This window comes from Nocardioides abyssi, assembly GCF_030412915.1.
GTDB lineage: Bacteria > Actinomycetota > Actinomycetes > Propionibacteriales > Nocardioidaceae > Nocardioides > Nocardioides abyssi.
Genome location: NZ_JAUHJR010000007.1, coordinates 1 through 209,911, shown reverse-complemented (window position 1 = coordinate 209,911; position 209,911 = coordinate 1). Strand labels below are relative to the sequence as shown.

Genomic DNA, 209,911 nt, shown 5'->3' with positions numbered 1-209,911 from the left:
GAGGTGCGCCGGGCGCTGCCAACGTTGCGCCGGCCGGCGGGTGGTTGCCGCCCTGCGCGGGTGCGGGGGTTTCGTCGACGCTCAGGTGCAGCACGCCTTCGCTGCTCAACCAGCGGTGGTCTCCGCTGGTCGAGCAGCGAGCGCCAGCCGGTGGGTTGAGGAGGCGCGCCAGCGCCGTCTCAAAACCGAGCGTCGACGAGACCCGGTGAGGTGCGCCGGGCGCTGCCAACGTTGCGCCGGCCGGCGGGTGGTTGCCGCCCTGCGCGGGTGCGGGGGTTTCGTCGACGCTCAGGTGCAGCACGCCTTCGCTGCTCAACCAGCGGTGGTCCCCGTCGGTCGAGCAGCGAGCGCCGGCGTCCACCGCTGGTCGAGCAGCGAGCGCCAGCCGGTGGGTTGAGGAGGCGCGCCAGCGCCGTCTCGAAACCGAGCGTCGACGAGACCCGGTGAGGTGCGCAGGGCGCTGCCAACGTTCGTCCGGCCGGCGGGTGGTTGCCGCCCTGCCCGGGTGCGGGGGTTTCGTCGACGCTCAGGCGCAGCACGCCTTCGCTGCTCAACCAGCGGGGTGGGCCGGCCTAGGTCCGCCTGTGGAACGAAACGCCGCCGTCGGGGTGGTGGGTGGTCTCGAAGTGGGGGTCGTGGATGCGGGCGTGGTGCCGGGGGCAGAGCAGCCGGGCGTTGGCGAGGTCTGTCTTGCCACCATGGAGCCAGCTGTCGTCGTGGTGGGCGTGACACAGGTGCGCCGGCCAGTCGCACCCGACCGCGGTGCAGGTCTGCTGGGTGATCGCGAGCCCGCGGCGTTGAGCACCGGAGAAGAGGCGGGCGGTGCGGCCGAGGTCGAGCAGCTCTGACCTCGAGCCCAGCACCGCCGGGATCAGGCCTGCTTCGCAGGCCATCCGGCGGGCGAGGGAGGCGGAGATCGGTTCGCCGGACTCGAGGGTGGCCCGGCCGGTCTCGCTCAGGAGGTCGGTGTAGTCGATGAGGACGACGACGGAGGCGTTGAGGCCGCCGAGCTTCGGTAGGTGGTCGACGGGCAGGCGCTCGAGCAGCTCGCAGAACGCGTCGCCCATCCGTTCCGGAGACGGCCGCCGTTCGACCGCCTCCGCCGCCTCATCGCCCTTGGTCGCGGCCTGGTGCTTCGGCGCCGCGAAGGCGAGGAGCATCTTCTTGAGCATCTCGCCGTGCAGGGTCGGGATGGAGAACTTCCCGCGGTAGCTCCCTCTGCCATCGGGCCCCATGGTCAGCCAGGCGTTGGCGCGGGCTTCACGTTCTTCTCGTTCGAGGGCGCGGGCGTCGCGCTCCTCGCCGATCTCGGGTGCGACGACGGTCAGGACGTGCTTGGCCAGGATCGCCAGCGACTTGGGGTCGCGATCGAGCGCCTCGTCGAGCAGGTGCTTCTCGGCGCGCTCCGGAACGGTCGGGTCCTCGAGGTCGTCGGGCAGCTTGTCGACGCACTCGGTGATGACGCGGGCGTGGTCGACACTGATCGCGCCCTCCGCCAGAGCGCTGGCAGTGGGGGCGTGGCGGTCAAGCGACTCCGCCAGCCGCATCCGCCGCTTGGCGGCGGGACGGTCCTGGCGGGTCTCGTGTCCCCACCAGGACGCGGTGTCGGTCGCGCCGACCTTGTCGCCGACGGCGCGGCGGTCTGCCTCGGCGGCAAGGCGCAGCTCGAGCGCCTCGACCTGGGCGCGCAGTCGGGTGGCCTCCAGCAGCGCGGTCGAGACCTCGGTGTCGGACATCTGCCACATCTGAGAGCTGCAGGCCGAACGAGCCTTCCTCCGCGACTTCGCGACCGCGCGGCACACCGGGTGCGCGGTGGGTCGGGAGTCCTTGGCCATACGTCTACTCAAGCAGTGACCACCGACAGTGACGCGGGTGTTTCCCCAGGTCAGACCAGCATTCGGACAACAATCTGAGAGGTTTCTCGGCGGGTTTCGAGACGGGCCTGGCGGCCCTCCTCAACCAGCCGAGAACAGCAGGCGGGGCGCCCACCGTGAGCCGGGAAGCAGCCGGGACAAACGGCGTACCTCGTCCTCGTCGCTGCCTCCACCGCAACCACCCACGACCCGCAGGCCGAAGGCGAGCTGCCAGGGTCAGGAGAGGGGCAGGTGGACGGTGAAGGTGCTGCCGTGGCCGTGCCGGCTGTCGACGTCGATCGAGCCGCCGTGCGCCTCGACGATGGTGCGGGTGATGGGCAGGCCGAGGCCGAGGCCCTGGATGCACAGCTCCTCGGCCTGGCGGGAGCGGAAGAACCGGGTGAAGAGGCGCTCGCGGTCGGCGGGCGAGATGCCGATGCCGGTGTCGGAGACGGCGAGGTGGGCCTGGGTCGGGTCCGCGGTCAGGCACACGGTGACGGTGCCGCCCGGTCGGGTGTACTTCACGGCGTTGGACAGCAGGTTGTCGACGACCTGGCCGATGCGCAGCGCGTCGAGGTCGAGCCACAGCTCGTCGGGCAGCTCGACCTCGAGCTGGAGGCTGGCGACACGGGCGGCGGGTCCCGCGGCCTCGACGGCGTCCCGGACGACGGCGACGAGGTCGCGGCGGCTGCGGTCGAGGGGCATCGGCCCGGAAGCGTGCAGGGCGCTGTCGAGCAGCCCGCCGACCAGGTGCAGCAGCCGGCGGGCGTTGCGGTCGACGACCTCGAGCTGCCCCACGACGACGTCGGGGAGGTCGGTGCGGTCCTGGAGCATCTCGACGTACCCGGTGATCGACGTCAGCGGCGTGCGCAGCTCGTGGGAGACGAGGGCGACGAAGTCGTCCTTCACCGCCAGCGCCTCGACCAGGTCGGTGACGTCCTTGTAGGCGAGCGCGGCGCCCGCGAAGGCACCGTCGGCGGTGCGCAGCGCGCGTGCCGAGACCGCCAGCGCCCGCCGCTCGGCAGGGTCCTCGCCGAACCACGTGCGGCAGTCCTCGAACTCCTCGCCCCGCGCGGCCCGCGCGGCCGGCTCCTGGTCCGGCTCGAGCACCGTGACCCCGTCGTCGGCGAAGACCAGCCCGGCCTGCCCGGCCCGGCCGGCGTGGCCGTCGGGGTGGGCCAGGGCGAGCAGCTCGGCCTGCCGGCGGTTGTGGTCGCGGTAGCGGCCCTCGTGGTCCAGCAGCACCAGCCCGACGTCGACCGCGTCGAAGATCGCCTGCGTGGTGCGCTGCTGCTCCTCGATGCGGCGGAGCGCCTCGGCCAGCTCCTCGCCGCGACGCTCCGCCTCGTCCCGCTCGTACCGGATGCGCTCCAACCCGAACGCGATCGCCAGGGCGCTCCAGGCCGCGACCACGACGATCATGACCGCGCGCGAGACCGCGATGGAGTCGGCGCCGAGGACGAGCAGGCCGGGCACGGCGGTCAGGAGCGCGACGGCGAGCGCGACGACCCCGGCGCCCCGGCGGCCCAGCTGGCGACCCAGCCACAGCGCCGGGACGACGACGAGGATCCCGGCCGCGCTGCCGTCCGGGCTCAGGCGCACGGCTCCCAGTGCCGCCACGTCGAGGACCGGGATGACCGTCACCAGGTCCTCGCGGAACCGGTGCCACGGCACGGTGAAGGCCAGCACCGTCGTGACGAGCGTCAGCGCGAGGCCGGCGCCGGGCCAGCCGACGAGCCCCACTCCCCCTCCGGCGAGACCGCGGATGGCGAAGTCGACGCTCACGAAGAACGCGAAGACCGCCTGCAGCACGCGCGGGTCCGGCCGGCCCGTGGCCACGAGCGCACGCACGGCGTCCATCGGCCGCAGCTGCACCAGGTCGCGCATCCCACCTCCGTCGTCGCGAGACGCCAGCAATGTCGCGTCCCGACCCTGCCACACCACCCACCGTGCGCGCCGGGATCTCGCCCGACCGGCGCACCCGGCGCGACCACGCGACCAGCGCGACCGACCAGGCGCCGCTCAGCGCGCGAGCGGGACGGCCACCTCGATGGGGAGACGCACGCGGAAGGTGCTGCCGACGCCGAGCCGGCTGTCGACCTCGATCCGGCCGCCGTGGGCCTCGACGATGCCGCGGGTGATGCTCAAGCCGAGGCCGACGCCCTGGATGGAGCGGTCCTCCGCGTCGCGGGAGCGGAAGAAGCGGGTGAAGAGCCGGTCCCGGTCGGCGGCGGAGATGCCGATGCCCTCGTCGGCCACGGTGAGCTCGGCCCGCCCGTCCTCCACGGCGAGGGTCACGCACACCTCGGTGCCGCTGGCGCTGTACTTCATCGCGTTGGTGAGCAGGTTGTCGACGACCTGCTCGATCCGCTGCCGGTCCAGGAGCATCGGCAGCGTGGCGGGGGCGGAGACGTCGAGGCGGATGCCGGCGGCGCGGTACGCCGGGCGGGCACCGTCGACGCAGTCGCGCACGAGGACGGCCAGGTCGCACGACGTACGGGTCATCCCGACGGGGCCGGTGTCGATCTGCGCGGTGTCGAGCAGGTCGGAGATCAGCCGCAGCAGCCGTTGGGCGTTGCGGTCGACGACCTCGAGCTGGCGCGTGGTCTGCAGGTCGAGCCCCTCGTCCTCCAGCAGCATCTGGACGTAGCCGACGATCGAGGTCAGCGGCGTGCGCAGCTCGTGGGAGACCGACGCGACGAACTCGTCCTTGACCTCCATCGCCCGCATGAAGTCGGTGACGTCCTTGTAGGCCAGTGCTGCCCCGGCGAACCGCCCGGCCTCGTCGCGCACCGACCGCGCCGAGACCGACAGCGCCCGCTGTGTCAGCGGGTCGTCGCCGACCCAGATGCGGCAGTCGTCGAACTCCTCGCCCTGCGCTGCGCGGTACGTCGGCATCGACTCGCGCCCGAGCGGGGTCGACCGGTCCGCGCCGAGGACCTGGCCCAGCTGCCCGGCCACGCCCGCGTGCCCCGCGGGGTAGGCGAGCGCCATGAAGTCGTCGTGGCGGCGGTTGACGGCGACGTACGTCCCGCTCCCGTCGAGCAGCACCAGCCCGACGTCGACGGTGTCGAGCGTGGCCTCGGAGACCCGCCGCTGGTGCTCAACGGTCTCCATCACCTGGTTGACCTGCTCCATGCCCCCGGCGATGGCGAGCGAGGCGATCGTCGCGACGACCGGGATGATCACCGAGCGCGACAGGAAGATGCCGTCCACGCCGGTGTAGACGAGCCCCGGGACGGCGACCAGCGCGACGGTGGCCACCGCGGTGATCGCCGCGCCACGCCGGCCGAAGAGGCGCCCGAGCCACAGGGCCGGCAGCACGACCAGCAGCCCGGACCCGCCGTCGGGGTTGAGCCGGGCCAGGCCGACCACGGCGATGTCGGCGACGAGGACCGCCTCGACGACGCGCGGTGACAGCCGGCCGCGGCTGACGAGGGTGAGGGCCTGCAGCAGCAGGACGATGACCACCGACAGCGCCGGGAGCGACAGCCCGACGCGCACGCCGCCGACGAGGCGCAGGAGCACGTCGACCGCGACGAGCAAGGTGAACCCACCCTGGATCGCGCGCGGGTCGGTGGTCGAGGCCAGGAGGACGCCGCGCAGCGCGGCCGCCCACGGCCGTGCGGTACCGCCCCTCCCAGGCATGGGGCCAGTGTGGCGGCTGTGGACCGCCGCGGCAGGCGTTTGACCGGGTCGGGGCAGTCTTTGCCCGGGCTCAGGCTGACCGCTCAAGTGGGCGACTCAGCTCAGCGACTCAGGCGGTCGGCGTCAGCGCGCCCCGCCGTAGCGCCGGTCGCGGCGGGCGTACTCCTCGATGGCCGCCCACAGGTGGCGGCGGTCGACGTCGGGCCACAGCACGTCGGAGTAGACCAGCTCGGCGTAGGCGGCCTGCCAGAGCATGAAGTTCGACAGCCGCTGCTCCCCCGACGTGCGCCAGACCAGGTCGGCGTCGGACTGGTCGGGCACGTAGAGGTGCTTGGCGAAGGTCTTCTCGTCGACCTTGCGCGGGTCGAGCCGGCCGGCGGCCACCTCCTCCGCGATCCGACGGGCGGTGTCGGCGAGCTCGGCGCGGCCGCCGTAGTTGACGCACATCGTCAGCGTGAGCACGTCGTTGTCGCGGGTGAGCTCCTCGGCGACCTGGAGCTCCTTGATGACCGACTTCCACAGCCGCGGGGCGCGCCCGGCCCAGCGCACGCGGACGCCGAGCTCGTGCATCTCGTCGCGCCGGCGGCGGATGACGTCGCGGTTGAAGCCCATGAGGAAGCGGACCTCGTCGGGGCTGCGCGACCAGTTCTCGGTGGAGAAGGCGTAGGCCGAGATCGCCTTGACGCCGATCTCGATCGCGCCCTCGACGACGTCGAAGAGCGACGACTCGCCCTCCTCGTGCCCCTTGGTCCGGGGCAGCCCGCGCTCCTTGGCCCACCGCCCGTTGCCGTCCATGACGACCGCGACGTGGCGCGGGACGAGCTCCCTCGGGAGCTCCGGCGGCCGCGCACCCGAGGGGTGCGGCGTGGGCTGGCGGACGGCGCGCTTCACGCGGGCGAGCCTAGAGGGCCGCCCGGGTCACCGCTCGACGTGCTCCATGGAGCGCAGCGCGCGCTCGAGGTGCCAGTGCAGGTACGCCGACACCAGGCCGCTGGCCTCCTTGAGCTGCCGCGGCTCGGCCGCCTCGACGGTCTCCCAGTCCCCCGCGAGCAGCGCACCGAGCAGCACGAGCGTCTCGGCCGCCGGTGACGCGGACCCCGGGACCCGGCAGGTCGCGCACAGCACGCCGCCCATCGACGGGTTGAACCACCGGTGCGGGCCCCGGTCCGGGCTCGGCAGGGTGCCGCAGCGGGCGCAGTGCTCAAACGACGGCGCGTAGCCGGCGACCGACAGCGACCGCAGCAGGTAGGAGTCCAGCACCTGGCTGGGCCGCCGCTGGCCGGTGGACATCGCGCGCAGCCCGCCCACGAGCAGCAGGAACTGCTGCAGCGACGGCTCGCGCTCCTCGGCGGCCAGCCGCTCGGCAGTCTCGAGCATCACGGTGCCGGCGGTGTAGCGGTCGTAGTCGGACCCGATGCCGGCGTGGAACGGCGTCAGCGTCTCGGCCTGGGTGATCGTGTCGAGGTTGCGGCCCTCGGCGAGCTGCAGGTCGACGTGGGTGAACGGCTCGAGCCGGGAGCCGAACCGGGAGGTCGTGCGGCGTACCCCCTTGGCGACCGCGCGCACCCGTCCGTGGTGGCGGGTCAGCAGGGTGATGATGCGGTCGGCCTCCCCCAGCTTGTGGGTGCGCAGCACGATCGCCTCGTCGCGGTAGAGAGGCACCCCTCCATTGTGCGGGACTCAGGAGCCGGTACGACGCCGCCGCCCCGTCGTGCGCCAGCAACCCAGCGCGAAGGTGACCGCCGCGCGGTCGAGCCGCTCGGGGGCGACCCGCCACTCGAGGATCGACCGGGCCTTGACGAAGGTGGCCCGGGGCAGCTCCCCGGCCAGCATCGCGGCGTCCGCGGCGGGGTGCACCGGGTCGGCGGGGTGGCCGACGACCAGCGCGGGCACGCGGATCGCGCGCCGGGCCGTCGACGGCGGGGCCAACCGGCCGAAGAACAGCCCGTGGACCACGGCCGCGAGGGCGTCCGCGCGCTGGTCGAGGGTGTCGAGGGCGATGCCGGCCCAGAACGGCACGATCCCCCGCGGGACCGGACGGGTCACCCGCCGCACGGTGTTGACGGTGAAGGGCAGGAACCGCGCGGCCATGAGCAGCGGGGCGAAGGTGAGGATGCCCGCCTCGACCGCGTTGTCGAGCACCGGCATCTCGCAGATCAGCCCGCGCACGCGCTCGGGGGCGAGCACAGCGGTCTCCAGGGCGATGTTGGCGCCGATCGAGGTGCCGCCGACGACGGCCTGGGCGGCGCCGAGGTGGTCGAGCAGCGCGACCACCTGCTCGGCGAACGCGGTGACCGAGTACACCAGCGGGTCGGCCGGCCGGTCCGAGCGGCCGTGGCCGAGCAGGTCGAGGGTGACGACGTGCAGCCCCTCGGCCGCCAGCCGGCGGGCCAGCGGCGCGTGCATCCGCCGCGGCATCAGCTGGCCGTGGACCAGGACGACCCAGGCGTCGCCGGCGCCGTACTCGGTGTACTCCAGGCGGTCGCGGCCGGTGGGGCCGTCGACGAAGAACTGCCCGATCCGCTCGGAAACCAGCATGCGAGGCACAGTAGTGCAGGACAATCGCCCGGTGACCAGACCCGATCGGCGCGAGCTCGCCGGGTCGTGGACCATCGCGCTGCTCGCCGCGACCTGGCTGGCCGGCGTCCTGGCCATCTGGGTCACCCCCGACGGCTTCCCCGTCGCCAGCTGGTGGCCCGCCGCCGGCATCGCCACGGCCCTGGTGGCCCTCTCCCCCCTGCGCCGCGCCCCGGCCCTGGGTCTCGGGGTCGGCCTCGCGAGCCTCGCGGCGAACCTGGTGGCCGGCCGCGACCTGGACGTGTCGTCCTGGTTCGCGGCCGCCAACGGCGCCGAGGCGGTCGCGGCCGGCGTGGTGCTCAAGCGGCTGCGCGACCGCGTGCCGCGGCTGAGGTCGCACGAGGACTTCATCCGCTTGGTGCTGGCGGCCCTCACCGGAGGCGCGGTCGTCGCCGTGGGCGCGGCCGCCGCGGTGCGGGTCACCTACGGCGGACCGGTCCTCGAGACCGCTCCCCTGGTGCTCTTCTCCCACGCAGCCGCGATCCTCGTCGTCGCGCCGCTCGCCCTGGCGCGTAGCCGCGGCACCCGGCAGGGCACGGACGCCGAGGCGTGGGTGCAGTGCCTGCTGACGCTCGCGGTCGCCGGCCTCGTCTTCGGCTCCGAGCAGTCCTCCGCGCTGGCCTTCGCCCCGCTGCCGCTGCTGGTCTGGGGAGCGCTGCGGTTCGGCGTGCGGACCGTGGCGTGGGAGCTGTGCGCCTTCGCCCTGCTCAACACCGCGCTCACCGACCGGGGCCACGGCCCCTTCGGCCAGGCGTACGCCGACGGCGACCTCGGCCCGCTCCAGGCGGCCGCTCTCACGCAGGGCTACCTCGTCTGCGCCGTCGTGCTCACGCTGCCGCTGGCGATCGCCGTGCAGCAGCGGCACGCGCTGCTCCACCGGGTGAGCGCCGACGAGGAGCTCTTCCGCCGCAACTTCACCGAGTCACTGGTCGGCATGCTGCTGCTCCGGGCCGAGGGCGACCGGCTCGTCGTCGTCGAGCTCAACGACCGCGCCACCCGGACCCTCGGCGGCGACCGCGACCGGCTGCTGGGCCGCCCGCTGGACGAGGTCGTCACGGCCGTCGACGCCCCGACACCGGCCGGTGCGGTGGTCGCCGACCTCCTCGCCCGCCGGCGGGACGCCTGGTCGGCGCCCTGCTCGGTCCCCGGCCGGCCGGGCGCGCGGCTCGAGGTCGCGGTCGCGCTGCTCTCGGGCGGCGCCGACGCGGTCCTCTCCGCGCAGGTGCTCGACGTCAGCGCCGAGCACGAGGCCCGCCAGCGGCTCGAGACCGCCGAGAAGCTCACCAGCGCCACCCTCGACACGGCCGCCTGCATCATCCTGATGACCGACACCGAGGGCCGCATCGTCCGCGTCAACGCCGCGACCACCGAGATCACCGGCCACGACGAGAAGGACCTGCTCGGGCTGCCGGTCTGGGAGACGCCGGTCGCGCCGTCGGACACCAACGACATCGAGGCGCTCTTCGTCTGGCCCAACCGATCGGGCCAGCCGGTCATCCGCGAGCGCGACCTCGTGACCAAGGACGGTCGCCGGCTGCGGGTGGTGTGGAACAACAACGTCGTGCGCGACGAGCACGGCCACGCGGCGTACGCCGTCATGACCGGCGTCGACGTCACCACCGAGCGCGCGAACGCCGGCCTGGTCACCCACCTCATGCAGGCCGAGATCTCCACCGCGCTGGTGGGCGTGGACACCCGCGGCCGGATCACCGTCTTCAACTCCGGTGCGGGCCACCTGCTGGGCGTCGACCCCCACGAGGTCGTCGGGCAGCCCTTCACGGTCCTGCTCGACCCGGCCGAGCTCGTCGAGCGGGCCGGCACCGACGACCCCGAGCGCGCCTTCGCCGCGCTGGCGCGCGCCGTCGGGGCCGGCCGCGAGAGCTCGGTGCGCGACTGGACCTGGGTCTCCCGCGGCGGCCGCCGCCGGGTGGTGGCGATGACCACGAGCGTCACCCACGACGCGTTCGGCGACCAGGTCGGCTACCTCGTCGTCGGCCGCGACGTCACCGAGCAGCGCGAGAGCCAGGAGCTGCTCGTCGCTGCGCTGGAGAAGGAGCGGCACGCCGTCGAACGGCTGCAGGCGCTCGACGACGCCAAGAACGAGTTCGTCTCGACCGTCTCCCACGAGCTGCGCACGCCGGTCACGAGCATCGTCGGCTACACCGAGATGCTCCAGGACGGCTCGCTCGTCGACCCCGTGCCCGACCAGCTGCCGCTGCTGGACAGCATCGCCCGCAACGGCCAGCGCCTCATCGCGCTGTGCAACGACCTGCTCGCGCTCTCGGGTCTCGACGCCGGCACCACCCAGTGGCAGCGCGAGCGCGTCGACCTCGGCGGCGTGCTGCCCGCCGTCGAGGAGGCGGTGCGCCCGCTGCTCGGCGGCCGCCGCCTCGACGTGCGGTGGGAGGCGCCGCCCGGGCCGGTCCTCGTCACCGGCGACCGGGCCCAGCTGGAGCGGGTGCTGCTCAACCTGGTCGGCAACGCCGTGAAGTTCACCGAGGACGGCGGCACCGTCACCTGCCGCCTGCGCCGCGAGGGCACCGACGCGCTGCTCGAGGTCGTCGACACCGGCATCGGCATCCCGCGCGAGGAGCAGGACGGGCTGTTCCAGAAGTTCTTCCGCTCCACCACCGCCCAGAAGCGAGCCATCCAGGGCACCGGCCTCGGCCTCTCCATCGTCGCGGCGATCGTCGCCGCCCACGGCGGTCGGGTCGGCGTGGAGTCCGAGCACCTCGCCGGCACCACCTTCACCGTGTGCCTGCCGCTCGCGGCCTGACCCTCCCCGTCCTCCCCGTCCTCCCCGCCACCCGCTCGTCCGGGGTTCTCCACAGGTCGGCGCCGGCCGCGGGGGTAGTCCGTGACGTTCGGCAGGCGAAATCGGTCGATCCACCTGCCGATCGTCACGGACTACCCCGCCGTCCGGCCCGCCAGCCAGCGCGCCGACAGGGGCGAGGAGGTCAGGCGCGGTTGACGGCGCTGACGACGGCCTTGAGCGAGGCGGTGACGATGTTGGGGTCGACGCCGACGCCCCAGAGGACCTGGTCGCCGACGGCGCACTCGACGTACGCCGCGGCGTACGCGTCGCCGCCGGCCGACAGGGCGTGCTCGGCGTAGTCGAGGACGCGGACGTCCCAGCCGCGCTCCTCGGCGACCTCGAGGCCGTTGATCGCCTCGACGAACGCCGCGATCGGGCCGTTTCCGGTGCCCTCGAGCGTGCGGACCTCGCCGTCGACGCGGACGCCGACGACGAGCTGGTCCTTCTCGCCGGCCGCGGAGGAGGTGTGGACGGATTCGAGCTGGAGCGGGGCCTCGCGGTCGAGGTACTCGGCGCGGAAGACCGCCCAGATCGCGTCGGGCGTCATCTCCCCGCCCTCGGCGTCGGTGCGCTCCTGGATGACCCGGCTGAACTCGATCTGCGCGCGGCGCGGCAGGTCGAGCTTGTGCTCGTTCTTCAGCACGTAGGCCACGCCGCCCTTGCCGGACTGGCTGTTGACGCGGATGACGGCCTCGTAGGTGCGGCCGACGTCGTGCGGGTCGATGGGCAGGTACGGCGCCTCCCAGGGCAGCCGCTCGACGGGGACGTCCTGCTCGGCCGCCTGGCGGTCGAGGTCCTCCAGGCCCTTCTTGATCGCGTCCTGGTGGGAGCCGGAGAACGCCGTGTAGACCAGGTCGCCGGCGTAGGGGTGGCGCGGGTGGACCGGCAGCTGCGTGCAGTACTCGACCGTCCGCCGGACCTCGTCGATGTCGCTGAAGTCGATCTGCGGGTCGATCCCCTGGCTGAACAGGTTCATGCCCAGTGTCACCAGGCACACGTTGCCGGTGCGCTCGCCGTGGCCGAAGAGGCAGCCCTCGACGCGGTCGGCGCCCGCCATCATCGCCAGCTCGGTCGCGGCGACGGCGGTGCCGCGGTCGTTGTGCGGGTGCAGGGAGATGACGGTGTTCTCGCGGCGGGTCAGCTGCCGGGAGAACCACTCGATCTGGTCGGCGTAGACGTTCGGCGTCGCGACCTCGACGGTGGCCGGCAGGTTGAGGATGATCTCGCGACCGTCCTCGGGCTGCCACACGTCGCTGACCGCCTCGCACACCTCGAGCGAGAACGGCAGCTCGGTGCTGGTGAAGATCTCGGGGCTGTACTCGTAGCCGATGACGGTGGCGTCGAGGTAGTTCTCGACGTTCTTCATCAGGATCTCGGTGCCGCGCACCGCGATGTCCTTGACCTCGTCGTTGCTGGCCCGGAAGACCACCCGGCGGAACAGCGGCGCCAGGGCGTTGTAGAGGTGGATGTTGGCGCGCGGCACGCCGACCAGCGACTGCACGCTGCGCTCGATGAGGTCCTCGCGGGCCTGGGTCAGCACCGAGATCGTGACGTCGTCGGGGATGCGGTCGCCCTCGATGAGCTGCCGCACGAAGGAGAAGTCGGTCTCGCTCGCGCTGGGGAAGCCGACCTCGATCTCCTTGTAGCCCATCTGCACGAGCAGGTCGAACATCTTCATCTTGCGCGCGGGGCTCATCGGGTCGATGAGCGCCTGGTTGCCGTCGCGCAGGTCGGTGGACAGCCACCGGGGCGCGTGGGTGATCGTCTGCGAGGGCCAGGTGCGGTCGGGCAGGTCGATCGGCGGGAAGGCGCGGTAGCGCTCGAACGGCATGCCGCTGGGCTTCTGCTGCGACCGCTGGCGGGCCGGGACGTCGTGCTGGGTCATGGGGAGCAACCTCTGCTGGTGGCTGGGTGGGCGGGAGGCCCAAGTGGGCGCCGGCCGCGCGAGCACTCCGCAGCGAGGGGGTCCGGCTGGGCTCAGACCTCGCTGCGGCAGCGAAGGAGGAGGTGCTGACGCGTCATGACCCGGCCACGATAGCCGACCGATCAGGACGCGGCGGCACCGGCCACGATGCGGGCGGCCAGGTCGCGCAGCTTGAGGTGCTGGGTGCTCGCGAGGTCGACGAGGTGGGCGAAGGCCTCCTCGGCGGTGCACCGACGGGCGGCCATCACGATGCCCTTCGCCTGGTCGATCACGGCGCGGGAGGACAGGGCACGGTCCAGGTCCCGCGAGAGGCGGGCCAGCTCGTCGCGCAGCCCCATCTCGTGCAGGGCGGCCCCCACGGTGGAGGCGAGCATCTCGACCCCTTCGACGAGGTCGGCGGAGGGGTGCGGACGGTCGAGGTAGACGTTGAGGGCACCCGCGCGCCGGTCGCCCGCCTCGGTGGGGGCGGCGATGATCGCCCGCACCGCGGACGGCAGCCGGTCGGCCAGCCCCGGCCAGCGCTCGTCGCCGCGCACGTCGGCGCAGACGACTGTCTCCCCGGCGACGTACGCCGCGTGGCAGGGGCCGTCGCCGAGCGCGACCTGGGCCCCGTCCCCGCCCTGGGCGACCTCGTCGCTGGTCGCGATGGCCTCGGGCTCGAGCGGGGGGCCGATCGTGGCGCTGACGGCGACGCCCGGGCCGAGCGCCTCGGCGCACGTCCGAGCCACCTCCCGCAGCACGGCGGCCGGCTCCTCGGCTCGCGAGGGCAGCCCGATGAGCGAGATCATCGCGGGCGCGAGCCGGTGGGCGGCGTGCTCGGGTGCGTCGGGGTCGTGCGTGCGGAGCACCAGCCAGTCGACGCGGTCACCGCCGGGCGACGCGGTCGCCTGCAGCTCGACGCTCTCGGCCGTGGCGTCCCGGTGGACCAGGGTGACCACCCGGCGCAGCGACCCGCCCTCGACGCGGACCCCTCCGAGGAACCGCCGGAGGTCCGGGCGGTCCTCGCCGGAGACCAGGGTGACCAGCGGCTTGCCGACGAGGTGGGTGATACGTCGTGAGAACAGCCCCGCGGCCGCGGCGTTGACGGCTCGGACCACGCCCACCCGGTCGGTCGTCAGCACCGGCACCGGGAGCACGGCGAGCATCCGCTCGTGCTGCCAGCGCAGGACGTCGCTGCGCTCCAGCAGCTGGACGATGTGCTCCTGCTGGGCCCGGACCTCCTCGTCGGCGACGCGGAGCTCCTCGTAGGCCGTCTCCAGCTCCGCGACGAGGACGCCGGCCTCGCTGTCGGGGTCGACCTGGACGAGGAGCGAGTCGAGCCGCGTCCGCATGGGAGCGATGCCCGCGGGGAACCCCTGCGCATCGCCGGTCCCCGCTGGCGCAGGCGTCGACGGCGTCGACGGGGGCGGCGGGACCGGTGGCATCCCACCACCCTTCCACACCCTTCGGATGTGGGAGGCTCGACGGACGTGCTCGACGCACGCGCCCCAGCGGAAGGACTGCAGTGCCGGACCAGCCCGTCCCCCTCGTCGTCGTCGGAGCCTCCGCCGGCGGTGTCGAGGCCCTGCGCACGTTCGTGGCCGGGCTCCCCCACGACCTGCCCGCCTGCGTCCTCGTCGTCCTGCACGTCCCGGCGTCCGCCACGAGCGTGCTGCCGAGCATCCTCGACCGGTCCGGGCCGCTACCGGCACGGCACGCGCGGGAGGGTGACGCACTCACGGCGGGCCAGGTCCTGGTCGCACCGCCCGACCACCACCTCATCGTCGTCGACGGCCACGTCACGCTCTCCCGCGGACCGTGGGAGAACGGCCACCGGCCCGCGGTCGACGTCCTCTTCCGCTCGGCCGCTCGCGCGGCCGGCGAGCGGGTGGTCGCGATCGTGCTGTCCGGGTCGCTCGACGACGGTGCCGCGGGCATGGTCGCCGTCGCGCAGCGCGGCGGCACCCGGATCGTCCAGCAGTTCGACGACGCGTTGTACGACGGCATGCCCCGCAGCGCCGCCGCGGCCGACCACGTGGAGCACGTGCTGCCGGTCGCGCAGATGCCGGCCCTGCTCACCGAGGTGCTCGCCGCCCTGCCCCCCGCACCGGAGGCTCCCCCGACCGAGCTCATGAACGCGGAGGCCGAGATGGCCGACCTGGACCCCGACACGATGCACGACCCCGACCGACCCGGCACCCCGTCCGGCTTCGGCTGCCCCGACTGCAACGGCGCCCTCTTCGAGATCGAGGACGGCGGCATGCTCCGCTTCCGCTGCCGCGTCGGGCACGCGTGGTCGCCCGACAGCCTCATCGCGCGCCAGTCCACGGCGCTCGAGAGCGCGCTGTGGATGGCGCTGCGCGGGCTGGAGGAGAAGGTCGCGATGAACACCACGCTCGCCGGCCGCGCCGACCAGCGCGGCGACCACCGCACCGCGGAGCGCTTCCGCGCCGCCGCCGACGAGTCCCGGGGGGCCGCCGAGCTGGTCCGGGCGCTCGTCGCGAGCATCGGCGGGACCGCCGCGGAGCCGCAGCGGTGAGCACGGTCGAGGACGACGCGGCGTTCGAGGCGCTGCTGCGCCACATCAAGGAGCAGCGCGGCTTCGACTTCACCGGCTACAAGCGGGCGAGCCTGGTCCGGCGGGTGCGGCGCCGGATGGACGCCATCGGGGTGACGGGCTACGAGGAGTACGAGGACCACCTCACGGTCCACCCCGACGAGTTCACCCACCTGTTCAACACGATCCTCATCAACGTCACCGGGTTCTTCCGCGACACCGACGCCTGGGACCACCTGCGCGACGAGATCCTGCCGGCGATCCTGCGCCGCCGCGAGGGTCGGCCGATCCGTGTGTGGAGCGCCGGGTGCGCCTCGGGGCAGGAGGCCTACACCGCAGCGATCCTGCTCGCGGAGCTGCTCGGACCCGAGGACTTCCGCGAGCGGGTCAAGATCTACGCGACCGACGTCGACGAGGAGGCGCTGGCCCAGGCCCGCCAGGCGTCGTACGCCGACAACGAGATCGCCTCCGTGCCGGAGGCCCTGCGGGAGAAGTACTTCACCCGCACGGGCACGCGGTACGTCTTCCGCAAGGAGCTGCGCCGGTCGGTGATCTTCGGCCGCAACGACCTGGTGCAGGACGCGCCGATCTCCCACGTCGACCTGCTGATGTGCCGCAACACGATGATGTACCTCAACGCCCAGACCCAGGCGCAGGTGCTGCAGCGCATGCACTTCGCGCTGGCCCCCGACGGCGTGCTCTTCCTCGGCAAGGCCGAGATGCTGCTCAGCCACTCGGCGTACTTCCGGCCGATCGAGACCCGGCGGCGCTTCTTCGGCAAGGTCGACACCGGGGTGCGCGAGCGCGGCCTCGTCACCGTCCCCACGCGGGCGACCAGCCCCGCCGCGCTCGACCCGGACGCGGTGCTGCAGCGCTCGGCACTCCTGTCGTCCGCGGCCGCTCAGGTGGTGCTCGACGCCGGCGGCCGCCTCGTGATGAGCAACCACCGGGCGCTGCACCTGTTCGGCCTGTCCTCCCGCGACGTGGGCCGGCCGATCCAGGACCTCGAGATCTCCTACCGTCCGCTGGAGCTGCGCTCGCACATGGACGAGGCGGTGCACCAGCGCCGCACCGTGTGGGTCCGTGACGTCGAGCTGCACCGGCTCGGCAACGAGCCCCTCATCCTCGACGTACAGGTCGTGCCGCTGTCCGACGACGACGGGGGGCACCTCGGGCTGACGGTGATCTTCAACGACGTCACGCAGTACCGCCAGCTCGAGAAGGAGCTGCAGGTCACCAACCTGCAGCTGGAGACGGCCTACGAGGAGCTGCAGAGCACCAACGAGGAGCTCGAGACCACCAACGAGGAGCTGCAGAGCACCGTCGAGGAGCTCGAGACCACCAACGAGGAGCTGCAGAGCACCAACGAGGAGCTCGAGACGATGAACGAGGAGCTGCAGGCGATGAACGACGAGCTCCAGGTCAGCAACGAGACCCTCCGTGACCGTCAGGAGGAGGTCGACCGGCTCAACCGCTTCATGTCGGCGGTGCTGGGCAGCATGAACGCCGGCGTCGCCGTGGTCGACGCCGACCTCCAGGTCCTGGCGTGGAACAGCCGCGCCGAGGACCTCTGGGGCGTCCGCGCCGACGAGGCCGTCGGCCAGCACCTGCTCAACCTCGACATCGGGCTGCCGCTGGAGGACCTGCGGCAGCCGCTGCGCACGCGCCTCGCCGAGCCCGACGACGGGGTGTCCACCGTCGTCGTCGACGCGGTCAACCGCCGCGGCCGGTCCGTGCGGCTGCGGACGACGCTCACGAGCGTGCGCGACACGAGCGGGTCGATGCCGGTCGCGATGCTCGTGATGGACGTCCTGGACGAGCAGCCGGCCGCTCACCTAGGGTGATCCGCACCGGCCGTGCCTGGGACCAGGGCGCGACACCGGCTTCCCCGGATCGAGCGGTCATGACCCTCGCGAACCTCCCGACGGCCCCCGTCCTCACCTCCTCGAGCGTCCGGCTCCTGGTGGGCGAGCAGCATGCGGTGCTGCACGTCGCCGGCGAGCTCGACCTCGCCGTCCGCGACCGCCTCGAGCAGGTACGCCGCCGGGCGCTCGGCCTGGCGCCGGCCGCCCTCGTCGTCGACCTCGGCGACGTGGCGTTCCTGGACTGCGCGAGCGCGCGGGTCGTCCTGTCGCTGCTCGAGACCGCCGCCGGCGGCGGGGCCCGCACCACCCTGGTCTGTCCGGACGGGCCGGTGCTGCGGGTGCTCGAGCTCGTGGCCGGCTGCTCGTCGGGCGGCGGCGCCACCGCCCGGCTCCGGCGCACCGCGCTCCGGTGCACGACGCTCCTGGTCACCCGGGTCGCGCCGGCGCCCGGCCGCGCGGCATCCTGACCGGGTGCCCCGCCTGCTGGTCGTCCACCACGTCCCGACCCCCACCGTGCGGTCGCTCGCCGACGCGGTCGTCGCCGGCACGCAGGACGAGGCCATCCAGGGCGTCGAGGTGGTGGTCCGCCCCGCCCTCGAGGCGACGGCCGAGGACGTGCTGGGCGCCGACGGCTACGTGCTGGGCACGCCGGCGAACTTCGGCTACATGTCTGGCGCCCTCAAGCACTTCTTCGACACGATCTTCCTCGAGGCCGGCGGCGCGCTGGCCGACGACGGCAGCGCGTCACCGTCCGCGGGTGAGAAGAAGCCCTACGGGCTGTGGGTCCACGGCCGCTACGACACCACCGGCGCGGTCCGCGCGGTCCAGTCGATCGTGGGTGCGCTGCCCTGGCGGCAGTCCGCAGCGGTCCTGGAGGTCCTCGGCGACGTCGGGCTCGACGAGCGCGACGCGGCGTACGAGCTCGGCGGGACGGTGGCCGCGCTGCTCACGACCGGCTGACCCGGCCGGCTGGCCCGGCCCGTCGCGCCGCCGCGCGCGTGCGGAGGCACGCGGCGAGCTCCTCGGGGGTCGGCCTGCGGCCGCGCACACGGATGAGCTGGTGGGTCGCGGCTACCCCGTCGTGTAGGGCAGCCGGACCATCTCGAGGACGTGCTGGGCGGGCGAGCCCAGGGGCGCGACGAGGTGGATGACGCCGAGGCTGAAGCCGTTGGCGGGTGCCATCGCCTCGTAGAGGACCTGCACCCCGGCGCTGGCCAGCAGGGTCACCTCGGACATGTCGAGGACCACGTCGACGGTCCCGCCGAACGACGCGTGCGCGATGCGGCGGCGCAGCTCGTCGGTGCCGCGGTGGTCGACCGTGCCGGAGAGCAGCAGCTCGCCCGGACGCTCCGCGATGGTCAGCGGCTCGCGGCCCGAGGCCGAGGAGCCGGTGGCCGTGAGCATGCCGACCGACCGGGTCGGCCGGAGCCGGAGCCGCGCGGTCGTGCCGTGCTCGTCGTGGTGCAGCTCGAACTCGTCGGTGAACCCGCGTGCCATCGCCAGGCCGCGCCCGCGGGTGCTGGGTGCGGCGGGTGCACGCCAGCTGCCGGTGTCGGAGACCGTGACCTCGACGACGCCCTCGTCGTCGAGGTGGGCGACGACCTGCACGACCGCGTCGGCACGACGGGTGGACTCGGGATAGGCGTGCTCGCAGGCGTTGGTGACGACCTCGCCGACGGCGTGCTGTAGCGCGACCTCGTCGAGCGGGCCCACCTGGAGCTCGTCGAGCCACTCGGCCAGCTCGGCGCGCACCACCCGGGGGGTGTCGGGCAGCGCCGGGTAGTTGAGCTCGAGGTCGGGCATCGGCTCGACCAGCTCGGCCGCCAGCACGGTCACGTCGTCGGCCACGCCGGTCGCGCCGGCCAGTCGCTCGATCGACTCCCGGCAGATGCGCTCGGGCACCCGCTCCTCGATCCGCTCGAGGTCCGGGCCGGCGAGGACCGCCTCGCGGACCACCTCGGCCAGGTCGACGGTGCACTGGGCAACGGTGCGACCGGGGCGCTCGACGATGCCGTCGCTGTACATCACCAGGACGTCACCCTCCTCGAGGCGGTGCTCGGCCAGCTCGAACGGCAGGCCGGACGCCAGCGGACCGGCGCCCGAGGCGGGCAGGAAGGTCGTCTCGCCGTCGGGGCTGACCACCATCGGCGGCGGGTGGCCGGCCGTGCAGTAGACGAGGTCGCCGGTGTGCGGGTCGAGGACGGCGGCGCAGACCGTGGCGGCCCGGGCAGGCGGCACCCGGCGGGCACGGGAGTCGAGCAGCTCGAGGGCCGCCTCGATGTCGCCGTCGAGGCGGGCGCGCTCCTCGAAGAGCGCGCGCAGCTCGCCCATGGCGACCGAGGCGCGGACCCCGTGGCCCACGACGTCACCGACCGCAAGCACCAACCGACCGTCCTCGAGCGCGACGGCGTCGAACCAGTCACCGCCGGCGACGACGCCCTCGTCGGCGAGCAGGTAGCGGGCCGCCAGCCGGATGCCGCGCGGGATCGGGACCCCGCCGGGCAGGAGGGCGTCCTGCAGCGCGACGAGCGTCTGGTCGGGGCCGGCGGAGGGCGCGGGCGGCGCAGGCGGGGTGGGCGCGGGGGCCGGGGCTGCAGCAGGCACGGGGGCGGGACGCGGTGCACCGGCCAGCGCCTGGGCGACGACGCCGCGCGCCGAGCCGTCCTCCGCGCGCCACGGGGCCAGCCCGAGAGCCAGGGTGCCGTCGTCATCGAGCGCGAGCTCGCCGGTGCGGGCCTCGCCGGTCTCGTGGACAGCACGGGCCAGGTCGAGCAGGTCGCTTCCGGGACCGCCGGCGTCGGAGCCGCCGACGGTCAGCACCTCGACGGCCTCGTCGCCGAGCAGCGCCCGGCCGGCCTCGTTGACCACGGTGAGGCGCAGGTCGGGGCCCTCGAACAACGCGAGCAGACCGGGCGCTTGGTCGAAGGCGGCCGACCGGCCGAGGTCGTCGTACGACCCGTCCATGGCATCCCTTCTGCGGTGCTGCTCGCTCATGGCCCTCCTGTGCCCACTTCCCCGCGTCCGTCACCAGCGGGAGGAGGGGCAATCCTCACAGGTCTCGGAGGCTCCCGCCGACAGTTCCCGAGAACGTCCGAGCCACACCGGACGACGTCCGCGACGAGGCCGTTCTCACCCCCTCGGGTGAGGTTTCTGCGTCACGCCCTGGGGTTGTGTGAGGGAAGGACGACGCTGAGCAGACGGCGCATCCCTCTCTCCTCGGGACGGATCCTCATGACCTCTGCTCGCACCCCCACCCGCCTGCCGCGCGCCGAGCGTGCCGCGAGGACCGAGGCGCTCCTGGACCGGCTCCGCTCCACCTCGGACGAGGCCCGGCGGGAGGACCTCCGTCGTGAGCTGGTGCTCGTCAACCGCGGCGTCGCCGAGGCGGTCGCCCGGCGCTACCGCGGCCGCGGCATCGCCGACGACGACCTCGTGCAGGTCGCCTACGTCGGACTCGTCAAGGCCGTCGCCCGCTTCGACCCCGACCGCGGCCACGACCTGTTGACCTTCGCCGTCCCCACCGTGCGCGGCGAGCTGACCCGCCACTTCCGCGACCACGGCTGGGCGGTGCGACCGCCGCGACGCATCCAGGAGCTGCAGACCCGGCTCATCCGCACGGCCGAGGACCTCGCCCACGAGCTGGGCCGCGAGCCGACCGAGGCCGAGGTCGCCGAGGCGCTCGACGTCTCCCCCGAGGAGTACGACGAGGCCAACCGCGCCTGGGGCTGCTTCGCGCCCCGGTCCCTCGACGCGCCGCTCGCCCCGGGCGGCGACCCGGACAGCAGCTCCCTCGGCGAGCTCCTGGTGGACGCGTCCGGCGAGGACCCGCTGACCGCCAGCGACGCCCGGGTGGCGCTGGCACCCGTGGTCCGCGCGCTGGGCGAGCGCGACCGACGCATCGTGTACCTGCGGTTCTTCGAGGACCGCAGCCAGGCCGAGATCGGCGAGGACATCGGCGTGAGCCAGGTCCAGGTCTCCCGGCTGATCAGCAGGATCCTCGACCGGATGCGCGAGGAGCTCCAGGGGTAGCATCCGCCGCGTGCGTCTGCTCCCCACGTTGCTCCTGGCGACGGCTCTGCTGGCCGGGTGCGCGACGGACGCCCAGGGCGGCGACACCGACCCCGACCAGGTCGACGCGGTCGAGGTCCCCGAGCTCGGTGCGTGCCGCGTGCTGACCCCCGACGACGTCGCCCGCGCCTCGAACGCCACGCGCACGGTCCCCTGCTCCGAGCGCCACACCGCCCAGACCTACGCGGTCGGCGAGCTGCCCACCGACCTGCGCGACGCGGCGTACGACGACGAGGCGCTGGGCTCCTTCGCCTACGAGACCTGCTCGACGAAGTTCCAGGAGCTGCTCGGCGCCGACGAGAGCCTGGTGATGCGCACGGTCGTCAGCTGGGCGTGGTTCCGGCCCTCGGAGGAGGCGTGGGACGACGGCGCCCGCTGGTACCGCTGCGACGTCGTCGGCGGGGGCGAGCAGAGCGAGGAGTACGTCGCCCTCCCCGAGACCACCGAGGGCCTGCTGATGGGCCGCCCGAAGGACCGCTGGATGGTGTGCGCGTCCGGCCCGTCGGTCGACGCCGGCGAAAAGGTGCCGTGCTCCCAGCCTCACGACTGGCGTGCGGTCACCACGATCAAGGTCGGGGACCAGGACGACGAGTACCCCGGCGACCGCGTCGTCGAGGTCACCACCCGCGACTTCTGCTCCGACTCGGTGGGCGCGTGGCTCGGCTACCCTGTCGAGTACGACTTCGGCTTCACCTGGTTCCACGAGGCCGAGTGGCAGGCCGGCAACCGGCGCTCGGTCTGCTGGGCGCGGACCCCGGACTGATGCGCGCCCGCGGCGCGGCCGCCCTCCTGCTGCTGGCCCTGGCTGCCGGCTGCTCGTCGGGGTCGGAGCCTGAGCCGGGGTCCGGGTCCTCCCCCACGCCGTCGACGGCCTCTCCGAACGTTCCCTCGGCCGCTCCCTCGGCCGCTTCCTCGACGCCGGCCGAGCAGGTCCGCGAGCCGCAGGACCGCGCCTGCTACCGGATGACCTACGACGAGGCGGTCGCCCCGACCACGTCGACCGACCCCGTGCCCTGCTCTGGTCGGCACACCTCGATGACGTACGCGGTCGGCCGGGTCGACGCCGTCGTCGGCGGCCACCTCCTGGCCGTCGACTCCGACCGGGTGCAGCAGCAGGTCGCCGAGGAGTGCCCGCAGCGGCTCCAGGGGTTCCTCGGCGGCGACCGCCAGGACCTGCGGCTGAGCATGCTGCGCTCGGTGTGGTTCACCCCCACCGTCGAGGAGTCCGACGCCGGCGCTGACTGGTACCGCTGCGACGTCGTCGCGCTCGCCGGGGCCGAGCAGCTCGCCCCGCTGACCGGACGGCTGGCGGGCGCGCTGGACCGTCCCGAGGCCGCGGACCGGTGGGCCATGTGCGGCACCGCCGGCCCGGACGCCCCCCGCTTCCGTCGGGTGCCGTGCTCGGCGGAGCACTCCTGGCGCGCGGTCTCCGTCATCGACCTCGGGCCCGGTCGCTACCCGGGCGAGGCGCGCGTCCGCGACGCCGGGCAGGGCCCGTGCGAGGCCGCCGGCCGCGACGCCGCCGACGACCCGCTCAGCTTCGAGTGGGGCTACGAGTGGCCCAGCGCCGACCAGTGGCGCAACGGCATGACCTTCGGCCGCTGCTGGGCGCCGGACTGAGCAGCCGCCCGCGAGGAACGAGCGGGCGGCGTCGCGAAGGAAGGTCGAGCAAGCCCCGCGACCGAGGAACGAGGTCGCGACGGGCGCGTCGAGACCCGGTGACCCTGCGCGCTGCCCTGCGCCCCTCACCGGGCCTCGACAACGGTCGGCGCTGGCGCGCCACCCGCTGGTCGAGCAGCGAGCCCTGGCCGGCTGGTTGAGGAAGGCGCGCAGCGCCTGTCTCGAAACCGAGCGTCGACGAGACCCGGTGACCGTGGTCGCGGCCCTGCGCCCCTCACCGGGTCTCGAGACGGTTGCTGCGCAACCTCCTCGACCGGCGGAGAGCAGCGAGCCCTGGCCGGTGGGTTGAGGAAGGCGCGCAGCGCCTGTCTCGAAACCGAGCGTCGACGAGACCCGGTGACCGTGGTCGCGGCCCTGCGCCCCTCACCGGGTCTCGAGACGGTTGCTGCGCAACCTCCTCGACCAGCGGAGGGCAGCGAGCCCTGGCCGGTGGGTTGAGGAAGGCGCGCAGCGCCTGTCTCGAAACCGAGCGTCGACGAGACCCGGTGACCGTGGTTGCGGCCCTGCGCCCCTCACCGGGTCTCGAGACGGTTGCTGCGCAACCTCCTCGACCAGCGGGGTGGCTCAGAAGCCGAGCTTGCGCAGCTGGCGGGGGTCGCGCTGCCAGTCCTTGGCGATCTTCACGTGCAGGTCGAGGTAGACCGGGGTGCCGAGGAGGGCCTCGATCTGCTTGCGGGAGTCGGTGCCGATCTTGCGCAGCCGCGCGCCCTTGTGGCCGATGATGATCCCCTTCTGGGAGTCGCGCTCGACGTACACGTTGGCGTGGATGTCGAGCAGCGGCTTGTCCTCAGGGCGGTCCTCGCGGAGGTTCATCTCCTCGACCACGACGGCGATCGAGTGCGGCAGCTCGTCGCGGACGTCCTCGAGCGCGGCCTCCCGGATCAGCTCGGCGACGAGGATCTCCTCCGGGGCGTCGCTCAGGTCACCGTCGGGGTAGAGCTGCGGCCCGGCCGGCAGCAGTCCGATGAGCAGGTCGGCGAGGAGCCCGACCTGGTCGCCGGCCTGCGCGGAGACGGGGACGATCTCGGCCCAGTCCGTGCCGGTCTCGGCGCCCAGCGCCTGGATGTCGAGCAGGTGCTGGCCGACCTGCTCGGGCGTGGCGAGGTCGGTCTTGGTGGCGATCGCGACCTTCGTGGTCCGCTTGACCTTGGCCATCTCGTTGACGATGAAGCGGTCGCCGGGGCCGATCTTCTCGTTCGCCGGGAAGCACGCGGCGACGACGTCGACCTCGGCCAGCGTGGTCTTGACGAGGTCGTTGAGCCGCTCCCCGAGCAGCGTGCGCGGACGGTGCAGGCCAGGGGTGTCGACGAGGACGAGCTGAGCGTCGGGGCGGTGCACGATGCCACGCACGACGGTCCGCGTCGTCTGCGGCTTGGAGCTGGTGATGACCACCTTCTGGCCCACCAGGGCGTTGGTGAGCGTCGACTTGCCCGCGTTGGGCCGGCCGACGAAGGAGGCGAAGCCGCTGCGGTGCTCGGGGGTGGTGGTCTCGCTCATGTCAGGCCTGTCCGTTCGCTGGGTCGGTCGCGGCTGAGTCGTAGTCGGCCCAGATCTGGTCGTCGCTCTTGCCGGCCGCCTTGCCGGCGCGCCACACGGGGCCGGGGTCGACGGAGCGGGGCTGGCGCTCGGCGTTCGCGCGCCAGTAGCCCATGACGTCGTACGCCGTGCTCGGCAACCGCCGGACGCGCATGAGGTGCTTGCGGACCGCGCGCATCTGCGCGGACTCCCCGGCCATCCAGAAGTAGCCCTCGCCCTCGGGCCAGTCGATCGCCTCGACGGCCGCGGCCAGCCGGCTCTCGCCGTCGCCGGGCTGGTCGAGCCAGGTGACGTCGGCGCCGGCGGGCAGGTAGCCGGCGAGCTCGTCGTCGGCCGGGACCTCGGCCCAGACCCGGGTGGGGACGTCGACGGTCTCGCGGATGCGCGCCATCGCCGGCAGCGCGGTCAGGTCGCCGACGAGCAGCAGCCAGGCCGCGTCGTCGGGCATCGCGAAGGAGCCCTTCGGCTCGGTCACGGTGACGGTCTCCCCCACCACGTCGCGGCGCGCCCACTCGGTGACCAGGCCGACGTCGTGGACGACGACGTCGAGCACGAGCTCGCCACCGTCGCCGGCGGACGGGTCCCAGGAACGGACGGTGTAGTAGCGGCTCTGGAACTGGCCGGGCACGACCAGGCCGACCCACTCGTCCGGCACGCCGGTCGAGGTGAACCCGGTGAGCCCGGGACCGCCGAGCACGAGCCGCACGAGGTGGTCGGCGACCTGGGTCCGTCCGACGACCTCGGCGGTGTGCTGCTGGGCCCTGGTGCTCACCGGGTCAGGCTAGTCACCACGTCGGACGCAGCGGGAATCCGTCGGAGCCGTCGTCGGTGGTCCTGGTCGCCAGCACCTGGTGCAGCTGGATCTCGTTGCGCTCGAAGGCCAGCCGCGAGCCGGCCATGTAGAGGCCCCACACCCGCGCGGTGCCCTCGCCGACCTCGGCGACGCAGGCGTCCCAGTTCTCCACGAGGTTGGCGCACCACTCGCGCAGGGTCATCGCGTAGTGGTGGCGCAGGTTCTCCTCGTGCTGCACCTCCAGGCCGGCGTCCTGCGCGGACGTGATGATCGTGCCGGAGCCGGTCAGCTCGCCGTCGGGGAAGACGTAGCGGTCGATGAACGCCCCCGTCGACGCCGGCCGGTTGTGCGGCCGGGTGATGCAGTGGTTGAGCAGGCGCCCCTCGGGCTTGAGGTGGTCGTGCAGGAAGCCGAAGTACGCCGGGTAGTTGCGCACCCCGATGTGCTCGGTGAGGCCGATCGAGCTGATCGCGTCGAAGCCGGTCTCCAGCACGTCGCGGTAGTCGGAGTGGCGCACCTCGACCAGGTCGCCGACCCCGGCCTCGTCGATGGCCTGCTTGGCCCACGACGCCTGTTCGCGCGAGAGCGTCACGCCGAGCGCCTTGACGCCGTACTCCTTCGCGGCGTGGACGACCATGCCGCCCCAGCCGCAGCCGACGTCGAGCAGGCGCTGGCCGGGCTGGAGGTCGAGCTTGCGGGCGACGAGGTCGAACTTCTCGGCCTGGGCCTCCTCCAGCGACGCCGACTCCTTCGGGAAGACCGCGCAGGTGTAGGCCATCGAGGGGCCGAGCACGTGGCGGTAGAAGGCGTTGGAGACGTCGTAGTGGTGGCTGATCACCTCGGCGTCGCGCGTCAGGCTGTGCCGCACGCCCTCGACCACGCGGCGCCAGCGCGGCAGGTGCTCCTGCGGCGGGGGCGGCGGCGGCTTGAGGTGGGTGAGGCCGAGCCCGCGCACCAGGCGCAGCGCCTCGGCGGGGGTCGGCTTGCGGAAGCGCAGGTGGTTCATCAGCAGGGTCATCGCGTCGTACGGGTCGCCCGGGTGCACGCCGTGCACCAGCAGGTCGCCCGAGACGTAGGCGCGCGCCATGCCGAGGTCGCCCGGAGCCGTCATGATGTAGGCCAGCCCGCGCGGGTCGGCCAGCTCCAGGCGGATGTCGGCGTCGGCCGGCCCGGCGGCCGACCCGTCGTACGCCTCGAACCGCACCGGCATCCCGTCACGGAGCAGCGACGCCACTGCGTCGCCGATCGAGATCGAGCTCACCGTCTCCTCACCACCTTGTCGTAGAGGCTCGTCAGCCTGTCGTCGGGATCGAACGTCTGCTTGACGGCCGCGAGGTGCTCGCCGGCGTAGAGCCGGTCGAACGTCCCACGGTCGTAGAAGGCCTCGGAGTACAGCGACTTGTGGCCGCCGAGCTCGTGGACCTTGGCCTCGATGGCGCGGTTGGCCGGGGCGTCGGGTGCGTCGTCGCCGACGGGGACAGTGCCCCAGAAGCCGACGTTGACATACGTCGCGCCGCGCTCGAGGGGGTACGTCGGCCAGTCGCCCTTCGCCACCAGCGGGCACAGCCACACCGGCCGCATGCCGACGGCCTCGTCGAACCAGGTCAGGAACTCGGTGAGCCGCTCGACCGGCACCTCGACGTCCTGGATCACCCGCTCGCGCTGCGGTCGGCCGGCCCGGCGGTCGAGCCGGTCGACGATCCCGTGGCGGCGCTCCAGGGCGACGAGGCGGTGGTAGACGTCCGAGCGGCGCCACCGGCGCGGCCACACCCGGCGCGCGAGCGGGTGCTGCGCGCCGAACGCGCCGGAGCACCAGAACCAGTCGGTGTCCCAGCGCCACAGGTAGTCGTACGTCGTCAGCAGGTCGGTCGTGCGCTGCTGGACGCTGCGGTAGTAGATGTCCTGGCCGGTGTAGTCGCTGGTCGGCCCCGGCTCCTCCTGCCAGGTCGCGAGCGTCAGGTAGACCTCGTCGGGCGAGAACGCCGTGCCGTCCAGGCCGTCGACCCGGACGCCGTCGAGCTCGCCGGTCGCGACGATCCCCTCGATGGTCGGGGCCAGCAGGTGCGGCTCGACGCGGACGTGGCGCAGCGCGACGTACGACGGCACCTGCTCGAGGCTGATCCGCAGGCGGGTGGCGTAGCCCAGCGAGCCGTAGGAGTTGGGGAAGGTGTCGAACAGCTCCTCGCCGGGGCGGGTCGTCACGACCTCGCCGGCGCCGGTGAAGACGTCCATCTCCAGCACCGACTCGTGCGGCAGCCCGTTGCGGAAGCTGGTGGACTCGATACCGAGGCCGGTCACCGCCCCGCCGAGGGTGATCGTCCGCAGCTGGGGCACGACGTAGGGCATCAGCCCGTGCGGCAGCGTCGCGTCGACGAGGTCCTCGTAGGTGCACATGCCCTGCACCTCGGCGGTCCGTGCGACGGGGTCGACCTCGATGACGCCGGTCAGGCCGCTGACGTCGAGGCCCGGACCGGTCGCGGCCGCGCGCGGACGGAAGAGGTTCGAGGTCTGCTTGGCCAGCCGGACCGGCGCGCCCGGCGGGATCGCGGCGTACGACGCCTGCAACCGCGCGACCGCCTGTCCGTGCCGCTCCCAGGGCCCGGTGGTTGTCACGGACAACAAGTTACTCCCGTCGGCGCCGACCGCGCGAAGGGGTTCCCCGGTCGGCGTCAGGTGGTGACGGACGCCTCGATCGTGCCCCGCGGGTCGCCCCGGTGGACGACCACCCCCGCGCCCGCGAGGTCGTGCAGGGCGGCCAGGTCGGCGTCGCGCAGCGCGTCGGCCTCGGTCAGCACGACCGCGGCCTCGAGGCCGGTCGCGCCGGACGCGACCGCCATCGCGACGCACACGCCGAGCGCGGAGACCTGCAGGGTCGGCAGGTCGACCGTCGCGGCGGCGTACGTCCGGCCGTCGGCGTCGCGCACGGCGGCGCCCTCCGCCGCCCGCGTGCGCGCCCGGGTCGCCCGGGCGAGGGTGACCAGCTTGCGGTCCTCGGCGCTGAGCTCGCTGCTCATTCGTCCTCCTGGCTGTCGTCGTCATCGGGGCCCACGGGGGCGATCCGCACCGTGGCCACCTTGTTGCGCCGGCCTGCGGGCCCCTCCGCCTCGAAGCGCAGGCCGTGGGCCTTCACCACCGAGCCGGGGATCGGCACGCGGCCGAGGTGCTTGGCCATGAGGCCGCCGACGCTGTCGACGTCCTCCTCCTCGACGTCGAAGCCGAAGAGCTCGTCGAGGTCGTCGACCGGGAAGCGGGACGACACGCGCCAGCCCTCCGGCTGACCCTCCTCGTCCTGGAGACGCTCGGAGTCGACCTGCTCCTCGTCGTACTCGTCGGTGATCTCGCCGACGATCTCCTCGAGCAGGTCCTCGATGGTGATGATGCCGGCGGTGCCGCCGTACTCGTCGACGACGACCGCGATGTGCTGCCGGTTGGCCTGCATCTCCGAGAGCAGCGCGTCGACGGGCTTGGACTCCGGGACGTACGTCGCCGGGCGCATCACCTCGTCGATGCGCTGGGTCAGCTCCACCTCGGGCGCCTCGAAGTCACGTCGCACGACGTCCTTGAGGTAGGCGAAGCCGAGGATCGTGTCGAGGTTGTCCTCGATGACCGGCACGCGGGAGAAGCCCGAGCGCAGGAAGAGCGACATGGTCTGCCGCAGGTTCTTGTGGCGCTCGACGTAGACCACGTCGTTGCGCGGGACCATCACCTCGCGGGCGGTGGTGTCGCCGAGCTCGAAGACCGAGTGGATCATCCGGCGCTCGCCGGACTCGATGACCGCGGAGGCCTCGGCGAGGTCGACCAGCTCGCGCAACTCGGTCTCGGTGGAGAACGGGCCCTCGCGGAAGCCCTTGCCCGGGGTCAGCGCGTTGCCGACGACGATGAGCAGCCGCGGCAGCGGGCCGAGCACCTTGCTGAGCGCCATCAGGGGCCCGGCGGAGTAGAGCGCGACGGTCTCGGAGTGCTGCCGGCCGAGGGTCCGCGGCGCGACCCCGATGACGACGAAGCTGACCACCAGCATGATCGCGATGGTCAGCAGCACGCTGGCCCACCAGGCGCCGTCGACGCCCTCGTCGATCTGCAGGGTCACCAGCACGATCGCGGCGACCTCGCACAGCAGCCGCAGGAAGAGCGCGGTGTTGAGGAAGCGCACCGGCTCGTCGAGGAGCGCGACCAGCTTCTTGGCGCCGGCCCGCTCCTCCCCCACCAGCTCCTCGGCGCGGGCGCGGGAGAAGGCCCCGATGCCGGCGTCGACGGCGCTGAAGAGGCCCGCGAGCACGACGAGTGCGGCTGCCGTGACCAGCAGCCCCACGTCCCCGGCGGTCACCGGGTGCGCCACTCCTTCAGGATCTCGTCCTGCAGGCCGAACATCTCCTTGTGCTCCTCCGGCTCGGCGTGGTCGTAGCCGAGGAGGTGCAGGATGCCGTGCACGGTGAGCAGCTCGATCTCGGCGTCCTTGCCGTGGCCGGCGGTCTCGCCCTGCCTGGCGGCGATCTCGGGACAGAGCACGAGGTCACCGAGGACGCCCTCCTCGGGCTCCTCGTCGACCAGGCCCGGGCGCAGCTCGTCCATGGGGAAGGCCAGCACGTCGGTCGGGCCCTCCTTGTCCATCCACTGCTCGTTGAGCTCGGCGATGGTGGCCTCGTCCACGGCCTTGATGCACAGCTCGGCCATCGGGTGGACGCGCATCCGGTCCATCACGAACCGGCTCAGGTCGGCCAGCCACCGCACGTCGAGGGCGTGGCCGGACTCGTCGAGGACCTCGATGCTCACCGGCTCGCGTCCTTCGCCGCGCGCTCGCTGCGCTGGAGGTCGACCCGCTCGCGCTCGGCGTCGAACTCGTCGTACGCCGCCACGATCTTGCCGACCAGGCGGTGCCGGACCACGTCGGTGCTGGTCAGGCGGTTGAACGCGATGTCCTCCACGCCGTCGAGGATCCCCTCGACGATCCGCAGGCCCGACTTCACCCCGCCCGGCAGGTCGGTCTGGGTGATGTCGCCGGTGACGACGATCTTCGAGCCGAAGCCGAGGCGGGTCAGGAACATCTTCATCTGCTCGGGCGTGGTGTTCTGCGCCTCGTCGAGGATGATGAAGGAGTCGTTGAGCGTGCGGCCGCGCATGTACGCCAGCGGCGCCACCTCGATGGTGCCGGCGGCCATCAACTTCGGGATCGACTCGGGGTCGATCATGTCGTGCAGCGCGTCGTAGAGCGGGCGCAGGTACGGGTCGATCTTCTCGCTGAGCGTGCCGGGCAGGAAGCCGAGGTGCTCGCCGGCCTCGACGGCCGGGCGCGTCAGGATGATCCGGTTGACGTTCTTGCTCTGCAGCGCCTGCACGGCCTTGGCCATCGCGAGGTAGGTCTTGCCCGTGCCCGCGGGGCCGATGCCGAACGTGACGGTGTGCTTGTCGATGGAGTCGACGTACCGCTTCTGGTTCAGCGTCTTCGGCCGGATCGACCGGCCGCGGTTGCTGAGGATGTTCAGGCTCAGCACGTCGGCGGGGCGCTCGGTGGTCTCGGCGCGGAGCATCGCGAGCACGCGCTCGACGGTCTCGCCGGTCACGCCCTGGCCGGTGCGGATGATCGTCACCAGCTCGTCGAGCAGCCGCTCGGCGAGGGCGATCTCCCCCGGCTCGCCGTACAGGGTGATCCGGTTGCCGCGGACGTGGACGTCCGCGTCGAAGGCCTGCTCGATGAGCCCGAGGTGCTCGTCGCCCGGCCCCAGCAGGCTCACCATGTTGATGCTGTTCGGGACCACGACGGTGTGCCGCGTGGAAGAGGTCTGGCTGTCAGTCATGGATGCCCGGTCCGGGCGGCCTTTCGTCGACGATGGGTGCCTGTCCATGCTACGGGAGCGCCTCCGTGCGCCCCAGCGACTTGTGCTGCACCGGCGTAGCGTCGGTGATGTGCCCAGTGTTCCCGTCGACCCGTGTGATCCCGTCGAGGACCCCGACGACCACGACGACGACACCGAGCCCTTCTGGTACGCCGGCCAGCACCTCCCTCCCGACGCCCGCCGCATGGGCCTCACCGCCCACGTCCCCGACGGCGCGCTCCTCGACTTCGCCGCCCGCCTCGACTCCTCGCAGCGCCGCCACCGGATCACCGCCTGGGTGATGCTCGTCGTCTTCGGGCTGCCTGTCCTCTTCGCCGGGCTGCGGGTGCTCGAGCTGTTCTGAGGCCGGGCTGGACGGGCTGGGCTGGGCAGTCGCTCGGGGATGGGTCGCGCGTCAACGATCGTTCAATTGCGCCCGTTCAGCGCCCGACCCGGTCCGACCCGCCACAACCGCGCAATTGCTGGGTTGTCGACGCGGTGCTGGGACTCCTGAGGCCGCCGTGACGCGGGTCGTCTCCTGCGCCCGGTCGCTGTCCACAGGGTGACGTCGGGCGGTGTCCTCGGCCGCCGGACGTGGTTATCGTCCGTAACGGCGCCTCGGTCTGGGTGCTGCTGTCTCGGGAAGGACCACACCATGCCCCTGCGGAACCTCGGCGCCCTGGCCCTCGTCGCCACCCTCGCGCTCTCCGCCTGCTCCTCCGACGACCCGAAGCCGAAGGTCGCTCCGGAAACGTCAGCGCCGAGTTCGTCGGGATCAGCACCTCCATCAGGCGACCCCGTCAGCGAGGGCAGTGACCCGAGCGCAGCAGTGGAGGCATGGATCGCGGCGCAGAACGAAGCACTGGCAACGGGTGACACCACCTCCGTACGCGTTTTGAGCACGCCGGACTGCCACTCGTGCGACGGACTCATCGACCCGATCGAACGGGTGCACGAAGCCGGCGGATACTTCGAGACCGACGGCTGGCGCATCGACAAGTCCAAGGTGACCCGCCAGGGCCAGTCGGCTGCTGTCATCGACACAGCAGTGACGATCACGGGTGGCAAGACGGTCAATGCCCGCGGCGAGAAGCCAGTCACCTACGACGAGGACAAGCGCATCATCAAGTTCAAGGTCCGCCGAGACGGAGAGCAATGGGCGGTCGCATTTATCGGATTCCTCTGATGAGGTGGCTGATAACCGGGCTCATCGCTTCCCTCGCCATCGTCATGGCTCCTGCGCGAGCGGAGGCCGCCTGCTCGTGGGTCAGGTCGGAAGAGATGATCAACGGCGCCATTCGGATCAGCTGGCAGTACCGGTGCGACGGAACAACCAGCAGTGGGTCCGCCGAAGCCGGCGACGCGCACGCGACGACAACGGGAATTCGCGACTCTGACTGGGACGCAATCTGCGTGCGAACAGCCATCAGCGTCGGCGCCGACCCACTCAGCTACTGCAACGAGCTCGCGGATGAACCCGACCTTGTGGCACCACAAGTGACACCCGGGATGGTCGCAGCAGCGTTCCGCCGCCTCCCCCTACCACCGGCACAGCTGCAGGTCCAACCACCCGACGGCCGCACCCTGGTCAACTTAGCCACCAACTTCTACACCGACCAGGGCGACCTCACCCGCAGCGTCACGCTCCTCGGCCGCCAGGTCGACCTGCGCATCACCGCGACCGGCTACACCTGGCACTTCGGCGACGGCACCACCACGACCACCAGCGACCCCGGCGCGCCCTACCCCGCCCTCGACGTCACCCACGACTACCGCAAGGCCGGCCGCGTCAGCCCCAGCGTCGACACCACCTACAGCGCGGAGTTCAGCGTCGACGGCGGACCGTGGCGACCCGTCACCGGCACCGTCACCATCCCGGGACCGTCCGTCGGCCTGCGGGTCCTGACCGCCACGCCGACGCTCGTCGGCCACCGCTGAACCGGCGGACGTACCCAACCGGCCGCCGCCGGGTCGCGAGGCAGGTCGGAACGCGCGGAGGGGGGTTTGGTACGTCCGGGGGTCGTGGCGGGACGGAAAGCGGAGCTCAGCCCGGAGGCCAGGTCATCGAGCGCCCGGCGAGCACGTGCAGGTGGGTGTGGAAGACGGTCTGTCCCACGCCGGCGCCGGTGTTGAAGACCAACCGGTAGTCCTCGTGCCCCTCGGCGGTCGCGATCGCGGCGGCGGCCGTCACCAGCTCGGCCGAGGCGACCGGGTCGCCCGCAGCGAGCTCGGCGGCGTTCGCGTAGTGGTCGCGCGGCACGACGAGCACGTGCGTCGGCGCCTGGGGGTTGATGTCGCGGAAGGCGACGGTCCGCTCGGTGACGTGCACGACCTCGGCCGGCACCTCCTCGGCGACGATCTTGCAGAACAAGCAGTCCGCGTTCCTCATGCACGCAACCTAGCGCCGCCCCGCGCGCGTCTCACCTGCATCGACGCCCCGACCCGGGAGGATGGGCCCCATGGACGCTCGCCTGCGGATCTCCGCCCTGCTGACCGCCTCCACCCTCGCGCTGACGCTCGCCGCCTGCGGGGAGGACGACACCTCCGCCGACGACCCGGCACCCGCGGGCAGCACGAGCTCCCCCACCGCCAGCAGCACCCCGAGCGACGAGCCGAGCGCCAGCGACCCGACCGCGACGAGCGAACCGTCGCAGGGCGGCGGGGAGACGACCGTGCCGGTCTACTTCGCCGGTGACACCCCGCAGGGCGTCCGGCTCTACCGCGAGTTCCGCCGCGTCGGCGGCGACCACTTCAGCGCCGCCGCAGCCCTCACGGCGTACGGCGACGCGGTCGACCCCGACTACCGCTCGCTGTGGCCGGAGAACCCCGGCGGCATCGTCGGCGTCGAGCCGCAGGATGACGCCATCGTGGTCACCGTCGACGGCGCGGCCTGGTCCGAGCGCGGCGACCTGACCGCCGCCGAGGCGCGCATCGCCGCCCAGCAGCTCGTCTACACCCTGCAGGGCGTCGCGCAGGAGCGGCTGCCGGTGCGGGTCGTCGACGTCGACGGCGCCCCGGTCCCGCTCTTCGGCACGGAGGGCGACCTGACCCAGGCCGCCCCGCTGGAGGTGCTCGCGCTGGTGAGCATCAGCGGGCCGGAGCAGGGCGAGACGGTCGCCGACACCTTCACCGCCGCGGGCGTCGCGTCGTCGTTCGAGGCCACCGTGCCGTGGGAGGTCCGCGACGAGGGCGGCAAGGTCGTCCTGGACGGGTTCGCGACCGCGGAGGGCTGGATGGACAAGCTCTACCCGTGGGCCAGCGAGGTCGACGTGTCCGGGCTCGAGCCCGGCACCTACTCGTTCGTCGCGATGACCGACGACCCCTCCGGCGGCGAGGGCTTCGGCCCGACCGAGGACAGCAAGACCATCACGGTCGAGTAGCGCCGGCAGCCAGGCCGAGCGTTCGGGCCCAGCGGCCAGACCCAACGGGGCCCGGCCCAGGGCTCAGCCCCAGCGCGGGGTCCGCGCCAGCAGTGCGGCCACGGCCGCGACGCCGGCCGTCGAGGTCCGCAGCACCTCCGCGCCCAGACGCACCGAGGAGGCACCGGCCGCGGTGAACGCCGCGACCTCCTCCTCGGTCAGGCCGCCCTCGGGACCGACGACGACCACGAGCGGACCGTCGGCCGGCAGCGCCAGCGACGCCAGCGGCACCGACGCCTCCTCGTGGAGCACCACGGCGAGCGACGCCGTGGAGAGCATCGCGACCACGTCGGCGGTCGAGGCCAGCTCGTCGACCTCGGGGAACCACGGGCGCCGGGCCTGCTTGGCCGCCTCGCGGGCGGTGGATCGCCACTTGGCCAGGGACTTCGCCGCCCGCTCACCCTTCCAAACCGCCACCGAGCGAGCCGCGGCCCACGGCACGACCCGCGCGACACCGACCTCGGTCAGCACCTCGACGGCCAGCTCGCCCCGGTCGCCCTTGGGCAGCGCCTGCACGACGACGACGGCCGGCGCCGGCGCCGCCACGCGACGTACGTCGGCGGCGACCGCCGTGAAGACCCGCTTGCCGGTCGAGGCGACCTCGGCGGTGACCGAGGTGCCGGCCCCGTCGGTCAGCACGACGCTCTCCCCCACCCGCAGCCGGCGCACGGCCACGGCGTGGTGGGCCTCGTCGCCCTCGACGGTCACGGTGGACCCGACGACGACCCCGTCGAGCGCGGGGACGAGGTGGACCGGGAGCGACATCGGCGGTCCGTCAGTGGCCGTCGAAGGCGTCGCGGAGCCGGCCGAAGAACGACTTCGACCCCGGCTTGACCTGGCCCGTGGGCGTCTCCTCGCCACGGATGGCGGCGAGCTCGCGCAGCAGCTCCTCCTGGCGGGCGTCGAGCCGCTGCGGGGTCTCCACGGCGACGCTGACCACCAGGTCGCCGCGGCCACCCCGCAGGCCGGGGACGCCACGCCCGCGGAGGACCTGCTCGGTCCCGGACTGGGTGCCGGCGGGGATCTCGAGGGCGAACTCGGTCTCCACCCCGGAGTCGGCGTCCTGCTCGACGTCGGCCTCGAGGGTCGGCAGCGTGAGGGAGGTGCCGAGCGCGGCGGCCGTCATCGGCACGGTCACGGTGCAGTGCAGGTCGTTGCCGTGGCGGGTGAAGACGGGGTGCGCGGCGACCTGGATCTCGACGTACAGGTCACCGGCCGGGCCGCCGCCCGGGCCGACCTCGCCCTGCTCGGCGAGCTGGACGCGGGTGCCGGTGTCGACGCCGGCGGGGATCTTCACCGTCAGCGTGCGGCGCGAGCGGACGCGGCCGTCGCCGGAGCACTCGCGGCACGGCTCGGGGATGATCGTGCCGAAGCCGCGGCAGGCCGCACAGGGACGCAGCGTGCGGATCTCGCCGAGGAACGAGCGCTGCACGTGGGCGACCTCGCCCTGGCCGCGGCACGTCTCGCAGGGCACCGGGTGGCTGCCGGGCGCGGCACCGTCGCCGTGGCAGGTCGTGCACAGCACCGCGGTGTCGACCTTGAGCTCGCGGGTGACGCCGAACGCCGCCTCGGCGAGGTCGACCTCGAGCCGGATCAGCGCGTCCTGGCCGCGACGCACGCGCGGCCGCGGACCGCGACCGCCGCCCGCGCCACCGGCCTGGCCGCCGAAGAAGGCGTCCATGATGTCGGTGAACGAGAACCCGGGCCCCTGCCCGAACCCACCGCCGGCACCGCCGAACGGGTCGCCGCCGCGGTCGTAGGCCGAGCGCTTCTGCGGGTCCGAGAGCACCTCGTAGGCGCGGGAGATCTCCTTGAACTTGTCCTGCGCCTCGGGCTCGGGGTTGACGTCGGGGTGGTACTGCCGCGCGAGCCGCCGGTAGGCCTTCTTGATCGCGGTGTCGTCCGCGTCGCGGTCGACTCCGAGCAGGTCGTAGAGGTCCTGGCTCACCTGTGTTCCTAACGAGATCGGGGTGGAGAGGTACGGCGCGACGCGGGCCGGTCAGCCCTCGTCGAGGATCCGGGAGACGTAGCGGGCGACGGCGCGCACCGCGGACATCGTGCCGGGGTAGTCCATGCGGGTGGGGCCGACGATGCCCAGCGTGGCCAGCGCCTCGTCGCGCGGGCCGTAGCCGGTGGCGACGACGCTGGTGGAGGCGAGCTGCTCGTAGGGGCCCTCGGCGCCGATGCGCACCGTGACGGTGCCGCCGACGGTGGCCTCGCCGAGCAGCTTGAGCAGCACGACGTGCTCCTCGAGCGCCTCGAGCAGCGGGCGGACGGCGGAGTCGAACGAGTCGCCGTACCGGGCCAGGTTGGCCGCGCCGCCGACCGCGATCCGCTCGTCGGAGCGGTGGTCCTCCATCGCGTCGGCGAGGGTCTCGGCGACGGCGCGGGTGATGCCCTGGTCGCGGTCGGGACCCGCGCCGGGGGTCGTCGGGACGGTCTCGCGCAGCCGGCGCACGGCGTCGGCGATGACCTGGCCGGTGGCGGCCTGGTTGACCTGCGAGCGCAGGTCGGCGAGCGCGTCCTCGGACAGCTCGGTGGGCAGCTCGACGAGCCGCTGCTCGACCCGCCCGGTGCTGAGGATCAGCACGGCCAGCAGCCGGTTGGGGGTGAGGGCGACCAGCTCGACGTGGCGGACCGTGGAGCGCGAGAGCGTGGGGTACTGCACGACCGCGACCTGGCGGGTCAGCTGCGAGAGCAGCCGCACCGAGCGGGTCACGACGTCGTCGAGGTCGACGGCGCCGTCGAGGAACGAGGAGATCGCCCTCTTCTCGGCGGAGGTCATCGGCTTGACCGTGCTGAGCCGGTCGACGAAGAGCCGGTAGCCCTTGTCGGTGGGCACCCGGCCGGCACTGGTGTGCGGCTGGGTGATGTAGCCCTCGTCCTCGAGGACGGCCATGTCGTTGCGGACCGTGGCCGGCGAGACGCCGAGGCCGTGCCGCTCGACCAGCGACTTGGAGCCGACCGGCTCCTCGGTCGCCACGTAGTCCTCGACGATCGCCCGCAGCACGGCGAGCCTGCGGTCCTCCTGCACGTCGCCTCCCACCATCTGGCACTCGTCACGATTGAGTGCCAACTGTAGCGCGCCGGGGTCCTCCGTCCCGATCTCGGCGGCCGAGACGCCGGCTCGTCGGACGACCACAACGACACATAGGTTAGGCTCACCTAACCCGACCACCGCCCCGTGGTCACACCGGATCCCCGACGTCCCAGGGAGCACCCATGACCGTCGTCCCGAGCAGCACCACCCGCCGCGACCCGCAGCGCTCGGCGGCAGCCGCCCGCAGCGTGCTCTCGTGCCCCGCGGACGTGGGCCTGGTCGTCGACGGGGCGCCCGGCGTGCTCGACGGCCCGGACGTCGCGGCCACCGTCATGCAGGACTGCGCCGGCGAGCCGACGTTCTCCACCCCGCTCGGCTCGGACCTCGCCGTCGCCGCGGCGGAGGGTCGGGCCGCCGTGCTCACCGTCTCCAGCGGCCTCGGCCGGCCGGGGTCCGCGGACCGCGAGGTGACCGTGGGCATCGCGGGGCGGCTCGTCGTCCGCGGCCGCGACACCTGCCAGTGCTGCGGCGACCCGCGCGACCTCGTGGCGCTCGAGCCCGAGCGCGTGGTGCTCGGCCGCGCCGGGCGACCCGCGAGCGAGCACGAGCCGGTCGACCTCGCCCGCTTCCGGGCACCGGAGCACCAGCTCAACCGGGGCTACCTCCAGCGGTCGGTCGAGCACGCCAACGACCACCACCAGGACGAGCTGCGCCGCTCGGTGTCCACGGCCGTCGGCGCACCGCTCGACGAGGTCGTCGGCGTCGCGCTGGCCGACCTCCGCGCCGACGGCGTGGAGGTGCAGTGGGTCGGGCCGCACGGCGCGGACCGCACCGTGCTGCGCTTCCCCCGCGCCGCGCGCACCACCGCCGAGCTCGGCCACCTGCTGCGCCGGCACCTGGGGTCCTAGCCGGGTGCACCTAGGCTCGGCCGGTGACCTTCACCGAGATCGCCGACCGGGTCTGGGTGACCCGCCGCCCCTGGTTCGACGTGACCACCACCGTCGTGGGCGGCGAACGGGGCGTGGTCGTCGTCGACACGCACGCCTCGACGGCTGCGGGCCGGGCGCTCCTCGGCGACGTGCGCGCGCTGGGCGCCGGGCAGGTCGTCGCGGTCGTCAACACCCACTGGCACCTCGACCACACCTTCGGCAACGCGGCGTTCCGCGAGGCCGACCCGGACGTCGAGGTCCACGCCCACGAGGAGGCGGCGGCCGAGCTGGAGCGCGGCGCCGAGCCCGCCCGCGAGGAGTACGCCGCGGACGCGGCCGCGCCGCACCGCGACGACGTCCTCGCCACCACGGTCGTGGTGCCCGACCGCACGTTCTCCTCCGCCCGCGTGCTGGACCTCGGCGACCGCGCTCTCGAGCTGGTCCACCCCGGCCGTGGCCACACCGCGGGCGACCTCGTGCTGCGGGTGCCCGACGCCGACGTGCTGGTCGCCGGCGACCTGGTCGAGTCCTCGGCTCCCCCGTCCTTCGGCGACGACTCGTGGCCGATGGACTGGCCGCTCAGCCTCGACGTCGTCCTCGGGCTGACCACCTCGGCCTCCGTCGTCGTGCCGGGGCACGGCCCGGCGGTCGACCGGGACGCCGTGGAGGAGCAGCGCAACCTGATCGGCGTGGTCGCCGAGACGGTCCGCGACCTGGCCACCCGCGGCGTGCCGCTGGCCGACGCGCTCGAGGCCGCGGAGTGGCCCTGGCCCCGCGAGCACCTGCGCTCCGCGGTCGAGCGCGCCTACGCCCAGCTGCCCCGCAGCCAGCGGCGCTTGCCCCTGATCTGAACCGGGTACGGGCCGCCCATGAGCGAGCCCACCCCCGAGGACGCCGGCCAGGACGCGACCGGCATCGGCGACGACCAGCTGCCCGACGACCTCCAGCCCGGCGAGGACAACCCGCTGGCCGAGGGCCTGGAGCCCGGCGAGACCGCCGGCGACCTCCTCGAGGAGGGCAAGCACGCCGACCAGGACGAGGACCAGGACGAAGGCGCCGGGACCGGCGAGGACGGGTCGAGCACGTCACAGGACGGCTGACCCGGCGCGCCGTGCGCCGCACCGTCGGCGCCCGCGCCTAGCGTCGGAGACGTGACCGACCGCTACGGATCCGACGTCCTCTCCACCGACTGGCGCGCCCCGAAGCGCGGCCGTGCCGTCGAGGCGCCGGCCGAGCTCGGCGCGGTCGTCGAGGAGGTCACGACCGACTGGGTCGGCGAGATCGTCGCCGTCGACCGCGACCTGCACACCGTGACGCTGGAGGACCGCCGCAACAAGCGGCGCACGTTTCCCCTCGGCGCCGGCTTCCTGCTCGAGGGCAGGCCGGTCATCCTCGTCGCCCCGGTCCGCGGTGGCGCGCCCGCCAAGCCGACCCGCACCGCGTCGGGCTCGGTCGCGGTCCACGGGGCCAAGGCGCGGGTGGCCCGGGCAAGCCGGATCTTCGTCGAGGGCCGGCACGACGCCGAGCTGGTCGAGAAGGTCTGGGGCGACGACCTGCGCATCGAGGGCGTCGTCGTGGAGTACCTCGACGGCGTCGACGACCTCTCCGAGCAGCTGCGCGACTTCGGCCCGGGCCCGAACCGCCGGGTCGGTGTGCTCGTCGACCACCTCGTCAAGGGCTCCAAGGAGAGCCGGATCGCCGACGCGGTGCGCCGCTCCCCGGTCGGCAAGCACGTGCTGATCGTCGGCCACCCCTTCATCGACGTCTGGGCCGCGGTCAAGCCGGAGCGCCTGGGCCTGCAGCGCTGGCCCGACGTGCCCCGCCACCTGGAGTGGAAGAAGGGCGTGTGCCAGCAGCTGGGCTGGCCGCACCGCGACCAGGCCGACATCGCCCGGGCGTGGAAGCACATCCTCTCGAAGGTCCAGTCCTTCGGCGACCTCGAGCCCGCGCTTCTCGGTAGGGTCGAGGAACTGATCGACTTCGTCACCGAGGAGCAGCCGTGAGCGACCCCTACGGCCCCCCGCCGTCCGACCCCCAGGACCCGGCCGGCCAGCAGCCCTACGGCCAGCAGCCCTACGGCCAGCAGCCCTACGGACAGCAGCCCTACGGCCAACAGCCTCAGGGCCAGCAGCCCTACGGGCAGCAGCCGTACGGCTACGGCCAGCAGCCGCCGCAGGCCTACCGGGGCCAGGGACCGGCCAACCCCGACGAGCGGACCTGGGGCGGCGCGGCCCACTGGTCGGCGCTGATCGGTGCGTTCGTCGCGCTGGCGTTCATCGGCCCGCTGGTGGTGATGCTCGTCAAGGGCAACCAGTCGGGTTACGTCCGCGCGCAGGCGGTCGAGTCGCTGAACTTCCAGCTCTCGATCCTCATCTACGGGATCGTCTCGTTCGTGCTCGTGTTCGTGCTGGTCGGCTTCCTGCTGCTGCCGATCGTGGGCCTGCTGTGGCTGGTCTTCACGATCATCGGCTCGGTCAAGGCCAGCAACGGCGAGCTGTACCGCTACCCGCTGACCATCCGAATGGTCAGCTGAGGCCCAGCCCGGCAGCCCAGCCCAGCAGGTCAGCCCAGCAGGTCGCGCACGACGGCGTCGGCGAGCAGCCGACCGTCCCGGGTGAGCACCAGCCGCCCGTCCTGCTCCACCAGCAGTCCCCGGTCGACCAGGCCGGGGACTGCTGCGTTCCCGGCCTCGTCGAGCACCGCGCTGTCCAGCCCGTCGGCCAGGCGCAGCTCGAGCAGCACCCGCTCGACGCGCTGGTCCTCGGCGGTGAGCACCTCGCGGGCGTGCGCGGGGCTGCGGCCCGCGGCCAGCCGGTCGGCGTACGCCGCGGGGTGCTTGACGTTCCACCAGCGGGTGCCGCCGACGTGGGAGTGCGCGCCGGGGCCGACGCCCCACCAGTCCGCGCCGGCCCAGTAGAGCTCGTTGTGCCGGCACCGCGAGGCGCGGTCGCGGCTCCAGTTGGAGACCTCGTACCACCCCAGCCCGGCGGCGGTCATCCGCTCGTCGGCGAGGAGGTACTTGTCGGCGAGGTCGTCGTCGTCGGGCACCGGCACCTCGCCACGGCGCACCTGCCGGGCCAGGGCGGTGCCCTCCTCGACGATGAGCGCGTACGCCGACACGTGGTCGGGCGCCGACGCCAGCGCGGCGTCGAGCGACGTCGACCAGTCGGCGAGCGACTCCCCCGGCGTGCCGTAGATGAGGTCGAGGCTGACCTGGTCGAAGCCGGCCGCGCGGGCCCACTCGACGACGGCCGGCACCCGCAGCGGGTCGTGGGTGCGGTCGAGGACGCGCAGCACGTGCGGCACGGCGGACTGCATGCCGACCGAGACCCGGGTGAAGCCGGCGGCGCGCAGCCCGTCGAGGTAGAGCAGGTCGACGCTGTCGGGGTTGGCCTCGGTGGTCACCTCGACCCCGGGGACCAGGCCGAACTCCTCGTCGATCGCGGCGAGCACCGCCCCGAGGTCCTCGGGGCCGAGCAGCGTCGGGGTGCCGCCGCCGAGGAAGACGGTCTCCACCGGTAGGTCGCGGTCACCGAGCACGCGCCGCGCGCGGCGTACCTCCGCGATCGCGGACGCGGCGTAGGAGGTGCGGGACACCGTGTGCCCGTCGCGGGTCAGCTCCTCGGCGGTGTAGGTGTTGAAGTCGCAGTAGCCGCAACGCACCGTGCAGAACGGCACGTGGACGTAGAACCCGAACGGCCGCTCCCCCAGCCGCGCGAGCGACCCCTCCGGGAGGGCGCCGTCCTCGGGCACCGGGTCGCCGGCGGGAAGGACGGAAGGCACGGCTCCATCCTCCCACCGGGGCCCGGTCACGCCCTCATCGGAAGTCGCGGGACCGGTGCTTCTCCTTCAGCGCCCGCCCGGCCTCGGGGTGCAGGTCCTCGAGGGAGGAGATCTTGTCGGCCACCAGGTTGGTGACGCCGTCCTCGCGCTCGAGCATGCCGCGGATCACGACCGCCGAGGACCCCGCGGCCGCCTTGCGGTGCCGGCGCCAGACCCCGACGGTGCAGATGACGTTGAGCATGCCGGTCTCGTCCTCGAGGTTGAGGAAGGTGACCCCGCCCGCGGTGCCCGGGCGCTGCCGGTGGGTGACCAGGCCGGCGACGCTGATCCGGCGGTTGGGCTCGGTGGTGGCGAGGTCCGCGACCGAGCGGACCCCCGCCCGGCGCAGCTGGTCGCGCAGGTGGCCGAAGGGGTGGCTGTCGGTCGTCACGCCGGTGGCCCACAGGTCGGCCATCGTCGTCTCGACCGCGTCCATGTCCGGCAGCATCGGCGCGTCCCCGGCGACCCGAACCCCCTCGAGCTGGTCCTCCCGCTCGGTCCAGCCGGCGTTCCACAGCGCCTGCCGGCGGCTCAGCCCGCTGCTGTCGAAGGCCCCGGCGGTCGCCAGCGCCTCGAGCTGCCGGGCGTCGAGCCCGGCCCGTCGCGACAGGTCCACCTGGTCGGCGAACGGCCGCTCCGCACGGGCCGCCACGATCCGGGCGGCCACGTCGAGGCCGATGCCGCGCACGGAGTCCAGCCCCAGCCGGACGGCGTACGCCGTGTCGCGGCGGTGCCGCGGGGTGGGGTCAGGGGTGCCCGGGACGAAGAAAGTCTTGCCCGGATGGTCGAGCAGGCAGGAGTCCATCCCCGAGACGCGGGCGCCCTCGGCGAGCGGCTCGAGGTCGGCCTGCGCCCCGGATCGCCCGAGGTCGGGCTTGAGCACGGTGACGCCGTGCCGGCGGGCGTCGCCGACCAGCGACTGCGCGGAGTAGAAGCCCATCGGCTGGGCGCGCAGCAGCCCGGCGAGGAACGCCCCCGGGTAGTGCAGCTTGAACCACGAGCTGGCGTAGACGAGCTTGGCGAAGGACAGCGCGTGGCTCTCGGCGAACCCGAAGTTGGCGAAGGACAGGATCTTGACGTAGATCGCGTCCGCGTCGTCCCCGACGATGCCGCGGCGCTCCATCCCGTCGTACAGCTTGTGCTTGATGCTCTCGATCCGCTCGATGCCGCGCTTGGAGCCCATCGCCCGGCGCAGCAGGTCGGCCTCGTCGGGGGTGCAGTCGCCGATCGTCTTGGCCATGTCCATCAGCTGCTCCTGGAACAGCGGGACGCCCAGGGTCCGCTCGAGGACCGGGACGAGCTCGGGGTGGGGGTAGTCGACCGGCTCGCGGCCGGTGGCCCGACGGACGTAGGGGTGCACCGCGCCGCCCTGGATCGGGCCGGGGCGGATGAGCGCGATCTCGATGGCCAGGTCGTAGAAGCAGCGCGGCTGCAGCCGCGGCAGGGTGCCGATCTGGGCGCGGCTCTCGACCTGGAAGACGCCGATGGAGTCCGCGCGGCAGAGCATGTCGTAGACCGCCGGCTCCTCCTTGGGGATCGTCGCCAGCTCCCAGCGGTCCCCGAGGTGCTCGCCGACGATGCGGATCATGTGGTCGAGCGCGGAGAGCATCCCGAGCCCGAGCAGGTCGAACTTGACCAGCCCCATGAACTCGCAGCCGTCCTTGTCCCACTGCAGGACCGTGCGGCCCTCCATCCGGGCGTGCTCGATCGGGCAGACCTCGCCGATGGGCCGCTCGGTGAGCACCATCCCGCCGGAGTGGATGCCGAGGTGCCGCGGGGCGGAGAGCAGCTGGTTGGCCAGCGCCACGACCTGCTCGGGCACCTCGGTCTCGCCGGGGTCGCCGTCGGGCTCGACCTTGGTCCAGCTCGAGATCGACTTCGACCAGGCGTCCTGCTGGCCCGGGGAGAAGCCGAGCGCCTTGGCGGCGTCGCGGACCGCCATCTTGGGCCGGTAGCTGATGACGTTGGCGACCTGCGCGGCGTTGTGGCGGCCGTAGCGCTCGTAGACCCACTGGATGACCTCCTCGCGGCGGTCGGAGTCGAAGTCCACGTCGATGTCGGGCTCCTCGTCGCGGTGCTCGGAGATGAACCGCTCGAAGGGGAGCCGGTAGAAGACCGGGTCGATCGCGGTGATGCCGAGCGCGTGGCAGACCACCGAGCTGGCCGCCGACCCGCGGCCCTGGCAGAGGATCCCGCGGGAGCGGGCGAAGGCGACGATGTCGTGGACGATGACGAAGTAGCCGGCGAAGTCCTTGCGCTCGATGACCTCGAGCTCGTGGAGGATCTTGGCGCGCGCCTCGGCCTCGAGGTCGGTGCCGTAGTAGCGCTGCTCGAAGCCGCGCCAGGTCAGCACCTTCAGCCAGCTGATCGGGGTGTGGCCCTCGGGGATGCCGTCCTTGGGCAGCCGCGGGGTGGCCTTCTGCAGGTCGAAGACGACCTGGTCGGCCAGCTCCACCGACCGCGTCACCGCGCCGGGATAGCGGGCGAACCGCCGCGCCATCTCCTCCCCCGACCGCAGGCAGGCCGCGCCGCTGGCTGGCAGCCAGCCGTCCATCTCGGCCAGGCTCCGCCGGGCCCGGATCGCGGCCATCGCCGCGGCCAGCCGGTGGTCGCCGGGCCGGGCGTGGTGGACGTTGTTGGTCGCCACCGCCGGCAGGCCGTGCTCGGCGGCGAGCGCGAAGAGCAGGTCGTTGTCGTCGGCGTCGGTCGGGTGCCCGTGGTCGACCAGCTCCACGGCCACCGAGCCGCGACCGAACAGCTCGACCAGCCGGCCCAGCTCGCGGGCCGCCGCGGCCGGCCCCTCGGCCCGCAGCGCGGAGCGGACCGCGCCCTTGCGGCAGCCGGTCAGCACCAGCCAGTGGCCCTCGGCCCGCTCGCCCAGCTCGGCGAGGTCGTAGACCGGGCGGCCCTTCTCCTGGCCGCGCAGGTGGGCGTCGGTGATCGACGCCGCCAGCCGGTGGTAGCCCTCCACCCCGCGGGCCAGCACCAGCAGGTGGGTGCCCTCGGGGTCGGCCACGCCCTGCTGGGCCCGGCCGAGGTCGAGGGAGAGCTCGGCGCCGTACGCCGTCCGCAGGTCCGAGCGTCCGGACACCGCACCGTTGACCTGGGCGGTCTCCGCGAACAGCGGTGCCCCGTGGAACCCGTCGTGGTCGGTGATCGCCAGGCTGTCCAGGCCCAGCCGGATCGCCTCGAGCACCAGCTGGTCCGGCGAGCTCGCGCCGTCGAGGAAGCTGAAGCTGGAGTGGCAGTGCAGCTCGGCGTAGGGCACCACCGGTCCGTCCGGCGCCGCGACGTCGGTCTGCCTCGGCCGGCGCTTGCGCCGCGAGATCGGCGCCTCCGAGGACAGGTCGGGGCGTCCGGAGAGCCGGCGCTCGAGCTCGGCCCACGGCATGGTCGGGTTGTTCCAGCCCATCAGTCGTAGCCCGCCTCGGTCCACCACACCGAATCCGCTGCGGCCTGGTCGTAGGTCATCAGCCAGGCGCGGCCGTCGACACCGACCACCTGGAAGCGCGCCACCCGCCGCGGGGTGCCCTCCCACCACAGCTCCTCCACCGGCCACGGGCCGGCCCAGGCCGCGACCGGCTGCCACGGCTCGTCGGCGCTCGGGCGGAACCGCGCCGGCTCACCACGCACCGCGCCGCGCTCGTCGACCACGACCGGTCGCCCGCCCGGCTCGACGAGCGCCGCCGGCCAGGGGTCGGCCAGCACCCGGGCCGGTGCGGGCGGCGGGATGCTGCCCGGCCACGGCAGGCCGGTGGGCCGCAGGCCGGTCGGCCGCTCGCCCCACGGCACCATCGCCTGCCGGTCGGCCGGCGCCCGGCCGCCCTGCAGCACCGGCACCAGGACCGCCTCGTGGCCGAGCATCCCCTGCACCCGCGCGATCCCGCGCTGGACCCGCTCGTCGGTGCCGCCCCACAGCCCGTCGGCGTGGACGGAGTCCGGCACGACCGTCTCCGGCACGAACCGCACCCGCTCGACCGGCGCCCGCACCTCGCCGGCCCTGAAGCCACCCTGCAGCTGCCAGTGCAGCCGGTCGACGACGTCGGTCGCGCCGAACCAGCGCGGGTGCAGCCACCGCCGCGAGGAGGCGACCACCCCGTCGGCCTCGGCCTGCACGAGCAGCTCGGTGCACACCAGCCCCCGGCGGGCCAGCCCCTCGACGAAGGCGTCGGCGGTGCGGCGCGCGCTGAAGCAGATGGTCTCCGCGGAGTCCAACGGCGGCTCGAAGTCGACGTGGACCTCCAGGTCCGGCGGCGGGGTCCGCTCGGCCAGCAGCCGCTCCCCCTGCCCGGAGACCACCCGGTGCACCCAGGCCACCTGCCGGCCGAACCGGGCCAGCACGTCACCGGCCCGCAGGTCGGCGAGCTGCCCGAGCGTGCGCAGGCCGAGCCGCTTGAGCAGCCCGACGGTCTCAGGGTCGTCGAGCACCTCGACCGGCAGGGCCCGCAAGAACGGCACCGACTCCCCCGCCGGCACCACCACGCTGTCCTGCGGCTCGGCCCGGCGCGCGGCCTGCTCGGCGGTGAACAGCTCGTCGGCGACCCCCACCCGGCAGTCCCACACCCCGTGCTGCACCAGCCGCTCGGCCAGCACCGCCGCGGCCTCGGCCTCCCCGCCGTAGAACCGGCCCGGCGACCGGAGCGCCACCAGGCCGGGCCGCAGCGGCGCCACGCCGGGCCGCAGCTGCTCGAGCACCGCCAGGACGTCCTCGAACGCCCGCGCGTCGCGGTCGGGGTTGGCGGCGAGCACGGCGATCTCGGGGCACCGCGCCTGGGCGTCGCGCCGCCGCATGCCGCGGCGTACCCCGAACTCCCGGGCGGGACCGTTGAGCGCCTGCACGACGTTGGCCGCGAACACCGCGGCCGGCTGCCGGGGCGGCAGCGCCTCCTCGACCAGCGCGGCGACCACCGGCCAGTCGGGGCACCACACGACGAGGGTGCGCATCAGCTGGCCGCGACCGCGGGGTGCGCGTCGGGGAGCACCGCGGGGGCGGGGGCGGGCACGGGACGCAGGTGGGTCTCGGCCGGCTCCCCGGGGAACCACAGCGTCGTACGCCGCGGCGGGGCCGAGCCCCGGCGCGTCTCGACGACCACCTGGCGGCTGCGGAGGTGGCCGTGGCCGAGGCCGACGCCGGTCCACCGCGGCTCGGCGGTGGTGAGCCGGACCTCGCAGCGCGGCCAGGGCCCGAGCGCGACCAGCACGCCGCCGCGCTTGCGCAGCCGGGCGCCGAGCTTCTCCGCCACGTGCTCCCCCACCCGCGGCGGAGGACGCAGCACGACCACCGCGACGACGTCGACGAGCGCGGCGGTCACCTCGAGCCACTGCTCGCCGGGCTCGGGGACCAGCACGGTGCGGCCCAGGTCGACCCCGGCCGCGGCGGCGGCCTCCGCGCCGAAGTCGGGCACGCCCACCACCGCGCACCACTCGCCGGCCTGCGACGGGCCGGCCATCAGGGCCAGGGCCAGCGAGGTGCTGTCGGCCTCGTAGCTGCCGCCGGTGCGCAGCTGGACCGCCCCGCCGAGCGCGGGGTGGGTGGGCAGCGGACGTCGCGGGACCCCGTCGGTCATCCGCTGCATGCGCTCGCGCAGCCGCGCGATCTCGGCCGCGGCCGAGGTCGCGCCGGACGACGCCGCAGAGGAAGAGGTGGCCACACCCCAGTATCGAACACGCGTTCGAACGCGTCAACCGGGGGTGGCCACCTCTGGGGTGGTGCTCGTCTGCAGCTGTGGGTGGAGCGGCGGCCGGTCCCGAGACCGGCCGGGTGGATCAGGGGTGGATCAGGTGCGGATCAGGCGTGGATCAGGAGGCGTAGAGCGCGTCGATGCGCGCCTTGTTGTTGTCCTCCACGACGTTGCGCTTGACCTTCATCGAGGGGGTCAGCTCGCCGGACTCGATGGTCAGGTCGTGGTCGAGGATCTCCCACTTCTTGATGGTCTCCCAGCGGTTCAGGCGGCCGTTGAGCTGCTCGACGTACCCCGCGACCATCTCCTTGACCTGCGGCGAGGCGACGACCTCGCTGTAGGACGTCCCGCTCATGCCGTTCTCCTCGGCCCACGCCGCCATGGCGTCCGGGTCGAGGGTGACCAGCGCGACGCAGTAGTTGCGCTCGTTGCCGAAGACCATGAACTGGCTGGTGTAGGGGCACAGCGCCTTGAACTTCGACTCGATGGCCGAGGGGGCGATGTACTTGCCGCCGGAGGTCTTGAACAGGTCCTTGATCCGGCCGGTGATGGTGAGGAACCCGTCGGCGTCGAGCGAGCCCTTGTCACCGGTGCGCAGCCAGCCGTCCTCGGTGAACGCCTTCGCGGTCTCCTCGGGGAGGTTGTGGTAGCCCTCCATGACGTGGGGGCCCTTGATCTGGACCTCGTCGCCCTCGCCGATGCGGACCTGGGCGCCCGGGAGCGCGGGGCCGACGGTGCCCATCTTGTAGTCGGCCGGGTGGTTGACCGTGGCGCCCGCGGCGTTCTCGGTCATGCCGTAGCCCTCGAGGATGAGGATGCCGGCGGCGTTGAACCACTCGGCGATCTCCTGGTTCAGCGCGGCCGAGCCGGAGATGAAGAAGCGGACGCGGCCACCGAAGCGGTCGCGGACCTTGGAGAAGACCAGCTTGTCGAAGAGGCCGTGCTGGAGCTTCAGGCCGAGCGGGACGCCCTGGCCCTCGCGCTTGAGCCGGTCGACCTTGATGCCGACCTCGAAGGCCTTCTTGAACAGCTTCTCCTTGGCCCCGCCCTCGGCGGCCTGCATCGTGACGATCCGGCCGTGGGCCTTCTCGAAGATGCGCGGAGCGGCGCCCATGAAGGTCGGCTTCACGATGCCGAGGTTCTCCACGATCTTGTCGATGCGGCCGTCGATGGCGGTCGCGAAGCCGCACGCGAGCTGGCTGGAGAGCAGCACCTTGCCGAAGGAGTGGGCCATCGGCAGCCAGAGGAACTGCAGGTCGTCCTCGTGGAGGATGTCCTGGGCCTCGATCGCCGCGCCCTCGTAGACCCAGGAGCGGTGCGTGAGGCGGACGCCCTTGGGCTTGCCGGTCGTGCCGGAGGTGTAGATCAGGGTCGCCAGCTGCTCGGCCGGGATGGCCCGCGCGGTCTGGTCCACGATCTCCGGCTGGTCGGCCAGCAGCTTCTCGCCCAGCTCGGCGAGGTGGTCCATCGTGATGACCCAGTCGCCGTCGGCGACGCCGTCGAAGGTCACGACCTTCATCAGGTGCGGCAGCTCGTTCTTGTGCGCCTTGAGCTTCGCGAGCTGCTCGTCGTCCTCGGCGAAGACGACGCGGCACTCCGCGTCACCGAGGATGTAGGCCACGTCGGGGGCGTTGGTCGTCGGGTAGACCGTGGTGGTGGCGCCGCCGGCGCACATGACCGCCAGGTCGGCCAGGATCCACTCGTAGCGGGTGCCGGCGGCGATGCCGACGCGCTGCTCGGACTCCAGGCCCAGCGCGAGCAGGCCGGCGGCCAGGCGACGGACCCGGTCGCCCGTCTGGGCCCAGGTGACGGACTCCCACGCCTCTCCACGCGGGAAGCGGTACGCCTCGGCGCCGGACGACTGGGCGACGCGGTCGAGGAACTGCACGGCCACGTTCGCGGGCAGGCGGTCGACGAAGCTGGTGTCGTGGTTGACAGGCATGGCTCTCCTGGGTGACGGCAGGGAGGGTAGGCCGAAGCGGCCCGAGCTCCCGTCGCGGGCTGATGGCCGTAACCTACGTCACTCGCGACTCGTCGGTAACCGGATCCACCCGGTTGCCCGCCCCGTCGGGCAAAGACTTCGCCGATCGCGGCCCGTCAGACCCGCACGCCGACGTACTGCTCCGCCTTGCGGCGGGCCTTCTCGGCGAGGCCGTCGACCTCCAGCAGCCGCGGCAGCAGCGCCGGGTCTGTGTGCAGCGCGCGAAACATCGTGCCGATGGTGACGCCGTGGCCGGGACGGTGCACGACGTGGACCTCGTCGCCGGCCTGGACCGCCCCCGGTGCGAGCACCCGCAGGTAGGCGCCCGGGGCCCCGTCGAGGGTGAACCGCTTGACCCAGGCGCGGTTGTCGAAGCCGCAGCGACCCATCCAGGTCTTGAAGTCGTTGCACGGGGTGCGGACGTACGCCACCTCCAGCAGGGTCGAGCCGACCTGCCAGCGCTCCCCCACCTCGGCCTCGGTCACCTCGACGCCGCGCGTGGTGAGGTTCTCCGCGAACTGGCCGTCGCGGACCTCCTGCCCGAGGTCGGCCGCCCAGCGGTCGAGATCCTCGCGGGCGTAGGCGTAGACCGCCTGGTCTACCCCGCCGTGGTGGCGGGTGTCGGAGACCTGGTCGCCGGCGAGGCCGAGCCGGCCGACCTCGACGGGGCCCACGACCGGCGCCTTGTCGATGCTGGTGCGGCCGATGCCGGCCCACGCTGCCTCACGGGGCGTGCCGACGTTGACGGAGACGAGCTGGGACACGGGAGAAGTCTGGACCCGCTCCGGCGCGCGCGCCGCATCTTCGCCGAAGCCGCAGCCGAGGGGCGCAGGGCGGCGGCGAGGCCCGAGGGACGGGCGGCTTCAGAGACCGAGCACGTACGGCAGCGGCCCCGCCGCCAGCCCCAGCACGATCGCGCCGAGGATGCCCGGGGTGGAGACGCGGGTCCACGCCCACACGACCAGCATCGGCAGCACCAGCAGCGGCAGCACGAGCGCGAGGTAGAGGCCGTTGCCGTTCTCGCGCCACATGAACACGTGCAGCACGATGAAGAGCGGCCCGACGAAGAGCGCGCCGATGAACCGGTTGAGCCGGGTGATCGGGGTGTTGGCCCACCGCCGCTTGAACGCCGTGCCGAACGGCTCGCGGCCGTCGGCGACGGGCTCGTGCGCCGAGGCGACCGGGACCTCCTCGCTCACCGCTGCTCGTCCTCCGAGCCGGTGGACCCGGTGGACCCGGCGGACCGGGCCACCTCGGCGGCGTCGGCGAGCGCCTGGTCGTGCTCGGCCCGGAACTCCGGGTCGGTCTCGCGCAGCTCCTGGACCAGGTCCTCGAGCCGACCGCCGAGGTCGGTGCGGAAGTCCTGCGCCGACCAGTGGTCGTCCTCCCCGTGCACCACGGCCCGCCACGTGGTCTCGCCGCGCTCGATGCGCTCGACGAGTGCCCGCTGCTCGGGCGGGAGCTGGCCGTTGCGCAGCGCGTCGCGGGCCGCCTGCTCCTCCTCGCGCCGCTCGCGGACGAGCTCCTCGCGCATGCGGGACAGCTCGGCCTTCATCGCCTCGGCCTCCCGGGCCAGGCCGAGGGCCTGCTCGCGGGCGCGCAGCACCACGGTGCGCAGCTCGGCGAGGTCGCGGTCGTTGCCCTGGCTCATCGTCGACCGCCTAGAACCCGGCGTCCGCGACGTCGTCGACGTCCTGGCCGTTGTTGGCGCCGTAGCCGGCCGCGCCGAGCTTCAGCAGGTTCCCCAGGGTCTTCATCATCGCCGACATCAGCGCACAGGCCTGGAGCAGCGGCGGGATGACGTTCTCCAGCTTCTTGATGGTGGCGATCGCCTGGTTGACCAGGCTGATCACCTTGCGGGCCGTGGCGCCGCCGGTGGCGATCTCCTTGGCCCAGCCCAGGACGCTGGCGGCGACCTTGAGCACCAGCTCGTCGACGAGGCTGAGCAGCTGGGCGATGACCTCGACGCCGGCCTTGACGGCCACGAGCATGTCCTTCATCGCCGCGGAGATCAGCTCGCAGGCCTCGGCCTGGCTGCCGAACGCCTCGGCGAAGTCCGCGAGCTTGCCGGTGGCGCCGGTCGCGGCGTCGCCGGTCCACACCGTCGGGGTCGCACCGGCGAGGGCGGAGTAGTTGCCGCCGATCTGGCCGAGGCCGGAGCCGAGGGCGGCCCAGTTGGTCGCCATCGCGTCGACGGCGTTCCAGTCGCCGGCGATCGGGTCGAAGATCGCGGCGATGAGGTCGAAGCCGAACTGGCGACAGACCCAGTCGATGCCCTGGATGACGTAACCGCAGTCGTCGCGCAGGCCGTTGATCAGGTCACCGGCGCCCTCGGCGGCCACCGGCTTGAAGGTGCTGGTGGGGTCGGACAGCTGGACGGCCATCGTGGTCATCGGTCGGCTCCCTCGGAGTGACGGTCGAGGAAGTCGTCGATGTCCTCCTCGGTGGACATGCCGGTGCCGAGGTCGTTCGCGGACCCGGCCATGCCGAGCAGGCTGTCGACGAGCTCGATCGGCGCGCCGGTGCTCGGGGTCGGCACCCAGCCGGGCGGCTTGGGCCCCGGCATCGGCCAGTCGACGCCGGCCATGTCGTTGATGCGAGTGACCGGCATCGGCAGCTCGGGCATGCCGCTCGGCGGCGTGTAGGCCTCGCCGTCGGTCACGTCGCCCTCCAGGCCGGTCATCAGCTCCTCGACGCCGGAGTCGCGGGCCCGCAGGTCGGCGCGGAACGCGGCGATCGTGTCGGAGAGCTCCTTGGCGGACTCGACGGAGGTGTCCAACGAGGCGGACACCGTCTCGTAGGCCTCCTGGTAGGCGTCACGGAAGAGGCTCAGCAGGCCGGTGAACGCGCCGGTGTCGGCGAGCCCGCCCTGCGCCATGAAGCCGGAGGCCTCGGACAGGTTGAGGTACTGCTCGCTGGTCATCTGCACCAGCTGTCGGCTGCCCTGCCAGGAGATCGCCACCTCGTCGCTCATCGCGGCCGTGGTCCCTTCGGTGCTCGGTGTCGCGGACGCAGGACGGTCTGCCCGGTCGGTGCCGGTCCGAAACGCCGCCGGCCGCCCGCGGCGGCCCGGCTCACTCCTGGACGGCCTTGACCACGGCGATGCAGCGGGTCACCCGGTCGCGGTCGTCGAGGGCCGCGAGCGCGCGGTGGACGGTGCGCAGGACGACCCAGTCGCGGGCGCGGTCCTCGTCGAGCAGTGCGGCGTCGACGACGGCGAGGAACCGACGTCGCAGCGAGCCGCGGACGTCGCCGACCACGTCGTCCCACTGGTGCCACAGCAGCGGCGCGACCTCGCTGTGCGGGTCGCCCGCGAGCGGCTTCGGCGAGACCGCGCGCCACTGGTCGGGGGCCTCCGGCCCGGCCGCCACGAGGTGGGCCGGGTGCAGGTCGCCGTGGAGGAGCCGCTCGTCGCCGGGGTCGGCGACCAGGTCGCGGCCGAGGGCGAGGGCCTGCTCGACCAGCCGCCGCGGCAGCGGGGCGTCCCGCGGGAGCGCGGCGAGCGCCCGCCCCTGCTCCGCGACGTACGCCGCCAGGCGGGGCACCTGCGGGAGCGGGTCGACGTGCAGGTCGGCGAGGTGCGCGCCGACCAGCTCGCCGGCCGCGGCGTCCCACAGCCCGGCGGCCGGGTCGGCGGCGTCGGGCCCGGCGAGGCGCTCGAGGAGCAGCGCGCGGCGGTGCGGGTCGGCCCGCAGCAGCCGCACCGCGCCGTGGCCGCCCCACCGCTGGAGCGCCAGCGCCTCGTGGGCGGCGCGCCCCTCGACCTCCCCGACCGGGTGGACCACGCCGACCTTGAGGACGGCCGGTCCGCGCTCGCCGACGACCGGCAGCACGCTCGCCCGGCGGGCCGGCAGCGGCGGGCCGTCGGGGGTGAGCCCCCACTCCTCGAGCAGCTCGGCGACGGGGGTGACCACGCCCCCATCCTGCCGACCGTCCGGGAGGCCGCCGGCGGCCGGTGGAGGGGGTCGGGGAGGCCGGGGTGGCAAAGGATGGACCGGCGGGGGCGCACGAAGGATTGGTCCGGTCCCGGACGGGGTAGACGGCACCGGGGGGTACTTCGCATGCGCTTGACCGACCGGTTCGTCGACCGGCTGCCGTGGCTGCGCAGCCAACGGCCACTGCTGGTGCTGCTGGACGTGCTGGCCGTCGCGCTGGCCGCCGTGCCGGTGCTGCGCACGGTCCAGGTGGGCCCGGTGCCGGTCGGCGCCGCCGCGGCCGCGGTCTTCCTGACCTGCCACAGCGCCGACCTCTACCGCCCGCGGCTGGTGCTGTCGGTGCTGGAGGACCTGCCGCGGCTGCTGCTCGCCGCGGGGCTCGGCACGCTGGCGCTGCTGGCCGCGGCGCCGAGCGTCGGCGTGACCGGCGACCCGACCTGGCCGGTCGTGCCGGCCTTCGCCGCCAGCCTAGCGCTCGCGCTCGCGGTGGTGCGCGCGGCGGCGTACTCCTCCATCCACGCGCTGCGGCGCCGCGGGCACGCCGGCCACCCGGTCATCGTCGTCGGGGGCGAGCCGGTCGGCTCGGCGCTGGCGGCGACGCTGCTCGACCAGCCGCACCTGGGCCTGCGCCCGGTCGGCATCGTCGAGCGCGGGGCGAGCGCCCGACGGCTGCCCGTGCCGCTGCTCGGCGGCATCGACCGGCTCGAGCGGGCGATGGTCGACCTCGGCGTCCACGACGTCGTCTTCGCCTTCCCCGAGCCGCCGGACGCCGAGACGGTCGCGGTGGTGCGCCGGTGCGTCGAGGCGGACCACCAGGTCTTCGTCGTGCCGCGCTTCCACGAGCTGATGGGCGCGACCGGCACCCGCGGCACCGAGGTCGTCCAGGGCGTCACCCTGATGCGGCTGCGCCGGTGGGGCCACCGGCCGCTCGCGCGCTGGGGCAAGCGCACCCTCGACGTCGCGCTGGCCGGCGTCGGCCTGGTCGTCGCGGGCCCGGTCATCGCGGCCTGCGCGCTGGCCTCGCGGATCGAGACCGGCCCCGGCGTGATCTTCAAGCAGACCCGGGTCGGGGTGGGCGGCCAGCCGTTCACCCTCTACAAGCTGCGCTCGCTCAGGCCCGACGACGAGGCCGAGAGCGCCACCCGCTGGAGCATCGACGGCGACGAGCGCGTCGGCCCGGTGGGCCGCTTCCTGCGGCGCACGAGCCTCGACGAGCTGCCCCAGCTGGTCAACGTGCTCAAGGGCGACATGAGCCTGGTCGGGCCCCGGCCCGAGCGGCCCTACTTCGTCGACACGTTCAGCCGCGAGGAGAGCCGGTACGCCGACCGGCACCGCGTGCCGACGGGCCTCACCGGCCTGGCGCAGGTCCACCGCCTCCGCGGCGACACCTCGATCGCGGAGCGCACGCGGGTGGACAACTTCTACATCGAGAACTGGTCGCTGTGGAGCGACGTCAAGATCCTCGTCCGGACGCTCCCGGTGCTGGTCAGTGCGCCTCGGGGAGAGGTCGGCGCGGTGCGACTGGGCCCCGCGGGCCCCGTCGCTCCCGCAGCACCGCGAGGTACACCTCGAGGACCCGCCGCGCCGAGGTGACCTCGTCGTGGTGGTCCTCCACGTGGGACCGCCCGGCCCACCCCTCCTCGGCCGCCTCCTCCGGCGCCTGCAGGCGGTAGACCACCGCGTCGGCCAGCGCCGCGGTGTCCCCGACCGGCACCAGCTGGCCGACCTCGGCCGGCACCGTCTCCTCGATGCCGGGGATGGCGGTCGCGACCACGCTCCGCCCGCTCGCCATCGCCTCCAGCGGCGCCAGCGGCATGCCCTCCCAGCGTGACGGCGCCACGGCGACGTCGGCCGCGGCCAGCCACAGCGGCACGTCGGTGCGCCCGCCGGCCAGCAGCACGCCGTCGAGGTCGGCGACGCGCCGCTCGAGCTCGGCGCGGTCCGGCCCGGCCCCGACGAGCACCAGCTGGGCGTCGGGCACCCGCTCGCGCACCGACGGCCAGGCGTCGAGGAGCAGGTCCTGGCCCTTCTGCCGGGTCAGCCGACCGACGCAGACCGCGGTCGGCACGTCGCGCAGGCCCAGGCCCGCTCGGGCCGCTGCACGTTGCCGGGCGTCCTGCACCTGCAGGCGCGCCAGGTCCACCCCATTGGGCAGCACGGCGGTCGGCACCCGCACGCCGGCCTCCTCCCCCGACACCCGCTCGGCCTCGCTCACCGCGACGAGGCGGTGCGTCCAGCGGGCCGCGAGCCGCTCCCACTGCAGCGAGGCGCGTCGTACGGGCCCCTCCACGGCGAGGAACGACCAGGCGTGCGGCTGGAAGACGGTCGGCCGACGACCGCGCACAGCCAGGCGGCCGGCGAGGCCGGCCTTGGCGCTGTGCAGGTGCACGACGTCCGGGTCGACCTCGTTGATGATCCGGCGCAGCGCCGCGGCCTCGGCGAGCACGGACCGGCCGGGGCCGCGCGTCGCGGACCACCATCGCACCTCGGCGCCGGCGGCGCGCGCGGAGTAGCCCAGCCACCCGTGGGTCGGGCAGATGACGGTCACCCGCCAGCCGCGTCGCAGCTGCTCGCGGATGTAGGAGTACTGCACCACGGCCACGCCCTCGGTGGAGGGCTCGGACACGTGGGCCACGTGGAGCCGCCGACGGATCCCGTCGTCCGGCCGCCTCGTTCGCCTGCGCATGCCGGCCTCCTAGGCGAGCACCCGCTCGGCACGGCGCCCGACGAGCACCGAGCCGAGCAGGCCGGCGCCCACCGAGCGGACCCGGTCGGCGTGCGCGCGGAGCGCCGGGGCGGACACCTGGCCCTCGGGCACCACCATGAGCAGCGACCCGCGGGCGGCCATCACCCGGGCGTCGTCGCAGGACTCCAGCGCCGGCGCGAGCACGATGACGACGTCGTACGCCGCCTCCGCCTCGGCCATCTTGTCGGCGAAGACCGTCTCCAGCATCGTCTCGTAGGGCTCGGAGCCCGCGTCGCCGGCCGGCAGCACGCTGAGCAGCTCGACCGGTCCGGGGCTGACCGCGCGGGACAGCTCGGTGCCCGCGAGCACGTCGAAGAGGCCCGGGGTGTCCGGCTCGGCCGCGATCGGTCGGCCGTGGCGCGGGCCGATCCGGCCGTCGACGAGCAGGACGGTGCGGCCGACGTTGGCCAGGGAGATCGCCAGGTTGGCGCCGAGCCACACGTTGACCTCGCCCGGCGTCACGCCCGCGACGACCACCCGGCTGACCGGGTCGCCCGCGGCCTGGGCCTCCAGCGCGATGCGCAGCTGGCGGAAGACGTCGGCGGCGGCGGTGCCGGGGTAGAGCGCGGGCAGCGTCGTGGCGTCCCGGGGCACGCCGACGTGCGCGAGCAGCGGGGCGCCGGTGGCGTCCTCCAGCACGGCGCCGTCGTCGACGGTGGCCGTGCGCCGGTCGCGGGCGACCGCGGCGACGACCGTCAGCACGAGCGCCAGCGCGGCGCCGCCGCCGATCGCGAGCAGCAGGTTGGGGCTGCTGTAGGTCCGCGGCGGCTGCGCCGCGTTGGTCTGGGTGAACCGGAACGCGTCGGTGCTCGGGTCGTAGAACGGCAGCGTGATCGCGACCTGGTTGGCGAGGTCGGCGGCGACCTGCGGGTCGGCGTCCTCCGCCACGACCTGGATGAGGATGGTGCCGCTCACCCACTGCGCGCTCACGGCGGAGCGCAGGTCGCTGACGTCGCGCTCGACGTCGAGCTCGCCCTGCACCTCGGTGAGCAGCGCGCGGCTGCTCGCGAGCTCCGCGATCGTGCCGCGCAGCGCGTCGAGGTCGTCGGGCGACTCCAGCGTCGCCGGGTCCGCCGCGGCCGCGAGCACCGCGGTCGCCCGGTACGTCTTCGGTGCCAGTGCCACGCCGGCCGCGACGGCGGCCGCCGTCACCGCCAGCACGAGCAGGACGAGCAGGCGTTGGCGCCACAGCGCCCCGCCGATCTGGTGCAGCTCCATCATTTCCCCCAGTGGTGGTGCGTCGACCCGCCCGAGCAGTCGGCCCGGGCCAGGTGAGTCAGGTCGCGAGTCAGGTCAGGTGAGTCAGGTCAGGTCTCGGTAGATCGCGTCGTACGACGCGGTCATGGCCGCCGGCGAGAACCGCTGCTCCACGAGCAACCCGGCCGCGGCGGCCAGGTCGGCGCGGCGCCCGGGGTCCTCGACCAGCCGGCGGACCGCGTCGGCCCACGCGTCGGGTGTCGGCTCCGCGACCAGCTCGACGACGTCGCCGAGCGAGGTCAGCCCGCCGACGGCCGAGGCCGCCACGGGCACGCCCGCGGTCATCGCCTCCAGCACCGAGACCGGCAGCCCCTCGCGGTCGCTGGCGAGCACGAGCAGGTCGGCGGCGGCGAGCAGGCGGTCGACGTCGCGGCGGTCGCCCAGCAGGCGGACCCGGTCGGCCACCCCGGCCTCGGCCACGCGCCGCTCCAGCCCGGGCCGCGCCGCGCCGTCCCCGGCGACGAGCAGCAGGGGCGGCTCCCCTGCGCCCTGCCCCGTGCCCTCGCCCAGGCCCCGACCGGCCGCGCCGGCTGCGTGGTCCTGCTGCAGCCGGGCCCAGGCGTCGACGAGCAGGTCGTGGCGCTTGGGCGGGACGAGGCGGGCGACGCTCAGCGCGACCGTGCCGTCGAACGGCAGGCCGAGCGCGGCGCGGGCGGCGGCGCGGGTGGGCAGCCGCAGCGGCGGGGCGGCGTTCTCCACGACCCGCACGCGGTCGGCGGGCAGGCCGCCGTCGCGCAGCCGGTCGGCGACGTCGTCGGAGACCGCGACGACGACGTCCGCGCAGCCGCGCAGCAGCCGGGCCGCGCGCGGGTAGTCCTCGGACGCCAGCCCGTGCACGGTCGTCACCAGCGGCGCGCGACGACCCGCCGCGCGCTGGGCCAGCGAGGCGGCGAGCGTGGCGCGCACGTTGTGGGTGTGCAGCAGGTCGACCGGCCGCCGACGCAGGCGCCCGGCCAGCCTCGCCGCGGAGCGGGCGAGCGCGGGCGCGCCCGGTCGGCGCAGCGGCAGCGGGACCAGGTCGGCCCCGCGGCCGGCGACGTCGGCGGTGCGCCAGCCGCGGTCGCTGGCCACGGCCACCTCGTCGCCGCGCTCGAGCCGGTCGCCGGCGAGGTCGGCCACGACGGCCTCCGCGCCGCCCGAGCCCATCTCGGCGATCACCATCAGGGTCCTCATGCGCGCACCTCGTCGTAGACCTGCTGGAGCCCGTCGACGCAGCCGGCGAGCGTGAAGGACTCCTCGACCCGGTCGCGGGCGGCCTTGCCGGCGCGCTCGCGCAGCCCGTCGTCCTCGACCAGGGTGCGCAGCGCCGTGGCCAGTGCGGCCGGGTCGTCGGCGGGCGCGAGCAGGCCGTCGACGCCGTCGCGGACCACCTCGGGCACCCCGCCCACGGCGGTGGCGACGACGGGCAGCCCGCACGACATCGCCTGGAGCACCGACATGGGGAGGTTCTCGGCCGCGGAGGTGAGCGCGAGCAGGTGCCCGCGGGCGTACGCCGGCGCCGGGTCCGGCAGCCAGCCGGTGAGCTCCACCCGGCCGGCCAGGGCCGGGTCGGCCGCGCGCTGCTCGACCAGGGCGCGGTCGGGGCCGTCGCCGACGACGAGCGCCCGCGCATCGGGCACCTCCGCCAGCGCGTCGAGCAGCAGGCCGATCCGCTTCACCCCGCCGAGCACGCCGGTCCACACCACGGTCACCGGACCCTCGGGCGTCGGCGACGGCCGCCAGCGGGCCGGGTCGACGCCGTTGTGCACCACCGACACCACCCGTTCGGGCAGGCCCACGTGCCCGACGGCGTACGCCGCCACGGCAGCGCTCGGCACGACGACCCGGGCACGGCCCCAGCGGGTCACCAGCCGCTCGCCGGTCAGGTAGTAGACGCGGTCGCGGCGCCGCCGCTCGGCCGCCCGCACGTTGCCGGCGACCAGGTCGGACAGGCCGTCGGCGACCCCGTGGAGGGTGTAGACGACCGGGGCGCCGAGCACGGGCGCGGCCAGCCGGACCAGCCAGCCGGCGCGGCGGTCGTGGGCGTGCACCACGTCGGGGCGCAGTGCGCGCAGCACGGCCAGCGCCTCGCGGGCGCCGCGGGCGTCGGCCTTGGCGGCGACGCTCGTGTCGTGCCAGGTGACCCCGGGCAGGGCCGGGCCGCCGGTCGGGCGCGGGCCGAGGACGTGGCTGTCCACCCCGCGGCGGGCCAGCTCGACGGCCACGTCGAGGGCGTGGTCCACCGGGCCGCCGGAGGCCTGGGTGAGCACCTGCACCACGCGCGTCACGGCAGCCGCTCCCGGGCCAGGCCGGCGCCGAGGGCGCACAGCAGCCACAGGGGCAGGAAGTACTGCTCGGTGACGAAGACCGCGGCCACGGCGGTGCCGACCAGCGCGACGCCGACGGCGCCCGCGAGCCGGTCGCGGCGGGCGACCCACCCCGACCGGGCGGCGAGGTAGCCGGCGCCGAGCAGCGCGAACCAGGCGGCGAGGCCGAGGAGGCCGAGCTCGGCGGAGGTCTCGAGGTAGGTGTTGTGCGCGACGTCGAGGTCGTGGTCGACCGCGTCGGGCAGGCGGTCGAGGTAGTCGCGGTGCTCGATCGAGAAGGCGCCGGGGCCGTGGCCGAGCACCGGCGCGTCCAGCGTCATCCGGCCCGCGGACTCCCACAGGTCGAGGCGCTCGGAGACGTTGCGGTCGGCGATGTTGCCCTTCTGCTCGATGCTCGTCTCGACCAGCGAGGGGAAGACCGAGACCGCGACGGCGACCGTGGTGGCGCCGACGACCACCAGCCCCACCACGGCCTTCCAGGTCACCAGCCGGATGAGGAGGCCGACGACGACCGCGGCGGCGAGGCCGAGCAGCGCCCCGCGCGAGAGCGTGCCGAGCAGGGCGGCGAGGGTGAGGACGACCGCGACGTCGTGGATCCAGGGCCGGCGGGCGCCGGCGCGCAGCGCGACGCCGAGCGGGACCGCGGCGAGCAGGAAGAACGCCATGTCGTTGGGGTCGCCGATCGGCCCGCCGACGCGGCGGTCGGCGCCGAGCAGGTAGGTGACCAGGCCGCACACCGAGGCGGCGGCGCAGGCCAGGACGTAGGTGCTGGCGACCGCGCGCGGGGTGAGCGGGCCGCGCATCGCGTCGACGAGCACGAGCAGCACCACGATGAAGCCGCCCCAACGGGCGAGCACGGCCGCGCCGGGCCCGCCGTTGGCGTGCAGGGCGGTGGAGGCGAGCAGCACGACGACCAGCGCGACCGTGGCGCCGAGGACCGCGGTGCGTCCGTGGCTGCGCGCGCCGGAGAGCAGGTGGTGCGGCCCCCGCAGCGGGCCGCGGCTGCGACGCACCAGCCAGGAGGCGACGAGCACGACGGCGAGCAGCTTGGTCGCGCGCGGCTCGACGAGCGCGATGTAGTCCTCGAAGACCGCGCTCGCGACCACCGCCAGCACCGCCCACTCCAGGCGCAGCAGCAGCGCGGTGCCCGCGACGAGCACGAGGCCGCCGACGACGGCGAGGGCCGGTGCGTAGCCGACCGCCAGCCCGCCGAGGGCAGCGACGAGCAGCGGCACCAGCAGCGTCGCGACCGCGCGCGGCCGGGTCGCCGGCGCCTCGCGGCGCAGGCCGAGCGCCAGGGTCAGGTCGGAGGTCACCACGGCGGACCCCCGCGGCTGCGCCAGCGGTCCAGGGGCCGCAGGAACGTGTAGGCGCCGTCGAGGATGTGGCGCAGGTCGACGGGGTCGGCGGGCACGAACGCCCGCCGCAGCGAGAGCGGGTGCACCCGGTCGGTGTTCAGCCCGCGGTCGACGGTGATCCCGACCGTGTAGCCCGCGGCGAGCGCGGCCGCTCGGACCCGCGGGTCCCAGCCGCCGGTCGGGTAGGCGACCGACCGCACCTCGCGGCCCAGCAGCTCCTCCAGCGCCGCGCGCGAGTCGACCATCTCGTGGCGCAGGGTCGCGTCGTCGAGCTCGGGCAGCCACGGGTGGCTCACGGTGTGCGAGCCGATGTCGAGGCCCTCCTGCGCGGCGGCGAGCAGCTCGTCGGCCGTCGCCGGGCGCAGCCGGCCGACCCGGCACGGGTCGGCCTCGTGGGCGTCCCACGCGAAGCGGTGGCCCTCGAGGATCCCGCTGACCACGAACAACGTCATCGGCAGCCCTCGCTCGCGCAGGATCGGCCAGGCGGTGTCGACGACGCTGGCGTAGCCGTCGTCGAACGTCAGCGCCACCGCCCGCTCCGGCAGGGTCCCGGCGCGCAGCCGCTCGACCGCCTCGGTCAGCGGTAGCACCTGGGCGCCCCACCCCTCGAGGGCGTCGAGGTGGCGGCGGAAGTCGTCCACCCCGGTCGAGAGGCCGTCGGAGGTGCGCCCGTCCACGCGGTGCCAGCCCACCAGGGTCAGCCCGTGGGTGGTGGCGAGCGTGCGGCGGGCGACGACGACGGGTCGGACGACGGTCGCGACGGCGCGGGTCCCGGTCTTCATGAGGGTCTCCTCAGCAGCGCGAAGGCCTCGCGCAGGTGGTCTCGGTCGAGCAGCCAGAGAGGGCCGACGTACGCCGCGAGGCCGGCCGCGCCGAGCACCGCGAGCGTCACGGGGCTCGGGCCGTCGAGGCCCAGCACGTCGTCGAGCAGCACCCGCACGGCGAGCACCGCCGCGACGAGCGCGAGCGCGCTGAGGGCGGCCGGGCGCAGGCCCAGCGCGAGCGCGCGCAGCGAGAGGCCCGAGACGGTGGTCCGGGCGAGGACGAGGGCGAGCAGGGCCACCGCCGCGGCCACGACGGCCTGGGCGGCGGCCACGACGGTCACGCCCCGGTCGACGACGACCGCGAGCGTGGCCAGCAGCAGGAGCAGGTGCGCGAGACGCAGCCCGAGCGCGAGCACCGGCCGGCCCGCGGCGTTGAACGCCGTCGCGACCAGCTGGCCGACGCTCAGCGCCGCGGCGTACGCCGCCAGCCAGGCCACCGCCGGCACCGCCGGGGACCACTTGTCGCCCAGCACCACCAGGTGGTCGGCGACCAGCGCCACGCCCAGGCACAGCGGCAGCACGAGGGTCAGCGTCACGGTCGTGACCACGCCCGTGGAGCGGCCCAGCTCCCGGCCGCGCAGCCGGCACAGGTAGGGGAACGCGGCCCCGGTGATGACCACGACGATCATCAGGTAGGGCATGAACGCGAGCCGGAACGCCAGCGAGTACTGCCCCAGCGCGACCGTGCCGAGCACGGCGGAGACGACGAGGTAGTCGACGTTGAGCTGCACCAGCTCCAGCAGGTGGGTGCCGGCGTAGGGACCGCCGTAGGAGAGCAGCCCGCGGGCGTCCTCGGAGCTCCAGCCCGGCAGCACCGGCGGGTGCACGCACCACGACAGCAGCAGCGTGAGCACCGCCTGGGTGACCTGGCCGACGACGAGCGCCATCACGCCCATGCCGTCGACGACCAGGCCGATCGCGACGACGGCCCCGACCACCGAGGAGACGGTGTCGGGGATGATCCGTCGCAGGAAGCGCAGCTCGCGGCGGAGCAGCTCGTTGGTCACGCCGGCCACGGCGGTGCACGGCAGCACCACGGTGAGCCCGCGGATGACCGCCGCTCCCCCGTCGGCCGCGCCGAGCGTCGAGGCCAGCCAGGGGGCCGCCACCCACAGCAGCGCGGCCAGCACGGCGGCGAGCCCGACGCTGATCGTGACGGCGGTGCGGGCGGCGCGCTGCACGTCGCCGCGCCAGTAGACCAGCGCGCTCGCCGTGCCGAGGCTCGCGACCTGCACGGCGACGTTGGCGACCAGCGTGCCGAGCGCGACCAGGCCCAGCGCGGAGGGCGCGAGCATCGCGGCGAGGGTGAGCAGGACGACGGTCTGGGCGGTCTTGACGACGATGCCGTTGGTCGCCAGCCACAGCGCGCCGCGGGCGGTGCGGCCGGCCTCGGCCGCGTCCGTCGGCTGGTCGGTGGTGACGGCCGCCGGGGCGGCCAGCGCCTCGTCGACCGCGGCGACGTGCGCGGCGAGCGCGTCGGCGGGCAGGTCGTGGGGCGAGCGGTTGCGCAGGAAGAGCACGACGGCGGCGAGGGCCAGCGCGAGGCGGTGCCCGCGGTCCCAGTCGCGCCAGCGACGGCCCGCGACCTCCAGGTCGCCGACCGAGCCCGGGCGGTCGGTGTCGTCGACCAGCGCCATCACCTGCTCGGCGACGGTGCGGCCGGGGTCGGTGAGGTCGCGCAGCGCGGGCACGAGCAGGCGGTCGATGCCCGCCGGGGCGTCCGGGGTGGCGTTGTCCCAGTCGAGGACGACCGCGGCGTCGCGGTCGAGCAGCACGTTGCCGGGCCACAGGTCGCCGTGGCACCAGCCGGTCGGCAGGCCGTCGTCGAGCACGGCGAGCGCGGCCGCCCAGCGCTCCCGCACCGGCGCCGGCACGACGACGGCGCGCTCGCACCACTCGCGCGCCCAGCCGGGGCCGGTCGTCCCGGTGCGCGCCGCCGCGAGGGCGTCGGCCAGCTCGTCGGCCACCGCCCACTGCCACTCCGGCCGCGGCCAGGGCCAGCGCAGCGCGCCGGCCTCGGGCAGCCAGGCGGTCGCGACCCAGGCGCAGCCGCGGGTGGTGCCGCTCGCGAGGGCCTGCGGCAGGTACGCCGCCGCGCCGGGCACCTCGGCACGCACCCGGTCGACCAGGTCCGGCTCGTGGGGCAGCAGGTCCAGGCGCACGGCCAGGTCGCCCTGCGCGGTGCGCACCCGCAGGACCGTCCGGCCGGCGGTGACCACCCCGACCAGGCGCGCGGTCGCGCCGAGCCGCTCCCCCACCTCGGCGACGACCTCGTCGGCCAGGGTCGCGACGGCGGGCCCGTCGACCCGCAGCCACGGGGCGCCCCGCCGGCGGGCGGTCCGCAGCCCCAGGCGGCGACGGACCCAGGCGACCGGGTCCCCGGCCGCCACCGGCCAGCCCGAGCGCCACAGGAGCTCGGGCTCCTGGGCGCTGGGGTAGACGACGTGGTCGCCCTCCTCGCCCAGCACCGCGACGGTCGCCGACGGCGCGAGCGCCACCGGCAGCCGCCCGGCGGCGTACTCCTCCGCGGGCGGGCCGGAGAGCACCAGCAGGCTGGCGCGCTCCCCGCTCGCGGCCGCCTCGGCGGCGGTGCACGCACCCGGGAACGCCGCCCGCAGGTGGGGCAGCAGCACCTCGTCCACACCGAGCACGACGGCCGGCCCGGGATCGGCGGGCAGCAGCACCCGGAAGGCCGCGAGCCGGTCCCCGATCGTCCAGTGCGGTTCGGTGACCGCCACCGGCCGCGTCACGACGTGCTTACCATGAGCGCCATGGGGGACCTCAGACGTGCCATCGCGGTCGGGGTGCTGGCGCTCGCGCCGGTGCTCGGCGGCTGCTCGACCATCTCCGACCAGCTCGCCGGGAGCGAGGTCGACCCGAGCGCCGCGACGTCGGCGGCGAGCGCCGAGTCGCAGCTGGAGACCGTGACCTGGGCCGAGCTCGACGGCCTCGTCTCGGTGGTGGTGCGCAACCCGACCGACCGCGTGCTGCGCCGCGCCGAGGCGGTCGTCACGCTCCGCGACTCGCGCGGGGTGGCGCTGGCGTCGACGACGACGCCGCGCTCGCGCGAAGACGGGTGCTGCACGGTTCGCTCCCTTCGTCCCGGTGGGACCTACGGGTTGTACGTCGGCACGGCCGGCCCCGGGTCCGAGGTGGCCGACGTCGAGGTGACCTACCGCGACGTGTCGTGGTCGTCCACGGCGCTGCCCCGCGTGGAGGCCGAGCCGGTGCGGATCGTGGAGGGGTCGCGCGGATCGGTCGTCCTCGCGGACGTGACCGTCGAGAAGGAGCTCCCGAGCGCGGTCGTGCAGGCAGTGGTGAACGACCCCGACGGCGACCTGGTCGCCGTGGTCTCGGGCACCTGGACCTGCTTCGAGGCCGGGGACACCCGGCGGATCTTCATGCAGCTGTTCCGCCGGGTGCCCGCGGGCTCGGTCGTGGAGTCGGTGGCCGTGCACCCCGACGGCATCGCCGAGGGGTGCACGACCGACTAGGACGTGGCTCGGAAGAGCCAGCCCAGCGGACGGGAGTCGCCCCCGCCGGTCGTGACGACCGTCGTGGTGCTCCCCTGCTCCGGGCCCGTCGTCCAGTCGGTGACCGGACGCGGCGGGTCGGTGCCGAGGAAGCTCGTGGCGTTCTCGTCGCTGGCCGGGGTCGGCGTGGCGAGGTCCCCGGTGGAGACCCGGCCGATCATCGCGCCGCCCGCCGGCGGCGTCGGGCCGCCCCGGTCGTCCCTGTCGTCCCTGTCCTCGGTCACCTGAGCGGCCGGCTGGGCCGGCTGGGCGGACACCTGCTCGGACACCTGCTCGGACACCTGCTCGGCCACCTGCTCGGCCACCTGCTCGACGGCCGGCTCGACGGCCGGCTCGGCGACGGGCTCGACGACCGGCTCCTGCGCAACCGGCTCGGGCTGAACGACCGGCTCGGCCACCTGCGCGAGCGCCGGCGTCGGGTCGGCCGCGAGCTCGGGCTCGGGCACGGGTGCCGGCTCCGGCTCCGTGGACCGCACCGGACCACCCACGGTGGCCGGCAGCGCGCTCTCGGTGACCGAGCGGAGGCGGTCGATGGTCGCGACCACGTCGGCGACGGAGGCGTTGGCCCGCTCGAAGGTCGTGCCGAGGCCCAGCACGCCCGACTCGAGGTCGCGCAGCAGGCCGTCGGAACGGTTGCGGGCGTGGCCCAGCGTCGCGAGCTGCTCCTCGCGGAGCTCCTCGCGGACCTGCGCCCGGACCTGGTCCAGCTCGCTCTCGGCCCGCACCCGCAACGCCTCGGCCTGCGCGGAGGCCTCGGCCCGCAGGCGGTCCGCGTCGGCCCGAGCACGCGCCAGGATGCCGTCGGATCGCTCGGTGGCCTCACGGACCAGCCGCTCGTACTCCGCCAGCGACTCCGCCTGGAGCCGGTCGGCCATGATCTGCGCGTCGACGAGCAACGCGTCTGCGTCGGCGGCGGCTGAGGCGCGGATCCGGCTGGCGTCGGCCAGCACGTTCTCCGCCTCACGACGCGCGGCGAAGGCCGCCCGTGCCGCTTCTACCTGTTCTCCGGTGGTGCTGGTCGACGGGCTCGGGCCATCAGCCCGGCCGTCTCGCATTGCTACGTCGTCCCCCTGCGAAGCCATGTACGTCCCCCAGTACGTGCTCTCGGTATACAGATGTAGCCCCACGTCTGCCCCGGATGCGTGAACCGCAAACCAGGCCCGTCCGATCGGGCTGTCGTTACGGTGACCCCCGTGGACGGATCCAACAGGTCGACGGTGCGTGTTCGTGACGAGTTCCACACCTGGACGGAGTCCTGGCTGCGGATCGCGCAGCAGCTGCCCCACCCCTCGCCCTTCGCGCAGCCGTGGTGGCTGCGGCACGTCGCCCGCGGCACACCCGTCCACCTGCTGGTGCTGGTCGACGACGAACCCGTCGGCGGCATCGCGCTGACCGCCCGGCGCGTGCTGGGCGTCGACGTGCTCCGCCCGGCCGGCCACGGGGTGCCCTGCCCCGACCACGTCGACCTCGTCGCGGTCCCGGGCCACGAGGACGCCGTGGCGGCGGCCTTCGCCGGGTGGTTCGCCGGACCCGGCGACCGGGTGCTCGACCTGGCCGGCGCGCCCGAACGCTCGCTCGCGGCGCGGTCGCTCGGGGTCGCGGCGGTGCCGATGGACGTGGCGCCGTACGAACCGCTGGCGGGCTCGTTCCTGGAGTCGCGGTCGGCGTCGTTCCGCCGCAACGTCCGCCGCACCGAGAAGCGGCTCGCGCGCGACGGCGTGGCGCAGTGGAGCGCGACACCCGACACGGTGGGCCGCGCCCTGGACGCGTTCGAGGCGCTGCACCGCGACCGGCCCGACCGCGCCCCGCTGCTGGCCGAGATGGACCGGCTGCGTCCGGCGCTGGCCGAGGCCGTCGGCTGCGGCGAGGCGCGCATCGACGTGCTCGAGGTGGCAGGCCGGACCGCCGCGGTGTCGGTGGCGTTCCTCGTCGCCGGCCGGCTGGCGCTCTACCAGCTCGCCCGCTCGACCGCGCGCGAGCACGACGGCGCGGGCACGGTGCTGCTGGTCCGCGTCGTCGAGCAGGCGGTCGCCGACGGGTGCACCGAGGTCGACATGCTGCGCGGCGAGGAGGCCTACAAGGGCGGGTTCGCCTCGCGTCGGCGGGTGCTGACGCGGGTGCGCGCGGCGCACGGCGTGCGGGGCCGGGCGCTGCTGGCCGGCTGGGACGGCGTACGCCGCGCCCACGCGGTGCGCGCCCGGGTGCAGGCCCGGGCGCGGACGCGGGTCAGCTCGGCACGCGGGGGCGCTTGACCGACGCCCAGGCCTTCATGGCGCCGACCTTGGCCCGGTCGCGCACCGCCGACTCCCCGAACGGACGCGGCGAGAGGCCGGTCCTCGCGATCTTGGTGTTGAACGCCTGCACCAGCGACTCGGTCTCGTTGTCGCGGTTGAAGAACGTCACCGTCATCGACAGCGAGGTCTCGTCGCCGTTGACGATCCAGTGCGGGGTGTAGGGCGGGATGTAGCAGCCGGTGCCGGGGCTGATGACGTGCTCGGCGATCGTCTCGGGCTGCTCGTGGAAGCGGCCGAACGAGCCGTTCCAGTAGCGCTCGACCTCCTGCCGCTTCTGCTCCTCGTCGGCGAAGCGGCCGAAGCCGAGGGTGCGCGTGCCCTGCAGCTGCATGCAGAAGCTGTGCTCGATGTCGAAGTGCGCGGCGGTCACGCCGCGCGGGGAGCTGGCGAACAGGAAGCCCATCCGGCGGGTGAGGTCCTTCGGGTCCATGCCGGAGGCCTCGGCGAGGTCGTCGAGGACCTCGTCGACCAGGGCGCGGTAGCGCGCCACCTGGTGGACGTGGAGCAGGGTGAACCAGGAGCGGTTCACCGCCACGTCGCGGATGCGCTGCCCGATGTCGTCGGTGGACGCCGCGACGCCCGCGGCGTCACCGGCGGCGATGGGCTTCTCGGCCGGCTCGGCCGAGAGCGAGGACTCGGGCAGCTCCTCGGCCAGCCGGGCGATCTCGTCCAGCGTGAGCAGCGGGTGACCCACCAGCCCGTGCTGGAAGCGGATCGGCGTGCGCGTCTCGACGTCGCGCGCGAAGGTCGGGTCGATCGACGGCCACAACGTGGTCATGTTGTCCCCCCAGGACGTTGACGGTTTCCCGACACCATCCCCGGGTGGGCCGCGGTCCAACCCTCCGCGCGGCCGGCGGCTACTTCTTGCCGGACTTCTCCGCGGGCGCCGAGGTGGAGAGCGCGGCCACGAAGGCCTCCTGGGGGACCTCGACGCGGCCGACCATCTTCATCCGCTTCTTGCCCTCCTTCTGCTTCTCCAGCAACTTGCGCTTGCGGGTGATGTCGCCGCCGTAGCACTTGGCCAGCACGTCCTTGCGGATCGCGCGGATGTTCTCGCGCGCGATGACCCGGGCACCGATCGCCGCCTGGATCGGCACCTCGAACTGCTGGCGCGGGATGAGCTCCTTGAGCTTGCTGGCCATCATCACGCCGTAGGAGTACGCCGCCTCGCGGTGGATGATCGCCGAGAACGCGTCGACCGGCTCGCCCTGGAGCAGGATGTCGACCTTCACCAGGTCGGCGGCCTGCTCGCCGGAGCGCTCGTAGTTGAGCGAGGCGTAGCCCTTGGTCTTCGACTTCAGGTGGTCGAAGAAGTCGAACGCGATCTCGCCCATCGGCAGCGTGTAGCGCATCTCCACGCGGTCCTCGGAGAGGTAGTCCATCCCCTGCAGGGTGCCGCGCTTGGTCTGGCACAGCTCCATGATCGTGCCGATGTAGTCCGAGGGGCTGAGGATCGTGGCGTTGACGACCGGCTCGCGCACCTCGGCGATCTTGCCCTCGGGGTACTCGCTGGGGTTGGTGACCGTGAGCTCGGTGCCGTCCTCCATGACGACCTCGTAGACCACGTTCGGCGCGGTGGAGATCAGGTCGAGCCCGAACTCGCGCTCGAGGCGGTCACGGGTGATCTCCATGTGCAGCAGCCCGAGGAAGCCGCAGCGGAAGCCGAAGCCGAGCGCGCCGGAGGTCTCCGGTTCGTAGGCCAGCGCCGCGTCGTTGAGCTGCAGCTTCTCCAGCGCCTCGCGCAGGTCGCCGAACTGGTCGCCGTCGATCGGGTAGAGCCCCGCGTAGACCATCGGGTTGGGGTGCTTGTAGCCGCCGAGTGCCTCGGACGCCCCGTGGTGCTGCGTGGTGACGGTGTCACCGACCCGCGACTGGCGCACGTCCTTCACGCCGGTGATCAGGTAGCCGACCTCGCCGACCCCGATCTTGTCGGCCTTGACCTGCTCGGGGCTGATCACGCCGAGCTCGAGCATCTCGTGGGTCGCGCCGGTCGACATCATCTTGATCCGGTCGCGGTGGGTCAGCTCGCCGTCGATGACCCGGACGTAGGTGATCACGCCGCGGTAGGTGTCGTAGACGGAGTCGAAGATCAGCGCACGGGCCGGCCGGTCGGCGCGCCCCACCGGCGGGGGCGTCTCGTGCACGATGTGGTTGAGCAGCTCCTCGACGCCCATGCCGGTCTTCGCGCTGACCCGCAGCACGTCCTCGGGCTCGCAGCCGACCAGGCCGGCCAGCTCCGCGGCGTACTTCTCCGGGTTGGCGCTGGGCAGGTCGATCTTGTTGAGCACCGGGATGATGTGGAGGTCCGCGCCCATGGCGAGGTAGAGGTTCGCCAGCGTCTGGGCCTCGATGCCCTGCGCGGCGTCGACCAGCAGGATCGCGGCCTCGCAGGCCTCGAGCGAGCGGGACACCTCGTAGGTGAAGTCGACGTGGCCCGGGGTGTCGATCATGTTGAGCACGTAGGTGCCCGGCTCGGCGCCCTGCTCGTTGCCGGCCGGCACCGTCCACGGCATCCGGACGGCCTGGCTCTTGATCGTGATGCCGCGCTCGCGCTCGATGTCCATCCGGTCGAGGTACTGCGCACGCGCCGCCCGCTCGTCGACGACCCCGGTCAGCTGGAGCATCCGGTCGGCGAGGGTCGACTTGCCGTGGTCGATGTGCGCGATGATGCAGAAGTTCCGGATGATCGCGGGATCGGTGTGGCCGGGCTTCGGCGCAGGCGTCTGGGGCACGGGCTCTTCTCGACGTACGTGGTGGTCGGGACGGACGTCTTCATCCTCCCATGACCGAACCGGTGGTCCCGACTCGGCGAGTGCGGCAGGATCCCCGCGTGACCGACCTGTTCCCCTCCGTGTGGCACGCCGTGCCGGAGGCCCTCCGCGAGCCGGTCGTGCTTGCGATGCCGTTCTTCGTCCTCTTCATCCTCGTCGAGGCGTTCGCGGCCTACCACCTCGAGGACGAGCGCCCGGACGGGAGCCCGCGGTACGACCGGCGCGACGCGGCCACCAGCGTCGCGCTCGGCGCGGTCTCGGTCGGGACGATGGCGCTGTGGAAGGGGCTCGGGCTCGCGGCGTACGCCGTGCTCTTCGCGTACGCCGCGCCGTGGCACCTGCCTGCGGACGCCTGGTGGGCGGTGGCGCTCGCGCTGCTCGGCGTGGACTTCTTCTTCTACTGGGCCCACCGCGTCGCCCACCGGGTCCGCCTGGTGTGGGCGACGCACCAGGCCCACCACTCCAGCGAGCAGTTCAACTTCGCGACCGCGCTGCGGCAGAAGTGGAACAACTCCCACGAGCTGGTCGCCTGGGCTCCCCTGCCGCTGCTCGGCGTGCCGCCGGCGCTGGTCTTCTTCGGCTTCTCCGTCAGCCTCGTCTACCAGTTCTTCGTGCACACCGAGAAGGTCCGCACCCTGTGGCGGCCGATCGAGCTCGTCCTCAACACCCCCTCGCACCACCGCGTGCACCACGGCAGCGACCCGGAGTACCTCGACCGCAACTACGGCGGCATCCTCATCGTCTGGGACCGGCTCTTCGGCACCTTCCAGCCCGAGCTGCACCGCCCGACGTACGGCCTGACCACGCCGGTCGGCACCTACAACCTGCTGCGCCTGCAGACCCACGAGTACGCCGCCATCGCCCGCGACGTCCGGGCGTCGCCGAGCCTGCGCGACAAGCTCGGCTACGTCTTCGGCCCGCCCGGGTGGCGGCCGGCCACGGCGTCGGTAGCGGGCTCGGTAGCGGGCTCGGTCGCCTCCGCCACGCCGAGGGAGGTCCCCGCGGAGGGCTGAGGGTCCCTCCTGCGGCGAGGATGTCGCCGTGACCACCCTGACCGTGCCGCACGGACGCACCGCCCGTCGGCTCGAGTGGCCCTTCCTCCCGCCGCACGTGCGTGCCCTGGTCGCGGAGCGCTGCGGGTCCCCGGTGGTGGAGGCGCGCTCGATGACCGGCGGCTTCACGCCGGGCTTCGCCTCGGTCCTCACCTGCGCCGACGGGTCGCAGCACTTCGTCAAGGCGGCCTCGGTCGTCGCACAGCGGACCTTCGCCGACTCCTACCGCGAGGAGGCGCGCCGGCTCGGAGCGCTGCCCGCGACCGTTCCGGCGCCCCGGCTGCGGTGGTGGCACGACGGGGAGGACTGGGTGGTGCTCGGCATCGAGCACGTCGAGCACACCACTCCCCCGCGGCCGTGGTCCGAGACCGACCTCGACCGGGTGGTGGCCGCCCTGGAGCACGCGGCGACCGCGCTCACGCCGGCGCCCGACGAGCCCGCCCTCGTGCCGCTCGCCGAGGAGGTGGCCGACTGGCCGGCGTACTGGGACCGCGTGCGGCTCCAGGACCTCGGCCGTGGCCTGCGCCTCCCCGGTTTCGACGAGCACCTCGACGAGGCCGCCCGGCTCGCCCGGCTCGCGCCGTCCGTCACGGTCGGCGACACCCTCGTCCACACCGACGTGCGCGACGACAACGTGCTGCTGGCCGCCGACGGCCGCGTGCTGCTGTGCGACTGGAACTGGCCGGCGCGCGGCGCGGCGTGGTTCGACACCGTGGCGCTGCTCATCGGTGCGTGGGGCGACGGGCTGGACGCCGACGCCGTCCTGGCCCGGGCGTCGCTGACCCGGGACGTGCCGAACGACCACGTCGACGCGGTCATCGCGCTGCACGCCGGGTACTTCCTGCTCATGCAGGCCCAGCGGGTGCCGCCGACCTCCCCGTTCCTGCGCACCGCGCAGCGGCTCGACGCGGAGGTGTCGTGGGGGTGGCTCGCGGACCGTCGCGGCTGGTCCTGAGCGCCCTGCGAGCGATTTGGGCGGCCGGATCGCCCGCTGCTAACCTCGTACGTCGCATGTCGCACGCCCGCCCCGCGGGCCGAGGCGCGCGCAGCACACGCATTCTTTGCAGCACAGCACAGCACCCCACACCTACGACGAAGGCGCAGTAGTGGCGAACATCAAGTCCCAGATCAAGCGGAACAAGCAGAACGAGAAGCGTCACGAGCGCAACAAGGCCGTCAAGACCGGCCTGAAGACCGCCGTGAACAAGTTCCGCAAGGCCGCCGAGGCGGGCGACAAGGAGATCGCGGTCACCGCGGCCCGCGACGCCTCGCGCATGCTGGACAAGGCCGTCTCCAAGGGCGTCATCCACAAGAACCAGGCCGCGAACCGCAAGTCCGCGATCGCCAAGAAGGCCGCCTCTCTCTGAGGCCCCTCGCGAACGGCGTCGACCCCTCGGGTCGGCGCCTTTTTCGCGTTCTGCCCGGGCTGACCTGCGTGGCCGTGCTGCCCGTGCTGGCCGGCTGGTCGTGCTGAGGGTCAGCGGCCGTCGCGGAGCGCGGTGACCGTCAGCACCAGCCGCTCGAGGGTGTACGACGCGTCGCTGGCCGCGCCCTTGATGTCGGCGTCGGCCTGGGCGACCGCCCGGATCGCGCGCGCCAGGCCCTGCTCGGACCAGCCGCGGGACTGGTCGCGGATCGAGCGCAGCTTCCACGGCGGCACCCCGACCTCGCGGGCCAGGTCGGCCTCGCGCATGCCGCGCGTGGCGCCCTGGTAGCGGGCCAGCCCGCGGGCACCGCCGGCGAACGCCGAGGTGACGAGCACCGGCGCGGTGCCGCCGTCGAGCGCCCAGCGCAGCTCCTCGAGGGCGGCGTGGCGCCGGCCGGAGAAGGCCGCGTCGGCGACCGCGAACGACTTGGCCTCGGCCCGGCCGCCGAAGTACCGCTTCACCTTGGCCACGTCCAGGGGCTCGCCCGGGAAGTCGTGGGTCAGCTGGTGCGCGGCCGCGGAGAGCGACCTCAGGTCCTGCCCGACCGCGGAGACCAGGAACGTCGCCGCCTCCTGGTCGATCGTCGAGCCGTGCCGGCGCACCTCGGCGGCCACGAAGCCCGGGAACTCCGAGGCCTTGAGCTCCCCGGACTTCGACTCGGTCACGCCCCTGGCCTTGCGCAGCTTGGTCAGCACGCCGCTGCCCTTGGGACCGCCGCCGTGCACGAGCACGAGCGCGACGTCCTCCACCGGGGCCTCGGCGTAGGACAGCAGCCCGGCGACCGACTCCTCGGGGAGGTGCTCCAGGTTGCGCACGACCACGCAGCGCGTGGAGGAGAACAACGACGGCGCCGACAGCTCGCCCAGGGTCCCCAGCGACAGCTCCGCGGCGGCCGTCTCCGACAGCTCGGCCTCGCCGTCGTGGGCACGGACCGCCTCGCGGACGGCCGTCACCGTGCGCTCGTTGAGGAACTCCTCCTTGCCGGTCACCAAGGTGACCCGGCCGAGCACGTCTGCTGCCTTCGGACCCGCTGCTGCCATGGTGCGAGAAGCCTCCCACAGCGTGCCGACAGCGCCGTCGTTCGGCTCTCCATCAGCCGCGGGCGCGGGTGGCGACGCCGTCCTCGGTGACCCGGACCAGCACGTCGCCGTCCTCGTCGGTGCGCAGCACCTCCGCACCGGCCTCGGCGAGCGGGTCGAGCACCTCCTCGGCCGGGTGGCCGTAGTCGTTGTCCTCCCCCACCGAGACGAGCACGACGTCGGCGCCCAGGGAGACCAGGAAGGTCAGGTCCTGGTAGCGGCTGCCGTGGTGCGGCAGCTTCAGCACGTCGACCCGCAGGCCGGGCAGCGCGCGGGACAACGCGGCCTGCCCCGGGGGCTCCAGGTCGCCGGTCAGCAGCACCCGCACCCCCTGCACCTCGGCGAGCAGCACCACGCTCGCGTCGTTGGCCGACTCCCCCTCCGGACCGGTCGCCGCCCGGCCGGGCTGCGGCCAGAGCGTCTGGAGGGTCACGTCGCCCACCCGCCTCGTCACGCCGTACGCCGCCACGCCGACCGGCAGCCCAGCGACCGCGGCCGCCGCCCGCGCCTCGGCGACGCCGCCGGCCGGGTCGAGCACCGAGGTCGACTCGACCGCGCCGACCGAGCGACCCCCGAGCACGCCCGCGAGCCCGTCGACGTGGTCGGCGTGGAAGTGGGTCAGCACCACCAGCGGCACGCGGTCGACCCCCAGGTCGTCGAGGCACCGGTCGACCGGGCCGGGGTCGGGGCCGGCGTCGACCACCACCGCCTCGGCCGGCCCGGAACGCAGCACCAGCGCGTCGCCCTGCCCCACGTCGCACATCGCGACGACCCAGTCATCGGTGGGCCACCCCGGCGTCGGGGGCCGCACCAGCACCGCGAGCGCGAGGCCGGCCAGGACGAGCAGCGCGGGCACCGGCCGGGCGAGCACCCGGCGCAGCCCGAGCGCGAGCAGCACGCAGCCCACGCTGAGCACGACCAGCGCCGCGGGTCCGGTGCCCCACCCGACGGCCGCCGTGGGCAGGTCGGCGCCCCGGTCGGCCACGGCGACGATCCAGCCCACGCACCAGCCGGCCCCGGTGCCGAGCAGGCTGCCTGCGGGCGCCCAGACGAGCCCGACGAGGCCGGCGGCGAGCCCGAGCACCGTCGCGGGACCGACCGCCGGCGCCACCACCAGGTTGGCCGCGACCGCCACCAGGCTGACCTCGCCGGAGAGCGCCGCGACCACCGGCGTGCACGCCAGCTGGGCCGCGAGCGGCACGGCCACGGCCTCGGCCACCCACCGCGGGAGCCACCGGGCCATCGCGTCGCGCCAGACCGGCGCGAGGACGAGGATGCCGGCGGTCGCGAGCACCGAGAGCGCGAACCCCGCCGAGGTCGCCAGACCCGGTTGGACGAGCAGCAGCACGACCACGGCCACCCCCAGCGCGCGGAACCCCCGTTGCAGGGCGTGCACCCCGAGCGCCAGCAGCGCGACCGACCCCATCACCGCGGCCCGGAGCACGCTCGGCTCGGTGCGGGCGAGGAGCACGAACCCGACGATGCCGGCCGCGCCGACGGCGTACATCACGCGGCCGCGCGCGCCGCACCAGCGGGCGATCAGCAGCAGGAAGCCGACGACGAGGGTCAGGTTGGTCCCGGAGACGGCCAGCAGGTGGGTGAGCCCGGTCGTGCGGAAGTCCTCCTCCACCTCGGTGGCGAGCAGCTGGTCGTCGCCGGTCACCAGGGCCGGGACGAGCGCGGCCTGGGCGGGCGGACGGTGGTCGACCGCCTCGCGGATCGACCGCCGGACCGCGTCGGCCCCACGCCACCACGGACCGGGCTCGGCCAGCACCGTCGGCTCGCCCGCCAGGACGACCGCGGCCAGGTCGCCGCCCTCGGCGGTGTCGAGGCGGCCACGGGTGCGGACGGTGGCGCCCAGCCGGACGTCGGCCCACGGCTGGTCGCCCAGCACGAGCACCCGGGTGCGCAGCCGGGTCGTCGTCCCCCGGCCGGTCACCTCCCTGACCTCCATCCGGGTCAGCACGCGGTCGGCGAACCGTCCCTCGACCGGCCGCGGGTCCGCCACGACCGTGCCGGTCACCGTCACCGCGGCCCGCTCCGCAGCGAGGTCCGCGACGACGTTGGTGCGGACCTGCTCCGCGCGCACCCCGGCCGCACCGCCGACCGCGAGCGCGACGAGCACCACCGAGGCGACCGTCGTGGTGTGGCCCCGGCGGCGCGCGACCGCCACCGCGACCCCGACGACCGCCGCCCCTGCCGCGGCGAGCGCGGCCGGTGGGAGGAACGCGGCGGCCAGCCCCGCGAGCCAGGCGGCGACCGCCAGCAGCGGCATCCGGACGTCGACGCGGTCGGCTCTCTCCGCCTCGTCGCCTCCTTCCGGGTCGTCGGCCCGGCGGACCTCCCTCGCGGCCCCGAGGTCAACCACCCCCGACCGTCACGAAGGGTCGGATCTGGCCCAGGGTCGCCTCGCCGATGCCGTCGACCTCGAGGAGCTCGTCGACGGCGCGGAAACCACCGTGCTCGTCGCGCCAGGCAAGGATCGCCGCGGCGGTCACCGGTCCGACCTCGGGCAGTGCCTCCAGCTCGACGGTCGTCGCCCGGTTGAGGTCGACCAGCGCCGCCGGCGCCCCTGGGGCCGCTGGCGCGGCGGCCGAGCCGGTCGCCGGCGGCGGTGCGCCGGCCACCCGCCCGACGAGCACCTGCTCGCCGTCGACGAGCAGTCGTGCGAGGTTGAGGGAGGACAGGTCGACGCCGGGGCGCGCCCCGCCCGCGGCGTCGAGCGCGTCGACCACCCGCGCGCCGGCGTCGAGGACGACGATCCCGGGCCGACGTACCTTGCCGGCGACGTCGACCACCACCTCCGCGGCCGCACCCGATGCCGCGCCCGACGGGTCCGCACCAGCGGATCCCGGTGGCGCACCGGGTGCTGCCAACGACGAAGCGCTCGGCACCTCGACCAGGTCGGCGACCGGCGAGGTGTCCACCGGGGCCGGCGCGACCGGCGCACCGGCGTCGGACCGCACCACCCACCAACACGTGACCGCCAGGCCCAGCGCGACCACCACCGCGACGACGGTCAGCTGCGCCGACCCCAGCGCCGCCCGCCCCCGCAGCGTCTCGGGCACCAGCCCGGCCGCGGACGGCACGATCCGCACCGACCGCCGGGCCGCGTGCCGCCCTGGTTCGGGCACCGGCGGCGCGGCCGTCGCTGACGACCTCGGCGCCGGTGCTGCCCTGGGTGCTGCCCTGGGCGTCGACGGAGTCGGCGGCTCGGCTACCGGGGACGCCACCGGGGTCGGCGCCGGCTGATGGGCTGACTGCACCCGGACGGCAGCCGGTGGCCGCCGCACCCGGGTGTGCCCGCTCGTCCAGTCGTCCTCCGGCCCGTCGTCGTGGGGCAGCGGCTCGGACCACCACGGGTCGGGCGCGACCGGCTCCCCCGGCGGCCGTTGCGCGGCGAGCTCGGCGCTCAGCAGGGCCAGCCGTCGGGTGACGGCCTCCTGGTGCTCGGCGGCGGCGCGGCGGGATCGCATGCCGACGACGCTAGGTACGCCGCCGCTCCCCCGCCCGGTCGCACGATCCGCCTGTGGACGACCGCGCCGCGCGCCGGCCCTGTGGACAGCAACCGGTCCGCGGCGGCCGCACACCCGACCGCGAACGCCGGCCACTCCACGGGCCGCACACCGGCCGATCGCGGCCGACATATCGGGGTAGTCCTGCACATATCGGGGCAGATCTTTCCCGATATGTGCAGGAGTCACCGGTTAACCGGTGACCCCGACACCCTGGCGACCCGGACGCACCGAGACACCCCAGCCCAGGCAGGACGGCTACGACGACCGAGGAGCGACGCAGACGGCGAGCATGCCGGGGCCGACGTGGGCGCCGAGGACGGCACCGAGCTCGCCGCACCAGACGTCGCGGCCCTCGAGCCGGTCGGCGAGCCGCTCGGCGAGGCGGGCGGTGAGGGCGGCGGCGCGGTCGGGGCTGGCGAGGTGGGCGACGCAGACGTCGACGGGGCGGTCGGCGGCGGCCTCGACGGCGAGCTCCTCGAGGCGGGAGATCGCCCGGGAGGAGGTGCGGACCCGCTCGAGGGACTCCACGCGGCCGTCGGCGATGGTCAGCAGCGGCTTGACCGCGAGCGCACCGCCGAGGAGCGCGGCGGCGGCACCGATGCGGCCGCCGCGGCGGAGGTACTCGAGGGTGTCGACGTAGAACAGCGACGACGAGGCCTCGGCCCGCACCGAGGCGGCCTCGGCAGCCTCGGCGGCGGACCCGCCGCGAGCCGCGACCTCGGCGGCCGCGACGGCGGCGTACCCCGTCGCGACCCCCACCTGCCGCGAGTCCACGGCCACGACCGGGACCGGGGCGGAGCGCGCGGCGAGCTGGGCGGACTCGAAGGTGCCGCTCATGTCGCCGGAGATGTGCACCGAGACGATCTCGGTCGCACCGTCGGCCGCGGCCCGCTCGTAGACCTCGGCCATGACGCCGGGCGAGGGGCGCGAGGTGCTCACCGGAGTGAACGACTTCAGCGCGGCGGCGACCATCTCCGGCGTCGCGCCGCCCTCGCCCTCGTCGTGCACCTCGGCGCCGATGACGACCTGGAGCGGCACGACGACGATCCCGTGCTCGGCCGCGACCTCCGCGGGGAGGCTCGCGGTCGAGTCGGTGACGACGACGGTGCGGCCGGTGGGCATGGGCTCAGACCACCACGTTGACCAGCTTCGGCGCCCGCACGACCACCTTGCGGACCGGGCGTCCGTCGATGGCGCGGACGACGGCCGGGTCGGCCATGGCCAGCTGCTCCAGGTCGGCCTCGGAGATGTCCGGGGCGACCTCGAGCCGCGCCTTGACCTTGCCCTGGATCTGGACGACCGCGGTCACGGTGTCCTCGACCAGCAACGCGGGGTCGACGGTCGGCCAGCCGGCGCGGGCGACGGTGGGCTGGTGGCCCAGGCGCTCCCACATCTCCTCGGCGGTGTACGGCGCCACGAGGGACAGCAGGATCGCGACCGCCTCCACGGCCTCGCGGACCGCGGGGTCGGCCGGGCCGCACCCGGAGTCGATGGCCTTGCGGGTCACGTTGACCAGCTCCATCGTCCGCGCGACGACCACGTTGAACCGGTGGCCCTCGATCAGCTGCTCGACCTCGTGCAGCGTCTTGTGGGTGGCCCGGCGCAGCGCGACGTCGCCGCCCTCGGCGGAGGTGCCGACGGGCGCGGTGACGTCGCCGGCCAGCCGCCAGGCGCGCTGGAGGAACTTCACGGCGCCGCCGGGCGACATGTCGGCCCAGTCGATGTCGTCCTCCGGCGGGCCGGCGAAGACCATCGTCAGCCGCACCGCGTCGACGCCGTAGCGGTCGATCATCTCGCCGAGGTTGACGCCGTTGCCCAGCGACTTCGACATGGCCTTGCCCTGGTTGATGACCTGGCCCTGGTTCAGCAGCGCGGAGAACGGCTCGACGAAGTCGACCATCCCCATGTCGTGCAGCACCTTGGTGAAGAAGCGGGAGTACAGCAGGTGCAGGATCGCGTGCTCGACGCCGCCGACGTACTGGGCGACCGGCATCCACTCGCGCGCCTGCGCGGGGTCGAACGGACCGTCCTCGTAGTGCGGGTCGAGGTAGCGCAGGTAGTACCAGGAGGAGTCGACGAAGGTGTCCATCGTGTCGCTGTCGCGCTTGGCGGGGCCGCCGCACGCGGGGCACTCGGTGTTGACCCACGCCTCGGCCGCGGCCAGCGGCGAGACGCCCTTCGGCTTCAGGTCGGCGCCCCTCAGGTCGTCGGGCAGCCGCACCGGCAGCTGGTCCTCGGGCACCGGCACCTCGCCGCAGTCGGGGCAGTGCACGACCGGGATCGGCGCGCCCCAGAACCGCTGGCGGCTCAGCAGCCAGTCGCGCAGGCGGAAGTTGACCGTGCCGGTCCCCCGCCCGTCGGCCTCCAGCTGCTCGATGATCCGGCTGATGCCGGCGGCCTTGTCGGCCAGCCCGTCGAGCGGGCCGCTGTTGACGTAGGTGCCGTCGCCGGTGGTCGCGACGAAGGTCTCCTCGGGGTTCCCCTCGGCGTCCGGCACGTCGACGACCCGGCGCACCGGCAGCCCGAAGGCCCGGGCGAAGTCCAGGTCGCGCTGGTCGTGGGCGGGCACGGCCATGATCGCGCCGGTGCCGTAGTCGGCCAGCACGTAGTCCGAGGCCCACACCGGCATCCGCTCGCCGGTGACCGGGTTGACGGCGGTGACGCCCAGGTCGACGCCGGACTTCGGCCGCTCGGTGGACAGGCGGTCGATGTCGGTGGCCTTCCGCACGTCCTCGACGTACGCCGCCAGCGCGGCCTGCTGCGCCGGCGCGACGACCTCGGCGGCCAGCTTGGCGTCGGCGGCCACGACCATGAACGTCGCGCCGTAGAGCGTGTCGGGGCGGGTCGTGAAGACCGTGACCGTCCGCGTCGACCCGTCGGCCAGCGAGATGTCGAAGTCGACGTGCGCACCCTCGGAGCGGCCGATCCAGTTGCGCTGCATCGCCAGCACGCGGTCGGGCCAGGTGCCGGCCAGCGCGTCCATGTCGTCGAGCAGCCGCTGGGCGTAGTCGGTGACCTTGAAGTACCACTGGTTCAGCTCGCGCTTGGTCACCTCGGCGCCGCAGCGCTCGCACATGCCCTGGACGACCTGCTCGTTGGCCAGCACCGTCTGGTCGTTGGGGCACCAGTTGACCGGGCTGTTCTTGCGGTAGGCCAGGCCCCGCTCGCGGAACTTCAGGAACAGCCACTGGGTCCAGCGGTAGTACTCCGGGTCGGAGGTGTGCAGCCGGCGCGACCAGTCGAAGGAGATGCCGTAGCGGCGGAACGACTCCGCCTGGGTCTCGATGTTGGCGTAGGTGTAGGTCGCCGGGTGCTCGTCGTTGCGGATCGCGGCGTTCTCGGCGGGCAGGCCGAAGGAGTCCCAGCCGATCGGGTTGAGGACGTCGTACCCGCGCTGCCACCAGTAGCGCGCGATGACGTCGTGCAGCGCCATCACCTCGGCGTGGCCCATGTGCAGGTCGCCGGAGGGGTAGGGGAACATCGTCAGCGCGTAGCGCTTCTCCGCGTCCGGGCCGGCGCTGCCGACGCGGAACGGGTCGAGCTCCTCCCAGACCTTCCGCCAGCGCTCCTGCGCGGCGGTCATGTCGTAGGTCGCGGCCTCGTCGGTGCGGCCGGTCTGCTCGCTCATCTGCGTCCCTTCGGCGTCTCATGCGTGAGGTGGTCGTCTGCTCCCGGGCACGCCCCGAGGCTCGGTGCTGGCTGGCTGCGCGCACAGAAAAGCCCCTCGCTCGCGAGGGGCGGCCGCGTCGGGTCGTGCTCGTCGACGCGGCTAGGTAAGGAGCAGGGTCCTGCGCATGGGGTCATGCTACCGCGCCCGTCGGGCGGGTAACGGAACGCCATGAGCGACCCCCGCAGCCGCCCCGAGACCGACCTGTCCGTGGCCGTCACCGGACCCACGGGCACCTTCGGCGCGGGCCTGGTGCCGTTGCTCGAGGCCGATGAGCGGGTACGCCGCGTGGTCGGCGTCGCGCGCCGGCCGGTCGACCCGGAGGGGCGCGGCTGGGTGAAGACCAGCTACCGGCAGGGCGACGTCCGCGACCCGGCCGCGCTGGCCGAGGCCTTCGAGGGCGCGGACGTGGTGGTGCACCTGGCGTTCGCGATCGTCGGCGGGGGCGCGGAGCAGACCCGCGCGATCAACGTCGACGGCACGCTGAACGCGTTCCGCGCGGCCGCCGAGGCGGGGGCGCGGCGGTTCGTCTACGCCAGCTCGGTGGCGGCGTACGGCTTCCACCGCGACAACCCGGTCGGGATCGGCGAGGACTGGCCGACCCGTCCGGCCGAGCGGCTCTTCTACGCCCAGGAGAAGGCCGAGCTCGAGGAGCTGCTGCGTGCCGAGGCCGAGACCCAGGCCGCCGCCGGGCGCGAGGTCGACCTCTACCTGCTCCGCCCGTCGATCGTCGTGGGGCCGAACGCGGTGGGCGGGAAGGTCCGGCTGCCGGCCTGGGCCGGCTGGCTCGGCACGCTGCTGCAGCGCGTCCCCAAGCGGCTGCCGCCGGTGCCCGTGCTGGTCCCCGACCTCCCGCTGCAGCTGGTCCACGAGGCCGACGTGGGCCGGGCGCTGCTGCAGTGCGTGGTGGCCGCCGGCCCGCCCGGCGCCTACAACATCGCCGCCGACGACACCCTGACCGCCTCCGACGTCGTCCGCATCCTCGGTGCGGTGCCGGTGCCGCTCCCGGCCGCCCCGGCGCACGCCGCCGCACGGGCCGCGGCCGGCATCGCAGGCCTCCCGCAGCCGGCGCAGTGGGTCGAGGCGCTCGCCCACCCCGCGGTCATGGACACCCGGCGCGCGCGGACCGAGCTGGGCTGGGCGCCGCAGGTCAGCGCGGCCGACGCCCTGCGCGAGACGCTGGGGCTGCGCACCTAGGCTGCGCGCATGACCGTCACCGACATGTTCCGACTCGACGGCAAGGTCGCCGTCGTCACCGGCGCCTCCAGCGGGCTCGGCGTCGCCTTCGCGCGGGCCTTCGCGGAGGCCGGCGCCGACGTCGTGCTCGCCGCGCGCCGCGCCGACCGGCTCACCGAGACCGCCCGGCTCGTCGAGGCCACCGGCCGCAAGGCCCTGTGCGTGCCGACCGACGTCGCCGACCCCGACTCCTGCACCAACGTCATCGCGCTCGCCGTCGAGGAGCTCGGCCACGTCGACGTGCTCGTCAACAACGCGGGCATCGGCACCGCGGTGCCGGCGACCCGCGAGACGCCCGAGGAGTTCCGCCAGGTCGTCGACGTCAACCTCAACGGCTGCTACTGGATGGCGCAGGCGTGCGGCCGGGTCATGCAGCCGGGCTCGAGCATCGTCAACATCTCCTCGGTGCTCGGGCTGACGACCGCCGGGCTCCCCCAGGCGGCGTACGCCGCGACCAAGGCCGGTCTCATCGGGCTGACCCGCGACCTCGCCGGGCAGTGGACCGGCCGCAAGGGCATCCGCGTCAACGCCATCGCGCCGGGCTTCTTCGACTCCGAGATGACCGAGCAGTACCCGCCCGGCTACCTCGAGTCGCGCCAGGACCGCATCCCCGCCGGCCGCAAGGGCGACCCCGCCGAGGTCGCCGCGACCGCCGTCTTCCTCGCGTCAGCGGCGGCCGGCTACATCACCGGGCAGACCCTCGCCGTCGACGGCGGGATGACCATCACCTGACCCCACGGGAGTACGCCGCCGGCGGCACGCCCGTCCACCGCGTGAACGCGTGGGTGAACGCCGCCGCGTCGGCGTACCCGAGCCGGCGGGCGACGTCGGCGACCGGCAGCGTCGCCCGGGACTCCAGCAGCGACCGGGCCAGCGACTCGCGCACCTCCTCGACGAGCGCCCGGTAGCCGACGCCGGCCGCGGCGAGCCGCCGGCGCAGGCTGCGCTCGGTCAGCCCGAGACCGCCGGCGACCGCGGCCATCGGCGCGCCCTCGGGGAGCCGCTGGGTGACCAGCACCTGCACGTCGCGCGCGATGCCGGTGCGCTCGCGACGCCGCGCCACCACGTCGCGGCACATGTCCTCGGCCAGCTGCGCGCCTGCGGTCGAGGGGTCCCGTGGCAGCGGGCGGTCGAGCTCGGCCGCGGCCAGGTCCAGCACGCCGACCTCCGGGCCGAGCGTGTGCACCGCCCCGAGCCCGCCCGGCACGAGCGAGTCGGCGACGACGTGGATCGCGGTGGTGTCGCGGGCGACCAGGAACGCCCGGACGTCTCCCGGCAGCCCGCTCCCATCGACCACCAGCCGGACCCGCTCCCCCGACAGCTCGGCCCGCGGCAGCGCGAACGCGTAGGACAGGTCGATGAAGCGCAGCGTCACCTCCATCGCCTCGCGGACCGTCCGGCTGGCCAGCAGCGCGTAGCCGAGCACGCCGAACGACGAGGCGCGGTAGGTCGCCCCCACCCGCTCCCCCGAGCCCGGCAGCAACCGCTGCAGCGTCCGCACCACCAGCAGCTCCTGGGCCGCGGTCACCTCGCGGCCGGGCACCACCAGGTCGGCCTCCCGCAGGCCGGTGCCGGCAAGGACGACCGGCGCGGCCACGCCGCGCGCCGCGGCGTACGACACGAGGTGGGCGGTGCCGGCCGCCGCCCGCGGGAACTCCCAGTCCCGCGCGGCCGGCTCGACCACCCTCACCTCGTGCGCCATGTCCGGAATTATCAAGCACGGGTCGCCGAACTCCTCCCCGGCGCGGCGAGTGCTCGCCCAGGATGGGCGCATGGCACAGCAGCAGGGACCTCGCACCAGCCCCCGCGTCGTGATCATCGGCGCCGGCTTCGGCGGCCTCGGGACGGCCCGGGCGCTGCGGCAGCAGGGCATCACCGACATCACCGTCCTCGAGCGGGCCGACGACGTCGGTGGCGTGTGGCGCGACAACACCTACCCGGGGGCGGCGTGCGACGTCCCCTCGCCGCTCTACTCCTGGTCGTGGGCGCAGAACCCGCGCTGGAGCCGCCGCTACGGCACGCAGCCGGAGATCCTGGAGTACCTCCGCTCGGCCGCCCGTGAGGAGGGCCTGCTCGACCTGGTCCGGGTCGGGCAGGAGGTCACCGCGGCGTCGTACGACGAGGCGACCGCGACGTGGCGCGTCGAGACCGCGGCGGGCGAGACCTACGAGGCCGAGGTGGTCGTCTCCGCCGTCGGCCAGCTGTCCAACCCGGCCCTGCCGAAGGTGCCCGGCCACTTCGACGGACCGGCCTTCCACTCCGCGCAGTGGGACCACGGCGTCGACCTCGACGGCAAGCGGGTCGCGGTCGTCGGCACCGGCGCCAGCGCGGTGCAGTTCGTGCCCGGCATCGTCGACCGCGTCGGCTCGATGACGGTCTTCCAGCGCTCGGCGCCCTACGTGCTGCCCAAGCCCGACCAGGAGTACCAGGCGCACCACCACCGCCTCTTCGAGCGGTTCCCCGCGGCGCTGCGGGCCGAGCGGCGCGCGGTGTTCTGGCTGACCGAGCGGTTCAACGGCGCCCTCGCCGGCGACTCACCGATCACCAAGCCGCTGATGGCCGCGATCGGGGCGACCTGGAAGGGCCACCTGCGGGCGCGGGTCAAGGACCCGGCACTGCGCCGCAAGCTCGTCCCCGACTACCCGCTGGGCTGCAAGCGCGTGCTCTTCAGCAACCAGTGGTACCCCGCGCTCGCCCGCGACCACGTCGAGGTCGTCCCCGAGGAGGTCACCGGCCTAGAGGCGAACGGCGTCCGGACCGCCGACGGCCGCCTGCACGAGGCCGACGTGCTCATCTGGGGCACCGGCTTCGCTGCCACCGAGTTCCTCGCGCCGATGAAGGTCACCGGCCGCGGCGGGCTGGACCTGCACCAGCACTGGGCCGACGGGGCCCGCGCCCACCTGGGCATCGCGGTCCCGGACTTTCCCAACCTGTTCTGCATCTACGGGCCTAACACCAACCTCGGCGGCAGCTCGATCATCAACATGATGGAGGGCCAGGCCGGCTGGATCGCCCAGGTCGTCCGCCGGCTCGCCGACCGTGGCCTGCGCACCGCCGAGCCGACCCGCGAGGCCGCCGACGCCTACGACCGCGAGATGCAGTCGCGCCTGGCCACCAGCGCCTGGGCCGGCTGCAACAGCTGGTACGTCGACGGCCCCCGCATCACCACCAACTGGCCCGGCCTCGTCGCGGAGTACCAGGCCCGCACCGCCACCGTCGACTGGGACGAGCTCGTCCTCGCCTGACCCGCCGGGTGGTTGAGGAGGTTGCGCAGCAACCGTCTCGACAACCCCTACGGACCCACGGCAGCGTCTACCGGGTGGTTGAGGAGGTTGCGCAGCAACCGTCTCGAAACCTCCCGACGGACCCACGGCAGCGTCTACCGGGTGGTTGAGGAGGTTGCGCAGCAACCGTCTCGAAACCTCCCGACGGACCCACGGCAGCGTCTACCGGGTGGTTGAGGAGGTTGCGCAGCAACCGTCTCGAAACCTCCCGACGAGCGCAGGGCAGCGCGCACGGTCACCGGGTTTCGAGACAGGCGCCAGCGCGCCTTCCTCAACCCACCGGCCAGCGCTGGGCGACCGGGTCAGCGGTGGATGGAGCGCGGGAGGCTGCGGTTGGCGACGCGGTTCTCGGCGTCGATCATCCAGGCGAGCTGCTCGAGGCGCTCGATGATGACGTGCAGGATGTCGGCGGTGGTGGGGTCCTCGGCGTCGACGTCGTCGTGGATCCGGCGGGCGGTCGCGGTGACGCCGTAGATCGCGGTCGTGATCAGGTCGACGCACTCGGCGGTGTTGACCTCGCCCGCGGGGAACGGCGGCAGCGAGGTCTGCTCGGCGACGGCGGCGGAGCGGCCGTCGGGCACGACGTACAGCGCGCGCATCCGCTCGGCGACCTGGTCGGAGAACTCACGCGCGGCGTCGACGACCTCGTCGAGCTGCAGGTGGAGGTCGCGGAAGTTGAGGCCGACGACGTTCCAGTGGGCCTGCTTGCCCTGCAGGTGCAGCTCGATCAGGTCGACGCTGAGCTGCTGCAGGTGCGTGGCGAGCTGCTCGGAGGCGGTGAAGGCCGGGGTGGCGACGTGGGTCTGGTCGGGGTGCAGGAGATCGGTCATGTCATCCACCTAACCAGGTTTTCTGGATCGGTTCCAGAAAGGAAAGGCTCCCCTAAGCGGGCGCCGGCGTCGACTCCGCGGCCCCCGCGGTCGCCTGGGTCTTCGCCCAGCGGTAGTCGGCCTTGCCCGAGGGCGAGCGCTCGACCCGACCGACCCGCACGACCGCCCGCGGGATCTTGTAGCGGGCGACGTGCTCGGCGCAGACCGCCAGCAGGTCCTCGTCGGTCGCCTCCCCGCCGTCGGCGAGCTGGACGACCGCGACCGGTTCGCTCCCCCAGCGCTCGGAGGGGCGCCCGACGACCACCACGTCACGCACGGCCGGGTGGTGGGCGAGGGCGCGCTCGACCTCCTCGACGAAGATCTTCTCGCCGCCGGAGTTGATGGTGACCCCGTCGCGACCGAGCAGGCGGATCCGTCCGTCCTCGAGCAGGTCGGCCCGGTCGCCCGGGATCGAGAACCGCTCGCCGTCGATGACCGGGAAGGTCCGCGCGGTCTTGGCCGCGTCGCCGAGGTAGCCCAGCGGGACCCGGCCGCGCTGGGCCAGCCAGCCGCCGCCCTCGCCGGACTCCAGCACGCGGGTGAGCAGGTCGTCGACGACGGTCGTCGCCGGCACGGGCGCGAACGTCGCGGCGTCGGCCTCCATTCCCTTCAGCGACATCGAGCTCATCTGCAGCCCGGTCTCCGACGAGCCGGCGGCGTCCATGACGACCATGTGCGGCGCGAGCTCGAGAAACCGGTCGCGCACCGCCGGCGTCAGCGGCGCGCTGCCGTTGTTGATCGCCGCCAGGCCGGACAGGTCGTAGTCGCCGCGCTCGATCTCGTCGATGAGCGGCCGCACGACGGCGTCGCCCACCACGGGGATGCTGACCGCCCCCTCCCGGATCGCGGTCGTCAGCACGTCGGCGGCGTCGAGGTGGTCGACGTGGTGCGGGAGCACGATCCTGCCGCCGTTGGTGATCGTGTGGAACGTCGACCACTGCGCGGCGCCGTGCATGAAGGGCAGCGCCATCAGCAGGGTCATCCCACCGCCGGCGGCGCGAGCGGCCTCCGCGATCGCGTCGTACGACGTGTGGGGCTCGGTCGTGCCGAACGGCGTGCCGCCCATCGACGTGACGTAGATGTCGTCCTGGCGCCACAGCACACCCTTGGGCATCCCGGTCGTGCCGCCGGTGTAGAGCACGAACAGGTCGTCCGGCGACGGCTCGGCCATCCCGGCGGCCGGCTCCGGCGTCGCGAGCACCGACTCGTAGTCGACGGCGCCGGGCAGCAGGTCGTTGCCGGAGTCGTCGGCGACCTGGACGAGCACGCGCAGCTGCGGCAGCCGGTCGCGGATGGCGGCGACCCGCGGGGCGAACTCGGCGTGGAAGACCAGCGCGGTCGCCTGGCAGTCGGCGAGCAGGTAGGCCAGCTCCTCCTCGACGTACCGGTAGTTGACGTTGATCGCCGTGGCCCGGGCGCGGTAGCTGCCGAGCATCCCCTCGAGGTACTCGTTGCCGTTGCGCAGGTAGAGCGCGACGTGGTCCTGCCCGGACTCGTGGCCGGCCAGCTCCGCGCGCTCGCGGTGGCAGCCCAGGCCCTGCCCGACGAGGAAGTGGGCGATGCCGTCGACGCGGCGGTCGAGCTCGCGGTAGGTCAGCCGGCGGTCGCGCCAGACCAGCACCTCCTGGTCGGGGACCGTGGTCGCCACGGTCCGGAACACCGTCGAGAGGTTGAACTGCTGACTCATCGCGCCTCCTGGGTGGAACAGGTTGCAGAAAACCTAGAGCACCAGCGCGCCGATGTGACGAGCGTTACGGTCCTGTCCCAGGGACGGAGACGGCCCGCACTCGTTGAGGGACGAGCGGGCCACCGCGTGGGAGGGGTGTGTCATGGACCGGGTCGAGGACCTGCTGCACGAGGCGCTCTCGGAGTACGCCGTCCAGGGCGACGCCTACCTCGCGCGGGTCGCCGAGCGGCTCTCCACCGGCCTGGGCCGCGGCGCGCTGTCGATCCTCATGCGCGTCGAGCGCTTCGGCGGCCTGCGCGAGTGCGACCTGACCGCGCAGCTGCGGCTGCCGGCGGCCGAGACCCGTCGGCACGTCGACGACCTGGTCGGGCGCGGGCTGGCCACCCGCACCGGGGACGGCTCGCTCGCCGTCGTGCGGGTCACCGCCCGCGCGCGGGACTTCCTGGCCGACGCCGCCGACGAGCGCCGCGGACGGATCCTCGACAGCCTCGGCGAGTTCACGCTGGAGGAGAAGGAGTCCTTCGCCCGGCTGCTGGCGAAGTTCGTCCAGCGTGACGACCTGGTGGTCCGCTCGCTGGACCTCCCCCAGCGCCGCTGACGGCGGCCGCCGCGCGGAACGCCGTCGAGCGCTCCTCGAAGCTGGCGAACTCATCGAAGCTCGGGGCGCCCGGCGACAGCAGGACCACCTCGGCCCCCACGGTGTCGGCGGTGCTCCCGGCCCAGGCCAGCGCGGTCGCGAAGTCGGGCGCGAGGCGCACGTCGTCGAGCTCGCGCGCCAGCCGCGCGCCGGCCGGGCCCACGGCGATCGTCGCGACCCGGGCGGCCGGGTCGCGCCGGGCGAGGTAGTCGACCAGCGGGGCGAACGACAGCCCTCGGTCCGCCCCGCCGGCGAGCAGGACGACCGGCGTGGCGGCGTACGTCTCCAGGGCGGCGACCACCGACTCGGGCGCGGTGGCCAGGCTGTCGTCGACCCAGGCGCGGCCGTCGCCGGAGGGCACCTGCTCGAGGCGGTGGGCCAGCGGCGCGAACGTGCGGGCGGCGGCGAGCAGGCGCCCGCGGTCGGGGCCGGCCGTGCTTTCGCCGACGAGCGTGTCGACCGCGGCCAGCGCGAGCGCGAGGTTGGCCAGGTTGTGCCGCCCGCGCAGCGCGACCTCGTCGGCCCGCAGGTCGCCCGCGTCCTGCCAGGACAGCCCGTCGTCGGTCACGACCAGGCCGAGCGCGGCCGGGTCGAGCAGCCGGGTGGCCGGCCCCAGGCGCGCGGCCACGAGCCGGGCCACCTCGCCGGCGACGTCGGGCACGACGACGGTCTCGGGGCCGTGCGCGACGAGGGTGAGCTTGTCGGCGACGTACTGCTCGTAGCCGCCGTGCCAGGGCAGGTGCTCGGCGTAGAGCGAGGTGACCACCGCGACGCGCGGCGAGCAGGTGAGGTCGGCGGCCTGGTAGCTGGAGACCTCCGCGACGGCGTACGCCGCGTCCGGGCGGTCGCCGGCCGTCACCGGGACGCCGCCGTTGCCGACGAGCGCGGCGTCCACGCCGAGGCCGGCGAGCAGGTGCCGGACCAGGCTCGCGGTGGTGCTCTTGCCCTTGGTGCCGGTCACGGCGACGGTGCGCGCGCCGTTGTCGTGGAGCCACAGGTCGGTGAGGGAGGTGACGGGCACGCCCCGCTCGCGCAGGTGGAGGTACTCCGGGGCGGTGTGCGGGACCCCGGGCGACTTGACCACGACGTCCGCGGCGGCCAACCGCTCGAGCGCGGCCTCCCCGGTGACCGCCTGGGAGGCGAGGTCGTCGGGCACGACCCCGTCGCCGGTGAGCGCGACGGTGGGGTGCAGGCCGCGGGCGGTCAGCTCGGCGAGCGCGGCGCGGCCCTCGCGGCCAGCGCCCCACACCACGACGGTGCGGCCGGCCAGGTCCTCAAACCGCACGGGCGACCGGTTCCAGGGCGGGCGGCAGCAGATGCTCGCCCTCGCGGAAGGCGAAGACCGCCTCCCGCTCGGCCGGCGTCGCGGTTACCGCGGCGACCTCGGGGTGGGCCAGGAAGGGGTGGTCGCGCCAGTCGGGGTGCTCGCGCAGCAGCTCCAGCGCGACGCGGCACTCGTCGGGCTCGCCGACGCACTCGAAGGGCTTGAGCAGCCCGTCGACGCCGAGCAGCTCGAGGAACCCGGTCAGCTGCCCGGTGTCGGCGAGCACGTCCCGCCCGCCGAAGACCTCCAGCAGCGCCGCGCGGGACAGGAAGGGCGCGAGGCAGAGGAACACGAACCGGCACTTCGGGCAGTCCCCGCACCACGACGTCCGGTCGCCCTCGGCGAGCTTGAAGGCGCGGTTGCAGCTGGTGAAGACGCGGTGGTACGCCGTGTGGTCGGCGAAGCGCCGCGCGATCCGCAGCTCGGTGAGCGGCCGCAGCAGCGAGAGGTAGGTCGGCGCGCCCGCGGGCAGGCTCGCGCGCAGCAGCCGCTCGAAGTCCAGCCCCTTGGACCACTGGTGGTTGACGGTGCGGCCGTGCCAGGTGACGTTGCCGAACGACGAGCTCGCCTCGTTGCTGAAGACCACGGTGTCGCGGCCGAGCGCGAGCGCGGTCAGCACGGCGACCAGCGAGTTCACCGCCGTGACCGGGACGTGGCCGTTGGGCGCGCCGGCGGCGTTGAGCTCGAGCAGGTGAGGGTCGATGCGCCGGCGCACCGTGGTGAGGTCGATCCCGGCCGTCTCCGCGGTCGCCTCGATCGGCGCGTAGGAGCCGACCGAGAACAGACCGAGGTCGAAGCCCGCGCCCCGGAGCGCCTCGATCGAGACGATGGAGTCCTTGCCGCCACCGACGGCGACCAGCAGCCGCTCCGGGCCATCGGCCGCCGGCTCCGCGCTCGTCGCGGGCTCGGGCAGCTCGGGGCCCTCGACCTGGAGGTCCAGCACGGCGGGCAGGTCGTTGACGTAGGCGAACTCCCCCAGCCCGTGGCGAGCGACCTCGGTCAGGAACCGGCGCTCGCGGGCGGTCAGGCCAGCGGGCACGCGGATCGGCGCGGGCGCGAAGGCCTTGGCGTAGCTCAACGAGGCCGCGAGCGACAGCAGCCGCAGCACCGGCTCGCGGACGGCCGCGTCGACGTGGTCGAGCGGGCCGGGCAGCTCGAGCACCTCGGTGAACGTGTGGTGCACGGTCGCGCCCGTCACCGCGGCGTACCGCAGCGAGACGGTGGTGCCGTCGAGGACCGGCGGCTCGCAGAGCAGCGCTTCGACCTCGTCCACCACGGCCGCGATCCTACGTCCGCACCCGCCTCGTCGCGGCACGGGCTCGATGCGCCCGGCGCACTCGTGCCGAAATGGCATCAGGGCCCGGCGCGTCCGCGCCCGGCCCTGATGAAGTCCTGGTGGAGCTGAGGGGACTCGAACCCCTGACCCTCTGCATGCCATGCAGATGCGCTACCAGCTGCGCCACAGCCCCAGGTCGCTGCCGTCCGGGTCTCCCCGTCAGGCGGCTCGCAGAATGTTACTCATAGAGCTTCGGAGGACGAAATCGGGGTCAGGCCGTAGCCCGCGAGCACCGTCCGGTCCCGCTGCTCGAGCACCAGCCAGTGGCAGTTGCCCGGCGCGCGCAGGGTCCGCTCGGCCTCGGCCGGCCACCCGAGCAGGGCCGCGACGCCACGGATGATCGCGCCGCCGTGCGAGACGGCGACGGTGGTCTCCCCCGGCGGCGTCGCCGCCAGCAGGTCGGCGAGCGCCTCGGCCACGCGGGCGCGGACCGCGGCGAGCGGCTCGCCGCCGGGCACCACGTCCCAGTCGCCCGCGACGAACGCGGCGAACTCCGCCGGCGCCAGCGCGGCGTACTCCGCGTGGGTCAGCAGCTGCCGCTCCCCCAGGTGCCCCTCGCGCAGCCGCGGGTCGGGCTCGGGCTCCAGGCCCGTCTCCTTAGCGACGTACGCCGCGGTCTGTTGCGCGCGGGCGAGGTCGGAGGTCACCAGCCGGGTGGGGCGGTACGCCGCGACGTACGGCGCCGCCGCGGCGGCCTGGTCGTGGCCGGTCTCGTCGAGGTCGACGTCGTGCTGGCCCTGGATGCGCTGCTCGGCGTTGAACGCTGTGCGGCCGTGCCGCAGCACCACCAGCCGCCGAGGCCCCGCGGTCGCGGGGTCAGCGCTCATGCGAGGTGACGTCCGCGGGCAGCTGGATCGTCGGGCAGTCGCGCCAGAGCCGCTCGAGGGCGTAGAAGGCGCGCTCCTCCTCGTGCTGGACGTGGACGACGACGTCGCCGTAGTCGATGAGGACCCAGCGGCCGTCGCGCTCGCCCTCGCGGCGGATCGGCTTGGCACCGATCTCGCGGAGCTTGTCCTCGACCTCGTCGACGATGGCCTTGACCTGCCGGTCGTTGGTGGCCGAGGCGAGCACGAAGGCGTCGGTGATCGCCAGCTGCTCGCTGACGTCGAAGGCGATGATCTGGGTGGCGAGCTTGTCGCTGGCCGCGCGGGCGGCGGCGTGGACGAGCTCGATGGCGTGGTCGGTGGCGGTCATGAGTCTCCGAGGGTGGGGTCCGGCGGGCTGGCCGCCGGGGCGTCCGGTGGGTAGAGGTCGTGCTTGGCGATGTACTGCACGACGCCGTCGGGCACGAGGTACCAGACGGGCTCGCCGCGGCGGGTGCGGGTGCGGCAGTCGGTCGAGCTGATCGCCAGGGCCGGGATCTCCACCATGGTGACCCGGTCCGCGGGGATCGAGGCCAGCGTGGCCTCGTCCATGGTGTAGCCGGGCCGGGTGCAGCCGACGAACTGGGCGAGCGCGAAGAGCTCCTCGGCGTCGCGCCAGGTGAAGATGTCGGCCAGCGCGTCGGCGCCGGTGATGAAGTACAGGTCGGCGTCCGGCATCGCGGCGCGCAGGTCGCGCAGGGTGTCGATCGTGTACGTCGGGCCCTGGCGGTCGACGTCGACGCGAGACACCGTGAACCGCGGGTTGGACGCGGTGGCGACGACCGTCATCAGGTAGCGGTGCTCGGCCGGCGAGACCACCCGGTCGGACTTCTGCCAGGGGTCACCGGCCGGGACGAAGACGACCTCGTCGAGGTCGAACCACGACTGGACCTCCGCCGCCGCCACCAGGTGGCCGTGGTGGATGGGGTCGAACGTCCCGCCCATCACGCCGACGCGGCGCCGGCGCTCGGTCACGGTGCTCAGCTGTGCTCGCGCCCGCCGCCGAAGGCCACGAGGGCGAGGAGCATGCCGAGGAGGATGACCAGCGCGCCGACCCCGACGCCCCAGCTCAGGGCGTGGTCGACCTCGTGGTGGGACTCCTCGGCGGCGGCGAGGACGACGAGCGCGTTCAGCATGGGGGCAGCCTACCGGCAGGGCCGGGCGTCAGCGGACGTGGCCGTCCCCCGTGACGACGTACTTGGTCGAGGTCATCTCCGGCAGGCCCATCGGTCCGCGCGCGTGGAGCTTCTGGGTGCTGATGCCGATCTCGGCGCCGAAGCCGAACTCCCCGCCGTCGGTGAACCGGGTCGAGGCGTTGACCAGCACCGCGGCCGAGTCGACCTCGGCGACGAACCGGCGGGCGGCGCGCTGGTCGTCGGTGACGATCGCGTCGGAGTGTCCGCTGGAGAAGCGGCGGACGTGCGCGAGGGCGGCGTCGAGGTCGGGGACGACGGCCGCGGAGATGTCGAGGGAGAGGTACTCGGTGGCGAAGTCCTCGTCGGTCGCCGCCACCACGCCGTCGTACGCCGTGAACGCGGCGTCGCCGTGGATCGTCACGCCCGCCTCCTGCAGCGCCGCGACGACGCGGGGCAGGAACTCCTCGGCGACGTCGGCGTGGACCAGCAGCGACTCAGCGGAGTTGCAGACGCTGGTGCGGTGGGTCTTGGAGTTGAGCACGATCGCGAGCGCTCGGTCGAGGTCGGCGCCCCGGTCGACGTAGACGTGGCAGTTGCCGACGCCGGTCTCGATGACCGGCACCGTCGACTCCTCGACGACCGAGCGGATCAGGCCCGCCCCGCCGCGCGGGATGAGCACGTCGACGTGGCCGCGGGCGCGCATCAGCGCCTTGACCGTGTCGCGGGAGTCGCTGGGCACCAGCTGGACGACGTCGACGGGCAGGCCGGACGACGCGGCCGCGGCCCGGAGGACCTCGACGATCGCGGCGTTGCTGGTCGCGGCGCTCGAGCTGCCGCGGAGCAGGACGGCGTTGCCGGACTTCAGGCAGATCCCGGCGGCGTCGGCGGTGACGTTGGGCCGGGCCTCGTAGATCATCCCGACGACGCCGAAGGGCACCCGGACCTGCCGCAGCTCGAGCCCGTTGGCGAGCGTGCCGCCGCGGACCACCTCCCCCACCGGGTCGGGGAGGCCGGCGACATCACGCAGCCCCTGCGCCATGCCCGCGAGCCGGTCGTCGGTGAGCCGGAGCCGGTCGACGACGTTCGGCGGGGTGCCGCCCTCCTCGGCGCGGGCGACGTCCTCGGCGTTGGCGGCCAGCAGCGTCGGGGCCTCGGCCAGCAGCGCGTCGGCCATCGCCTCCAGCGCGGCGTCCTTCTGCGCGCGGGTCGCGATCGCGAGGACCCGCGCGGCCTCCCGGGCGCGGACCGCGAGGTCGATGACGTCCTGGTCGGTGGTCGCGCTGGCGGTGCCGCTGGTCATGGTCCGAGCGTAGTCAGTGCGGGCTCCCTGGTTTCCGCTGGTCCCGCGAGGGGGACGCACTGCGCATGACCCGCACCCGCGCCGCGTACGCCGCCCCGCTGCTCGCCCTCGCGCTCCTCGCCACCGGCTGCGCCGAGGACGAGCCCGACGCGGCCCCGGCCGAGCCGTCCTCGTCGTCCTCGTCGTCCTCGTCGTCTCCGGCGTCCTCGTCGTCAGCGTCCCCCACCGCCCCCGGCTCGCCCGCCTCCGGGTCGGCGTCCGGCGGACCCGGCGAGCTGGTCGCCGAGCGCAACGGCACGAGCGCGCCGTGCATCGAGCAGGTCCGACCGGGTGACCGGATCGCGCTCCACGACCCGGTCCTGGTCGCGCGCGGGCCGGTGACGATCACGGGCGTCGAGCCCGTCCCGTCCGACGGACGCCTGCGGCTGCTGCCCGACCCCCAGGTGGTGACGGTCACCGCCGACCCGGCCTTCGGCCCCGGCATCCAGGTCGGCGAGGACTGGCCGATCACCGCGACCGCCGAGCTGCGCCGCGCCACGGACTGGGCCGGCCGCGGCGACCTGGTCGGGCGCGAGGTCGCCGACGGCGAGCGGATCCTCCCGCTCCTCGGTGTCCGGCTCTCCCGCGACGTCCGGGGCCCGGTGCTGCTCGAGGGCTTCGAGGTCCGCTACGAGAGCGAGGACGGCACGGGGAGCTCCGTCCTCGCCGAGGTCGGGTCGAACCTCAGCCCGGGCCGCTGCTGACCGTCGACTGATCCGTCCGGCGACCGACGAACGGGGTCGTGTGCCCGGGGACGCGTCCTTCCGCGTCCTGGAGCACACGACCCCGCCGTCGGGTCGTCCCGGAGTGGTGCGCGGGCCGGCTACTCCGCCGGCGTACCGCTGGTGACGGGGGTCTGCTCCCCGCCGGTGGCCTTGTTGATCGAGCCCTTGACGAGCGCTTCGAGGTCCAGGCCGGTCGACGTCTTGAGCATGCTCAGCGTCTGCACGACGTTGTCGTTGACCTGGCGCGGCAGCGCGCCGGCGCCGTCGGGCGAGATGACCGTGAGCTGGTCGATGGCGCTGATCGGCGAGGCGACCTCGCGGGCGATCTGGGGCAGGACCTCGATGAGCATCTGGAGCACCGCGGCGTCGTTGTAGTGCGCGAACGCCTCGGCCCGCTTGTCCATCGCCTCGGCCTCGGCGTGCCCGACGGCCAGGGTCGCGGCCGCCTGGGCCTCACCCTCGGCGCGGGTGGCCTCGGCCTCGGCGACGCGGCGGGCCCGCTCGGCCTCACCGCGGCGCTCGCCCTCGATGGCCTCGGCCTCGGCGAGCGCGGAGCGGCGGGACTTCTCCGCCTCACCGGTCAGCCGGGCCTCCTCGGCCTTGGCCTGGGCGGCGGCGATCGTCGCGGCCTTGCGGGCCTCGGCGCCGGCGATCTCGGCGCTGCGCTTGGCCTCCGCCTCCTGCTCGACCTTGTAGCGCTCGGCGTCCGCGGGCTTGCGCACCTGGGTCTCGAGCTGGCGCTCGGTCAGCGCCGCCTGCCGCACGGCGACCTTCTCCTGCTCCAGCAGGATCGCCTGGTCCCGGTCGGCCTGCGCGAGCGGGCCGGAGGCCGAGGCGTTGGCCGCGGCCGCGTCGGTCTCGGCCTTGATCTCGGCCTGCTTGAGCGCCAGCGCCCGCTGGGAGATCGCGATCTCCTGCTCGGCGAGGATCCGCGCCTGCTCGGCGGCCTGCCGGGCGTTGGCCTCCGCGATCGAGGCGGCCTGCTGGATGCGGGCGGCCTCGGGGCGACCGAGGTCGGCGAGGTAGGTGCCGTCATCGGTGACGTCCTGGATCTGGAAGGTGTCGAGGATCAGGCCCTGGCCGGTCAGCGAGTTCTCCGACTCGTCGGCCACCCGCTGCGCGAACGCCGCGCGGTCGCGGATGATCTGCTCGACGGTCAGCCCGCCGACGATGGAGCGCAGCGCACCGGCGAGCACCTCCTGGGTGAACGCCTCGACGTCCTGCTGCTGGCTGAGGAACCGCTGGGCGGCGAGCCGGATCTGGTCGGCGTTGCCACCGACCTTGACGATCGCGACACCCTCGACGTTGAGCTTGATGCCCTGGCCGGAGACCGCGCCGCGGATCTGCACCGAGATGCGCCGCGACGACAGGTCGAGGACGCCGAGCTTCTGCACGAACGGGATGACGAAGGTGCCACCGCCGAGGATGACCTTCTGGCCCGACAGGTCGGTGGTCAGCGCCCCGGTCTCGGGGTTGAGCACCGCCTTGCCCTTGCGGCCGGTGACGATGAAGGCCTGGTTGGGGCCCGCCACCTTGTAGCGGCTGGTGACGAGCAGCACCAGCAGCACGAGCAGGACGACGAGCCCTCCGACGGGCAGCAGCAGATCCATCCGGGTCCTCCGGGATTCAGGTGGGTGGGAGTGGTGGTGGTGGTGGTGTGGTGACGGTCAGGACAGCCCGTCCCACAGCGGGGCCACGGTGACCGCCGTCGGGGACAGCACGCTGGTCACGTGGACCCGCGTGCCCTGCTCGAGGGGCCGGTCCGCGCGGGCGTTGAAGCGCAGCACGTGGCCGCCGACGAGGACGTCGACGACGCCGAAGCCCTCGGACGGGATCGTGGTGACGACGCGGCCGTCGCGGCCGAGTGCGTCCTCGCCGGTGGGGGTCGCGTCGGTGCCACCGCCGCGGACGAGGCGGGTGAGCGAGGCCGCGAGCCAGCCGAAGAGCACGCCGGCGACCAGGCCGACCGGCAGCGACAGCGCGGCGGGAGCGCCCAGCGCCTGGGCGGTCGCGCCGCCGAAGCCGGTGGCGGCGACGAACGCGCCGATGACCGCGGTGGAGAAGACGTCGCCGCTCAGCGCGTCGAGGGCCCCGTCGAGGACGTCGCCGAGCAGCAGCGAGACGAGCAGCAGCAGCACGCCCACCGCACCGATGACGAGGAAAGCGGTCACGCGAGGACTCCTGCTGACGAGACGCCCGAGGTTCCGGGCACGTCCGCAGCCTCCCCACTCGTCCCGGTTCCAACCACCCACCGCCCACCCGGCTGGACCGGGGCCCGACATGCCGACGGCCCGCCCGAGCTGGTGCTCGGACGGGCCGTCGTACGCCGCGTGGTGCGGCGGGCTGGTGGTCAGCCCTTGCGCTTGTTGATCTCCTCGGTCGCGGCCGGGAGGACCGAGTGCAGGTCGCCCACGACGCCGAAGTCGACGAGCTCGAAGATCGGCGCCTCCTCGTCCTTGTTGACCGCGACGATCGTCTTCGAGGTCTGCATGCCGGCGCGGTGCTGGATCGCACCGGAGATGCCGTTGGCCACGTAGAGCTGCGGGGAGACGACCTTGCCGGTCTGGCCGACCTGGAAGGTGTGCGGCATCCAGCCGGAGTCGACCGCGGCGCGCGAGGCACCCACGGCCGCGCCGAGCGCGTCGGCGAGGCCCTCGACCGGCTCGAAGTTGCCGCCGGTGCCACGGCCGCCGGAGACCACGATCGCGGCCTCGGTCAGCTCGGGGCGACCCGACGCCTTGCGCGGCTGCTGGGCCACGATCTGCGCCTTCTTGGCCGCGTCGGAGATCGTCGCGGCGAACTCCTCGACGGTGCCGGCGGCGCCGACCTCCTCCACCGGGGCGGAGTTGGGCTTGACCGTGATGAGCGGGACACCCTTGGTGACCTTGCCCTTGACGGTGTAGTTGCCGGCGAAGGCGGACTGGGTGACGACGCCACCCTCCTCGACGTCGACGGCGTCGGTGATGATCCCCGAGCCGGTCTTGATCGCCAGGCGGGCGGCGACCTCCTTGCCCTCGTAGCCGGAGACGAACAGCACCGCGGCCGGGGAGGTCTTCTCCACCAGCTGGGCCAGCGCCTCGGCCTTGGGGGCGACCAGGTAGCCCTTGATCTCGGTGTCGTCGACGACGTACACCTTCTCGGCGCCGAGCTGGCCGAGCTTCTGCGCGGCCTCGCCGCCCTTGTCGGAGGAACCGAAGAAGACTGCCGAGGGCTCGCCCAGGCGGCGGGCCAGGGTGAGCAGCTCGAAGGTCGGCTTGCGGATCGCGCCGTCGACGTGGTCGACGACGACCAGGACTTCAGACATCTCTCGTTACCCCTCGGTCCTCAGATGAACTTCTTCGACACGAGGAACTCGGTCAGCGCCGTGGCACCCGAGCCGTCCTCGTCCTTGACGATCTCGCCGGCGGTGCGCGGCGGGCGGGCCGTGGTCTCGGTGACCTCGGTCCACGCCACCGACAGGCCGACCTCGGAGGCGTCGACGCCGATGTCGGAGAGCGACCAGGTCTCGAGCGGCTTCTTCTTCGCCGCCATGATCCCCTTGAACGACGGGTAGCGCGCCTCGCCGGTCTGGTCGGTGACCGACATGACCAGCGGCATCGTCGCGCCGATGACCTCGGTCGCGGTGTCGGAGTCGCGCTTGATCCGCACCTGGTCGCCCTGCGTCTCCACGACGGAGGCGAAGGTGACCTGGGGCAGGTCGAGGCGCTCGGCGAGCATCGCGGGCACGACCGAGCCGGAGGCGTCGGTCGAGGCCATGCCGCACATGACGAGGTCGACCTTGTTCTCCGCCCCGGCCTTCTCGACGGCCTTGGCCAGCACGAGCGAGGTCGCGACGTAGTCGGAGCCGGCGATGGCCTCGTCGCTGACGAGGATGCCGGAGTCGGCGCCCATCTGCAGCGCCTTGCGGACAGCGTCGACGGCCTTCTCCGGACCCACGCAGAGCGCGGTCACGGTGGTGCCCTCGTTCTTCTCCTTCAGCTGCAGCGCCTGCTCGACGGCATACTCGTCGAGCTCCGACAGGAGCCCGTCGACGCCGACTCGGTCCACGGTGTTGTCCGACTCGAACTGCCGGTCGGCAGTGGAGTCGGGCACGTACTTCACACAGACAACAATGTTCATGGTGACGGCCGCGAAGGCCCCTCCTGTGCACTCGGATGTGTTCGTGAGGCTACCGCCGGGTCAACAAGCACGAAACAGAGGCGGGCGGTGGACTACCTCACAGCCCCGGCCACTGGCGTCCCGACCCTCAGGGGCGTACGACGCGCTCGACGATCCGGCCCACCACGAGCCAGGCCACGGCGCCCAGGCCCCAGTTGAACAGCGCGTTCTTGGTCTCGGCGTTGCCGCCCTCGAACTGCTTGACGCCGTTGTCGCGGGAGAAGATGCCGAGGTCGACGGCGTCGGCGACGTCGAGCACGAAGGCGACCAGGCCGTTGTCGCGGTTGGCGTCCAGCGCGATGCACAGCGCCCCGACCGCGAGGAAGATCGCCGCCAGCGCGAACAGCGTCCACAGCACCGTCGCGACCTGTGCCCGTGCTTTCGCGCCGCCGGTGAGGCCCTTCATGCGTGCCATGCCGCTCCCTTGGTGGTGTGGCCAGATGCTGCGGGTCGGTGGTCCGGTCGTGTGACGAAGCCGTCGCGACGCCGGTGTCCGGGGGCATTGTGCCCCGGCCGCCGAAGCGGTCGGTGACAATGGGCCGGTGAGCCCGAGGATCTGGAGGAGCGAAGGCGAGCGCGCCGCCGTCTGGCCGGGCCGGGCGTGGCCGCTGGGTGCGACCTGGTCGGAGGAGGCCACGAACTTCGCGGTGCACGCGCCGCGGGCGAGCGCCGCCTGGCTGTGCCTGCTCGACGACGAGGGCGGCGAGACCCGCCACCGGCTCACCGAGCAGACGCTCGGCATCTGGCACGGCGCCATCCCCGGCGTCCGGCCCGGCACCCGCTACGGCTACCGGGTCGAGGGCGCGTGGGACCCCGCCGCCGGGCTGCGGTTCAACCCGAACAAGCTGCTGCTCGACCCCTTCGCCCGGGCGGTCTCCGGCTCGCTGACCGTCGACCCGGCGATCTTCGGCTACGCGTTCGGCGACCACACCGAGATGAGCCAGAGCGACTCCGCGGCGTACGTCCCGACCGGCGTGGTCGTCCACGACGACTTCGACTGGGGCGACGACCAGCCGATGCGGCGACGCTGGCGCGACACGGTCATCTACGAGCTGCACGTCAAGGGGATGACCGCGCTGCACGACCGGGTGCCCGAGCACCTGCGCGGGACGTACGCCGGCCTCGCGACGCCCGCGGTCGTCGACTACTTGCGCGACCTCGGGATCACGGCCGTCGAGCTGCTGCCGGTCCACCAGTTCGTCCCCGAGCCGAGCCTGGCCGAGCGCGGGCTGACCAACTACTGGGGCTACAACACCCTCAACTACTTCTCCCCCCACAACGCCTACGCCGCGTCCGGCGACCGGGGCCAGCAGGTCACCGAGTTCAAGGCGATGGTCAAGGCCTTCCACGACGCAGGGATCGAGGTCATCCTCGACGTCGTCTACAACCACACCGCCGAGGCCGGCGCGCTCGGCCCCACGCTGTCCTTCCGCGGCCTCGACGACTCGATCTACTACCGCGTCGCCGGCAGCGACGTGCCCGGCGAGCCCGCGCCCGACACCTACTGGGACGTCACCGGCTGCGGCAACACCGTCGACGCCGCGCAGCCGCTCGCGCTGCGGATGATCCTGGACTCGCTGCGCTACTGGGTCACCGAGATGCACGTCGACGGGTTCCGCTTCGACCTGATGTCGGCGCTCACCCGCGTCGACCGCCGCGTCGACATGGGCTCCCACCTGCTCACCGCCATCGGCCAGGACCCGGTGCTGCGCCACGTCAAGCTCATCGCCGAGCCGTGGGACGCCTCGATGGACGGCTACCGCGTCGGGGAGTTCCCGCCGCCGTGGGTGGAGTGGAACGACCAGTACCGCGACGAGATCCGCGACTTCTGGCGCAACCACTCCCCCGGCATCCGCCAGGTCGCGACCCGGCTCGCGGGCTCTAGCGACCTGTACGCCGACGACGGCCGGTCGCCGTACAACTCTATCAACTTCATCACCGCCCACGACGGCTTCACGCTGCGCGACCTGGTGACCTACGAGCACAAGCACAACGAGGCCAACGGCGAGCAGAACCGCGACGGCACCGACAACAACCGCTCGTGGAACCACGGCGTCGAGGGCGAGACCGACGACCCCGCGCTCATCGCCGTCCGGCGCCGGCAGGCCGCGAACATGATGGCCACGCTCTGCCTGTCCAACGGCGTCCCGATGATCACCGCCGGCGACGAGCGGGGCCGCACCCAACGCGGCAACAACAACGCCTACTGCCAGGACAACGAGACCTCCTGGATCGACTGGCGGCCCGACGACGCGTGGCTGGACGTCTACGAGGTCACCAAGATGGCGCTGCGGCTGCGCCGCGAGCACCCCGCGCTGCGGCAGCGGCACTGGTTCGAGGGGCGCCCGACGATCCGCGGCGGTCCCAAGGACCTCGCCTGGCTGCACCCCTCGGGCCGCGAGATGGAGCCCGACGACTGGCACGACCCCGACCTGCGCACGATCGGGATGTTCGTCTCCGGCGCGCCGCTGCGCTCCCCCGGACCGCGCGGCGAGCAGCAGGTCGACAAGTCCTTCATGCTCTGGTTCAACGCGACCTGGCTGCCCCAGCGCATCGAGCTGCCCGAGAACGACTGGGTGCACGAGGGCGTCGTCGTCCTCTCCACCGACGCCCGGCTGCCCGTCGGCGCCGAGGTCAAGGCCGGCGACCGCCTCGAGCTGGGTCGCCGGACCGTCGTCGTCCTCCGCCAGGCCTGAGGCCCACCGCCCCGGCTGGTTGAGGAAGGCGCGCTGGCGCCTGTCTCGAAACCCGCCGGGGCCGCCCTGGACGGAAGGCCGCGGGAGGTTTCGAGACGGTTGCTGCGCAACCTCCTCAACCACCCGGGAGCCGGGCCCCGGCTGGTTGAGGAAGGCGCGCTGGCGCCTGTCTCGAAACCCGCCGGGGCCGGAGGCGGCTACGCGGGGAGCGCGACGACCCCGAGCTCGGCCGGGGAGACGAGCAGCTCGTTGCGGGGGACGACGCGGACGGTGTAGCCGAAGGCGCCGGAGTGGTCGAGCGTGACGTCGCCGTCGAAGCGGTGGCGGCCGGCCTCGTAGCTCTCGGCGACCGCGAGCTCGGTGACCGACGTGTCGCGCAGCTCGTCCTCGCTGGTGGTGCGGCCGTGGACCAGCTGCACCGCGACGTCGGCGGGCGACAGGTCGCCGAGCGCGACGAACGCGCGCACCGACATCACCGCGCCGACCTCGGGCGCGTCGCCGACGCCGCTGCTCTCGACGTGCTCGACGCGCACGCCGGACCAGCCCGACCGCACCCGCCGCTTCCAGCCGGCCAGCTCCGCGGCACCGGCGTAGTCGTCGTTGAGCCGGCGGGCGGTGACCGCGGCGGGGACGTAGAGCTGCTTGGTGTAGTCGCGCACCATCCGGGTGGCCAGCACCTTGGGGCCGAGCGACTTGAGGGTGTGCCGCAGCATCTCCATCCAGCGGGTCGGCACGCCCTCCTCGTCGACGTCGTAGAACCGCGGCGCGACCTCGTTCTCGATGAGGTCGTAGAGCGCGGCCGCCTCGAGGTCGTCGCGCTTGTCGGTGTCCTCGACGCCGTCGGCCGACGGGATCGCCCAGCCGTTCTCGCCGTCGTACCACTCGTCCCACCAGCCGTCGAGGATCGAGAGGTTGAGGCCGCCGTTCAGCGCGGCCTTCATGCCCGAGGTGCCGCACGCCTCGTAGGGGCGCAGCGGGTTGTTCAGCCACACGTCGCAGCCGGGGTAGAGCGGCTGCGCCATCGCGATGTCGTAGTTGGGCAGGTAGGCGATGCGGTGGCGCACCTCGGGGTCGTCGGCGAGCTGGACGATCGCCTGGATGAGCTTCTTGCCGCCGTCGTCGGCGGGGTGCGCCTTGCCGGCCATCACCAGCTGCACCGGCCGCTCGGGGTCGGTCAGCAGCCGCTTGAGGCGGTCAGGGTCGCGCAGCAGCAGCGTGAGCCGCTTGTACGACGCGGCGCGGCGGGCGAAGCCGATCGTCAGCACGTCGGGGTCGAGCGCGCTGTCGATCCAGCCGAGCTCGGCGCGGGCCTGGCCGCGCTTGAGGTGGGATCGCTCCATGCGCCGGCGGGCGTCGGCGACGAGCCGCTCGCGCAGCTGGCGCTTGACGTCCCAGATCCGGCGGCCGGGGATCTTGTCGGCGGCGGCCCAGAAGCTGTCGAGGTCGGCGGGGTCCGCGCCGACCTCGCCGGCGAGCTCGAAGACCTCGCGGGCGACCCAGGTCGGGGCGTGGACGCCGTTGGTGATCGACCCGATCGGCACCTCGGCCTCGTCGAAGGCCGGCCACAGGCCGTTGAACATCTCCCGGCTGACGTGGCCGTGCAGCTGGGAGACGCCGTTGGCGCGCTGGGCGAGCCGGAAGCCCATGACGGCCATGTTGAAGACCGAGCCGTCGCCGCCCTCGTAGTCCTCGGCGCCCAGCGCCAGGACCCGGTCGACGGGCACGCCGGGGACGGCGCCGGCCTCGGAGAGGTACTGCTCGACCAGCGTGCGGGGGAACCGGTCGATGCCGGCGGGCACGGGGGTGTGGGTGGTGAAGACCGTGGAGGCCCGGCCGACCTCGAGCGCGGTGTCGAAGTCCAGCCGCGGGCCGGCCTCGTCGACGGTCAGCTCGCGGATCCGCTCCAGGCCGAGGAAGCCGGCGTGGCCCTCGTTGGTGTGGAAGACCTCGGGCGTCGGGTGGCCGGTGATGCGGGAGAAGGCACGCAGGGCGCGGACGCCGCCGATGCCGAGGAGCAGCTCCTGGCGCAGGCGGTGCTCGGAGTTGCCGCCGTACAACCGGTCGGTGACGCCGACGTAGTGCTCGGGGTTCTCCTCGACGTCGGTGTCGAGCATCAGCAGCGGCACGCGGCCGACGCTGGCGACCCAGATGCGCGCGACCAGGTCGGGCCCGTCCGGCATCGAGATGGAGATCGAGGCCCGCGACCCGTCGGCCTCGCGCAGCAGCGAGATCGGCAGCTCGTCGGGGTCGAGGACGGGGTAGGTCTCCTGCTGCCAGCCCTCGCGGGAGAGCGACTGCTTGAAGTAGCCGTGCTTGTAGAGCAGGCCGACGCCGACGATCGGCACGCCCAGGTCGCTGGCCGCCTTGAGGTGGTCGCCGGCCAGGATGCCGAGGCCGCCGGAGTACTGCGGCAGCACCGCGGTGATGCCGAACTCAGGCGAGAAGTAGGCGATCGACGAGGGGCCGTCGGACGGTCCGCGCTGCTGGTACCAGCGGTCGTCGGTCAGGTAGGCCTGCAGGTCGGCCCGGGCCGCCGCGAGCGCGGCGAGGAAGTCGCCGTCGCGGGCGAGGTCGTCGAGGCGCGCCCGCCCGACCGAGCCCAGGAGCTTGACCGGGTCGTGCCCGGTGGACTCCCAGAGAGCGGCGTCGACGCGCTCGAAGACGTCCTGCGTCTCCGGGTGCCAGGACCAGCGCAGGTTGCCCGCGAGCTCGCCGAGGGCGGTCAGCTCGGGCGGGAGGACGGGGCGGACGGTGAATCGTCGGATGGCACGCACGGAGCCGACGCTAGCGAGATTCTTTGAACGTTCCAACCGTTTCGTCCCGATCCGTTCGCCCCGGGCCGACCTGGGTACATGCCCCGTAGCCAGAGCACCCCTGCGGCACCGCCCGCACACCTCGGCGGCACGGTTGCGTGCCCGCCGCGACGCGCCACTAGGTTGGAGAAATGGTCGGACGCATCCCCGTCATGAACGTCATGCCCGTGGTGGACCTCGGTCGCCAGCCGGCCAAGGCCACCGTCGGCGAGCCGCTGCCGGTCCGGGCCACGGTCTTCCGCGAGGGCCACGACCGGCTCGGCGCCGAGGTCGTGCTCACCGACCCGTCGGGCACCCGCCGCGCCCCGGTGCGGATGACCAAGCACGCCGAGGTCCCCGACCGGTACGACGCGTGGGTCACCCCCGACGTCGGCGGCGCCTGGACCTTCGAGATCCAGGCCTGGTCCGACCCGGTCGCGACCTGGCAGCACGCCGCGGGGCTGAAGATCCCCGCCGGCGTCGACGTGGACCTGATGTTCCTCGAGGGCCGCCTGCTGCTCGAGCGCGTCCGCGGCGACCTCGACGGCGGCGACGCGGCCGCCCGGTCGGTCGTCGACGCCGCCCTCGCGGCCTGCGTCGAGACCGACGCCGACCGGCCCGCCGCCGCCCGCCTGGCGGTGCTGCAGTCGCCCGAGCTCGAGGCCGTGCTGCTGGCCCACCCGCTGCGCGAGCTGGTCACCGTCGAGGGCCCCTACCCGCTCTACGCCGACCGTGAGCGGGCCCTCTACGGCAGCTGGTACGAGTTCTTCCCGCGCTCGGAGGGGGCGGTCCAGGACCCGACGACCGGCAAGGTCACCAGCGGCACGTTCCGCACCGCGGCGAAGCGCCTCGACGCCGTCGCGGCCATGGGTTTCGACGTCATCTACCTCCCGCCGATCCACCCGATCGGCGAGGTCAACCGCAAGGGACCGAACAACACCCTCACGCCCGGACCGGACGACCCGGGCTCGCCGTGGGCGATCGGCTCGCGCGACGGCGGCCACGACGCGGTCCACCCCGACCTCGGCACGATCGAGGACTTCGACGCCTTCGTCGCCCGCGCCGGCGAGCTCGGCCTCGAGGTCGCGCTCGACCTCGCGCTGCAGGCGGCGCCGGACCACCCGTGGGTCACCGAGCACCCGGAGTTCTTCACCACCCGCGCCGACGGCTCGATCGCGTTCGCGGAGAACCCGCCGAAGAAGTACCAGGACATCTACCCGATCAACTTCGACAACGACCCGACCGGCATCTGCCGCGAGGTGCTCCGCGTCGTGAAGCACTGGATGGCGCACGGGGTGCGGATCTTCCGCGTCGACAACCCCCACACCAAGCCGGTGGCGTTCTGGGAGTGGCTGCTCAAGGAGGTGCGCCGCACCGACCCCGACGTGCTGTTCCTCTCCGAGGCCTTCACCCGCCCGGCGATGATGCGCGGCCTCGGCGCGGTCGGCTTCCACCAGAGCTACACCTACTTCACCTGGCGCACCGCCAAGTGGGAGATCGAGGAGTACCTCCGGGAGCTGGCGACCGAGTCCGACCACGTGATGCGGCCGAACTTCTTCGTCAACACCCCCGACATCCTCCACTCCTACCTGCAGTACGGCGGCCCGGCGGCGTTCAAGGTCCGCGCGGCGCTCGCGGCGACCGGCTCCCCCAGCTGGGGCGTGTACGCCGGGTACGAGCTCTACGAGCACGTCGCGGTCAAGCCCGGGAGCGAGGAGTACCTCGACTCCGAGAAGTACCAGGTCCGGGTCCGCGACTGGGAGGCCGCCGAGACCGAGGGCCGCACGCTCGCGCCGTACCTCACCCGGCTCAACGAGGTCCGCCGCCGGCACAAGGCGCTCCAGCTGCTGCGCAACGTGGTCATCCACGCCAGCGACGACGAGAACGTGCTGGTCTTCAGCAAGCACGCCGTGCGCGAGGACGGGACGCGCGACGACGTGATCGTGGTGGTCAACCTCGACCCGCACGCCACCCGCGAGACCACCGTCCACCTCGACCTGCCGGCGATGGGCATGGACTGGGGTGACTCGTTCGTCGTCCACGACGAGATCACCGGCGCCGACTGGAGCTGGTCGCAGCACAACTACGTCCGGCTCGACCCCTACCACGAGCCCGCGCACGTCCTGACCGTGAGGAGCACCCGGTGACCCAGGCCCCGACGAGCACGCCGGAGCAGCACGACCCGTCCCAGCCGGAGCAGCCCGAGCAGCACCTGAGCCCGATGGGCCAGGCGCCGGAGGGCGACCCGTTCCCCGACGACACCACGCGCCAGCCCGACTGGTTCAAGACCGCGGTGTTCTACGAGGTGCTGGTCCGGTCCTTCCGCGACTCCAACGGCGACGGGACCGGTGACTTCCGGGGCCTGATCGAGAAGCTCGACTACCTCGAGTGGCTCGGCGTGGACTGCCTGTGGATCCCGCCGTTCTTCACCTCGCCGCTGCGCGACGGCGGGTACGACGTCGCCGACTACACCAACATCCTCCCGGAGATCGGGACCGTCGAGGACTTCCACGAGTTCCTCGACGAGGCGCACAAGCGCGGGATCCGCGTGATCATCGACTTCGTCATGAACCACACGAGCGACCAGCACCCGTGGTTCCAGGCCAGCCGGGAGGACCCCGACGGCCCGTACGGCGACTTCTACGTCTGGTCCGACACCGACGAGCTCTACCAAGAGGCGCGGATCATCTTCGTCGACACCGAGCCGTCGAACTGGACGTGGGACCCGGTCCGCCAGCAGTACTACTGGCACCGGTTCTTCTCCCACCAGCCCGACCTCAACTTCGACAACCCGAAGGTCCACGACGCGATCCTCGAGGCCATCGCCTTCTGGTTCGAGATGGGCCTCGACGGCTTCCGCCTCGACGCGGTGCCCTACCTCTACGAGCGACCGGGCACCAACGGCGAGAACCTCCCCGAGACCCACGACTTCCTCCGGAAGGTCCGGCGGTACGTCGACGAGCACTTCCCCGGCAAGGTGCTGCTCGCGGAGGCCAACCAGTGGCCGGCCGACGTCGTCGACTACTTCGGCGACTTCGAGTCCGGCGGCGACGAGTGCCACATGTGCTTCCACTTCCCGGTGATGCCGCGCATCTTCATGGCGGTCCGCCGCGAGTCGCGCTTCCCGATCTCGGAGATCCTCGAGCAGACGCCGCCGATCCCGCACGGCTGCCAGTGGGGCATCTTCCTGCGCAACCACGACGAGCTGACGCTCGAGATGGTCACGGACGAGGACCGCGACTACATGTGGAACGAATACGCCAAGGACCCGCGGATGAAGGCCAACATCGGCATCCGCCGCCGCCTCGCGCCGCTGCTCGACAACGACATCAACCAGATCGAGCTGTTCACCGCGCTCCTGCTCTCGCTGCCCGGCTCGCCGGTCCTCTACTACGGCGACGAGATCGGCATGGGCGACAACATCTGGCTCGGTGACCGCGACGGCGTCCGCACGCCGATGCAGTGGACCCCCGACCGCAACGCCGGCTTCTCCTCCGCCACCCCCGGCAAGCTGCACCTGCCGGCGATCCAGGACCCGGTCTACGGCTACCAGGCGGTCAACGTCGAGGCGCAGATGGAGAACACCTCCTCGCTGCTGCACTGGACCCGCCGGATGATCCACGCCCGGCGCAACCACGCGGCGTTCGGCCTGGGGTCCTTCACCGACCTCGGCGGCTCGAACCCGTCGGTGCTGTCCTACGTGCGCGAGCACGCCCAGGACGGCGACGACGACATCATCGTGTGCGTCAACAACCTCTCCCGCTTCCCGCAGCCGGTCGAGCTGGACCTGCGCCGCTACGAGGGGATGGTCCCGGTCGAGCTGCTCGGCGGCGTGCCGTTCCCCGCGATCGGCGAGCTGCCCTACCTGCTGACGATGAGCGGCTACGGCTTCTACTGGTTCCGGCTCACCCGGCCGGACAACGCCGAGGAGGGTCAGCTGCTGTGAGCGAGAACCCGCTGGACCGGCCCACCACCGACCACCTCGACCCGCAGGTCTTCGTCGACTACCTCGAGAAGACCCGCTGGTTCGGAGGGAAGGGCCGACCGTTCGAGGTGACCGCGGTGCACCGCATCGGCCAGGTCCCCGGCTGCGTCGACGCCGGCCCCGCCGTCGTCGACCACCTCGTCGAGCTCACCTACGGCGACGCCGAGGGCGGGACCGAGACCTACCAGGTGCCGCTGGCGTTCTACGTCGAGGCGGAGTCGCGGCTCGACCACGCCTTCGTGGGCTGGTGGGAGGAGCCGGACCGCGGCTGGGTGCACGCCTACGACGCGCTGCACGACCGCGAGGCGATGGCCTGCTGGCTGCGCTCCTTCGTCGCGGCCGCGGACGACGCCGTCTCCGGTCCGACCGGGCTGACCTTCCACCGGCTGCCCGGCCACGAGCTGGACCCCGACGTCACCGCCTCGCTGTTCTCCGGCGAGCAGTCGAACTCCTCGGTCAAGTTCGGCGAGGACTCGATCATGAAGCTCTTCCGCAAGGTCACCCCGGGCGCCAACCCCGACGTGACCGTGCACCGGGCGCTGACCGGCGCCGGCTCCACCGACGTCGCCGCCCTCTACGGCTGGATGTCGTGGACCGACGAGCAGGGCGAGGAGTACCACCTCGCGATGCTCCAGCAGTTCCTGCGCACCGCCACCGACGGCTGGGACCTCGCGCTGACCAGCGTGCGGGACCTCTTCGCCGAGGGCGACCTGCACGCGCACGAGGTGGGTGGCGACTTCGCCGGCGAGTCCGAGCGGCTCGGCCTGACCCTTCGGGTGGTCCACGAGCTGCTCCGTGAGCACTTCCCCGCGGAGCGGCGCGGCCCGGAGGCGACCCGCGCGCTGGCCGGGGCCATGCGGGCCCGGCTCGACGCGGCCCTCGAGGTCGTCCCGGAGCTGGCCCAGCACGCCGACGCGCTGCGGGCGGCGTACGACCGCGTGGCGGCGCTCGACGGCGTCGACGTCCAGCAGGTCCACGGCGACCTGCACCTGGGCCAGACGCTGCGGACCGCCAAGGGTTGGAAGATCGTCGACTTCGAGGGCGAGCCGGCCAAGCCGCTGCACGAGCGCGTCGAGCCCGACAGCCCCTGGCGCGACGTCGCCGGCATGCTGCGCTCCTTCGACTACGCCCCGCGCGTGGTCGAGAAGCAGAGCGTCGACCTCGCCGAGGACGACGCCGAGGCGGCCGCCCAGCTGGCCTACCGGGCCGAGGAGTGGGCCCACCGCAACCGCAACCACTTCCTGACCGCCTACGCCGACGGTGAGCCGTCGGACGAGGCGAAGGTCCTGCTGGCGGCGTACGTCGCCGACAAGGCCGTCTACGAGACCGTCTACGAGACCCGCAACCGGCCCGGCTGGGTGTCGATCCCGCTCGAGGCCGTCGCACGGATCGGAGCCGCATGACCACGCCCAGCAAGACGCCCAGCAGCACCCCCGCCACCCCGGCCGGCACCCCCGGCTCGGGGCCGACGGCCCGGCCGGTCGACCGCGAGCAGCTCGACCTGCTCCTGGCCGGCGGTCACGGCGACCCGCACAGCGTCCTCGGGGCCCACCCGCACGCGGGCGGCGTGACCGTGCGCGTGCTGCGCCCGCTCGCCTCGAGGGTGACCGTGGTCGGCGCGTGGGGCGAGACCCCGCTCGAGCACGAGCACGAGGGCTTCTGGGTCGGCGTGCTGCCGGTCGCCGAGGTCCCCGACTACCGGGTGCGCGTGGCCTACGACGGCGAGCCGGTCGAGGTCGACGACCCCTACCGCTTCCTGCCGACCCTCGGCGAGGTCGACCTGCACCTGGTCAACGAGGGCCGCCACGAGCAGCTGTGGACCGTGCTCGGCGCGCGGGTGCACCACTACGAGGTGCCGGGCAGCGACGAGACGATCACCGGCACGTCGTTCGCCGTGTGGGCGCCGTCGGCCCGCGGGGTCCGGATCAAGGGGTCGTTCAACTCCTGGGACGGCCGCGAGCACCCGATGCGCCAGCTGGGCAGCTCGGGTGTCTGGGAGCTGTTCGTGCCCGGGCTCGGCACCGGCACGGCGTACAAGTACGCCATCCTCGGCCAGGACGGCGAGTGGCGGGAGAAGGCCGACCCGCTCGCCGCGTGGTCCGAGCAGCCGCCGGCGACCTCCTCGCTGGTCTTCGAGTCCACCCACGAGTGGGGCGACGACGCCTGGATGGCCGAGCGACCCGGCAAGCAGCCGGTCGCCGAGGCGATGTCGGTCTACGAGATGCACCTCGCCTCGTGGAAGAAGCACCCCGACGGCCGCTTCTGGTCGTGGGCCGAGCTGGCCGACGAGCTGCCGGCGTACCTCGCCGACCTCGGCTTCACCCACGTCGAGCTGATGCCCGTCATGCAGCACCCGTTCGGCGGCTCGTGGGGCTACCACGTGACCTCCTACTTCGCCCCCGACGCCCGCTTCGGCGACCCCGACGGCTTCAAGCTGCTCGTCGACAAGCTGCACCAGGCCGGCATCGGCGTCATCCTCGACTGGGTGCCCGGCCACTTCGCGACCGACGAGTGGGCGCTGGCCCGCTTCGACGGGACGCCGCTCTACGAGGACCCCAACCCCCAGCGCGGCTGGCACAAGGAGTGGGGCTCCCACATCTTCAACTTCGGCCGCAACGAGGTGCGCAACTTCCTCTACGCCAACGCGGTCTACTGGCTCGAGGAGTTCCACGCCGACGGCCTGCGCGTCGACGGCGTCGCCTCGATGCTCTACCTCGACTACTCCCGCGAGGAGGGCGAGTGGACGCCGAACAAGCACGGCGGCCGCGAGAACCTCGAGGCGGTGCAGTTCCTCCAGGAGATGAACGCCACCGTCTACAAGCGCGTCCCCGGCATCGTCACGATCGCCGAGGAGTCGACCTCCTGGCCCGGCGTCACCCGGCCGACCTCCGCCGACGGCCTGGGCTTCGGCTTCAAGTGGAACATGGGCTGGATGCACGACTCGCTGGGCTACGTCGCCCACGAGCCCGTGCACCGCGCCTACCACCACGGCGAGATGACCTTCTCGCTGGTCTACGCGTGGTCGGAGAACTACGTGCTGCCGATCAGCCACGACGAGGTCGTGCACGGCAAGGGCTCGCTGCTGCGCAAGATGCCCGGCGACCGCTGGCAGCAGCTGGCCAACCTGCGCGCCTACCTGGGCTTCATGTGGGCCCACCCCGGCAAGCAGCTGCTCTTCATGGGCGCCGAGCTCGGCCAGGAGTCGGAGTGGGCGGAGTCCCGCGAGCTCGACTGGTGGCTGCTCGACCACCCCGAGCACCGTGGCGTGCACTCGCTGGTCCGCGACCTCAACCGGGTCTACACCGGCTCCCCCGCCCTGTGGGCCGCCGACCACGACCCGGCCGGCTTCCAGTGGATCGACGCCAACGACGCCGGCCACAACACCTTCTCGTTCGTGCGCCGCGTGCCCGACGACGCCGGGGCCGCCGCCGGGACCGGGGCCGCCGCACCGGAGCTGGTCTGCGTGGCCAACTTCTCGGCCGTGCCGCACGAGGGCTACCGGCTCGCGCTGCCGTCCGAGGGGGTCTGGGAGGAGGTGCTCAACACCGACGCCGAGACCTACACCGGCTCCGGGGTCGGCAACCTGGGCGCGGTCACCGCCGTGGCCGGCGAGCACCAGGGGTTGCCCGCCCACGCCGACATCGTCGTCCCGCCGCTCGCGACCGTCTGGTTCCGCCGCAAGGCGTAACCGGCCCGCAACGCCACGCGCGCGTGACGGTGACGTGGCGCTGGTGGGGTGCGCCTCATGGACACCTCACCGGCGCCGTTCGCCGCTCCCTCCTCCGCACCGGGCTCCTCCGCACCGAGCCCCTCCCCGGCCGGGCTGGCCTCCGCGCTGGCCCGCCGGGCACTCATCCGCGCCTCGACCGCGGGGGCGCTCGGCGCGGGTGCCGCGCTCGCCGGTGGGGCCGGCACTGCGGCGTACTCCGCGCCCAGCAGCCGGAGCGTCACCATCCTCCAGCCCGGCCAGGGCAAGGTGCGCGGCGCCTACGTCCGCTCCCGACCCGGCGAGGTGTGGTGGGGCCACCTGCCCAACCGCACCGCCGAGCCGGTCGCGGTGGTCCGGTCCGGCGCCGTGGTCACGATGGACACGATCTCCCACGAGGGGCTGCTGGAGGACCAGGGCAAGGACCCGCGGCAGTACTTCGAGACCTTCGGGGTCCCCGAGAAGCACGTGCTGCGCGACGCGGTCGCCGTCGCGGCCCGCGCCGAGCACGCCGGTCCCGGCCCGCACGTGGTCACCGGCCCGATCGCGGTGCGCGGCGCCGAGCCCGGCGACGTGCTCAAGGTCGAGGTGCTCGCGCTGCCGCTGCGGGTGCCGTACGGCGTGATCTCCAACCGCCACGGGAAGGGCGCGCTGCCCGGCACCTACCCCGAGCAGTTCGTCGCCGACCCCGCCCACGCGGCGTACGTCAACACCGGCGGCAACATCAGCGTCTTCACCTCCGTCCGCGCCACCTCCCGCGGGCTGCGCGCCCGGCTGCCCGGCGACGTGCCGGTCGGCTTCGACCTCGCGCCGTTCCTCGGCCTGATGGGCGTCGCGCGCGACACCGACGCGATGGTCGACTCCGTGCCGCCCACCGACGCCGGCGGCAACCTCGACATCAACGACCTGGGCGTCGGGTCGACGCTGTACCTGCCGGTGCAGGTGCCGGGCGCGATGTTCTTCGCCGGCGACCCGCACATGGCCCAGGGCGACGGCGAGGTGGCGCTCACCGCGATGGAGGGCTCGCTCCGCCCGACCCTCCGCCTGACCGTCGTCAAGCGCGGCAGCCGCAAGGCGCCGCGGCAGGCCTTCGACCACCCCTTCGCCGAGACGCCGGACTTCTGGGTGCCGATCGGGCTCTCCGACCCCGACGGCCCGGAGGGCGGCACCAACGCCACCAGCCTGGACATCGCGATGAAGGAGGCGGTGCAGCAGGCCCTGGCCTTCCTCGTCGAGGAGAAGGGGATGGCCGGGCCGGTGGCCTACGCCTACCTGTCGGCCGCGACCGACTTCGAGGTCTCCCAGGTCGTCGACCGCACCACCGGCATCCACGCCCTGATCCGCAAGGCCGACTTCGGCTGAGGCGCGCCCGCGGGCTCGCCGGGCTCGCGGCGGTCGGTCACCGGCGCCCCCCTAGGGTGATCCCGTGACTGACCAGCCGCCGAGCGTGACGACCGTCGCCGAGGGCGTCGCGCGGATCTCCTGGTCCCCCGGCGAGCCCGTCGACGTCGTGCGCCGCGAGGTCGCCGAGGCCCTCACCACCCACGCCCGGGTCGAGGCGCTGGTCGACCCCGCCGACGAGACCGGCCAGCGGACCGCCACCTGGTCGGGCATGCGCCGCGAGGGGATCATGCGCGGCGTGACCGTCGGCGGCGCCCCCGTCGACCGCATCGTCTACGCGCGCCTCGCCTCCGACGTGCCCACCTCCGAGCCCGAGGGCTTCCGGGCGCTGCTGAACTCCTTCCTTCCCCGCAAGCGCGCCATCGGCCAGATGCTGCTGCGCGACCCTGACGACCGGGTGCTGCTGTGCCAGCTCACCTACAAGCAGGACTGGGACCTGCCCGGCGGCGTCGTCGAGGTCAACGAGTCACCCCGCGTCGCCGTCGGCCGCGAGGTCGAGGAGGAGCTCGGCCTCAGCATCGAGCCCGGCCGCCTGCTGCTCACCGACTGGCTGCCGCCGTGGTCGGGCTGGGACGACGCGCTGTGCCTGGTCTTCGACGGCGGGGTCCACGACGCCTCGGTCACCGACCGGATCGTCAAGCAGGCCCGCGAGATCCGCTCCGCGGAGTTCCACACCCTCGACGAGGCCGACCGGCTCTGCGCGGACTTCACCGCCCGCCGGCTGCGCGCCGCGGTCGCCAATCTCACCGGCGCGCCGGCGTACACCGAGTCCGGCCGCGGCTGACGGCTCCCCTTACGGCCTCGTGCTGCTGAGCGTGCGCTCCGGCGCACGGTGGACATCACGAGGCGGGTTCGGGAGGGCCGGGACCGGCAGCCCGGGGACCGTGCGCGGGCGCCGCAGCGCGACCAGCACGCCGCCGACGAGCAGCAGTCCCCCGGACGCCTCGCCGACGCTCGGCGCCTGGTCGAGCAGCAGCCAGGCCGACGCTGTCGCGACCACCGGCGCGAGCAGCACCCACGGCACGACGGCCGCCGAGGGGTTGCGGGCGAGCAGCCCGTTGAACAGGCCGTAGCCGACCAGCGAGGCCAGCCCGGCGGTGTAGAGGGTGGACAGCGCCGCCTGCCAGCCGAACGCCGCCAGCCCGTCGGCGACCGCGGCCGGACCGTCCACCAGCAGCGACAGCGCCAGCAGCGGGACGGGCACCACGACCGCCGACCAGACGGTCAGCGCGAGCCCGCCCGGCGCACCCGAGGCACGGGAGACGACGTTGCCGATGCCCCAGGACAGCGCGCCGAGCAGGCAGAGCGCGAGGGCGGTGAGCGGCACGTGGCCGCCGCGCCCCACCGCGACGACCACGAGGCCGAGGGACCCGACGAGCACCCCCGCCACCTGCGCCGTCGTCGGCCGCTCCCGCAGCACCCCGGCAGCGATGACGACGGTGAACACCACCTGCGCCTGCAGCACGAGCGCGGCGAGCCCCGGCGGGAGGCCGGCGGCCATCGCGACGTAGAGGAACCCGAACTGACCCAGCGACATGGTCACGCCCACCGCGGCGAGCGTGCGCCACGGCACCGCCGGACGGCGTACGACGAAGATCGCCGGCACCAGCACGAGCAGGAACCGGACCGCGCAGAACAGCAGCGGCGGCACCTCGCCCATGCCCCAGTCGATGACGACAAAGTTGAAGCCCCAGATGGTGGCCACCAGGGCGGCGAGGAGGGAGTCGCGGCGGGTCACGTGCCCAGCCTGCAGCCGCAGACCATGAAGCACCAGCGTCGGTTCGTGCCGGTTTCCATGTACGGTCGCTTCATGATCGACCTCACAGCCCTGACCTCGCTGCGTGCGGTCGCCGCCCACGGCTCGGTGGTCGCCGCGGCCGAGGCGCTCGGCTTCACCCCGAGCGCCGTCTCCCAGCAGGTCAAGCGGCTCGAGCGGCAGACCGGCGTGCCGCTGCTCGAGCGGGTGGGCCGCGGGGTCGTGCTCTCCCGCCACGGCCGCCACCTCGTCGACGGCGGCGGGCGCCTGCTCGCCGGGCTCGAGCAGCTCGAGGCCGAGCTGCACCGCGAGGCCGGCGCGGTCGCGGGACGGCTGCGGATGACGGCGTTCTCCACCGCCGTCCGCGGCCTGGTCGCCCCGCGCCTGCGGCTGCTCATCGACGCCCACCCCGACCTGGTCGTCACGCTGCACGAGTGCGAGCCGTGGGACTCCATCGACCTCGTGGCCTCCGGCCAGGCCGACATCGGCGTCGTGCACCGCTGGGGCGACGTGCCCCTGGCCGTGCCGGACCACCTCGCCTGCACCGCGGTCGCGCAGGACGTCGCCGACGTGGTCGTGCACCGCGAGCACCCGCTCGCCGGCCGCGACGTCGTCACCCCGCACGACCTGCTCGACGAGGACTGGGTCGCGACGCCGGAGGGCACGATCTGCCGCCAGTGGCTGCACCGGATGTACGACGGCACCGGCCGGCTGCCGCGCATCGCGCACCAGTCGATGGAGTTCGACTCCCACCTCGCGCTCGCCCGCGCCCGGCTCGGCATCGCGCTCGTGCCCCGGCTCGGCCGGCAGCCGCTCGGCCCCGACCTCATCGCCGTCCCGGTCACCGACCCGGTGCCCACGCGGGCCGTCGTCGCCCTGCACCGCCGCAGCATGACCGACTCCCCGGCCGTCGCCGCCGTCCTCGCCGCGCTCAGCGACTGACGTCGCGCCCGGAGCGCGCTGGCCGGCCTGGCTCGAGCCGTCCCGGGCGCAACAACCGCGCAATTGCGCCGGAATGTCGCGGTCTCGTCCGGCTGGGTCCAGCGGTGGAAGCAACGATCATGCTGCTGTCGGGTTTGACAGCAGTTCTGCCAGCGCTTGGGCTGGGGTCTTGTAGTCGAGGGTAGGTCGCGGTCGCTTGTTGAGGGTGGCGGCGATGCGGGCGAGGTCCCCGGCGGTGTGCTGGGACAGATCGGTGCCCTTCTCCAGCCAGAACCGCAGGAGGCGGTTGGTGTTCTCGTTGGACCCGCGCTGCCAGGGCGAGTGGGGGTCGCAGAAGTAGACCGGCATGTCCAGGGCGAGCTGGATGTTGCGGTAGCCGGCCATCTCGACCCCGCGGTCCCAGGTCAGCGAACGGTGCAGGTGGGCGGGGAGCTTGCCCATCTCCCGGATCATCGCCTCGGCCACTGACGCCGCGTCGTGACGGCCGGGCAGGTGCAGCAGGATCACGAACCGGGTGGACCGCTCGACCAGGGTGCCGACCGCGGAGCCGTTCGCGGAGCCGAGGATCAGGTCGCCTTCCCAGTGGCCAGGCACGGCACGGTCGGTGACCTCGGCAGGGCGTTGACTGATCTTGAACGCCTCGCGGTACGGGCTGTTCGCACGGCGTTCGAGGTCGCTGCGAGGCTTGCGGGATCGACGTGCTGTCGACAACTTGCGAGCCAGGTCCTGGCGCAGGCTCCCGCGGGTCTGGACGTAGAGCGCCTGGTAGATCGTCTCGTGCGACACGCGGGACATCCTCGCCGCCGCACTCGTCCCGGGGTGCTCGCGTCGCAACAGCGCCGCGATGAGCCCGGGCGACCAGCCCTCGTCCATCCAGCCCTCGATGCGGCGGCACAGGCCCGGGTTGGCGTGCAGCTTGAACGTCTTGGGTCGCCGGCGACGCTCGTGCGCAGCGCGGTGCGCGATCGACGGCGAGTACGAGCCGTCGGGTCCGCGGTTGCGAACCACCTCACGCCAGACCACCGACTTGTCCCGGCCGACCAACGCCGCGATCTGGGCGTAGGAGGCCTTGCACCGCAGACCGACCGCGATCACCGACCGGTCCCAGCTGCTCAACGGTCGTCGTCGCCGGTCCAGATCGTCTGGCCCTCGCGCGCCAGGCACAGCGGGAGCAGCCGAACCCGGCAAGCCACCAGATCTGCCGAACTGGATCACAGGACTCACAAGCCCCGAGGATCGCCACCACGAGATGCCAGCGTTCCGCGACACGCCCGCAGCTGCCGCCGCGGCCGTGACCGACATCCCCGAGCACACCAGCTCGAAGAACTCCTCACGCTCCTCATCAGGCACGTAACGCTTCGCCACCCGCAACACCACCATCCATCGGCGTTGCTACGACCACTGGACTCTGCGTCCTCGACGGGCGCTGCAACCGCGCAATTGCACGGTTGTGTCGCGCCACCGGCCTCACCCCCCGTTCCCGGCGCCCCGAGGAGACGAGACCGAGCACCCGCCGCAGGCCACCGGGCCCGCGACGGCTCAGAACAGCGCGGAGGCGAGCGCCTGACGGCCGCGGATGACGCGGGGGTCGTCGTTGCCGACGGCGGCGAAGAGGCCGAGCAGGTGCTCGCGGGCGGCGTTCCGCTCGTCGCCGGAGGTACGACGCACGAGCTCGACGAGCCGCGCGAACGCGTCCTCGACGTGGCCGCCGAGCATGTCGAGGTCGGCGACCATCGTCTGCGCGTCGACGTCGTCGGGGTTGGCGGCACCGGCGGCGCGGGCCTCGTTGAGGTCCACGCCCTGGGTGCGCAGGAGCACCTTGGCCATCGCGAGCCCGGCGGCGGCCTCGGCGTCGGCGGGGTTGGCGTCGACGAGCTTCTGGTACTCCGCGACGGCGCGGTCGATGTCGCCCTCGCCGAGCGCGTCCTGCGCGGCCGCGTAGCGCGGGTCGACCTGCGGCTCGTCCTCGCCGTCGGCGGGGGCGGCGGCGTTCAGCGGCTGGTGCCGGCCGGTCATGCCCTGGGCGGTCAGCTGCTGCACGACCTGGGTGAGCGCGGCGCGCAGCTCGTCGATCGGCACGACGTCCTGCAGCAGCGGCGCGGGGCGGCCGTCGAGGACGGCCACCACGAGCGGGATCGAGGGGATCTGCATCGCCTGGGCGATCTGCGGCGCGGCGTCGATGTCGACGAGACCGGCGAGGAACCGGCCCTCGAACTCACCCGAGACCGTCGCCAGGTCGTCGGCCAGCTGGCCGCTCTCGGGCATCCGGGTGCGGGAGTAGAACGCGAGCAGGACCGGCGCGGTCATCGAGGCCTCGACCACGCTCTGGAAGTTCTGCTCGGTCACCTCCACGGCGTACGACGACCCGCCGGCGGCGGCACTCGGCGCACCGCCCGGAGCGCCACCGGGAGCGCCGGCCGGCGCACCAGCTGCGGGGGCGCCGGGGCGGGCCGGGGGCGGGCCCGAGGGGGCGGACGGCGCGGGTCGCTTCAGCGCCGAGAGGTCGATGGCACCGGGGCGCGAGAACGGCTGCTGCGTCATGCGGCCAATCCTAGAGAGGAGCCGCCAGACCGAGCTCGACCGCCTCCTCGCGCAGCTCGTCGCGCACGCTCGGGTGCGCCGCGTGCTCGATCAGGCGCCGCGCCTGCTCGCGCTGGTCGTGGCCCAGCACCTCGGCGACGCCCTGCTCGGTGACCACCGCGCTCATCTGGAACGACGTGACCGGCTCGTCGACCAGCGGGACGATCGTGGACACGTCGGCGCGGGGGTGCCACGACCGGAGCGCGATGACCGCCTGCCCGCCCGGGCTGTGCAGCGCGCCGACGATGAAGTCGGTCTGGCCGCCGAAGCCGGAGTGGATCCGCGCCCGGATGCGCGAGGCGTTGGCCTGGCCGAACAGGTCGACCTGGAGCGCGGTGTTGACGCTGGTCATCGCCCGGTTGCGGGCGATCACGCCGGGGTCGTTGGTCGTCTCGGTGCGGGCCATGACGACCCGATCGTTGCCGTCGACCCACTCGATGAGCTCCTCGGACCCGAAGAGGAACGACGCGGTGACCGGGACCGTCGTGTCCAGCGCGCCGGCCCGCTCGAGGGCGAGCACGGAGTCGGAGAACATCTCGGTCCAGATCCGCAGCCCGCGCCGGGCGACCAGGCCGCGCATGGTGGCGTCGGGCACCGCGCCGATGCCGGCCTGCAGGGTCGCGCCGTCGCCCACCCGGTCGGCGACCAGCGCCCCGATGCGCGCGGAGTCCTCGTCGATCGGCAGCACCGGGGCGTGCACGAGCGGCTCGTCGGCCTCGACCAGCACGTCGACGGTGGAGACGTCGATCTCTGCGTCGCCGGAGGTCCACGGCAGGTGCCGATTGACCTGGGCGACCACGATCCCGCCATTCGCGCGCGCGGACTCGAGGGCCGCGGGCAGCACGTTGACCTCCGTGCCCAACGAGACCTTGCCGCCGCGCGGCGGGGTCGTGTGCAGCACGACCGCGTCGACGGGCATCACCCCGGCGAAGAGGGTCGGCACCAGCGAGAGCCGCGAGGGCACGTAGGAGAGCCGGGGGCTGCGCCGCTGCCCCGGGCCCACGAACGACGTCTCCAGGGTGACGCCGTCGCGGTCGGGCAGGCCGGGCTGGCCGTTGAGCGCCCACAGCCGGTACGACGCCAGCGTGGCGTCGAGCAGCCGCAGGGTGTGCCACGGGGTGGCGTGGTTGCCGGCGACGACGACGCGCGGGTTGTCGGGCAGGCGGCGGAGGGCGGTGGTCAGGTCCACGGGACCCATCCCAGCAGAGGGCCGGTCAGCCCACGCGCGGGCCACGCAGGCCGGAGCGCTGCACCACCCGCTGGATGGCCAGGTCGCGCTGCACCGGCCGGCCGACGTACCGGATGTCGCGCAGGCCCTGCTCCTGGGCCGCGGACTCGAAGCAGAAGTGCCCGAAGCCGAAGATCCGCCCGTGCAGCGGTCGCACGACGGTGATGTCGAGGATGCGGTGCAGCGGCATCGTGGCCATCTTGGTGGTGAGCACGCCGTGCAGACGGAAGACGCGCATGTTGGTGATGACGAACCGGTCGCGGTGCTCGCGCAGCGCGCCCCACCCGGCGTGCAGCGCCAGGCCGATCGCGACGAGGAGCGCGAAGCCGGCGAGGTCGATGTGGATGACCGGCACCCAGGCCAGCACGGCCACGGCGAGCAGCCCCTCGAGCATCGGCACGGTGTACGCCGCCCAGTGGTGGCGCACCTCGTCGACGATCACCTCGCCCTCCTCGCGCAGGAGGTGGCGGCCGATGTCGGGCCCGCCGAGCGGCCGCGGCTGGCGCACCGGCCCTCAGAGCTCGTCGACGAAGGTGATGACCGCGTCGAAGAGGTTCCCCGTCCACGTCATCAGCTGGCCGCCGACCGCGCCGCCGGCGTCGGCCAGACCACTGGGGTCGGTGAACATCCAGAAGCCCAGGAACACCAGGACCAGGACCAGGACCAGCTTCTGCATCTACCCACCTCGGACGACCGGACTCAGGACACGGCTCGACGAGATCGTCCCGGACCGGCGGGCCCGACGGGCGGAGGCGCGCCGGTCCAGACCTCCCGGAGTGGGGTCAGGTGCGGGCGCCGACCTGCTCGAGCAGGCGGTCGGCCGCCGCCCAGGGGTCGGTCTCCCCCGCCGCGACGGCGGCGGCGAGCTCGTCCAGGCCGGCCTGCCCGTCGCTGCCGCCCAGGTCGCCCCAGCTGCGCCGGAGCGCGGCGAGCGCGATCGCCTCGACCTCCGCCCGCGCCCGACGGGTACGCCGCGCCCCGAGCTCGCCGGTCTGCTGCAGCCAGGCGTGGTGCCGCTCGACCTCGGCGACGAGCTCGGCGAGGCCCTCGCCGGCCTGCGCGACGGTCTTGACGATCGGCGGCGCCCAGCCGTCGTCGGGCCGGTCGGCGAGCGCGACCATCGAGCGGAGGTCGCGCCGCACCTGGTCGGCCCCGTCGCGGTCGGCCTTGTTGACGACGTACACGTCCCCGACCTCGAGGATGCCGGCCTTGGCGGCCTGGATGCCGTCGCCCATCCCCGGCGCGAGGAGGACCAGCGTGGTGTCGGCGAGGCCGGCGACCTCGACCTCGCTCTGCCCGACGCCGACGGTCTCCACGACCACGACGTCGCAGCCGGCCGCGTCGAGCACGCGCACCGCCTGCGGGGTCGACCAGGCCAGCCCGCCGAGGTGGCCGCGGGAGGCCATCGACCGGATGTAGACGTCCTTGTCGCCGGCGTGGTCCTGCATCCGGATCCGGTCGCCGAGCAGCGCTCCGCCGGAGAACGGCGAGGACGGGTCGACCGCGAGCACGCCGACCCGCTTGCCGGCCGAGCGCAGCTCGCGGACCAGCGCGTTGGTGGTCGTGGACTTGCCGACGCCCGGGGCGCCGGTGAGGCCGAGGACCTGGGCCCGCCCGGTGTGCGGGGCCAGGGCCGCGGTGACCTCCCGCAGGAGGGGCGACTCGTCCTCGACGAGCGAGATCAGCCGGGCGACGGCGCGGGCCTCGCCGGCGCGTGCGCGCTCGACGAGGCCCGGGACGTCCGCCTGGTGGCGGGGCGGCACTACTTCTTCGGGACCCGCACGATCAGGGCGTCGCCCTGGCCGCCGCCGCCGCACAGGGCGGCCGCGCCGACGCCGCCACCGCGGCGCTGGAGCTCGAGGGCGAGGTGCAGCACGACGCGAGCGCCGGACATGCCGACCGGGTGGCCGAGGGCGATCGCGCCGCCGTTGACGTTGACCTTGGCGTTGTCGAGGCCGAGCTCGCGCGCCGAGGAGATGCCGACCGCGGCGAAGGCCTCGTTGAACTCGACCAGGTCGAGCTCGGTCGGGTCGATGCCCTCCTTCTCGCACGCCTTCGCGGTCGCGGCGGCGGGCTGCAGCTGGAGGGTGGAGTCGGGGCCGGCGACCTGGCCGTGCGCGCCGATCTCGGCGAGCCACTCCAGGCCGAGCTCCTCGGCCTTGGCCTTGCTCATCACGACGACCGCGGCGGCGCCGTCGGAGATCTGCGAGGAGGAGCCGGCGGTGATGGTGCCGGTCTTGGAGAACGCCGCGCGAAGCTTGCCCAGCGACTCGGCCGAGGTCTCGCCGCGGACGCCCTCGTCGGTGCTGATGACGACCGGGTCGCCCTTGCGCTGCGGGATGGAGACCGGGACGACCTCCTCGTCGAAGACGCCGTTCTTCCAGGCGGTCGCGGCCTTCTGGTGCGACTGCGCGGCGAACTCGTCCTGCTCCTCGCGGGTCAGGTTGGCGCTCGCGGCGTTGCACTCCTCGGTGAGCAGGCCCATCGCCTGGGAGGTGAACTGGTCGAAGAGGGCGTCGTAGGCCATCGAGTCGACGAGCTTGACGTCGCCGAACTTGATGCCCTCGCGCGACTTCGGCAGGAAGTGCGGGGCGTTGGTCATCGACTCCATGCCGCCGGCCACGACGACCTCGGCCTCGCCGGCGCGGATCATCTGGTCGGCCAGCGCGATGGCGTTGAGGCCCGAGAGGCAGACCTTGTTGATGGTGATCGACGGGACGCTCATCGGGATGCCGCCGTTGACCGCGGCCATGCGGGCGGGGTTCTGGCCCGCGCCGGCCAGGATGACCTGGCCCATGACGACGTAGTCGACCTGCTCGCCGGAGACACCGGCCTTCGCGAGCGCGCCCTTGATGGCGTGGCCGCCCAGGTCGGAGGCCGAGAGGTCCTTGAGGCCCCCGGACAGACGGCCGATCGGGGTGCGCGCCCCGGCGACGATGACGGTTCCGGACATGGTGCTCCTCCAGGGGTGGGAACGGCGGGCACCACGTGGCGCAGCGCCCGTTTCGGCGGACACTACCCACGCGTAGGAGTGCCCGGAAGACCGTCTCGGACGGGGTGCCGTGAGGCACTCGTCACAAGGGGTCGCGGCCCCCGCGGCCCTCGGCGACCATGACGGGCATGACCGACTCCACCAGCGCTCCGCTCGGCATCCCCGGGCACCTGTTCACCGCGATCGACCACGTCGGCATCGCCGTCCGCGACCTCGACGAGGCCATCGGCTTCTACGAGACGACCTTCGGCATGCGCCTGGCCCACCAGGAGACCAACGAGGAGCAGGGCGTCCGCGAGGCGATGATGGCCGTCGGCGACTCCGGCTCCCACATCCAGCTGCTCGCCCCGATCGACGAGAGCTCGACGATCGCGAAGTTCCTCGAGCGCTCCGGCCCCGGCGTCCAGCAGATGGCCTACCGGGTCACCGACGTCGAGGCGGTCAGCGCCGTGCTGCGCGAGCGCGGCGTCCGGCTGCTGTACGACGCCCCGCGGCGCGGCACCTCGGACTCGCGGATCAACTTCATCCACCCCAAGGACGCGGGCGGCGTGCTCGTCGAGCTGGTCGAGCCCGCGGCCGACGCCGTGCACTGACGCGACCGCGTCGACGCCGGCGGCACCACCGGCCGGCCGCCGCTGAGACCTCGCTCACCAATCCCTGGTGGTTGGAGGTTACCGGTGGGTATCTTCCCACCACCCGTCCGCACCGCCCGCTTCCCTGAGGAGACCGCACCCGTGCAGAACATCCTGGACGCCATCCTCGCCGGCGACACCGCCAGCGAGGACTTCGCGAACCTGCAGCTGCCCGAGTCCTACCGCGCCGCCACGGTGCACAAGGACGAGGTCGACATGTTCGAGGGCCTCGCCTCGCGCGACAAGGACCCCCGCAAGTCGCTGCACGTCGAGGAGGTCGCCCTCCCCGAGCTCGGCCCCGGCGAGGCGCTCGTCGCCGTGATGGCCTCGGCCATCAACTACAACACCGTGTGGACCTCGATCTTCGAGCCGGTCTCCACCTTCGGCTTCCTCGAGCGCTACGGCCGCCTCTCCGAGCTGACCAAGCGCCACGACCTGCCCTACCACGTGGTCGGCTCCGACCTCTCCGGCGTCGTGCTGGCCACCGGCCCGGGCGTCACCAAGTGGAAGCCGGGCACCGAGGTCGTCGCCCACTGCCTCTCGGTCGAGCTCGAGGAGCCCGACGGCCACGACGACACGATGCTCGACCCGCAGCAGCGGATCTGGGGCTTCGAGACCAACTTCGGGGGCCTCGCCGACGTCGCCCTGGTCAAGGCCAACCAGCTGATGCCCAAGCCCGCGCACCTCACCTGGGAGGAGGCCGCCTCCCCCGGCCTGGTCAACTCCACGGCGTACCGCCAGCTGGTCTCCAAGAACGGCGGCGCGATGAAGCAGGGCGACAACGTCCTCATCTGGGGCGCCTCGGGGGGCCTCGGCGGCTTCGCGACGCAGTACGCCCTCAACGGCGGCGCCACCCCGGTCTGCGTCGTCTCCTCGGAGGACAAGGCGGAGATCTGCCGCAAGATGGGCGCCGAGCTCGTCATCAACCGCAACGAGGAGGGCTACCGCTTCTGGAACGACGAGGGGACCAAGCAGGACCCCAAGGAGTGGAAGCGGTTCGGCTCCAAGATCCGCGAGCTCACCGGCGGCGAGGACATCGACATCGTCTTCGAGCACCCGGGCCGCGAGACCTTCGGCGCCAGCGTCTACGTCACCCGCAAGGGCGGCACCATCACCACCTGCGCCTCGACCTCGGGCTACATGCACGAGTACGACAACCGCTACCTGTGGATGAACCTCAAGCGGATCATCTCCAGCCACTTCGCCAACTACCGCGAGTCGTGGGAGGCCAACCGCCTCATCGCCAAGGGCAAGATCCACCCGACCGTCTCGCGCACCTACACCCTCGACGAGGTCGGCCAGGCCGCCCTCGACGTGCACCACAACAAGCACCAGGGCAAGGTCGGCGTGCTCTGCCTGTCCCCCGAGGAGGGCCTGGGCGTCCGCGACACCGAGATGCGCGCCCAGCACGAGACCGAGATCAACCGCTTCCGCGGGGTCTGATCCTCGACCAGCCAGCAGCGACACGGCTCGACCCAGCTCCACCAGCAGCGCCCCGCCGGCCCCGCCGGCGGGGCGCTGCGCGTCTCCGCCACCAGGGTCAGCGGGACGCTCGCGGAACCCTCGGAATCGGTCCGCGACGCGCCTCCGACCCAGGTGGGAACTCTCAGGTCGATCGTGGAAGATGGGGGCTCGGGTCACCGCCGCGATCGACGTAGAGGATGCATGTGATGAGCGACCAGGGTCTGTCCATCTTCAACAACGATCCGGAGCGCGAGCCCGCCGACGTCGAGACGACCGACGAGGAGGCGACCCAGGTGATGCCCACGGTCGCCCCGCCGAGCGCCGGCGCCCCGGCCCCCGCGGGCGAGCCGCAGCGGACCGCTGCCGGAGCCCCCGCGCGCACCGCGCAGCAGCCCGACCCGGCCGCCCAGCGCACCCAGCAGCGGCCCGCCGTCGCCCGCCCGGCTGCGGGACGTCCCGTCTCCGCGCCTCCGGCCGCGGCCGCCGCTCCCGACTTCCCGGTCGTGCGCCGCGGCGGCTACGACCGCGACGCGGTCGACCAGCGCTTCCGCGGGCTGCTCGCCGACCACGCTGCGCTGACCAGCCGCGTCGCCGAGGCCGAGCGCCGCACGACCGACCTCGAGCAGCAGCTGGTGGGCGCCCGTGAGGAGCTGAGGGAGTACGAGCAGCCGTCGTACGCCGGGCTCGGCGGCCGCGCCTCGGCGATGCTGCGGCTGGCCGAGGAGGAGGCCGACGAGATCCGCGCGATCGCGAGCCGCGACGCCGCCGAGATCCTCGAGCAGGCCGGCCGCGACGCCAAGGCCATCCGCGCCGACGCGTCCCGCGAGGCCGAGGACATGCGCATGGTCCAGCTCAAGGAGCTCGACGAGATGCGCACCCGCTCGATCGCCGACGCCGAGCAGGAGCGCGCCCTGGCCCGCGGCGAGGCCGAGGACCTGCTGGCCTCCGCGCGCCGCGAGGCCGACCAGCTCCGGCTGGCCGCCCAGCAGGAGACCACCGAGCTGCGCACCTCCGCGCAGCGCGAGGTCGAGCAGGCCCGCGCCGCCGCCGACCGCGAGGTCCAGGAGGCCCGCCGGGCCCTGGCGGTGGAGAAGGAGCGGCTCGCCCGCGAGGCCACCGACCACCACAACAGCGCGACCGCCGAGACGCGTCGCCTCGTGGAGGAGGCCGAGTCCCGCGCCACGGCCGCCGAGGAGCGGGCGCGCGCCGCGACCAAGCAGGCCACCGAGCACCGCGCGACCGCCCAGTCGGAGTCCGAGGCGCTGCTGTCCCGGGCCCGCCGCGAGGCCGAGCAGATCGTCGCCTCGGCGCGCACCCAGGCCGAGTCCATCAGCTCCACGGGCCAGGCCGAGGCCGAGCGCGAGGCCGCCGCGGTCCGCGCCGAGCTCGACCGGCTCACCAAGCGCCGCGACGCGATCGTCGCCCAGCTGGCCTCGCTGCGCGACGTCGTGGCCGGCTTCGGCGAGGACCAGGGCTGAGCCCCATCCCGGCCGAGCGGTAGCCGGGCGGAGCGGGACGAGGTCGTCGCACCGTGACCGGGGCCGAGGCGCACCTGACGCGGGAGCAGGCCCGGCAGGTCGCGGTGCGGGCGCAGCTGCTCGACGTCCCGCGCCCCACCGACGTGCTGGCCGTGGTCCGCCACCTCGGCGTCGTCCAGCACGACCAGACGCGCGCGGTCGCCCCGAGCGCCGACCTGGTGCTGTGGAGCAGGATCGGCGCGGCGTACGACGCCGGCGAGCTGGCGGACGCGGTGGCCGGCGGGGCCGTCGTCGAGCTGCACGGCATGCTCCGCCCGGCCGAGGACCTCGCGCTGTTCCGCGCGGAGATGGCCGCGTGGCCGGGACCCGCGGCGCAGGGGTGGGAGGCCGAGCTCGCGGCGTGGCTGGCGGACAACGACGGCTGCCGTCGCGACGTGCTGGAGCTGCTGCGCACCGACGGACCGCTCCCGGCGCGGGCACTGCCGGACACCTGCGTGCGCCCGTGGCGCTCGAGCGGCTGGAACAACGGCAAGAACGTCGAGCGCCTGCTCGTCCTCCTCGTCGAGCGGGGCGAGGTCGCCGTCGCCGGGCGCGAGGGGCGCGAGCGGGTGTGGGACCTCGCCGAGCGGGTCTACCCCGACGACCCGCCCGTCCCGGTCGAGCAGGCGCGGCGGCTGCGCGGGGAGCGGCGGCTCGCCGCCCTCGGGATCGCCCGTGCCCGCGCCACGGTCGCGCCCGGCGAGCCGAACGACGTCGGCGCGGTCGGCGTGCCGGCGCGGGTCGAGGGCCTGCGGGGCACCTGGCGGGTGGACCCGGCCCAGCTCGCCCGGCTCGCCGAGCCGTTCACCGGTCGGGTCGCGCTGCTGAGCCCGCTGGACCGGCTGGTGCTGGACCGCAAGCGGATGGGTGAGTTGTTCGGGTTCGACTACCAGCTGGAGATGTACAAGCCGGCCCACCAGCGGCGCTGGGGCTACTGGGCGCTGCCGGTGCTCGTCGGGGACCGGCTGGTCGGGAAGGTCGACGCGACCGCCGACCCGGACGCCGGCGAGCTGCTGGTCCACGCGGTGCACGAGGACGAGCCGTTCGACCGCGGCACCGCGGCCGCCGTCGACGCGGAGCTGGCCTCCCTGGCCGCGTGGCTGGGGTTGGCGCTGCAGCCGGAGCGCGGGCCGGATCGCGGCCTCAGGCCGGGGTCGGCTCCACCCGGGTCGTCTGCCGCTCCCCCAGCTTGACCCCGACGACGCCGGCCAGGACGAGCAGGCCGCCGAGCAGCTGGATCGGCCGGGGCAGCTCGTCGAGCAGCAGCCAGGCGAAGACGACGCCGGCCACGACCTCGAGCAGCGCCACGAACGACGCCAGCCGGGACCCGAGCCGGCGGCCCGCGGCGATGCCGGTGCAGTAGGCGACCGCCGCGGTCACCACGCCCAGCACGACCAGCGGGACCCACCAGGTCACCTCGCGGTCGGCGTACGACACCACGTCCGTGCTCGCCCGCATCGGCAGCACACCGACCAGCCCGAGCAGGCCGAGCGCGGTCGAGCCGACCACGAGCCCGCCGGCGGCGAGGGCCAGCGGCGGGAGCCCGTTGGTGGTGTCGGCGGAGATGAGGAAGTACGACGCCGCGCCGACCATCGCGGCCAGCGACCAGGCGACGCCGACGAGGCTCAGGTCGGCGCCGGAGACCAGGTCGAGGACGAGCACCAGACCGAGGGCGGCGAGCCCGGCGCCGGCCAGGGTGACCGGCCCCGGGCGCTGGCCGTGGCGCAGCCACAGCCACACGACGACCGCGGCGGGCGCGGTGTACTCGATCAGCAGGGCCGGTCCGACCTGCATGTGCTGGACGGCGGAGAAGTAGCAGAACTGCGCGCCGGCGACCGCGAGCAGGCCGTAGAGCACGATCGTGGCGGCGTTGCGGCGCAGCACGTCCCAGCGGCCCTCGAGCGCCCACACGCCCAGCGGCAGCACGACGACCGCGGCGATGCCGACGCGCACGAGCACGGTCGCGCCGGCCGACCAGCCGGCGTCGAGGAGGCCGCTGGCGAGCGCGCCGGAGAGCCCGAAGCTGATCGCCGAGGCCAGCGCGAAGAGCAGCCCGGTCGCGGTCCGGGGCGCGGCGGCCACCGCCGGTGCGTCATCAGCCAACGTGCTCATGGGTCATGACACTACGGAGCGCGCTGGTAATCTGTCAACGTGGTCTTCGCCCATGACACCGAGCAGTCCCTGCTGGCCGCCGTGACCCTGGCCAACAGCGCCGAGCCGCCCGACACGCTGACCTCGGTCGCCGAGCTCGATGCGTTCTACGAGCGGTTCGAGTTCACCGGGCGGCGCGACCGCACGCGGGCCGAGCTCGACGAGGTGCGGGCGCTCCGCCCCGTGCTGCGCGAGCTGCTCACCGGCGACCGCGACGACGCTGCCGCACTGGTCAACACCCTGCTCGCCGGGGCCCGGGCCCTGCCCCAGCTCGTGCGTCACGACCGCTTCGACTGGCACCTGCACGCCGTCGTCGCCGACGCGCCGCTCGCCACCCGGATCGCGGTCGAGGCGGCGATGGCGATGATCGACGTCATCCGCGCCGACGAGCTCTCCCGCCTCGACGTCTGCGCCGACGACGACTGCGAGGCGGTCGTGCTCGACCTGTCCCGCAACCGGTCCCGGCGCTTCTGCTCGACCGCCTGCGGCAACCGCAACGCCGTCGCGGCCTACCGCGCCCGCCAGGCCGCCGGCTCCTGACCCCTCAGCAGAAGCGGCGCACGCCGGTCGGGCTCACCGCCAGGTCGCGCAGCACGACCGGCAGCCGGCTCCCCCACCGGCGGCAGGCCCGGCGGAAGTCCTGTGCGCGGTACTCCACCGCGACGACGCGACGGCCGTACGCCGCGGCGTACGCCCCGCACTCGCGGTAGCGCGCGCACTCCTCCGCGACGGCGAAGTCGAAGCCGAGCCGCGTGCCGTCAAGACCGGCCAGGTTCTTCTGGCCGGCGGCGAGGCCCGCCTCGTGCGCCTCGGCGACGACGAGCCGGGCGTAGGCGAGCGCCTGCCGGCGGCTGACCAGCCCGCGGCTGCGCGTGAACGAGTCGAGGTTGTCGTACTCCACCGCCTCGTAGCCGTCCGCGGCGCACCGGTCGACCCACCGACCCACGATCCGCGCGAGCGCCCGGCGCTTCGGGGCGGTCCGCACGTCCAGCAACCACTCGCCCCAGTCCTCGTCCACGACCGGCCCGCGCTCGTCGCGGAGCACAAGGTGCATCCGCTGGCGCCAGGACCGGCGCTCGCCGGGCTGGGTCTGGAAGGCGTTGACGTAGCAGACGTCGTAGCGGCCGGCCGGCTCGGCGCGACGGTCGCGCACCACGATGCCGACCCCCGTCGGCACCGGGCGCACCCCGCCGAGCTGGTAGTCCGCGTGGGTGCCGACCGGGAGCGGCTGGACCTCCGGGGACGCCTTGCCCGCGGCCGGCCCGGCGGGCAGGACGAGGGACACCAGGACGAGGGAGAGCAGGGCGCCGAGGAGCGCCGGCAGTCGCACCACCGGCGTCAGAAGTCGAAGCCGTCGAACATGTCGCCGATGCCCTCGCCGATCGAGCCGAGGCCCTCGCCGAGCCCCTCCCCGATCTCGCCGAGGGCGTCGAAGCCCCCGAACGCGCCAAACATCAGGCCCATGAACATGAAATCCATGGCGGCGTAGCTGCCGAAGTACCCGGCGGCGTACGGCTGGTAGGCGCGGCCTCCCTGCCAGTACGGCACCCGCTGCGAGCCGACCATCACCTGGCGGATGTCGGGAGCCGCACCCACCTTGACCCGCTCGGCGTCGAGCTCGCAGGCCGGCACGTCGCGCCGGGTGCCGCCCGGCGGGGTCCACGGGACGTCCTCGACCGACAGCCCGTGACGCGGGTCGAAGAAGCACGGCGGCCGGCGGGCCGGGAGCCCCTCGCCGGCGACCCGGGCGCGCACGCACGCCATGGCGTACCGCCCGTCCTCGAGGATCTCGGTGACGTGCTTGATCTCCTCGGGCCGGGTCAGCCGGTCGGCCGCGGTCTTGGCGGCCTCGTAGGAGTCGAGCGCGCGCTGGTAGTCGGCGTTCGCGCCGGCGTCGAGCGGCTGGCCCGCCATGTCGGCGTCGAGGGACTGCAGCTCGACGCCGAGGGCGGTGATGTCCTCGAACGCCAGCTTCCGCACCGGCTCCAGCTCGGCCTCGCGGCGCTCGAGCTCACGGGCCTGCTTGCGCCGGCTCGTCACGCCGACGACGACCAGCACCACGGCGACGAGCGCCAGGAGGAGGATGAGCTCCGTCATGACCCCAGCCTACGGACCCGCGCGTCAGGCCGGCGCCGGCTGCTTGTGGTCGTCGGCCGTCCCGCCGGGGTCCGCCGTGTCGTCCTCGGCCGTCAGCGGCTGGGCGATGCTCTCCAGCGAGCGGCCCTCGGCCCGCACGCCGAGGAACGCCTCGACGATGCCGCCGGCGATCATCAGCGCCGCGCCGATGAAGTAGCCGATCGCGATCTTGGAGATGTCGCCGCTGTCGGACGCCCGCTCGATCAGCCAACCGAAGAGCAGCGGACCGGAGATGCCGCCCGCGGCCGTGCCGATCGCGTAGAAGAACGCGATGCACAGCGCCCGGGTCTCCATCGGGAAGACCTCGCTGGCGGTGAGGTACGCCGAGCTGGCGCCGACCGAGGCGAAGAAGAAGATGATCGCGCCCATCAGGGTCAGCGTCGTGGCGGTGAAGCTGCCGAGGAAGAAGCCGGTCACGCCCAGCAGCGCGCCGGAGAGCACGTAGGTGAAGGTGATCATCTGGACCCGCCCGATCCGGTCGAAGAGCGGGCTCAGCGCCAGCGCACCTACGAAGTTCGAGGCCGCGAAGATCGCGAGGTACCAGCCGGTCTGGCTGACGTCGAGGAACGTCGTGAGGGTGTCGCCGTAGGTGAAGAAGAAGGCGTTGTAGAGGAACGCCTGGCCCACGAAGAGCGAGAAGCACACGATCGTGCGCCGGGGATAGAGCGTGAACACCGTGCGCGCGATCATCCCGATGCCGATCGCCCGGCGCTGGCGGACCGTGATCGTGTCCGACACCGGCTCGAGCGACCGGCCGGTCTCCTCCTCGACGGTCCGCTCGATGTCGCGGACGATCTGCTCGGCCTCGTCCTCCCGGCCGTGGATGAACAGCCACCGCGGGCTCTCCGGCACGTTGCGGCGCACCAGCAGGATCCCGATCGCGAGGATGCCGCCCAGCCCGAACGCCAGCCGCCAGCCCCACTCGGCGTCAATGACGTTGGGGTCGAGCAGCGGGATGGTCAGGAGCGAGCCGCCCGCCGCGCCGATCCAGAAGGACCCGTTGATCGCGACGTCGACCCGCCCGCGGTAGGGCGCCGGGATCAGCTCGTCGATGGCGGAGTTGATGGCGGCGTACTCCCCGCCGATGCCGGTGCCGGTGAAGAAGCGGGCGATGAAGTACCACAGCGGGTTGGGCGCGAACGCCGTCGCGACCGTGGCGACGGTGTAGACCGCGAGGGTCAGCAGGAAGAGCTTCTTGCGGCCGAGCCGGTCGGTGAGCTGGCCGAAGAACAGCGCGCCGAGGCAGGCGCCGGCCACGTAGACCGCGCCGGCCAGGCCGACGTCGAAGTTGCTCAGCCCCAGGCCGGTGTCGCCGTCCTTGAGGGCGTCGGACATCGACCCGACGATGGTGACCTCGAGGCCGTCGAGGATCCAGACGGTCCCGAGGCCGATGACGACCAGCCAGTGCCACCGGGCCCACGGCAACCGGTCCAGTCGTGCGGGGATGTCGGTGGTGATCCGACCCGTCTCCACTGTCATGCCGGAGGTGGTACCCACCTCGGCGCCGTGCATCGGCGGACGGCCGGACCGCGGAGCCCCCGGTCCGGCCGCCGGCCGTCGTCAGCGTGCGTAGTCGTGGAACCCCTGGCCGGTCTTGCGGCCCAGGCGGCCCTCGGCGACGACCTGCTCCAGCGTCGCGGCGGGGGCGAAGCCGTCGTGGCCGAACTCGGCGTGGAGCTCCTTCTCGATCGCCAGCGACACGTCGTTGCCGACGACGTCGAGCAGCTCGAAGGGGCCCATCGGGAAGCCGGCCTGCTCCTTGATCGCGGTGTCGATCTCGGCCAGCGACGTGCCCGCCTCGTGGAGCTTGACGGCGTCGTTGAGGTAGGGGAAGAGCAGGCAGTTGACGATGAAGCCGGCCCGGTCGCCGCAGGAGACCGCGAGCTTGCCGACCTTCGCGCACAGCGCGCGGACGGTCTCGTCGACGTCGGCGCCGGTCTGACCGGTGGTGACGACCTCGACCAGCTTCATGACCGGGGCGGGGTTGAAGAAGTGCATGCCGATGACCGACTCGGGCCGCGAGGTCGCGGCCGCACAGGCGGCGATCGGCAGGCTCGAGGTCGTGGTGGCGAGGATCGCGCCCGGCTTGCAGATCCGGTCGAGGTCGGCGAAGAGCTCCTTCTTGACCTCGAGCTCCTCGGCGATCGCCTCGACGACGAGGTCGGCGGTGGCGAGCGCCTCGCGCGAGGTGGCACCGGTGAGGCGGCCGAGCACGGCCTCCTTCGCCGACTCCTCGAGCTTGCCCTTGCTGACCAGGCGGTCGAGCGACTTCGCGATCGCGGTCTGGACGCCGGCGACCTTCTCCTCCGAGCGGCCGACGTAGACGACGTCGTAGCCCTTGCTCGCGAAGACCTGCGCGATGCCGGAGGCCATCGTGCCGGTGCCGACGACGCCGACGGTCGCGATGTCGTGGCGCAGCTGCGGCTCGGCCCGGTCGTCGCCCTGGGCGGCCTCGGCGAGCGTCCTGCCGTCCGCGGCGAGCTTCTCGAGCAGGTCGGCCGGCTGGTGGAGCGGGTCGCCGGTCTCGGCGTACCGCTCCGCGAGCTGGTCGCGGACGGTCGCCGCGCCGAGCTCGTCGACCGTGGCCAGCGGGCCCTGCGGGTAGCCGCAGCCGAAGCGCATGCCGGCGTCGATGTCGGCGGCCGAGGCGTAGCCGGACTCGAACATCCGGACGGCGTGGTTGAGATACGGGAGGACCAGCGTCCGGGCGATCTGCTCGTTCGTCGTCATGCCGGGACTATGGCATGAGTGCTACCGGCTGGTAACCCCTCGAACGGAGGGCGGACGAGGCGCTCGTCACAGTCCTGGACGCGGTGACCGTCGGCCGGGGAGGTAGATTCGCCGCCCGTGAGACTCGTCGTTGCGCGCTGCCAGGTCGACTACGCGGGACGGCTCACCGCCCACCTCCCGATGGCCACCCGGGTGCTGATGATCAAGGCCGACGGCTCGGTGCTCGTGCACTCCGACGGCGGCTCCTACAAGCCGCTGAACTGGATGTCGCCGCCGTGCGCCCTGCGCGAGGGCACCGCCGAGGACGGCCGGCTCGAGTGGACGGTCACCAACCCCAAGTCCGACGACACCCTGCGCATCCTCATCGACGAGGTGCTGCACGAGTCCGTCCACGACCTCGGCATCGACCCCGGCCTGCAGAAGGACGGCGTCGAGAAGCACCTGCAGGAGCTGCTGGCCGAGCACCCGGCGACGCTGCAGCCGGGCCTGACGCTGGTGCGCCGCGAGTTCCCCACCGCGATCGGCCCGGTGGACCTGATGTGCCGCGACGCCGACGGGGCCAGCGTGGCCGTGGAGATCAAGCGCCGCGGGGAGATCGACGGCGTCGAGCAGCTGACCCGCTACCTGGAGCTGCTCAACCGCGACCCGCTTCTCTCCCCCGTCCGGGGGATCTTCGCCGCGCAGGAGATCAAGCCCCAGGCGCGCGTGCTGGCCACCGACCGCGGCATCGCGTGCGCGGTCGTCGACTACGACGCGCTGCGCGGGCTCGACGACCCGAGCCACCGGCTCTTCTGACCAGGTGCAGATCTTCCACGTCGCGACCCTCGCCGACTGGCAGGAGGCGACGCGCACCGGCCGCTACACCACCTCGACGTACGGCGTGAGCCTGGCCGAGGAGGGCTTCATCCACGCCAGCCGGGCCGACCAGTGGCAGGCCGTCCGCGAGCGGTGGTACGCCGACGCGTCGGAGCCGCTTGTGCTCCTGGTCGTCAACACCGACCGGCTCTCGGCGCCGGTCGTCGAGGAGCCCGCTCCGGGGACGACCGAGACCTTCCCGCACGTCTACGGGGCGATCGAGACCTCCGCGGTCGTGCAGGTCCTGCCGCTGGACGGGCCCGGCCCGCGGGCCGTGGACGCGTCGTTCAGCCAGCTGTTCCTCGGCGAGATGATCCACCGGGTGGTGCTGGCCTCGATCGTGCTCGGGACCGTGGCGGTCCTGGCACTGCTGGGCGAGGTGGTCGTGCCCGCGGACGGCTGGGGCGTCGTGCTGGGCACGGCGGTCGGCCTGCTCGTGGGCATCCCGGTGGCCGTGTGGGTGGCCCGGCGCCGCGAGCGGTCGCTCAGCGGGCCGCTGCCGCCAGCCTGACCACGACGGTGGTGCCGACCCCGGGCTCGGAGTCGAGCGAGATGGTGCCGCCGTGGGCCTCGACGATCGCCCGGGCGATGGGCAGGCCGAGGCCGGCGCCCGGCACCTGGTCGCGGACCGCCGAGGGTGCGCGGTAGAGCCGGTCGAAGACCTGGTCGACCACGTCGGCGGTCATGCCCGACCCGGTGTCCTCGACGCGCAGCTCGACCTGGCCGTCGGCGGTCCGGTCGAGGGCGAGCACGACGCTGCCGCCCGGCGGGGTGAACTTCACCGCGTTGCCGAGCAGGTTGCCGACGACCTGCGCCAGGCGTCCGGCGTCGCCCAGGACGAGGAGGTCCTCGGCCCGCGGGTCGACGACGACGCGGACGCCGCGCCGGCGCGTGGTCAACCGGGCGTCCTCGACGGCCGCGCGCACGACCTCGCCGAGCTCGACCGGCTCCCGCACGACCTGGAGCTGCTCCTCCTGCAGCTGGGCGAGCGTCAGCAGGTCGTTGACCAGCCGGAGCTCACGTCGGGCGTTGCGGTCGATCACCTCCAGCATCCGGCGGGCCTGCGGGCCGAGCTGCTCATCGGTGAGGTCGCCGAGCAGCTCGGCGTACCCGACGATCGAGGTGAGCGGCGTGCGCAGCTCGTGGGAGACGGTCGCGAGGAACTCCTCGCGGATCCGGTCCGCGGTCTCCTGGATCCGCCGGCGCTCGCTGACGTCGCGGACGGCCGCGGCGACCAGGGTGCCGTCGTCGGTCTCGATCGGGGACAGCGAGATCTCGACGGGGAACTCCGTGCCGTCGCGCCGCACGGCGTGCAGCTCGCTGCCCTGGCCCATCCCGCGCACGCCCGGTGCGGCGGCGTACCCGCGGCGCAGGCCGACGTGCCGGTCGCGCAACCGCTCAGGGACGAGCCGCTCGACCGGGCTGCCGACCAGCGCGCCGGGCTCGTAGCCGAAGACCCGGTCGACCTGGCGGTTGGTCATCACGACCACGCCCGCCCCGTCGACGATGACCGTCGGGTCGGGCGCCGCCTCGATGAGCTCGCGGAACTGCCGCTCGGTGCGACGTCGCTCGGTGACGTCGCGGACCGTCGCGCAGACGTAGACCGTCCCGTCGACGTCGATGCGGGCCAGCGAGATCTCGGCCGGGAACTCCGAGCCGTCCGCGCGCACCGCGGCCAGCTGCAGCAGGCCCATCGGTCGTTGGCCGTGCGTGCGGGTGAACCCCTGGCGACGCCCCGGGTGGGCGCCGCGCGCCGCGGCCGGCACGAGGGTCTCCACCGGCCGGCCGACCAGCTCGGCCGGAGTGAGGCCGAAGACCACCTGGCAGCGGGAGTTGGCCGCCACCACCGAGCCCTGCTCGTCGGTGACGACGATCGCGTCCGGGGACGCTTCGAAGACGCCCGCGAAGAGCCGGGGGTCGCCCGGTCCGCTCGCCTCCCCCGCGTCCATGTCGCGAACTCTAGGGCGTCGGCGCCCCGGGGTCGGCGGGTGTTCCGACGAGCGTCGCGACCTCGTCCGCGCAGCCCCAGCTCAGCGTGACCCCGGCGCCGCCGTGGCCGTAGCAGTGCACGACCCGGCCCACGCGCTCCACCCGCACCGCGGGGCGGGCCGGGCGGAGGCCGACCTTGTGCCGCAGCACGCGGGCGCCGGCCAGCGCGGGCACCAGCCGGGTGGCCCGCTCGAGGATCTCCGCGGCCGTGCCGGCGTCCGGGGTGCGGCTCCAGTCGCCCTCCTCGTCGGTGCCGCCGACGACGATGTCGCCGCTGCGGGGCACGACGTACGTCGGCGGGCGGCCCTCGTCGCCGCCGTCGAGCCACCAGTGGTCCAGCCCGACCTGTTCGAGGTGGAGCACCTGGCCGCGCACCGGCACCACCGACAGGTCGGCGGCCAGCAACCGCGCCCCGATGCCGGCGCAGTCGACGACCACGTCGCCGCCGGTGGGGAGGTCGCGCAGGTTCAGCCGGGTGAGCGTGCCGCCGAGGGACTCCACCCGGGCCGCCAGCCAGCGCAGGTACGTCGGCATCTCGACCAGCGGCGTGGTGAAGGTCCAGCCCGCGCCCCAGCCGGCCGGCACCCGGTCGGTCCGCTCGAGGCCGGGCACCGCGGACAGCCACCACGGGTCCGGGCGGGTGGTCGCGTGCACCTCGGTGCCCGGGACCATCCGCACCCCGGTGCCGTCCTGCTCCGCGAGGCGCTCGAACGCGGCGTACGACGTGGCCGACCAGGCGGTGACCCGCTCCTGGGGCAGCGCTCGGTAGGGGTACCAGATCGCAGCCGCCACCGCGGAGGTGGTCTCCAGCGGCAGGTCGCGCGCGACCACGTCGACGCGGTGCCCCGCCTCGAGCAGGCGGACCGCGCAGGTCAGCCCGCTGACGCCCGCCCCGACCACGATGACCCGTGCCACGACGAGCAGTCTGTCAGGGCGTGCGTCGGTCCGCGGGTGGTCTCAGGCGCCGGCGATGCGGGGCGCGGTGGGGTCCTCGCCCTCGCCGCGCTGCTCGCGGGCGACGTAGTCCTCGATGTCGTCGATGTCGTCGGCGTTGCGCTTCACGACCGCGAGCAGGTCGCTCATCGTGGCGACCTCCTCGACCTGCTCCTTGATGAACCACTGGAGGAACTGCTCGGAGGCGAAGTCGTGCTCCTCGCGGGCGGTGCGCAGCAGCGCGCCGATCTGCTCGGTGACCCGCTTCTCCTGCTCCAGCGCCAGCGCGACCGGGGCGACGACGCCCTCGAAGCCGGAGACCGGCACCTCGACGCCGGGGACGACCACGTCGGCGTCGGTGTCGAGGAGGTACTGCACCATCATCAGCGCGTGGTCGCGCTCCTCGAGCGCCTGGGCGTAGAAGAAGGCCGCCATCTGCGGCATCGTCAGCGCGTCGTAGTGCACGGCGACGGCGAGGTACTGGTTGTGGGCGGCCAGCTCGTGGCCGATCTGGGCGTTGAGCTGCTCGACGAAGCGGGGGGCGACCATCAGGCGACCCTACTCAGGTCCTTCTTGGTGACCTTGCCGCCGTCGACGCGCACGAGCTTGCGCTTCTTGACGGTGTAGCCCTCGGGGAGGGTCCCCTCCTTGAGCATGCGCAGCGGGCAGCGGCCGCACTTGGTCTTGGACTCGCAGCACTCGCGCTTGGGGAGCTTGCGGGGCTTCTCGGCGGTCGCGACCGCCGACTCCTTGCCCTCGCGCTTCTTGTCCTTCTTGCCCACGCGGCGACTGTAGCAGCGACTTAGGTGAGCCTTCCCTGCGTTGTGGGCGACGTCTCGCGGTGTGGGCGGTCGGCGCACCGGGCACCGCTGGGCCATGGGACGGATCCGGGTCGGCATCTCGGGGTGGACCTACGCCGGCTGGCGCGGCGACTTCTACCCGCCGGGGCTGGTGCAGCGCCGCGAGCTCGCGTACGCCGCCGAGCGGCTCACCTCGATCGAGGTCAACGGCTCCTTCTACTCCCTCCAGCGCCCCACGTCGTACGCCGCGTGGCGCGACCAGACCCCCGACGACTTCGTCTTCTCCGTCAAGGGCGGCCGCTACATCACCCACCTCAAGCGGCTGCGCGACGTGGACACCGCGCTCGCGAACTTCCTCGCCTCCGGCGTCCTCGCGCTGGGGCCGAAGCTCGGCCCGCTCCTGTGGCAGCTGCCCGAGCGGCTCGCCTTCGACGCAGCGCTGGTCGACGACTTCTTCTCCCGCCTGCCGCGCACGACGACCGAGGCCGCGGCGCTGGCCGCCGGCCACGACGACAAGGTCCCCGAGGACCGGGCCCTCACCGTCGCCGACGCCGACCGGCCGCTGCGCCACGCCCTGGAGTTCCGCAGCCGGACCTGGTGCACCGACGAGGCCTTCGAGCTGATGCGCCGCCACGGCGTGGCCTGCGTGGTCGCCGACACCGCCCGCCGCTTCCCCATGCCCGAGCAGGTCACCGCCGACCACGTCTACGTCCGCCTGCACGGCGACGTCGAGCTCTACGCCAGCGGCTACTCCCCCGAGGCGCTCGACCGCTGGGCGGAGAAGTGCCGCGGCTGGGCCGAGGACCGCGACGTCTTCGTCTACTTCGACAACGACGCCAAGGGCCACGCCCCCCACGACGCCATGGCCCTCCTCGACCGCCTCACCCCCACTGGTTGAGCCGCGAAGGCGTGCAGCCCACCCGCTGGTTGAGCCGCGAAGGCGTGCAGCGCCTGAGCGTGTCGAAACCCCGTGAGAGGCACAAGGCCGCAACCACGGTCACCGGGTTTCGAGACGGTTGCCAGCGCAACCTCCTCAACCAGCGGTTACCGCTGGTTGAGCCGCGAAGGCGTGCAGCGCCTGAGCGTGTCGAAACCCCGTGAGAGGCACAAGGCCGCAACCACGGTCACCGGGTTTCGAGACGGTTGCCAGCGCAACCTCCTCAACCAGCGGGTCCCCGCTGGTTGAGCCGCGAAGGCGTGCAGCGCCTGAGCGTGTCGAAACCCGTGAGAGGCACAGGGCCGCAACCACGGTCACCGGGTTTCGAGACGGTTGCCAGCGCAACCTCCTCAACCAGCGGGCGGCCGCTCAGTCGAGGCCGTTGGCCCGGCGGATGACGTCGACGATGCCGCCCATGATCTCGGTGAGGCCGAAGTCCTTGGGCGTGTAGACGGCGGCGACGCCGGCCTCGAGGAGCTGGCGGCCGTCGGAGTCGGGGATGATCCCGCCGACGATCACCGGCACGTCGGACATGCCGGCCTCGCGCAGCCCCTCCAGCACGGCCGGGACGAGCTCCATGTGCGAGCCGGACAGGATCGAGAGGCCGACGCAGTGGACGTCCTCGGCGACGGCGGCGGAGACGATCTGCTCGGGCGTGAGGCGGATGCCCTGGTAGATCACCTCGAAGCCGGCGTCACGGGCCCGCACGGCGACCTGCTCGGCGCCGTTGCTGTGGCCGTCGAGCCCGGGCTTGCCGACCAGTAGCCGCAGCCGGCCGCCGGTGTTGCCCGAGAGCTCCTCGCCGGTGGCCTTGACCCGGTCGCGCACGGCGGACAGCTCGGCGCCGGCCTGCCCGGCGGACGCGGCGACGACGGCGCCGGAGACGCCGGTCGGGGCGCGGAACTCGCCGAAGACCTCGCGCAGCGTGCCGGCCCACTCACCGGTGGTGGCGCCCGCGCGGGCGGCGGCGAGCGTGGGCAGCATGAGGTTCTGGTCGGTCTTGGCGGCCTCGGCGAGCGCTGCGAGCGAGCGGGCGACCTCGTCCTCGTCGCGCTCGGCCTTCCACGCCTCGACCGACGCGACCGCGGAGGCCTCGGCCTGCGGGTCGGCGGTCATGATCGCGCCGTCGAGGTCGGCGGTCAGCGGCGAGGGCTCGGTGGTCTCGTACTTGTTGACGCCGACGATGACCTCGTCACCGGACTCGATCCGGGCGCGGCGGGCGGCGTGGGCGGAGACCAGCTCCTGCTTCATGTAGCCCGACTCCACCGCGGCGATCGCGCCGCCCATCGCCTGGACCCGGTCGATCTCGGCCTTGGCACCCTCGACCAGCTCGGCGACCTTGGCCTCGACCACCGTCGAGCCGGCGAAGATGTCGTCGTACTCCAGCAGGTCGGACTCGAAGGCCAGCACCTGCTGCAGCCGCAGCGACCACTGCTGGTCCCACGGGCGGGGCAGGCCGAGCGCCTCGTTCCACGCAGGCAGCTGGATCGCGCGGGCACGGGCGTCCTTGGACAGCGTCACGCCGAGCATCTCCAGCACGATGCGCTGGACGTTGTTCTCCGGCTGCGCCTCGGTCAGCCCGAGGGAGTTGACCTGCACGCCGTAGCGGAACCGCCGCATCTTCGCATCCGTCACGCCGTAGCGCTCGCGGGTGATCTCGTCCCAGAGCTGGACGAAGGCGCGCATCTTGCACATCTCCTCGACGAACCGCACGCCGGCGTTGACGAAGAAGGAGATTCGGCCGACGACCTTCTCGAAGTCGTCCTCGGAGACCTGGCCCGAGGCCTTGACCTGGTCGAGCACGGCGATGGCGGTGCACAGCGCGTAGGCCAGCTCCTGCGTCGGCGTCGCGCCGGCCTCCTGCAGGTGGTAGCTGCAGATGTTGATCGGGTTCCACTTCGGGATCTGGTGGACGGTGTAGGCGATCATGTCGGCGATCAGCCGCAGGGAGTGCTCGGGCGGGAAGACGTAGGTCCCGCGGGAGAGGTACTCCTTGATGATGTCGTTCTGGGTGGTGCCGGCCAGCAGCGCGGCGACCTCCTCGGGTGTCGCCCGCCCCTCGGGCACACCGGCCTGCTCCTCGGCGACGACCTGGTACATCGCCAGCAGCCACATGGCCGTGGCGTTGATGGTCATCGAGGTGTTCATCTCCGTCAGCGGGATGGAGTCGAACAGCTTGCGCATCTCACCGAGGTGCGGCACCGGCACGCCGACCTTGCCGACCTCGCCGCGGGCCATCACGGAGTCGGGGTCGTAGCCGGTCTGCGTCGGCAGGTCGAAGGCGACCGAGAGACCGGTCTGCCCCTTCGCGAGGTTCGAGCGGTAGAGCGCGTTGGACGCCTCGGCGGTCGAGTGGCCGGCGTACGTCCGCATCACCCAGGGGCGGTCACGCTGGGGGCGATCCTTCTCGGTCATGGCTCGAAGGGTAGGGCGATCGATACCGGTTGGTAACCGGCAGCACGTGTGGGATGCCCGACACGTCCGCCCGCGCAGGGCACGACACGGCGGGTGGGCACCGGGTCAGGCCCCGACGACCTCGCGCTCCAGCTCGACCACGGCGCGCAGCCGCGAGAGGTGGAGCATCCGGCGCACCGACGGCCCGCACCCGCGCAGCACCATGTGGTGGCCGTCGCGGGTGGCGACCAGCGTCGCGACGGCGAGCAGCCGCAGCGCGGTGAGGTCGACCGCGCCGACCTCGGTGAGGTCGAGGACCACCTCGTCGTGCCCCGCCAGGTGGTCGTAGATCGCGTCGCGCGCCTCCGGCGTGCTCCGCACGTCGAAGTCGCCGCTCAGCACGAGCGTGGGTCCGTCGGCCACGATGTCCATTCCACCCTCTTCTCCCGACCCCCGGACCCCTGAGAAAGCCCGGAAGCGTGCGCTGCGTCACCCTTCTACCCATAGTGACGCCGGGGAACCCGATCCGGTTGCCTCCTTCCGGGTGAGAACCGCGTGTCGGTGGTGCGGTGTTCAACCAGTCGTGGCCGGCGGGAGGGTGCGCGTGACCCTCTCGGCCGGTCGGGCGAGCGCGAGCGCGGCCGTGCCGAGCCCGAGGAGGACGGTCCCGGCGACGCCGCCCGGGGCGAAGATGTGGTCGGTGTGCACCAGCCAGGCACCCGGGAGCAGCAGCACTCCCCCGGCCGCCCGCAGGCCGTGGCGCCGCAGCTGGTCGGCCAGGAGCACGACCACCGTCACCACCAGCGCCCACGACCCGACCTCGCCGAGCGGGGTGCCGAGACGGAAGAGCAGCCGCACCTCGTCGGGCCGCGGCACACCCGGCCCGAGCTCACGGGTCACCCACCCCGCAGCGATCCCGCTGACCACGTCGAGCGCGGTGTAGCAGGTCGCATAGGTGTACGCCGCCAGCCGCACCAGCCACGCGACCGGGTCGGTCCGGCGCCCGACGAGCGCCGCCAGCGCCACCCCGACCAGCGGGAAGACGAAGAGACCGGGCAGGTGCAGGGTGAACCACCGGTCCGCGGTCGCGTAGGACAGGTGGTGCGGGTGGAGGAGGCCGACCGCGCCGAGCGCGATCCCCGGCAGCGCCAGCACGGCGGCGTACGCACGGCGGTCCATGCGCCCGACGGTAGCCAGGGGCCCCTCGCTAGCCTCGCGGTCATGGTCAACCTGACGCGGATCTACACCCGGACCGGCGACGGCGGCGAGACCCGTCTCGGCGACATGAGCCTGACGACCAAGAACGACCTGCGGCTGCACGCCTACGCCGACGTCGACGAGGCCAACGCCCAGCTCGGTCTCGCGGTCGTCCGCGGCGGGCTGGACGAGGACGTCGTCGCGGTGCTGACCCACGTGCAGAACGACCTCTTCGACGTCGGCGCCGACTTCTGCACGCCCGTCGTGCCGGACCCGGAGTACCCCCCGCTGCGCATCGAGCAGGACTACGTCGACCGGCTCGAGGGCTGGTGCGACCACTACAACGAGGAGCTGCCCGCCCTGCGGTCCTTCATCCTCAACGGCGGCACCGAGGGCGCGGCCCACCTCCACGTCGCGCGCACCGTCGTCCGTCGTGCCGAGCGGGCGGCCTGGGCGGCCTTCGAGGTGCACGGCGAGTCGATGAACAAGCTCGCGATCACCTACCTCAACCGCCTCTCCGACCTGCTCTTCATCCTCGCCCGGCACGCCAACCGCCACCAGGGCGACGTGCTGTGGGTGCCGGGCGGCGAGCGGGGAACGGCGTCAGCGGTCGACGGGTGAGGCCGCCGGCCTGACCGCTGGCACCCGCGGTCGGGCCGCCAGCACGGCGACGGCGGCCGGCACCATCAGCGCCGCGACGACCAGCAGGGCGTCGAGCGTGCCGACGTGGTCGCCGAGCAGGCCGAGCAGGGGCGGGCCGGCGAGGAACGCGCCGTACCCGACGGTGGAGACCACGCTCACCCGTGCGGCCGCGCGGGCCGGGTCGTCGGCAGCGGCGCTCATGCCGACCGGGAAGCCGAGCGCGGACCCGAGGCCCCACACCAGGATGCCGAGCGCGACGAGCACCGGGTGCCCACCCAGGACGGTCAGCAGGATCCCGGCCCCGGCCGCGGCGCAGCTGGCCCAGAGCACGGGCGCGCGGCCGAAGCGGTCGAGCACGAGCGGGCCGAGGAGCCGGCCGCCGGTCATCGCGGTGACGAAGAGCGAGAAGCCGGCGACGCCGACCCAGTGCTCCGCCCCGTAGCCGTCGATGAGCGCCAGGGCGAGCCAGTCGTTGGCGGACCCCTCGGCGACGGCGAAGGCCAGCACCATCAGGCCGATGGCGAGCAGGCGCGGCTCGGTCCACGCCGAGCGCGGCCTCACGGCATGCTCGATGGCGGGCTCCGCGGCGGGCAGGAAGGTGGCCGCCGCCCACCACACGACCGCCAGGGCGACCACGCAGGCGGCCCCCAGGTGCACGGGCATCGGCAGCGAGAGGGCGGTCAACGGGATGCCCAGGCCCGCGCCCGCGATCGAGCCCAGCGACCAGCCGGCGTGGAAGCGCGGCATCACCGTGCGCCCGAGCAGCCGCTCGACCTCCGCGCCCTCGACGTTCATCGCGACGTCCCAGACGCCGATGCCGATGCCGTAGACGAAGAACGCGACCGCGGTGGCCGCGACCGACTCCAGCGCGCCGGCCGCGACGCCGGCGGTGGAGAGACCGACTGCGCAGGAGACGACGCCGGCGCGGACCACGGCGGAGGCGCCGAAGCGCCCGATCAGCCGGCCGGTGGCCGGGAGCGCCAGGATCGAGCCGCACGAGATCGCGAGCAGCAGCAGCCCGAGGGCGCCGTTGTCGAGGTCGAGGTGACCGCGGATGTCGGGCAGGCGGGCCACCAGCGTGGCGAAGAGGAAGCCGTTGAGGCCGAAGGTCAGGCCGACGGCGTTGCGGGTGCGCAGCAGCGCGGGGGCGGGGAGGGCGGAGGTGTCAGCCACGGGTCCAGTCGGTGCCAGGCGGTCGGGCCTCGAGCCAGGCCTGGAAGCCGGTCAACGAGGCGGGGCTCATCGCCAGCTCCACCTCGCCCTCGCGGGTCTGGCAGGAGATGACGAGGTGGTCGGGGTAGAGCGACATCTGCTCGGGCGCCTCCGGCTCCCGGCGGCCGTCGTAGACCAGGACGTCGCGCTGCCAGGCACGCTTGGGCCGCGGCGAGAGCGAGAAGATCCGGAACCACTCCAGGCGCTCACCGGAGTAGCGGCCAAGCCCGAGAACCCAACCGCGTCCGGCCCTCTCGGACCGGACGCGGTGGCTGAGCTCGAAGGTGCCCCCGTGGCGGGACAGCACCCGGCGACGCACGATGAGGGCGACGCCGTAGAGCAGGACGAGCAGGAGCAGCAGACCGGCTGCGTCGAGCAGCCACTGCCACACCGGCATCGGGTCCCCTCTCCCTCGGAAGTGTCGTCACCCTAGCGGGCGACGACGGGGAGCCCGGTGCCGGGTCGTGCTGGGTGGAGCAGGGTGTGAGCGGAGCTGCGAGGCGGCGTACGCCGACCCTCAGCGGGCCCGCTCGACCGCGCGGATCCGGGCCTCGGCGCGGCGCACGCGGCGCTCCGCCTCGTCCTCGGACCCGATCAGGCCGCGGGCCTCGTCGAGCTCGGCGCGGGTCTGGTCGACGTCGACCTCCGCGGCGAGCACGGCCCGCTCGGAGAGGATCGAGACCCGGTCCGCGGCGACGGAGAGGAACCCTCCGTCGACCGCGGCGACGACGACGTCACCACCGACCTCTGCGATCTCCACGACCGCGTCGGTGAGCAGGGAGAGCATCGGCGCGTGACCGCGCAGCACGCCGACGTCCCCCTCCACCGTGCGGGCGATGACCATGGTGGCCTCGCCGGACCAGACCGTGCGGTCGGCCGCGACGAGGGACACCGTGAGGTTCTCAGCCATGTCGGACCTCAGAGGTTCTTCTGGATGTCGGCCCACTTGGCCTCGACGTCGTCGAGACCGCCGCACATGAAGAACGCCTGCTCGGCCACGTGGTCGTACTCACCGTCGGCGATCTTGTTGAACGCCTCGATGGTGTCGGCCACGGGGACCGTCGAGCCCTCGATGCCGGTGAACTGCTTGGCCACGTAGGTGTTCTGCGACAGGAACCGCTGGATGCGACGGGCCCGGGAGACGATGATCTTGTCCTCCTCGGAGAGCTCGTCGACACCGAGGATCGCGATGATGTCCTGCAGCTCCTTGTTGCGCTGCAGGATCTGCTTGATCCGGATGGCGCAGTCGTAGTGAGCCTGCCCGATGTACTGGGCGTCGAGGATCCGCGAGGTCGAGGTCAGCGGGTCCACGGCCGGGTAGATGCCCAGCGACGCGATCTCGCGGGACAGCTCGGTCGTGGCGTCGAGGTGGGCGAACGTGGTCGCCGGCGCCGGGTCGGTGTAGTCGTCGGCGGGCACGTAGATCGCCTGCATCGAGGTGATCGAGTGACCGCGCGTCGAGGTGATCCGCTCCTGGAGCTGGCCCATCTCGTCGGCGAGGTTCGGCTGGTAGCCCACCGCGGACGGCATGCGGCCGAGCAGGGTGGAGACCTCCGAGCCGGCCTGGGTGAACCGGAAGATGTTGTCGATGAAGAGCAGCACGTCCTGGTTCTGCACGTCGCGGAAGTACTCCGCCATCGTCAGCGCGGACAGCGCGACCCGCAGGCGGGTGCCCGGCGGCTCGTCCATCTGGCCGAAGACGAGGGCGGTCTGCCCGAGGACGCCGGCCTCCTCCATCTCGACGATGAGGTCGTTGCCCTCACGGGTGCGCTCGCCGACACCGGCGAACACCGACACACCACCGTGGTCCTTGGCGACACGGGCGATCATCTCCTGGATGAGCACCGTCTTGCCGACGCCCGCACCACCGAACAGGCCGATCTTGCCGCCCTGGACGTAGGGGGTGAGCAGGTCGATGACCTTGATGCCGGTCTCGAACATCTGGGTCTTCGACTCCAGCTGGTCGAAGGCCGGCGCCTTGCGGTGGATGCCCCAGCGCTCGGTGACCTCGAAGCGCTCACCCTCCTCGAGGTTGAGCACGTCACCGGTGGCGTTGAAGACCTTGCCGAGGGTGCCGTTGCCGACGGGGACCGTGATCGGGCCGCCGGTGTCGCGCACCGTGGCGCCGCGGACCAGGCCGTCGGTCGACTTCATCGAGATGGCGCGGACGACGCCGTCACCGATGTGGAGGGCGACCTCCAGGACGAGCGTCCTGGTCTCGCCCTCGAGCTCGAGGTCGACCTCGAGCTTGTTGTACATCTCCGGCATCGCGTCCGAGGGGAACTCGACGTCGACGACGGGGCCGGTGACCCGGGCCACGCGGCCGGTCGAGCCGGCCGTCGAGCCCTGCTGGGTCTCTTCGAAGGTGGCAGTCATGTCTTCTCACTCACTCCCGGAGTTCGCGTCGGCGAGTGCGTTGACGCCACCGACGATCTCGCTGATTTCCTGGGTAATACCGGCCTGGCGGGCCTGGTTGGCGATGCGCGTGTACTTCTTGATCAGCTCGTCGGCGTTGTCCGTGGCGGACTTCATCGCCTTCTGGCGCGCGGCGAGCTCGGACGCCGCCGCCTGGAGCAGCGCGAAGAACACCCGGCTCTGGACGTACTGCGGCAGCAGCCCGTCCAGCACCGCCTCGGCCGAGGGCTCGAACTCGTAGAGCGGGAGCACGTCGGAGGGGTCCGGCCGCTCGGCCGAGCCACCCTCCTCGGCCTCGACGACCTCGAGCGGCAGGAGCCGGACCGCGGTCGGCTCCTGGGTGAGCATCGAGCGGAAGCGCGTGTAGACGAGGTGGACCTCGTCGACGTCTCCCTCCTCGCCCTGCTGCTTGAGGAAGGACTCGATGAGCGCGGCGCCGACCTCTGCCGCCACGTCGTACGACGGCTGGTCGGAGAAGCCGGTCCACGACCGCACGACCGGGCGCTGGCGGAACTTGTAGTACGCCTCGCCCTTGCGGCCGCAGATGTAGGTGTCGATCTCCTTGCCCTCGGACCGGAGCTTCTCGGCGAGCCGCTCCGCCTCCTTGAGCACGTTCGCGGAGTACGCGCCGGCGAGCCCGCGGTCGCTGGTCACGATCAGCACGGCCGCCCGCTTGGGGTTCTCCTCCTCGCGGGTCAGCGGGTGGTCGACGTTCGAGAACGTCGCCACCGCCGACACCGCGCGGGTCAGCTCACGGGCGTACGGCGCTGCCGCCTGTGCCCGCTGCTGCGCCTTGATGATCCGGGACGCAGCGATGAGCTCCATGGCGCGCGTGATCTTCTTCATCGACTCCGTCGACTTGATCCGCGCGCGGTACTCACGCAGCGATACGGCCATGCGTCAGCCCCGCTTCTGCTTGACGATCTGCTCCTGGTCCTCGTCCTCGAGCGCCTCGGCCGGAGCCTCGTGGCCGACCTTGATCGACCCGCCCTCGGAGGTCTCGAACTGGTCGAGGAAGGAGGTGTAGGCGTCCTCGACCGCAGAGGCCGTGTCGTCCTCGAACTTCAGGGACTCACGGATCGCGTTGAGGATGCCCTCGTGCGAGCGACGCAGGTAGTCGAGGAACTCGCGCTCGAAGCGAGCGACGTCCTCGACCGGGACGCGGTCGAGACGACCGGTCGTGCCGAGCCACAGCGAGACCGTCATCTCCTCGACCGGGTAGGGCGAGTAGGCCGGCTGCTTGAGCAGCGCCATCAGGCGCTGGCCGCGGTCGAGCTGCTGGCGCGAGGCCGCGTCGAGGTCGGAGGCGAACATCGCGAACGCCTCCATCGCGCGGAACTGCGCCAGGTCGACCTTCAGCGAACCGGTGACGGCCTTGAGCGCCTTGGTCATCGCCGCGCCACCGACGCGGGAGACCGAGACACCGACGTCGATCGCCGGGCGCTGGTTGGCCGCGAACAGGTCCGACTGCAGGAAGATCTGGCCGTCGGTGATCGAGATGACGTTGGTCGGGATGAACGCCGAGACGTCGTTGGCCTTGGTCTCGACCATCGGCAGACCGGTCATCGAGCCCGCACCGAGGTCGTCGGAGAGCTTCGCGCAGCGCTCGAGCAGGCGGCTGTGCAGGTAGAACACGTCGCCCGGGTAGGCCTCACGGCCCGGCGGGCGGCGCAGCAGCAGCGACACGGCGCGGTAGGCCTCGGCCTGCTTGGTCAGGTCGTCGAAGACGATGAGGACGTGCTTGCCGTCGTACATCCAGTGCTGGCCGATGGCCGAGCCGGTGTACGGCGCGAGGTACTTGAAGCCCGCGGAGTCCGACGCCGGCGAGGCGACGATGGTGGTGTACTCCAGCGCACCGGCCTCCTCGAGCGCGCCGCGCACCGAGGCGATGGTCGAGCCCTTCTGGCCGACCGCGACGTAGATGCAGCGGACCTGCTTGCTCGGGTCGCCGGTCTCCCAGTACTGCTTCTGGTTGATGATCGTGTCGATCGCGACCGTGGTCTTGCCGGTGGCGCGGTCACCGATGATCAGCTGGCGCTGACCGCGGCCGATCGGGGTCAGGGCGTCGATCGCCTTGATGCCGGTGGCCAGCGGCTCGTGCACCGACTTGCGCTGCATCACCGACGGGGCCTGGAGCTCCAGGGCGCGGCGGCCGCTGGTCTCGATGTCGCCGAGGCCGTCGATCGGGTTGCCCAGCGGGTCCACGACGCGGCCGAGGTAGCCCTCGCCGACCGGGACCGAGAGGATCTCCCCGGTCCGCCGGACCGTCTGGCCCTCCTCGATCTTGTCGAAGTCACCGAGGATGACGACGCCGATCTCGCGGGTGTCGAGGTTGAGCGCCAGGCCGAGCGTGCCGTCCTCGAACTCGAGCAGCTCGTTGGCCATGGCCGACGGCAGGCCGCTGACGCGGGCGATGCCGTCGCCGGCCTCCGCCACGATGCCGACCTCTTCGCGGCTCGCGGCCTCGGGCCGGTAGTCGGCGACGTACTTCTGCAGCGCGTCGCGGATCTCCTCCGGACGGATGGAGAGCTCCGTCATCTCGGTTCCTTCTCTCTTGTCTCTACAGCTGTGAAGTGAGGGGTGGGTCAGCCGGCGAGACGACGCCGGGCGTCGTCGAGACGGCTGGACACGGTGCCGTCGATGACGTCGTCACCGATCTCGACCCGGAGCCCGCCGAGGACCGTGGGGTCCACCAGCAGGTTGAGGTGCACCGGCCGGCCGTACTGCCGTGACAGCGCGTCCGCGAGGCGGTCCCGCTCGGCGTCGGTCAGGTCACGAGCCACCCGCACGGTCGCCACGCCCTGGTTCCGGGCGTCGGCCGCGACCTTCTGGTACTCGGCCAGCGCGACGCTCACCGTGCGGTGGGTGCCGGCCAGCGACTGGACGACGAGGGTGACCGTGGCCGGCAGGGCCCTGCCGTCGAGCAGGGAGTGCACGAGCCGAGCCTTGTCCTCGAGCGTACGAGCGGGGTCCGAGAGCGCGTCGCGCAGCTCGGGGGTGTCCTTGACGGTCTGCGCGAAGCCGAACAGCTCGTCGGAGAGACGACCCGCCTGGTCCCCGGCGCCCTTGACCGCCGACACCACGCCCACGTGCTCGAGCGCGTGGGGCAGGTCGCCGGCGGACGTCCAGCGACGGCTGACCGCCGACCGGACCACCGACAGGGTCGCGTCGGACACCTTGCCGCCGAGCACCTGGCCCACGAGACCGGTCTTGGCCTCGGTGGGCAGGGACGCGTCGGTGACGAAGCGGCGCAGCGGGCCCTCGGTGCGCAGGGTCTGCGACACCGAGAACAGCTCACCGGCGACGGTGGTGGCGGTCTCCGGCGAACCCGAGACCGCTCCCCCCAGCTCGTCGGTGAGGGTCGCCACGGCGTCGGCGGAGGCGCCGCGGAACGAGGAGGTCATCAGTGCTCCTCCTCAGTTCCGGCCCGGCGTGCCGGTCTCGAGGTCGGCGAGGAACCGGTCGACGACGCGACGCTGACGGTCGTCGTCCTCCAGCGACTCCCCGACGATCCGACCCGCGAGGGTGGTCGCCAGGGTGCCGACCTCGGCACGGAGCGAGGTGACCGCCTGCTGGCGCTCGGCCTCGATCTGGGCCTTGCCGTGCTCGACGATGCGCGTGGACTCGGCCTGGGCCTGCTCCCGCATCTCGGCGACGATCGTGGCGCCCTGCTCGCGCGCCTCCTCACGGATGCGCGCGGCCTCGTGCCGGGCGTCGGCGAGCTGCTTCTCCAGCTCGGCGAGCTTGGCGTCGGCCTCCGCCTGCTTGGTCTCGGCGGCGGCGAGGCCGCCCTCGATCGCCTTCGTGCGCTCGGCGTAGGTCGCTTCGAACGCCGGCACGACGAACTTCTTCACGAGGAAGAAGAGGATCGCGAAGACGACGAGCGACAAGATGAGCTCGATCGGGTGCGGGATGAGCGGGTTGAGCTCGTGCTCCTCCCCCTCGGCCGCCCTCACCACCAAGGAGGTCACAAGTGCTTGCATGCCAGGTCCTTCCGGGTCCTACAGGCGGAGGGCGTGATCAGCTGAGGACGAACGCGAGGGCGATACCGATGATGGCCAGCGCCTCCGCGAGGGCGAAGCCCAGGATCGCGATCGACTGGAGGCGGCTCTGGGCCTCCGGCTGACGGGCAACGCCGGCGATGTAGGCCGCGAAGATCAGACCGATACCGATACCGGGACCGATGGCCGCGAGGCCGTAGCCGATCATGTTGAGCGAGCCGTTCAGAGTGCCTTCCACGGCAATCTTCCTTTCGGTGTGTTCCTGCTAATCAGAGGTCGTGCTGGTCGTGCAGGTGGTGCTGGTTGGTTCGGGTGCTCCGAGCGCGAGGCTCAGTGCTCGTCCGCGATCGCGCCGCTGATGTACATGGCGTTGAGCAGGACGAAGACGTAGGCCTGGAGGAACTGGATCAGGATCTCCAGGAAGGCGACGGCGATGAACAGCAGCCACGCGATGACGCCGACGGGTGCGTACTGGATCGCCATCTCGGTCACCAGGTACTCACCGCCGAGGGCGAAGAGGATCAGCAGCAGGTGGCCGGCGAACATGTTCGCGAAGAGTCGCAGGGCCAGGGTGACCGGCCGCACGAGGATGTTCGACATGAACTCCAGCGGCACGAGCAGGATCAGCATCGGGCCGCCGATGCCGGCGGGGACCGACTGCAGCTTGAAGTAGCCGACGAACCCGTGCTTGCGGATGCCGGCGACGTTGTAGACGACCCAGCTCAGCAGCGCCAGGGAGTAGACCATCCCCGAGCGGGAGAACGTCGGGAACTGCAGGAGGGGGATCGACGCGAAGAGGTTGTTGAGCAGGATGAAGAAGAACAGCGCGAAGAGGTACGGCGTGTACTTCTGGAAGTCGTGGCTGCCGATGATCTCGCGGCCGAGGGAGTTGCGGACGAAGCCGTAGGCCTCCTCACCGACGAACTGCAGCTTGCCGGGCACCATCGCGCGCTTGGCCGAGGCGACCTTGAAGAACGCGAAGACCAGGATCGCGGCGAGCACGATCTGGAGCATCGGCTTGGTGACGCCGAGGACCGCCTCCTGCCCGAGGAAGTCCATCGTCGAGCCGCCGCCGATGGCGGGGAGGTCGAAGTCGGCCGGTCCGGGCGGGGTGAACCCGTCTGCGGAACGCACCACGGCTGCGACGTTCACCAGTTCTCCTCTATCTGTCGTGCGACTGCTCGTGCGGCGGCTGGTCGTCCGGCCGGACACGGTTGAAACGAGCGAAGGTCATGTAGATCCCGAGCGTGGCACCGATCAGGATGCCGACAGCCACGAGGTACGTCGTGCCGAGCCACCGGTCCGCGAGGTACCCCAGGACGCCGTAGACCGCCACGCCCGAGACGATGTAGCCGAAGGCGTGCCACGGATCGCCCCTCGGGCCGTCCTGAGGAACAGCGGGTTGGTCCTGCTGACTCATGGCGCCCCGGACGATAGCAGGCGTGGGAGGTCATCGATCACCCCCGGGCTGTGCGGTGGTCAGGTGCTCCGCGGAGTCCTGCCCAGCGGCCTGCCCGGCGTCGTGCTCGGGCAGCTCGTAGACCGGGATGCGCACGCGGGAGGCGAGCGCGACCTGGACGAAGGTCCACGCCAGCGCGCCGACGATGACCGCGCCGGCGAGCCACCCGCGCGAGAGGGTGTCCCCCACCGCGCCGGAGCCGTCGAGCGCGGAGAGCACGACCAGCACGACGAACAGCTGGAGCACGTAGGTCAGCAGCGCCACGACCAGCGAAGCCGCAGGCAGGAGGCCTGCGACGGCGTGGACGGTGGCGGACCCGAAGGCGAAGACGACGACCACCAGGGCGGCTCCCACGAGGGCGCCGTACGCCCCCGGGGCGCCGTCGACGAGGGCGCCGACGAGGGTGGCCAGCAGGCCCGCGGCCACCGTGCCGAGAGCCGCTCCGACCAGGACCGCCGACCCGCCGTCACGGCGGGTCCTCGGGGTCTCGCGGGGCTTCTCGGTGCTCATCCGGCGGCCGTCCTCGGAGGGGTCTCGTCGCGGTCGTCAACGGCCTTGCGACCGCTCGTGAAAACTATCACAAAGTCTCCGGAGAGGGCTCATCGAGCACCTCCAGCACCTTCGGCTTGTGCAGCACGGGCAGCACGAAGGTGAGCACCACCGTGAGCGCGGCCAGGGCGGCGACCGAGAGCCAGACCCACACCCCGGTGTAGAGGCTCGCGCACACGGTGGCGAACGCGATGAGGCCGGCCCACAGCCACATGATCAGCACCGCGCGGCGCTGGCTGTGCCCGATCTCCAGCAGGCGGTGGTGGAGGTGCTGCTTGTCGGGCGCGAACGGCGACCGCCCGGCCCGGGTGCGGCGCACGACCGCCATCACCAGGTCCAGCAGCGGCACCACGAGGATGGAGACGGGCAGCAGCACCGGCAGCAGCGTGGGCAGCAGGCTGGCCTGCGTGCCCGAGCCGCCGCGGGCGATCTCGGTGCCCGAGAACTGCCCGGTGAGCGTCACCGCGCTCGCCGAGAGCACCAGCCCGATGAGCATCGAGCCGGAGTCGCCCATGAACAGCCGGGCGGGGTGGAAGTTGTGTACCAGGAACCCGACGCAGACCCCGGCCAGCGCCACGCTGAGCAGCGCCGCGGTCGTCGCGCGCGGGGCGTCGTTGAGCCGGGTGAGCTGGTAGCAGAAGACGAAGAACGCGATCGCGCCGATGCCGACGACGCCCGCGGCCAGGCCGTCCAGCCCGTCGACGAAGTTGACCGCGTTGACGGTCGCCACGATCACGAACCCCGTGAGCAGCGCCCCCTGGGAGGGGTCCAGCGAGAGCGTCTCCCCGTTGGTGAGCGGCACGTAGAAGTACTGCAGGCCGAAGGCGATGAGGAAGCCCGCCGCCAGCACCTGTCCCCCGAGCTTGGTCAACGCGTCGAGCTCGAAGATGTCGTCGAGCACGCCGACCGCGCAGATCAGCGCGCCGGCGATGAGCACGATGCCGGCGTCGCGGAAGACGAACGGCCCGCTGAGGGAGAGGAACGGCAGCTCCCGGGCGACGAGGTACGCCGCCACGAGCCCGCCCAGCATCGCCAGCCCGCCCAGGTAGGGGATCGGCTCGTCGTGCACGTCCCGGTCCCGGACCGCGGCCACCGCACCGGTGCGGATCGCGATCTCCCGCGCCACGACGGTGAGCAGGTAGGTCACCGTCGCGGCCACGAGGAAGACGAGGATGTACTCCCGCACTAGGCGCTCGCCTGGCCCTCGTCGGTCAGCGTGGCGCCCAGGGGCTCGAGGACCTCGTTGAGCTGCTCCAGGGAGAGCGCACCGCGGCGCAGGACGCGGCCCTGGTCGCCGGTGCAGTCGACGATCGTCGAGGCCTCGCCGCCCGGGGACTCCCCGGCGTCGACCAGCACGACGACCTCGTCGCCGAGCATCTCCTCGGCCTGCTCGGCGTCGGTGGCCGCGGGCATGCCCGACAGGTTGGCCGAGGACACCGCCAGCGGGCCGGTGCGCTCGAGGACCTCGAGCGCGACGGGGTGGTCGGGCATCCGCACCGCGACCGTGCCGCGGGTGTCGCCGAGGTCCCACTGCAGCGAGGTCTGCTGGTGGCACACGATCGTGAGCGGGCCGGGCCAGAAGTGCTCGACCAGGGTCCGGGCGTAGCCGGGCACCCGCACGGCCAGCGCGTCCAGCGTCGTCGGCGAGCTGACCAGCACCGGCGGGGGCATGTCGCGGCCGCGACCCTTGGCCTCGAGCAGGTCGTGGACGGCCGCGGGGTCGAAGGCGTCGGCGGCGATGCCGTAGACGGTGTCGGTGGGGATCACGACCAGCTCGCCGCGCTGGACCGCCAGGGTCGCTGCCTCCACGGCCGCCTCGCGCTCGTCCTCGGTGCCGGTCGGGTAGCGCTCGCTCACCGGGTCATCGTGCCAGCCGCGCCGTCAGGAAGCGCGCCCGACCTGCCAGGTCGCGGTGGTCGCGGACCTCGGTCCACCGGCCGGTCGCGGCGAAGACGGCGGGCGCGGACTCGCCCTGCACGTCGGCGTGCTCCGCGCCGACCACTCCCCCGGGCCGCAGCAGCACGGCCGCGCGGCGCTCCAGGACGCGCATCGCGTCGAGCCCGTCGTCGCCGGAGAACAGCGCGAGGTGGGGGTCGTGGTCGCGCGCCTCGGGGGCCACCGACTCCCAGGCGTCCAGCGGGACGTACGGCGGGTTGCAGGTGACCACGTCGACCGACCCGGCCAGGTCGTCGAAGGCCGTGGCCAGGTCGCCCTGGCACAGCACGACCCCGGTGCCGGCGAGGTTGCGCTCCGCCCATCCGTGGGCGGCCTCGTCCAGCTCGACCGCGTGCACGCGTGCCTGCGGCACCTCGTCGGCCAACGCCTTCGCGATCGCGCCGGACCCGGTGCACAGGTCGACGACCACGGGGGTCTCCCCCGCCGCCACCAGCCCGGCGAGCCGCTCGACGGCCCACCCCGCGAGCAGCTCGGTCTCCGGCCGCGGCACGAACACGCCGGGGCCGACGGCCAGCTCGACGTGGCGGAACCAGGCCGAGCCGGTCAGGTGCTGGAGCGGCTCGCGCCCCGCGCGGCGCGCCACCAGCGCGGCGTACTGCTCCACGGCGGCGGGGGCGACCTCGTCGACGAGGACCAACCGGCCGCGGGTGGTGCCGAGCACGTGGGCCAGCAGCTCGGCGGCGTCGTGCTCGGGGCTGGCGACGCCGGCGTCGCGCAGCCGGGCGGTGGCCTCGGCGAGCACCGTGCGGCGCCGCACGGGCGCGCTCACTGCTCCAGCGCCTCGAGCCGGTCGGCGAGGTCGGCGTCGACGCACGAGGCCAGCACCGGCTGCAGGTCGCCGTCGAGCACCTGGTCGAGGTTGTAGGCCTTGTAGCCGGTGCGGTGGTCGGAGATCCGGTTCTCCGGGAAGTTGTAGGTGCGGATCCGCTCGGAGCGGTCCACGGTGCGGACCTGGCTACGGCGCGCATCGCTGGCCTCCGCGTCGGCGGCCTCCTGCGCGGCGGCGAGCAGCCGGGCCCGGAGGATCCGCATCGCCTGCTCCTTGTTCTGCAGCTGGCTCTTCTCGTTCTGGCAGGAGACGACGATGCCGGTCGGCACGTGGGTGATCCGCACGGCCGAGTCGGTGGTGTTGACGCTCTGGCCGCCCGGACCGCTGGAGCGGAAGACGTCGATCCGCAGGTCGTTGTCGTCGACCGTCACGTCGACCTGCTCGGCCTCGGGCATCACGAGCACGCCGGCGGCGCTGGTGTGGACCCGCCCCTGCGACTCGGTCACCGGCACCCGCTGCACGCGGTGCACGCCGCCCTCGAACTTGAGCAGGCCGTACGGCGCCTCGCCGGGCTCCGAGGCGCCCTTGGCCTTGACCGCGACCGTGACCGACTTGTAGCCGCCGAGGTCGGACTCGGTGGCGTCCAGCAGCTCGACCTTCCAGCCGCGCCCCTCGGCGTACCGGGTGTACATGCGCAGCAGGTCGCCGGCGAACAGCGCCGACTCCTCGCCGCCCTCGCCGGACTTCACCTCGAGGATCGCGTCCTTGTCGTCGGCGGGGTCGCGCGGGACCAGCAGCCGGCGCAGCCGCTCCTCGGCCTCGCCCAGGCGGGGCACGAGCGACTCGGCCTCCTCGGCGAAGGACGGGTCCTCGGCGGCCAGCTCGCGGGCCGCCTCGAGGTCCTCCCCCAGCGCCTGCCAGTCACGCCAGGCACCGATGACCGACGACAGCTGGGCATAGCGCTGGTTGAGCCGCTTGGCCAGCCGGGCGTCGGCGTGGGTCTCGGGCGCGCCGAGCTGCTGCTCCAGCGCGGCGTGCTCGGCGAGCATGCCCTCGACGGCCTCGAACACCGGTGGCTCCTGCAGGTCTGGGATCGGGAGGTGGACATGCGACGAGCGCCGGCCCCTGCCGTGGTGGCAGGGGCCGGCGCTCGGGGACAGCTACTTCTTGGCTGCCTTGGCGTAGCGGGCCTCGAAGCGGGCGACGCGGCCGCCGGTGTCGAGGATCTTCTGCTTGCCGGTGTAGAACGGGTGGCACTGCGAGCAGACGTCGGAGCGGATCTGGCCCGACGCGACAGTGCTGCGGGTCGTGAACTCGGCACCGCAGGTGCAGGTGACCTGGGTCTCGACGTACTCGGGGTGGATGTCCTTCTTCATGATGTCCTCTCAGTCGCCGGGTCGTCCGCCGCGCCCTGCGGCATGCACGTGAACCGGAACCAGCACGAGATTGTGCCACCGGACAGAACGCCCACCCAATCGTGGTTGTTCCCGGCCTCAGGCGTCGTGGGTCCCCTCGTCGGCACCGACGAGCTCGGCCGGCGCCGGCGCGGCCGGCACCCGGTCGCCCTGGAGCGGCAGCGAGATGGTCACCGTCGTCCCCCGGCCCTCCTCGGACTCGAACAGCACGCGGCCCTGGTGCTTGTCGATGATCGTCTGCACGATCCGCACGCCGAGGCCGGTGCCGGCGATCTCGTTGCGCACCGCGTTGGAGGCGCGGAAGAACCGGGTGCCGAGCCGCTCGAGCTCCGCGGTGGGGATGCCGATGCCGTGGTCGCGGACCGCGACCTGCACCTGGCCCATCGACGCGGTGACCTCGACCTCGACCGGGTCGCCGTCCTTGCTGAACTTCACGGCGTTGCTGAGCACGTTGAGGAAGGCGCGGTTGAGCATCGCCCGGTCGGCGAGCACCGGCAGCGGACGGCCGGGGGCGGTCACGCTCACTGCGATGCCGCGGCGGGCGGCGGTGATGCGTACGTCGGTCGCGGCGTCGCGGACCACCTGGTCGAGGTCGACCTGCTCGAGGTCGGTGCCGCGGTTCTCGGCCTTCGACAGCGTCAACAGGTCGTCGATGAGCGTCTTGAGCCGGCTGACGTTGCGGCGGGTCGCCTCGAGCATCCGCTCGTGGCGCGGGGCCATGTCGTTTTCGAACTCCTCGGCGACCATCTCGAGGTAGCCGCTGATCGTGGTCAGCGGCGTGCGCAGCTCGTGGGAGACGTTGGAGACGAAGTCGTCGCGGGCGGTGTCGAGGGCGCGCAGCTCGGTCTGGATGCGCGCCTCCACGGCCCGGGCACGGGACTGCTGCTCGAGCAGCTCGTTGAGCGCGACGGCGACGGCCCGCACCTCCCGGGGCCCGGCCACCTCGGCGCGCACGTCGGCCTCGGCGCGGGCGACCCGCTGCACGGTCGCCTCGATCGCCAGGAGCGGTGCGGACAGCTCGCGGTCGAGCCGGCGCCGAGACCGGCCGACGAGGAACCAGCCGAGCAGCCCCAGGACGACGACCGCGAGGATCGTGCCGCGGAAGCGCCACTGGGCGTCCGAGCTGGCGTCGCGCTGGCGCCGGTCGAACTCCTCGTGGGTGGCCAGGTGGGTCTCGCGCACGGCGTCGAAGAGGCGCTGGCCGCGGTCGTAGCGCTCCTGCTGGAAGGTCCCCGGGCCGCCGGGCGCGTCGACCCGCGGCTCGGCGTACCGCGCCACCCAGGCGTCAGCGGCGTCCTGCTGGCGGGTGACGAGCAGCTCGAGGGAGGCGTCACCCCGGGCGTACTCCCGCACACGGCGCTCGTGGCCGGGCAGGCGCTGCATCGCCTGCTCGTAGTTGTCGATCGCCTCCTGCTCGCCGCTGCGGGCGTAGGCCCCGACGGCGGCGTCCATGTCGGTGAGGTCCTGCAGGACGTCCTCGTTGGCGGTCGCCGCGGGGAGCAGCTCGTCGGTGAGGTGGTCCAGCGCCTGGGTCGAGGCGAGCACGCCGCCGATGCAGATCGCCGCCATGACCGCGAGCAGCATGCCCATCCGGACCAGGATGGGCGCGAGCAGCCGGGCGACCGGGCGGCCGCCGGCCGGCGCCGGGACGCGGGGTGACCCGCCGGCCGTCCGGCCGGCCGAAGCCGTCATCGTCGCGGGTGCGTCCGGCTCACACCGACCGGGCCAGCAGGGCCTCGACCCGCGAGGCGAGCTCGCGGGGGCTGAACGGCTTGGTGATGTAGTCGTCGGCCCCGGAGTCGAAGCCGGTCTCGACGTCGGACTCCTGCGCCCGTGCGGTCAGCAGGATGACCGGGAGGTCCGCCAGCGCGGGGTCGGCGCGGATGACCCGGATCGCGTCGAGGCCGGAGAAGCCCGGCATCATCACGTCGAGGACCGCGAGGTCGGGACGCTGGGCCTGGCAGGCCTCCACCGCGGCTGCGCCGTCGGAGACCGCGACGATGTCGTGGCCGAGCGTGGAGAGCTTGAACTCGACCAGCTCCCGGATGTCGACGTCGTCGTCAGCGACCAGGATGCGTGCCACGTTCGTCCCTCCCCGGGTTACGTCGTTCGTGCCGGTCGGGTCGGCCCCGTCCGTGCCGGCTCAGCCTACGGGGTCCGGCCCCGCGGCGACGCGGGGTTGCCGAGATCGGCTCGGCCACCCCGCGTCGGGCGCCCAGGACGCCTCAGTCCTCGGCGCCGGCGGCCGGCGTCGTCTTCTGCACCTGCATGAGGAACTCGATGTTCGTCTGGGCCTTGCGCAGCCGCTCCAGCAGCAGCTCGAGGGCCTGCTGGTTGTCCAGGTTCGCCATCACCCGGCGCAGCTTCCAGATGATCGCGAGCTCCTCCTTCGACAGCAGGAGCTCCTCGCGACGGGTGCCGGACTGCACGACGTCGATCGCCGGGAAGAGGCGCTTCTCGGCGAAGTCGCGACGCAGCCGGATCTCCATGTTCCCCGTGCCCTTGAACTCCTCGAAGATGACCTCGTCCATCTTCGAGCCGCTCTCGACCAGCGCCGTGGCGAGGATCGTCAGCGAGCCGCCGTTCTCGATGTTGCGCGCGGCGCCGAAGAACCGCTTCGGCGGGTAGAGCGCGGCCGCGTCGACCCCGCCGGAGAGCAGGCGACCGCTGGCGGGCGCCGAGAGGTTGTAGGCACGACCCAGGCGGGTGATGCCGTCGAGCAGCACCACGACGTCGTGGCCGAGCTCGACGAGGCGCTTGGCCCGCTCGATGGCGAGCTCGGCGACCGTGGTGTGGTCGGCCGGCGGGCGGTCGAAGGTCGAGGAGATGACCTCGCCCTTGACCGAGCGCTCGAAGTCGGTGACCTCCTCGGGCCGCTCGTCGACGAGCACGACCATCAGGTGGCACTCGGGGTTGTTGGTCGTGATCGAGTTGGCGATCGACTGCAGCACCATCGTCTTGCCGGCCTTCGCGGGCGAGACGATGAGGCCGCGCTGGCCCTTGCCGATCGGCGCGGCGATGTCGATGACCCGGCCGACGAGGTTGTCCGGCCCGGTCTCCAGGCGCAGCCGCTCGTCGGGGTAGAGCGGGGTCAGCTTCGCGAACTCCACGCGGTGCTTGCCGGCCTCCGGGTCCGCCCCGTTGACGCTGTCGACGCGCACCATCGGGTTGAACTTCTCGCGGCGCTCGCCCTCGCGGGGCTGGCGCACCTGGCCGACGATCGCGTCGCCGCGGCGCAGGCCGAACTTCCGCACCATCGACAGCGAGAGGTAGACGTCGTCCGGCCCCGGCAGGTAACCGCTGGTGCGCACGAACGCGTAGTTGTCCAGCACGTCGAGGATGCCCGCGGCGGGGACGAGCACGTCGTCCTCGAGGATCGTGGTGTCCGGCTCGCCCCGCTGCCCGCGCGTGCGGTCGCGGTCACGCCCGCGGCGCCGGCGGTTGCGGCCGGTGCCGTCGAGGTCGTCGTCGTCGCGGTCCTGGCCGCGATCCCGGTCCCGGTCCTGGTTGGCGCGGTCCTGGTTGCGCTCCCGGTCACGCTCGCGGTCGCGCTCGCGCTGGGCCTCGCGGTCGCGCTCGCGCTGGGCCTCGCGGTCGCGCTCGCGCTGGGCCTCCCGGTCGCGCTCGCGCTGCTGGTCGCGCTGCTGCTGGTCGCGGTTCTGGTTCTGCTGCTGGTTCTGGTCCCGGTTCTGCTTGCCCTGCTTGCCGTCCCGGTCCTGGCGGTCGCGCTGCTGGTCCTGCTGGTCCTGCTGCTGGTCCGCCGAGCCGTCCTGCTGGTCGCGCTGGCGCTGGCGCTGGCGGTCCTGGCGGCCGCGACGACGCTCGCCGTCCTGGGCCGGCTGGTCCTGCTGCTCCTGGGCCTGGTCCTCGCTCTGGTCCTGGCGCTGGTCGGCCTGCTGCCCGCCGGTGTCGGCCTGGGCCTCGCGCTGGGCGCCGCGGGAGCGACGGCGTACCGGCGTCTCGGCGGGAGCCTCGGAGGTCGACTCGGCCGCCGGCTCGGACGGGGCCTGGGCGTGTGCAGCTGCCTCCGGCGCGGGCGCCGCGGCGGCCGGACGACCGCCGGCCTGGGCGCCCTTGATCGCCTCGACGAGCTGGACCTTCTTCATGGTGCTGGCGCCTGCGATGCCCATGCCGTCGGCCATCGACCGCAGGTCGGCGATCAGCATCGAGCTGAGCCCACCTCCGCGCTTGCGGGCCGCTCCGCCGGAGGTGGGTTCGATCGTCTCGGTCACGTGAGGGGGGTCCTTCCCACGTCGTCGTGCCGGGGCCGCTTCCCGCGGTCGACCGGCTGCTCGTCAGGGCTCCCGGCTCCCGACCCGGCGTCACCGGCAGGCGAGGACGGATCGGTACGCGGAGGATCTCCGCGACGAACGAGAGGGAGTGGTGGCACCCGGCGGGTCCGGACTGGCCCGGGGATCACGATCGGGTGCACGCCTGGTGGTACGGCGCGCGGTCAATGTACCACCAGCCCGGACGGCCGGTCCGGGCCCTCGGCGGCTCGGCGCGGCGCGAGATTCATCGGCTGGCCGATGAAGCTGTCGGTGGGCCGCTGAAGCTTCATCGTCCCACCGGTAGTTCCAGCGGCCAGCCGATGAAGCTTCCCGCGGCCCGCCGGAGCGAGCGGGACGCGTCAGTCGAGGACGCGCGCACCGTCGGTGCTGACGGCCAGGACGTGGGCGGCCCAGCCGCGGGGACAGCGGTCGAGCAGGCGCTGGCCGCCGGCCGGCCCGTCGACGAGGGCGAGCACGGTCGGCCCGGCGCCGGAGACGACCGCGGGCACGCCGTCGGCGCGGAGGGCGTCGACGAGGGCGAGCGAGGCCGGCATGGCGGGCCGGCGCTGCTCCTGGTGGAGGTAGTCGCGGGTGGCGCGCAGCAGGTGCTCGGGCCGGCCGGCCAGGGCCGCGACGAGCAGTGCCGTGCGGGCGGCGTCGGCGGCCGCGTCGGCGTGCGGGACCTGGCTGGGCAGCAGCCCGCGGGCGACCTCGGTGGAGACGCCGTCCGGCGGCACGAAGACGACCACGGCGACCCGGGGGTCGACCGGCGAGGCGACGGTCCAGAAGCCATCGTCGTCGTGGCCGGAGATCGTGAAGCCGCCGTGCAGCGCGGGCGAGACGTTGTCGGGGTGGCCCTCCATCCGGGCGGCCAGCTCGAAGAGCGTCGGGTCGTCGAGCACCAGCGTGCCGCCGGCGACCAGCGCCCGGGCCAGGACCAGCCCGCCGACGATCGCGGCCGAGGACGACCCGAGCCCGCGGGCGTGCGGGACGACGTTGGTGCAGCGCAGGCGCAGGCCCGGCGGCTGCCCCCCGAGCGCGCCGAAGGCGGCACGCATCGCGGAGACGACCAGGTGCGACTCGTCGAGCGGGACCGAGCCCTCCCCCGCACCGACCACCTCGACGACCAGGCCGTCGCCGACGACCTCGCCCTCGAGCTCGTCGCGCAGGTCCAGGGCGAGCCCGAGGCTGTCGTAGCCGGGGCCGAGGTTCGCCGACGTGGCCGGCACGGTCACCCGCACCGGCCCCGTGACGAACGAGGTCACCGCAGGCCGGCGGCCTCGGCCGCCGCGGTCACGTCGGCGTCGATGACGGTGTCGACGACGCTGTGGCCGCTGGCGGCGAAGCCCTCGAGCGCGGTCGCGGTGTCCTTGAGACCGTGGCCGGTGACCGTGACGGCGACCGTGCTGCCGGCGTACGACGTGCCGCCCGCGAGCTCCTGGAGCATCCCGGCGATCCCGGCCGCGGAGGCGGGCTCGACGAACACGCCGTCACGCGCGGCGAGCTCGCGCTGGGCGGCGAGGATCGCGTCGTCGCTGACCGCGGCGAACCGTCCGCCGGACTCGTCGCGCGCCGCCTCGGCGAGCTTCCACGAGGCCGGGTTGCCGATCCGGATCGCGGTCGCCTTGGTCTCGGGGTCGGGGAACGGCTCGCCGGTCACCAGCGGCGCCGCACCCTCGGCCTGGAAGCCGCGCATGACGGGCCGCTTGGTGGCCATGCCGAGGTCGGCGTACTGGTTGTAGCCGAGCCAGTACGCCGAGATGTTGCCGGCGTTGCCGACGGGCAGCAGGTGGTAGTCGGGCGCGTCGCCGAGGAAGTCGACGATCTCGAACGCCGCGGTCTTCTGGCCCTCGAGGCGGACCGGGTTGACCGAGTTGACCAGCGCGACCGGGTAGTCCCAGGCGAGCTGGCGGGCCAGCGCGAGGCAGTCGTCGAAGTTGCCGCGCACCATGACGACCTGGCCGCCGTGCATGATCGCCTGCGCCATCTTGCCCGCGGCGATCTTGCCCTCCGGCACGAGCACGAGCGGCTTGAGGCCGGCCTTCGCGGCGTACGCCGCCATGGACGCCGACGTGTTGCCGGTCGAGGCACACACGACCGCCTCGGCGCCGTCGGCCTTGGCGACCGAGATCGCGGCGGTCATGCCGCGGTCCTTGAACGACCCGGTGGGGTTGTTGCCCTCGACCTTGAGCCACACGTCGGCGCCGGTCAGGCCGGAGAGCCACCCGGAGTGGACCAGCGGCGTGCCGCCCTCGCGGAGCGTGACCGCGGGCGTGCCCTCGGGGATCTCCAGCAGGTCCCGGTACTCCTCGATGACCCCGCGCCACTGGTGCGTGGCGGTGCGCGTGCTCACTCCTGCTCCCCTTCCACCCGCATGGTCGAGGTGACCTCGCGGACGATGTCCATGCCCCGCAGGTGCTCCACGGTCGCGCTCAACTGTGCGTCGGTCGCCTCGTGGGAGACCACCACGAGCTGGGCGTCGTCGTCGCGGCCCTCCTGGCGGACCGTCTGGATCGAGACGCCGTGCTCGGCGAAGGCCGCGGCCACGGCCGCCAGCACGCCGGCGCGGTCGTCGACGTCGATCGCCACGTGGTAACGCGTCCGGGTCTCCCCCATCGGCAGCACGGCCCGGTCGGCGTACGCCGACTCGCCGGCGCCGCGGGTCCCCGCGAGGCGGTTGCGGGCCACCGTCACCAGGTCGCCGAGGACCGCGGACGCGGTGGGCGAGCCACCGGCGCCGGGGCCGTAGAACATGAGCTGGCCGGCGGCCTCGGACTCGACGAAGACCGCGTTGTAGGCCTCGCGCACCGACGCCAGCGGGTGCGAGCGCGGGATCATCGCCGGGTGGACGCGGACGGCCACGGCCTCCTCGCCCTGGTCGTCGGCGCGCAGCTCGCAGATCGCCAGCAGCTTGACGACCGCACCCATGTCGCGGGCCGACTGCACGTCGGCCGCGGTGACCTCCGAGATGCCCTCGCGGTGCACGTCGGAGGCGGTGACGCGGGAGTGGAACGCCAGCGAGGCGAGGATCGCGGCCTTCGCGGCGGCGTCGAAGCCCTCCACGTCCGCGGTCGGGTCGGCCTCGGCGTACCCCAGCTCCTGGGCCTCCTCGAGCGCCTCGGCGAAGCCGGCGCCGGAGGTGTCCATCTTGTCGAGGATGAAGTTGGTGGTGCCGTTGACGATGCCGAGCACCCGGGTCACGCGGTCACCGGCCAGCGACTCGCGCAGCGGCCGCAGGATCGGGATGGCGCCGGCGACGGCGGCCTCGTAGTAGAGGTCGCGGCCGGCCTTCTCGGCGGCCTCGAACAGCGTCGGACCGTCCTCGGCGAGCAGCGCCTTGTTGGCCGACACGACGCTGGCGCCGCTCTCGAGCGCGGCCAGGATCAGCGAGCGCGCGGGCTCGATGCCGCCGATGACCTCGACCACCAGGTCGACGTCGTCGCGGGTCACCAGGCCCGTCGCGTCGGTCGTCAGCAGGTCGGCCGGCACCTCGACCTCGCGCGGCGCGTCCAGCCGGCGCACCGCGACGCCCGCCAGCTCGACCGGCACGCCCACCCGGGCCGCCAGGTCGTCGGCCTGCTCGAGGAGCAGCCGCACCACCTGCGAGCCGACCGAGCCACAGCCGAGCACCGCCACCCGCAACCCGTCGGGTCGCTTGTCGCCCTCCATCACAGATCACCCACGTCAGTCGCCAATAGGTCGTCCTCAGTCTCCCGCCGGACGAGCACGCGCGACGCACCGTCCCGCACCGCGATCACCGGCGGCCGCAGGAGGTGGTTGTAGTTGGAGGCCATCGAGCGGCAGTAGGCACCCGTCCCGGGCACCGCCACGAGGTCGCCGGGGGCCAGGTCGCCGGGCAGGAACTCGTCCTTGACCACGATGTCGCCGGCCTCGCAGTGCTTGCCCACCACGCGACCCAGCACCGGCACGGCGTCGGAGCGGCGCGAGGCCAGCGTGCAGGAGTAGTCGGCGTCGTAGAGCGCGGTGCGGATGTTGTCGCTCATCCCGCCGTCCACCGAGACGTAGGACCGCGAGGCGCCGCCGTCGAGGCTCACCTGTTTGACGGTGCCGACCTCGTAGACCGTGCACACCGACGGGCCGACGATCGCGCGCCCCGGCTCGATCGAGAGCGCCGGCTGCGCGATGCCGAGCGCGCGGCACTCGTGCTCGACGATCTTGGTCATCTCGGTCGCCAGCTGCGCGGGGTCGGCCGGGTCGTCCTGGGTCGTGTAGGCGATGCCGAAGCCGCCGCCGAGGTCCATCTCCGGCATCTCCACGCCGAGCTCCTCCGACACCCGCGCGTGCAGCGCCAGCACCCGGCGCGCGGCCACCTCGAAGCCCGAGGAGTCGAAGATCTGGCTGCCGATGTGGGAGTGCAGCCCCCGCAGCTCGAGCGCCCCGGCGGCCGCCACGCGGCGTACGGCCTCGAGCGCGTCGCCGGCGGTGATGGAGAAGCCGAACTTCTGGTCCTCGTGGGCGGTCGCGATGTACTCGTGGGTGTGCGCCTCGACGCCGGCGGTCACGCGGACCATCACCCGCGCGGTCGCACCCTCCTCGGCCGCGATCCGGCCCAGGCGCTCGATCTCGGCGAACGAGTCGACGATGACCCGGCCCACGCCGTTGCGCACCGCGCGGCGCAGCTCGGCCTCGGACTTGTTGTTGCCGTGGAAACCGACCCGCTCCATCGGGAAGCCCGCCCGCTCGGCGACGGCCATCTCGCCGCCGCTGCAGACGTCGAGCGAGAGGCCCTCCTCGGCCACCCACCGGGCGACGGCGGTGGAGAGGAACGCCTTGCCGGCGTAGTAGACGTCGTAGACCGCGAACGCGTCGCGGAAGGCACGGGCGCGGGTGCGGAAGTCCTGCTCGTCCAGGACGTACGCCGGGGAGCCGTGCTCGGCGACCAGGTCGGTCAGCGGCACCCCGCCGACGGTCAGCACCCCCGCGTCGTCCTTGTGCGCGGTGGTCGACCACAGCTGCGGGACCAGGTCGTTGGGGTCGGCGGGCGTCCGCAGCCACGACGGGCCGCGGAACGCTCCGGGCGCGTGGGCCCAGCCTGCTTCGTGGGTCATCGGGTCCTCGTCCTCACATGCGCTCGGGGGCGGACACGCCGAGGAGGCCCAGGCCGTTGGCCAGGACCGTGCGCGTCGCCTGGACCAGCAGCAGGCGCGCCCGGTGCAGGTCGGTGGTCTCCTCGTCGCCCATCGGCAGGACGCGGCAGCTGTCGTAGAAGCGGTGGTAGGTGCCGGCCAGCTCCTCGAGGTAGCGGGCCACCCGGTGCGGGCCGCGCAGCTCGGCGGCCGCGGTCACCACCCGGGGGAACTCCGCGAGGGCGCGCAGCAGCACGCCCTCCTTCTCGTGGGTCAGCAGCTCGGGGTGCGAGGCGGCCTCGACACCGAGGTCGGCGGCGTTGCTCAGCAGGCTGGAGACCCGGGCGTGGGCGTACTGCACGGTGAAGACCGGGTTGTCGTTGGTCGCCCGCGCCCACAGGTCCAGGTCGAGGTCGATGTTGGAGTCGGAGCTGTAGCGCGCCAGCGCGTAGCGCGCGGCGTCCACCCCGATCGCCTCGACCAGGTCGTCGATGGTGACGACCGTGCCGGCCCGCTTGGACATCCGCATCGGCTGCCCGTCGCGCACCAGGTTGACCATCTGGCCGATGAGGATCTCCAGGTTGGTGCCCGGCTGGTCGCCGAAGGCGGCGCACATGGCGTTCATCCGGCCCACGTAGCCGTGGTGGTCGGCGCCGAGCATGATCAGGCAGCGGTCGAAGCCGCGCTCGCGCTTGTCGAGGTAGTAGGCGAGGTCGCCGGACAGGTAGGCGCCCTGTCCGTCGGACTTGATGACGACACGGTCCTTGTCGTCGCCGAACTTCTCGGTCGCCAGCCAGACGGCGCCGTCCTGCTCGTAGACGTTGCCGAGCTCGCGCAGCCGGGCGACGGCCCGGTCGACCGCGCCGCTCCTGTGCAGCTCGTCCTCGTGGAAGAAGACGTCGAAGTCCACGCCGAAGTCGTGGAGGCTCTTCTTGATCTCCTCGAACATCATGTCGACGCCGACCGCGCGGAAGACCTCCTGCGCCTCCTCGTCGCCCAGCCCGAGCACGTCGGGGCGCTGGTCGAGGATCGCCCGCGCGATGTCGTGGATGTACTGCCCGCCGTAGCCGTCCTCCGGCGTCGGGTCGCCCTTGGCGGCCGCGAGCAGCGAGCCGCTGAACCGGTCGATCTGGCTGCCGTGGTCGTTGAAGTAGTACTCGCGGGTGACCTCGGCGCCGGTCATCGTGAAGATCCGCCCCAGGGCGTCGCCGACGGCCGCCCACCGCACGCCGCCGATGTGGATCGGGCCGGTGGGGTTCGCCGAGACGAACTCGAGGTTGATCCGCTCCCCGCGGAACGCGTCGGAGGCGCCGTACCGCTCCCCCGCCGCGACGATCTCCGCCGCCACCTGGCCCTGGGCGCCGGCCTCGACGGTGATGTTGAGGAAGCCCGGGCCCGCGACGTCGACGGCGCCGATGCCGTCGGCGGTGCGCAGCTGCTCGGCCAACATCTCGCCGAGGGCGCGCGGGTTGGTGCCGGCCTTCTTCGCCAGCTGCAGCGCGACGTTGGTCGCGTAGTCGCCGTGGCCCTTCTGGCGGGGACGCTCGACCGTGACCTCGCTGGGTACGCCGTCGGGCAGGGCGAGGGAGCCCTGCTCGACGAGGGCCGTCAGGCCGTCGACGATGGTCGTGGAGAGCTGCGCCGGAGTCACCGACCCAGGGTATCGGCGGGCACCGGTTTCCTCCGCACGGCCGGGGGCGGGTACGGTTCCCCCGCACGTCGGCACGTCCGCGACGATGCCTCCGTAGCTCAGGGGATAGAGCACTGGTTTCCGGTACCAGGTGTCGCAGGTTCGAATCCTGCCGGAGGCGCCACCAGCACCACCCGGCCCCACCCGGCCCCACCCCGCTCCACCCAGCACGGCCTCCCGCTCAGCGGGGGGCCGTTCGTCGTTCCCGCCCTCCTGTGTGGGTGCGGACGGCCAGGTCTAGACCCCTGCGGCCGGCAGGCATGACCGACGTAACAAACGCGCACGCTCCCCGTTGCAGGCGTGAGGCGGCTTCCCCGGGCCGTCTCTCGGAGGGCAGGCCCCGGCTGGTCCCCCGGCAACGGACCCCTGCGGTCCCGCCACCAGGATCCGACGTCGCCCGGCCGGGGAGGGTCGAGCGGCGCGAGCTACGAAAGCAGGAAAGCGTGAACAAGACCCTGAGCAGGGCGATCGCGGTCACCGCGGTCAGCGCGGCCGGCCTCGCCGGCACCCTCGCCGTCACCCCCACCGCCACCGCCGAGACCGGCGCTCGTGCCGCCGTCGCCGCGCCCGCCGGCAAGCTGACCGACTCCGGCCGCCTCGAGAAGACCGGCTTCGGCTACAAGGCCGACGTCTTCGGCACCAAGCTGCTGCTCGAGGGCGTCGAGCTCCGCGCGCTCAAGGGCGGCTACGCCCAGCAGCGCTGCACCACGATGGCCGGCCGCGTGGCCGAGAAGAAGTCGATCCTCGCGCCCCTGGACGAGATCACCGACGGCCTCCTGCCCGAGGGCCTCATCGACCTCTCGGTCACCAAGCAGACCTCCGAGACCTACAAAAGCGGCAACCGCACCGGCGTCCGCGGCGTCAGCACCGTCGGCGACGTGACCATCGGCGGCCTCGAGCTGCCCGGCATCGGCAAGCTCCCCAAGCTCAAGATCGAGGGCCTGCAGTCGGTCGCCGACGCGTTCCACGCCAACGGCAAGTTCGGCCACGAGGAGTCCTTCGGCTTCAAGGGCATCTCGCTGGACTACTCCGGCTCGGTCGTCGAGGGCACGCCGCTGGCGATGCTGCTCGACATCCTCAACCAGGTCACCGCGCCGGTCTCCCAGATCGTCAACCAGGTCATCGGCCTGCTCCGGAGCCTCGGCCCCGGCGGCATGATCGAGATCCCGGGCCTCGGCGGCATCGGCCTCGGCGCCTCGACCGGCAAGGCGAGCGGCAAGCAGGGCATCTCCGAGGCGTACGCCCTCAAGGTGCTCATCAACGCCACCGGCAACAACACCATGCTGCAGCTCGGTCGGGCGCGCACCGCCATCTCCAAGGCCGGCCCCGCGGGCGTCTTCCGCGGCACCGCCACCGGCGCGAACATCCTCGGCGACATCCCGCTGCTCAACGTCGGCAACCTCGGCCAGCGCTCGATCCCCTGCGGTGGCACCGACGGCAAGATCCAGACCACCAAGGCCGCGAACTACAAGCTGCTCGGCGGCCTGGTCAACGTCACCGGCGTGACCTACAAGACCATGGGCGCCTACGGCAACGGCAAGGCCGCCCGCGCCCTCATCGGCACCGACCTCGGCACCATCACGGTCCCCACCCTCGGCCTCGAGGTGAAGGGTCTCTCCTCGCTGGTCAACCTCAAGCGCACGGCGAAGTCGGCCAAGGTCAAGCCCACGGTCACCACGAAGTACCTGCAGATCAGCCACAACGGCAAGCCCGTCACCCTCAAGGCCGGTGACAGCTACGACCTGGGCGACGACAACTTCCTGAACTTCCGGAAGCTCTTCGACCGGACCTTCCACGGCACCGGCGTCCACGGCCTGCAGCTCAACCTCGCGGGCATCGGCCTGCTCGACCTGGCGTCGTCCTCGGGCCGCATCTTCCCCCGCTGACGCACCACCGCTCCACCTGCTCGACCTGATCCACGGCACACCGGGCCGGTCCCTCCCCAGGGGCCGGCCCGGTCGCCATTTCGCCCCGGGTACGCCGCGCGGGTCGGGGCCGGAGGCGGACGACGGGCGGGCAGGCCCGGTCGTGGTTGGGTCTGGCGGGCCGGAGCGAGGCACGAGCGCAGGCCTGGTAGACCGGGTCTGCCCGTCCGGCGGGAGCCGCAGGCCCCGACCACCACCCCGGGCCAGCCGTAAGGGGCACAGGCCACAGTCGGCTCACTGGGTCTCGTCGACGTTCGGTTTCGAGACAGGCGCTGCGCGCCTTCCTCAACCCACCGGCCAGGGCTCGCTGCTCGACCAGCGGTGGGCGGTCAGCAGCCCCGCAGGGCGGCGTCGGCGCGGGCCGCGGCGCCGTAGCGGCGGGCCTGGGCCACGTTGGGGCGGACGATGGAGGCGCTGCCGACGTTGCCGATGGAGCCGCCGACGACGCAGGTGGTGACCTTCGCGGGGTCGACGTGCGCGAGCGCCCGGGCGAAGCGGAACAGCTCGCCCGGGGGCAGGTCGGTGTGCAGGTGCTCCAGCACCGTCAGCACCCCTCGCTCGATGAAGCCGGGCTCGTCGGCCCGCGCGCGGACCGCCTGCTGGATGCCCCGCAGGACGCGCTGCTGGTTGGCGGACCGGTCGAAGTCGCCGCCGGCGAGGGTCTTGCGGATCCGCGAGAACGCCATGGCGCCGTACCCGTCGAGCTTGATCCGGCCGCGGGCGAAGCCGAGCGGCTTGAGGTTGTCGTCGGAGAAGCGGCGCGGGTTGCGGACGTGGATCCCGCCGATGTCGTCGACCATGTCCTCGAAGAACGGGAAGCGGGTCACGAAGACGTAGTCCGGCTGCACGCCGACGAGGTTCCCGACGGTGCGCCCCATGAGGCCGGGGCCGCCGTAGGTCAGGGACGAGTTGACCCGGCCGTGGCCGTGTCCAGGGATCGGCACCCACGAGTCGCGGGGCAGGCCGATCGCGACCGCGGAACCGGTGCGGGTGTTGAGGCCGACCATCTGGATCGCGTCGCCGCGCGAGCGCAGCATGTCCTCCCCCGGGCGCGCGTCGGAGCCGACCGCCAGCACCCAGAGCACGTCCTGGTCCCGGACCGCGACGCCGTCGGCGCGCTCGACCTTGACCAGCGCGACCTCGGTGCGGTGGACCGCGGCGTCGGGCACGACGACCGCCGCCACGGCGAGCACGAGGCCGAGGACCCCGACGCGCAGGGCGCGCCGCAGCCCGGTGGGCAGACCGATGGGCACGGTGGTCATCAGGACCTCCCTCGGGAGACGTCGTAGCCGAAGACCTGCCAGCCGCCGTTGCGCCAGGTCAGGTAGAGCCGGCCCTGCACACGCTCGCGCCGCTCGACCCTGCCCCGCGTCTCGAAGACCAGCAGCACGCGAGCGGTCACCGCCTCGGGACGGCCGCGGACGGCGAGCACGTCGAGCACGAGCTCGCGGCGGCGTACGTCGACGTCGCTGATGCGTCCGGCGAGGGCGACGTTGGTCATCAGCCGCAGGTCGCGCCGGGCCTCGGCCTTCGCGCCGCTGCTGAAGCCCGGGAACGCCTGGCGGAAGCCGCCGACGCGCGGGAAGTCCCCGCCGACGTACGCCGCGTCCAGCCACCCGTCGACGACGCGGCCCACCGAGCGCTTGAGGTTGCGGCGGCGCTCCGCGTCGAGCCGGCCGGTCACCTCACCGATCGTCACCGTCGTCGGCAGCGCGGAGGTCGCGGAGCGGACGACGGCGGCCTCGCGGTGGACCTCCGGGCGCTGGTCGGCAGCGGGCTCGGGGGCCTCGGAGCAGGCCGCGAGGCCGAGGCCCAGCGCGAGCGTCGCGACGACGGCCGGGAGCCGCCGTCCGGGGCGCCGCGACCCGCGGTCGCGGGGGGTCGGGGACATCGTTGGTCCGCTCCCTGGAGTGTTGTAAGTCGATCGGTCCGGCCCATGTTCACCCGGGTCCGGTCTGGTCGTGCAACCGGCGGCGGTGTGGATCCGGTCATACCCTGCCCCAGAGGCGACCCTGACCGGCGCATTTGCTTCGGTGGGGGACTAGCCTTGGTTCCCGACACCCCACCCCCGCGCGCTCACTTGGGAAGAGGCGAAGCAAGTCGTGCCGCAGTCCTCTGGCAACCAGTCCTCCGAACGATCCACCGGCTCGGAGCCACCCGCTGACTTCGGAGCCAACGAGTGGCTCGTCGAGGCCATGCACGAGCAGTACGAGAAGGACCCGGGGAGTGTCGACCCCGAGTGGGCGGACTACTTCCGCAGCGGGGGCAGCAACGGGTCCGCGAACGGGTCGAGCAACGGCTCCCCGAACGGCTCGAGCAAGGGCGCCTCGGTGACGACGGCGCCGGCGCCGGCGCCGGCGAAGAAGGCTGAGCAGCCCGTGGGCAAGAAGGCCGAGCCCCAGGCCGAGAAGGCTGAGAAGCCCGCCGAGGCCAAGGCTGAGAAGAAGGCCGAGAAGAAGGCCGAGCCGAAGGCGACCCCGCGCCCGCAGAGCAAGGCCGCGGAGCCGGCGAAGGGCACCTCCTCACCGGAGCCCAAGGAGAAGCAGCCCGCCGACCCGGCCACGGCCAGCGACGAGCCGACGTACAGCTCGCTGCGCGGCATCGCGGCGGCCACGGCGAAGAACATGGACATCTCGCTGTCGGTCCCGACGGCCACGTCCGTGCGCAACATGCCGGTCAAGCTGCTGTGGGACAACCGGATCGTCATCAACGGCCATCTCGAGCGCGCGCGCGGCGGCAAGGTGTCCTTCACCCACCTCATCGGCTTCGCGATCGTCAAGGCGATCAAGGCGCTGCCGGCGATGAACAACACCTACGACGAGGTCGACGGCAAGCCGACCATGGTCACGCCGGCGCACATCAACCTCGGCCTGGCCATCGACCAGGTCAAGGCCGACGGCAGCCGCCAGCTGGTAGCCCCCTCGATCAAGGCCTGCGAGTCCATGGACTTCGCGCAGTTCTGGACCGCCTACGAGGAGATCGTCCGCAAGGCGAAGAACAACAAGCTGACGATGGAGGACTACTCCGGCACGACCGTCAGCCTCACCAACGTCGGCGGCCTCGGCACGAACAACTCCGTGCCGCGCCTGATGAAGGGCCAGGCCGCGATCATCGGCGTCGGCTCGATGGACTACCCGCCGGAGTTCCAGGGGGCGTCGGAGGAGACGATCTCCCGCAACGCCATCTCGCGGATCATGACGATGACCTCGACCTACGACCACCGCGTCATCCAGGGCGCGCAGTCGGGCGAGTTCCTCGGCCAGGTCCACAAGTACCTGCTGGGCCAGGACGGCTTCTACGACGAGATCTTCCGCTCGCTGCGCATCCCCTACGAGCCGATCCGCTGGAACGCCGACGTGTCGGCGTCCCACGACGACGAGATCGACAAGCAGGCCCGGATCCTCGAGCTGATCCACGCCTACCGCGTGCGCGGCCACCTGATGGCCGACACCGACCCGCTGGAGTACCGCCAGCGCAGCCACCCGGACCTGCGCATCGAGTCCCACGGCCTGACCCTGTGGGACCTCGATCGCGAGTTCCCCACCGGCTCCTTCGGTGGCGAGGGCCGGCGCTTCATGAAGCTGCGCCACATCCTCGGCACGCTGCGTGACTCCTACTGCCGGACCACCGGCATCGAGTACATGCACATCATGGACCCCGAGCAGCGGCAGTGGATCCAGGAGCGCGTCGAGCAGCCGCACCAGAAGCCGCCGCGCGAGGAGCAGCTGCGGATCCTGCTCAAGCTCAACCAGGCCGAGGCCTTCGAGACGTTCCTGCAGACCAAGTTCGTCGGCCAGAAGCGCTTCTCCCTCGAGGGTGGCGAGACCACGATCCCGGTCATCGACGAGATCTGCGAGGCCGCCGCCCAGGCCGACCTCGACGAGGTCGCGATCGGCATGGCCCACCGCGGTCGCCTCAACGTGCTGGCCAACATCGTCGGCAAGAAGTACTCCCAGATCTTCCGGGAGTTCGAGGGCAACATCGACCCGCGCACTGTCCAGGGCTCCGGCGACGTGAAGTACCACCTCGGCGCCGAGGGCGAGTTCGAGGCCGGCTCGGGCCACAAGATCAACGTGTCCGTCGCCGCGAACCCCTCGCACCTCGAGGCGGTCGACCCGGTGCTCGAGGGCATCGCGCGCGCCAAGCAGGACGTGCTGGACCGCGGCGCGGAGTACCCCGTGCTCCCGCTGCTCGTCCACGGCGACGCGGCGTTCGCCGGCCAGGGCGTGGTGGCGGAGACGCTCAACCTCTCCCAGCTGCGCGGCTACCGCACCGGCGGCACGATCCACGTGATCGTCAACAACCAGGTCGGCTTCACGACCTCGCCGGGCTCCTCGCGGTCCTCGCTGTACGCCACCGACGTGGCGCGCATGGTGCAGGCGCCGATCTTCCACGTGAACGGCGACGACCCCGAGGCCTGCATCCGGGTCGCGCGGCTCGCCTTCGAGTACCGCCAGGCGTTCAACAAGGACGTCGTCATCGACCTCGTCTGCTACCGCCGCCGCGGTCACAACGAGGGCGACGACCCGTCGTACACCCAGCCCCTCATGTACGACCTGATCGAGCAGAAGCGCTCGGTGCGCAAGCTCTACACCGAGTCGCTCATCGGTCGTGGCGACATCACGATCGAGGAGGCCGAGCAGGTCCTGCGCGACTACCAGCAGCAGCTGGAGCGGGTCTTCACCGAGGTGCGCGAGGCCAGCACGCAGCCCTCGGAGTGGACGACGGTGCCGGACTACCCGGACAAGCCCGCCGGCGAGGCGAGCACCGCGATCTCGCAGGAGGTCCTCAAGCGGATCTCGGACGCCTACACGACCCCGCCCGACGGCTTCACGGTCCACCCCAAGGTGATGCCGCAGCTGCAGCGCCGGGCCCACGCGATCACCGACGGCCCCATCGACTGGGGCACCGGCGAGATCCTCGCCTTCGGCTCGCTGCTGATGGACGGCCGCCCGGTCCGCCTGGCCGGCCAGGACTCGCGCCGCGGCACGTTCGTCCAGCGGTTCGCGACGATCATCGACCGCACCAACGCCGACGAGTGGACCCCGCTGAGCTCGCTCACCGAGGACCAGGCGAAGTTCCACGTCTACGACTCGCTGCTCTCCGAGTACGCCGCCCTCGGCTTCGAGTACGGCTACTCCGTGGCCCGTCCCGAGGCGCTCGTGCTGTGGGAGGCGCAGTTCGGCGACTTCGTCAACGGCGCACAGACCGTCATCGACGAGTTCATCACCGCCGGCGAGAGCAAGTGGAACCAGCAGTCCGGCGTCGTGCTGCTGCTGCCGCACGGCTACGAGGGCCAGGGCGCGGACCACTCCTCCGCGCGCATCGAGCGGTTCCTCACGATGGCCGCCGACGAGGCGTTCGTCGTCGCGCAGCCGAGCAGCCCCGCGTCGTACTTCCACCTCCTGCGGCACCACTCGCTGGGTGAGCGGCACCGCCCGCTGATCGTCTTCACGCCGAAGTCGATGCTCAAGCGCAAGGAGGCCGCCTCCCAGCCGGCGGAGTTCACCGAGGGCACGTTCCGCCCGTTCATCCCCGACGCGAACGCCGACCCGGAGAAGGTCGACACCCTGCTGCTGTGCTCGGGCCGCGTGACCTGGGACCTCATGGTCGAGCGGGCCAAGCAGGAGCAGGCGGAGCGGTTCGCCATCGGCCGCATCGAGCAGCTCTACCCGCGGCCGATCGACGACATCAAGGCCGAGATCGCCCGCTACCCCCACCTCAAGGAGGTCCGGTGGGTGCAGGACGAGCCGCGCAACATGGGCCCGTGGCCGCACTACCAGCTCAACGTGTGGCCCGAGGTGGACGCGAAGGTCGTGCCGGTGACCCGGCCGGCGTCCTCCTCCCCCGCCGTCGGCACCGTCAAGCGCCACCAGGCGGAGCAGAAGGAGCTGATGGGCCAGGCGTTCGCCTGACCCGAGGCATCCCAGCAATATCGAGGCATCCGAGGTGGCCCGCGACCGGTGACGGCGCGGGCCGTCTCGCGTCGGAGGACCGAACACGAGGAGGCGACGATGTACTTCACCGACCGCGGCATCGAGGAGCTGGAGCGGCGGCGCGGCGACGAAGAGGTCACCTTCGCGTGGCTCGCCGAGCAGCTGCAGGCCTTCACCGACACCCACCCGGAGTTCGAGACCGCCGTCGAGCGTCTCGCGACCTGGCTGGCGAGGCTGGACGACCCCGAGGACTGACGCGAGGATGGGGCGCATGACCGAGACGTCCTCCCCCACCTCCCCCGCCGCGACCAGCGCCCCGGCCTACCCCGCCGCTCCGTGGCAGATGACCGGGTCGCTCTTCCTCTCGCTCTTCCGCGTGCCGACGAAGGTCGACGACTCCCGCCCGGCCGGGGTGTACGGCGCCGCGTTCGTCTCCTACGAGGAGCCGAGCCCGCTCACCTACTCCGAGCTGCTGGTCGCCCGCCCGGTCAAGGCGCCCGGCTCGCGGGGCCGCCGGGTGAGCATCACCGACATCTGGGTCGACTCCCCCGCCTCCGTCGCCGGCGGCCGCGAGCTGTGGGCGATCCCGAAGGGGCTGTGCGACTTCCAGCTGGAGTCCGAGCACCGCGGCCCGTTCGCCCGCACCGAGTGGAGCGCCTCCCTCGAGCGCCGGCCGATCGCGAGCGCGCGGTTCACCGACGCCGCCCGCATCGCCCCGCGGACCCCGTTCAAGGGCCAGACCTTCCAGCCCGGCATCGAGGACACCGACGGCGAGGACCGCCGCGCGACCCTGCAGGGCTCCTCGCGCGCCATGCCGTGCTGGGGCGCCTGGGAGTTCGACCCCGACGGCCCCCTCGGCTGGCTCGCCGGCCGCCGCGCCATCGCGTCGTTCCGCATGCGCGACTTCCAGATGTCCTTCGGCTGACACCTGCCCCCGGCTCCTGCCGAAGTACTGCACGAAGTCCCACCGGCGACCACGTCTGCGCAGGTCGCCGGTGGCCGACGGCGACTTCGTGCAGTAGTTCGGCGCCCAGGACGGAGCGAGAGACCCTGCGCACGTCGCTGGGTCTCGACACGCTCAGCCAGCGGGGCGGGTCAGGCCTCGGGCAGCCCGGGGCGGTCGTCGGGCGATTCGAGGGAGGCGCGGCGGGCGGCGTCGCGGAGCTCGAAGACGTCGGTGGCGAGCCCGCCGAGCGCGCCCGCGACGTCGCGGACCGCGCGGGTGAGGATGGTGGCGACCTCGCCGACGGTGGTCGCGGTCGCCTCGACCGCACCCTGCACGGCGTCCTTGCGGATCTCGGCCTTGCTCAGGTGGTCCTTCATGGCACCAGTGTGACCCAGCGGGGCGGGGCGCCGCCGCTCAGGCGGCGGCCGCCTCGGCCGGGGCCGGCGTCTCCGTCGCCTCGTCCCGCTTGCGGTCGGGCAGGGCGAAGCGGCAGATCTTCCGCGCCACGCTGAACAGCTGCTTGCCGAGCGGGCCGGTGTTGTAGGGCAGGTCGTAGCGCTCGCAGATCTCGCGGACCTCCTCGGCGACCTGCGGGTAGCGGCGCGCCGGCAGGTCGGGGAAGAGGTGGTGCTCGATCTGGTGGCTGAGGTTGCCGGTCATCAGGTGGAAGAGCTTGCCGCCGGTGATGTTGGCCGAGCCGAGGAGCTGGCGGAAGTACCACTGGCCGCGGCTCTCGTCCTCGCACTCCTCCTGGGAGAAGGTCGCGACGCCCGCCGGGAAGTGGCCGCAGAAGATGATGTTGAACGCCCACACGTTGCGGACCAGGTTGGCCGTCGCGTTGCCCGCGAAGGTCAGCGGGAACAGCGGGCCGGTCAGGGCCGGGAAGAGCAGGTAGTCCTTGACCGCCTGGCGCTTGACCTTGCGCATGATACCGGCGTGCAGGGCCTTGTTGTCCTCGAGCTTGCGCTTGCCGGCGACGAGGTTCTCCACCTCGAGGTCGTGCATCGCGACGCCCCACTCGAAGAAGACCATCAGCAGGAACGCGTAGAGCGGGTTGCCGAGGTAGTAGGGGTGCCACGGCTGGTCCTCGTCCATCCGCAGGACGCCGTAGCCGATGTCCCGGTCCTTGCCGAGGATGTTGGTGTAGGTGTGGTGGATGTAGTTGTGGCTGTACTTCCACTGCTCGCTGGGGCACACGTTGTCCCACTCGTACATCCGCGAGCTCAGGCCGGGGTCGCCCATCCAGTCGTACTGGCCGTGCATGACGTTGTGCCCGATCTCCATGTTGTCGAGGATCTTGGAGACGCTGAGCGAGGCGACGGCCAGCGGCCAGGCCGGCGGCAGGTAGAACAGCGCGCGACCGGCGATCTCGAAGGCGCGCTGGGCCTTCACGACGTTGCGGATGTACGCCGCGTCGTCCTCGCCGAGCTCGGCCAGCACGCGCTGGCGGATGGCGTCCATCTCCTCGCCGAACGTCTCGAGCTGCTCGGGCGTGAGCCGGCCGAAGATCGTGCGGGTCGCCTCGGCGGGCCCGCTCTCGGGCGCCTCGGGGGCGGTGGTCTCGTCGTGCAGGGCGGTCATGGTGTTCCTCTCGTCGGGTGCGGAGGTGGTCGGGAGGTCGGGGTCGCTCAGAGGTCGACGGTGCAGTCGCCGACGGGGGCCGACACGCAGATGCGGACGTCCTCGTCGGGCAGCGAGGACTCCTCGCCTGTCAGCACGTTGCGCACGGTCCCCTCGCTCTTGCGGGAGACGCAGGAGAAGCAGATGCCCATCCGGCAGCCGGACTCGGGCGTCAGGCCGAGCGCCTCGGCCTGGTCGAGCAGGGTGGCGCCGGTGTTGGCGCCGGTCGCGCCGGAGCGGCTGAAGACGACGTCGCCCTCGGCCGCGTCGGACCCGGCGACCCGCGGCGGCTTGAAGTACTCCAGGCGCAGCGCCGGCGAGTCGGCGTACGCCCCCTGCACCGCCTCGATGAGCGGCGCGGGGCCGCAGGCCCAGGTGGGGACGTCGCGGTAGCCGGGGACGTGCCGCTCGAGGTACGCCGGCGACAGCGCCGGGTCGCCCAGCTCGGGGTGCAGCAGCCGCACGTCGATGCCGTGGCCGGACCGGCGCACCTCGTCGAGCTCGTCGGCGAAGATCTGGTGCTCGGGGCTCTGCGCGTAGTGCAGGAACGTGACGTGGCCGCGGTGCGTGCGCCGCTGCAGCGAGCGGAGCATCGACATGACCGGCGTGATGCCGGAACCGCCGGAAATCAGCAGGATCCGCTCGGGCACGGCGTCGGGGAGGACGAACTCCCCCTGGGCCTGCGAGAGGTGGACCATCGTCCCGGGGCGGGCGCGCTCGACGAGGTAGCGCGACACGAGCCCCTCGGGGTTGGCGCGCAGGGTGATCTGGAACCGGTCGCCGGGGCGGCTGTCGGGGCTGGAGATGGAGAAGACGCGGGTGGTGCGGCGAGCGCCGTCGATCTCGACGCCGACCTGGACGTGCTGGCCGGCGCGGTGGCCCTGCCAGGTCGAGGTCGGCTGCAGGGTGATCGTCGCGACCGGCGGGTGGCCGGGCACGTCGACCTCGCGGCGCACGTCGACGACGCGTGCGCGCACCTCGTGCGCGGCCCACATCGGGTTGACGAGCTCGAGGTAGCGGTCGACGCCGTGCGGCGAGGTGAGCGCGGCGAGCGTGCGGCTGCGCAGGACGGAGGTGGCGAGCCCCATGAGGTTGCTCCTTCGTGGGTGGCACGAGTTCGGTGAAAGACTTCGGTGAACGACTGTGCACCCACAGCATCCCGACCGAGCCCGCGGCTGGTCAAGGGAACGGCGGGTGAGGGTGCACACACGTCCACCGACGGTGTGACGAGGGCTACGATGGAGGGGTGACGGAGACCCGGGTCGAGCGCAAGGAACGCACGCGCCGCGCGATCCTGGACGCCGCCCTGCACCTGTGCGAGGACAGCTCGCTGGTCGCCCTCTCCCTGCGCCAGGTCGCCAAGGAGGTCGGCATCGTGCCGACCGCGTACTACCGCCACTTCGAGTCGATCGAGGCACTCGGCCTGGCGCTGGTCGACGAGTCGTTCGTCTCCCTGCGCGCGATGCTGCGCGACGTGCGCCGCGGCGACGGCGCCACCGGCGGGGCGGCCGGGGGCTACGCGGGCATCGTCGACTCCTCGGTGTCGATCCTGGTCGAGCACGTCCACCAGCAGCGACAGCACTTCCGCTTCATCGCCCGCGAGCGCGCGGCCGGTCCACTGTCGGTCCGCGAGGCGATCCGCCACGAGATCGAGCTGTGCGAGCGCGAGCTGGCCACCGACCTGGCCCGGCTGCCCGGCACCGAGGAGTGGTCCGGCGACGACCTGCGGGTGCTCTCGAACCTCATCGTCACCGCGATGGTCGCCACCGCGGAGTCGATCCTGGCCGTCTCGGGCCGACCCGACGTGGAGAAGCAGCTCGCCGAGAACGCCCGCACCCAGCTGCGGATGGTGCTCGTCGGCGCGCTGCACTGGCGCTCCAAGCCCTGACCCGACGACGCTCGCCGGACGGCCCCGGCCAGCAGGGCACCGGGGTCAGCGGGGCTTGACGACCACCTCGGGCACGACGGCGTCCTCGGGCAGGTCGAGCACGTGCAGGACCAGGTCGGCGACGGTGTCGGCGCGGACCCAGGCGGAGGCGTCGTACTCCTTGCCCTCCTGGCGGTGCACCTCCTCCTGCATGGGGGTGGCGGTGCGGCCGGGGAAGACCGACGTGACCCGGACGCCGTGGCCGGACTCCTCGGCCCGCAGGGAGTCCGCCAGGGCCCGCAGGCCGTGCTTGGAGGCGGCGTACGCGCCCCACTGGGGGTTGGCGGTGATGCCGGCGCCGGAGTTGACCAGCACGACCGCGCCACGGGCGGCGCGCAGCGCCGGCAGCGCCAGCCGGGTCAGCACGGCCGGGGCGACCAGGTTGACGGTCAGCTGCTCCTGCCAGGTCGCGGTCGACAGGTCCGCGACCGGGCCGAGGCCGACGACCCCGGCGGCGTGGACGACCGAGTCGAGCCGGTCGGGCAGGGCCAGGTCGTCGAGGGTCTCCGGGTGCGCGAGGTCGGCGGTCACCACCGCCGCACCGGGGTACGCCGCCGCCAGGTCGCCCGCGCGCCCCTCGTTGCGGGCGAGGAGCACGAGGAGGTCGCCGCGCTCGTGCAGCCGGCGGGCCACGACCGCGCCGATGCCGGAGCCCGCGCCGGTGACCAGGTGTGTCCGCGTCGGGCCGCTCACAGCGTGAACACCACCTTGCCGAAGAGGTCCCCGCCGGCCATCGCCTCGAAGCCGGCACGCGCGTCGGTCAGCGGCAGCACCCGGTCGACCAGCGGCCGCACGCCGGTGGCGTCGAGCATCGCCACGAGCGCGGTCAGCTCGTTGCGCGTGCCCATCGTCGAGCCGATCACCCGCAGCTGCCGGTAGAAGATCCGGGTCAGCTCGGCGTCGTCGGGCTGCGCGCCGGACGTGGTGCCGGAGACCACGATCGTGCCGCCGGGGCGCAGCGAGCGCACCGAGTGCGACCAGGTCGCGCGGCCGATGGTCTCCATCACCGCGTCGACCTTGACCGGGAGCCGCTCGCCGCTGGCGTACACCTCGTGCGCCCCGATCTCCCGCGCGCGCTGCCGCTTGGCCTCGTCGCGGCTGGTGGCGAGCACCCGGATGCCGGCGGCCCGGGCGAGCACGATCAGGGCCGTGGCGACGCCGCCCCCGGCGCCCTGCACGAGCACGGTCTGGCCGGGCCTGCAGCGGCCCTGGGTGAAGAGCATGCGGTACGCCGTCAGCCAGGCCGACGGCAGGCAGGCGGCCTCCTCGAAGGACAGCGAGGCCGGCTTGGGCACGAGGTTGCGGCGCGGGACGACGATCGTCTCGGCGAAGGTCCCCCAGTGCCGCTCGGAGAGGATCGCGCGGTCCGGGTCGAGGGTCTCGTCGTCGGCCGCACCGGGGTCACCGATGACCGCGTGGACGACGACCTCGTTGCCGTCCTCGTCCACGCCGGCGCCGTCGCAGCCCAGCACCATCGGCAGCGCCTCGGCCTTGATCCCGACCCCGCGCAGGGTCCACAGGTCGTGGTGGTTGAGCGCGGCGGCGCGGATGCGCACACGCGCCCACCCGTCGGGGACCGCGGGCTCCGGCTGCTCCCCCACCACCAGGGCGGAGAGCGGGTCGTCGGGGGCGAAGCGTTCGGCGTAGACGGCGAGCACGGCGGCCCGGTGCCCTCTCCGGTCGCTCTCTACCGAGCCGGCCGGTGGCCGGTCAGCGGCGCGCCACGCCGTCGCGGCGGGCGGCCTCGGCGACGGCGGACGAGACCGCCGGGCCGACACGGTCGTCGAACGGCGACGGGACGATGTAGTCCTCGGCGAGCTGATCGCCCACGAGGTCGGCGAGCGCGTCCGCTGCGGCGAGCTTCATGCCCTCGGTGATCGCCGTGGCACGCACGTCGAACGCCCCGCGGAAGATGCCCGGGAACGCCAGCACGTTGTTGATCTGGTTCGGGAAGTCCGAGCGGCCCGTGGCGACCACGCGGGCGTGGCGGTGGGCCACCTCCGGCAGCACCTCGGGGGTCGGGTTGGCCAGGCCGAAGATGATCGCGTCGTCGGCCATCGTGGCGACGTGCTCCTCGGGCACGGTGCCGCCGGAGACGCCGATGTAGACGTCGGCGCCGACGAGCACGTCGGCGAGCGAGCCCGAGCGGCCGGTGGTGTCGGCGGTCAGCTCGGCGACCACGCGCTTGATCGGCGTGAGGTCGTCACGGTCCGAGCTCAGCACGCCCTTGCGGTCGGTCACCGCGAGGTCGGTGATGCCGGCCTCGAGCAGGATGCGCGCGACCGCGACGCCCGCGGCGCCGGCGCCGGAGATCACCACGCGGGTCTCGGCGGGGGTCCGGCCGGTCAGGCGCAGCGCGTTCTTCAGCGCCGCCAGGGCGACGACGGCGGTGCCGTGCTGGTCGTCGTGGAAGACGGGGATGTCGAGGCGCTCCTTGAGCCGGTCCTCGATCTCGAAGCAGCGCGGGGCGGAGATGTCCTCGAGGTTGATGCCGCCGAAGCTCGGCGCGAGCCGCACGACGGTCTCGATGATCTCCTCGGTGTCGGTGGTGTCGAGGCAGATCGGGACGGCGTCGACGTTGCCGAACTGCTTGAACAGCACGGCCTTGCCCTCCATCACCGGCATCGCCGCGGCCGGGCCGATGTCGCCGAGGCCGAGCACCGCGGTGCCGTCGGTGACGACCGCGACGGTGTTGGGGACCCACGTGTAGTGCTGGGTCATCGAGGGGTCCTCGGCGATGGCGGTGCACACGCGCGCGACGCCGGGCGTGTAGGCCATCGAGAGCTCGTCGGCGCCGGTGAGCGCGACGCGCGAGACCGTCTCGAGCTTGCCGCCTACGTGCAGGTCGAAGACCGGGTCCCCGGCAAGGGGGTGGTCGGGTGCTGCAGCCTCGGGTGCCTCGGGAGCCTCGGTCGTCTCGTGCGGTGTCGCCATGGTCGGCCACTCTGGCACAGCCGCGCACCGCGGCAGGGGGTGTCCACGATGGTGTGGGTCACAGCAGGCGTGGGTGCGGCCACAGCCGGGCCCGGACGACGGCCAGCACGTCGGCGTCCGGCACCGGGCCGCGGTGGCGGGAGTCCACGCCGTGGTCGGGGTCGTCGCTGAGCAGCCACCATCCGGGTCGGCCCGACGCCGTCGTACGCCGCTCCACCGCCCGCTTGACCGCGACCGTCCCGTCGGCCAGCCGCGCGACCACGACCCGACCCGGCCGCGGGGCCGCCCCGTGCACCACCAGCAGGCGGTCACCGGGGGCGAGCGTGGGACGCATCGAGTCCCCGGAGACGTGGGCGAGACCGATCCTGGGCACCTGTCCGGAGCCGCGGCGACCTGCTCGTGCGTCACGTGACACGCGGAGTAGTGTCGCAGGCGGTCGTGCTCCCGCCCGCGGAGGCACGATCCGGGCGCCACCCGGAACCATCCTCAGCCACCCACTTGGAAGGACGGCAATGTTCGCGCGACTCTTCGCTCCCACCCTCGAGGTCTCGGCCCACTGCGACCTGCCGTGCGGCGTCTACGACCCCGCTCAGGCCCGCATCGAGGCCGAGTCGGTCAAGGCCATCATCGGCAAGGTCGCCGACAACGACGACCCCGACTTCCGCACCCGCGCCATCCTCATCAAGGAGGAGCGCTCCCAGCTCGTCAAGCACCACCTGACCGTGCTGTGGACCGACTACTTCAAGGCCCCGCACTTCGAGAAGTACCCGCAGCTGCACACGCTGATCAACGAGGCGTGCAAGCTCGCCAGCGGCACCGGCACCAAGGCCGTCTTCGACGCGGCGAAGGCCGACGAGCTCCTCGCGAAGATCGACGAGATCGCCGAGATCTTCTGGGAGACCAAGAAGGCCTGAGCCTGCGAGGGCCAGCTTGGTCTTCATCGACGACTGAGCTTGCGAAGTCGTCGTAACAAGAAGGCCTGAGGCACGAACGCCTTCTTGGTCTTCATCGACGACTGAGCTTGCGAAGTCGTCGTAACAAGAAGGCCTGAGGCACGACGGCCGGTCCGGAAGGTTTCGAGACAGGCGCTTGCGCGTCTTCCTCAACCAGCCGGGGACGGCCGAGAACGGGGCCGGTCGCCCGGGGATCCACCCGGGGACCGGCCCCGAGCACTATGGTCACTCCGACGGTCCCAGCAACGAAGGACGAACCACATGTCTGTCACGGCCAGCGGTCCCAGCCAGGACCGCGCCGACGTCGAGCTGCGGGTCCCGGCCGACGGCGCCTACGTCTCGGTGCTCCGGACCACCACCGCCGGTCTGGCCGCGCGCCTGGACTTCACCATCGACGACATCGAGGACCTGCGGATCGCGGTCGGCGAGGCCAGCGCGATGGTGCTCCCGGAGGCCGACCCGGCCTCGGACCTGCTGTGCCGCTTCTGGCTGATGCCCGGGCAGATCACGGTCTCGGTCAGCGTGGACGCCGCGGCGCCCGCCGCGCCGGACCAGGACAGCTTCGCCTGGCAGGTGCTCACCACCCTCGCCTCGGCCGCGTCGGTGCAGTCCGGCGAGGGCCGCTTCGGCGTGACGATGACGATGCGCGCGCTCGACCTCGGGGACGACCTCGAGGCCGCGCTGGGGGCCGGGCGCTGAGGATGGACGCCCCGCGCACGCAGGACCCGCCCGAGCTGGACGCCCCGTTGACCGGGGTGGAGCTGACGCGCGCCCGCAGCGCCGAGCTGTTCCGCGACCTCCACGACCCCGAGGCGCCCCAGCACCAGCGCGAGCGCGCCCGCGACGACCTGGTGCACCTGCACCTGCCGCTGGTGGAGCACTGCGCCCGGCGATTCCGCAACCGCGGCGAGCCGTTCGAGGACCTGGTGCAGGTCGGCACCATCGGGCTGATCAAGTCCGTCGACCGGTTCGACACCGACCGCGGGGTGGAGTTCTCGACCTACGCGACCCCGACGATCATCGGCGAGATCAAGCGCTACTTCCGCGACAAGGGCTGGGCGATCCGCGTGCCCCGGCGCCTCCAGGAGCTGCGGATGCAGATCGGCTCGGCCACCGCCGAGCTGACCCAGTCGCTGGGCCGCTCCCCCACCCCGCGCGAGCTGGCGGAGGCGATCGGCTGCACGGTCGAGGAGATCATCGAGGGCATCGAGTCCAGCAACGCCTACTCCACGCTCTCCCTGGACGCCAGCGACGACTCCGACGACGGTGCCGCCTCGATGCTCGACGCGATCGGCGTCGACGACGCCGGCCTGGAGCACGTCGAGATCCGTGAGTCGATCAAGCCGCTGCTGGACCGGCTGGACCCGCGGGAGAAGAAGATCCTGCTGCTGCGCTTCTTCAAGAACATGACGCAGTCCCAGATCGCCGAGGAGATCGGCGTCTCGCAGATGCACGTCTCGCGGCTGCTCAACCGCACGCTCGTGCAGCTGCGGACCTCCTTGGAGGAGGCGGACTAGTCCTCCGACCGGTCGCCACGGCCAGCCCCGGTCGGGTCGTCGGTGAGGACGGCGGTGCTGGCGGGGTGGAAGATCCCGGCGAGCACGACCACGGCGGTGACGGCGAGCCCGATCGCGACCAGCGGCAGGTTGCCGCCGCGGAAGGACCAGGCGACGCCCAGGCCGAAGAGCTGGGCGAGCACGGCGGGGCTGCGCGACCACGTCGCGTGCCGCTTGAGCCCCCACGCGCACAGCAGCAGCGCGGCGCCGCAGAGCAGGAAGAACCCGGTGGTGGTGACGTTCATCGTGACCCGGCCGGGGGTCAGGTGGGCCAGCTCGGCGACGGCCAGGAGCACCAGCACCACGCCCTCGACCGCGGTCAGCGAGGCGGCGACCGCCAACGGGGCGGGCGTCGCGCTCGACGTGGGCCCGTGGTCGTGGCCGGCGCCGGTCTGAAGGGGGTCGGTCGGGGGCACCGGACGAGCCTAGCCGGGTCGCACGGAGCCTCCGGTCGGCACACAGGACAGCACCGGGGTGGGACTCCTGTGACGGAACAGACCATCCCAAACGCTTGTATAACGTTCCAAATATTGCCACGCTGGAGGTCGCTCGTGAATGCGTTCACTTCGCTGTGCCCCCGACACGAGCCCGCAGGCTCGAGCTGCCCCTTGCCTGCACGTGCGTTGTAGAGAGTAGGGATTCCCCAGCCATGGATTGGCGCCACCGTTCCGCCTGCCTCGACGAGGACCCGGAACTGTTCTTCCCGATCGGCAACACCGGTCCGGCCATCCTCCAGATCGAGGAGGCCAAGCAGGTGTGTCGACGCTGCGAGGTGCGCGAGCAGTGTCTCGCGTGGGCGCTGGAGGCCGGGCAGGACCACGGGGTCTGGGGCGGCCTCAGCGAGGACGAGCGCCGCGCGCTCAAGCGCCGCAACGCCCGCGCACGCGTCCGCACCGCCTGACGCACCCGCCCGCTGACCGCCGTCGGGGCCGGTCGGCCCCGGTCGAGGTCCGGACGGCTCAGACGAGCGGTACGTCGACCGCGGCGCGCGTCCCGGGTCCGCCCGGCACCGCGCCGAGGTCGAGCCGACCGCCCAGCTCCGACTCCACCAGGGTCCGCACGATCGAGAGCCCCAGGTTGGTCGACCCGTCCAGGTCGAACCCCTCGGGGAGACCGCGTCCGTCGTCGTCGACGGTGATTCGGACCCGACCCTCGCCGCGGCGCACGGTCAGCCGGATCGTGCCGCCGTCCCCGTCGGCCTCGCCCAGCCGGGAGAGGTCCTCGGGCACGACCGGCTCGGCGGCCCGGTCGACCTCGTAGCCGTGCTCGACGGCGTTCTGCAGCACCTCGGTCAGCACCATCGCGAGCGCGGTGGCCGACTCCGAGGGCAGCGCGCCGAAATCGCCGTCGCGCAGCACGCGGACCCGGCCAGCGACCGCGCTGACCTCGACGACCATCGAGCAGAGCCGGTCGGCGATCTCGTCGAAGTCGACGTTCTCCTCCCCCGCCTGGCTCAGCGTCTCGTGGACGATGGCGATCGAGCCGACCCGGCGCACCGCCTCCTCGAGCGCGAGCTTGGCGGCCTCGGAGTCGATCCGACGCGCCTGGAGGCGCAGCAGCGCGGCGACGGTCTGCAGGTTGTTCTTCACCCGGTGGTGGATCTCGCGGATGGTGGCGTCCTTGGTGACCAGCTCGCGGTCGCGGCGCCGCAGGTCGGTGACGTCGCGGACCAGCACCAGGGCGCCGATGCGGGTGCCCTGGGGCCGCAGCGGGATCGATCGGACGATGAGCGAGACGGTGTCGGTGCCGATCTCGGTGTCGCGGTGCGCCCGGCCGCCGAGCACGGCGCTGAGCGTCTCCTCGTCGGGGCGGCGGCGCGGCGGCACCAGCTCGCGGGTGAGGTCGGCCAGCGACAGGCCGGCCAGGTCACCGGAGAGGCCGAGGCGGCGGTAGACCGACAGGGCGTTGGGGCTGGCGTAGACGACCCGGCCGTCGGCGTCGACGCGGAGGAAGCCGTCACCGACGCGCGGGGAGTCCGCGTGGTCGCTGCGCTGGCCCGTCGCGGGGAACCGGCCGTGCGCGATCATCTGGGTCAGGTCGGCCGCGGTCTGCAGGTAGGACAGCTCCAGCTGGCTGGGGGTGCGCACGCCGAGCAGGTTGGTGTTGCGGGCGACCACCGCGATCACGCGCCCGGCGCGCCGCACGGGGATCGTCTCCACGCGGACCGGCACGTCGTCGCGCCACTCCGGGTCGCCCTCGCGGACCAGCCGCCCCTCGGCGTACGCCGCGTCCAGCAGGGGGCGCCGGCCGGCGGGGACGAAGGTGCCCACGACGTCGTCGACGTACGCCGTCGGGCCGGTCGTGGGGCGCATCTGCCCGCCCGCCCAGAAGCCGGCGCCGGTGCGGTCGGGCAGCCACAGCACCAGGTCGGCGAAGGACAGGTCGGCGATGATCTGCCAGTCCGCCTGCAGCAGCTGCAGCCACGCGACGTCCTCCGCGGAGAGGTCGGTGTGGCTGCGTACCAGGTCGGCGAGGGTCGGCACGCTCCGTGACCCTACTGCGACCCGCTCGAGACCTCCGCCGGATCGGCCTGGGCGAGATTCGCTGGCAGGATGGGGGGCATGTCGGGGCAGTACTGGAAGCAGGTCCGCGCCCAGGGACTGGCGGTCCCCCACGACCGCCCCTTGGAGGACCTGACCGCCGACCTGACCCGGATGCTGGGCGACCCGGACCCCGAGGTGCGGGAGGGCATCGCCTGGCCGGCGCTGGTCACCTGGATCGGGCGCGGGGTGTACGACGACCTGCTGGTCGGCCTGGGCGACGGGATGGCCGCGGGGCTGCGCGCCGGGCTCGGCGAGGTCGGCACCGACAGCGTGCTGCGGCGCAGCTGGTCGGCCCGCGTGCTCGGCGAGTGCCTGGAGCGCGACCACCTGCGCTCGCTGGTGCCGGCCGGCACGGTGCTCGACTGGGGCGACCGGGTCGCGACCTGGCTGCTGCGCGAGCAGGACGTCCGCGGCTTCGTGCCCGAGCTGGGGTGGGCGCACGCGGTCGCGCACGGCGCCGACGCCCTGGGCTCGCTGGCGCGCTCGCGGCACCTGGGCACCCCCGAGCTGACCGTCGTGCTCGACGTGGTCGCCGACCGCGTGCTGGCGCCGGTGGACCACCTCTTCGTCAACGGCGAGCACGACCGGCTGGCCGGCGCCACCATGATCGTGCTGCGCCGCGACGAGGTGCCGCTGCAGGTGCTGGAGCCGTGGATCGCACGGTTGTCGGCCGGCGCGGCCGCGCGGGCGTCGTACGACGGTCGCGACCCGCACCTGGCCGGTGGCAACGCGGAGGCGTTCCTGCGGGCGCTGCACCTGCAGCTCGCGCTGGCGCCCGACCCGCCGGCCGTCCGGGCCGACCTGCTGCTGGTGGTCGTCGAGGCGCTGCGCGAGACCAACCCGGGGCTGCGGCACACGGGCGCTTCCGCCTCGGTGTGACCCACGTTGCACATACCCTGCGGGCATGACCGACGCTGACGCAGAGATCTGGCCCGACCTCGACGCCGACACGCCCGTCCCCGAGGGGCACGTGCGGGGCCACGCCGGCGAGCTGGCCGTGGCGGTCGCGCAGGCCCACGGCGTGGAGACGATGTTCACCCTCTCGGGCGCGCACGTCTTCCCGCTCTACGACGGCGCGGTCAAGGCCGAGGTGCCGATGCGCCTGCTGGACGTGCGCCACGAGCAGACCGCGGCGTTCGCGGCCGAGGCGACCGGCAAGCTGACCCGCGTGCCGGGCCTGGCGGTGCTCACCGCCGGCCCGGGCGTCACCAACGGCGTCAGCGCGATCGCGCAGGCGCAGTTCGCCGGCTCCCCCATGGTCGTCGTCGGCGGCCGCGCCCCGCAGAACCGCTGGGGCAGCGGCAGCCTCCAGGAGCTCGACCAGCCGCCGATCGTCGCGTCGGTCTCCAAGGAGGCCCGCACGCTGATGACCGCCGGCGAGGTCGCGCCCGGCCTCGACCACGCGTTCCGCTCCGCCGGTTCCTCCCACCGCGGGCCGGTCTTCGTCGACGTCCCGATGGACGAGCTGTTCGCCCAGGCGACCGTCCCGGCGCCGACCGCGGCCGAGGTCCCTCGTGGCGCGGCACCGGACACGGAGGCCGTCGGCCGGGTCGCCGCCCTGCTGGCCGGCTCCTCGCGCCCCGTGCTGGTGCTGGGCACCGACGTGTGGGCCGACCGCGCCGAGGAGGCCGCGCTGCGCCTCGTCGAGACGGCGGGCGTCCCGACGCTGACCAACGGCATGGGTCGCGGCGTCGTGCCCGGCGGGCACCCGCTGCTGGTCACCAAGGCCCGCAGCCAGGCGCTCAAGGAGGCCGACCTGGTCGTCGTGGTCGGCACCCCGCTGGACTTCCGTCTCTCCTACGGCGTCTTCGGTGACGCCCAGGTGGTGCACGTCGCCGACTCCGCCGGGCAGCTCTCGGCCCACGCCCACCTCGCGGCGTCGGTCGCCGGCGACCTGACCAGCGCCCTCGACGGCATCCTCGCCGGGCTCGAGCGCGCGGCCCGCAAGCCCGACTGGTCGGCGTGGGTCTCGACCCTGCAGGACACCGTCCGCGCCGGCGTCGAGCGCGACCGCGCCCTGCTGACCGCCGAGGCCGACCCGATCCACCCTGCCCGCATCTACGGCGAGCTGGTCCCCCGGCTGGCCGACGACGCGGTCGTCATCGGCGACGGCGGCGACTTCGTCAGCTTCGCCGGCAAGTTCGTCGAGCCGAAGCGGCCCGGCGGCTGGCTCGACCCCGGCCCCTACGGCTGCCTCGGCGCCGGCCTGGGCGCCGCGATCGCCGCCCGGATCGCCCGCCCCTCCTCGCAGGTCGTGCTGCTGCTCGGCGACGGCGCGGCCGGCTTCTCGCTGATGGACGTCGACACCCTGGTGCGGCACGACCTGCCGGTCGTCATGGTGATGGGCAACAACTCCGCCTGGGGCCTGGAGAAGGGCCCGATGCAGATGCTCTACGGCTACGACGTCGCCGCCGACCTCGCGCCCCGCACGGCGTACGACGAGGTGGTCAAGGCGCTCGGCGGTGCCGGCGAGACCGTCACCGACCCGCGCCAGGTCGGCCCGGCGCTCGACCGGGCGTTCGCCGCGAACGTTCCCTACCTCGTCAACGTGATCACCGACGTCGACGCGGCCTACCCGCGCGCCACCTTCGGGATCTGATGCTGCTGCGACGAGCGACGCCCGCCGAGCTCGGGCCAGCGGGCGACGTCACCGTCGCGGCGTACGCCGACTTCGTGCTCGGGCCCGACGACCCCTACGTCGAGCGGCTGCGCGACGCGGCCCGGCGCGACCGCGAGGCCGAGCTGTGGGTGGCGGTCGACAAGCGCGTCGCCGGGCCGGCGACGGTGCTCGGGACGGTCACGGTCTGCCCGCCGGGGTCGCCGTGGCGCGAGGTGGCCCACGACGGGGAGGGCGAGCTGCGGATGCTCGCGGTCTCGCCGGCCGCCCAGGGGCGCGGGGTCGGCGCGGCCCTGCTCGACCTGGTCGTCGAGCGGTTCCGCGGCGAGGGCGCGCACGCGGTGGTCCTCTCCAGCCTGCCGCAGATGGCGGCGGCGCACCGGCTCTACACCCGCGCCGGCTTCATCCGGATGCCCGAGCGCGACCACTCCCCCCAGCCGCACGTCCAGCTGCTCGCCTTCCGGAAGGACCTCCCATGACCGCCGCCACCGCCACGCTCCCCTTCACCGTCGGCGACGACGACACCGCGATCGCCGTCGGCTCCGGCTCGCTGCCCGTGCTCGGCACGCCCCGGCTGCTCGCCTGGTGCGAGGCGGCGACCTGCGCCGCGATCGACCCCACGCTCGGCGACGGCGAGACCTCGGTCGGCACGCGCGTCTCGCTCGACCACCAGGCGGCCAGCCCGGTGGGTCAGTCGCTGGAGGTCACCGCCACGGCGGCGTACGTCGACGGGCGGCTGCACCGCTTCACCGTCGCCGCCCGGCACGTCGAGGTCGGCCCCGAGGGGCCCGTGCCCGGCAAGGTCGTGGCCACCGGCGAGGTCACGCGGGTGGTCGTCGACGCCGATCGGTTCCTGAGCCGGATTTCCCCAGGTTCGTGACATCTGGGAGACTGGCCGACGGCCCCTCGTGGGCGAGACGTACATCGATCCAGGAGGACACCATGGGCAAGACCGGCCGCAAGCGCCGCGCTCGCAAGAAGAAGGGCGCGAACCACGGCAAGCGCCCCAACGCCTGAGCGCAGGCACGACGCACTGGACCCCCGAGCCTCCCGGCCGGGGGTTCGTTGCTTTCCCGGGCTGTCCTCTGGTCGAGCGCGGTCCGGATGCCCTTGTCACGCGACGTTCGCCGCTGTGTAGGCACGCTGCAGCGTGCCTACACAGCGGCGAACGTTCCGTTACATGTCCGGCGGCCGGCGCGGGGGGTCAGGCCTCGGTGATGCGGACCTGGACCTCGCGGATGCGGAGCATGACCCGCTCGCGGAGCTCGGCCGGGGCCGGCTCGGAGCAGGAGCGGGCGACGACCTGCTTGACGGTGCGCTGGAGGTCGTACTTCTCCAGGCACGGGTTGCAGGTGTCGAGGTGGACGCGGACGGCGGCGCAGTCGGCCTCGGCCAGCTCGTTGTCGATGAAGTAGACGATCTGCTCGAGGTAGTCGGCGCACGCCTGCGGGTCGACGTGCTCGTGGCTGCGGGAGGACTCGCTCATCTCACTTGCCCCCGTCGCGACCGATGGTCAGCAGGTCGTTGGCGCGGACGTGGTCCGAGAGCATGTCGCGCAGCTGGCGGCGGCCGCGGTGCAACCGCGACATGACGGTGCCGATCGGCGTCTCCATGATCTCGGCGATCTCCTTGTACGCGAAGCCCTCGACGTCGGCGAGGTAGACGGCGAGCCGGAACTCCTCGGGCAGGCGCTGCAGCGCGTCCTTGACCTGGGAGTCGGGCAGGTGCTCGAGCGCCTCCATCTCCGCGGACTTCAGGCCGGTCGAGGTGTGCGACTCGGCCCGGGCGAGCTGCCAGTCCTCGACGTCCTCGGACATCGACTGCTGCGGCTGGCGCTGCTTCTTGCGGTAGGTGTTGATGAAGGTGTTGGTGAGGATCCGGTACAGCCAGGCCTTGAGGTTGGTGCCCGGCTTGAACTGGTGGAAGGAGGAGTACGCCTTCGCGAACGTCTCCTGCACCAGGTCCTCGGCGTCGGCCGGGTTGCGCGTCATGCGCATGGCCGCGGAGTAGAGCTGGTCGAGGAACGGCAGCGCGTCGCGCTCGAAGCGCAGCGAGCGCTCCTCGGCGGTCTCGGTGGCGACGTCGACCGGGTCCGCGGTCGAGGTGGCCTGCAACGGGTCAGTGACGGAGTCAGTCATCGCGTCCCAGCCTACTCGGGGGCGGGGTGGGGTCGGCTCGGTCAGCACGGGGCGTTCCATCAGCACGGTCACGCACAGCAGAACACCTCACCCGACACCTTGATTCCCGCGCCGCGGACCGGCCGGGTCACCGGCGCCGATGACCTCGCGCACGAGCCACTCCAGCGTGCCCTGCACGAGCAGGTCCATCGCCGCCGCCTGGTCCACCTCCGCTCGCGCCGGCACCTTGAAGCCGTGGTCGGCGCCGGGGACGACGAGCATCTCGAGGTCGTCGGGGAACTCCTCGGGGCGGCCCATGGTGTCCCGGTCCCCCTGCACGACCAGCGTGGGCAGCCGGGCCTCGCGCAGCTCCGGCAGCCGGGACCGCTCCGGCCTGCCGGGCGGGTGGAGCGGGAAGGCGAGCGCCAGGCAGGCGACCGCGCCGAGCCGCCGGCCGACCCGCACGGCGGAGCGGGCCCCGGCGGACCGGCCGCCCACCACGAGCGGCGTGCGGACCCGGAGCTTGTCGGAGGCCGCGACGAAGCACTCGTCGAGGACCTTCCCGGCCGGGGCGATCTTGCGGCCGGCGACCTTCCACGGCTGCTCGACGCGGACGACGGTGAACCCGTGCCGCGGCAGGTGGGTGGCCAGCGCCTCGAGGTCGCGGCCGTCGATGCCGCCGCCCGCCCCGTGGCCGAGCACCAGGGTGCCGATCGCGCGCGAGGCCCGGTTGGTGACCAGCCGGGCCGGGCCGTGCGGGGTGTCCACGACCCGCTCGCTGAGCGTCACTCGACGACCTCCTCGAGCGGCAGCGGCTCCACGAGGTGGGCGCCGTTGTTGCGGACGTTGCTGACCTCGCGGGAGACGGGGTACGCCTCGAGCGTCCCGGGCGCGGCCGGCACGAGCAGGTCGAGCAGCGCGTCCTGCGGGGCGGTCGGGTCGAGCCACGAGCCCCACCGGTCCCGCTCGACCATCAGCGGCATCCGGTCGTGGATGTGGCCGAGGTCGTCCTCGGCGTCGGTGGTGATGACCGTGCAGGACCACAGGAAGCGGTCCGGGTCGTCGTCGGCGCGCGCCGGGTCGCGCCAGATCTCGTAGAGGCCGGCCATCGCGAGCGTCCCGCCACCCTGTGGCCGGATGAAGAACGGCTGCTTGAGCGGCTTGCCGGCCTTCGTCGTCTGCTGGGTGGGGTACCACTCGAAGTAGCCGTCGGCGGGCAGCAGGCAGCGCCGCTTCGCGAAGGCCCGCTTGTACGCCGGCTTCTCGGCGACCGTCTCCATCCGGGCGTTGATCATCCGGTTGCCGATCGAGGCGTCCTTGGCCCACGACGGCACCAGCCCCCACCGGACCACGCGCAGCTGCCGCTCCGCGTCCGCGGCCTGCTCGCCGGACGGCGGCCGCTCGACGACGGCGTACACCTCCTTGGTGGGGGCGACGTTGTAGTCCGGCTCCAGGGGGGCGGCGATCCGCAGCGCGTCGACGTCGAACTCCTCGACGAGCTCCTCCGGCCGGCGGCTCGACGCGTAGCGACCACACATGGGCGTCACCCTAGTGGCGCCCACCCCCGCCGGTCGGCCCGAGCGGCGGTGTGCGGCGCCACCCCCACGGGTAACGAACCGGCATGTCCCTCAGCCGTCGTCTCGCCCGTCCGATGCTCGCCTCCGTCTTCGTCGTGGGGGCCGCCAACGCGCTGCGCAACAGCGACGTGCTCGCGCCGAAGGCCGAGCCGGTCACCGACACCCTGGTCGGCGCGGTCAAGAAGGCGGTGCCGCAGGTGCCGCTCCCCGACGACCCGCAGACGCTCGTGCGGATCAACGCCGCCGTCCAGCTCGTCGCGGCCGGCGCGCTGGCCACCGGCCGGGCCCCGCGGTCCTCGGCGTTCGTCCTGGCCGCCTCGCTGGTGCCGACGACGATCGCGGGCCACCGCTTCTGGGACGAGTCCGACCCGGCCGCGAAGAAGCAGCACCAGCTGCACTTCTTCAAGAACGTCTCGGTGCTCGGTGGCCTGCTCATCGCCGCCGGCGACACCGACGGGCGCCCCGGCGTGGCCTGGCGGGCCCGCCGCGCCGCCAAGGACGCGCGCCGCGAGGCACGGCACCTCGCGGCCACCACCCGCCGCGAGGCCGCGCTGGTGCGCGCCAAGGTGGCCTGATCCGCTCGCTAGAGTGCGCCGCGTGACCGACCCCGACCGCCGAGGCCCCGCGCCCGCCGCCGAGGACCCCTGGCCCGCCCCGCGGGCCCGCGGCCCGGTCGAGGCGACGGTGACGCTCCCGGGCAGCAAGTCGCTGACCAACCGGGCGCTCGTGCTCGCCGCGGTCGCCGACGGCCCCTCGGTCGTACGCCGTGCCCTGCGGTCGCGCGACACCTCGCTGATGGCGGCGGCGCTGACCTCGCTCGGCGCCGTGGTCGACACCTCCGGGGACGACTGGCGGGTGACGCCCCTCGACGCGGCCGCCCCTGCCGGCGACGTGGCCGTCGACTGCGGCCTGGCCGGCACCGTCATGCGGTTCGTGCCGCCGGTGGCGGGCCTGGCGACCGGCGCGGTCTCCTTCGACGGCGACCCGCACATGCGCAAGCGGCCGGTCGGCGAGGTGCTGGGCGCGCTGCGCACGCTCGGCATCGACGTCACCGGCGACGCGCTGCCATTCACCGTCCGCGGCACCGGCTCGGTGGCCGGCGGGACGGTCGTGGTGGACGCCTCGCAGTCCTCGCAGTTCATCTCGGCGCTGCTGCTCGCCGGCGCCCGCTACGAGCGCGGTGTCGACGTGCGCCACGACGGCCAGCCGGTCCCCTCCCTGCCCCACATCGACATGACGGTCGCGATGCTCCGCCAGCACGGCGTCGTGGTCGACGACGCCGACGCGAACCGCTGGTCGGTCGCGCCCGGCCCCGTCCGCGCCGTCGACCACCTCATCGAGCCCGACCTGTCCAACGCAGCGCCGTTCCTGGCCCTCGCGGCCGTCTCCGGCGGCACCGTCACCGTGCGCGACTGGCCGGCCGCCACAACCCAGGCCGGCGACGCGCTCCGCGGGATCCTCGCCGCGATGGGGTGCATGGTCACCCGCACCGACGCCGGCCTCACCGTGACCGGCCCCGACGAGCTGCAGGGCGTCGACCTCGACCTGCACGACGTCGGCGAGCTCGCTCCCGCCGTCGCCGCCCTCTGCGCGCTGGCCACCACCCCCTCGCACCTGCGCGGCATCGCCCACATCCGCGGGCACGAGACCGACCGGCTCGCGGCGCTGGCCACCGAGCTCGGACGGCTCGGCGCCGACGTCACCGAGCACCCCGACGGCCTCGAGCTGCGGCCCGCGCCCCTGCACGGCGGTGTCTGGAGCACCTATGCCGACCACCGGATGGCCCACGCCGGCGTGGTCGTCGGCGCGGCGGTCGACGGCGTGCTCGTCGAGGACGTCGCGACGACCGGCAAGACCTTCCCCGACTTCGCCGGGTCCTGGGCCGCGCTGCTGGACCGGGACGTGTAGATGTCGGGCCGCTACTCCACGCACGACCAGGAGCACTACGAGCGTCCCCGGCGCCACACCCGCCCGCGCACCAAGGACCGACCCTCCTACGACGACGCGGTCGACGGCGTCGTCGTGACCGTCGACCGCGGACGGTTCACCCTGCTCGTCGACGGCGGCATCGTCATGGCGATGAAGGCGCGCCCGCTGGGCCGCAAGGGCGTCGTCGTGGGCGACCGGGTCCGCGTCGTCGGGGACACCTCCGGTGCCGACGGGTCGCTGGCACGCATCGTCGAGGTGCGCGAGCGCGAGACCGTGCTGCGGCGCACCGCCGACGACGACGACCCCGTCGAGCGGGTGATCGTCAGCAACGCCTCCCAGCTGGTGGTGGTCACCGCCCTGGCCGACCCCGAGCCCCGCCCGCGCCTGATCGACCGCGCCCTCGTCGCGGCGTACGACTCCGGCATGCAGCCGCTGCTGTGCCTGACCAAGGCCGACCTGGCCGACCCGGAGACGCTGCTGGTGACCTACCGGTCCCTGGGCGTGCCGTGGGTGGTCACCCAGCGCGGCGGCGACCTGGCCGAGGTCCGCGAGCGGCTCGAGGGACGCACCAGCGTGCTCGTCGGGCACAGCGGCGTCGGCAAGTCCACGCTGGTCAACGGGCTGGTGCCGAGCGCCCACCGCGAGGTCGGTCACGTCAACGCCGTGACCGGCCGCGGGCGGCACACCTCCACGTCGGCGTACATGCTCGCGCTCCCCGGCGAGCGCGGCGGCTGGATCATCGACACCCCCGGGATCCGGTCGTTCGGGCTGGCCCACGTGCAGCCCGAGCACCTCATCGGTGCCTTCCCCGACCTCGACGAGATGACCGAGGACTGCCCGCGCGGCTGCACCCACGGCGGCGACGAGCCCGAGTGCGGCCTCGACGTGGCCGTCGAGGAGGGCCAGGCCGACCCCGAGCGGGTCTCGTCGTTCCGCCGGCTGCTGGCCGCGCGGAGTGGTCCGGACTACTAGACAACGGTTGTTTGCAGGTCCCGGGTGGGGGTAGGCAGCCGCCCGTGAGCGACCCCTACGGCCAGCAGCCCCCCTCCGGCAACGACCCCTACGGTCAGCAGCCCCCGACCCACCAGCCCTACGGGCAGCCGGCGCAGCCGGCGTACGGCCAGCAGCCCTACGGCCAGCCCGGCCAGCCCGGTTACGGCCAGTCCGGCTACGGCCAGCCCGGTCAGCAGCCGCCGTGGGGCGCCCCCGTGGCGCCGTACGCGTCGTGGGGCCGCCGCGTCGGCGCCTACCTCGTCGACGGGATCATCCCGGCCGTCGTGTACGCCGTCGGCGCGATCATCCTCGTCGCGACCGGCGAGACCGTCCGGCGCACGACGACCGACCCGTTCGGCGGCGGCACCCGCATCGAGGAGGTCACCGAGCCCTCGGGCCTGGGCCTCGGCATCGCCGCTGTCTTCTACCTGGCCGCCCTCGCGTTCGTGATCTGGAACCAGTGGATCCGCCAGGGCCGCACCGGCTACTCCCTGGGCAAGCAGGCCCTCGGCATCAAGCTCGTCAAGGACGGCACCGACCTGCCGCCGGGCGTCGGGCTCAACATCGGCCGGTCCTTCGCGCACATCCTCGACGCGCTGCCGTGCTACCTCGGCTTCCTCTGGCCGCTCTTCGACGCCAAGAACCGCACGTTCGCCGACATGATCTGCACGACCACCGTCATCGCGCGGCCGAAGGTCTGACCTCAGCGGGACCCGCACCCATCCGAGGGCGGGCACGGCGCCGAACACGGGCCGTGCCCGCCCTCTCCCTCCTCCGGACCGCCCGCCGGTCCGAGCCCTGGTCCGAGCCCCGGCTCGTGGCCCACGTCGACCGCCTCGCCGAGGAGCACCCGCCGATCGACCTGGCGACCTGCGACTTCACCGTCCGTCGCCCCGACGAGGTGGTCGCCCGGTTCGCGCCGGCGCTGGACTACATGGCCCGCGCCGAGCTGGAGGTCGAGCGCAACACCCTCGAGCTGGGCGTGCTCCTCCCCCACGCGCCCGACGTCGACCGGTACTTCTACCGCGAGGTCTGGCAGCCGCAGGAGTCCCAGCACGGTCTCGCGCTCGACGAGCTGCAGGTGCGGCTCGGGCTGCCGCCGGCCCAGACCGACCTGACGACGCTGTCGCCGAAGATCCGCGCCGTCGGAGCGCTCGCCCAGGTCGGCGCGCTGCAGGACGTCGTGCGGATGCTCTACTACCTGACCGGCATGACCACCGAGCGCTCCGCGCTGCTGGCCTACCACCGCCTGCACGACGGGCTGGTCGACATGGGCGAGACCGCCGTCGCCGACACGATCATCACCCCGATCCGGCGCCAGGAGCCGGGGCACTTCGCCTTCTACCAGCTCTCCGCGCGCGGCCTCTGGTCCCGGCTGGCGGAGTGGCAGCGGTGGCTGGTGCGCCGGATGCGGGCGGTCTCGTTCGCCCCGGTGGCGGCCGGCGACGACAGCCGCAAGGCCGACGTCGGTGACATGATGGTGGCGCTGGGCATCGGCACGCCCGAGTCCGCCGACGAGTTCGTGCAGACGGTCGCCCGCACCGAGGCCGAGCTGCTCGGCGCGGCCGACGCGGGGCTCGCCGTGCCGCCGTACATCGTGCGGTCCTTCCGCGAGTGCCTCGAGCTGGCTCGCCAGCGGGCGGCACTCGCCTGAGGGTCCCCGGCCCGGCCTCGTGCTGCTGAGCGTGCGGCCGGGCGCTCGCTCAGCAGCACGAGGCGGGGTCGAGGCGGGGTCGAGGCGGGGTTAAGGCGGGGTCGAGGTGGACCCCGCGTCAGCCCTCGACGCCGTACCAGGCGACCTGGGCCCCCGCGTCGCCGGTCAGCACGGCGTAGACGAGCGTCGCGACGCCGGTGACCGCGAGCAGGGCGGCGAGCACCCAGCGCACGGCTCCGGCGCGGCGGTGCAGCGCGGCCGCGGCGACGGCCACCACGGCGAACGCCGCCACGACGAGCCGGAAGACCTCGGCCCGCGACTCGTGGGTCTCGATCAGTTCGAGCAGCGGGCCGCCGTACTGGTTGGCCTCGGTGAGCTGCTCGCCGGAGAAGTAGGCGACCCACACGGCGACCGCGGCCGGCACGGCGAGGACCACCATCGGCCAGCGGACCCAGTCGCGCCAGCGCGGGACGGCGGCGTGGGCGAGGCCGAACAGGGCCGAGACGGGGCCCAGCACGACGGCGGCGTGGACCACGAGCGCGTGCAGCGGGAGGCCGTTGATCTCCATGGGTTGAATGTTGCACCACACCACCCGGCCGTTGCTGAACGTAGCCTGTGCTTCCGTGGCCACCCCGCACCCCGACTTCACCGACGACCTGCGCCTCGCGCACGTGCTCGCCGACGACGCCGACTCGCTGACCATGGCGCGGTTCAAGGCGCTCGACCTGCACGTCATGAGCAAGCCGGACCTGACCCCCGTGACCGACGCCGACCAGGCCGTGGAGGAGGGGATCCGGCGGACGCTGTCGCGCGTGCGGTCCCGCGACGCGGTCACCGGCGAGGAGCAGGGCTCGACCGGCCACAGCCAGCGGCGGTGGATCGTCGACCCGATCGACGGCACCAAGAACTTCGTCCGCGGCGTGCCGGTCTGGGCCACCCTGATCTCGCTGGTCGTCGACGACGAGGTCGTGGTGGGCGTGGTGTCCGCCCCGCAGCTGCAGCGTCGCTGGTGGGCCTCCACCGGTGGCGGCGCGTGGACCGGACGGTCGCTGCTCAAGGCGACGCCCTGCCGGGTCTCCGACGTACGCCGCCTGGAGGACGCGTCGCTGTCCTACTCCTCCCTGTCGGGCTGGGACGAGCGCGGCCGGCTCGAGGACCTGCTCTCGCTGATGCGGCGCGTGTGGCGCACCCGCGCCTACGGCGACTTCTGGTCCTACATGCTCCTCGCGGAGGGCGCGGTCGACATCGCGGCCGAGCCGGAGCTCGAGGTCTACGACATGGCGGCCCTCGACGTGATCGTGCGGGAGGCCGGCGGCCGGTTCACCTCGCTCGACGGCGTCGACGGCCCCTTCGGCGGCAACGCGCTGGCCTCCAACGGCCACCTGCACGACGCTGCGATGTCGTTCCTCGGCGCGCTGCCCGACCTCGGCGGCGACCCCGACGACCCGGACTGGCCCCGGACCGGGCCCGGCTCGGTCTCCGACCTCCGCTCGCGGCGACGGCCGGGCGTGCCGGGCGACCTGCCGCTGGACTGAGCACTCCCTCCCCAGGACGCGGGACGTCGGGCGCGAGGGGCTGGACAGGGCGGCCGTCGTGAGTACCGTCGAGGGACACGTCCCCCGGAGGTCGGCATGCACATCAGCGAGGTCCTCGACGCCAAGCCGCGCACGGACGTGGTGACGATCCGTCCCGACGCGGGGGTGCGCGAGCTCGTCGCGGCGCTGGCCGAGCACAACGTGGGAGCCCTGGTCGTCAGCGGCGACGGCACCTCGCTCGACGGCATCGTCAGCGAGCGCGACGTCGTGCGACACCTGCACACCGACGGCACGGTCGCCGACGCGACCGTGGGCACGATCATGACCACCGAGGTGGAAACCTGCACCCCCGAGACCGGGCTCGACGAGCTGATGCGCACGATGACCGACCGGCGGATCCGGCACGTCCCGGTCGTGGCGCACGGGCGGCTGGTGGGGATCGTCAGCATCGGCGACGTCGTCAAGCACAAGATCGGCCAGCTCCAGTTCGAGCGCGACCAGCTCGACAGCTACGTGCACCAGACTTGACCCCGGCATGTCTGTAGAGGTTTGCACTTCACCTGTTGAGGTAACTTCCACAGACATGAACAACGTGTCGAGCTCCACCGCGGGACTGACGATCGGCGACCTGGCGGAGCGCACCGGGGTCGCCCCGGCGACGCTGCGGATGTGGGAGACCCGGCACGGGTTCCCCGAGCCCGCCCGGCGGGACTCCGGCCACCGGCGGTACGCCGAGTCCGACGTCGAGGCCGTCCGCGAGGTCGTGCGCCGCCGTGACGAGGGCGTCCGGCTCGACCGTGCGATCACCCTGGCCGTGGAGCAGGCGAGGGCGGCCGCGGCCCCCGCGCCGGATTCGGTCTTCGCCGAGCTGCGCCGCCGCCACCCGCACCTGCAGCCGCAGCGGCTCACCAAGGCGACGCTGCTCGCGCTGTCGTGGGCGATCGAGGACGAGTTCTGCGCCCGAGCCGAGCGGGCGACGATCTTCGGCTCGTTCCAAGACGAGCGGTTCTACGCCCCGGCCGCACGGCGCTGGGAGGAGCTGGCCCGGGTCTCGCGCGCGGCCTTCGCGCTCGCCGCCGGCGGGCCGGACCCGCGGGCCGCCCGCGTCCACCACGTGCCGCTGGCCGAGGACTCCCCGCTCCGCCGGGAGTGGACGGTCGTGTGCGACTCCCCCGACCTGCCGGCCGTGCTGGCCGCCTGGGAGCTGCCGGGCCAGGAGGACGTGCCCGACCGCGAGCGCATCTTCGAGGCCGTGTGGGGCGTCGACCCGCGAGCCGTGCGCGACGCGGCCCGGGTCTGCGCCCGGATCGCCGCCGATGCCGGTGTCGACGCGGCGCGACCGGTGCTCTTCGAGCTCGCCGACGACCCCCGCCCGCGACCGGTCGACCTCGCGACGGTCTCCACCCTCTTCAACCGGGTGGTCGCCTACGTCGACCGCTTCGGCCGCGGCTGAGGACGGCGGACCAGCCGTGCGTGCGGGTGCCGAGGCCGACGTCGTCGTCGTGGGGGCCGGGCTGGCCGGCCTGCGCTGCGCCCGGGTGCTCGTCGACGCCGGGCTCGACGTGGTCGTGCTCGAGGCGACCGGCCGGGTCGGCGGCCGGGTGCGCACCGACGAGGTCGACGGGTTCCTCGTCGACCACGGCTTCCAGCTGCTGAACCCCGCCTACCCGGCCGTCCAGCGCTGGGTCGACACCGACGCCCTGGCCCTGCAGCCCTTCCCCGCGGGCGTCGTCGCCCGCACCGAGGACGGCGCCGAGCTGCTCGCCGACCCGCTCCGCGAGCTGGGGCTCACCGGCCGCACCGCCCGCTCGGTCGCCGTGCGGCCCCGCGAGGTGCTCGGGCTGCTCCGCTGGGCCCGCCCGCTGGTCGGGCGCACCCAGGGCCTCGCCGACCGGGTGACCCCGCGCCGCGGCGACATCACCCTCCGCGACTCCCTGGACCGGGCCGGCTCCCACGGGCTGCTGCGCACCGTGCTCGAGCGGTTCCTCGCCGGCGTGCTCCTCGACGCCACCGGCACCACTGCTGACGCCTACGCGCTGCTGCTCGCCCGCACCTTCGCCGGCGGCACCCCCGCCCTGCCCGCCGACGGCATGCGCGCCCTGCCCGCCCAGCTCGCGGCCGGGCTCGGCGACCGTGTCCGCCTGCGCACCCCCGTCGAAGGCATCGACACCAGCGGGCCCGACCCGGTGCTGCTCACCGCCGCCGGCACCACCCGCGCCCGCAACGTCGTCGTCGCCACCGACGGCCTCACCGCCCACCGCCTCGCTGGCACCCCCACCCCGGCACCCCGGGGCGTGGTCACCCAGTGGTGGTCGGTCGACGACCTCGGGGGACGCCACGACCGGCAGGCGCCCGGCGTGCTCGCCGTCGACGCCCGCCACCGCTCGGCCGGCCCGGTGGTCAACACCGCCGTCGTCTCGTCCGCCGCGCCGACGTACGCCCCGGAGGGCAGGCACCTCGTCCAGGCCTCCGCGCTGCTCCGCCGCGGCACCACCGTGCCGTCCGAGGGCCGGATGCGCCGGCACGCGGCCGACCTGCTCGGCATCGGCGACACCGGCTGGACCGAGGTGGCCCGGCACGAGCTTCCGCACGCGCTGCCCGCGCAGCCGGTGCCGTTCACCGCCCGCCGGCCGGTGGTCGTCCGGCCCGGCCTGCTCGTGTGCGGCGACCACCGCGACACCGCGTCGATCCAGGGCGCGCTCGTCAGCGGCCAGCGCGCCGCCCGGGCCGTGCTCGCGAGCCGGGACCGCGCCGGTGCCGACCACGCCTGAGGTGCTCCTGCTGGGCGCCACCGCCCTGCACGCCGGCTTCCAGCTGACCGTGACGACGCTGGTCTACCCCCGCCTCGCCGACACCTCGCCCGCCGACTGGCACCGCGTCCACGGGCGGCACAGCCGCGCGATCACGCCCCTGGTCGCCGTCGTGTACGCCGCCGTGCTGGCCGCCTGCGCGTGGGCGCTGCTCGACCCCGGGCCGGCGGTCGTGCTGGCCGCGGCCGCGAGCGCGGTCGCCCTCGGCACGACCGCCGCGCTGGCCGCTCCCCTGCACGGCCGGCTCGCCGACGGGCCGGACCCGCGCCTGCTGGCCCGCCTGCTCGCTGCCGACCGGGTGCGCGCGGTGGCCGCGGCCGCCGCCGTGCCGGCCGCCCTCGTGGCCGCCGTAGGGTGATCGCCATGGACAAGCCCGAGATCGACTTCCCCGACTTCGACCCGCCCACCGACCTGCAGGTCACCGACATCACCGTCGGCGACGGCCCCGAGGCGGCCGCCGGCAACACCGTCGAGGTGCACTACGTGGGCGTCGCGCACTCCACCGGCGAGGAGTTCGACGCGTCGTACAACCGTGGCGAGCCGCTGCGCTTCCGCCTCGGCATCGGCCAGGTCATCTCCGGGTGGGACACCGGCGTGCAGGGCATGAAGGTCGGCGGCCGCCGACAGCTGGTCATCCCGCCGCACCTGGGCTACGGCGACCGCGGCGCCGGTGGCGTCATCAAGCCCGGCGAGACGCTGATCTTCGTCGTCGACCTGCTCGGCGTCAGCTGAGCTCGGTGCGGTGGACAGGTTCACCGGTCAACCGGTGAACCTGTCCACGCGGCCGGCTGGCAGCCGGCGCACCCGACTCACCAGGGCAGGTCGTCCGTGGAGTCCTCGTCGGACACCCGGGCGGCCTGCCCTCGCAGCACCACCACGTCGCCGACGCGCAGCTGGCGCCCCCGACGGGTCTCGACCTCGCCGTTGACCTGCACCAGCCCGTCGGCGATGACCGGCTTGGCCTCGGCCCCGGTCTCCACCAGGTTCGCCAGCTTGAGGAACTGGCCGAGCCGGATCACCTCGTCGCGGATCGCGACGTCCATCGGCTCGGGGGCCGCGGGCTCGGCGGGCCCGTCCTGGCTCTGGGTCTTCCTCCACGGCAGTCGCATCAGTGGATCATGACCGAGATCGCGTGGATCAGCACACCGACGAGGCCGCCGACGATCGTGCCGTTGATCCGGATGAACTGCAGGTCGCGGCCGACGTGCAGCTCGATGCGGCGGGCGGCCTCCTTGCCGTCCCACCGCTCGATGGTCGAGGTGATCACCGTGGTCACCTCGGCGCCGTAGCGCTCGACCGCGAAGACCGTCGCGTCCGCGGCCAGGCCGTCCAGCTTGGCGCGCAGCTCGGCGTCGGTGAGCAGCCGCTCGGCGAACGCGTGCGCCTCGGCCAGCAGCCGCTGGCGCACCGCGCCCTCGGGGTCGCGCAGCGAGCCGGTGAGCCCGCGGCGCAGCGCGTTCCACAGCGACACGCTCGAGGCGATGACCTGCGAGTGGTCCAGCAGCCGGTCCTTGAGCCGCTCGGTGCGCTCCTGGGTGGCCGGGTCCTCCAGCAGGTCGGTGGCCAGCTGCTCGAGCATCGAGTCCAGCGCCCGGCGGGCGTGGTGGTGCGGGTCGTCGCGGATGTCGGCGACCCAGCGGACCAGCTCGAGGTGGACCCGCGCGGTGACCCGCTCGTTGACGCTCGGCGGCGACCACCACGGCGCGCGCTCGCCGAGGATCTCGGTGACGGTGTCGGGGTTGTCGACCAGCCAGTCGTGCATCTCGGTGAGCGCGAGGTCGACCAGCCCGTGGTGCAGGTCGTCGCGGAGCGTCTCGCTGAGCAGGCTGCCCAGCAGCGGCGAGATCGGCTCCTCGTGGAAGCGCGGCACGAGGGCGTCACGGATCAGGCTCTCGACGTGGTCGTCGCGGACCTTGCCCAGCGCGATCACCGCGACGTCGCTGACCTCGTCGACGACCCGGCGCGCGTGGTCGGGCTCCCCGAGCCAGCGGCCGACCCGCATCGAGATCGTCGCCGCGGCGACCCGCTCGCGGATGATGTCCTCCTGCAGGAAGTTCTCCCCGACGAACTCCTCCAGCCCCTTGCCGAGCTCGTCCTTGCGCTTGGGGATCAGCGCCGTGTGCGGCACCGGCAGGCCGAGCGGGTGGCGGAAGAGGGCGGTCACCGCGAACCAGTCGGCGATCGCGCCCACCATCGACGCCTCGGCGCCGGCGTTGACGAAGCCGAGCACGCCGTCGTGGCCCAGCGTGGCGGCGTACACCACGGCAGCCAGCACCAGCAGGCCCACCGCGATCGTGCGCATGCGGCGCAGGCCCGTGCGCCGCAGCTCGTCGGCCTCGGGGTCGGCGGTGATCAACGGGACGGTGGTCGATCCGGAGGTGCTCATCACCGACATCCTGACCGACGCCCCCGCATGGCAGGATCACCCGCATGTCACGCACGGTCATCACCTTCGGCACGTTCGACGTGTTCCACGTCGGCCACCTGCGGGTGATCGAGCGCGCCGCCGCCCTCGGTGACCGCCTGGTCGTCGGTGTCTCGGCCGACGAGCTGAACCTGCGCAAGAAGGGCCGCGAGCCGGTCTTCAGCCAGGCCGAGCGGCTCGCGATCGTCGCGGCGCTGAAGCCGGTCGACGAGGTCTTCGTCGAGGAGAGCCTCGAGCTCAAGCGGCACTACATCAGCGAGCACCGCGCCGACGTCCTGGTCATGGGCGACGACTGGGCCGGCCGCTTCGACGAGATGAAGGACCTCTGCGAGGTCGTCTACCTTCCGCGCACGCCCGCGATCTCGACGACCGCCCTGATCGAGAAGATCTCGGCGACGTCCTGAGCGCTGCTGTCCCGCGTCCTGACCGGCGTCCTGTTTCTCGTCCCGCCCCGCGTCCTGTTTCGGGTCGCCCCGCCCGGGCACGCTGGTGCTCGTCCCCCTACCCGGAGAGAGGCTCCCTCCACATGCGTCGTTCCCTCGCGGCTGTCCTGGTCGCACTCAGCACCGGTCTCGCGGTGCTGCCCGCCACCGCGACCTCCTCGGCCGAGCCGGGGTCCCCGGCTGCGACCACCTCGGCGGCCACTGCGGCCTCGGCGGCCTCGGCCCTCCCTGGGGCCGACGCAGAGGTGACCTCCCTCGAGGCGGCGCGCCGGACGCTGCGGGAGGCTACCCAGGTGCTGACCGGCGAGGCTGTCCCCGCCGCGGCCCGCCGCTCGACCGCCGCGGCCGGTGCCCCCGCCGCCGGGCGGCCCGACGCCACGCTGCTGCTGCGCGACCTGCTCGTCGCCCTGCCCGTGCTCCCCGCCGCCGAGCAGGCCCAGGCGCAGGCCCTCCTCGCCCGCCCGACCGACGGCGGCCGCGACCCCTACGGCGACGGCTACGCGGTGAAGAGCAGGAAGAAGTGCTCGAGCCACTTCTGCCTCCACTACGTCACCAGCACCGGGGACCAGCCCTCGTCGACCGCCTGGGCGAAGAAGAACCTCAAGGTGCTGAACAAGGTGTGGCGCAAGGAGGTCAAGCAGATGGGCTACCGCGCGCCGGTCAAGGACGGCGGCCGCGGCGGCAACGGCAAGTTCGACGTCTACCTCAAGGAGCTCGGCAGCAAGGGCCTCTACGGCTACTGCGCGCCGGAGTACCGCAAGAAGGGCACGAAGTTCGTCGCCTCGGGCTACTGCGTGCTCGACAACGACTTCGCGCAGGCGCAGTACGGCGCCCCGCCGATCAAGAGCCTCAAGGTCACCGCGGCGCACGAGTTCTTCCACGCCGTGCAGTTCGCCTACGACTTCAACGAGGACCGCTGGCTCATGGAGTCCACGGCCACCTGGATGGAGGAGCGGGTCGCCGACGGCGCCGACGACAACCGGCAGTACCTCGGCTCCGGCCAGGTCAAGATGCCGGTCTCCTCGCTCGACGTGTTCCAGCCCAACGGCTTCGCGCAGTACGGCAACTGGCCGTTCTGGGAGTACCTCTCCGGCCGCTTCGGCAACGGCATCGTCAAGGCGGTCTGGAACAAGGCGGGCGCCTTCAAGGGCGCGCCGAACATGTACTCCGCCAAGGCCCTGCGGAAGACGATCGGCAAGCGCGGCGGCGGCCTGCCGTCCGTCTTCGCCGCGTACGCCGCGTCGAACACCAACCCGGCCCGCTTCTACCCCGAGGGCGCTGCCTGGCCGAAGGCCGGCTTCACCAAGCGGGTCACCCTCACCTCGGCCTCGCGCAAGAGCTCGGCCTCGGTGCGGATCAACCACCTCGCCTCGCGCAACATCGGGGTCCGGCCCGGCGCCGGCCTCGGCGGCAAGAAGTGGGGCCTGCGGATCACCGTCGACGCCCCCGGCCGCGCCTCCGGGCCCGCCGTGCACGTGCTGGTCCGCAACAAGAAGGGCGCCTGGACGCGCAAGACGGTGCCGCTGAACAAGAAGGGCTACGGCCGCAAGACCGTCTCCTTCGGCTACCGCAAGATCAGCGGTGTCACCATCACCCTCGCCAACGCCTCCACCCGCTACCGCTGCAACCGCGGCACGAACCTCTCCTGCCGCGGCACGTCGCTCGACCAGGGCAAGAAGTTCAAGGTCAAGCTCAAGGCCGTCAAGCGCTGAGCGGTCCCGTCCGCCGGCCGGGGTTGCGGCCGGCGGGCGGGTGGGTCAGGGGCGGCGGGCGCCGAGCAGCGTGCCGCCGAGGAGCCCGTCGAGGGTGTCGGTGAGGCCGTCGGTGGTGCCCTGGACGGCGCCGGTGACGGGC

At 73.4% G+C, this 209,911-nt stretch carries 199 protein-coding genes and 2 tRNA genes; 73 read left to right on the top strand and 128 right to left on the bottom strand.

Going from position 1 to position 209,911, the window contains the following annotated elements; translation table 11 throughout:
* The 7 genes from QWY29_RS16145 to QWY29_RS16115 form a co-directional block, all read right to left on the bottom strand.
* Positions 1-301 (bottom strand): hypothetical protein (locus QWY29_RS16145; RefSeq protein ID WP_300962042.1); only part of this gene is annotated, 301 nt, incomplete at its 3' end.
* A 271-nt stretch (positions 302-572) separates the two neighbouring features.
* The gene (locus tag QWY29_RS16140) at positions 573-1,736 is read right to left on the bottom strand and encodes an HNH endonuclease signature motif containing protein (protein WP_300962041.1); all 1,164 of its coding nucleotides are present in this window, start codon (positions 1,734-1,736) and stop codon (positions 573-575) included.
* 354 nt (positions 1,737-2,090) lie between these two features.
* Complete coding sequence (locus tag QWY29_RS16135; RefSeq protein WP_300962040.1) at positions 2,091-3,740, bottom strand: sensor histidine kinase; 1,650 nt, start codon at positions 3,738-3,740, stop codon at positions 2,091-2,093.
* Positions 3,741-3,875: 135 nt separating this feature from the next.
* Positions 3,876-5,501, bottom strand: a complete 1,626-nt coding sequence (locus QWY29_RS16130; protein WP_300962039.1) for a sensor histidine kinase — start codon at positions 5,499-5,501, stop codon at positions 3,876-3,878.
* A 123-nt stretch (positions 5,502-5,624) separates the two neighbouring features.
* A complete protein-coding gene (locus tag QWY29_RS16125) occupies positions 5,625-6,392 on the bottom strand; it encodes an isoprenyl transferase (RefSeq protein WP_300962038.1) in 768 nt (255 codons plus the stop codon).
* Positions 6,393-6,419: 27 nt separating this feature from the next.
* Positions 6,420-7,163, bottom strand: coding sequence for a DNA repair protein RecO (gene recO / locus QWY29_RS16120; protein WP_300962037.1), 744 nt, complete (start codon positions 7,161-7,163; stop codon positions 6,420-6,422).
* A gap of 18 nt (positions 7,164-7,181) precedes the next feature.
* Positions 7,182-8,039, bottom strand: a complete 858-nt coding sequence (locus QWY29_RS16115) for an alpha/beta fold hydrolase (protein ID WP_300962036.1) — start codon at positions 8,037-8,039, stop codon at positions 7,182-7,184.
* A 31-nt stretch (positions 8,040-8,070) separates the two neighbouring features.
* Here QWY29_RS16115 and QWY29_RS16110 point away from each other — a divergent pair, with 31 nt between their 5' ends.
* Entirely contained in the window at positions 8,071-10,854 is a 2,784-nt protein-coding gene (locus QWY29_RS16110; RefSeq protein WP_300962035.1) for a PAS domain S-box protein, read from the top strand.
* A gap of 181 nt (positions 10,855-11,035) precedes the next feature.
* On the opposite strand, the gene leuA is transcribed toward QWY29_RS16110, so the two are convergent.
* Positions 11,036-12,778: a 2-isopropylmalate synthase gene (gene leuA, locus QWY29_RS16105; protein WP_300962034.1), complete on the bottom strand. Its 1,743-nt coding sequence runs from the start codon at positions 12,776-12,778 to the stop codon at positions 11,036-11,038.
* Positions 12,779-12,939: 161 nt separating this feature from the next.
* Positions 12,940-14,148, bottom strand: coding sequence for a GAF and ANTAR domain-containing protein (locus QWY29_RS16100; protein WP_300962033.1), 1,209 nt, complete (start codon positions 14,146-14,148; stop codon positions 12,940-12,942).
* 173 nt (positions 14,149-14,321) lie between these two features.
* On the opposite strand from QWY29_RS16100, the gene QWY29_RS16095 reads away from it, so the two are divergent.
* The 4 genes from QWY29_RS16095 to QWY29_RS16080 are packed head-to-tail and all read left to right on the top strand — an operon-like array spanning position 14,322 to position 18,178.
* Positions 14,322-15,335, top strand: a complete 1,014-nt coding sequence (locus tag QWY29_RS16095) for a chemotaxis protein CheB (protein WP_300962032.1) — start codon at positions 14,322-14,324, stop codon at positions 15,333-15,335.
* Positions 15,332-17,197, top strand: a complete 1,866-nt coding sequence (locus tag QWY29_RS16090) for a CheR family methyltransferase (protein ID WP_300962031.1) — start codon at positions 15,332-15,334, stop codon at positions 17,195-17,197. Before QWY29_RS16095 ends, QWY29_RS16090 begins: the two co-directional genes overlap by 4 nt.
* Positions 17,198-17,256: 59 nt before the next feature.
* Positions 17,257-17,685: an STAS domain-containing protein gene (locus tag QWY29_RS16085; protein ID WP_300962030.1), complete on the top strand. Its 429-nt coding sequence runs from the start codon at positions 17,257-17,259 to the stop codon at positions 17,683-17,685.
* A gap of 4 nt (positions 17,686-17,689) precedes the next feature.
* On the top strand, positions 17,690-18,178 hold the full coding sequence (locus tag QWY29_RS16080; protein ID WP_300962029.1) for a flavodoxin family protein: 489 nt from the start codon (positions 17,690-17,692) through the stop codon (positions 18,176-18,178).
* 111 nt (positions 18,179-18,289) lie between these two features.
* Here the strand turns inward: QWY29_RS16080 and QWY29_RS16075 are convergent, their stop codons facing one another.
* Complete coding sequence (locus QWY29_RS16075; protein WP_300962028.1) at positions 18,290-20,212, bottom strand: SpoIIE family protein phosphatase; 1,923 nt, start codon at positions 20,210-20,212, stop codon at positions 18,290-18,292.
* Positions 20,213-20,449: 237 nt separating this feature from the next.
* Here QWY29_RS16075 and QWY29_RS16070 point away from each other — a divergent pair, with 237 nt between their 5' ends.
* Genes QWY29_RS16070 through QWY29_RS16060 form a run of 3 tightly spaced genes read left to right on the top strand, consistent with a single transcriptional unit; the run spans position 20,450 to position 22,906 of the window.
* Positions 20,450-21,247, top strand: a complete 798-nt coding sequence (locus tag QWY29_RS16070; RefSeq protein ID WP_300962027.1) for a sigma-70 family RNA polymerase sigma factor — start codon at positions 20,450-20,452, stop codon at positions 21,245-21,247.
* Positions 21,248-21,257: 10 nt separating this feature from the next.
* Positions 21,258-22,049: a septum formation family protein gene (locus QWY29_RS16065; protein WP_300962026.1), complete on the top strand. Its 792-nt coding sequence runs from the start codon at positions 21,258-21,260 to the stop codon at positions 22,047-22,049.
* On the top strand, positions 22,049-22,906 hold the full coding sequence (locus tag QWY29_RS16060) for a septum formation family protein (RefSeq protein ID WP_300962025.1): 858 nt from the start codon (positions 22,049-22,051) through the stop codon (positions 22,904-22,906). Before QWY29_RS16065 ends, QWY29_RS16060 begins: the two co-directional genes overlap by 1 nt.
* Positions 22,907-23,530: 624 nt before the next feature.
* On the opposite strand, the gene era is transcribed toward QWY29_RS16060, so the two are convergent.
* The 8 genes from era to QWY29_RS16020 are packed head-to-tail and all read right to left on the bottom strand — an operon-like array spanning position 23,531 to position 31,087.
* The gene (gene era, locus QWY29_RS16055) at positions 23,531-24,463 is read right to left on the bottom strand and encodes a GTPase Era (RefSeq protein WP_300962024.1); all 933 of its coding nucleotides are present in this window, start codon (positions 24,461-24,463) and stop codon (positions 23,531-23,533) included.
* Position 24,464: 1 nt separating this feature from the next.
* Positions 24,465-25,274, bottom strand: coding sequence for a siderophore-interacting protein (locus tag QWY29_RS16050; RefSeq protein ID WP_300962023.1), 810 nt, complete (start codon positions 25,272-25,274; stop codon positions 24,465-24,467).
* A gap of 13 nt (positions 25,275-25,287) precedes the next feature.
* Entirely contained in the window at positions 25,288-26,556 is a 1,269-nt protein-coding gene (locus QWY29_RS16045; protein ID WP_336621847.1) for a class I SAM-dependent methyltransferase, read from the bottom strand.
* A complete protein-coding gene (locus QWY29_RS16040; RefSeq protein ID WP_300962022.1) occupies positions 26,553-27,908 on the bottom strand; it encodes an FAD-binding oxidoreductase in 1,356 nt (451 codons plus the stop codon). The genes QWY29_RS16045 and QWY29_RS16040 overlap by 4 nt, the downstream gene beginning before the upstream one ends.
* A gap of 56 nt (positions 27,909-27,964) precedes the next feature.
* Positions 27,965-28,309, bottom strand: coding sequence for a cytidine deaminase-like protein (locus QWY29_RS16035; RefSeq protein WP_300962021.1), 345 nt, complete (start codon positions 28,307-28,309; stop codon positions 27,965-27,967).
* A complete protein-coding gene (locus QWY29_RS16030; protein ID WP_300962020.1) occupies positions 28,306-29,619 on the bottom strand; it encodes a hemolysin family protein in 1,314 nt (437 codons plus the stop codon). The genes QWY29_RS16035 and QWY29_RS16030 overlap by 4 nt, the downstream gene beginning before the upstream one ends.
* A complete protein-coding gene (gene ybeY / locus QWY29_RS16025) occupies positions 29,616-30,065 on the bottom strand; it encodes an rRNA maturation RNase YbeY (protein WP_300962019.1) in 450 nt (149 codons plus the stop codon). The genes QWY29_RS16030 and ybeY overlap by 4 nt, the downstream gene beginning before the upstream one ends.
* Complete coding sequence (locus tag QWY29_RS16020; RefSeq protein WP_300962018.1) at positions 30,062-31,087, bottom strand: PhoH family protein; 1,026 nt, start codon at positions 31,085-31,087, stop codon at positions 30,062-30,064. Before QWY29_RS16020 ends, ybeY begins: the two co-directional genes overlap by 4 nt.
* A 109-nt stretch (positions 31,088-31,196) precedes the next feature.
* Between QWY29_RS16020 and QWY29_RS16015 the strand changes: the two genes are divergently transcribed.
* From QWY29_RS16015 to QWY29_RS16005, 3 genes are all read left to right on the top strand, one after another.
* Positions 31,197-31,469, top strand: a complete 273-nt coding sequence (locus tag QWY29_RS16015; RefSeq protein WP_300962017.1) for a hypothetical protein — start codon at positions 31,197-31,199, stop codon at positions 31,467-31,469.
* A gap of 291 nt (positions 31,470-31,760) precedes the next feature.
* Positions 31,761-32,291 carry a DUF6318 family protein gene (locus tag QWY29_RS16010; RefSeq protein WP_300962016.1) on the top strand — a complete coding sequence of 177 codons (531 nt, stop codon included), beginning with the start codon at positions 31,761-31,763 and terminating at the stop codon, positions 32,289-32,291.
* Between the two features lie 323 nt (positions 32,292-32,614).
* Positions 32,615-33,043, top strand: coding sequence for a hypothetical protein (locus tag QWY29_RS16005; RefSeq protein ID WP_300962015.1), 429 nt, complete (start codon positions 32,615-32,617; stop codon positions 33,041-33,043).
* Positions 33,044-33,149: 106 nt separating this feature from the next.
* Here QWY29_RS16005 and QWY29_RS16000 read toward each other — a convergent pair whose 3' ends face one another.
* Positions 33,150-33,494: an HIT domain-containing protein gene (locus QWY29_RS16000; protein WP_300962014.1), complete on the bottom strand. Its 345-nt coding sequence runs from the start codon at positions 33,492-33,494 to the stop codon at positions 33,150-33,152.
* A 70-nt stretch (positions 33,495-33,564) separates the two neighbouring features.
* Between QWY29_RS16000 and QWY29_RS15995 the strand changes: the two genes are divergently transcribed.
* Positions 33,565-34,485 (top strand): Gmad2 immunoglobulin-like domain-containing protein, encoded by a 921-nt coding sequence (locus tag QWY29_RS15995; RefSeq protein WP_300962013.1) that lies wholly within the window; start codon positions 33,565-33,567, stop codon positions 34,483-34,485.
* A 63-nt stretch (positions 34,486-34,548) separates the two neighbouring features.
* On the opposite strand, the gene QWY29_RS15990 is transcribed toward QWY29_RS15995, so the two are convergent.
* Genes QWY29_RS15990 through hrcA form a run of 3 tightly spaced genes read right to left on the bottom strand, consistent with a single transcriptional unit; the run spans position 34,549 to position 37,558 of the window.
* Positions 34,549-35,289 (bottom strand): 16S rRNA (uracil(1498)-N(3))-methyltransferase, encoded by a 741-nt coding sequence (locus QWY29_RS15990; protein WP_300962012.1) that lies wholly within the window; start codon positions 35,287-35,289, stop codon positions 34,549-34,551.
* A gap of 10 nt (positions 35,290-35,299) precedes the next feature.
* Positions 35,300-36,472: a molecular chaperone DnaJ gene (gene dnaJ, locus QWY29_RS15985; protein WP_300962011.1), complete on the bottom strand. Its 1,173-nt coding sequence runs from the start codon at positions 36,470-36,472 to the stop codon at positions 35,300-35,302.
* Between the two features lie 51 nt (positions 36,473-36,523).
* Positions 36,524-37,558: a heat-inducible transcriptional repressor HrcA gene (gene hrcA, locus QWY29_RS15980; RefSeq protein ID WP_300962046.1), complete on the bottom strand. Its 1,035-nt coding sequence runs from the start codon at positions 37,556-37,558 to the stop codon at positions 36,524-36,526.
* Positions 37,559-37,746: 188 nt separating this feature from the next.
* Here hrcA and QWY29_RS15975 point away from each other — a divergent pair, with 188 nt between their 5' ends.
* Genes QWY29_RS15975 through QWY29_RS15955 form a run of 5 tightly spaced genes read left to right on the top strand, consistent with a single transcriptional unit; the run spans position 37,747 to position 41,026 of the window.
* Positions 37,747-38,472: a hypothetical protein gene (locus QWY29_RS15975; protein ID WP_300962010.1), complete on the top strand. Its 726-nt coding sequence runs from the start codon at positions 37,747-37,749 to the stop codon at positions 38,470-38,472.
* A 23-nt stretch (positions 38,473-38,495) separates the two neighbouring features.
* The gene (locus QWY29_RS15970) at positions 38,496-39,344 is read left to right on the top strand and encodes an MBL fold metallo-hydrolase (protein ID WP_300962009.1); all 849 of its coding nucleotides are present in this window, start codon (positions 38,496-38,498) and stop codon (positions 39,342-39,344) included.
* Positions 39,345-39,362: 18 nt separating this feature from the next.
* Positions 39,363-39,593, top strand: coding sequence for a hypothetical protein (locus tag QWY29_RS15965; RefSeq protein ID WP_300962008.1), 231 nt, complete (start codon positions 39,363-39,365; stop codon positions 39,591-39,593).
* Between the two features lie 51 nt (positions 39,594-39,644).
* Entirely contained in the window at positions 39,645-40,496 is an 852-nt protein-coding gene (locus QWY29_RS15960) for a DUF3097 domain-containing protein (RefSeq protein WP_300962007.1), read from the top strand.
* Positions 40,493-41,026, top strand: a complete 534-nt coding sequence (locus QWY29_RS15955; RefSeq protein ID WP_300962006.1) for a DUF4870 domain-containing protein — start codon at positions 40,493-40,495, stop codon at positions 41,024-41,026. Before QWY29_RS15960 ends, QWY29_RS15955 begins: the two co-directional genes overlap by 4 nt.
* Before the next feature lie 29 nt (positions 41,027-41,055).
* On the opposite strand, the gene hemW is transcribed toward QWY29_RS15955, so the two are convergent.
* The 11 genes from hemW to QWY29_RS15900 all read right to left on the bottom strand — a co-directional run bounded on the left by hemW (position 41,056) and on the right by QWY29_RS15900 (position 53,891).
* A complete protein-coding gene (gene hemW, locus QWY29_RS15950) occupies positions 41,056-42,276 on the bottom strand; it encodes a radical SAM family heme chaperone HemW (protein WP_300962005.1) in 1,221 nt (406 codons plus the stop codon).
* A 34-nt stretch (positions 42,277-42,310) separates the two neighbouring features.
* Positions 42,311-45,727 carry an error-prone DNA polymerase gene (locus QWY29_RS15945; RefSeq protein ID WP_300962004.1) on the bottom strand — a complete coding sequence of 1,139 codons (3,417 nt, stop codon included), beginning with the start codon at positions 45,725-45,727 and terminating at the stop codon, positions 42,311-42,313.
* Entirely contained in the window at positions 45,727-47,259 is a 1,533-nt protein-coding gene (locus QWY29_RS15940) for a DNA polymerase Y family protein (protein WP_300962003.1), read from the bottom strand. The genes QWY29_RS15945 and QWY29_RS15940 overlap by 1 nt, the downstream gene beginning before the upstream one ends.
* A complete protein-coding gene (imuA', locus tag QWY29_RS15935; RefSeq protein ID WP_300962002.1) occupies positions 47,259-47,966 on the bottom strand; it encodes a DnaE2-dependent mutagenesis accessory factor ImuA' in 708 nt (235 codons plus the stop codon). Before imuA' ends, QWY29_RS15940 begins: the two co-directional genes overlap by 1 nt.
* Positions 47,967-48,114: 148 nt before the next feature.
* Positions 48,115-49,938: an AMP-dependent synthetase/ligase gene (locus tag QWY29_RS15930; protein WP_300962001.1), complete on the bottom strand. Its 1,824-nt coding sequence runs from the start codon at positions 49,936-49,938 to the stop codon at positions 48,115-48,117.
* Between the two features lie 155 nt (positions 49,939-50,093).
* On the bottom strand, positions 50,094-50,741 hold the full coding sequence (locus QWY29_RS15925) for an MOSC domain-containing protein (RefSeq protein ID WP_300962000.1): 648 nt from the start codon (positions 50,739-50,741) through the stop codon (positions 50,094-50,096).
* A 99-nt stretch (positions 50,742-50,840) separates the two neighbouring features.
* Positions 50,841-51,176, bottom strand: coding sequence for a hypothetical protein (locus QWY29_RS15920; protein WP_300961999.1), 336 nt, complete (start codon positions 51,174-51,176; stop codon positions 50,841-50,843).
* Positions 51,173-51,628, bottom strand: coding sequence for a hypothetical protein (locus QWY29_RS15915; RefSeq protein ID WP_300961998.1), 456 nt, complete (start codon positions 51,626-51,628; stop codon positions 51,173-51,175). The genes QWY29_RS15920 and QWY29_RS15915 overlap by 4 nt, the downstream gene beginning before the upstream one ends.
* A gap of 10 nt (positions 51,629-51,638) precedes the next feature.
* Complete coding sequence (locus QWY29_RS15910; RefSeq protein ID WP_300961997.1) at positions 51,639-52,370, bottom strand: hypothetical protein; 732 nt, start codon at positions 52,368-52,370, stop codon at positions 51,639-51,641.
* Entirely contained in the window at positions 52,367-52,951 is a 585-nt protein-coding gene (locus QWY29_RS15905) for a hypothetical protein (protein WP_300961996.1), read from the bottom strand. Before QWY29_RS15905 ends, QWY29_RS15910 begins: the two co-directional genes overlap by 4 nt.
* Before the next feature lie 100 nt (positions 52,952-53,051).
* Positions 53,052-53,891: an aminoglycoside phosphotransferase family protein gene (locus QWY29_RS15900; RefSeq protein WP_300961995.1), complete on the bottom strand. Its 840-nt coding sequence runs from the start codon at positions 53,889-53,891 to the stop codon at positions 53,052-53,054.
* 147 nt (positions 53,892-54,038) lie between these two features.
* Here QWY29_RS15900 and QWY29_RS15895 point away from each other — a divergent pair, with 147 nt between their 5' ends.
* Positions 54,039-55,505: a sugar transferase gene (locus QWY29_RS15895; RefSeq protein ID WP_300961994.1), complete on the top strand. Its 1,467-nt coding sequence runs from the start codon at positions 54,039-54,041 to the stop codon at positions 55,503-55,505.
* Here QWY29_RS15895 and QWY29_RS15890 read toward each other — a convergent pair.
* The 7 genes from QWY29_RS15890 to QWY29_RS15860 form a co-directional block, all read right to left on the bottom strand.
* Entirely contained in the window at positions 55,399-56,538 is a 1,140-nt protein-coding gene (locus QWY29_RS15890; protein ID WP_300961993.1) for a glycosyltransferase, read from the bottom strand. The genes QWY29_RS15895 and QWY29_RS15890 overlap by 107 nt on opposite strands.
* Before the next feature lie 69 nt (positions 56,539-56,607).
* Positions 56,608-57,879 carry a Wzz/FepE/Etk N-terminal domain-containing protein gene (locus QWY29_RS15885; protein WP_300961992.1) on the bottom strand — a complete coding sequence of 424 codons (1,272 nt, stop codon included), beginning with the start codon at positions 57,877-57,879 and terminating at the stop codon, positions 56,608-56,610.
* Between the two features lie 81 nt (positions 57,880-57,960).
* On the bottom strand, positions 57,961-59,088 hold the full coding sequence (locus QWY29_RS15880) for a glycosyltransferase (RefSeq protein WP_300961991.1): 1,128 nt from the start codon (positions 59,086-59,088) through the stop codon (positions 57,961-57,963).
* The gene (locus QWY29_RS15875; RefSeq protein ID WP_300961990.1) at positions 59,085-60,182 is read right to left on the bottom strand and encodes a glycosyltransferase family 4 protein; all 1,098 of its coding nucleotides are present in this window, start codon (positions 60,180-60,182) and stop codon (positions 59,085-59,087) included. The genes QWY29_RS15880 and QWY29_RS15875 overlap by 4 nt, the downstream gene beginning before the upstream one ends.
* Positions 60,179-61,540, bottom strand: a complete 1,362-nt coding sequence (locus QWY29_RS15870; protein ID WP_300961989.1) for an O-antigen ligase family protein — start codon at positions 61,538-61,540, stop codon at positions 60,179-60,181. Before QWY29_RS15870 ends, QWY29_RS15875 begins: the two co-directional genes overlap by 4 nt.
* Positions 61,534-62,361, bottom strand: coding sequence for a polysaccharide deacetylase family protein (locus QWY29_RS15865; RefSeq protein WP_300961988.1), 828 nt, complete (start codon positions 62,359-62,361; stop codon positions 61,534-61,536). Before QWY29_RS15865 ends, QWY29_RS15870 begins: the two co-directional genes overlap by 7 nt.
* Positions 62,358-65,153, bottom strand: coding sequence for an oligosaccharide flippase family protein (locus tag QWY29_RS15860; protein ID WP_300961987.1), 2,796 nt, complete (start codon positions 65,151-65,153; stop codon positions 62,358-62,360). Before QWY29_RS15860 ends, QWY29_RS15865 begins: the two co-directional genes overlap by 4 nt.
* Positions 65,154-65,174: 21 nt before the next feature.
* Between QWY29_RS15860 and QWY29_RS15855 the strand changes: the two genes are divergently transcribed.
* Positions 65,175-65,897: a hypothetical protein gene (locus QWY29_RS15855; RefSeq protein ID WP_300961986.1), complete on the top strand. Its 723-nt coding sequence runs from the start codon at positions 65,175-65,177 to the stop codon at positions 65,895-65,897.
* Here the strand turns inward: QWY29_RS15855 and QWY29_RS15850 are convergent.
* Complete coding sequence (locus QWY29_RS15850) at positions 65,894-66,886, bottom strand: F0F1 ATP synthase subunit B (RefSeq protein WP_300961985.1); 993 nt, start codon at positions 66,884-66,886, stop codon at positions 65,894-65,896. The genes QWY29_RS15855 and QWY29_RS15850 overlap by 4 nt on opposite strands.
* A 243-nt stretch (positions 66,887-67,129) precedes the next feature.
* Here QWY29_RS15850 and QWY29_RS15845 point away from each other — a divergent pair, with 243 nt between their 5' ends.
* Positions 67,130-68,188 carry a GNAT family N-acetyltransferase gene (locus QWY29_RS15845; RefSeq protein WP_300961984.1) on the top strand — a complete coding sequence of 353 codons (1,059 nt, stop codon included), beginning with the start codon at positions 67,130-67,132 and terminating at the stop codon, positions 68,186-68,188.
* Here QWY29_RS15845 and QWY29_RS15840 read toward each other — a convergent pair.
* The gene (locus tag QWY29_RS15840; RefSeq protein WP_300961983.1) at positions 68,163-69,008 is read right to left on the bottom strand and encodes a JmjC domain-containing protein; all 846 of its coding nucleotides are present in this window, start codon (positions 69,006-69,008) and stop codon (positions 68,163-68,165) included. The two genes, QWY29_RS15845 and QWY29_RS15840, sit on opposite strands and share 26 nt — an antisense overlap.
* 79 nt (positions 69,009-69,087) lie before the next feature.
* Positions 69,088-70,962, bottom strand: a complete 1,875-nt coding sequence (gene lepA, locus QWY29_RS15835; RefSeq protein WP_300961982.1) for a translation elongation factor 4 — start codon at positions 70,960-70,962, stop codon at positions 69,088-69,090.
* 98 nt (positions 70,963-71,060) lie between these two features.
* Here lepA and QWY29_RS15830 point away from each other — a divergent pair, with 98 nt between their 5' ends.
* The 3 genes from QWY29_RS15830 (at position 71,061) to rpsT (ending at position 73,420) form a co-directional block, all read left to right on the top strand.
* Positions 71,061-72,014, top strand: coding sequence for a sterol desaturase family protein (locus tag QWY29_RS15830; RefSeq protein WP_300961981.1), 954 nt, complete (start codon positions 71,061-71,063; stop codon positions 72,012-72,014).
* Positions 72,015-72,042: 28 nt separating this feature from the next.
* Positions 72,043-73,008 carry a phosphotransferase family protein gene (locus QWY29_RS15825; protein WP_300961980.1) on the top strand — a complete coding sequence of 322 codons (966 nt, stop codon included), beginning with the start codon at positions 72,043-72,045 and terminating at the stop codon, positions 73,006-73,008.
* Positions 73,009-73,159: 151 nt separating this feature from the next.
* Positions 73,160-73,420: a 30S ribosomal protein S20 gene (gene rpsT, locus QWY29_RS15820; RefSeq protein WP_300961979.1), complete on the top strand. Its 261-nt coding sequence runs from the start codon at positions 73,160-73,162 to the stop codon at positions 73,418-73,420.
* A 110-nt stretch (positions 73,421-73,530) separates the two neighbouring features.
* Here the strand turns inward: rpsT and holA are convergent, their stop codons facing one another.
* The 5 genes from holA to leuS all read right to left on the bottom strand — a co-directional run bounded on the left by holA (position 73,531) and on the right by leuS (position 81,705).
* On the bottom strand, positions 73,531-74,520 hold the full coding sequence (holA, locus tag QWY29_RS15815) for a DNA polymerase III subunit delta (protein ID WP_300961978.1): 990 nt from the start codon (positions 74,518-74,520) through the stop codon (positions 73,531-73,533).
* Positions 74,521-74,572: 52 nt separating this feature from the next.
* A complete protein-coding gene (locus QWY29_RS15810) occupies positions 74,573-76,927 on the bottom strand; it encodes a ComEC/Rec2 family competence protein (RefSeq protein ID WP_300961977.1) in 2,355 nt (784 codons plus the stop codon).
* The gene (locus QWY29_RS15805) at positions 76,920-78,035 is read right to left on the bottom strand and encodes a ComEA family DNA-binding protein (RefSeq protein WP_300961976.1); all 1,116 of its coding nucleotides are present in this window, start codon (positions 78,033-78,035) and stop codon (positions 76,920-76,922) included. Before QWY29_RS15805 ends, QWY29_RS15810 begins: the two co-directional genes overlap by 8 nt.
* Positions 78,036-78,332: 297 nt before the next feature.
* On the bottom strand, positions 78,333-79,199 hold the full coding sequence (locus tag QWY29_RS15800; RefSeq protein ID WP_300961975.1) for a DegV family protein: 867 nt from the start codon (positions 79,197-79,199) through the stop codon (positions 78,333-78,335).
* A 4-nt stretch (positions 79,200-79,203) separates the two neighbouring features.
* Positions 79,204-81,705, bottom strand: a complete 2,502-nt coding sequence (leuS, locus tag QWY29_RS15795; protein ID WP_300961974.1) for a leucine--tRNA ligase — start codon at positions 81,703-81,705, stop codon at positions 79,204-79,206.
* 210 nt (positions 81,706-81,915) lie between these two features.
* On the opposite strand from leuS, the gene QWY29_RS15790 reads away from it, so the two are divergent.
* Both QWY29_RS15790 and QWY29_RS15785 read left to right on the top strand, forming a co-directional pair.
* The gene (locus QWY29_RS15790; protein ID WP_300961973.1) at positions 81,916-82,941 is read left to right on the top strand and encodes an NAD-dependent epimerase/dehydratase family protein; all 1,026 of its coding nucleotides are present in this window, start codon (positions 81,916-81,918) and stop codon (positions 82,939-82,941) included.
* A gap of 9 nt (positions 82,942-82,950) precedes the next feature.
* Positions 82,951-83,712 (top strand): SDR family NAD(P)-dependent oxidoreductase, encoded by a 762-nt coding sequence (locus QWY29_RS15785; protein WP_300961972.1) that lies wholly within the window; start codon positions 82,951-82,953, stop codon positions 83,710-83,712.
* Here QWY29_RS15785 and QWY29_RS15780 read toward each other — a convergent pair.
* The gene (locus QWY29_RS15780) at positions 83,705-84,682 is read right to left on the bottom strand and encodes an AraC family transcriptional regulator (protein ID WP_300961971.1); all 978 of its coding nucleotides are present in this window, start codon (positions 84,680-84,682) and stop codon (positions 83,705-83,707) included. The genes QWY29_RS15785 and QWY29_RS15780 overlap by 8 nt on opposite strands.
* Before the next feature lie 70 nt (positions 84,683-84,752).
* Between QWY29_RS15780 and QWY29_RS15775 the strand changes: the two genes are divergently transcribed.
* Entirely contained in the window at positions 84,753-86,225 is a 1,473-nt protein-coding gene (locus tag QWY29_RS15775; protein WP_300961970.1) for a flavin-containing monooxygenase, read from the top strand.
* Positions 86,226-86,566: 341 nt separating this feature from the next.
* Here QWY29_RS15775 and QWY29_RS15770 read toward each other — a convergent pair whose 3' ends face one another.
* Both QWY29_RS15770 and QWY29_RS15765 read right to left on the bottom strand, forming a co-directional pair.
* On the bottom strand, positions 86,567-87,094 hold the full coding sequence (locus tag QWY29_RS15770) for a Dps family protein (RefSeq protein ID WP_300961969.1): 528 nt from the start codon (positions 87,092-87,094) through the stop codon (positions 86,567-86,569).
* 52 nt (positions 87,095-87,146) lie between these two features.
* Positions 87,147-88,820: an acyl-CoA synthetase gene (locus QWY29_RS15765; RefSeq protein WP_300961968.1), complete on the bottom strand. Its 1,674-nt coding sequence runs from the start codon at positions 88,818-88,820 to the stop codon at positions 87,147-87,149.
* Positions 88,821-88,962: 142 nt separating this feature from the next.
* Here QWY29_RS15765 and QWY29_RS15760 point away from each other — a divergent pair, with 142 nt between their 5' ends.
* On the top strand, positions 88,963-89,418 hold the full coding sequence (locus QWY29_RS15760) for a winged helix DNA-binding protein (RefSeq protein ID WP_300961967.1): 456 nt from the start codon (positions 88,963-88,965) through the stop codon (positions 89,416-89,418).
* Here QWY29_RS15760 and murD read toward each other — a convergent pair.
* From murD to QWY29_RS15720, 8 genes are all read right to left on the bottom strand, one after another.
* Positions 89,318-90,742 (bottom strand): UDP-N-acetylmuramoyl-L-alanine--D-glutamate ligase, encoded by a 1,425-nt coding sequence (murD, locus tag QWY29_RS15755; protein WP_300961966.1) that lies wholly within the window; start codon positions 90,740-90,742, stop codon positions 89,318-89,320. The two genes, QWY29_RS15760 and murD, sit on opposite strands and share 101 nt — an antisense overlap.
* On the bottom strand, positions 90,732-92,057 hold the full coding sequence (locus QWY29_RS15750) for a MurL-like N-terminal domain-containing (protein ID WP_300961965.1): 1,326 nt from the start codon (positions 92,055-92,057) through the stop codon (positions 90,732-90,734). The genes murD and QWY29_RS15750 overlap by 11 nt, the downstream gene beginning before the upstream one ends.
* Positions 92,058-92,174: 117 nt before the next feature.
* Positions 92,175-92,250 (bottom strand) — tRNA-Ala (locus tag QWY29_RS15745).
* Positions 92,251-92,299: 49 nt separating this feature from the next.
* Entirely contained in the window at positions 92,300-92,944 is a 645-nt protein-coding gene (locus QWY29_RS15740) for a histidine phosphatase family protein (RefSeq protein ID WP_300961964.1), read from the bottom strand.
* Positions 92,934-93,311, bottom strand: coding sequence for a ribosome silencing factor (rsfS, locus tag QWY29_RS15735; RefSeq protein ID WP_300961963.1), 378 nt, complete (start codon positions 93,309-93,311; stop codon positions 92,934-92,936). Before rsfS ends, QWY29_RS15740 begins: the two co-directional genes overlap by 11 nt.
* On the bottom strand, positions 93,308-93,955 hold the full coding sequence (nadD, locus tag QWY29_RS15730) for a nicotinate-nucleotide adenylyltransferase (protein WP_300961962.1): 648 nt from the start codon (positions 93,953-93,955) through the stop codon (positions 93,308-93,310). The genes rsfS and nadD overlap by 4 nt, the downstream gene beginning before the upstream one ends.
* 5 nt (positions 93,956-93,960) lie before the next feature.
* Entirely contained in the window at positions 93,961-94,116 is a 156-nt protein-coding gene (locus QWY29_RS15725) for a hypothetical protein (protein ID WP_300961961.1), read from the bottom strand.
* A 28-nt stretch (positions 94,117-94,144) separates the two neighbouring features.
* Positions 94,145-95,416: a glutamate-5-semialdehyde dehydrogenase gene (locus QWY29_RS15720; protein WP_300961960.1), complete on the bottom strand. Its 1,272-nt coding sequence runs from the start codon at positions 95,414-95,416 to the stop codon at positions 94,145-94,147.
* Between the two features lie 65 nt (positions 95,417-95,481).
* Here QWY29_RS15720 and QWY29_RS15715 point away from each other — a divergent pair, with 65 nt between their 5' ends.
* On the top strand, positions 95,482-96,159 hold the full coding sequence (locus QWY29_RS15715; RefSeq protein ID WP_300961959.1) for a hypothetical protein: 678 nt from the start codon (positions 95,482-95,484) through the stop codon (positions 96,157-96,159).
* Between the two features lie 119 nt (positions 96,160-96,278).
* On the opposite strand, the gene QWY29_RS15710 is transcribed toward QWY29_RS15715, so the two are convergent.
* The 5 genes from QWY29_RS15710 to QWY29_RS15690 form a co-directional block, all read right to left on the bottom strand.
* The gene (locus tag QWY29_RS15710) at positions 96,279-97,790 is read right to left on the bottom strand and encodes a flotillin family protein (protein WP_300961958.1); all 1,512 of its coding nucleotides are present in this window, start codon (positions 97,788-97,790) and stop codon (positions 96,279-96,281) included.
* A 57-nt stretch (positions 97,791-97,847) separates the two neighbouring features.
* The gene (locus tag QWY29_RS15705) at positions 97,848-98,351 is read right to left on the bottom strand and encodes an NfeD C-terminal domain-containing protein (protein WP_300961957.1); all 504 of its coding nucleotides are present in this window, start codon (positions 98,349-98,351) and stop codon (positions 97,848-97,850) included.
* Between the two features lie 179 nt (positions 98,352-98,530).
* Entirely contained in the window at positions 98,531-99,484 is a 954-nt protein-coding gene (locus tag QWY29_RS15700) for an electron transfer flavoprotein subunit alpha/FixB family protein (RefSeq protein ID WP_300961956.1), read from the bottom strand.
* A 20-nt stretch (positions 99,485-99,504) separates the two neighbouring features.
* Positions 99,505-100,281 (bottom strand): electron transfer flavoprotein subunit beta/FixA family protein, encoded by a 777-nt coding sequence (locus tag QWY29_RS15695; RefSeq protein ID WP_439117442.1) that lies wholly within the window; start codon positions 100,279-100,281, stop codon positions 99,505-99,507.
* A 145-nt stretch (positions 100,282-100,426) separates the two neighbouring features.
* Positions 100,427-100,753, bottom strand: coding sequence for a hypothetical protein (locus tag QWY29_RS15690; RefSeq protein WP_300961954.1), 327 nt, complete (start codon positions 100,751-100,753; stop codon positions 100,427-100,429).
* 127 nt (positions 100,754-100,880) lie between these two features.
* On the opposite strand from QWY29_RS15690, the gene glgX reads away from it, so the two are divergent.
* Positions 100,881-103,034 carry a glycogen debranching protein GlgX gene (gene glgX / locus QWY29_RS15685; protein ID WP_300961953.1) on the top strand — a complete coding sequence of 718 codons (2,154 nt, stop codon included), beginning with the start codon at positions 100,881-100,883 and terminating at the stop codon, positions 103,032-103,034.
* A 197-nt stretch (positions 103,035-103,231) separates the two neighbouring features.
* On the opposite strand, the gene glgP is transcribed toward glgX, so the two are convergent.
* Positions 103,232-105,808, bottom strand: a complete 2,577-nt coding sequence (gene glgP, locus QWY29_RS15680) for an alpha-glucan family phosphorylase (protein WP_300961952.1) — start codon at positions 105,806-105,808, stop codon at positions 103,232-103,234.
* A gap of 170 nt (positions 105,809-105,978) precedes the next feature.
* On the opposite strand from glgP, the gene QWY29_RS15675 reads away from it, so the two are divergent.
* The 6 genes from QWY29_RS15675 (at position 105,979) to QWY29_RS15650 (ending at position 115,702) form a co-directional block, all read left to right on the top strand.
* The gene (locus tag QWY29_RS15675) at positions 105,979-107,973 is read left to right on the top strand and encodes an alpha-1,4-glucan--maltose-1-phosphate maltosyltransferase (RefSeq protein ID WP_300961951.1); all 1,995 of its coding nucleotides are present in this window, start codon (positions 105,979-105,981) and stop codon (positions 107,971-107,973) included.
* A gap of 74 nt (positions 107,974-108,047) precedes the next feature.
* Positions 108,048-109,772, top strand: coding sequence for a maltose alpha-D-glucosyltransferase (gene treS, locus QWY29_RS15670; RefSeq protein ID WP_300962045.1), 1,725 nt, complete (start codon positions 108,048-108,050; stop codon positions 109,770-109,772).
* Entirely contained in the window at positions 109,769-111,214 is a 1,446-nt protein-coding gene (locus QWY29_RS15665) for a maltokinase N-terminal cap-like domain-containing protein (RefSeq protein WP_300961950.1), read from the top strand. The genes treS and QWY29_RS15665 overlap by 4 nt, the downstream gene beginning before the upstream one ends.
* Positions 111,211-113,499 (top strand): 1,4-alpha-glucan branching protein GlgB, encoded by a 2,289-nt coding sequence (glgB, locus tag QWY29_RS15660; protein WP_300961949.1) that lies wholly within the window; start codon positions 111,211-111,213, stop codon positions 113,497-113,499. Before QWY29_RS15665 ends, glgB begins: the two co-directional genes overlap by 4 nt.
* A 57-nt stretch (positions 113,500-113,556) precedes the next feature.
* Positions 113,557-114,879: an acetamidase/formamidase family protein gene (locus QWY29_RS15655; RefSeq protein WP_300961948.1), complete on the top strand. Its 1,323-nt coding sequence runs from the start codon at positions 113,557-113,559 to the stop codon at positions 114,877-114,879.
* Between the two features lie 64 nt (positions 114,880-114,943).
* Positions 114,944-115,702, top strand: coding sequence for an NUDIX hydrolase (locus QWY29_RS15650; protein WP_300961947.1), 759 nt, complete (start codon positions 114,944-114,946; stop codon positions 115,700-115,702).
* A 9-nt stretch (positions 115,703-115,711) separates the two neighbouring features.
* Here QWY29_RS15650 and QWY29_RS15645 read toward each other — a convergent pair whose 3' ends face one another.
* Positions 115,712-116,656 (bottom strand): EamA family transporter, encoded by a 945-nt coding sequence (locus tag QWY29_RS15645; protein ID WP_300961946.1) that lies wholly within the window; start codon positions 116,654-116,656, stop codon positions 115,712-115,714.
* A gap of 72 nt (positions 116,657-116,728) precedes the next feature.
* On the opposite strand from QWY29_RS15645, the gene QWY29_RS15640 reads away from it, so the two are divergent.
* Positions 116,729-117,616, top strand: coding sequence for a LysR family transcriptional regulator (locus tag QWY29_RS15640; RefSeq protein ID WP_300961945.1), 888 nt, complete (start codon positions 116,729-116,731; stop codon positions 117,614-117,616).
* A 117-nt stretch (positions 117,617-117,733) separates the two neighbouring features.
* On the opposite strand, the gene QWY29_RS15635 is transcribed toward QWY29_RS15640, so the two are convergent.
* From QWY29_RS15635 to QWY29_RS15605, 7 genes are all read right to left on the bottom strand, one after another.
* Positions 117,734-118,996, bottom strand: a complete 1,263-nt coding sequence (locus QWY29_RS15635; RefSeq protein WP_439117441.1) for an IS30 family transposase — start codon at positions 118,994-118,996, stop codon at positions 117,734-117,736.
* A gap of 159 nt (positions 118,997-119,155) precedes the next feature.
* Entirely contained in the window at positions 119,156-120,157 is a 1,002-nt protein-coding gene (locus tag QWY29_RS15630) for a co-chaperone YbbN (RefSeq protein WP_300961943.1), read from the bottom strand.
* Between the two features lie 10 nt (positions 120,158-120,167).
* On the bottom strand, positions 120,168-121,394 hold the full coding sequence (locus QWY29_RS15625) for an acetyl-CoA hydrolase/transferase family protein (protein WP_439117440.1): 1,227 nt from the start codon (positions 121,392-121,394) through the stop codon (positions 120,168-120,170).
* 16 nt (positions 121,395-121,410) lie between these two features.
* A complete protein-coding gene (locus tag QWY29_RS15620) occupies positions 121,411-121,932 on the bottom strand; it encodes a PH domain-containing protein (RefSeq protein ID WP_300961941.1) in 522 nt (173 codons plus the stop codon).
* Between the two features lie 6 nt (positions 121,933-121,938).
* Positions 121,939-122,100 (bottom strand): hypothetical protein, encoded by a 162-nt coding sequence (locus tag QWY29_RS15615; protein WP_300961940.1) that lies wholly within the window; start codon positions 122,098-122,100, stop codon positions 121,939-121,941.
* A gap of 106 nt (positions 122,101-122,206) precedes the next feature.
* Positions 122,207-123,187: a methylmalonyl Co-A mutase-associated GTPase MeaB gene (gene meaB, locus QWY29_RS15610; RefSeq protein ID WP_300961939.1), complete on the bottom strand. Its 981-nt coding sequence runs from the start codon at positions 123,185-123,187 to the stop codon at positions 122,207-122,209.
* On the bottom strand, positions 123,187-124,377 hold the full coding sequence (locus tag QWY29_RS15605; protein ID WP_300961938.1) for an acetyl-CoA C-acetyltransferase: 1,191 nt from the start codon (positions 124,375-124,377) through the stop codon (positions 123,187-123,189). The genes meaB and QWY29_RS15605 overlap by 1 nt, the downstream gene beginning before the upstream one ends.
* 167 nt (positions 124,378-124,544) lie before the next feature.
* On the opposite strand from QWY29_RS15605, the gene mce reads away from it, so the two are divergent.
* From mce to QWY29_RS15585, 4 genes are all read left to right on the top strand, one after another.
* The gene (gene mce, locus QWY29_RS15600; RefSeq protein ID WP_300961937.1) at positions 124,545-125,009 is read left to right on the top strand and encodes a methylmalonyl-CoA epimerase; all 465 of its coding nucleotides are present in this window, start codon (positions 124,545-124,547) and stop codon (positions 125,007-125,009) included.
* Positions 125,010-125,150: 141 nt separating this feature from the next.
* A complete protein-coding gene (ccrA, locus tag QWY29_RS15595; protein ID WP_300961936.1) occupies positions 125,151-126,491 on the top strand; it encodes a crotonyl-CoA carboxylase/reductase in 1,341 nt (446 codons plus the stop codon).
* A 227-nt stretch (positions 126,492-126,718) separates the two neighbouring features.
* The gene (locus QWY29_RS15590) at positions 126,719-127,990 is read left to right on the top strand and encodes a coiled-coil domain-containing protein (protein WP_300961935.1); all 1,272 of its coding nucleotides are present in this window, start codon (positions 126,719-126,721) and stop codon (positions 127,988-127,990) included.
* A gap of 53 nt (positions 127,991-128,043) precedes the next feature.
* On the top strand, positions 128,044-129,222 hold the full coding sequence (locus tag QWY29_RS15585) for a DNA glycosylase AlkZ-like family protein (RefSeq protein WP_300961934.1): 1,179 nt from the start codon (positions 128,044-128,046) through the stop codon (positions 129,220-129,222).
* On the opposite strand, the gene QWY29_RS15580 is transcribed toward QWY29_RS15585, so the two are convergent.
* A complete protein-coding gene (locus tag QWY29_RS15580; RefSeq protein WP_300961933.1) occupies positions 129,173-130,141 on the bottom strand; it encodes an EamA family transporter in 969 nt (322 codons plus the stop codon). The two genes, QWY29_RS15585 and QWY29_RS15580, sit on opposite strands and share 50 nt — an antisense overlap.
* Positions 130,142-130,180: 39 nt before the next feature.
* Here QWY29_RS15580 and QWY29_RS15575 point away from each other — a divergent pair, with 39 nt between their 5' ends.
* Positions 130,181-130,720 (top strand): CGNR zinc finger domain-containing protein, encoded by a 540-nt coding sequence (locus QWY29_RS15575; protein WP_300961932.1) that lies wholly within the window; start codon positions 130,181-130,183, stop codon positions 130,718-130,720.
* A gap of 4 nt (positions 130,721-130,724) precedes the next feature.
* Here QWY29_RS15575 and QWY29_RS15570 read toward each other — a convergent pair whose 3' ends face one another.
* From QWY29_RS15570 to QWY29_RS15555, 4 genes are all read right to left on the bottom strand, one after another.
* Entirely contained in the window at positions 130,725-131,513 is a 789-nt protein-coding gene (locus QWY29_RS15570) for an endo alpha-1,4 polygalactosaminidase (protein ID WP_300961931.1), read from the bottom strand.
* 5 nt (positions 131,514-131,518) lie between these two features.
* Positions 131,519-132,277, bottom strand: a complete 759-nt coding sequence (locus tag QWY29_RS15565; protein ID WP_300961930.1) for a hypothetical protein — start codon at positions 132,275-132,277, stop codon at positions 131,519-131,521.
* A gap of 24 nt (positions 132,278-132,301) precedes the next feature.
* Positions 132,302-133,795, bottom strand: coding sequence for an MFS transporter (locus QWY29_RS15560; protein ID WP_300961929.1), 1,494 nt, complete (start codon positions 133,793-133,795; stop codon positions 132,302-132,304).
* A gap of 81 nt (positions 133,796-133,876) precedes the next feature.
* A complete protein-coding gene (locus QWY29_RS15555; RefSeq protein WP_300961928.1) occupies positions 133,877-135,046 on the bottom strand; it encodes a 3-hydroxyacyl-CoA dehydrogenase family protein in 1,170 nt (389 codons plus the stop codon).
* Between the two features lie 117 nt (positions 135,047-135,163).
* On the opposite strand from QWY29_RS15555, the gene nucS reads away from it, so the two are divergent.
* Both nucS and QWY29_RS15545 read left to right on the top strand, forming a co-directional pair.
* A complete protein-coding gene (gene nucS / locus QWY29_RS15550) occupies positions 135,164-135,841 on the top strand; it encodes an endonuclease NucS (RefSeq protein ID WP_300961927.1) in 678 nt (225 codons plus the stop codon).
* Positions 135,842-135,845: 4 nt separating this feature from the next.
* Positions 135,846-136,412: a DUF952 domain-containing protein gene (locus tag QWY29_RS15545; RefSeq protein WP_300961926.1), complete on the top strand. Its 567-nt coding sequence runs from the start codon at positions 135,846-135,848 to the stop codon at positions 136,410-136,412.
* Here QWY29_RS15545 and QWY29_RS15540 read toward each other — a convergent pair.
* From QWY29_RS15540 to QWY29_RS15525, 4 genes are read right to left on the bottom strand one after another with little or no spacing between them, the layout of a single operon-like run.
* On the bottom strand, positions 136,387-137,850 hold the full coding sequence (locus QWY29_RS15540; protein WP_300961925.1) for a PAS domain-containing sensor histidine kinase: 1,464 nt from the start codon (positions 137,848-137,850) through the stop codon (positions 136,387-136,389). The genes QWY29_RS15545 and QWY29_RS15540 overlap by 26 nt on opposite strands.
* A 10-nt stretch (positions 137,851-137,860) precedes the next feature.
* Positions 137,861-138,805, bottom strand: coding sequence for an FAD-dependent oxidoreductase (locus QWY29_RS15535; protein ID WP_300961924.1), 945 nt, complete (start codon positions 138,803-138,805; stop codon positions 137,861-137,863).
* Positions 138,806-138,847: 42 nt separating this feature from the next.
* Positions 138,848-139,372 carry a ferritin gene (locus tag QWY29_RS15530; RefSeq protein WP_300961923.1) on the bottom strand — a complete coding sequence of 175 codons (525 nt, stop codon included), beginning with the start codon at positions 139,370-139,372 and terminating at the stop codon, positions 138,848-138,850.
* Positions 139,372-139,605, bottom strand: a complete 234-nt coding sequence (locus QWY29_RS15525; protein WP_300961922.1) for a hypothetical protein — start codon at positions 139,603-139,605, stop codon at positions 139,372-139,374. Before QWY29_RS15525 ends, QWY29_RS15530 begins: the two co-directional genes overlap by 1 nt.
* Before the next feature lie 94 nt (positions 139,606-139,699).
* Between QWY29_RS15525 and QWY29_RS15520 the strand changes: the two genes are divergently transcribed.
* The gene (locus QWY29_RS15520; protein WP_300961921.1) at positions 139,700-140,521 is read left to right on the top strand and encodes a DUF72 domain-containing protein; all 822 of its coding nucleotides are present in this window, start codon (positions 139,700-139,702) and stop codon (positions 140,519-140,521) included.
* A gap of 408 nt (positions 140,522-140,929) precedes the next feature.
* Here the strand turns inward: QWY29_RS15520 and QWY29_RS15515 are convergent, their stop codons facing one another.
* The 3 genes from QWY29_RS15515 to QWY29_RS15505 all read right to left on the bottom strand — a co-directional run bounded on the left by QWY29_RS15515 (position 140,930) and on the right by QWY29_RS15505 (position 144,133).
* Positions 140,930-142,975 carry a protein meaA gene (locus tag QWY29_RS15515; RefSeq protein ID WP_300961920.1) on the bottom strand — a complete coding sequence of 682 codons (2,046 nt, stop codon included), beginning with the start codon at positions 142,973-142,975 and terminating at the stop codon, positions 140,930-140,932.
* Between the two features lie 105 nt (positions 142,976-143,080).
* Positions 143,081-143,386, bottom strand: a complete 306-nt coding sequence (locus QWY29_RS15510) for an STAS domain-containing protein (protein ID WP_300961919.1) — start codon at positions 143,384-143,386, stop codon at positions 143,081-143,083.
* A 141-nt stretch (positions 143,387-143,527) separates the two neighbouring features.
* The gene (locus QWY29_RS15505) at positions 143,528-144,133 is read right to left on the bottom strand and encodes a hypothetical protein (RefSeq protein WP_300961918.1); all 606 of its coding nucleotides are present in this window, start codon (positions 144,131-144,133) and stop codon (positions 143,528-143,530) included.
* A 42-nt stretch (positions 144,134-144,175) separates the two neighbouring features.
* On the opposite strand from QWY29_RS15505, the gene QWY29_RS15500 reads away from it, so the two are divergent.
* Positions 144,176-144,772, top strand: a complete 597-nt coding sequence (locus QWY29_RS15500) for a cob(I)yrinic acid a,c-diamide adenosyltransferase (RefSeq protein WP_300961917.1) — start codon at positions 144,176-144,178, stop codon at positions 144,770-144,772.
* Here the strand turns inward: QWY29_RS15500 and QWY29_RS15495 are convergent.
* The 25 genes from QWY29_RS15495 to argS all read right to left on the bottom strand — a co-directional run bounded on the left by QWY29_RS15495 (position 144,755) and on the right by argS (position 169,578).
* Positions 144,755-145,966: an MFS transporter gene (locus QWY29_RS15495; RefSeq protein ID WP_300961916.1), complete on the bottom strand. Its 1,212-nt coding sequence runs from the start codon at positions 145,964-145,966 to the stop codon at positions 144,755-144,757. The two genes, QWY29_RS15500 and QWY29_RS15495, sit on opposite strands and share 18 nt — an antisense overlap.
* Positions 145,959-146,402 (bottom strand): DUF2550 domain-containing protein, encoded by a 444-nt coding sequence (locus QWY29_RS15490; RefSeq protein WP_300961915.1) that lies wholly within the window; start codon positions 146,400-146,402, stop codon positions 145,959-145,961. Before QWY29_RS15490 ends, QWY29_RS15495 begins: the two co-directional genes overlap by 8 nt.
* 120 nt (positions 146,403-146,522) lie before the next feature.
* Complete coding sequence (locus tag QWY29_RS15485) at positions 146,523-146,915, bottom strand: F0F1 ATP synthase subunit epsilon (RefSeq protein WP_300961914.1); 393 nt, start codon at positions 146,913-146,915, stop codon at positions 146,523-146,525.
* Positions 146,916-146,923: 8 nt separating this feature from the next.
* Positions 146,924-148,381, bottom strand: coding sequence for a F0F1 ATP synthase subunit beta (atpD, locus tag QWY29_RS15480; RefSeq protein WP_300961913.1), 1,458 nt, complete (start codon positions 148,379-148,381; stop codon positions 146,924-146,926).
* A gap of 6 nt (positions 148,382-148,387) precedes the next feature.
* Positions 148,388-149,317, bottom strand: a complete 930-nt coding sequence (locus tag QWY29_RS15475; protein ID WP_300961912.1) for a F0F1 ATP synthase subunit gamma — start codon at positions 149,315-149,317, stop codon at positions 148,388-148,390.
* Between the two features lie 3 nt (positions 149,318-149,320).
* The gene (gene atpA, locus QWY29_RS15470; protein WP_300961911.1) at positions 149,321-150,958 is read right to left on the bottom strand and encodes a F0F1 ATP synthase subunit alpha; all 1,638 of its coding nucleotides are present in this window, start codon (positions 150,956-150,958) and stop codon (positions 149,321-149,323) included.
* Positions 150,959-151,005: 47 nt separating this feature from the next.
* Entirely contained in the window at positions 151,006-151,824 is an 819-nt protein-coding gene (locus QWY29_RS15465) for a F0F1 ATP synthase subunit delta (protein ID WP_300961910.1), read from the bottom strand.
* A 12-nt stretch (positions 151,825-151,836) separates the two neighbouring features.
* Positions 151,837-152,403, bottom strand: a complete 567-nt coding sequence (locus QWY29_RS15460; RefSeq protein WP_300961909.1) for a F0F1 ATP synthase subunit B — start codon at positions 152,401-152,403, stop codon at positions 151,837-151,839.
* Between the two features lie 37 nt (positions 152,404-152,440).
* Positions 152,441-152,629 carry an ATP synthase F0 subunit C gene (atpE, locus tag QWY29_RS15455; RefSeq protein ID WP_367891531.1) on the bottom strand — a complete coding sequence of 63 codons (189 nt, stop codon included), beginning with the start codon at positions 152,627-152,629 and terminating at the stop codon, positions 152,441-152,443.
* Positions 152,630-152,751: 122 nt separating this feature from the next.
* On the bottom strand, positions 152,752-153,573 hold the full coding sequence (gene atpB, locus QWY29_RS15450; RefSeq protein WP_336621846.1) for a F0F1 ATP synthase subunit A: 822 nt from the start codon (positions 153,571-153,573) through the stop codon (positions 152,752-152,754).
* 10 nt (positions 153,574-153,583) lie between these two features.
* Entirely contained in the window at positions 153,584-153,841 is a 258-nt protein-coding gene (locus QWY29_RS15445) for an AtpZ/AtpI family protein (protein ID WP_300961908.1), read from the bottom strand.
* A 30-nt stretch (positions 153,842-153,871) separates the two neighbouring features.
* Positions 153,872-154,390: a hypothetical protein gene (locus tag QWY29_RS15440; protein WP_300961907.1), complete on the bottom strand. Its 519-nt coding sequence runs from the start codon at positions 154,388-154,390 to the stop codon at positions 153,872-153,874.
* Between the two features lie 67 nt (positions 154,391-154,457).
* The gene (locus tag QWY29_RS15435; protein ID WP_300961906.1) at positions 154,458-155,615 is read right to left on the bottom strand and encodes an MraY family glycosyltransferase; all 1,158 of its coding nucleotides are present in this window, start codon (positions 155,613-155,615) and stop codon (positions 154,458-154,460) included.
* A complete protein-coding gene (locus QWY29_RS15430) occupies positions 155,615-156,286 on the bottom strand; it encodes an L-threonylcarbamoyladenylate synthase (RefSeq protein ID WP_300961905.1) in 672 nt (223 codons plus the stop codon). The genes QWY29_RS15435 and QWY29_RS15430 overlap by 1 nt, the downstream gene beginning before the upstream one ends.
* Positions 156,287-156,290: 4 nt before the next feature.
* The gene (prmC, locus tag QWY29_RS15425) at positions 156,291-157,154 is read right to left on the bottom strand and encodes a peptide chain release factor N(5)-glutamine methyltransferase (protein WP_300961904.1); all 864 of its coding nucleotides are present in this window, start codon (positions 157,152-157,154) and stop codon (positions 156,291-156,293) included.
* Positions 157,151-158,224: a peptide chain release factor 1 gene (prfA, locus tag QWY29_RS15420; RefSeq protein ID WP_300961903.1), complete on the bottom strand. Its 1,074-nt coding sequence runs from the start codon at positions 158,222-158,224 to the stop codon at positions 157,151-157,153. Before prfA ends, prmC begins: the two co-directional genes overlap by 4 nt.
* A gap of 90 nt (positions 158,225-158,314) precedes the next feature.
* Positions 158,315-158,530, bottom strand: coding sequence for a 50S ribosomal protein L31 (gene rpmE / locus QWY29_RS15415; protein WP_300961902.1), 216 nt, complete (start codon positions 158,528-158,530; stop codon positions 158,315-158,317).
* Positions 158,531-158,647: 117 nt separating this feature from the next.
* Positions 158,648-160,261, bottom strand: a complete 1,614-nt coding sequence (locus tag QWY29_RS15410) for an ATP-binding protein (protein ID WP_300961901.1) — start codon at positions 160,259-160,261, stop codon at positions 158,648-158,650.
* A gap of 19 nt (positions 160,262-160,280) precedes the next feature.
* Complete coding sequence (locus QWY29_RS15405) at positions 160,281-160,652, bottom strand: response regulator transcription factor (protein ID WP_300961900.1); 372 nt, start codon at positions 160,650-160,652, stop codon at positions 160,281-160,283.
* Between the two features lie 142 nt (positions 160,653-160,794).
* Positions 160,795-162,801 carry a transcription termination factor Rho gene (rho, locus tag QWY29_RS15400; protein WP_300961899.1) on the bottom strand — a complete coding sequence of 669 codons (2,007 nt, stop codon included), beginning with the start codon at positions 162,799-162,801 and terminating at the stop codon, positions 160,795-160,797.
* Between the two features lie 398 nt (positions 162,802-163,199).
* Positions 163,200-164,105, bottom strand: coding sequence for a homoserine kinase (gene thrB / locus QWY29_RS15395; protein WP_300961898.1), 906 nt, complete (start codon positions 164,103-164,105; stop codon positions 163,200-163,202).
* The gene (thrC, locus tag QWY29_RS15390; protein ID WP_300961897.1) at positions 164,102-165,193 is read right to left on the bottom strand and encodes a threonine synthase; all 1,092 of its coding nucleotides are present in this window, start codon (positions 165,191-165,193) and stop codon (positions 164,102-164,104) included. Before thrC ends, thrB begins: the two co-directional genes overlap by 4 nt.
* Positions 165,190-166,509, bottom strand: a complete 1,320-nt coding sequence (locus QWY29_RS15385) for a homoserine dehydrogenase (RefSeq protein ID WP_300961896.1) — start codon at positions 166,507-166,509, stop codon at positions 165,190-165,192. Before QWY29_RS15385 ends, thrC begins: the two co-directional genes overlap by 4 nt.
* Positions 166,509-167,909: a diaminopimelate decarboxylase gene (gene lysA, locus QWY29_RS15380; RefSeq protein WP_300961895.1), complete on the bottom strand. Its 1,401-nt coding sequence runs from the start codon at positions 167,907-167,909 to the stop codon at positions 166,509-166,511. The genes QWY29_RS15385 and lysA overlap by 1 nt, the downstream gene beginning before the upstream one ends.
* Positions 167,910-167,922: 13 nt before the next feature.
* A complete protein-coding gene (gene argS / locus QWY29_RS15375) occupies positions 167,923-169,578 on the bottom strand; it encodes an arginine--tRNA ligase (RefSeq protein ID WP_300961894.1) in 1,656 nt (551 codons plus the stop codon).
* A gap of 87 nt (positions 169,579-169,665) precedes the next feature.
* On the opposite strand from argS, the gene QWY29_RS15370 reads away from it, so the two are divergent.
* Together QWY29_RS15370 and QWY29_RS15365 are read left to right on the top strand one after the other, a co-directional pair.
* Positions 169,666-169,741 (top strand) — tRNA-Arg (locus tag QWY29_RS15370).
* A 319-nt stretch (positions 169,742-170,060) separates the two neighbouring features.
* A complete protein-coding gene (locus tag QWY29_RS15365) occupies positions 170,061-171,503 on the top strand; it encodes a hypothetical protein (protein WP_300961893.1) in 1,443 nt (480 codons plus the stop codon).
* Positions 171,504-171,871: 368 nt separating this feature from the next.
* On the opposite strand, the gene QWY29_RS15360 is transcribed toward QWY29_RS15365, so the two are convergent.
* The gene (locus QWY29_RS15360) at positions 171,872-172,804 is read right to left on the bottom strand and encodes an LCP family protein (RefSeq protein WP_300961892.1); all 933 of its coding nucleotides are present in this window, start codon (positions 172,802-172,804) and stop codon (positions 171,872-171,874) included.
* The gene (locus QWY29_RS15355; protein WP_300961891.1) at positions 172,804-173,433 is read right to left on the bottom strand and encodes a hypothetical protein; all 630 of its coding nucleotides are present in this window, start codon (positions 173,431-173,433) and stop codon (positions 172,804-172,806) included. Before QWY29_RS15355 ends, QWY29_RS15360 begins: the two co-directional genes overlap by 1 nt.
* 211 nt (positions 173,434-173,644) lie before the next feature.
* Between QWY29_RS15355 and QWY29_RS15350 the strand changes: the two genes are divergently transcribed.
* The 3 genes from QWY29_RS15350 to QWY29_RS15340 all read left to right on the top strand — a co-directional run bounded on the left by QWY29_RS15350 (position 173,645) and on the right by QWY29_RS15340 (position 178,403).
* On the top strand, positions 173,645-177,457 hold the full coding sequence (locus QWY29_RS15350) for a multifunctional oxoglutarate decarboxylase/oxoglutarate dehydrogenase thiamine pyrophosphate-binding subunit/dihydrolipoyllysine-residue succinyltransferase subunit (RefSeq protein ID WP_300961890.1): 3,813 nt from the start codon (positions 173,645-173,647) through the stop codon (positions 177,455-177,457).
* Between the two features lie 99 nt (positions 177,458-177,556).
* Positions 177,557-177,733 (top strand): DUF6104 family protein, encoded by a 177-nt coding sequence (locus QWY29_RS15345; protein ID WP_166193936.1) that lies wholly within the window; start codon positions 177,557-177,559, stop codon positions 177,731-177,733.
* Between the two features lie 16 nt (positions 177,734-177,749).
* Positions 177,750-178,403 carry an acetoacetate decarboxylase family protein gene (locus tag QWY29_RS15340; RefSeq protein WP_300961889.1) on the top strand — a complete coding sequence of 218 codons (654 nt, stop codon included), beginning with the start codon at positions 177,750-177,752 and terminating at the stop codon, positions 178,401-178,403.
* A gap of 170 nt (positions 178,404-178,573) precedes the next feature.
* Here QWY29_RS15340 and QWY29_RS15335 read toward each other — a convergent pair whose 3' ends face one another.
* From QWY29_RS15335 to QWY29_RS15325, 3 genes are read right to left on the bottom strand one after another with little or no spacing between them, the layout of a single operon-like run.
* Positions 178,574-178,801 carry a hypothetical protein gene (locus tag QWY29_RS15335; RefSeq protein ID WP_300961888.1) on the bottom strand — a complete coding sequence of 76 codons (228 nt, stop codon included), beginning with the start codon at positions 178,799-178,801 and terminating at the stop codon, positions 178,574-178,576.
* A 37-nt stretch (positions 178,802-178,838) separates the two neighbouring features.
* Entirely contained in the window at positions 178,839-180,005 is a 1,167-nt protein-coding gene (locus tag QWY29_RS15330; RefSeq protein WP_300961887.1) for a fatty acid desaturase family protein, read from the bottom strand.
* 47 nt (positions 180,006-180,052) lie between these two features.
* Positions 180,053-181,132: a ferredoxin reductase gene (locus QWY29_RS15325; protein WP_300961886.1), complete on the bottom strand. Its 1,080-nt coding sequence runs from the start codon at positions 181,130-181,132 to the stop codon at positions 180,053-180,055.
* A gap of 158 nt (positions 181,133-181,290) precedes the next feature.
* Between QWY29_RS15325 and QWY29_RS15320 the strand changes: the two genes are divergently transcribed.
* On the top strand, positions 181,291-181,932 hold the full coding sequence (locus QWY29_RS15320; protein ID WP_300961885.1) for a TetR family transcriptional regulator: 642 nt from the start codon (positions 181,291-181,293) through the stop codon (positions 181,930-181,932).
* A 45-nt stretch (positions 181,933-181,977) separates the two neighbouring features.
* Here QWY29_RS15320 and QWY29_RS15315 read toward each other — a convergent pair whose 3' ends face one another.
* The 4 genes from QWY29_RS15315 to QWY29_RS15300 are packed head-to-tail and all read right to left on the bottom strand — an operon-like array spanning position 181,978 to position 185,278.
* Positions 181,978-182,664 carry an SDR family oxidoreductase gene (locus QWY29_RS15315; protein WP_300961884.1) on the bottom strand — a complete coding sequence of 229 codons (687 nt, stop codon included), beginning with the start codon at positions 182,662-182,664 and terminating at the stop codon, positions 181,978-181,980.
* Positions 182,661-183,629, bottom strand: coding sequence for a zinc-binding dehydrogenase (locus tag QWY29_RS15310; RefSeq protein ID WP_300961883.1), 969 nt, complete (start codon positions 183,627-183,629; stop codon positions 182,661-182,663). Before QWY29_RS15310 ends, QWY29_RS15315 begins: the two co-directional genes overlap by 4 nt.
* 52 nt (positions 183,630-183,681) lie before the next feature.
* On the bottom strand, positions 183,682-184,905 hold the full coding sequence (locus tag QWY29_RS15305) for an NAD(P)-dependent malic enzyme (protein ID WP_300961882.1): 1,224 nt from the start codon (positions 184,903-184,905) through the stop codon (positions 183,682-183,684).
* A gap of 58 nt (positions 184,906-184,963) precedes the next feature.
* Entirely contained in the window at positions 184,964-185,278 is a 315-nt protein-coding gene (locus QWY29_RS15300) for a S24/S26 family peptidase (RefSeq protein WP_300961881.1), read from the bottom strand.
* A gap of 139 nt (positions 185,279-185,417) precedes the next feature.
* Between QWY29_RS15300 and sodN the strand changes: the two genes are divergently transcribed.
* The 3 genes from sodN to QWY29_RS15285 all read left to right on the top strand — a co-directional run bounded on the left by sodN (position 185,418) and on the right by QWY29_RS15285 (position 187,375).
* Positions 185,418-185,819, top strand: coding sequence for a superoxide dismutase, Ni (gene sodN, locus QWY29_RS15295; RefSeq protein WP_300961880.1), 402 nt, complete (start codon positions 185,418-185,420; stop codon positions 185,817-185,819).
* Positions 185,820-186,119: 300 nt separating this feature from the next.
* The gene (locus QWY29_RS15290) at positions 186,120-186,557 is read left to right on the top strand and encodes an ATP-binding protein (protein ID WP_300961879.1); all 438 of its coding nucleotides are present in this window, start codon (positions 186,120-186,122) and stop codon (positions 186,555-186,557) included.
* A 2-nt stretch (positions 186,558-186,559) separates the two neighbouring features.
* Positions 186,560-187,375, top strand: a complete 816-nt coding sequence (locus tag QWY29_RS15285) for an RNA polymerase sigma factor SigF (protein ID WP_300961878.1) — start codon at positions 186,560-186,562, stop codon at positions 187,373-187,375.
* On the opposite strand, the gene QWY29_RS15280 is transcribed toward QWY29_RS15285, so the two are convergent.
* Entirely contained in the window at positions 187,372-187,830 is a 459-nt protein-coding gene (locus QWY29_RS15280) for a hypothetical protein (RefSeq protein WP_300961877.1), read from the bottom strand. The genes QWY29_RS15285 and QWY29_RS15280 overlap by 4 nt on opposite strands.
* Positions 187,831-188,063: 233 nt before the next feature.
* Here QWY29_RS15280 and QWY29_RS15275 point away from each other — a divergent pair, with 233 nt between their 5' ends.
* A complete protein-coding gene (locus QWY29_RS15275; protein WP_011755173.1) occupies positions 188,064-188,315 on the top strand; it encodes a WhiB family transcriptional regulator in 252 nt (83 codons plus the stop codon).
* A 58-nt stretch (positions 188,316-188,373) separates the two neighbouring features.
* Here QWY29_RS15275 and QWY29_RS15270 read toward each other — a convergent pair whose 3' ends face one another.
* Positions 188,374-189,897 (bottom strand): sensor histidine kinase, encoded by a 1,524-nt coding sequence (locus QWY29_RS15270; protein WP_300961876.1) that lies wholly within the window; start codon positions 189,895-189,897, stop codon positions 188,374-188,376.
* A 78-nt stretch (positions 189,898-189,975) separates the two neighbouring features.
* Between QWY29_RS15270 and QWY29_RS15265 the strand changes: the two genes are divergently transcribed.
* The 5 genes from QWY29_RS15265 to QWY29_RS21270 all read left to right on the top strand — a co-directional run bounded on the left by QWY29_RS15265 (position 189,976) and on the right by QWY29_RS21270 (position 193,591).
* Entirely contained in the window at positions 189,976-190,836 is an 861-nt protein-coding gene (locus QWY29_RS15265) for a DUF2785 domain-containing protein (protein WP_300961875.1), read from the top strand.
* 25 nt (positions 190,837-190,861) lie between these two features.
* Positions 190,862-192,556, top strand: a complete 1,695-nt coding sequence (locus QWY29_RS15260) for an acetolactate synthase (RefSeq protein ID WP_300961874.1) — start codon at positions 190,862-190,864, stop codon at positions 192,554-192,556.
* The gene (locus QWY29_RS15255; protein ID WP_300961873.1) at positions 192,556-193,053 is read left to right on the top strand and encodes a GNAT family N-acetyltransferase; all 498 of its coding nucleotides are present in this window, start codon (positions 192,556-192,558) and stop codon (positions 193,051-193,053) included. The genes QWY29_RS15260 and QWY29_RS15255 overlap by 1 nt, the downstream gene beginning before the upstream one ends.
* Positions 193,050-193,454 (top strand): thioesterase family protein, encoded by a 405-nt coding sequence (locus QWY29_RS15250; protein WP_300961872.1) that lies wholly within the window; start codon positions 193,050-193,052, stop codon positions 193,452-193,454. Before QWY29_RS15255 ends, QWY29_RS15250 begins: the two co-directional genes overlap by 4 nt.
* A gap of 62 nt (positions 193,455-193,516) precedes the next feature.
* Complete coding sequence (locus QWY29_RS21270) at positions 193,517-193,591, top strand: 50S ribosomal protein bL37 (protein WP_369759046.1); 75 nt, start codon at positions 193,517-193,519, stop codon at positions 193,589-193,591.
* A 187-nt stretch (positions 193,592-193,778) separates the two neighbouring features.
* Here QWY29_RS21270 and rsrA read toward each other — a convergent pair whose 3' ends face one another.
* The 4 genes from rsrA to QWY29_RS15225 all read right to left on the bottom strand — a co-directional run bounded on the left by rsrA (position 193,779) and on the right by QWY29_RS15225 (position 196,229).
* The gene (gene rsrA / locus QWY29_RS15240) at positions 193,779-194,060 is read right to left on the bottom strand and encodes a mycothiol system anti-sigma-R factor (RefSeq protein ID WP_300961870.1); all 282 of its coding nucleotides are present in this window, start codon (positions 194,058-194,060) and stop codon (positions 193,779-193,781) included.
* Between the two features lies 1 nt (position 194,061).
* Positions 194,062-194,712 (bottom strand): sigma-70 family RNA polymerase sigma factor, encoded by a 651-nt coding sequence (locus QWY29_RS15235; RefSeq protein WP_300961869.1) that lies wholly within the window; start codon positions 194,710-194,712, stop codon positions 194,062-194,064.
* Between the two features lie 87 nt (positions 194,713-194,799).
* Positions 194,800-195,480 (bottom strand): alpha/beta hydrolase family protein, encoded by a 681-nt coding sequence (locus QWY29_RS15230; protein WP_300961868.1) that lies wholly within the window; start codon positions 195,478-195,480, stop codon positions 194,800-194,802.
* Positions 195,477-196,229, bottom strand: a complete 753-nt coding sequence (locus QWY29_RS15225; RefSeq protein ID WP_300961867.1) for an SOS response-associated peptidase — start codon at positions 196,227-196,229, stop codon at positions 195,477-195,479. Before QWY29_RS15225 ends, QWY29_RS15230 begins: the two co-directional genes overlap by 4 nt.
* Before the next feature lie 83 nt (positions 196,230-196,312).
* Here QWY29_RS15225 and QWY29_RS15220 point away from each other — a divergent pair, with 83 nt between their 5' ends.
* The 5 genes from QWY29_RS15220 to QWY29_RS15200 are packed head-to-tail and all read left to right on the top strand — an operon-like array spanning position 196,313 to position 200,844.
* A complete protein-coding gene (locus QWY29_RS15220; protein WP_300961866.1) occupies positions 196,313-196,843 on the top strand; it encodes a DoxX family protein in 531 nt (176 codons plus the stop codon).
* 22 nt (positions 196,844-196,865) lie between these two features.
* Complete coding sequence (gene aroA, locus QWY29_RS15215) at positions 196,866-198,176, top strand: 3-phosphoshikimate 1-carboxyvinyltransferase (RefSeq protein WP_300961865.1); 1,311 nt, start codon at positions 196,866-196,868, stop codon at positions 198,174-198,176.
* Positions 198,177-199,169, top strand: a complete 993-nt coding sequence (gene rsgA / locus QWY29_RS15210; RefSeq protein WP_300961864.1) for a ribosome small subunit-dependent GTPase A — start codon at positions 198,177-198,179, stop codon at positions 199,167-199,169. It abuts the gene before it with no gap.
* 44 nt (positions 199,170-199,213) lie between these two features.
* On the top strand, positions 199,214-199,891 hold the full coding sequence (locus QWY29_RS15205; protein WP_300961863.1) for an RDD family protein: 678 nt from the start codon (positions 199,214-199,216) through the stop codon (positions 199,889-199,891).
* 53 nt (positions 199,892-199,944) lie between these two features.
* Positions 199,945-200,844 carry a GTP-binding protein LepA gene (locus tag QWY29_RS15200; protein ID WP_300961862.1) on the top strand — a complete coding sequence of 300 codons (900 nt, stop codon included), beginning with the start codon at positions 199,945-199,947 and terminating at the stop codon, positions 200,842-200,844.
* A gap of 118 nt (positions 200,845-200,962) precedes the next feature.
* On the opposite strand, the gene QWY29_RS15195 is transcribed toward QWY29_RS15200, so the two are convergent.
* Positions 200,963-201,412 (bottom strand): DUF2231 domain-containing protein, encoded by a 450-nt coding sequence (locus QWY29_RS15195; protein ID WP_300961861.1) that lies wholly within the window; start codon positions 201,410-201,412, stop codon positions 200,963-200,965.
* Between the two features lie 55 nt (positions 201,413-201,467).
* Here QWY29_RS15195 and QWY29_RS15190 point away from each other — a divergent pair, with 55 nt between their 5' ends.
* The 6 genes from QWY29_RS15190 to QWY29_RS15165 all read left to right on the top strand — a co-directional run bounded on the left by QWY29_RS15190 (position 201,468) and on the right by QWY29_RS15165 (position 205,921).
* Positions 201,468-202,379 (top strand): inositol monophosphatase family protein, encoded by a 912-nt coding sequence (locus tag QWY29_RS15190; RefSeq protein WP_300961860.1) that lies wholly within the window; start codon positions 201,468-201,470, stop codon positions 202,377-202,379.
* Positions 202,380-202,475: 96 nt separating this feature from the next.
* Positions 202,476-202,907, top strand: coding sequence for a CBS domain-containing protein (locus QWY29_RS15185; protein ID WP_300961859.1), 432 nt, complete (start codon positions 202,476-202,478; stop codon positions 202,905-202,907).
* 55 nt (positions 202,908-202,962) lie between these two features.
* Positions 202,963-203,832, top strand: a complete 870-nt coding sequence (locus QWY29_RS15180; protein ID WP_300961858.1) for a DICT sensory domain-containing protein — start codon at positions 202,963-202,965, stop codon at positions 203,830-203,832.
* Positions 203,833-203,848: 16 nt separating this feature from the next.
* Positions 203,849-205,150 carry an NAD(P)/FAD-dependent oxidoreductase gene (locus QWY29_RS15175; RefSeq protein ID WP_300961857.1) on the top strand — a complete coding sequence of 434 codons (1,302 nt, stop codon included), beginning with the start codon at positions 203,849-203,851 and terminating at the stop codon, positions 205,148-205,150.
* A complete protein-coding gene (locus tag QWY29_RS15170) occupies positions 205,134-205,547 on the top strand; it encodes a hypothetical protein (protein ID WP_300961856.1) in 414 nt (137 codons plus the stop codon). The genes QWY29_RS15175 and QWY29_RS15170 overlap by 17 nt, the downstream gene beginning before the upstream one ends.
* A 5-nt stretch (positions 205,548-205,552) precedes the next feature.
* Complete coding sequence (locus tag QWY29_RS15165; protein ID WP_300961855.1) at positions 205,553-205,921, top strand: FKBP-type peptidyl-prolyl cis-trans isomerase; 369 nt, start codon at positions 205,553-205,555, stop codon at positions 205,919-205,921.
* A 77-nt stretch (positions 205,922-205,998) separates the two neighbouring features.
* On the opposite strand, the gene QWY29_RS15160 is transcribed toward QWY29_RS15165, so the two are convergent.
* A complete protein-coding gene (locus tag QWY29_RS15160; protein WP_300962043.1) occupies positions 205,999-206,232 on the bottom strand; it encodes an RNA-binding S4 domain-containing protein in 234 nt (77 codons plus the stop codon).
* 65 nt (positions 206,233-206,297) lie between these two features.
* Entirely contained in the window at positions 206,298-207,575 is a 1,278-nt protein-coding gene (locus QWY29_RS15155; RefSeq protein ID WP_300961854.1) for a DUF445 domain-containing protein, read from the bottom strand.
* A 44-nt stretch (positions 207,576-207,619) separates the two neighbouring features.
* Between QWY29_RS15155 and QWY29_RS15150 the strand changes: the two genes are divergently transcribed.
* On the top strand, positions 207,620-208,018 hold the full coding sequence (locus tag QWY29_RS15150; RefSeq protein WP_300961853.1) for an FAD synthase family protein: 399 nt from the start codon (positions 207,620-207,622) through the stop codon (positions 208,016-208,018).
* A gap of 122 nt (positions 208,019-208,140) precedes the next feature.
* Positions 208,141-209,769 (top strand): MXAN_6640 family putative metalloprotease, encoded by a 1,629-nt coding sequence (locus QWY29_RS15145; RefSeq protein WP_300961852.1) that lies wholly within the window; start codon positions 208,141-208,143, stop codon positions 209,767-209,769.
* Positions 209,770-209,911 lie beyond the last annotated feature (142 nt).

What these genes read in the sequence shown, in the direction of transcription:
- treS (WP_300962045.1), top strand. Translation starts at nt 108,048, where the DNA reads ATGGGCCAGGCGCCGGAGGGCGACCCGTTCCCCGACGACACCACGCGC.
- QWY29_RS15235 (WP_300961869.1), bottom strand. Translation starts at nt 194,712, where the DNA reads ATGACTGACTCCGTCACTGACCCGTTGCAGGCCACCTCGACCGCGGAC.
- QWY29_RS15580 (WP_300961933.1), bottom strand. Translation starts at nt 130,141, where the DNA reads ATGAGCACGTTGGCTGATGACGCACCGGCGGTGGCCGCCGCGCCCCGG.
- QWY29_RS15255 (WP_300961873.1), top strand. Translation starts at nt 192,556, where the DNA reads ATGCTGCTGCGACGAGCGACGCCCGCCGAGCTCGGGCCAGCGGGCGAC.
- QWY29_RS15160 (WP_300962043.1), bottom strand. Translation starts at nt 206,232, where the DNA reads ATGGACGTCGCGATCCGCGACGAGGTGATCCGGCTCGGCCAGTTCCTC.
- QWY29_RS15800 (WP_300961975.1), bottom strand. Translation starts at nt 79,199, where the DNA reads ATGCCCACCGGCCGCACCGTCGTCGTCACCGACTCGACCGCGAGCCTC.
- QWY29_RS16010 (WP_300962016.1), top strand. Translation starts at nt 31,761, where the DNA reads ATGCCCCTGCGGAACCTCGGCGCCCTGGCCCTCGTCGCCACCCTCGCG.
- QWY29_RS15715 (WP_300961959.1), top strand. Translation starts at nt 95,482, where the DNA reads ATGACCCGCACCCGCGCCGCGTACGCCGCCCCGCTGCTCGCCCTCGCG.
- atpA (WP_300961911.1), bottom strand. Translation starts at nt 150,958, where the DNA reads ATGACGGAGCTCTCCATCCGTCCGGAGGAGATCCGCGACGCGCTGCAG.
- QWY29_RS15465 (WP_300961910.1), bottom strand. Translation starts at nt 151,824, where the DNA reads ATGACCTCCTCGTTCCGCGGCGCCTCCGCCGACGCCGTGGCGACCCTC.
- QWY29_RS15780 (WP_300961971.1), bottom strand. Translation starts at nt 84,682, where the DNA reads ATGGCGCACGAGGTGAGGGTGGTCGAGCCGGCCGCGCGGGACTGGGAG.
- atpE (WP_367891531.1), bottom strand. Translation starts at nt 152,629, where the DNA reads ATGATCGGCTACGGCCTCGCGGCCATCGGTCCCGGTATCGGTATCGGT.
- QWY29_RS15975 (WP_300962010.1), top strand. Translation starts at nt 37,747, where the DNA reads ATGACCGTCGTCCCGAGCAGCACCACCCGCCGCGACCCGCAGCGCTCG.
- QWY29_RS16075 (WP_300962028.1), bottom strand. Translation starts at nt 20,212, where the DNA reads ATGAGCGAGCAGCACCGCAGAAGGGATGCCATGGACGGGTCGTACGAC.
- QWY29_RS15520 (WP_300961921.1), top strand. Translation starts at nt 139,700, where the DNA reads ATGGGACGGATCCGGGTCGGCATCTCGGGGTGGACCTACGCCGGCTGG.
- QWY29_RS16020 (WP_300962018.1), bottom strand. Translation starts at nt 31,087, where the DNA reads ATGACTGACAGCCAGACCTCTTCCACGCGGCACACCGTCGTGGTCCCG.
- QWY29_RS15885 (WP_300961992.1), bottom strand. Translation starts at nt 57,879, where the DNA reads ATGATGGAGCTGCACCAGATCGGCGGGGCGCTGTGGCGCCAACGCCTG.
- leuS (WP_300961974.1), bottom strand. Translation starts at nt 81,705, where the DNA reads ATGAGCGAGCAGACCGGCCGCACCGACGAGGCCGCGACCTACGACATG.
- QWY29_RS15540 (WP_300961925.1), bottom strand. Translation starts at nt 137,850, where the DNA reads ATGGACGCGGGGGAGGCGAGCGGACCGGGCGACCCCCGGCTCTTCGCG.
- QWY29_RS15720 (WP_300961960.1), bottom strand. Translation starts at nt 95,416, where the DNA reads ATGACCAGCGGCACCGCCAGCGCGACCACCGACCAGGACGTCATCGAC.
- QWY29_RS16060 (WP_300962025.1), top strand. Translation starts at nt 22,049, where the DNA reads ATGCGCGCCCGCGGCGCGGCCGCCCTCCTGCTGCTGGCCCTGGCTGCC.
- QWY29_RS16140 (WP_300962041.1), bottom strand. Translation starts at nt 1,736, where the DNA reads ATGTCCGACACCGAGGTCTCGACCGCGCTGCTGGAGGCCACCCGACTG.
- QWY29_RS15460 (WP_300961909.1), bottom strand. Translation starts at nt 152,403, where the DNA reads ATGCAAGCACTTGTGACCTCCTTGGTGGTGAGGGCGGCCGAGGGGGAG.
- QWY29_RS15905 (WP_300961996.1), bottom strand. Translation starts at nt 52,951, where the DNA reads ATGAGCGACGAGGTGGCGATCTCCTGGCAGGGCAGCCGACAGCTGGTG.
- atpD (WP_300961913.1), bottom strand. Translation starts at nt 148,381, where the DNA reads ATGACTGCCACCTTCGAAGAGACCCAGCAGGGCTCGACGGCCGGCTCG.
- QWY29_RS16100 (WP_300962033.1), bottom strand. Translation starts at nt 14,148, where the DNA reads ATGCGGACGCGGCTCGACTCGCTCCTCGTCCAGGTCGACCCCGACAGC.
- QWY29_RS15805 (WP_300961976.1), bottom strand. Translation starts at nt 78,035, where the DNA reads ATGCGATCCCGCCGCGCCGCCGCCGAGCACCAGGAGGCCGTCACCCGA.
- era (WP_300962024.1), bottom strand. Translation starts at nt 24,463, where the DNA reads ATGAGCGAGACCACCACCCCCGAGCACCGCAGCGGCTTCGCCTCCTTC.
- QWY29_RS15930 (WP_300962001.1), bottom strand. Translation starts at nt 49,938, where the DNA reads ATGCCTGTCAACCACGACACCAGCTTCGTCGACCGCCTGCCCGCGAAC.
- QWY29_RS16070 (WP_300962027.1), top strand. Translation starts at nt 20,450, where the DNA reads ATGACCTCTGCTCGCACCCCCACCCGCCTGCCGCGCGCCGAGCGTGCC.
- QWY29_RS15445 (WP_300961908.1), bottom strand. Translation starts at nt 153,841, where the DNA reads ATGAGTCAGCAGGACCAACCCGCTGTTCCTCAGGACGGCCCGAGGGGC.
- QWY29_RS15225 (WP_300961867.1), bottom strand. Translation starts at nt 196,229, where the DNA reads ATGTGTGGTCGCTACGCGTCGAGCCGCCGGCCGGAGGAGCTCGTCGAG.
- QWY29_RS15655 (WP_300961948.1), top strand. Translation starts at nt 113,557, where the DNA reads ATGGACACCTCACCGGCGCCGTTCGCCGCTCCCTCCTCCGCACCGGGC.
- QWY29_RS15185 (WP_300961859.1), top strand. Translation starts at nt 202,476, where the DNA reads ATGCACATCAGCGAGGTCCTCGACGCCAAGCCGCGCACGGACGTGGTG.
- QWY29_RS16005 (WP_300962015.1), top strand. Translation starts at nt 32,615, where the DNA reads ATGGTCGCAGCAGCGTTCCGCCGCCTCCCCCTACCACCGGCACAGCTG.
- QWY29_RS15265 (WP_300961875.1), top strand. Translation starts at nt 189,976, where the DNA reads ATGTCGGGGCAGTACTGGAAGCAGGTCCGCGCCCAGGGACTGGCGGTC.
- QWY29_RS15615 (WP_300961940.1), bottom strand. Translation starts at nt 122,100, where the DNA reads ATGCAGAAGCTGGTCCTGGTCCTGGTCCTGGTGTTCCTGGGCTTCTGG.
- QWY29_RS15725 (WP_300961961.1), bottom strand. Translation starts at nt 94,116, where the DNA reads ATGCTGAACGCGCTCGTCGTCCTCGCCGCCGCCGAGGAGTCCCACCAC.
- QWY29_RS15790 (WP_300961973.1), top strand. Translation starts at nt 81,916, where the DNA reads ATGAGCGACCCCCGCAGCCGCCCCGAGACCGACCTGTCCGTGGCCGTC.
- QWY29_RS15565 (WP_300961930.1), bottom strand. Translation starts at nt 132,277, where the DNA reads ATGACGGAGCTCATCCTCCTCCTGGCGCTCGTCGCCGTGGTGCTGGTC.
- QWY29_RS16035 (WP_300962021.1), bottom strand. Translation starts at nt 28,309, where the DNA reads ATGAGCAGCGAGCTCAGCGCCGAGGACCGCAAGCTGGTCACCCTCGCC.
- QWY29_RS15475 (WP_300961912.1), bottom strand. Translation starts at nt 149,317, where the DNA reads ATGGCCGTATCGCTGCGTGAGTACCGCGCGCGGATCAAGTCGACGGAG.
- QWY29_RS15630 (WP_300961943.1), bottom strand. Translation starts at nt 120,157, where the DNA reads ATGACGCAGCAGCCGTTCTCGCGCCCCGGTGCCATCGACCTCTCGGCG.
- QWY29_RS15485 (WP_300961914.1), bottom strand. Translation starts at nt 146,915, where the DNA reads ATGGCTGAGAACCTCACGGTGTCCCTCGTCGCGGCCGACCGCACGGTC.
- QWY29_RS15410 (WP_300961901.1), bottom strand. Translation starts at nt 160,261, where the DNA reads ATGACGGCTTCGGCCGGCCGGACGGCCGGCGGGTCACCCCGCGTCCCG.
- QWY29_RS16085 (WP_300962030.1), top strand. Translation starts at nt 17,257, where the DNA reads ATGACCCTCGCGAACCTCCCGACGGCCCCCGTCCTCACCTCCTCGAGC.
- QWY29_RS15285 (WP_300961878.1), top strand. Translation starts at nt 186,560, where the DNA reads ATGGACGCCCCGCGCACGCAGGACCCGCCCGAGCTGGACGCCCCGTTG.
- QWY29_RS15775 (WP_300961970.1), top strand. Translation starts at nt 84,753, where the DNA reads ATGGCACAGCAGCAGGGACCTCGCACCAGCCCCCGCGTCGTGATCATC.
- QWY29_RS15940 (WP_300962003.1), bottom strand. Translation starts at nt 47,259, where the DNA reads ATGCGCACCCTCGTCGTGTGGTGCCCCGACTGGCCGGTGGTCGCCGCG.
- QWY29_RS15945 (WP_300962004.1), bottom strand. Translation starts at nt 45,727, where the DNA reads ATGGGCTGGAACAACCCGACCATGCCGTGGGCCGAGCTCGAGCGCCGG.
- QWY29_RS15840 (WP_300961983.1), bottom strand. Translation starts at nt 69,008, where the DNA reads ATGACCACGTTGTGGCCGTCGATCGACCCGACCTTCGCGCGCGACGTC.
- QWY29_RS15290 (WP_300961879.1), top strand. Translation starts at nt 186,120, where the DNA reads ATGTCTGTCACGGCCAGCGGTCCCAGCCAGGACCGCGCCGACGTCGAG.
- mce (WP_300961937.1), top strand. Translation starts at nt 124,545, where the DNA reads ATGACCGACTCCACCAGCGCTCCGCTCGGCATCCCCGGGCACCTGTTC.
- rpmE (WP_300961902.1), bottom strand. Translation starts at nt 158,530, where the DNA reads ATGAAGAAGGACATCCACCCCGAGTACGTCGAGACCCAGGTCACCTGC.
- QWY29_RS15250 (WP_300961872.1), top strand. Translation starts at nt 193,050, where the DNA reads ATGACCGCCGCCACCGCCACGCTCCCCTTCACCGTCGGCGACGACGAC.
- QWY29_RS15530 (WP_300961923.1), bottom strand. Translation starts at nt 139,372, where the DNA reads ATGGTCGCCCCCCGCTTCGTCGAGCAGCTCAACGCCCAGATCGGCCAC.
- QWY29_RS15700 (WP_300961956.1), bottom strand. Translation starts at nt 99,484, where the DNA reads ATGTCTGAAGTCCTGGTCGTCGTCGACCACGTCGACGGCGCGATCCGC.
- QWY29_RS15490 (WP_300961915.1), bottom strand. Translation starts at nt 146,402, where the DNA reads ATGCCGGTGTGGCAGTGGCTGCTCGACGCAGCCGGTCTGCTGCTCCTG.
- QWY29_RS15760 (WP_300961967.1), top strand. Translation starts at nt 88,963, where the DNA reads ATGGACCGGGTCGAGGACCTGCTGCACGAGGCGCTCTCGGAGTACGCC.
- QWY29_RS15995 (WP_300962013.1), top strand. Translation starts at nt 33,565, where the DNA reads ATGGACGCTCGCCTGCGGATCTCCGCCCTGCTGACCGCCTCCACCCTC.
- QWY29_RS15965 (WP_300962008.1), top strand. Translation starts at nt 39,363, where the DNA reads ATGAGCGAGCCCACCCCCGAGGACGCCGGCCAGGACGCGACCGGCATC.
- QWY29_RS15770 (WP_300961969.1), bottom strand. Translation starts at nt 87,094, where the DNA reads ATGACCGATCTCCTGCACCCCGACCAGACCCACGTCGCCACCCCGGCC.
- QWY29_RS15605 (WP_300961938.1), bottom strand. Translation starts at nt 124,377, where the DNA reads ATGTCCGGAACCGTCATCGTCGCCGGGGCGCGCACCCCGATCGGCCGT.
- QWY29_RS15675 (WP_300961951.1), top strand. Translation starts at nt 105,979, where the DNA reads ATGGTCGGACGCATCCCCGTCATGAACGTCATGCCCGTGGTGGACCTC.
- QWY29_RS15180 (WP_300961858.1), top strand. Translation starts at nt 202,963, where the DNA reads ATGAACAACGTGTCGAGCTCCACCGCGGGACTGACGATCGGCGACCTG.
- QWY29_RS15915 (WP_300961998.1), bottom strand. Translation starts at nt 51,628, where the DNA reads ATGAGCCAGGGCAACGACCGCGACCTCGCCGAGCTGCGCACCGTGGTG.
- QWY29_RS15165 (WP_300961855.1), top strand. Translation starts at nt 205,553, where the DNA reads ATGGACAAGCCCGAGATCGACTTCCCCGACTTCGACCCGCCCACCGAC.
- QWY29_RS15150 (WP_300961853.1), top strand. Translation starts at nt 207,620, where the DNA reads ATGTCACGCACGGTCATCACCTTCGGCACGTTCGACGTGTTCCACGTC.
- QWY29_RS15385 (WP_300961896.1), bottom strand. Translation starts at nt 166,509, where the DNA reads ATGGAGGGCGACAAGCGACCCGACGGGTTGCGGGTGGCGGTGCTCGGC.
- QWY29_RS15335 (WP_300961888.1), bottom strand. Translation starts at nt 178,801, where the DNA reads ATGAAGGACCACCTGAGCAAGGCCGAGATCCGCAAGGACGCCGTGCAG.
- QWY29_RS15325 (WP_300961886.1), bottom strand. Translation starts at nt 181,132, where the DNA reads ATGGGGCTCGCCACCTCCGTCCTGCGCAGCCGCACGCTCGCCGCGCTC.
- QWY29_RS15195 (WP_300961861.1), bottom strand. Translation starts at nt 201,412, where the DNA reads ATGGAGATCAACGGCCTCCCGCTGCACGCGCTCGTGGTCCACGCCGCC.
- QWY29_RS15590 (WP_300961935.1), top strand. Translation starts at nt 126,719, where the DNA reads ATGAGCGACCAGGGTCTGTCCATCTTCAACAACGATCCGGAGCGCGAG.
- QWY29_RS15865 (WP_300961988.1), bottom strand. Translation starts at nt 62,361, where the DNA reads ATGAAGACCGGGACCCGCGCCGTCGCGACCGTCGTCCGACCCGTCGTC.
- QWY29_RS15690 (WP_300961954.1), bottom strand. Translation starts at nt 100,753, where the DNA reads ATGGCACGCATGAAGGGCCTCACCGGCGGCGCGAAAGCACGGGCACAG.
- QWY29_RS15635 (WP_439117441.1), bottom strand. Translation starts at nt 118,996, where the DNA reads ATGGTGGTGTTGCGGGTGGCGAAGCGTTACGTGCCTGATGAGGAGCGT.
- QWY29_RS15345 (WP_166193936.1), top strand. Translation starts at nt 177,557, where the DNA reads ATGTACTTCACCGACCGCGGCATCGAGGAGCTGGAGCGGCGGCGCGGC.
- QWY29_RS15740 (WP_300961964.1), bottom strand. Translation starts at nt 92,944, where the DNA reads ATGAGCGCTGACCCCGCGACCGCGGGGCCTCGGCGGCTGGTGGTGCTG.
- QWY29_RS15505 (WP_300961918.1), bottom strand. Translation starts at nt 144,133, where the DNA reads ATGGACCGCCGTGCGTACGCCGCCGTGCTGGCGCTGCCGGGGATCGCG.
- QWY29_RS15305 (WP_300961882.1), bottom strand. Translation starts at nt 184,905, where the DNA reads ATGGCGACACCGCACGAGACGACCGAGGCTCCCGAGGCACCCGAGGCT.
- QWY29_RS15440 (WP_300961907.1), bottom strand. Translation starts at nt 154,390, where the DNA reads ATGAGCACCGAGAAGCCCCGCGAGACCCCGAGGACCCGCCGTGACGGC.
- QWY29_RS15500 (WP_300961917.1), top strand. Translation starts at nt 144,176, where the DNA reads ATGGTCAACCTGACGCGGATCTACACCCGGACCGGCGACGGCGGCGAG.
- QWY29_RS15510 (WP_300961919.1), bottom strand. Translation starts at nt 143,386, where the DNA reads ATGGACATCGTGGCCGACGGACCCACGCTCGTGCTGAGCGGCGACTTC.
- QWY29_RS15785 (WP_300961972.1), top strand. Translation starts at nt 82,951, where the DNA reads ATGACCGTCACCGACATGTTCCGACTCGACGGCAAGGTCGCCGTCGTC.
- holA (WP_300961978.1), bottom strand. Translation starts at nt 74,520, where the DNA reads ATGGCAGCAGCGGGTCCGAAGGCAGCAGACGTGCTCGGCCGGGTCACC.
- QWY29_RS15880 (WP_300961991.1), bottom strand. Translation starts at nt 59,088, where the DNA reads ATGAGGACCCTGATGGTGATCGCCGAGATGGGCTCGGGCGGCGCGGAG.
- rsfS (WP_300961963.1), bottom strand. Translation starts at nt 93,311, where the DNA reads ATGACCGCCACCGACCACGCCATCGAGCTCGTCCACGCCGCCGCCCGC.
- QWY29_RS15855 (WP_300961986.1), top strand. Translation starts at nt 65,175, where the DNA reads ATGGGGGACCTCAGACGTGCCATCGCGGTCGGGGTGCTGGCGCTCGCG.
- QWY29_RS15910 (WP_300961997.1), bottom strand. Translation starts at nt 52,370, where the DNA reads ATGACCACGATGGCCGTCCAGCTGTCCGACCCCACCAGCACCTTCAAG.
- QWY29_RS15275 (WP_011755173.1), top strand. Translation starts at nt 188,064, where the DNA reads ATGGATTGGCGCCACCGTTCCGCCTGCCTCGACGAGGACCCGGAACTG.
- QWY29_RS15990 (WP_300962012.1), bottom strand. Translation starts at nt 35,289, where the DNA reads ATGTCGCTCCCGGTCCACCTCGTCCCCGCGCTCGACGGGGTCGTCGTC.
- leuA (WP_300962034.1), bottom strand. Translation starts at nt 12,778, where the DNA reads ATGACCCAGCACGACGTCCCGGCCCGCCAGCGGTCGCAGCAGAAGCCC.
- QWY29_RS15560 (WP_300961929.1), bottom strand. Translation starts at nt 133,795, where the DNA reads ATGACAGTGGAGACGGGTCGGATCACCACCGACATCCCCGCACGACTG.
- QWY29_RS15710 (WP_300961958.1), bottom strand. Translation starts at nt 97,790, where the DNA reads ATGGATCTGCTGCTGCCCGTCGGAGGGCTCGTCGTCCTGCTCGTGCTG.
- QWY29_RS15765 (WP_300961968.1), bottom strand. Translation starts at nt 88,820, where the DNA reads ATGAGTCAGCAGTTCAACCTCTCGACGGTGTTCCGGACCGTGGCGACC.
- QWY29_RS15625 (WP_439117440.1), bottom strand. Translation starts at nt 121,394, where the DNA reads ATGGGTCCCGTGGACCTGACCACCGCCCTCCGCCGCCTGCCCGACAAC.
- sodN (WP_300961880.1), top strand. Translation starts at nt 185,418, where the DNA reads ATGTTCGCGCGACTCTTCGCTCCCACCCTCGAGGTCTCGGCCCACTGC.
- QWY29_RS16115 (WP_300962036.1), bottom strand. Translation starts at nt 8,039, where the DNA reads ATGCTGGTTTCCGAGCGGATCGGGCAGTTCTTCGTCGACGGCCCCACC.
- QWY29_RS15355 (WP_300961891.1), bottom strand. Translation starts at nt 173,433, where the DNA reads ATGTCCCCGACCCCCCGCGACCGCGGGTCGCGGCGCCCCGGACGGCGG.
- QWY29_RS15220 (WP_300961866.1), top strand. Translation starts at nt 196,313, where the DNA reads ATGTCCCTCAGCCGTCGTCTCGCCCGTCCGATGCTCGCCTCCGTCTTC.
- QWY29_RS16130 (WP_300962039.1), bottom strand. Translation starts at nt 5,501, where the DNA reads ATGCCTGGGAGGGGCGGTACCGCACGGCCGTGGGCGGCCGCGCTGCGC.
- rsgA (WP_300961864.1), top strand. Translation starts at nt 198,177, where the DNA reads ATGTCGGGCCGCTACTCCACGCACGACCAGGAGCACTACGAGCGTCCC.
- QWY29_RS15360 (WP_300961892.1), bottom strand. Translation starts at nt 172,804, where the DNA reads ATGACCACCGTGCCCATCGGTCTGCCCACCGGGCTGCGGCGCGCCCTG.
- glgB (WP_300961949.1), top strand. Translation starts at nt 111,211, where the DNA reads ATGACCACGCCCAGCAAGACGCCCAGCAGCACCCCCGCCACCCCGGCC.
- QWY29_RS15340 (WP_300961889.1), top strand. Translation starts at nt 177,750, where the DNA reads ATGACCGAGACGTCCTCCCCCACCTCCCCCGCCGCGACCAGCGCCCCG.
- QWY29_RS15640 (WP_300961945.1), top strand. Translation starts at nt 116,729, where the DNA reads ATGATCGACCTCACAGCCCTGACCTCGCTGCGTGCGGTCGCCGCCCAC.
- QWY29_RS15145 (WP_300961852.1), top strand. Translation starts at nt 208,141, where the DNA reads ATGCGTCGTTCCCTCGCGGCTGTCCTGGTCGCACTCAGCACCGGTCTC.
- QWY29_RS15555 (WP_300961928.1), bottom strand. Translation starts at nt 135,046, where the DNA reads ATGACGACGAACGAGCAGATCGCCCGGACGCTGGTCCTCCCGTATCTC.
- QWY29_RS16135 (WP_300962040.1), bottom strand. Translation starts at nt 3,740, where the DNA reads ATGCGCGACCTGGTGCAGCTGCGGCCGATGGACGCCGTGCGTGCGCTC.
- lysA (WP_300961895.1), bottom strand. Translation starts at nt 167,909, where the DNA reads ATGACCCACGAAGCAGGCTGGGCCCACGCGCCCGGAGCGTTCCGCGGC.
- QWY29_RS15260 (WP_300961874.1), top strand. Translation starts at nt 190,862, where the DNA reads ATGACCGACGCTGACGCAGAGATCTGGCCCGACCTCGACGCCGACACG.
- QWY29_RS15155 (WP_300961854.1), bottom strand. Translation starts at nt 207,575, where the DNA reads ATGAGCACCTCCGGATCGACCACCGTCCCGTTGATCACCGCCGACCCC.
- QWY29_RS15895 (WP_300961994.1), top strand. Translation starts at nt 54,039, where the DNA reads ATGCGCTTGACCGACCGGTTCGTCGACCGGCTGCCGTGGCTGCGCAGC.
- QWY29_RS16000 (WP_300962014.1), bottom strand. Translation starts at nt 33,494, where the DNA reads ATGAGGAACGCGGACTGCTTGTTCTGCAAGATCGTCGCCGAGGAGGTG.
- QWY29_RS15330 (WP_300961887.1), bottom strand. Translation starts at nt 180,005, where the DNA reads ATGACCGCCCTGCACGACGAGACCACCGCCCCCGAGGCGCCCGAGAGC.
- rsrA (WP_300961870.1), bottom strand. Translation starts at nt 194,060, where the DNA reads ATGAGCGAGTCCTCCCGCAGCCACGAGCACGTCGACCCGCAGGCGTGC.
- QWY29_RS15515 (WP_300961920.1), bottom strand. Translation starts at nt 142,975, where the DNA reads ATGACCGAGAAGGATCGCCCCCAGCGTGACCGCCCCTGGGTGATGCGG.